At 58.5% G+C, this 228448-nt stretch carries 200 protein-coding genes, 1 tRNA gene and 1 other annotated feature (1 of these 202 only partly in view); of the genes, 92 read left to right on the top strand and 109 right to left on the bottom strand.

What is annotated here, in order from left to right; translation table 11 throughout:
- The 3 genes in view from ACQQ2Q_RS12465 to ACQQ2Q_RS12455 are tightly spaced (each overlapping or abutting the next) and all read left to right on the top strand, a layout consistent with a single transcriptional unit that may run on beyond the window.
- Positions 1-700: the 3' end of an AAA family ATPase gene (locus tag ACQQ2Q_RS12465; RefSeq protein ID WP_428187383.1), read on the top strand. It extends 1220 nt beyond the left edge of the window; 700 of the gene's 1920 nt are visible here — the last part of the coding sequence; the start codon falls outside the window, past its left edge; it ends in the stop codon at positions 698-700.
- A complete protein-coding gene (locus ACQQ2Q_RS12460) occupies positions 697-1995 on the top strand; it encodes a DUF6638 family protein (protein WP_428187382.1) in 1299 nt (432 codons plus the stop codon). The genes ACQQ2Q_RS12465 and ACQQ2Q_RS12460 overlap by 4 nt, the downstream gene beginning before the upstream one ends.
- The gene (locus ACQQ2Q_RS12455; protein WP_428187381.1) at positions 1988-3097 is read left to right on the top strand and encodes a DUF2333 family protein; all 1110 of its coding nucleotides are present in this window, start codon (positions 1988-1990) and stop codon (positions 3095-3097) included. Before ACQQ2Q_RS12460 ends, ACQQ2Q_RS12455 begins: the two co-directional genes overlap by 8 nt.
- 38 nt (positions 3098-3135) lie before the next feature.
- Here the strand turns inward: ACQQ2Q_RS12455 and ACQQ2Q_RS12450 are convergent, their stop codons facing one another.
- The 3 genes from ACQQ2Q_RS12450 to ACQQ2Q_RS12440 form a co-directional block, all read right to left on the bottom strand.
- On the bottom strand, positions 3136-3591 hold the full coding sequence (locus ACQQ2Q_RS12450; RefSeq protein ID WP_428187380.1) for a PAS domain-containing protein: 456 nt from the start codon (positions 3589-3591) through the stop codon (positions 3136-3138).
- 202 nt (positions 3592-3793) lie between these two features.
- Entirely contained in the window at positions 3794-4516 is a 723-nt protein-coding gene (locus ACQQ2Q_RS12445; RefSeq protein ID WP_428187379.1) for a LuxR C-terminal-related transcriptional regulator, read from the bottom strand.
- 163 nt (positions 4517-4679) lie between these two features.
- Positions 4680-5141, bottom strand: coding sequence for an Lrp/AsnC ligand binding domain-containing protein (locus ACQQ2Q_RS12440; protein ID WP_428187378.1), 462 nt, complete (start codon positions 5139-5141; stop codon positions 4680-4682).
- A gap of 110 nt (positions 5142-5251) precedes the next feature.
- On the opposite strand from ACQQ2Q_RS12440, the gene putA reads away from it, so the two are divergent.
- From putA to ACQQ2Q_RS12425, 3 genes are all read left to right on the top strand, one after another.
- Positions 5252-8371, top strand: a complete 3120-nt coding sequence (gene putA, locus ACQQ2Q_RS12435) for a bifunctional proline dehydrogenase/L-glutamate gamma-semialdehyde dehydrogenase PutA (RefSeq protein WP_428187377.1) — start codon at positions 5252-5254, stop codon at positions 8369-8371.
- 176 nt (positions 8372-8547) lie between these two features.
- Positions 8548-10227, top strand: coding sequence for a formate--tetrahydrofolate ligase (locus tag ACQQ2Q_RS12430; RefSeq protein WP_428187511.1), 1680 nt, complete (start codon positions 8548-8550; stop codon positions 10225-10227).
- Between the two features lie 273 nt (positions 10228-10500).
- A complete protein-coding gene (locus ACQQ2Q_RS12425) occupies positions 10501-12669 on the top strand; it encodes a TonB-dependent hemoglobin/transferrin/lactoferrin family receptor (protein ID WP_428187376.1) in 2169 nt (722 codons plus the stop codon).
- A 48-nt stretch (positions 12670-12717) separates the two neighbouring features.
- Here the strand turns inward: ACQQ2Q_RS12425 and ACQQ2Q_RS12420 are convergent, their stop codons facing one another.
- Positions 12718-13542: an extensin family protein gene (locus tag ACQQ2Q_RS12420; protein ID WP_428187375.1), complete on the bottom strand. Its 825-nt coding sequence runs from the start codon at positions 13540-13542 to the stop codon at positions 12718-12720.
- Between the two features lie 299 nt (positions 13543-13841).
- On the opposite strand from ACQQ2Q_RS12420, the gene ACQQ2Q_RS12415 reads away from it, so the two are divergent.
- On the top strand, positions 13842-16031 hold the full coding sequence (locus tag ACQQ2Q_RS12415) for an anthranilate synthase (RefSeq protein ID WP_428187374.1): 2190 nt from the start codon (positions 13842-13844) through the stop codon (positions 16029-16031).
- A gap of 257 nt (positions 16032-16288) precedes the next feature.
- Here the strand turns inward: ACQQ2Q_RS12415 and ACQQ2Q_RS12410 are convergent, their stop codons facing one another.
- Entirely contained in the window at positions 16289-16855 is a 567-nt protein-coding gene (locus ACQQ2Q_RS12410) for a dual specificity protein phosphatase family protein (protein ID WP_428187373.1), read from the bottom strand.
- Between the two features lie 279 nt (positions 16856-17134).
- On the opposite strand from ACQQ2Q_RS12410, the gene ACQQ2Q_RS12405 reads away from it, so the two are divergent.
- The 3 genes from ACQQ2Q_RS12405 to ACQQ2Q_RS12395 all read left to right on the top strand — a co-directional run bounded on the left by ACQQ2Q_RS12405 (position 17135) and on the right by ACQQ2Q_RS12395 (position 20969).
- Positions 17135-18049 (top strand): cation diffusion facilitator family transporter, encoded by a 915-nt coding sequence (locus ACQQ2Q_RS12405; RefSeq protein ID WP_428187372.1) that lies wholly within the window; start codon positions 17135-17137, stop codon positions 18047-18049.
- On the top strand, positions 18046-18510 hold the full coding sequence (gene queF / locus ACQQ2Q_RS12400) for a preQ(1) synthase (protein ID WP_428187371.1): 465 nt from the start codon (positions 18046-18048) through the stop codon (positions 18508-18510). The genes ACQQ2Q_RS12405 and queF overlap by 4 nt, the downstream gene beginning before the upstream one ends.
- A 224-nt stretch (positions 18511-18734) precedes the next feature.
- Positions 18735-20969 carry a putative bifunctional diguanylate cyclase/phosphodiesterase gene (locus ACQQ2Q_RS12395; protein WP_428187370.1) on the top strand — a complete coding sequence of 745 codons (2235 nt, stop codon included), beginning with the start codon at positions 18735-18737 and terminating at the stop codon, positions 20967-20969.
- Between the two features lie 77 nt (positions 20970-21046).
- Here the strand turns inward: ACQQ2Q_RS12395 and ACQQ2Q_RS12390 are convergent, their stop codons facing one another.
- The gene (locus ACQQ2Q_RS12390) at positions 21047-21619 is read right to left on the bottom strand and encodes a HupE/UreJ family protein (RefSeq protein ID WP_428187369.1); all 573 of its coding nucleotides are present in this window, start codon (positions 21617-21619) and stop codon (positions 21047-21049) included.
- A 173-nt stretch (positions 21620-21792) separates the two neighbouring features.
- Positions 21793-23295 carry a S10 family peptidase gene (locus ACQQ2Q_RS12385; RefSeq protein ID WP_428187510.1) on the bottom strand — a complete coding sequence of 501 codons (1503 nt, stop codon included), beginning with the start codon at positions 23293-23295 and terminating at the stop codon, positions 21793-21795.
- A 267-nt stretch (positions 23296-23562) separates the two neighbouring features.
- Here ACQQ2Q_RS12385 and ACQQ2Q_RS12380 point away from each other — a divergent pair, with 267 nt between their 5' ends.
- From ACQQ2Q_RS12380 to ACQQ2Q_RS12350, 7 genes are all read left to right on the top strand, one after another.
- A complete protein-coding gene (locus ACQQ2Q_RS12380; RefSeq protein WP_428187368.1) occupies positions 23563-25026 on the top strand; it encodes a protein adenylyltransferase SelO in 1464 nt (487 codons plus the stop codon).
- Positions 25027-25304: 278 nt separating this feature from the next.
- Positions 25305-26996 (top strand): methyl-accepting chemotaxis protein, encoded by a 1692-nt coding sequence (locus ACQQ2Q_RS12375; RefSeq protein ID WP_428187367.1) that lies wholly within the window; start codon positions 25305-25307, stop codon positions 26994-26996.
- Between the two features lie 228 nt (positions 26997-27224).
- Positions 27225-29786, top strand: a complete 2562-nt coding sequence (locus ACQQ2Q_RS12370) for a GcvT family protein (protein ID WP_428187366.1) — start codon at positions 27225-27227, stop codon at positions 29784-29786.
- 121 nt (positions 29787-29907) lie between these two features.
- Complete coding sequence (locus ACQQ2Q_RS12365) at positions 29908-30192, top strand: BrnT family toxin (protein WP_428187365.1); 285 nt, start codon at positions 29908-29910, stop codon at positions 30190-30192.
- Positions 30168-30485, top strand: coding sequence for a BrnA antitoxin family protein (locus ACQQ2Q_RS12360; protein ID WP_428187364.1), 318 nt, complete (start codon positions 30168-30170; stop codon positions 30483-30485). Before ACQQ2Q_RS12365 ends, ACQQ2Q_RS12360 begins: the two co-directional genes overlap by 25 nt.
- Before the next feature lie 90 nt (positions 30486-30575).
- Complete coding sequence (locus ACQQ2Q_RS12355) at positions 30576-30977, top strand: DNA-binding protein (protein WP_428187363.1); 402 nt, start codon at positions 30576-30578, stop codon at positions 30975-30977.
- Between the two features lie 13 nt (positions 30978-30990).
- A complete protein-coding gene (locus ACQQ2Q_RS12350; protein ID WP_428187362.1) occupies positions 30991-32163 on the top strand; it encodes an amino acid aminotransferase in 1173 nt (390 codons plus the stop codon).
- A 72-nt stretch (positions 32164-32235) separates the two neighbouring features.
- On the opposite strand, the gene ACQQ2Q_RS12345 is transcribed toward ACQQ2Q_RS12350, so the two are convergent.
- Both ACQQ2Q_RS12345 and ACQQ2Q_RS12340 read right to left on the bottom strand, forming a co-directional pair.
- Positions 32236-33573, bottom strand: coding sequence for a putative bifunctional diguanylate cyclase/phosphodiesterase (locus ACQQ2Q_RS12345; protein WP_428187361.1), 1338 nt, complete (start codon positions 33571-33573; stop codon positions 32236-32238).
- 235 nt (positions 33574-33808) lie between these two features.
- On the bottom strand, positions 33809-34927 hold the full coding sequence (locus tag ACQQ2Q_RS12340; RefSeq protein WP_428187360.1) for a saccharopine dehydrogenase C-terminal domain-containing protein: 1119 nt from the start codon (positions 34925-34927) through the stop codon (positions 33809-33811).
- 125 nt (positions 34928-35052) lie between these two features.
- Between ACQQ2Q_RS12340 and ACQQ2Q_RS12335 the strand changes: the two genes are divergently transcribed.
- Entirely contained in the window at positions 35053-35484 is a 432-nt protein-coding gene (locus ACQQ2Q_RS12335; protein WP_428187359.1) for an Lrp/AsnC family transcriptional regulator, read from the top strand.
- A gap of 3 nt (positions 35485-35487) precedes the next feature.
- Here the strand turns inward: ACQQ2Q_RS12335 and ACQQ2Q_RS12330 are convergent, their stop codons facing one another.
- Entirely contained in the window at positions 35488-36831 is a 1344-nt protein-coding gene (locus ACQQ2Q_RS12330; protein ID WP_428187358.1) for an HD-GYP domain-containing protein, read from the bottom strand.
- Positions 36832-37137: 306 nt separating this feature from the next.
- Here ACQQ2Q_RS12330 and ACQQ2Q_RS12325 point away from each other — a divergent pair, with 306 nt between their 5' ends.
- Together ACQQ2Q_RS12325 and ACQQ2Q_RS12320 are read left to right on the top strand one after the other, a co-directional pair.
- Complete coding sequence (locus ACQQ2Q_RS12325; RefSeq protein WP_428187357.1) at positions 37138-37722, top strand: ATP-dependent Clp protease proteolytic subunit; 585 nt, start codon at positions 37138-37140, stop codon at positions 37720-37722.
- 144 nt (positions 37723-37866) lie between these two features.
- Positions 37867-37922, top strand: a sequence feature (sul1 is cis-regulatory element that is thought to sense ions involved in sulfur or methionine metabolism; They are found in Alphaproteobacteria).
- Between the two features lie 68 nt (positions 37923-37990).
- A complete protein-coding gene (locus tag ACQQ2Q_RS12320) occupies positions 37991-39469 on the top strand; it encodes a SulP family inorganic anion transporter (protein ID WP_428187356.1) in 1479 nt (492 codons plus the stop codon).
- Positions 39470-39541: 72 nt separating this feature from the next.
- On the opposite strand, the gene ACQQ2Q_RS12315 is transcribed toward ACQQ2Q_RS12320, so the two are convergent.
- A complete protein-coding gene (locus tag ACQQ2Q_RS12315) occupies positions 39542-40945 on the bottom strand; it encodes a PLP-dependent aminotransferase family protein (protein ID WP_428187355.1) in 1404 nt (467 codons plus the stop codon).
- A gap of 108 nt (positions 40946-41053) precedes the next feature.
- Between ACQQ2Q_RS12315 and ACQQ2Q_RS12310 the strand changes: the two genes are divergently transcribed.
- Positions 41054-41917, top strand: coding sequence for a DMT family transporter (locus tag ACQQ2Q_RS12310; RefSeq protein ID WP_428187354.1), 864 nt, complete (start codon positions 41054-41056; stop codon positions 41915-41917).
- Here the strand turns inward: ACQQ2Q_RS12310 and ACQQ2Q_RS12305 are convergent.
- Together ACQQ2Q_RS12305 and ACQQ2Q_RS12300 are read right to left on the bottom strand one after the other, a co-directional pair.
- Positions 41914-43080: a metallophosphoesterase gene (locus ACQQ2Q_RS12305; RefSeq protein ID WP_428187353.1), complete on the bottom strand. Its 1167-nt coding sequence runs from the start codon at positions 43078-43080 to the stop codon at positions 41914-41916. The genes ACQQ2Q_RS12310 and ACQQ2Q_RS12305 overlap by 4 nt on opposite strands.
- A gap of 101 nt (positions 43081-43181) precedes the next feature.
- The gene (locus ACQQ2Q_RS12300) at positions 43182-43685 is read right to left on the bottom strand and encodes a hypothetical protein (protein ID WP_428187352.1); all 504 of its coding nucleotides are present in this window, start codon (positions 43683-43685) and stop codon (positions 43182-43184) included.
- Between the two features lie 140 nt (positions 43686-43825).
- Between ACQQ2Q_RS12300 and ACQQ2Q_RS12295 the strand changes: the two genes are divergently transcribed.
- Both ACQQ2Q_RS12295 and ACQQ2Q_RS12290 read left to right on the top strand, forming a co-directional pair.
- Positions 43826-44077: a type II toxin-antitoxin system Phd/YefM family antitoxin gene (locus ACQQ2Q_RS12295; protein WP_428187351.1), complete on the top strand. Its 252-nt coding sequence runs from the start codon at positions 43826-43828 to the stop codon at positions 44075-44077.
- Positions 44074-44526 carry a type II toxin-antitoxin system VapC family toxin gene (locus tag ACQQ2Q_RS12290; protein WP_428187350.1) on the top strand — a complete coding sequence of 151 codons (453 nt, stop codon included), beginning with the start codon at positions 44074-44076 and terminating at the stop codon, positions 44524-44526. Before ACQQ2Q_RS12295 ends, ACQQ2Q_RS12290 begins: the two co-directional genes overlap by 4 nt.
- 492 nt (positions 44527-45018) lie before the next feature.
- Here ACQQ2Q_RS12290 and ACQQ2Q_RS12285 read toward each other — a convergent pair whose 3' ends face one another.
- Positions 45019-46257, bottom strand: a complete 1239-nt coding sequence (locus ACQQ2Q_RS12285) for a saccharopine dehydrogenase family protein (protein WP_428187349.1) — start codon at positions 46255-46257, stop codon at positions 45019-45021.
- A gap of 52 nt (positions 46258-46309) precedes the next feature.
- The gene (locus tag ACQQ2Q_RS12280) at positions 46310-47404 is read right to left on the bottom strand and encodes a carboxynorspermidine decarboxylase (protein ID WP_428187348.1); all 1095 of its coding nucleotides are present in this window, start codon (positions 47402-47404) and stop codon (positions 46310-46312) included.
- A 317-nt stretch (positions 47405-47721) separates the two neighbouring features.
- Here ACQQ2Q_RS12280 and ACQQ2Q_RS12275 point away from each other — a divergent pair, with 317 nt between their 5' ends.
- The 3 genes from ACQQ2Q_RS12275 (at position 47722) to ACQQ2Q_RS12265 (ending at position 51807) form a co-directional block, all read left to right on the top strand.
- Positions 47722-48903 carry a benzoate/H(+) symporter BenE family transporter gene (locus tag ACQQ2Q_RS12275; RefSeq protein ID WP_428187347.1) on the top strand — a complete coding sequence of 394 codons (1182 nt, stop codon included), beginning with the start codon at positions 47722-47724 and terminating at the stop codon, positions 48901-48903.
- A gap of 378 nt (positions 48904-49281) precedes the next feature.
- Positions 49282-50994 (top strand): 2-isopropylmalate synthase, encoded by a 1713-nt coding sequence (leuA, locus tag ACQQ2Q_RS12270; RefSeq protein WP_428187509.1) that lies wholly within the window; start codon positions 49282-49284, stop codon positions 50992-50994.
- A gap of 3 nt (positions 50995-50997) precedes the next feature.
- Positions 50998-51807, top strand: a complete 810-nt coding sequence (locus ACQQ2Q_RS12265; RefSeq protein WP_428187346.1) for an alpha/beta fold hydrolase — start codon at positions 50998-51000, stop codon at positions 51805-51807.
- Here the strand turns inward: ACQQ2Q_RS12265 and ACQQ2Q_RS12260 are convergent.
- Positions 51797-52705, bottom strand: a complete 909-nt coding sequence (locus ACQQ2Q_RS12260) for a metallophosphoesterase family protein (protein ID WP_428187345.1) — start codon at positions 52703-52705, stop codon at positions 51797-51799. The genes ACQQ2Q_RS12265 and ACQQ2Q_RS12260 overlap by 11 nt on opposite strands.
- Positions 52706-52755: 50 nt before the next feature.
- Here ACQQ2Q_RS12260 and ACQQ2Q_RS12255 point away from each other — a divergent pair, with 50 nt between their 5' ends.
- On the top strand, positions 52756-53238 hold the full coding sequence (locus ACQQ2Q_RS12255; RefSeq protein WP_428187508.1) for an NUDIX domain-containing protein: 483 nt from the start codon (positions 52756-52758) through the stop codon (positions 53236-53238).
- On the opposite strand, the gene ACQQ2Q_RS12250 is transcribed toward ACQQ2Q_RS12255, so the two are convergent.
- On the bottom strand, positions 53216-54229 hold the full coding sequence (locus ACQQ2Q_RS12250; protein WP_428187344.1) for a glutathione S-transferase family protein: 1014 nt from the start codon (positions 54227-54229) through the stop codon (positions 53216-53218). The genes ACQQ2Q_RS12255 and ACQQ2Q_RS12250 overlap by 23 nt on opposite strands.
- Positions 54230-54495: 266 nt before the next feature.
- On the opposite strand from ACQQ2Q_RS12250, the gene ACQQ2Q_RS12245 reads away from it, so the two are divergent.
- Complete coding sequence (locus tag ACQQ2Q_RS12245) at positions 54496-55083, top strand: GNAT family N-acetyltransferase (RefSeq protein WP_428187343.1); 588 nt, start codon at positions 54496-54498, stop codon at positions 55081-55083.
- Here ACQQ2Q_RS12245 and ACQQ2Q_RS12240 read toward each other — a convergent pair.
- The 8 genes from ACQQ2Q_RS12240 to ACQQ2Q_RS12205 form a co-directional block, all read right to left on the bottom strand.
- The gene (locus tag ACQQ2Q_RS12240) at positions 55054-55473 is read right to left on the bottom strand and encodes a GNAT family N-acetyltransferase (RefSeq protein ID WP_428187342.1); all 420 of its coding nucleotides are present in this window, start codon (positions 55471-55473) and stop codon (positions 55054-55056) included. The two genes, ACQQ2Q_RS12245 and ACQQ2Q_RS12240, sit on opposite strands and share 30 nt — an antisense overlap.
- A gap of 108 nt (positions 55474-55581) precedes the next feature.
- Positions 55582-55848, bottom strand: coding sequence for a hypothetical protein (locus ACQQ2Q_RS12235; protein ID WP_428187341.1), 267 nt, complete (start codon positions 55846-55848; stop codon positions 55582-55584).
- Positions 55845-56246 carry an XRE family transcriptional regulator gene (locus ACQQ2Q_RS12230; protein ID WP_428187340.1) on the bottom strand — a complete coding sequence of 134 codons (402 nt, stop codon included), beginning with the start codon at positions 56244-56246 and terminating at the stop codon, positions 55845-55847. The genes ACQQ2Q_RS12235 and ACQQ2Q_RS12230 overlap by 4 nt, the downstream gene beginning before the upstream one ends.
- A gap of 82 nt (positions 56247-56328) precedes the next feature.
- Positions 56329-56832 (bottom strand): hypothetical protein, encoded by a 504-nt coding sequence (locus ACQQ2Q_RS12225; RefSeq protein WP_428187339.1) that lies wholly within the window; start codon positions 56830-56832, stop codon positions 56329-56331.
- Positions 56833-57104: 272 nt separating this feature from the next.
- Positions 57105-59174 (bottom strand): hypothetical protein, encoded by a 2070-nt coding sequence (locus ACQQ2Q_RS12220; protein WP_428187338.1) that lies wholly within the window; start codon positions 59172-59174, stop codon positions 57105-57107.
- 9 nt (positions 59175-59183) lie between these two features.
- Positions 59184-61988, bottom strand: coding sequence for a DUF4159 domain-containing protein (locus ACQQ2Q_RS12215; RefSeq protein WP_428187337.1), 2805 nt, complete (start codon positions 61986-61988; stop codon positions 59184-59186).
- Positions 61985-62905: a DUF58 domain-containing protein gene (locus ACQQ2Q_RS12210; protein WP_428187336.1), complete on the bottom strand. Its 921-nt coding sequence runs from the start codon at positions 62903-62905 to the stop codon at positions 61985-61987. The genes ACQQ2Q_RS12215 and ACQQ2Q_RS12210 overlap by 4 nt, the downstream gene beginning before the upstream one ends.
- Positions 62906-62928: 23 nt before the next feature.
- Positions 62929-63936: an AAA family ATPase gene (locus tag ACQQ2Q_RS12205; RefSeq protein WP_428187335.1), complete on the bottom strand. Its 1008-nt coding sequence runs from the start codon at positions 63934-63936 to the stop codon at positions 62929-62931.
- Between the two features lie 160 nt (positions 63937-64096).
- Between ACQQ2Q_RS12205 and ACQQ2Q_RS12200 the strand changes: the two genes are divergently transcribed.
- From ACQQ2Q_RS12200 to ACQQ2Q_RS12190, 3 genes are read left to right on the top strand one after another with little or no spacing between them, the layout of a single operon-like run.
- A complete protein-coding gene (locus ACQQ2Q_RS12200; protein ID WP_428187334.1) occupies positions 64097-64720 on the top strand; it encodes a DUF1285 domain-containing protein in 624 nt (207 codons plus the stop codon).
- On the top strand, positions 64717-65358 hold the full coding sequence (locus ACQQ2Q_RS12195; RefSeq protein ID WP_428187333.1) for a CoA pyrophosphatase: 642 nt from the start codon (positions 64717-64719) through the stop codon (positions 65356-65358). Before ACQQ2Q_RS12200 ends, ACQQ2Q_RS12195 begins: the two co-directional genes overlap by 4 nt.
- The gene (locus ACQQ2Q_RS12190; protein WP_428187332.1) at positions 65355-66605 is read left to right on the top strand and encodes a CCA tRNA nucleotidyltransferase; all 1251 of its coding nucleotides are present in this window, start codon (positions 65355-65357) and stop codon (positions 66603-66605) included. The genes ACQQ2Q_RS12195 and ACQQ2Q_RS12190 overlap by 4 nt, the downstream gene beginning before the upstream one ends.
- Before the next feature lie 10 nt (positions 66606-66615).
- Here the strand turns inward: ACQQ2Q_RS12190 and ACQQ2Q_RS12185 are convergent, their stop codons facing one another.
- The 3 genes from ACQQ2Q_RS12185 to hemF all read right to left on the bottom strand — a co-directional run bounded on the left by ACQQ2Q_RS12185 (position 66616) and on the right by hemF (position 68190).
- Positions 66616-66801 carry a DUF1059 domain-containing protein gene (locus ACQQ2Q_RS12185; RefSeq protein WP_428187331.1) on the bottom strand — a complete coding sequence of 62 codons (186 nt, stop codon included), beginning with the start codon at positions 66799-66801 and terminating at the stop codon, positions 66616-66618.
- Between the two features lie 112 nt (positions 66802-66913).
- Positions 66914-67189, bottom strand: coding sequence for a hypothetical protein (locus tag ACQQ2Q_RS12180; RefSeq protein WP_428187330.1), 276 nt, complete (start codon positions 67187-67189; stop codon positions 66914-66916).
- Between the two features lie 86 nt (positions 67190-67275).
- Positions 67276-68190: an oxygen-dependent coproporphyrinogen oxidase gene (gene hemF, locus ACQQ2Q_RS12175; RefSeq protein WP_428187329.1), complete on the bottom strand. Its 915-nt coding sequence runs from the start codon at positions 68188-68190 to the stop codon at positions 67276-67278.
- Between the two features lie 170 nt (positions 68191-68360).
- Here hemF and ACQQ2Q_RS12170 point away from each other — a divergent pair, with 170 nt between their 5' ends.
- Positions 68361-68621 carry a hypothetical protein gene (locus ACQQ2Q_RS12170; RefSeq protein ID WP_428187328.1) on the top strand — a complete coding sequence of 87 codons (261 nt, stop codon included), beginning with the start codon at positions 68361-68363 and terminating at the stop codon, positions 68619-68621.
- A gap of 155 nt (positions 68622-68776) precedes the next feature.
- Positions 68777-69736: a flagellin gene (locus tag ACQQ2Q_RS12165; RefSeq protein ID WP_428187327.1), complete on the top strand. Its 960-nt coding sequence runs from the start codon at positions 68777-68779 to the stop codon at positions 69734-69736.
- A gap of 9 nt (positions 69737-69745) precedes the next feature.
- Here the strand turns inward: ACQQ2Q_RS12165 and ACQQ2Q_RS12160 are convergent, their stop codons facing one another.
- Complete coding sequence (locus tag ACQQ2Q_RS12160; RefSeq protein WP_428187326.1) at positions 69746-70207, bottom strand: tRNA (cytidine(34)-2'-O)-methyltransferase; 462 nt, start codon at positions 70205-70207, stop codon at positions 69746-69748.
- A gap of 403 nt (positions 70208-70610) precedes the next feature.
- On the opposite strand from ACQQ2Q_RS12160, the gene ACQQ2Q_RS12155 reads away from it, so the two are divergent.
- From ACQQ2Q_RS12155 to ACQQ2Q_RS12145, 3 genes are all read left to right on the top strand, one after another.
- Positions 70611-72467: an ABC transporter ATP-binding protein gene (locus tag ACQQ2Q_RS12155; protein ID WP_428187325.1), complete on the top strand. Its 1857-nt coding sequence runs from the start codon at positions 70611-70613 to the stop codon at positions 72465-72467.
- 163 nt (positions 72468-72630) lie between these two features.
- Positions 72631-73098 carry a DMT family transporter gene (locus ACQQ2Q_RS12150; protein ID WP_428187324.1) on the top strand — a complete coding sequence of 156 codons (468 nt, stop codon included), beginning with the start codon at positions 72631-72633 and terminating at the stop codon, positions 73096-73098.
- The gene (locus tag ACQQ2Q_RS12145) at positions 73098-73520 is read left to right on the top strand and encodes a DMT family transporter (protein WP_428187323.1); all 423 of its coding nucleotides are present in this window, start codon (positions 73098-73100) and stop codon (positions 73518-73520) included. The genes ACQQ2Q_RS12150 and ACQQ2Q_RS12145 overlap by 1 nt, the downstream gene beginning before the upstream one ends.
- 75 nt (positions 73521-73595) lie before the next feature.
- Here the strand turns inward: ACQQ2Q_RS12145 and ACQQ2Q_RS12140 are convergent, their stop codons facing one another.
- Positions 73596-75521, bottom strand: a complete 1926-nt coding sequence (locus ACQQ2Q_RS12140; RefSeq protein ID WP_428187322.1) for a HAMP domain-containing methyl-accepting chemotaxis protein — start codon at positions 75519-75521, stop codon at positions 73596-73598.
- 237 nt (positions 75522-75758) lie between these two features.
- Here ACQQ2Q_RS12140 and ACQQ2Q_RS12135 point away from each other — a divergent pair, with 237 nt between their 5' ends.
- Positions 75759-77645 (top strand): ABC transporter ATP-binding protein, encoded by a 1887-nt coding sequence (locus tag ACQQ2Q_RS12135; RefSeq protein WP_428187321.1) that lies wholly within the window; start codon positions 75759-75761, stop codon positions 77643-77645.
- On the opposite strand, the gene ACQQ2Q_RS12130 is transcribed toward ACQQ2Q_RS12135, so the two are convergent.
- Positions 77646-78542 carry an endonuclease/exonuclease/phosphatase family protein gene (locus ACQQ2Q_RS12130; RefSeq protein WP_428187320.1) on the bottom strand — a complete coding sequence of 299 codons (897 nt, stop codon included), beginning with the start codon at positions 78540-78542 and terminating at the stop codon, positions 77646-77648. It lies immediately after the preceding gene.
- A gap of 378 nt (positions 78543-78920) precedes the next feature.
- Between ACQQ2Q_RS12130 and petA the strand changes: the two genes are divergently transcribed.
- From petA to ACQQ2Q_RS12110, 4 genes are all read left to right on the top strand, one after another.
- Positions 78921-79499 (top strand): ubiquinol-cytochrome c reductase iron-sulfur subunit, encoded by a 579-nt coding sequence (gene petA / locus ACQQ2Q_RS12125; RefSeq protein ID WP_428187319.1) that lies wholly within the window; start codon positions 78921-78923, stop codon positions 79497-79499.
- Positions 79500-79513: 14 nt separating this feature from the next.
- A complete protein-coding gene (locus ACQQ2Q_RS12120; protein WP_428187318.1) occupies positions 79514-80782 on the top strand; it encodes a cytochrome b in 1269 nt (422 codons plus the stop codon).
- Between the two features lie 23 nt (positions 80783-80805).
- A complete protein-coding gene (locus ACQQ2Q_RS12115; RefSeq protein ID WP_428187317.1) occupies positions 80806-81687 on the top strand; it encodes a cytochrome c1 in 882 nt (293 codons plus the stop codon).
- A gap of 116 nt (positions 81688-81803) precedes the next feature.
- A complete protein-coding gene (locus tag ACQQ2Q_RS12110) occupies positions 81804-82346 on the top strand; it encodes an adenine phosphoribosyltransferase (RefSeq protein ID WP_428187316.1) in 543 nt (180 codons plus the stop codon).
- Between the two features lie 35 nt (positions 82347-82381).
- Here the strand turns inward: ACQQ2Q_RS12110 and ACQQ2Q_RS12105 are convergent, their stop codons facing one another.
- The 5 genes from ACQQ2Q_RS12105 to ACQQ2Q_RS12085 are packed head-to-tail and all read right to left on the bottom strand — an operon-like array spanning position 82382 to position 85303.
- Entirely contained in the window at positions 82382-82993 is a 612-nt protein-coding gene (locus ACQQ2Q_RS12105) for a LysE family translocator (protein ID WP_428187315.1), read from the bottom strand.
- A gap of 34 nt (positions 82994-83027) precedes the next feature.
- Positions 83028-83867: a helix-turn-helix domain-containing protein gene (locus ACQQ2Q_RS12100; RefSeq protein WP_428187314.1), complete on the bottom strand. Its 840-nt coding sequence runs from the start codon at positions 83865-83867 to the stop codon at positions 83028-83030.
- 16 nt (positions 83868-83883) lie between these two features.
- Complete coding sequence (locus ACQQ2Q_RS12095; RefSeq protein ID WP_428187313.1) at positions 83884-84357, bottom strand: glutathione peroxidase; 474 nt, start codon at positions 84355-84357, stop codon at positions 83884-83886.
- Between the two features lie 11 nt (positions 84358-84368).
- A complete protein-coding gene (locus ACQQ2Q_RS12090; protein WP_428187312.1) occupies positions 84369-84830 on the bottom strand; it encodes a MaoC family dehydratase in 462 nt (153 codons plus the stop codon).
- A 2-nt stretch (positions 84831-84832) separates the two neighbouring features.
- Positions 84833-85303: a MaoC family dehydratase gene (locus ACQQ2Q_RS12085; protein WP_428187311.1), complete on the bottom strand. Its 471-nt coding sequence runs from the start codon at positions 85301-85303 to the stop codon at positions 84833-84835.
- A gap of 334 nt (positions 85304-85637) precedes the next feature.
- Between ACQQ2Q_RS12085 and ACQQ2Q_RS12080 the strand changes: the two genes are divergently transcribed.
- On the top strand, positions 85638-86768 hold the full coding sequence (locus ACQQ2Q_RS12080) for a hypothetical protein (protein WP_428187310.1): 1131 nt from the start codon (positions 85638-85640) through the stop codon (positions 86766-86768).
- A 71-nt stretch (positions 86769-86839) separates the two neighbouring features.
- Here ACQQ2Q_RS12080 and ychF read toward each other — a convergent pair whose 3' ends face one another.
- Positions 86840-87943, bottom strand: coding sequence for a redox-regulated ATPase YchF (gene ychF, locus ACQQ2Q_RS12075; RefSeq protein WP_428187309.1), 1104 nt, complete (start codon positions 87941-87943; stop codon positions 86840-86842).
- A 289-nt stretch (positions 87944-88232) separates the two neighbouring features.
- On the opposite strand from ychF, the gene clpS reads away from it, so the two are divergent.
- Entirely contained in the window at positions 88233-88541 is a 309-nt protein-coding gene (clpS, locus tag ACQQ2Q_RS12070) for an ATP-dependent Clp protease adapter ClpS (protein WP_428187308.1), read from the top strand.
- On the opposite strand, the gene ACQQ2Q_RS12065 is transcribed toward clpS, so the two are convergent.
- The 5 genes from ACQQ2Q_RS12065 to ACQQ2Q_RS12045 all read right to left on the bottom strand — a co-directional run bounded on the left by ACQQ2Q_RS12065 (position 88519) and on the right by ACQQ2Q_RS12045 (position 94389).
- Complete coding sequence (locus ACQQ2Q_RS12065) at positions 88519-89487, bottom strand: oxygenase MpaB family protein (protein ID WP_428187307.1); 969 nt, start codon at positions 89485-89487, stop codon at positions 88519-88521. The two genes, clpS and ACQQ2Q_RS12065, sit on opposite strands and share 23 nt — an antisense overlap.
- 102 nt (positions 89488-89589) lie before the next feature.
- Positions 89590-90327 carry an aminoacyl-tRNA hydrolase gene (pth, locus tag ACQQ2Q_RS12060; RefSeq protein WP_428187306.1) on the bottom strand — a complete coding sequence of 246 codons (738 nt, stop codon included), beginning with the start codon at positions 90325-90327 and terminating at the stop codon, positions 89590-89592.
- A 64-nt stretch (positions 90328-90391) separates the two neighbouring features.
- Complete coding sequence (locus tag ACQQ2Q_RS12055; protein WP_428187305.1) at positions 90392-91132, bottom strand: substrate-binding periplasmic protein; 741 nt, start codon at positions 91130-91132, stop codon at positions 90392-90394.
- A gap of 36 nt (positions 91133-91168) precedes the next feature.
- Positions 91169-93544, bottom strand: a complete 2376-nt coding sequence (locus tag ACQQ2Q_RS12050; RefSeq protein ID WP_428187304.1) for an EAL domain-containing protein — start codon at positions 93542-93544, stop codon at positions 91169-91171.
- 224 nt (positions 93545-93768) lie between these two features.
- A complete protein-coding gene (locus ACQQ2Q_RS12045; RefSeq protein ID WP_428187303.1) occupies positions 93769-94389 on the bottom strand; it encodes a 50S ribosomal protein L25/general stress protein Ctc in 621 nt (206 codons plus the stop codon).
- A 284-nt stretch (positions 94390-94673) separates the two neighbouring features.
- On the opposite strand from ACQQ2Q_RS12045, the gene ACQQ2Q_RS12040 reads away from it, so the two are divergent.
- Positions 94674-96767: a putative bifunctional diguanylate cyclase/phosphodiesterase gene (locus ACQQ2Q_RS12040; protein ID WP_428187302.1), complete on the top strand. Its 2094-nt coding sequence runs from the start codon at positions 94674-94676 to the stop codon at positions 96765-96767.
- 243 nt (positions 96768-97010) lie between these two features.
- On the opposite strand, the gene ACQQ2Q_RS12035 is transcribed toward ACQQ2Q_RS12040, so the two are convergent.
- The 7 genes from ACQQ2Q_RS12035 to lgt all read right to left on the bottom strand — a co-directional run bounded on the left by ACQQ2Q_RS12035 (position 97011) and on the right by lgt (position 105386).
- Positions 97011-99284, bottom strand: coding sequence for a methyl-accepting chemotaxis protein (locus ACQQ2Q_RS12035; protein WP_428187301.1), 2274 nt, complete (start codon positions 99282-99284; stop codon positions 97011-97013).
- A 102-nt stretch (positions 99285-99386) separates the two neighbouring features.
- The gene (locus tag ACQQ2Q_RS12030; RefSeq protein WP_428187300.1) at positions 99387-100319 is read right to left on the bottom strand and encodes a ribose-phosphate pyrophosphokinase; all 933 of its coding nucleotides are present in this window, start codon (positions 100317-100319) and stop codon (positions 99387-99389) included.
- Positions 100320-100502: 183 nt separating this feature from the next.
- Positions 100503-101255: a hypothetical protein gene (locus ACQQ2Q_RS12025; RefSeq protein WP_428187299.1), complete on the bottom strand. Its 753-nt coding sequence runs from the start codon at positions 101253-101255 to the stop codon at positions 100503-100505.
- A gap of 93 nt (positions 101256-101348) precedes the next feature.
- Positions 101349-102500 carry a M24 family metallopeptidase gene (locus ACQQ2Q_RS12020; RefSeq protein WP_428187298.1) on the bottom strand — a complete coding sequence of 384 codons (1152 nt, stop codon included), beginning with the start codon at positions 102498-102500 and terminating at the stop codon, positions 101349-101351.
- A 1-nt stretch (position 102501) separates the two neighbouring features.
- On the bottom strand, positions 102502-103293 hold the full coding sequence (gene pgeF / locus ACQQ2Q_RS12015) for a peptidoglycan editing factor PgeF (RefSeq protein ID WP_428187297.1): 792 nt from the start codon (positions 103291-103293) through the stop codon (positions 102502-102504).
- A 129-nt stretch (positions 103294-103422) separates the two neighbouring features.
- Complete coding sequence (locus ACQQ2Q_RS12010) at positions 103423-104523, bottom strand: class I SAM-dependent methyltransferase (RefSeq protein WP_428187296.1); 1101 nt, start codon at positions 104521-104523, stop codon at positions 103423-103425.
- Between the two features lie 23 nt (positions 104524-104546).
- Positions 104547-105386 (bottom strand): prolipoprotein diacylglyceryl transferase, encoded by an 840-nt coding sequence (gene lgt / locus ACQQ2Q_RS12005; RefSeq protein WP_428187295.1) that lies wholly within the window; start codon positions 105384-105386, stop codon positions 104547-104549.
- 230 nt (positions 105387-105616) lie between these two features.
- Between lgt and ACQQ2Q_RS12000 the strand changes: the two genes are divergently transcribed.
- The 4 genes from ACQQ2Q_RS12000 to ACQQ2Q_RS11985 all read left to right on the top strand — a co-directional run bounded on the left by ACQQ2Q_RS12000 (position 105617) and on the right by ACQQ2Q_RS11985 (position 108054).
- Positions 105617-105871 carry an accessory factor UbiK family protein gene (locus tag ACQQ2Q_RS12000; protein ID WP_428187294.1) on the top strand — a complete coding sequence of 85 codons (255 nt, stop codon included), beginning with the start codon at positions 105617-105619 and terminating at the stop codon, positions 105869-105871.
- A gap of 501 nt (positions 105872-106372) precedes the next feature.
- Positions 106373-106873: a YbjN domain-containing protein gene (locus ACQQ2Q_RS11995; RefSeq protein ID WP_428187293.1), complete on the top strand. Its 501-nt coding sequence runs from the start codon at positions 106373-106375 to the stop codon at positions 106871-106873.
- Positions 106874-106876: 3 nt separating this feature from the next.
- A complete protein-coding gene (gene proC, locus ACQQ2Q_RS11990) occupies positions 106877-107698 on the top strand; it encodes a pyrroline-5-carboxylate reductase (protein WP_428187292.1) in 822 nt (273 codons plus the stop codon).
- Positions 107695-108054: a tRNA-binding protein gene (locus ACQQ2Q_RS11985; protein ID WP_428187291.1), complete on the top strand. Its 360-nt coding sequence runs from the start codon at positions 107695-107697 to the stop codon at positions 108052-108054. Before proC ends, ACQQ2Q_RS11985 begins: the two co-directional genes overlap by 4 nt.
- Positions 108055-108057: 3 nt before the next feature.
- Here the strand turns inward: ACQQ2Q_RS11985 and ACQQ2Q_RS11980 are convergent, their stop codons facing one another.
- The 4 genes from ACQQ2Q_RS11980 to ACQQ2Q_RS11965 all read right to left on the bottom strand — a co-directional run bounded on the left by ACQQ2Q_RS11980 (position 108058) and on the right by ACQQ2Q_RS11965 (position 111392).
- A complete protein-coding gene (locus tag ACQQ2Q_RS11980; RefSeq protein ID WP_428187290.1) occupies positions 108058-108636 on the bottom strand; it encodes a DUF1349 domain-containing protein in 579 nt (192 codons plus the stop codon).
- Positions 108637-108659: 23 nt separating this feature from the next.
- Positions 108660-110039: an ATP-binding protein gene (locus tag ACQQ2Q_RS11975; protein ID WP_428187289.1), complete on the bottom strand. Its 1380-nt coding sequence runs from the start codon at positions 110037-110039 to the stop codon at positions 108660-108662.
- 143 nt (positions 110040-110182) lie between these two features.
- Positions 110183-110881, bottom strand: coding sequence for a response regulator (locus tag ACQQ2Q_RS11970; RefSeq protein WP_428187288.1), 699 nt, complete (start codon positions 110879-110881; stop codon positions 110183-110185).
- Between the two features lies 1 nt (position 110882).
- On the bottom strand, positions 110883-111392 hold the full coding sequence (locus ACQQ2Q_RS11965) for a MarR family winged helix-turn-helix transcriptional regulator (protein ID WP_428187287.1): 510 nt from the start codon (positions 111390-111392) through the stop codon (positions 110883-110885).
- Positions 111393-111623: 231 nt separating this feature from the next.
- On the opposite strand from ACQQ2Q_RS11965, the gene ACQQ2Q_RS11960 reads away from it, so the two are divergent.
- A complete protein-coding gene (locus ACQQ2Q_RS11960; protein ID WP_428187286.1) occupies positions 111624-111797 on the top strand; it encodes a hypothetical protein in 174 nt (57 codons plus the stop codon).
- 90 nt (positions 111798-111887) lie between these two features.
- Positions 111888-112535: an MBL fold metallo-hydrolase gene (locus ACQQ2Q_RS11955; protein ID WP_428187285.1), complete on the top strand. Its 648-nt coding sequence runs from the start codon at positions 111888-111890 to the stop codon at positions 112533-112535.
- Between the two features lie 49 nt (positions 112536-112584).
- Here the strand turns inward: ACQQ2Q_RS11955 and ACQQ2Q_RS11950 are convergent, their stop codons facing one another.
- The 5 genes from ACQQ2Q_RS11950 to ACQQ2Q_RS11930 form a co-directional block, all read right to left on the bottom strand.
- Positions 112585-113031 carry a BA14K family protein gene (locus ACQQ2Q_RS11950; protein ID WP_428187284.1) on the bottom strand — a complete coding sequence of 149 codons (447 nt, stop codon included), beginning with the start codon at positions 113029-113031 and terminating at the stop codon, positions 112585-112587.
- 151 nt (positions 113032-113182) lie between these two features.
- A complete protein-coding gene (locus tag ACQQ2Q_RS11945) occupies positions 113183-113398 on the bottom strand; it encodes a cold-shock protein (RefSeq protein ID WP_428187283.1) in 216 nt (71 codons plus the stop codon).
- Between the two features lie 560 nt (positions 113399-113958).
- Positions 113959-114633, bottom strand: coding sequence for a class GN sortase (locus ACQQ2Q_RS11940; RefSeq protein WP_428187282.1), 675 nt, complete (start codon positions 114631-114633; stop codon positions 113959-113961).
- Positions 114623-116989, bottom strand: a complete 2367-nt coding sequence (locus ACQQ2Q_RS11935) for a marine proteobacterial sortase target protein (protein ID WP_428187281.1) — start codon at positions 116987-116989, stop codon at positions 114623-114625. The genes ACQQ2Q_RS11940 and ACQQ2Q_RS11935 overlap by 11 nt, the downstream gene beginning before the upstream one ends.
- Positions 116990-117163: 174 nt before the next feature.
- Positions 117164-118057 (bottom strand): EAL domain-containing protein, encoded by an 894-nt coding sequence (locus ACQQ2Q_RS11930; RefSeq protein WP_428187280.1) that lies wholly within the window; start codon positions 118055-118057, stop codon positions 117164-117166.
- Between the two features lie 218 nt (positions 118058-118275).
- Here ACQQ2Q_RS11930 and ACQQ2Q_RS11925 point away from each other — a divergent pair, with 218 nt between their 5' ends.
- Entirely contained in the window at positions 118276-119478 is a 1203-nt protein-coding gene (locus tag ACQQ2Q_RS11925) for a pyridoxal phosphate-dependent aminotransferase (RefSeq protein ID WP_428187279.1), read from the top strand.
- Between the two features lie 120 nt (positions 119479-119598).
- On the opposite strand, the gene ACQQ2Q_RS11920 is transcribed toward ACQQ2Q_RS11925, so the two are convergent.
- The gene (locus ACQQ2Q_RS11920; RefSeq protein ID WP_428187278.1) at positions 119599-120846 is read right to left on the bottom strand and encodes an OpgC family protein; all 1248 of its coding nucleotides are present in this window, start codon (positions 120844-120846) and stop codon (positions 119599-119601) included.
- A gap of 157 nt (positions 120847-121003) precedes the next feature.
- On the bottom strand, positions 121004-122086 hold the full coding sequence (locus tag ACQQ2Q_RS11915; RefSeq protein ID WP_428187507.1) for a calcium:proton antiporter: 1083 nt from the start codon (positions 122084-122086) through the stop codon (positions 121004-121006).
- Between the two features lie 176 nt (positions 122087-122262).
- On the opposite strand from ACQQ2Q_RS11915, the gene ACQQ2Q_RS11910 reads away from it, so the two are divergent.
- Positions 122263-122514: a DUF2188 domain-containing protein gene (locus ACQQ2Q_RS11910; RefSeq protein WP_428187277.1), complete on the top strand. Its 252-nt coding sequence runs from the start codon at positions 122263-122265 to the stop codon at positions 122512-122514.
- Here the strand turns inward: ACQQ2Q_RS11910 and ACQQ2Q_RS11905 are convergent.
- Complete coding sequence (locus ACQQ2Q_RS11905) at positions 122511-123416, bottom strand: LysR family transcriptional regulator (RefSeq protein WP_428187276.1); 906 nt, start codon at positions 123414-123416, stop codon at positions 122511-122513. The genes ACQQ2Q_RS11910 and ACQQ2Q_RS11905 overlap by 4 nt on opposite strands.
- 92 nt (positions 123417-123508) lie before the next feature.
- On the opposite strand from ACQQ2Q_RS11905, the gene ACQQ2Q_RS11900 reads away from it, so the two are divergent.
- A complete protein-coding gene (locus ACQQ2Q_RS11900) occupies positions 123509-124516 on the top strand; it encodes an NAD-dependent epimerase/dehydratase family protein (protein ID WP_428187275.1) in 1008 nt (335 codons plus the stop codon).
- A 92-nt stretch (positions 124517-124608) separates the two neighbouring features.
- On the opposite strand, the gene ACQQ2Q_RS11895 is transcribed toward ACQQ2Q_RS11900, so the two are convergent.
- The 4 genes from ACQQ2Q_RS11895 to trxB all read right to left on the bottom strand — a co-directional run bounded on the left by ACQQ2Q_RS11895 (position 124609) and on the right by trxB (position 128370).
- Entirely contained in the window at positions 124609-125724 is a 1116-nt protein-coding gene (locus tag ACQQ2Q_RS11895) for an alkene reductase (RefSeq protein ID WP_428187274.1), read from the bottom strand.
- Between the two features lie 75 nt (positions 125725-125799).
- Positions 125800-126087, bottom strand: coding sequence for an ArsR/SmtB family transcription factor (locus ACQQ2Q_RS11890; protein WP_428187273.1), 288 nt, complete (start codon positions 126085-126087; stop codon positions 125800-125802).
- 392 nt (positions 126088-126479) lie between these two features.
- The gene (locus tag ACQQ2Q_RS11885; RefSeq protein ID WP_428187506.1) at positions 126480-127376 is read right to left on the bottom strand and encodes a LysR family transcriptional regulator VtlR; all 897 of its coding nucleotides are present in this window, start codon (positions 127374-127376) and stop codon (positions 126480-126482) included.
- A 19-nt stretch (positions 127377-127395) separates the two neighbouring features.
- A complete protein-coding gene (gene trxB, locus ACQQ2Q_RS11880; RefSeq protein ID WP_428187272.1) occupies positions 127396-128370 on the bottom strand; it encodes a thioredoxin-disulfide reductase in 975 nt (324 codons plus the stop codon).
- A gap of 246 nt (positions 128371-128616) precedes the next feature.
- Between trxB and ACQQ2Q_RS11875 the strand changes: the two genes are divergently transcribed.
- Positions 128617-129084, top strand: coding sequence for an Lrp/AsnC family transcriptional regulator (locus ACQQ2Q_RS11875; protein ID WP_428187505.1), 468 nt, complete (start codon positions 128617-128619; stop codon positions 129082-129084).
- A gap of 11 nt (positions 129085-129095) precedes the next feature.
- Here the strand turns inward: ACQQ2Q_RS11875 and ACQQ2Q_RS11870 are convergent, their stop codons facing one another.
- On the bottom strand, positions 129096-130061 hold the full coding sequence (locus ACQQ2Q_RS11870) for a mitochondrial fission ELM1 family protein (RefSeq protein WP_428187271.1): 966 nt from the start codon (positions 130059-130061) through the stop codon (positions 129096-129098).
- 1 nt (position 130062) lies between these two features.
- On the bottom strand, positions 130063-131205 hold the full coding sequence (locus ACQQ2Q_RS11865) for a glycosyltransferase family 4 protein (protein ID WP_428187270.1): 1143 nt from the start codon (positions 131203-131205) through the stop codon (positions 130063-130065).
- A gap of 347 nt (positions 131206-131552) precedes the next feature.
- On the opposite strand from ACQQ2Q_RS11865, the gene ACQQ2Q_RS11860 reads away from it, so the two are divergent.
- Together ACQQ2Q_RS11860 and ACQQ2Q_RS11855 are read left to right on the top strand one after the other, a co-directional pair.
- Entirely contained in the window at positions 131553-132482 is a 930-nt protein-coding gene (locus tag ACQQ2Q_RS11860; RefSeq protein WP_428187269.1) for a glycosyltransferase family 2 protein, read from the top strand.
- Positions 132483-132721: 239 nt separating this feature from the next.
- Complete coding sequence (locus ACQQ2Q_RS11855) at positions 132722-133384, top strand: hypothetical protein (RefSeq protein ID WP_428187268.1); 663 nt, start codon at positions 132722-132724, stop codon at positions 133382-133384.
- A 12-nt stretch (positions 133385-133396) separates the two neighbouring features.
- Here ACQQ2Q_RS11855 and ACQQ2Q_RS11850 read toward each other — a convergent pair whose 3' ends face one another.
- The 7 genes from ACQQ2Q_RS11850 to ACQQ2Q_RS11820 form a co-directional block, all read right to left on the bottom strand.
- Positions 133397-134458: a glycosyltransferase family 10 domain-containing protein gene (locus ACQQ2Q_RS11850; RefSeq protein ID WP_428187267.1), complete on the bottom strand. Its 1062-nt coding sequence runs from the start codon at positions 134456-134458 to the stop codon at positions 133397-133399.
- 162 nt (positions 134459-134620) lie between these two features.
- Positions 134621-135400 carry a glycosyltransferase family 25 protein gene (locus ACQQ2Q_RS11845; RefSeq protein ID WP_428187266.1) on the bottom strand — a complete coding sequence of 260 codons (780 nt, stop codon included), beginning with the start codon at positions 135398-135400 and terminating at the stop codon, positions 134621-134623.
- A gap of 51 nt (positions 135401-135451) precedes the next feature.
- The gene (gene greA, locus ACQQ2Q_RS11840) at positions 135452-135928 is read right to left on the bottom strand and encodes a transcription elongation factor GreA (RefSeq protein ID WP_428187265.1); all 477 of its coding nucleotides are present in this window, start codon (positions 135926-135928) and stop codon (positions 135452-135454) included.
- A gap of 152 nt (positions 135929-136080) precedes the next feature.
- The gene (locus ACQQ2Q_RS11835; RefSeq protein WP_428187264.1) at positions 136081-137631 is read right to left on the bottom strand and encodes an MFS transporter; all 1551 of its coding nucleotides are present in this window, start codon (positions 137629-137631) and stop codon (positions 136081-136083) included.
- 146 nt (positions 137632-137777) lie between these two features.
- Positions 137778-138236: an SRPBCC family protein gene (locus ACQQ2Q_RS11830; RefSeq protein WP_428187263.1), complete on the bottom strand. Its 459-nt coding sequence runs from the start codon at positions 138234-138236 to the stop codon at positions 137778-137780.
- Position 138237: 1 nt separating this feature from the next.
- The gene (locus ACQQ2Q_RS11825; protein ID WP_428187262.1) at positions 138238-138681 is read right to left on the bottom strand and encodes an SRPBCC domain-containing protein; all 444 of its coding nucleotides are present in this window, start codon (positions 138679-138681) and stop codon (positions 138238-138240) included.
- Entirely contained in the window at positions 138678-139031 is a 354-nt protein-coding gene (locus tag ACQQ2Q_RS11820; protein ID WP_428187261.1) for an ArsR/SmtB family transcription factor, read from the bottom strand. Before ACQQ2Q_RS11820 ends, ACQQ2Q_RS11825 begins: the two co-directional genes overlap by 4 nt.
- Positions 139032-139154: 123 nt before the next feature.
- Between ACQQ2Q_RS11820 and ACQQ2Q_RS11815 the strand changes: the two genes are divergently transcribed.
- Together ACQQ2Q_RS11815 and ACQQ2Q_RS11810 are read left to right on the top strand one after the other, a co-directional pair.
- Positions 139155-140387, top strand: coding sequence for a putative DNA modification/repair radical SAM protein (locus tag ACQQ2Q_RS11815; protein ID WP_428187260.1), 1233 nt, complete (start codon positions 139155-139157; stop codon positions 140385-140387).
- The gene (locus ACQQ2Q_RS11810) at positions 140387-141880 is read left to right on the top strand and encodes a UdgX family uracil-DNA binding protein (RefSeq protein WP_428187259.1); all 1494 of its coding nucleotides are present in this window, start codon (positions 140387-140389) and stop codon (positions 141878-141880) included. Before ACQQ2Q_RS11815 ends, ACQQ2Q_RS11810 begins: the two co-directional genes overlap by 1 nt.
- 45 nt (positions 141881-141925) lie before the next feature.
- Here the strand turns inward: ACQQ2Q_RS11810 and carB are convergent, their stop codons facing one another.
- Entirely contained in the window at positions 141926-145420 is a 3495-nt protein-coding gene (carB, locus tag ACQQ2Q_RS11805; protein WP_428187258.1) for a carbamoyl-phosphate synthase large subunit, read from the bottom strand.
- Positions 145421-145764: 344 nt separating this feature from the next.
- Between carB and ACQQ2Q_RS11800 the strand changes: the two genes are divergently transcribed.
- The 5 genes from ACQQ2Q_RS11800 (at position 145765) to ACQQ2Q_RS11780 (ending at position 150994) form a co-directional block, all read left to right on the top strand.
- The gene (locus tag ACQQ2Q_RS11800) at positions 145765-146742 is read left to right on the top strand and encodes a zinc-binding dehydrogenase (RefSeq protein WP_428187257.1); all 978 of its coding nucleotides are present in this window, start codon (positions 145765-145767) and stop codon (positions 146740-146742) included.
- 96 nt (positions 146743-146838) lie between these two features.
- The gene (locus ACQQ2Q_RS11795) at positions 146839-147558 is read left to right on the top strand and encodes a DUF1868 domain-containing protein (RefSeq protein ID WP_428187256.1); all 720 of its coding nucleotides are present in this window, start codon (positions 146839-146841) and stop codon (positions 147556-147558) included.
- Positions 147559-147676: 118 nt separating this feature from the next.
- On the top strand, positions 147677-148342 hold the full coding sequence (locus ACQQ2Q_RS11790) for a glutathione S-transferase family protein (RefSeq protein ID WP_428187255.1): 666 nt from the start codon (positions 147677-147679) through the stop codon (positions 148340-148342).
- 108 nt (positions 148343-148450) lie between these two features.
- On the top strand, positions 148451-149371 hold the full coding sequence (ypfJ, locus tag ACQQ2Q_RS11785) for a KPN_02809 family neutral zinc metallopeptidase (protein WP_428187254.1): 921 nt from the start codon (positions 148451-148453) through the stop codon (positions 149369-149371).
- 222 nt (positions 149372-149593) lie between these two features.
- Positions 149594-150994, top strand: coding sequence for an MATE family efflux transporter (locus tag ACQQ2Q_RS11780; RefSeq protein WP_428187253.1), 1401 nt, complete (start codon positions 149594-149596; stop codon positions 150992-150994).
- A gap of 106 nt (positions 150995-151100) precedes the next feature.
- On the opposite strand, the gene carA is transcribed toward ACQQ2Q_RS11780, so the two are convergent.
- Complete coding sequence (gene carA, locus ACQQ2Q_RS11775; RefSeq protein ID WP_428187252.1) at positions 151101-152306, bottom strand: glutamine-hydrolyzing carbamoyl-phosphate synthase small subunit; 1206 nt, start codon at positions 152304-152306, stop codon at positions 151101-151103.
- Between the two features lie 331 nt (positions 152307-152637).
- Here carA and ACQQ2Q_RS11770 point away from each other — a divergent pair, with 331 nt between their 5' ends.
- The 8 genes from ACQQ2Q_RS11770 to ACQQ2Q_RS11735 all read left to right on the top strand — a co-directional run bounded on the left by ACQQ2Q_RS11770 (position 152638) and on the right by ACQQ2Q_RS11735 (position 162938).
- On the top strand, positions 152638-153087 hold the full coding sequence (locus ACQQ2Q_RS11770) for a GatB/YqeY domain-containing protein (protein WP_428187504.1): 450 nt from the start codon (positions 152638-152640) through the stop codon (positions 153085-153087).
- A gap of 186 nt (positions 153088-153273) precedes the next feature.
- Positions 153274-155271, top strand: coding sequence for a DNA primase (dnaG, locus tag ACQQ2Q_RS11765; RefSeq protein WP_428187503.1), 1998 nt, complete (start codon positions 153274-153276; stop codon positions 155269-155271).
- A 487-nt stretch (positions 155272-155758) separates the two neighbouring features.
- The gene (gene rpoD, locus ACQQ2Q_RS11760) at positions 155759-157804 is read left to right on the top strand and encodes an RNA polymerase sigma factor RpoD (protein WP_428187251.1); all 2046 of its coding nucleotides are present in this window, start codon (positions 155759-155761) and stop codon (positions 157802-157804) included.
- Positions 157805-157918: 114 nt separating this feature from the next.
- Positions 157919-158776, top strand: a complete 858-nt coding sequence (locus ACQQ2Q_RS11755; RefSeq protein WP_428187250.1) for an EamA family transporter — start codon at positions 157919-157921, stop codon at positions 158774-158776.
- A 193-nt stretch (positions 158777-158969) separates the two neighbouring features.
- Positions 158970-160127 carry a DUF930 domain-containing protein gene (locus tag ACQQ2Q_RS11750; protein WP_428187249.1) on the top strand — a complete coding sequence of 386 codons (1158 nt, stop codon included), beginning with the start codon at positions 158970-158972 and terminating at the stop codon, positions 160125-160127.
- A gap of 261 nt (positions 160128-160388) precedes the next feature.
- The gene (locus tag ACQQ2Q_RS11745; RefSeq protein WP_428187248.1) at positions 160389-161897 is read left to right on the top strand and encodes a putative bifunctional diguanylate cyclase/phosphodiesterase; all 1509 of its coding nucleotides are present in this window, start codon (positions 160389-160391) and stop codon (positions 161895-161897) included.
- A gap of 81 nt (positions 161898-161978) precedes the next feature.
- Positions 161979-162401 (top strand): secondary thiamine-phosphate synthase enzyme YjbQ, encoded by a 423-nt coding sequence (locus ACQQ2Q_RS11740; RefSeq protein WP_428187247.1) that lies wholly within the window; start codon positions 161979-161981, stop codon positions 162399-162401.
- A gap of 177 nt (positions 162402-162578) precedes the next feature.
- On the top strand, positions 162579-162938 hold the full coding sequence (locus ACQQ2Q_RS11735; RefSeq protein ID WP_428187246.1) for a hypothetical protein: 360 nt from the start codon (positions 162579-162581) through the stop codon (positions 162936-162938).
- A gap of 103 nt (positions 162939-163041) precedes the next feature.
- On the opposite strand, the gene ACQQ2Q_RS11730 is transcribed toward ACQQ2Q_RS11735, so the two are convergent.
- Positions 163042-163779 (bottom strand): SIMPL domain-containing protein, encoded by a 738-nt coding sequence (locus ACQQ2Q_RS11730; protein WP_428187245.1) that lies wholly within the window; start codon positions 163777-163779, stop codon positions 163042-163044.
- A 169-nt stretch (positions 163780-163948) separates the two neighbouring features.
- On the opposite strand from ACQQ2Q_RS11730, the gene ACQQ2Q_RS11725 reads away from it, so the two are divergent.
- A tRNA-Ile gene (locus tag ACQQ2Q_RS11725) sits at positions 163949-164024 on the top strand.
- 40 nt (positions 164025-164064) lie between these two features.
- On the opposite strand, the gene rsgA is transcribed toward ACQQ2Q_RS11725, so the two are convergent.
- The 9 genes from rsgA to ACQQ2Q_RS11680 form a co-directional block, all read right to left on the bottom strand.
- A complete protein-coding gene (rsgA, locus tag ACQQ2Q_RS11720; RefSeq protein WP_428187502.1) occupies positions 164065-165063 on the bottom strand; it encodes a ribosome small subunit-dependent GTPase A in 999 nt (332 codons plus the stop codon).
- A gap of 311 nt (positions 165064-165374) precedes the next feature.
- Positions 165375-166142: a 2-oxo-tetronate isomerase gene (gene otnI / locus ACQQ2Q_RS11715; protein WP_428187244.1), complete on the bottom strand. Its 768-nt coding sequence runs from the start codon at positions 166140-166142 to the stop codon at positions 165375-165377.
- 131 nt (positions 166143-166273) lie between these two features.
- The gene (locus ACQQ2Q_RS11710) at positions 166274-167989 is read right to left on the bottom strand and encodes an ABC transporter ATP-binding protein (protein ID WP_428187243.1); all 1716 of its coding nucleotides are present in this window, start codon (positions 167987-167989) and stop codon (positions 166274-166276) included.
- Entirely contained in the window at positions 167986-168930 is a 945-nt protein-coding gene (locus ACQQ2Q_RS11705) for an acetamidase/formamidase family protein (RefSeq protein ID WP_428187242.1), read from the bottom strand. The genes ACQQ2Q_RS11710 and ACQQ2Q_RS11705 overlap by 4 nt, the downstream gene beginning before the upstream one ends.
- Before the next feature lie 100 nt (positions 168931-169030).
- Complete coding sequence (locus ACQQ2Q_RS11700) at positions 169031-170650, bottom strand: ABC transporter substrate-binding protein (protein WP_428187241.1); 1620 nt, start codon at positions 170648-170650, stop codon at positions 169031-169033.
- A gap of 28 nt (positions 170651-170678) precedes the next feature.
- Positions 170679-171599 carry an ABC transporter permease gene (locus ACQQ2Q_RS11695; RefSeq protein ID WP_428187240.1) on the bottom strand — a complete coding sequence of 307 codons (921 nt, stop codon included), beginning with the start codon at positions 171597-171599 and terminating at the stop codon, positions 170679-170681.
- The gene (locus tag ACQQ2Q_RS11690; protein WP_428187239.1) at positions 171599-172447 is read right to left on the bottom strand and encodes an ABC transporter permease; all 849 of its coding nucleotides are present in this window, start codon (positions 172445-172447) and stop codon (positions 171599-171601) included. The genes ACQQ2Q_RS11695 and ACQQ2Q_RS11690 overlap by 1 nt, the downstream gene beginning before the upstream one ends.
- Positions 172447-173031: an ANTAR domain-containing response regulator gene (locus tag ACQQ2Q_RS11685; RefSeq protein WP_428187238.1), complete on the bottom strand. Its 585-nt coding sequence runs from the start codon at positions 173029-173031 to the stop codon at positions 172447-172449. Before ACQQ2Q_RS11685 ends, ACQQ2Q_RS11690 begins: the two co-directional genes overlap by 1 nt.
- Positions 173028-174164, bottom strand: coding sequence for a transporter substrate-binding protein (locus ACQQ2Q_RS11680; RefSeq protein ID WP_428187237.1), 1137 nt, complete (start codon positions 174162-174164; stop codon positions 173028-173030). Before ACQQ2Q_RS11680 ends, ACQQ2Q_RS11685 begins: the two co-directional genes overlap by 4 nt.
- Positions 174165-174721: 557 nt before the next feature.
- On the opposite strand from ACQQ2Q_RS11680, the gene ACQQ2Q_RS11675 reads away from it, so the two are divergent.
- On the top strand, positions 174722-176545 hold the full coding sequence (locus tag ACQQ2Q_RS11675; protein ID WP_428187236.1) for a methyl-accepting chemotaxis protein: 1824 nt from the start codon (positions 174722-174724) through the stop codon (positions 176543-176545).
- 209 nt (positions 176546-176754) lie between these two features.
- Complete coding sequence (locus ACQQ2Q_RS11670; RefSeq protein WP_428187235.1) at positions 176755-177234, top strand: hypothetical protein; 480 nt, start codon at positions 176755-176757, stop codon at positions 177232-177234.
- Between the two features lie 39 nt (positions 177235-177273).
- Here ACQQ2Q_RS11670 and ACQQ2Q_RS11665 read toward each other — a convergent pair whose 3' ends face one another.
- On the bottom strand, positions 177274-178530 hold the full coding sequence (locus ACQQ2Q_RS11665; protein WP_428187234.1) for an AGE family epimerase/isomerase: 1257 nt from the start codon (positions 178528-178530) through the stop codon (positions 177274-177276).
- A gap of 180 nt (positions 178531-178710) precedes the next feature.
- On the opposite strand from ACQQ2Q_RS11665, the gene metH reads away from it, so the two are divergent.
- Positions 178711-182487, top strand: coding sequence for a methionine synthase (gene metH / locus ACQQ2Q_RS11660; protein WP_428187233.1), 3777 nt, complete (start codon positions 178711-178713; stop codon positions 182485-182487).
- A 122-nt stretch (positions 182488-182609) separates the two neighbouring features.
- Positions 182610-183533: an alpha/beta hydrolase gene (locus tag ACQQ2Q_RS11655; protein WP_428187232.1), complete on the top strand. Its 924-nt coding sequence runs from the start codon at positions 182610-182612 to the stop codon at positions 183531-183533.
- A 54-nt stretch (positions 183534-183587) separates the two neighbouring features.
- On the opposite strand, the gene ACQQ2Q_RS11650 is transcribed toward ACQQ2Q_RS11655, so the two are convergent.
- From ACQQ2Q_RS11650 to ACQQ2Q_RS11640, 3 genes are read right to left on the bottom strand one after another with little or no spacing between them, the layout of a single operon-like run.
- Positions 183588-184631 carry a zinc-dependent alcohol dehydrogenase family protein gene (locus ACQQ2Q_RS11650; protein ID WP_428187231.1) on the bottom strand — a complete coding sequence of 348 codons (1044 nt, stop codon included), beginning with the start codon at positions 184629-184631 and terminating at the stop codon, positions 183588-183590.
- 47 nt (positions 184632-184678) lie between these two features.
- Positions 184679-186679 carry a CocE/NonD family hydrolase gene (locus ACQQ2Q_RS11645; protein WP_428187230.1) on the bottom strand — a complete coding sequence of 667 codons (2001 nt, stop codon included), beginning with the start codon at positions 186677-186679 and terminating at the stop codon, positions 184679-184681.
- Positions 186680-186701: 22 nt separating this feature from the next.
- Positions 186702-188291: an ABC transporter substrate-binding protein gene (locus tag ACQQ2Q_RS11640; RefSeq protein WP_428187229.1), complete on the bottom strand. Its 1590-nt coding sequence runs from the start codon at positions 188289-188291 to the stop codon at positions 186702-186704.
- Between the two features lie 133 nt (positions 188292-188424).
- Here ACQQ2Q_RS11640 and ACQQ2Q_RS11635 point away from each other — a divergent pair, with 133 nt between their 5' ends.
- Positions 188425-189210 (top strand): helix-turn-helix domain-containing protein, encoded by a 786-nt coding sequence (locus ACQQ2Q_RS11635; protein WP_428187228.1) that lies wholly within the window; start codon positions 188425-188427, stop codon positions 189208-189210.
- A 67-nt stretch (positions 189211-189277) separates the two neighbouring features.
- Here ACQQ2Q_RS11635 and ACQQ2Q_RS11630 read toward each other — a convergent pair whose 3' ends face one another.
- The 9 genes from ACQQ2Q_RS11630 to ACQQ2Q_RS11590 form a co-directional block, all read right to left on the bottom strand.
- A complete protein-coding gene (locus tag ACQQ2Q_RS11630) occupies positions 189278-190909 on the bottom strand; it encodes an ABC transporter ATP-binding protein (protein ID WP_428187227.1) in 1632 nt (543 codons plus the stop codon).
- Positions 190902-191729: an ABC transporter permease gene (locus ACQQ2Q_RS11625; protein ID WP_428187226.1), complete on the bottom strand. Its 828-nt coding sequence runs from the start codon at positions 191727-191729 to the stop codon at positions 190902-190904. Before ACQQ2Q_RS11625 ends, ACQQ2Q_RS11630 begins: the two co-directional genes overlap by 8 nt.
- Entirely contained in the window at positions 191726-192730 is a 1005-nt protein-coding gene (locus ACQQ2Q_RS11620) for an ABC transporter permease (protein WP_428187225.1), read from the bottom strand. Before ACQQ2Q_RS11620 ends, ACQQ2Q_RS11625 begins: the two co-directional genes overlap by 4 nt.
- A 203-nt stretch (positions 192731-192933) precedes the next feature.
- On the bottom strand, positions 192934-194523 hold the full coding sequence (locus tag ACQQ2Q_RS11615) for an ABC transporter substrate-binding protein (RefSeq protein ID WP_428187224.1): 1590 nt from the start codon (positions 194521-194523) through the stop codon (positions 192934-192936).
- Positions 194524-194679: 156 nt separating this feature from the next.
- Positions 194680-195462, bottom strand: a complete 783-nt coding sequence (locus tag ACQQ2Q_RS11610) for a carnitinyl-CoA dehydratase (protein WP_428187223.1) — start codon at positions 195460-195462, stop codon at positions 194680-194682.
- Between the two features lie 4 nt (positions 195463-195466).
- The gene (locus ACQQ2Q_RS11605) at positions 195467-197524 is read right to left on the bottom strand and encodes an acetate--CoA ligase family protein (protein ID WP_428187222.1); all 2058 of its coding nucleotides are present in this window, start codon (positions 197522-197524) and stop codon (positions 195467-195469) included.
- Positions 197524-198684 carry an acyl-CoA dehydrogenase family protein gene (locus ACQQ2Q_RS11600; RefSeq protein WP_428187221.1) on the bottom strand — a complete coding sequence of 387 codons (1161 nt, stop codon included), beginning with the start codon at positions 198682-198684 and terminating at the stop codon, positions 197524-197526. Before ACQQ2Q_RS11600 ends, ACQQ2Q_RS11605 begins: the two co-directional genes overlap by 1 nt.
- A 118-nt stretch (positions 198685-198802) precedes the next feature.
- Entirely contained in the window at positions 198803-200296 is a 1494-nt protein-coding gene (locus ACQQ2Q_RS11595; protein WP_428187220.1) for a carnitine 3-dehydrogenase, read from the bottom strand.
- A 188-nt stretch (positions 200297-200484) separates the two neighbouring features.
- Complete coding sequence (locus tag ACQQ2Q_RS11590; protein WP_428187219.1) at positions 200485-201387, bottom strand: 3-keto-5-aminohexanoate cleavage protein; 903 nt, start codon at positions 201385-201387, stop codon at positions 200485-200487.
- A 106-nt stretch (positions 201388-201493) separates the two neighbouring features.
- On the opposite strand from ACQQ2Q_RS11590, the gene ACQQ2Q_RS11585 reads away from it, so the two are divergent.
- Complete coding sequence (locus tag ACQQ2Q_RS11585; RefSeq protein WP_428187218.1) at positions 201494-202477, top strand: GlxA family transcriptional regulator; 984 nt, start codon at positions 201494-201496, stop codon at positions 202475-202477.
- 26 nt (positions 202478-202503) lie between these two features.
- Here ACQQ2Q_RS11585 and ACQQ2Q_RS11580 read toward each other — a convergent pair whose 3' ends face one another.
- The 5 genes from ACQQ2Q_RS11580 to ACQQ2Q_RS11560 all read right to left on the bottom strand — a co-directional run bounded on the left by ACQQ2Q_RS11580 (position 202504) and on the right by ACQQ2Q_RS11560 (position 207529).
- A complete protein-coding gene (locus tag ACQQ2Q_RS11580; RefSeq protein WP_428187217.1) occupies positions 202504-203559 on the bottom strand; it encodes an ABC transporter ATP-binding protein in 1056 nt (351 codons plus the stop codon).
- A gap of 12 nt (positions 203560-203571) precedes the next feature.
- Complete coding sequence (locus tag ACQQ2Q_RS11575; RefSeq protein ID WP_428187216.1) at positions 203572-204351, bottom strand: ABC transporter permease; 780 nt, start codon at positions 204349-204351, stop codon at positions 203572-203574.
- Positions 204348-205235 (bottom strand): ABC transporter permease, encoded by an 888-nt coding sequence (locus tag ACQQ2Q_RS11570; RefSeq protein WP_428187215.1) that lies wholly within the window; start codon positions 205233-205235, stop codon positions 204348-204350. The genes ACQQ2Q_RS11575 and ACQQ2Q_RS11570 overlap by 4 nt, the downstream gene beginning before the upstream one ends.
- A 104-nt stretch (positions 205236-205339) precedes the next feature.
- On the bottom strand, positions 205340-206446 hold the full coding sequence (locus ACQQ2Q_RS11565) for an ABC transporter substrate-binding protein (protein WP_428187214.1): 1107 nt from the start codon (positions 206444-206446) through the stop codon (positions 205340-205342).
- A 174-nt stretch (positions 206447-206620) separates the two neighbouring features.
- A complete protein-coding gene (locus ACQQ2Q_RS11560; RefSeq protein ID WP_428187213.1) occupies positions 206621-207529 on the bottom strand; it encodes a MurR/RpiR family transcriptional regulator in 909 nt (302 codons plus the stop codon).
- Between the two features lie 136 nt (positions 207530-207665).
- Between ACQQ2Q_RS11560 and ACQQ2Q_RS11555 the strand changes: the two genes are divergently transcribed.
- The 10 genes from ACQQ2Q_RS11555 to ACQQ2Q_RS11510 all read left to right on the top strand — a co-directional run bounded on the left by ACQQ2Q_RS11555 (position 207666) and on the right by ACQQ2Q_RS11510 (position 218155).
- Positions 207666-208445, top strand: a complete 780-nt coding sequence (locus ACQQ2Q_RS11555) for an N-formylglutamate amidohydrolase (protein WP_428187212.1) — start codon at positions 207666-207668, stop codon at positions 208443-208445.
- 125 nt (positions 208446-208570) lie between these two features.
- Positions 208571-209080 carry a TRAP transporter small permease subunit gene (locus tag ACQQ2Q_RS11550; RefSeq protein WP_428187211.1) on the top strand — a complete coding sequence of 170 codons (510 nt, stop codon included), beginning with the start codon at positions 208571-208573 and terminating at the stop codon, positions 209078-209080.
- Positions 209077-210402: a TRAP transporter large permease gene (locus ACQQ2Q_RS11545; RefSeq protein ID WP_428187210.1), complete on the top strand. Its 1326-nt coding sequence runs from the start codon at positions 209077-209079 to the stop codon at positions 210400-210402. Before ACQQ2Q_RS11550 ends, ACQQ2Q_RS11545 begins: the two co-directional genes overlap by 4 nt.
- A gap of 114 nt (positions 210403-210516) precedes the next feature.
- On the top strand, positions 210517-211560 hold the full coding sequence (locus ACQQ2Q_RS11540; RefSeq protein ID WP_428187209.1) for a TRAP transporter substrate-binding protein: 1044 nt from the start codon (positions 210517-210519) through the stop codon (positions 211558-211560).
- 113 nt (positions 211561-211673) lie between these two features.
- The gene (locus tag ACQQ2Q_RS11535) at positions 211674-213041 is read left to right on the top strand and encodes a glutamine synthetase family protein (protein WP_428187208.1); all 1368 of its coding nucleotides are present in this window, start codon (positions 211674-211676) and stop codon (positions 213039-213041) included.
- A gap of 179 nt (positions 213042-213220) precedes the next feature.
- A complete protein-coding gene (locus ACQQ2Q_RS11530) occupies positions 213221-214606 on the top strand; it encodes an aldehyde dehydrogenase family protein (RefSeq protein WP_428187207.1) in 1386 nt (461 codons plus the stop codon).
- Positions 214603-215748, top strand: a complete 1146-nt coding sequence (locus ACQQ2Q_RS11525; protein ID WP_428187206.1) for an iron-containing alcohol dehydrogenase — start codon at positions 214603-214605, stop codon at positions 215746-215748. Before ACQQ2Q_RS11530 ends, ACQQ2Q_RS11525 begins: the two co-directional genes overlap by 4 nt.
- Before the next feature lie 302 nt (positions 215749-216050).
- Entirely contained in the window at positions 216051-216278 is a 228-nt protein-coding gene (locus tag ACQQ2Q_RS11520) for a hypothetical protein (RefSeq protein WP_428187205.1), read from the top strand.
- A 242-nt stretch (positions 216279-216520) separates the two neighbouring features.
- The gene (locus tag ACQQ2Q_RS11515) at positions 216521-217240 is read left to right on the top strand and encodes an AAA family ATPase (protein ID WP_428187204.1); all 720 of its coding nucleotides are present in this window, start codon (positions 216521-216523) and stop codon (positions 217238-217240) included.
- 156 nt (positions 217241-217396) lie between these two features.
- The gene (locus ACQQ2Q_RS11510; RefSeq protein WP_428187203.1) at positions 217397-218155 is read left to right on the top strand and encodes a Stf0 family sulfotransferase; all 759 of its coding nucleotides are present in this window, start codon (positions 217397-217399) and stop codon (positions 218153-218155) included.
- Between the two features lie 16 nt (positions 218156-218171).
- Here the strand turns inward: ACQQ2Q_RS11510 and ACQQ2Q_RS11505 are convergent, their stop codons facing one another.
- Entirely contained in the window at positions 218172-219509 is a 1338-nt protein-coding gene (locus ACQQ2Q_RS11505) for a L,D-transpeptidase (protein WP_428187202.1), read from the bottom strand.
- A gap of 187 nt (positions 219510-219696) precedes the next feature.
- On the opposite strand from ACQQ2Q_RS11505, the gene ACQQ2Q_RS11500 reads away from it, so the two are divergent.
- The 3 genes from ACQQ2Q_RS11500 (at position 219697) to ACQQ2Q_RS11490 (ending at position 221359) form a co-directional block, all read left to right on the top strand.
- Positions 219697-220521, top strand: coding sequence for a DUF4432 family protein (locus tag ACQQ2Q_RS11500; RefSeq protein WP_428187201.1), 825 nt, complete (start codon positions 219697-219699; stop codon positions 220519-220521).
- Positions 220522-220605: 84 nt separating this feature from the next.
- Positions 220606-220944 carry a TIGR01244 family sulfur transferase gene (locus tag ACQQ2Q_RS11495; RefSeq protein WP_428187200.1) on the top strand — a complete coding sequence of 113 codons (339 nt, stop codon included), beginning with the start codon at positions 220606-220608 and terminating at the stop codon, positions 220942-220944.
- A gap of 73 nt (positions 220945-221017) precedes the next feature.
- The gene (locus tag ACQQ2Q_RS11490; protein ID WP_428187199.1) at positions 221018-221359 is read left to right on the top strand and encodes a RidA family protein; all 342 of its coding nucleotides are present in this window, start codon (positions 221018-221020) and stop codon (positions 221357-221359) included.
- A gap of 88 nt (positions 221360-221447) precedes the next feature.
- Here ACQQ2Q_RS11490 and ACQQ2Q_RS11485 read toward each other — a convergent pair whose 3' ends face one another.
- From ACQQ2Q_RS11485 to ACQQ2Q_RS11470, 4 genes are read right to left on the bottom strand one after another with little or no spacing between them, the layout of a single operon-like run.
- Entirely contained in the window at positions 221448-223103 is a 1656-nt protein-coding gene (locus ACQQ2Q_RS11485) for a thiamine pyrophosphate-binding protein (RefSeq protein WP_428187198.1), read from the bottom strand.
- Positions 223100-224293, bottom strand: a complete 1194-nt coding sequence (locus ACQQ2Q_RS11480; protein ID WP_428187197.1) for a CaiB/BaiF CoA transferase family protein — start codon at positions 224291-224293, stop codon at positions 223100-223102. The genes ACQQ2Q_RS11485 and ACQQ2Q_RS11480 overlap by 4 nt, the downstream gene beginning before the upstream one ends.
- Before the next feature lie 13 nt (positions 224294-224306).
- Positions 224307-225269, bottom strand: coding sequence for a DMT family transporter (locus tag ACQQ2Q_RS11475; protein WP_428187196.1), 963 nt, complete (start codon positions 225267-225269; stop codon positions 224307-224309).
- Between the two features lie 54 nt (positions 225270-225323).
- Positions 225324-226280 (bottom strand): alpha/beta fold hydrolase, encoded by a 957-nt coding sequence (locus ACQQ2Q_RS11470; protein WP_428187195.1) that lies wholly within the window; start codon positions 226278-226280, stop codon positions 225324-225326.
- 337 nt (positions 226281-226617) lie between these two features.
- Between ACQQ2Q_RS11470 and ettA the strand changes: the two genes are divergently transcribed.
- Positions 226618-228267 carry an energy-dependent translational throttle protein EttA gene (gene ettA, locus ACQQ2Q_RS11465; protein WP_428187194.1) on the top strand — a complete coding sequence of 550 codons (1650 nt, stop codon included), beginning with the start codon at positions 226618-226620 and terminating at the stop codon, positions 228265-228267.
- The last annotated feature ends 181 nt before the right edge of the window (positions 228268-228448 follow it).

Raw genomic sequence — 228448 nt, 5'->3', positions numbered from 1 at the left:
CGGGGCCTCGACCGTGGTGCGCGGCAATTGCAGTTTCGGCATGTTCTCCAACTACCCGGAAAATGTCGACGATGCGCTGCGTCAGCGGGCGGGTGCGCGCTGGCTGGTGGATGGTCCGCAGACCGAACACGACTATATCGACATCTTTGCGCTTCTGATCGGCAAGAACCACTCACTGCCTCTGGGCGACCATACGCTCTTTGCCGACCAGGAGATCAAGCGTGCGGTGGCCACCTCCTATGCGCAGCACAGCCAGCCGAAAGAGGCGGGGCTGGTGTCTGTCTGGGAGCGCTACGAGACGGCGCATGGAAAGATCAGGACCCTTGCCGATGTCGGCGCCTATCTGCATGAGATCAAATTGGCGGAACCGCGCTTTACCGGACGTGCGATCAAGAACATCACCGATGCGATCAAGATGCGGGCCATGGATGTGGAACTGCCCGACGAGTGGTTCGAAACGCCTGATGCCTTCATGCACAAAGGCTATGACGAGAAGAAAGCGATGATCGAGGCGCTGCGCGGGCCGATCACGATGGACATGATCCTGCAGGAGGTCAACCGCTACGCCGACAGCGAATTCCGCTACACCGACAAATCCGACAATGCTGCCGTCTCCGACATTATCCGCCGTGAACGCCAGCGCGAAAAGGCCATCGCCGAGATCGAAGCGATGAAACGCGATGGACGGTGGCAGGGATGAACCGCCTTCTCGCAGCTGAGCTGATCTATGGGCGGTTGCTGACGATTCGCGAGCCGCATCTGATCGAACGATACAACAAGGCGCTGGCCGGGTTCGGACTGCGGGGAACGCAGCTCGAAAGCTTCGATATCGATATGACCGGGTTTTCGCCGCAGATTGCAGATGAGCTGGGTGACAAGGATTATCTCGATCCCGACCGGGTCAATCGACGCTTCATCATCATGACGCCGGATCAGGAAAACCTCCCGGTGGTGCATACGAGTTTTTCCAATACCGCAGGCCTGATGCACGAGTTCTTTGACGCCAATGTGCGGGCGATCAACGCGGTCACAATCAAGGACGCGCTCTATGGCGAGATCGAGGATTCGGTCGCGCGGGTGGAGACACTCGAGGATCTGCTGTCCATCAACGAGGTGCGTTTTCGGGTCCTGTCTGCCGAGGATCTTCTCGGCAAAGCTGCGGAGTTGCGCCAGCTTGCCGATCGCCTGCGCAGTTCCGACAATGCCTGGCGTGACGATGCCATGCTCAACCGGATGGTGGAGCTGGTCAAGCTGACCGGGGATATCCGCCAGAATGTACTGGTGCCGGACAAGCTGGTCTTTCGCCATGACGCCTATTGGGCAAACCATTTCGGCGGAGTGTTCATCTTCGTCGACGAGAAGAACACGACGGTGATCTGCGATCCCGAGGCACCGGGTTTCCGCCGCTCGCGTCCGTGGCAGGTGAGCTATATCGGGCTTGACGATCCGTCGCGCATTTTCGACTTTCTGGCCCGCACCGGCCGCATCGAGTTGCCCCGCGCCAGTTGGGTCGAAGCTTCGGGACTTTACAGGCATCGGGCCGACATGGCTTTGACGGCGCTTGCCGAGCGCTCTGAGCCAGACACAGACATGTCGAAGATCGATGGGATCTGGTTGCAGACCTGGGCGCAGCGCAATGCCGGTCTGGTGGCGGAGGAGGGAAGCTATCCCTTCTTGATGGATATGCAGCGCGCAATCGCCCGCACCGGCAATATCCGTATGGAGGAGATCTCGGCCAGGCAGCGCTTTATGCTGATCCGGGCAGCGCCGCAGCATCCGGACCAATGGCTGACCAACAGGCTGATCGCCCAGTTCAATCCAGCCGACTTCGTGTCCCGCTTCATCTTCGACAAACAGGGTTTCTATCAGGCTTATGAGGGATATCGCGAAACCTACCGCGAATTTGTTGTATCACGACTGACGGCAACATATCTGCAGGACAAGAAACGCTTCCGAAAGCAGCTTTACGACATAGGAGACGAGACGAATGCTTGATCCGATCATCGCGTTTTTCCAGCGCATCTTCAGCGCGATCGGGCGGGGTGTCGGCCTTGTTGTCGCCTGGCTGCTCTGGCCGTTTCTCGCCGCCCATGGCTGGTACAAGGATCGCAACTGGCTGATCAAGGGACCTATCATCCTGGTCCTGGCGGTGCTGGTCGCATCATACGGATGGTTCTTCTGGCGCACGCAGATCTGGTATGGTTTCGACACCCAGATGGTGGAGAAATATGACTTCGCCAAGCGCACGGTCGCGGCCGGTGAAAAACTGCCCGATCAACCCAATGCGTGCCAGAACTCGGCAATTGCAACGGTCGCTGCGGATCTGACCGATCTCAACGTCAACCAGAATGCATGGGTGTCGTCGACACTTCTCTACAAGCTTGGTTTCTTCGGGATCGACTGGGACAATACGCCCTTCTTCGACAACAAGGCCTCTTTCCAGCGCGGTGTGAATCAGGTGGTTCGGCGCGTGGCAATCGAGCTTGCCGACAATCTGGGGCGAGTCCGCGGCACATCCGGCATCAACAGCGATCTTCAGGAAGCGCGCGGGCGCATCCAGTATGACGAGGAGGCCTGGTATTTTGGCATCCATCCATTGGGCTTTCGCTCGACGACACCTGCCACCTACCGGTCTGCGATACGCTACTGGCGCCAGTTCAATGCCGATCTGCAGCAGTGCAAATCCGTCTTCGACACAAGAGCGGACAATCTGATGCAATTGCTCGACCGTGCGGCGAGCGACCTTGGCAATACGTCCGATATCCTGCGCCGTCGGTCGGAGGATTATAATGCCGGATGGTTCGACACACGTGCCGACGATCGCTTCTGGTTTGCTTACGGTCAGCTCTACGCGCTGCGTGCCATTCTTGCGGCAACGCATGCCGACTTTCAGGACGTGATCCGCGAGCGCAATCTGCAGAGCCTCTGGATGCAGACGGAAGAGCAGGTCGAGGCTGCATTGAGAGTGCAGCCGGCAATCATTTCCAATGGTGCGGAAGACGGCTGGATCATGCCCACCCATTTGGCCACCATGGGCTTTTACATTCTGCGCGTGCGCTCCAACATGGTGGAGTTGCGGACTGTGCTCGACCGTTAGCCGCCCACAGGGAAGGGGTGGGAAACTGCCTCTTTTCGCTATTGCTTTTCGGATGAGAAGCCCACGGTGCGCAGGCGCTCGAAAAACTCGTAGGTGACGCCGACCACTTCGCCTGCTGTGCCAGCCTTCTCACGGTATTTTCCCACCGTGCGTACAAAGCGGTGGTTACCGTCTTTGCGGCGCACACGGTATATGCTGTGGTAGGTTTCGTTATGAACGCTTGCGCGTTCGAAAGCCTCCATGACCATCGGCAAATCCTCCGGATGGATCTTGTGTCCGAACTCGACCATGTTCAGCGGTCCGTCGTGATAGGTCATCTCGAAGATTTTGAAGACATCGGGCGTGGCATACAGGAGCCCGCTGTCGAGATCGATCCGGAAAAATCCATAGTAACGAAAGGCTGTAACAAGCTCGACAATCTCGGCATTGGAAATGCCGACAGCGTTGCCATCATGCAGGCCAGGATCTGAATGCTGGTCAAAATGTGTTGGCAAGCTGTGCACCTTCGTGTCTTCAGGATGGGCGAGGACCGCTCCCCGTCCATCCAAATGCTCAATGTCCGTCGCCTGCTAGCGTGGCGTAAAGCGATCAGGTGCATCCTGCGACACGGTATATGGGCAAAGCATATCACACGATATGCTTGCCCTTCCCACGCATGCCGCCTGGCGCACCCGGTTCGCAGTCTTATATTACAAGTTAGTTAATTAGTTTCAACCGGATCGCCTTGGCCACGAGCTGGGTGCGGTTGACACAATCCAGTTTCTTGATGGCATTTGTCATATAGGCATTGATCGTGTGATCAGACAGCGAGAGGATTTGCCCAATCTCGATCGAGGTCTTGCCCTGAGCCGTCCATCTGACGACTTCCAGCTCGCGGGCAGACAAGGCGTTGGGGGCGGAGAGTTCTATGCGCCGCATACGGTCAAAGACGTCGAATGCGTGAAGCGATACCATGCTGAGTTCGTTAAGCTCAGACTGGTTAAGCAGAGGGCGACTGCCGTAGAAGCGGATCAGAAAGCGGGTCGAATCGACGGAATTGAAATTGAGTACGACACCGGACGACATGCCAAAGCGCAGGAAAAGTTCGCACATGGCGTCGGAGCAATCGAAGCGATAGGCGATGTTCGGGTCATTGATGCGCCACATCTGAGGCAGAACGCTGTCCTTCACACGGCCACCAATAGGACAGTCACGCAGGTAGTGGTTGCGGTCAAATTCGCGTAGGAATGGCAGCGGGACGGAGCCGTAATGAACCAGCGGCGCTGCCAGACTGTCGTTCGGCCCGGGGGCAGTCATCACGGCGAAATAGGCGTAGCCGAACTCATGGGCGATGCGATGCATCACCTCACTGAATTGGGTTTTTGTTTCACAACCCGAAATTTCGCTGTTCAACAGCGATTGGCGCTCCGCAATGATCATTTCTGATTTCTAAAATTACCGTGATTGGTATGTTATCGTTAACAAATATATCATGTTCCAACAAAAGCTAGTCTTTTTTTGTCATGAATTATCCGCTCCGCGCATATCCTTTGTCATTCCTTGCAATTGGAGCGCAAAGACAGGGTTTAGTGTTTACCGCAAGTCAAACAGGAATGTGTCCGGTGTCCTTGATTTCTTCCATCACGGCATAGGTGTGGGTTTCCCTAACCCCCGGAAGTGCCAGAATCACATCGGATAGAAATTTGCGGTAGGCGTCCATCCCCGAAACGCGCGCTTTCACAAGATAGTCGAAGCCGCCGGCAACCATGTGGCACTCCATCACGTCGTCGCTACGTTTCACGGCCCGGGCAAAGGCATCGAAGACGTCCGGTGTGGTGCGGTCCAGTTTGACCTCAATAAACACGATCAGTTCGCGGTCGAGCTTTTGCGGTGACAGAATTGCCATGTATCCTGTGATGACACCGTCGCGGGTCAGGCGGCGTACCCGCTCGGCTGTCGCTGTCGGCGACAGGTTGATGCGATCTGCGAGCTCGACATTGGTCAGGCGGCCATCGTTTTGAAGCGCTCTGAGGATCTTGCGGTCGACCTTGTCGATTTCTTTCATAAAACACTACCTTCAGGAATAATTGCAGTTACTTTCACCGTTTGAGTATTCATCTTTAGTGAGATTATCTGCAAATTCGTTTATATGCTGCATCAACCACGGAGGCAACCATGAGTGCATCAGCTATGACCGAGATTTCCCAGTTTGACGCCCCATTTGGCGGTGACGATGATCGCTTGTTGCGCGATGTGGCGGGGCAGATTTCGCTTTCGTCGAGCCAGGAGCAGTCGATTGACCGACGCGCGACGAAGTTCATCCAGGCTATCCGGAACGATTCCGGCTCTGTCGGCGGTGTCGAGGATTTCCTTCGGGAATACGGGCTGTCCACGCGCGAGGGGCTAGCGCTGATGGTTCTGGCAGAAGCGTTGCTGCGCGTGCCGGATGCTCATACGCAGGACAAGCTGATCGAGGACAAGCTGAAAGAAGGCGGCTGGAGCCAGCACGAAAGCAGCGCCGAAAGCTGGTTCGTTTCGGCTTCGGCCTGGGCACTCGGCATGTCGGCCAAGGTCATCCGGCCCGGTGAGACGCCGGAAGGCGTGGTGCGTGGGCTGATGAAGCGGGTTGGGCTGCCGACGGTTCGCAATGCTACCCGTCAGGCGATGCGGTTCCTCGGACATCACTTCGTGCTTGGCGAGACCATGAAGGAAGCACTGTCGCGGGCCGCCAAGAGCGAACAGAAGGGCTACCGCCACTCCTTCGACATGCTGGGCGAGGGTGCCCGCACGGCGGCGGATGCCAAGCGCTATTTCAAGTCCTATGCGGATTCGATCGAATCCATCGGCACCTTCATGGCGAAGAACGCCAAGGGCAAGGAATTGCCCGACCGTATGGGCATTTCCGTCAAGCTTTCGGCCCTTCATCCCCGTTATCTGGCCACCCATCGTGAGCGGGTGATGCGCGAACTGGTACCGGATCTGTTGAAGCTCGCGCAGATGGCCAAGGCGCATCAGCTGAACTTCACCGTGGATGCCGAGGAGGCCGACCGTCTGGAGCTTTCGCTCGATGTGATCGCTGCCGTCTTTGCAGATCCGTCGCTGGATGGCTGGGACGGATTCGGTCTGGCCATTCAGGCCTATCAGAAGCGTGCGCCTGAGGTGATCGATTTCGTCGACACTCTTTGCAAGACCCATAACCGCCGCATGATGGTGCGGCTGGTCAAGGGAGCCTATTGGGATACCGAGGTGAAGCGGGCGCAGGAGCGCGGTCTGGACGATTATCCTGTGTGGACGCGCAAGCCGGCGACAGACCTTGCCTATCTCGGTTGTGCGGCGCAGATGCTGGAAAAGCGAAAGCGCATCTTCCCGCAATTTGCCACCCATAATGCGCTCACCGTTTCGACCATTCTGGAACTGGCCGGTGCCGACCGCAGCGGCTTCGAATTCCAGCGTCTGCATGGCATGGGCGAGGCGCTTTATGACAATCTTCTATCGGGCAATGAACGCATTGCCTGCCGCATCTATGCACCGGTTGGCGGTTATCGCGATCTTCTGGCCTATCTGGTGCGCCGCTTGCTGGAAAATGGCGCCAACTCCTCTTTTGTCGCCGTTGCTGGCGACAAGAATGTGCCGATCCGTTCGCTGCTGGAACGACCTGCAGAGCGTCTCGGGCTTGGCAAGGGTGTGAGCGCCCGCCATAACCAGATCCCGATGCCGGATGGCCTCTACGGCGCGCGCAAGAACAGTTCCGGCCTGGAATTCGGCCACCGCGAAACTCTGGACGCCTTGCTCGTGCGTGTCGACAGCAAGGCGACCAAAGTTGATGCAACGCCATTGGCACCGGGGGCGACGGGCCAGGGCGAGGCGCGTCCGGTTCTGTCGCCGTCCGACCGCAGCCGCGTGGTCGGCTCGGTGCGCGATGCAGCACCGGCGGATGTGGATCGCGCCTTTGCGGCTGCCACAAAGGGCTTTGCCAAATGGTCGCGCCGGCCCGTCGACGAGCGCGCCCTATGCCTCGACAAGATGGGCGATGCGCTGGAAGAAAACCGCGACCGTTTTCTGGCGCTGCTTTCGGCAGAGGCTGGAAAGACTTTGGATGACGGCATTGCCGAAATCCGCGAGGCGATCGACTTTTGCCGCTATTATGCCGCTGAGGCGCGTCGCCAGTTTACGGCGCCTGAATCCATGCCCGGCCCCACCGGTGAGACAAATCGCCTGATGTGGCGCGGACGCGGCGTCTTTGCCTGTATCTCGCCCTGGAATTTTCCGTTGGCGATCTTCCTCGGTCAGGTCTCTGCCGCACTCGTCGCGGGCAATGCGGTGATCGCAAAGCCGGCACCCCAGACACCCCTTGTTGCGTTTGAAGCCGTCAAGCTGTTCCATCAGGCAGGCGTTCCGCAAGACGTGCTCTTCCTTTTGCCGGGTGGTCCGGAGATCGGTGCGGCCATCACGGCGCATCCGAAGCTTGCCGGTCTTGCCTTTACCGGCTCAACGGCAACGGCCAAGGCGATCAACCGCACACTGGCGGACAAGGACGGGCCGATTATTCCGCTGATTGCAGAGACCGGCGGTATCAACGCCATGATCGTCGACGCCACGGCGCTTGCCGAACAGGTGACGGATGATGTGGTGATGTCTGCCTTCCGGTCTGCCGGACAGCGCTGCTCGGCGCTGCGCATTCTCTATCTGCAGGACGATATTGCCGATGGCATGCTGGAGATGATCGAAGGGGCGGCAATGGAGTTGAACCTTGGCGATCCATCGCTTCCGAACACAGATGTCGGGCCGGTGATCGACGAAAAGCAGAAGGGCATGCTGACCGCCCATGTGGACGAGATGCGCAAGACACAGAAGGTGCGCTACGCTGGCACCACGCCGAATACCGGCAACTTCTTTGCGCCGCACATCATCGAGCTCGACAAGGCCGAGGCGCTGACGCGCGAAGTCTTCGGGCCGGTGCTGCATGTGGTGCGCTGGAAGGCCAAGGATCTGCCCAAGGTGATCGCGGCGATCGGTGATACCGGATACGGGTTGACACTTGGCGTCCACAGCCGGATCGAGGCGACCGTACGCATGGTGACGGATGCTCTCGACACCGGCAATATCTACATCAATCGTAACATGATCGGTGCTGTTGTCGGCACGCAGCCGTTTGGCGGCTCAGGCCTGTCCGGGACCGGCTTCAAGGCCGGCGGTCCTGCCTATCTGCTGCGCTTTGCGGTCGAGCAGGTGATTTCCGTCAACACTGCGGCTGCCGGTGGCAATGCCAGCCTGATTGCCCTTGGCGAGGGCTGAGCGCTCGTTCGGTCCCTCTGACAGAAGAGAGGGCTGCCCGATGGACAGCCTTTTCCTGCCCATTTAGCCAAATTTGGCAGGGGACTTGGCCGAAAAGCACTCGCCTTCCACCTTCGTTCAGGCTCTAATCCGGCGCAAAGCCGGAACGGCCAATGGACGCAGGAGAGGTGACACTTATGGCGGAGATCAAGTCGGATATCGAGATCGCACGCGCGGCAAAAAAGCAGCCGATCATGGAGATCGGTGCCAAGCTTGGTATGGTGCCCGAGGATCTCATTCCCTATGGCCATGACAAGGCGAAGGTTGAGGCCGGGTTTATTGCCGGGCTGAAAGACCGGCCCGACGGCAAGCTCATCCTTGTGACCGCCATCAATCCGACGCCTGCAGGCGAGGGCAAGACCACGACCACCGTCGGGCTTGGCGACGGGTTGAACCGGATCGGCAAGAAGGCGGTCATCTGCATTCGCGAGGCTTCGCTTGGCCCCTGCTTCGGCGTGAAAGGTGGTGCTGCAGGCGGTGGGCATGCGCAGGTGGTGCCGATGGAGGATATGAACCTTCACTTTACCGGCGATTTCCACGCCATTACCTCGGCCCATAACCTGCTCGCCGCCCTGATCGACAATCACATATACTGGGGTAACGAGCAGAATATCGACACGCGCCGCGTGACCTGGCGTCGGGTCATGGACATGAATGACCGCGCCTTGCGCGAGATCGTCTGTTCGCTGGGCGGTGTGGCCAACGGCTATCCGCGCGAAGCGGGCTTCGACATCACGGTCGCCTCGGAGGTCATGGCGATCCTGTGCCTGTCTCGGGATCTGAAGGATCTGGAGCAGCGGCTCGGCAATATCATCATCGGTTACCGGCGCGACAAGAGCCCGGTCTTTGCGCGCGACATCAAGGCCGATGGCGCGATGACGGTGCTGCTGAAGGATGCCATGCAGCCGAATCTTGTGCAGACGCTGGAGAACAATCCGGCCTTCGTCCATGGCGGTCCCTTTGCCAATATCGCCCATGGCTGCAATTCGGTGATTGCCACAACAACTGCGCTCAAGCTTGGCGAGTATGTCGTGACGGAAGCCGGCTTCGGGGCCGATCTGGGGGCGGAGAAATTCTTCGACATCAAATGCCGCAAGGCCGGGCTGAAACCGGCTGCCGCCGTCATCGTTGCGACGGTGCGGGCACTGAAGATGAATGGCGGCATCGCCAAGGAGGATCTTGGCACCGAAAACGTCGAGGCACTGACGCGAGGCTGCGCCAATCTGGGCCGGCATGTTGCCAATGTGCGCAAATTCGGCGTTCCGGTGGTGGTTGCCATCAACCACTTCATTTCCGATACCGAGGCGGAAATCGAGGCGGTGAAGGACTATGTCTCGCATCTGGGCTGCGACGCCATTTTGTGCCGGCACTGGGCGGAAGGTTCAGCCGGCATTGAAGAGCTTGCCCGGCGCGTTGCCGAACTGGCCGATAGCGGTCAGGCACAGTTCAAGCCGCTTTATCCCGACAATCTGTCTCTTCTGGAAAAGATCGAAACGGTTGCATCCAAGATCTATCACGCGGGCGAGGTGACAGCGGACAAAGCGGTGCGCGACCAGTTGAAGGCCTGGGAAGAGCAGGGCTATGGCGACTTGCCGGTCTGTATTGCCAAGACACAATATTCATTCTCCACCGATCCGACCCTGCGCGGTGCGCCGGAAGGCCATAGCGTGCATGTACGTGAGGTCCGTTTGTCTGCCGGTGCCGGCTTTGTGGTGGCAATCACCGGCGAGATCATGACCATGCCGGGCTTGCCACGCTCGCCATCGTCTGAGCGGATTTTTCTCAACGATATCGGTCAGATAGAGGGGCTTTTCTAAGCCCATCCGCCAACTACCTCATATGGTGATTCAAATCGTGAGCCGCAGCCCTGGTGCGGCCGCGATTGCCGGCGTCGCGTATGAGACGATCTGAAAAGAATAACATGAGTTTAATAATCATGATTTTTAAATTGACTTAAAAAATCATGTTTTATATGGCTAGCGGCAGGCAGCCAAAAGCAACCCACCACATTTCAATCAGTTCGTAACGGATCCTGGCCGGCATATCGCTGTGCACGGCGCGTCTTCGCGCGGATCCGTCAAGGGGGTCTCATGTCAAATTCACTCCGCGCGTCGCTGCTGGCTTGCACCGCGCTGGCCGCATTTTCCATTCCTGTTTTCGTGTCCGCCCAAGACGCTGCCAGCGATGACGCGACCCAGCTCGAGACTATTGTCGTCAAGGGCAAACGCGTATTGAAGGGATCGGTCGGCGATACACCGCTTGCGACGCAAACGACGGCAGAACATATTGCACAGAAAGATATCAGGGATCTTGATGACCTCGGCAACACCATCGAGCCAGGTGTCTCTTGGGTTGGCGCGTCACAGAGCGTAAATATTCGTGGTCTCGAAGGTGATCGCGTGCTGACAACGATTGATGGCATTCCGGTGCCCTATCTGGCGGACGGCATCTGGAGCTCTTATGGCGGCGCGAATACCTATGATTTCTCGCAGCTTTCGACTGTCGATATCCTGCGTGGCGGAGACTCCAGCAAGGCCGGCTCTGGCGCATTGGGTGGCGCTGTACTGCTTCGAACACTTGAGCCAGAAGATCTGATTGCAGAGGGCAAGGACTGGGGTGGCGTTGCTAAGTCGACTTACGATAGCTCTGACAAGTCTATCGGCGGGTCGGTCGCCGTCGCGAAAAAGATTGGCGCGACATCCATGCTGTTCCAGGGCTCCTACACGCATGGGCAAGAGAAAGACACCGGCGGTGACGTCGGGGGGTATGGCTCGACCCGTACGAAAGCAGATCCCACGGATTATAATCAGTACGATCTCATGTTGAAACTTCGCCATGAGCTGGAAGGCGGGCATACGATTGGTGTTACCGCCGAACATTACCAGAAGAAAGCGGACATCGATAATCTGTCCAATAGTGAAAATGGCTCGCGCTACGAAGTCGGTACCTACAAAGTGGACGAAGATGCCGAGCGCTACCGTTTATCGCTCGATTACAATTATGATGCAGTGGCAGCGGACAGCCTGATCGACAGTGCTTGGGCCAAACTCTATCTTCAGCGCAGCGAACGCTACTACGCGACAGATGCTTACCGCTTGACCGATCCCGTTGGGGACTATGAGCGTGACACCACAAATACCGAGAAGAGCTATGGCTTCACCGGTGGCGGCAATTCTGATTTCAGCACCGGCAATTTGCATCACGGCGTTAATTTTGGTTTCGACTTCGCCTTCACACAGAACCACCAATACACCCATGGTGACGATAGTTGCGACGAGAACTATGTTTCCGCATGCTCCAACTATCATATCAACCAGTCCAACGCGCCGGACGTTGATTCCTACAAGCTCGGGGCTTATGTCGAAGACACGGTGGCATTCGCCGATACCGGTTTCTCGCTGACGCCCGGCCTACGCTTCGACTGGTACAAATTTGCTCCACAGGCTTCCGCCGGCTACGAAAATGCTGATGGATATAGCGGCCTTCCAGACGGGCAGAGCAATTGGCAGCTTTCGCCAAAACTCCGCGCTGCATGGCAGGTAGCGCCGGAAGTCGAACTCTATGCGCAGTTCTCGACCGGCTTCAAGTCACCCAACGTGACGCAGCTCTATCTGGGCTATGTCAGCACCTATTACCAATCGATCGGCAATCCGGATCTAGACCCTGAAACAAGCTACGGCTTCGAGGTCGGTGCCAATTTGGGTGATGACGATTTTGGTGCTCATATTGCAGCTTTCACGACGCGCTATAAAGATTTCATCGATACCGAGACGTCCGGTTCCTATTTTACTGGCGACCTAACATATCAGTACTTTAACCGCTCAAATGTTCGCATCTCAGGTTTGGAGGCGCGCGCGAACAAGCGCTTCGGCAAGTTCAACCTTCACGGCAGTCTCGCTTACGCCTATGGAGAGGATCTTGATACTGATGAGGTTCTCGACACAGTTGCGCCGTTCAAGGGCATCGTTGGCGTAAGTTACGACGCCGAAAGCTGGGGCGCGGATGCGAGCCTTGTCGGATCGGCTGCGGTCAGGAGTGATTCCACTGCGAGCACTAAGCCTGGCGGCTATGGTGTGGTCAACCTGACGGGTTGGTGGGAACCAGAGCAGACCAAGGGGTTGCGCATTCAGGCAGGCGTCTACAACCTCTTCGACAAGACCTATTACGACGCTCTGGAGGTCAAGAACGTCTCGAACGCAACCGAGCTCTATTCTGAAGCTGGTCGCTATTTCAAAGTCTCGCTGACACAACGCTTCTAGGTCTTCAGCCTATAAAGGCGGCGCCATCCAGCGCCGCCTTTTCCATTTCTACCGGCAATAGCGATACCCGCCGCGCCGCTCGATCACGTCCAGATGCATGTGGTCCTGGTGGGCGGCGTCGCTACCGGGGGAGAGGACAGTGGTGAAGTAAAGGCAGGCTGCGGCGTTGAATGTGCGCTGGAAAGCGTCTTCCAGCGTACTGTCTTCCTGCTTCACAATGCGCATCGGCACCGTCGTCTTGCCGAAACTCAGTGAGGCGATGTCGATGCCGTTGCCGCGGGCATGTTCGGAGATCTTGCCGGTCTTGGCACTGTTTCTAAGCCTGCAGACATAGCCGGATGCCTGGTTGATGGAGGTGAGCGCTGCTTTGCCGGGAAGGCCCGTGCGGGCGGCGGGAATGATGAACTGCTTGGAAGTGCGCGCGAGCTGAAGAGCCGTCTCGCAGCGGATCGTGGCGGGCGGCGATAGCGAGACGCCGGGCAGGACCTTGTCGACGATGAGTGGTTTGTCGATGCCGCAGCCATTGCCGTCATCGATGCGATCCACTTCCCTGAAGCTTGCGCCGATGGCTTTGAGATCAGCAAGGCAGCCAGCATAGGCGGCTGGATCCTCCGTCTCAACGGGCGGGGGCGCTGGTGCTTTGACTTCTTTCTCCTCTTCGGGATTTGGGGTTTCTTCTTCCGCTTCGGTTGCAGTCTTGTCTTTCTGGTCGGTCACGGTTTCCGTGTCCGGCTTCTCTACCGATGTTTCTGCCGGCTTCGTCGCTGTCGGCTTGCTGTCGGGGAGCGGGCCTTGTTTGGGCAAATCGGTCGCTGCGAATGCGCATGTCTGGAGCAAAAGAATCGCCAGGGTGGTGATGGTCGTCCGTCGCATGTGATCGCCTTCTACAAGTTTCCGCCAAGTTCAAACGCATCAAAACTCCATAGGTTGCCTTGATGGCAGAAATGGAAGGGATCGCATGTCATATCTGCACTTGCGCAAAGGATCGACGCAGGCTAACAATTCGCACCATGAACATGTCGCAGAACATTGGTAACTGGTGGTGGGCACGCTAACGCGGCCTTGACCAGTCATGTCTGAACGACAGAGTGTGATGAAGCCGCCCGGAAAACCTGAGGCGGCTTTTTTGTATTCAGCGCCCGGGGCCGGGCCTGAACAGGGAGCAGAAAACTATGGTGACGGTTATTCACGATGACGGCGGAGAAACCTATGAGACGCGCGGCGGCATTGCCGTTACGCGTAGCCGCCGGCCGGTCTCCTATGCAGATGCGATCAGTTCAGCGATCGACAAGCTGGACGAGCGTCGCGGTGCGGTGTTTTCATCCAACTATGAATATCCCGGTCGCTATACGCGTTGGGATACCGCCATCGTCGATCCACCGCTCGGGCTTTCGTCCTTCGGTCGCAAGGTTTGGATCGAAGCCTTCAACGAGCGCGGTGAAGTGCTGCTGTCCTTCATCGCCGAGCGCCTGAAGACGGTATCTGAGCTCACACTGGGCGAGAGAACAGATCGGCGACTTGATCTCACCATCAACGAGCCAGACCGCATTTTCATGGAAGAAGAGCGTTCGAAAATGCCGACGGTGTTTACCGTTTTGCGGGCGATCACCGATCTCTTCCATTCCGAGGCCGATTCTGCCATCGGGCTGTTTGGCGCCTTCGGTTACGATCTCGCCTTCCAGTTCGATGCCATCAAGTTGTCGCTCGAGCGGCCCGAAGATCAGCGCGATATGGTGTTGTTCCTGCCGGATGAGATTATCGTGGTCGACCATCATGCCGCCAAGGCGTGGATCGATCGCTATGATTTTGAAAAGGGTGGTGTGACCACCTATGGCAAGTCGCAAGAGATTGCGCCTGAACCGTTCCAGCCGACCGATACGATCCCGCCAAGGGGCGATCACCGCCCGGGTGAATATGCAGCGCTGGTCACCAAGGCCAAAGAGAGCTTCCGCAAGGGCGATCTTTTCGAAGTGGTGCCCGGGCAGAAGTTCATGGAGCGCTGCGACAGCAAGCCTTCAGCAATCTCAAAGCGGCTGAAGGAGATCAATCCTTCGCCCTATTCCTTCTTCATCAATCTCGGGCAACAGGAATTTCTGGTCGGTGCCTCGCCGGAAATGTTTGTGCGCGTCTCCGGTCGCCGCATCGAGACCTGCCCTATCTCCGGAACCATCAAGCGTGGCGACGATCCGATTGCCGATAGCGAACAGATCCTGAAGCTTCTTAACTCCAAGAAGGATGAGAGCGAGCTTACCATGTGCTCGGACGTCGATCGCAACGACAAGTCGCGCGTCTGCGAGCCGGGTTCGGTCAAGGTGATCGGTCGCCGCCAGATCGAGATGTATTCGCGGCTTATTCACACGGTCGATCATATTGAAGGGCGTTTGCGCGACGATATGGACGCCTTTGACGGTTTCCTGTCCCATGCCTGGGCGGTGACGGTCACCGGTGCGCCGAAGCTCTGGGCCATGCGCTTCATCGAGCAACACGAGAAGAGCCCGCGTGCCTGGTATGGCGGTGCCATCGGTATGGTTGGCTTCAACGGCGACATGAATACCGGTCTGACGCTCAGGACAGTCCGGATCAAGGATGGCATCGCCGAAGTCCGCGCCGGTGCCACGCTTCTCAACGATAGCGACCCGCATGAGGAAGAAGCCGAAACCGAATTGAAGGCATCCGCCATGATTGCAGCTGTACGCGACGCCAAGTCCGGCAATGATACCAAATCCCAGCGCGGGGTCGCCAAGGTGGGGCAGGGCGTCAATATCCTGCTGGTCGACCACGAAGATTCCTTCGTGCATACGCTTGCCAATTACTTCCGCCAGACCGGCGCGACCGTCTCGACGGTGCGCACTCCGGTTGCCGAAGAGGTGTTCGACCGGATGAAGCCCGACCTTGTGGTGCTCTCACCCGGTCCTGGCACGCCTGCCGATTTCGATTGCAAGGCGACCATCAAGAAGGCGCGGGCCCGCAACCTGCCCATTTTTGGGGTCTGCCTTGGCCTGCAGGCGCTGGCGGAAGCCTATGGTGGAGAGCTGCGCCAGTTGGCAGTGCCGATGCACGGCAAGCCTTCGCGCATCCGCGTGCTGGAGCCGGGTATCGTGTTCTCCGGCCTTGCCAAGGAAGTGACTGTCGGTCGCTACCATTCGATCTTTGCCGATCCGTCGACCCTCGACCGCGATTTCATGATCACGGCGGAAAGCGACGACGGCACGATCATGGGCATTGAACACACCAAGGAGCCGGTGGCCGCCGTACAGTTCCACCCGGAATCGATCATGACGCTTGGGCATGATGCCGGCATGCGGATGATCGAGAATGTTGTGGCGCATCTTGCCAGGCGGACGAAGGTGAAGGCTGCTTAAGCCGTTTGGGGCGGGACGCCGTCGGTGCCCCGTCTTGCCCCTAGACAGTGGCCCATATGCTTCCCAGAGCAACCAGGAATGTGCCCACCAAATACAGTGATCGGTAGACCCATTGATTCAGTTGCTCTGACAAAGTTTGATCATTTTGGGTAAGCGGAATTGGAATAATGGGTTTCATCGTGAGTTGTCGATACTGAGGTCCACTGTTCAGTTTAAAACTGAACCGAGACGACGATATTTTCCATCCGCAATAAGCCTCAGCTCGGCAAACCGATATATTTCTCAAAGGCTTCCCATGTGTCATCCATGGCGTAGCTCTTCATGAATGGCAGGTTTATGTGGCCATAGAGGGGGGAGAGCTGCCACTCAGCCGCTTCCTCGTCGACGCCCGCGATCTGTTGAAGATACATGACGGAGGCGAGGCCGGAGCGGTCGGCGCCCCCCTGGCAGTGGACGAGGATCGGAGTTTCGGCATTGCGCATGGTCGCGATCAGCGCTTCTGACTGTTGGCTATCTAGCGCGCGCTTGGCTGACATGCGGAAATTGACGAAGGTCGCATTGTGCGCCCGGACGGCTTCGACCTCGCGATTATACCAGTCGCTGCTCAGATTTTCGCCGCGCAGGTTGATGACGGTCTTGATCCCGTAGCGATCGATGTAGCGGCCGAGCGCCTCAGGCGAAAGCTGCGCCGAACGGTAGAATTTGCCGGGTACGACTTCGTGGAAATTGCCGGAGACATAGAGGTAACCGATCCAGGCGCCGAGGCCAAGCATTGCTGCCATACAGACCAGGGCGGCATTGCGTGCAATGGACGTCAATTTCATCGGTTTCCTCCCGGCAGCACGCAATTGGCACCATGTTTCATTAACGATGATTGCGGCGGCTTGATAGCGCGTCACGGTATATTCATCAAATTAAATGTACTGAGGCGGGTGCTTTGATTGTCTGTGTGCAGTCGCTATCGGGAAGGGTGTTGCAATTGACGGGCTGTGGCAATTGGCCTAATGCGGCGCCATAAACCGTCCGCGCCAGCCGTGGGCGGTTTCGTCGTTTTTGATTTGTGCACTGCAAGTCGCTCGCAACTGCAACAAAGGTCCAGCGTTTTGGCTCGTACAGACAATCTTGTTCAACGTATTGCCTTCTGGGGTATCCCGCTCGCCTTTGGCGTGATGGGCCTGAAGCTTGTCGCCTGGTGGCTGACGGGTTCCGTAGCATTGTTGTCGGATGGCCTTGAATCGACGGTCAACGTGATCGCTGCCTTCATCGCCTATTTCGTCATCCGCTACGCGCACAAGCCGGCCGATGACGACCATCCCTACGGGCATCACAAGGCGGAGTATCTGTCGGCTGTTCTCGAAGGCGTGCTGATTGTGGTCGCGGCGCTGGTCATTCTGAATGAGGCGGTCAGGGCGCTTTGGGATCCGCAGGTGCTGGATGCGCCTGTGCTCGGGCTGGCCATCAATGCGGTGGCGGGTGTCATCAATTTCATCTGGGCCGGTCTGCTGGTTCGTGTCGGCACGGCGCATCGCTCGCCGGCCCTTCTGGCAGACGGGCATCATATCATGTCGGATGTGGTCACATCCGTGGGCGTGCTGATCGGGCTCATTCTGGTGGTGATCACCGGTTACGCCGTTCTCGATCCGCTCCTTGCCATTCTGGTTGCACTCAACATCATCTGGCAGGGTTGGAAGGTGATTTCGCATTCTGTCAGCGGGTTGATGGACAAGGCGGTGGAAGCGCATGAGGAAATGGCGATCAAGGCTGCGATCGCCACGCATTCTGCCGGTTCTCTTGGCGCACACTATCTCCGCACCCGACGTGCAGGGGCTGCGACATTCGTCAGCTTCGATCTCGTGGTGCCTGCGGATATGCCCGTCGGTGCAGCGCATGAGATCTGTGATCGTCTTGAAATTGCCATCCACGAGGTGTTGCCGGGATCACGCGTGACAATCCATGTCGAGCCGGAAAGCGAAGAAGCCCACGGCGTGCGTGTCAATGTAGAGGAGACTGGACAATGAGCATGACCGATGTTTCAGGGCTGACGCAGCTCGGTACCAATGTGGACGCGCCCGTGAGCCCGGAGGCTGCGGTGCTGGAACGGGTTCCCAACAGCAATGCCGGTACAGACTTCGTCGTGCGGTTTACCGCGCCGGAATTCACCTCGCTTTGCCCCATGACCGGTCAGCCGGATTTTGCGCATATCGTGATCGACTATATCGCGAACGATTGGCTGGTCGAGTCGAAGTCACTCAAGCTGTTTCTCGTCTCTTTCCGCAATCACGGCTCGTTCCACGAGGATTGCTCCGTTTACATTGCAAAGCGCATCGTGGAACTGCTCGATCCGAAATGGCTGCGGATCGGAGCCTACTGGTATCCGCGCGGTGGTATCCCGATCGATGTCTTCTGGCAGACCGGCGAGGCGCCCAAAGGTGTCTGGTTGCCGGATCAGGGTGTGCCGACCTATCGCGGTCGCGGATGAGCCGTTATTAATAGTAGCTATCTCTAACGTTTTTGTGTTTTCAGGCTTCTAGTTGTTGTCGCTTGGAAAGTGATTCCAGTTTGCGCGTCGAGGGCGCCCCAGGCGGAAGGCCCGACTTCGTTTGGCGCATTAAAACGCACTTCACTAAGATTGCGCACATTAATTCATTCTAAAATTTAACATTTTCCCTTTAATTCAGGCAATTCTAATTTGTGAGGAGCTGAATGACGGGCCTGATCGGGAAACGTGCATCTGCAGCGATACCCATGCGCGTGGTCGGCCTTTCCGTGCTTGGAACGGCGTTTGCGGCGCTTTTGATCGTTGCGGCACTTGGTTGGGTTATGAGCGCGGTTGACGAGGTGTCGACGCAACGTGAAATCAAGATCGTCAGGCGCCTGACCGATACATTTCGATATCACATAGCTCACGAACAGGAGAGTGCGACGATATGGGACGATAGTGTCCGGTACTTGTCTGCCCCGCAAGGCAAGCAGAAAGACGATTGGATCGATAGCAATCTTGGCAGCTGGATGCACAGCTATTTCGGCCACGACTACGCCTTTGTCATCGATAGTGACGATCAGCCGGTCTATGCCTCATCAGGTGGGGAACGCGCCGACAATGGACGTTTTGAAACGGTGCGCGCTATCGTCAGTCCTATGGCGAAAGCACTGAGACGCCGTCTTCTTGATGGTGAGGTCGAAATTGGCGGCGATGGCAATCTCTCGCCCGGTGTCTCTGACATCGACTATGTCGAGGGGCGTCCGGCGATTGTCAGTCTCAAGCCTGTGATATCCGATACAGGCATGATTACCCAGGCCCCTGGACGGGAGTATATTCATGTGGCCGTGCGGCGGCTCGATAGCGCCCTTTTGAACGAACTTTCCTATGAGTATGGCTTCCAGGACCTGCATTTTTCTCCGGTCGATAAAACATCGAATTTCGACGCCTCAATGGCCTTTGAGAAGACGGACGGCAGTATTCTCGGATACTTCATCTGGAGCCCGATTCGTCCCGGTCTGGTCTTCCTCAAGTCGATCCTACCCTACCTGGCCGCGCTCTACGGTTCGATCACGATCGTCATCGTGACATTCTCCGTTCTTCTTCATCGCCGCAGACAGGTCAACCGGGCGCAGGAAGATCGGATCCACTATCTGGCGACTCATGACGCCTTGACCGGTCTGTTGAACCGCGCATCCTTCGAGGGCGGGTTTGAACGATTGCTATACAAAAGAGAAATCGAACACCAAGCGCTGGCCGTGCTCTATCTCGATCTCGATCGCTTCAAGCACATCAACGATAGTTATGGTCACGCCGCCGGCGATGCCGTGATTGCCGCGATCGCTGACCGAATCCGGTCTGAAATGCCAGGAGGGGCGCTTGTTTCGCGCGTTGGCGGCGATGAATTCAACGCGGTCGTACCCGTTCAGTCGGTGTCCGCCGCCGGCGAACTTTGTGAACGGATATTATCTGTCACCGGTGTTCCTATCTCCTTTGGAGACCATGAGATCACCGTCGGTACCTCGATCGGCGTTGCCTTTTGGTCTGGCGATGAAACGGATCGCGGCGAACTGGTGCGCCAGGCGGATGTGGCGCTTTATGCCGCAAAATCCAGTGGGCGGGGTCAATATGCGATATTCGATGTGCATATGGAGGCGCGGGATCAGGAGCAGATGGCTTTGCAACGGGAGTTGAAGGCATCCGTTAACGATCTGAGCCAGTTCAAGGTGTTGTACCAACCCAAATACGCAACCCTCACCGGTCAGATCGATAGCGCTGAAGCGCTGGTTCGATGGATGCATCCGTCGCGTGGAGAGTTGTTGCCGGACGCCTTTATTCCCCTGGCGGAGGAAGCGGGGGTTATTCAACAGATCGGGCTTCGTGTGCTTGAAGAGAGCTGTCGCGCAAGCAAGAACTGGCCATTGTCTCGGGTCTCGGTCAACGTGTCGCCGGTGCAGTGGAGCGATCCCAATTTTTCGCTCTCTGTCGCGGCGATCCTGTCGCGCGCCGGATTCGATCCCAACAGGCTGGAACTGGAGATTACCGAGAGCGCCTGGATAAGAGACGCGGATAGCTGCAGCCGGAATATCATGGCGCTCAGGGCCATTGGCATTACCATCGCGCTGGACGATTTCGGGGTTGGCTATTCCAGTCTCGCCAGGCTGCAGAGCATGGAGGTCGATCACGTGAAGATCGACAAGCGTTTCATCGACGGTATCGGGACATCGAAGTGCGATGAAACCATCGTCAGGGCCATCATCGACATGGCTCGTGCCAAGGGATTGTTGACGACGGCGGAAGGTGTGCAGACGGAGCAGCAGTATGCGTTCCTGAAGGACATTGGCTGCGACAGCCTTCAAGGTTTCCTGTTTTCCCGCCCGATCGCGGAGGAGGATATCGATGCGCTGTTGCGGGTGGCCAAGGCCCCGCTCGATGGTGTTTTGGAACGAGCCGGTTAAAACGTATCGAACACGGCGCAAATCAAAAACGGCGGGCCATGAGCCCGCCGTCTTCCGTTTTACAGACTATCGCTGGATCAGCCGAAAACCAGAGCCGCGCCGCCCAGAGCGGTGACGACGCCCAGAACGCGCGTCACTGTCGGACCGAGGCGGGAAAGACCCAGACCCGCGCCAACGCCAATGGCATGAAGGGTCGCGGTTGCAATCAGGAAGCCAAGGCCGAACTGCATCGCGCCGGCGGCACCCAGTTCTCCGCCATGGGCATAGCCATGAAAGAGCGCGAAAGCGCCGACAACAGCGGCCGAAGCGGAGGCCGGAAGGCGCGCAGCGGTTGCGACCAGAAGGCCAAGGCCGATGACGGATGCGAGGATGGCAGGCTCAACGAAGGGCAAGCTGAAACCGGCAATGGCCAGAACGAAACCGAGAGCCATGGTGCCGACAAAGGCTGCGGGCACAGCGATCAATGCGCGACCGCCGATTTGCGAGGCCCAGAGACCGACTGCGATCATGGCCAAGATGTGGTCAGCACCGAAAAACGGATGCGAGACACCGGCCATGAATGAGCCGTGTTCCGCGGGATTAAGGTGGGCAAAAGCTGGTGCCGAGGCGGCGGCAAAAATGGCTGCGGTGAGTGAAATGCGTTTCATCATATTGTCTTGTCCCTCATTTGGTCGACATGGCGCCTGGACATCAGTCGCGCCAGTCCCGTCTATAAACTGGCAAGCAGACTAGCGTAACCCGTTTTCCTCTGTCCATGGCGAATTCTGCCGTCTGCCAGCTTGTCCGCGACGTCCTGTGTTTCAGCGGGGGGATGTGATCTCGGTCAGTTCGTGCCTTCGTTCGCATAGAACAGGCGCGCGTCTTCTGTCGCCAGTCGACGCGAATCGGCATCGGTGTAGAACATGTGGCCGCCACGATAGACATACAGTTCCGCGCGGTTTTCGGCGAGGTTGGCGGGCACGTGATCCAGCACATAGCGACTGGCCCCGAACGGGGTGAGAATGTCGCTATAGCCATGCATGATCGCCAGCCTGAAGGAGGGAATGACGGAGAGAAGATCCCTGAGATCTCCCGAGGCATCTGCCTCGCCGCGGCTGCCGTCCCAATCCCAGCGACGGTTTACCTCGGTGCTGAGCAGCGTATAGGTCATGTCCGAGAGGTAGCCGAGCTCATGGCGGGCATAGTTGGCAAAGGCCGGGCCATAGGCGCGGGTGAAACCCTCCAGAACGGGATCATCATTGTGATCGCCGCCCGATTCGGGATAGGCGTCGGCCACGGGCGCGCTCGCATCATAGGCGCTGACGATGTGGCCCGGACCGGCCGCCTGTTTGGTGTAGATATTGCCGACAAAGCCGCGCGTTTCACTGACGGCTTCTGTGGGCAGACCGGTCAGATCGGCGATGCGGTTATACAACTGCTCTGCTTCCAGGCCCGTTGGCGTTGGCCCTGCCAGCGAGACCAGGTAGTCGGTCATGGCAAAGCGCTCGGCATCAGCCACCGCCGCTTCGCTGAATTGCCCCTCGCGTTCCAGCTTCGCTGCCGCCAGGGACGGCAGCTGCACCGCTGCCAATACAGGATCGAGCTGACCAACCGGCAGGAAGCGACCATCTATCATCGGTGAAAGCATCACTATGCCCGAGGTGAGGATGCCCTGGCTCTTTTTCAGCGTCGTTGCGACCTTGGCTGCGCGGAAACCACCATAGCTTTCGCCCAGCAGGAACTTGGGTGAGGCGAGGCGCTCATTCTTTTGCGTGTACAGGGCGATGACCTTTGCAAGGCTCTCGGCGTCTGCATCGACACTGTAGAAATTCCGGGCGGTGCTGTCGTTTTTGGCTCTGCTCCAGCCGGTGCCGACGGGATCGATCAGAACGAGATCGGTAAAGGCGAGCCAGCTGTCGGGATTGTCCGTGAGCTCGGGCCGGGTACCGTCATGACCGTCCTTGCCGAACGCGAGGATCTTGGGGCCGACCAGCCCCAGATGAAGATAGGCCGAAGCCGCACCCGGGCCGCCATTGAAGGCGAAGGTGAGGGGGCGGTCCGTGCCGCCATCCTTGGCGACATAGGCAGTGTAGAAGATCTTGGCGCTTTGGGTGCCATCGCCTGCGTAAAGATCAAGCGTGCCGGCAGTCGCCTTATAGGCCAGGTCGCGGTCGCGACCGTGCAAGACGTGTTCGGTTGTGGAGTCTGGAGGCAATAGAGAGAAGATGCCGGTCGTGGTTTCCGATGACGGTGCATCCTGTCGTTCGACCTCCGCGGTATCCTCGCTGCCTCCGGCTGCATCTTCCTGTGCAAATGTAGAGACGGGCATGATGAACAGGGCTGTCATCAGGCAGGCGATCAGATCGAAACGGCGGAAAGGCACTGTATTGTCGCTCCTGCGTTGTGGTCGCATCGGTTGAAGAGGGCAACATACACGACATATAGGCATTGTTGTGCTGGCTGATGCAGTGCTTCTCGGTTTCTTCGCGCCACTGGCCAGGCTTGACCTCCCGTTCCGCCTCGACACCGGTCGCATGCCCGGGGCTGCCGGAAACCTTGTACCGAATGGCTCCTGCGCCATATTGGGGGAACGGATTTATAAAGGGACAGCCACATGCAGATTGCCTTCGACAATTCCTATACCCGTTTGCCGGATCGGATGTTCCGCCCCGTTGCGCCGGCTATTGTGTCGAAGCCGGAGTTGATCCGGGTCAATCGTCCGTTGGCCGATGAACTGGGGCTCGACCTTGCGGGGCTTTCTGACGACGAACTGGCGGGCATTTTTTCCGGCAATGTACTGCCCGAGGGGGCGGCCTCCATCGCCATGGCCTATGCCGGGCATCAGTTCGGACAGTTCAATCCACAGCTTGGCGATGGCCGGGCGATCCTCATGGGCGAGGTGGTGGACAGCAAAGGTCAGCGGCGCGACATCCAGCTCAAGGGGGCCGGCGAAACGCCGTTTTCGCGCAATGGTGACGGTCGTGCGGCGTTGGGGCCGGTGTTGCGCGAATATATCGTGTCGGAGGCAATGGCTGCGCTTGGCATCCCCACCACCAGGGCGCTTGCCGCCGTTTTAACGGGCGAGGATATCTATCGCGAGACCCTGCTGCCCGGCGCGGTGTTTACCCGCGTTGCCGCCAGTCATATCCGTGTCGGTACATTTCAACTGTTTGCCTCGCGCGGCGATGGCGATGCGGTGAAGGCGCTGGCCGATCATGTCATTGACCGGCACTATCCGGAGGCGAAGACGCAATCTGCACCCTATTGCGCACTTCTCAATGCCATTGCCGCGCGACAGGCCGGGCTGATTGCGCGCTGGATGTCGGTTGGCTTCATTCACGGGGTGATGAATACCGACAATATGGCGATCTCCGGCGAGACGATCGACTTTGGCCCTTGCGCCTTTCTCGATGAATATGATCCGGGCAAGGTGTTCTCCTCGATCGACCGGCAGGGACGATATGCCTATGGCAACCAGCCGGGCATTGGCCAGTGGAACCTTGCGCGGTTGGCGGAATGCCTGCTGCCGCTGCTGGACGACAATGAGGAAAAGGCGGTCGAAATTGCCAATGCGGCGCTGGTGGAGTTTGGCCGGGTGTTTCAGGAACGATGGCTATCGGCGTTTCGCGCAAAGCTTGGCCTTCACGGTGAGGCCGAAGGCGATCTTGATCTGGTGAACGGATTGCTTGGCTTGATGCATCGGTCGAGTTCCGATTTCACGCTCACATTCAGAGCGCTTGGAAAAGTCGCCGGCGGTGCCGGGGAAGAGGCTTTGCGTGTGCTTCTTGGCAATGGTGACGATTTCGCCGTTTGGCTTTCATTATGGCGTCAGCGTATCGACGGGCAAGGCGCACCGGAGCAGATCCAGTCCGCGATGGATGCCGTCAATCCGGCGCTGATTCCGCGCAATCACCGCATCGAAGAGGCCATTCAGGCGGCGACCTATAATGATTTTTCTTTCTTCGAGCGCCTGACGACCGCGTTGCAACGGCCTTATGTCGATGACGTCGCCTATGACGATTTGCGGGTGCCGCCTGCGCCCGAGGAGCGGGTGACCCGGACATTTTGCGGAACCTGAGGAGATGACTGGCAGCAGGAGTTATGCAAGCCGGCTGTGAGCGCGGAGCCACGCGTCGCACAGTGGTGTTTTCATTCGCTTGGACTTGCAGAGTTAAGGGGGAGATGTGCGGCCATCGGTGCCCGATGGAGGCCCGAGCGTTTGGCGCAGAAGCGAGACGTCAGGCATTGCGGGGCGCCATCTCCTCTATATGCACGCTTGAATTGAATCTTGCCGAATTATTTTTGTTTTTTTAATTAGTTGCCTCTAAATTTATAGAAAATTTGGAGCCACGTAAAATGTCATTCTTTTCAAGGTCTGGTCGTTCTTCCTATCGTAATGACATGGACGCGCTGTCGCGTTCGCAAGCCCTGATCTGGTTTTCGCCGGACGGGGTTATTCTCGACGCAAACGAGAATTTCTGTCGGGCCCTAGGCTACGAGCTCAACGAAATCGTGGGCAAGCATCACCGCCTGTTCTGTGAGGAGGCCATCACCTCTTCTCCCGATTACCAGGCCTTCTGGCGTGATCTGGCGAGTGGCAAATTCAAGCAGGGGCAGTTTCGCCGGATCAACAAGAGCGGTGCGGATGTCTGGATCGAGGCCTCCTACAACCCGGTCATGCGCGGCAGCAAGGTGCAGAGCATTCTGAAGGTTGCCAGCGACATCACCCAGTCGAAGATTACTGCGCTGCACGACGCCAACCGCATCCGAGCGATCGGTGAGTCGCAGGCGATCATCGAATTCGAGGTGGATGGCACGATCGTCAACGCCAACACCAATTTCTGCAAGACCATGGGTTACGATCAAAATGAGATCATCGGCAAGCATCATCGGATGTTCTGCCAGAAGGACTATGTTGCGACCTCTGATTACGACAAGTTCTGGGAGCGTCTGCGTGCAGGCGAGTTCATCGCCGACAATTTCATTCGCATCGGCAAAGGTGGCAATCAGGTCTGGATTCAGGCGGCTTATACGCCGATGTTCAACAGCCGTGGCAAGGTTTACCGGGTGATAAAGGTTGCGACCGACATCACCTCGCGCATGGTGGCAGTCGAGATGATCGGCAAGGCGATCAGCGACCTTGCAGCCGGTGATCTGACCATCGAGATCAGCCAGGACATCGACAAAGCACTGGAGCAGACCAAGCAAGATTTCAACTCTGCGGCCCGGGCGCTGGAGGCGACCGTGGAGGCGATTATCCACTCGTCCGACGCGCTTGCCACCAATGCGCAGGTGATCATGTCGGTCTCCGATCAGATCGCACGGGGGGCCGAACAGCAGGCAGCTTCAGTCGAAGAAACGGCGGCTGCTCTCGGTGACATCACCAACTCCGTGAACGATGCCAGCCGTCGCTCCGCCAAGGCAAGCGGCATGGTTGAGGAAACCCGCAAAAATGCGGAAACCTCCAGCGCGATCGTCACCAATGCAATAGAGGCGATGAAGCGGATCGACGCGTCGGCTGGACAGATCACCAATATCATCGGCGTGATCGATGAAATCGCATTCCAGACAAATCTGCTTGCACTCAATGCCGGCGTCGAAGCTGCGCGTGCAGGTGAGGCCGGCAAGGGTTTTGCGGTGGTCGCACAGGAAGTGCGAGAGCTTGCCCAGCGCTCGGCGGGCGCTGCCAAGGAGATCAAGTCGCTGATCAAGGAATCCGGCGTCGCCGTCGCATCCGGCGTCGATCTCGTCAACGATACCGGAACGGCGCTGAGCCGGATTGCCGATCAGGTCATGGCGATGGACGAGGAAGTCAAGGCAATCTCGCTTGGTAACGCCGATCAGGCAACCGCCATCCAGTCGATCAACCATGCGATCAACGCAGTCGATCAGGGGAGCCAGAAGACCGCAGCCACAGTCGAAGAAGCCAATGCGGCCTCCCGGAACCTGTCCGACGAGGCGAACGCATTGTCGCAATTGATCCGTCGCTTCAAGGTGCGTGACCGTGCTGCCGGGCACCGCCAACCGCCTCTTCGCCAAGCATCCTGATGCATGCCACGCACACGCCTTTTTGCGGGGCGTGTGCGGTCTGCTCTCCGCCGACGATCAGATCATGCCTCCGCGGTGACAGGCGGTGACACGATAACGACTGGAAATGCCAATCGCTGCTCGTCGTCTCCCTGATCATCTATGTCGCAGACAGGCTGTTTTGCGCATCGGCCTCGCCCTAATATCCGGCCTTGATTTTCCACTCCGGCATTCAGGATATTCGAGGCTATGGCAGAGTTTCCCACCAAGGCAAAAGTCGTCATCATCGGTCTCGGGGGCATCGTCGGTGCCTCGATTGCGCATCATCTGATCGAGCGCGGCTGGGACGATATCGTCGGTATCGACAAGTCGGGCATTCCGACCGATATCGGCTCGACGGCCCATGCGTCCGACTTCTGCTACACCACCAGCCACGACTATCTGTCGGTCTGGACCACGCAATACTCGATCGATTTCTACGAGAAGATGGGCCATTACGCCCGCATCGGCGGCCTGGAAGTGGCGCGCACCGGCGACGACGCCTGGATGGAAGAGATCAAGCGCAAGGTTACCTCCGGCAAGGCCTTCGGCACCAATGTGCGACTGGTCGATCCAGCCGAAATCAAGGCGATGTTCCCGCTGATCGAGGCAGACCAGGTGCAGGGCGGCATGTTCGATCCCGACGCCGGTCTCGTCATCCCGCGCTCGCAGACGGTTGCCGGCAAGCTGGTAGATGCGGCCGAAAAGTCCGGCAAGCTTCAGATGTTCGGCAATACGCCGGCAAAATCCCTGATCGTCGAGGGTGGCCGCATCAAGGGCGTCGTCACCCATCGCGGCACCATCATGGCCGATCACGTCATCGTCTGTGCCGGCCTTTGGGGCCGCCTGATTGCCGAGATGGTGGGCGAGGACTTACCCGTCATGCCGGTCGACCATCCGCTGACCTTCTTCGGTCCCTATAACGAGTTCGAAGGCACCGGCAAGGAAATCGGCTTTCCGCTTTTGCGCGACCAGGGCAACTCCGCCTATATGCGCGACACCGGCGACCCGAAGACCACCGAAGGCGGCCAGATCGAGTGGGGCTATTACGAGCAGACCAATCCGCGCATGTGCCATCCGCGCGAACTCTTGGAAAAGCACGAGGCGCGGCTTTCGCCGTCACAGCGCGATCTGGATATGGAGCAGATCCTCGAGCCGCTTGAAAAGGCGATGGAACTGACGCCGATCCTCGGCGAGCTCGGCTATAACGAGAGCCACTCCTTCAACGGCTTGTTGCAGGTCTCTGCTGCCGGCGGAGCCTCCTGCGGCGAAAGCCAGAAGGTGCGCGGTCTCTGGTATTGCGTCGCCATCTGGGTCAAGGACGGTCCCGGCTACGGCAAGCTGATTGCCGACTGGATGACCGATGGCCGCACCGAGATCGACCACAACTCGATCGACTATGCCCGTTTTTATCCGCACCAGCTGACGGAAGAGTTTATCGCCGATCGCGCCTACGAGGCCGCGCAGAAGATCTACTTCCCGGCCGTGCATCCGCGCGAGCCCTATGCGTCCAGCCGTGGCGTGAAGCGCTCGCCATTCTACGAGCGTGAAAAGGCGTTGGGCGGCCACTTCATGGAGCTGGGCGGCTGGGAGCGCGCCCATGGCTATGCATCCAACGACGCCTTGCTGGAAAAATATGGCGACAAGGTTCCGGTGCGCGAAAACGAGTGGGACAACCGCCACTTCTGGCGCGTCTCCAATGCCGAGCATCTGGCGCTGTCTGAGGATTGCGGTATCATCAATCTCAGCCATTTCCATATGGTCGATATCGAAGGTCCCGATCACGTGGCACTGCTGGAATGGCTGTGTGCGGCCAAGATCGGCGGCGACAACAATATCGGCAAGGGCATCTATACCCACTTCCTCGACGACGAGGGCATGGTGCGGGCCGACTTTACCGTCATCCGTATGGAAGACCGTTGCCGGCTGATCAACGGTGCCGATGCCGGCCCGCGCGACCTTCACTACATGAAGCGCACCGCCGAGGATAAGGGCTTCGATGTTACCATTACCGACGTGACGGAGAAGTATATCACCATCGGCATCTGGGGCCCGAATGCCCGCGACACGCTGAAGAAGGTGGTCTCTGATCCCGCAGGTCTCGACATCGAAAACTTCCCCTTTGCGGCGATCAAGCCGATCCTCATTGCCGGCAAGACCGTGTCTGCCTTCCGGCTTTCCTATGTCGGCGAGCAGGGCTGGGAACTGCATATGAAATACGAAGACGGGCTGGCCGTCTGGGACGCGCTTCGCGAAACCGGGGTTATGCCGGTTGGCGTCGAGACCTATGCCAATTCGCGCCGCATGGAGAAAAGCCTGCGGCTGCAGAATGCCGACCTTCTGACCCAGTATAACCTGATCGAGGCGGATCTCGCCCGTCCAAAGGTCAAGGAGGCCGATTTCCGCGGCAAGGCCAAGCATCTGGAATACAAGGCTAGGCCCCATCAGCCGGCGATGCTGTGCACACTGGTGATGACGGAGAACACGGATGCCCGTGGCGTGAAGCGCTATCCGGTCGGATCGATGCCGGTCATGGATCCGGACACCGGCAAGACGCTGGTCGACGAGCTGGGCCGTATTTCCTACACAACGTCGGTCGCTTACGGCCCGACCATCGGCAAGAATATCATGCTCGCTTACCTGCCGCATGCCTATTGCGAGGTGGGTCGGACATTGCAGGTGGAGTATTTCTCGGAGACCTATCCGGTGGAAGTGGCGGCCGTCGGTTACAAGCCGCTGTATGATCCGGAGAATTTGAAGCCACGCAGCTGAGGCGGGGCGGTCCGCTCAGAGGGTTATGGACCCGTCGGTCGAGAGACCGGCGGGTTTTTTACGTTCACGCATCTTGATGCGTCTGTCTTGAAATAGCTGTTAAATGTAGCTACATTTAATCATGAAGATCGTCTGGGATGAGCCCAAGCGGCGTGCCAACCTTCAAAAGCATGGTTTCGACTTCGCCGACGTCAGCGAACTTGATTGGGAGCATGCCGTTGTCGAAGACGGCAGGCCGGATGCGGATGGCCGGCGACGACTGAAGGCGATCGGATATTTCCGTGACGGAACGGCAGCCGTTATCTTCGCCATCCTCGGATCGGAAGCCATATCGATCATCAGCTTTCGCCCGGCAAGCGACAGAGAAAGAAGGAGGCTCCCATGGCCACCAGAGGCAAGACACTGAACAGCTTCGAAACCGGACGCGGTTATGATCGCGAGGACTGGGATGCAGTCGAATCTCCGGAACTGAGCGACGAGGAACTGGCGCGCATGCGCCCAGCGCCGGAGGTCTTGCCACCTGCCTTCTTCGAGGCCATGGATAACCACCGCCGCTCGCGCGGTCGCCCAGCGGTGGCGCATCCCAAAAAGCAGATCACGCTGAGGCTCGACGAAGACGTCATCGCCAAGTTCCGCGAGACCGGCAAGGGCTGGCAGGGGCGCCTGAACGCGGCGCTGCGCAAGGCGGTCGGGATTTGAGAGACATTGACGCGCTGGTTGAGAGGCCGCGCTTCTTTTGATTGCAGGCTTGTCTTGACGTCGTTGCCTTGAGAAGGCGACAGCCTCCGTGTGTGGAGAGATGTCTGTGCATCGTTTAGCTATTGCCCGGCAGATGGTGCTTTTGTGTATTGCTATGCTGAGCTTCCTAATCCTCCACTTTGTGATTGTCGGGTGGGGTGTCTTTTCAAGTTTTTCGTGGGAGCGGGCATCGGTCGAAAGAGCCTTTACAAGGCATTGGGCGAGAATGGCACTCCCGAGTTCGGGACTGTGCGCAAGCCGGTGAGGGCGATGGGGCTATCGCTTTCAGCCGTACCGCTCGCGGCGGGGTCGATGCCACCACCCCAATCGCTACCCCTCAAACACCAACATCGCCCTTGCCATCCCCCCGGCAATGTCTGTATCGCTTTTCTCCGGTCCCGGCGGCGTCGCGGGGCTTTCATGCACCCTCGCACACGGCGCCTGTCGATATGATCCGGAGACCATGATGTTCGATGCCCTTTCCGCCCAAGCTCCCGACGCCCTTCTGGCGCTGATCCAGGCCTTCCAGCAGGATCCGCGCGCGGGAAAGATCGACCTTGGCGTCGGCGTCTACCGCGATGCCCAGGGCAATACGCCGGTGATGCGCGCCGTGAAGAAGGCCGAGGCGATCCTGCATGAGACGCAGGAAAGCAAGAAATATCTTGGCCCTGAAGGCGATCTCGGTTTCGTCACGCTTTTGGAGCCGATCATCTTCGGCAAGGCAGACCCCTTCGGCGACCGGCTCTGCGGCATCCAGACGCCCGGTGGCACCGGGGCGCTGCGGCTCGGTGCGGACCTGATCGCGGCTGCCAAGCCGGGTGCGACGATCTGGGTCGGCACCCCGACCTGGCCGAACCATCAGCCGATCTTTACAGCGGCAGGCCTCACCATCAAGACCTATGGCTATATCGACCTTGAAAGCCAGAGGCTTGAATTCGACAAGATGATGGATGCGCTGAAGGGCGCTGCCAAGGGCGATGTGGTGCTGCTGCATGGCTGCTGCCAGAACCCGACCGGCATCGATCTGTCGCTCGACCAGTGGAAGGACGTGACCGCGCTCGTCGTAGAAAAGGGCCTGATCCCCTTCATCGATCTTGCCTATCAGGGCCTTGGCCTTGGCCTGGATGAGGATGCTGCCGGAACCCGCATGGTGCTTGAGGCCGTCGACGAGGCGCTGGTTGCCTATTCCTGCGACAAGAATTTCGGCGTCTACCGCGACCGCGTCGGCGCGCTCTATGTGCTCTCGCGCGATGGCGCAACCGCCGTCAATGCCATGAGCGGCATGGCCATGCTCGCCCGCGTGTCCTGGTCGATGCCACCGGATCATGGAGCGGCCATCGTGCGCATCGTGCTGGAGCGTCCGGAACTCGTGGCGATCTGGAAAGAAGAGCTTCTGGAAATGTGCGCGCGGGTCAATGGCAACCGCGCATCTCTGGCCAGCGCCCATCCGTCGCTTGCCTTTATCCGCGATCAGCGCGGACTGTTTTCGACGCTGTCCATGGCCAAGGAGCAGGCGATTGCCCTTCGCACCAACCACGCCGTCTATATGGCCAATTCCGGTCGGATGAACATTGCCGGCATGGGCACCGATGATGCAGAGGCAATCGTTGCAGCGCTGAAGGCGGAAGGCTGCATTTAGCAGCTTTCTGTCGCCGTCGCAGAGTGTGCCGCATAGACGGGTCGCGGTCGTCAGGGCCGTTCAGCCTATGGCTCAGGCGATCCGGATTTGTGGCACGGGCTCGGCCTTGACGGCGGTTTCAAAGTCGAGGCGCGGGGCAGGGCGACCGAAGAGGTAGCCCTGGAAGATCCGACAGCCGGTCGTCAAGAGAAAGGCGAGCTGGGCCGGGTTTTCCACCCCTTCGGCCACGGTTTCGAGGCCGAGATCGGTGGCAATAGCCCTGATCGAGCGCACAAGGGCGGCATCGCGGTCGTTTTCGGCGACTGTGGCGACGAAGCTGCGGTCGATCTTGAGTTCGCTCACCGGCAGACGGCGCAGATAGGCCAGCGAGGAAAAGCCGGTGCCGAAATCGTCGAGCGAGAAGGTGAGGCCAAGTTTTTTCAGCGCAATCATTTTTGCAGCGACGGGTTCAAGTCCAGCAATCAGCACGCTTTCGGTCAGTTCCAGGCGCAGGCGTGTCGGATCGATTTGATAGCGGTCGAGAAGGCCATGCAACGTCGCCTCGAAATCGTCTTCGTTGAATTGGCTGGCGCTGACATTGACGGAGAGCCTAAGCGAGCTGAGCTTGGGATCGGCCTGCCAGCGGGCGAGTGTTTCCAGCGCCTGTTCCAGCACGAAGCTGCCGATCATCGGCATCAGGCCCATTTCCTCGGCGGCGGGAATGAAGGTGCCGGGGGAGACCGGGCCGCGGGTCGGATGGTTCCAACGCAGAAGCGCTTCCGCACCGAGGATGTGGCCGTGTCGGTCGGTCTGGGGCTGGTAGGCGAGGCTGAGCCCGCCATGCCGAAGCGCTGCCACAAGATCGCGAGCGATGCCGCGGGGGACGGCCAGGCGCTGCTGCAGGGCGTAGATCGTGCCGCAGAACATGATGGCCGCCACGGTCGAATTGAGCCAGATGTAGGGCCGATGCAGCTCTGGCGGCATCGGCTGCGCGAAAGGCAGCCGCAGGTCGGCCCCACACAGGACGACGAAGGCGACAAGGCTGGCGGCGATGACCGACAGCTGCATCCTGGAGTGGCGGCGCAAGTGGTTGATATAGGCGAGCATGCCGAGAACCGGCAGAAAGAGATATGTGGCGCGGGGCGCGCCATTCTGCGGCAGGTCGAACATCAGGCTGAAGCCGATGATGAAGATGAAGAAACTGATCTGTACGACAAGCAGGAATAGGTCGAAGTGTCTGCGGGTGACGAGAACGAAGCAGACAAGCGCGGTGACGACGGGGCAGAACTCGGCCAGCGCCATGAGCGGGAGGCCGTTAACGACGAAGAGCACGGTCCAGAAGAATGCGAGGACAGCCACGCCAAGCGATACGCCTTGATAGACGTGAATCACCCGAGCGACCTTGTGCTCCGCGCTGCTCTTATCGATCATATCCCGCTCAATCCTGCCCAAACGCTCTGGATCCACCGCCCATGCGCGCCAGCACAATGCCGGCAGGAGGTCGAAATTCAGGAACGCCTAACTTAGTCCGCTAAAGAAAACCTCTATTTAGATGATCAAATTGTTCAGACTTTTGGTGAAGCAGGGAAAGGCAGACATGGCGGCCGCGGCTGCTGCCGTCGACCGCCCCTCCGGACCACGAGGTTCGTCCTCCCCCCGGAGAAACTCAACCGGCCTTCTTCATCCCGGCAATGTCCGGTTCGTAGACGCTGCCGAAGCGGTTCGCCAGAAAGGCGTCCAGCGCAATCTCTTCCTGTCGCACAAACCCCTTCTGCGGCAGGGTGCCGTTGGCCAGAAGATCGAGGACTGCGCAGATGCCTGAGGCCGTTGTGATCTGGATGGCGCTCATCTTTTTGCCGGCGACAACGCCTGCATAGACCTTGTTGGCATAGGTTTCCTGAAGATAGCGACCGTCTTTCCAGCCGCAGGCGGTCACGAAGATGACCACGACGTCCTGCATGGTGGCGGGAAGGGCGTTCTCGAACAGGTCCTTCAGCACGTCGCGGCGGTTCTTCAGGTTGAGGTCGTTCAGCAGCGCCCGCATGATGGCCTGATGACCGGGATAGCGGATGGTGCGGTAATTCATGGTGCGCACCTTGCCTTCCAGCGTTCGAGCCAGTGTGCCGAGGCCGCCGGAGGTGTTGAAGGCCTCATATGTCACACCATCCAGCGAGAATTCCTCGCGTTCTTCCATCGCCGGTACCGTGATCATGCGGCCTTCCACGATGGCTTCGCAGGGCTCGATATATTCGTTGATCAGTCCGTCGGTCGACCAGGTGAGGTTATAGTTCAACGCATTGGACGGATATTGCGGCAGCGCCCCGACGCGCATGCGCAGACTGTCCAGCTTGTCGAAATTCTTTGCCAGATCGTGGGCGACGATGGAAATGAAGCCGGGGGCAAGGCCGCATTGCGGAATGAGCGCGCAATCGGCGCCATCGGCCAGTGCCTCGACCTTCCGTGTGGTGGCGACGTCTTCGGTGAGGTCGAGATAATGGGTGCCCGCCGTGGCGGCGGCTTCGGCAATCGCGCCGGTCAGATGGAAGGGGGCGGCAGAGAGCACCGCGAACTTTCCGGAGAGCAATCGGGTCAGAGCGCCGCCGTCGGTGATATCCAGTTCGGCGGTGGAGAGGGCATCGTGGCTGTCGAGGCCCGAAAGCTGCTCGGCGCTGCGGTCGGCGACTGTGACGCGGTAGTCGCCGCTTGCGGCCAGCATCAGCGCAATGGCGCCGCCAATCTTGCCCGCGCCAATGACGACGATCTCTTTTGGGGTGTCCGTGCTCATGGAAAGTTCCCTTCTGGCCTGATTTTCATTGCCCTCAGTGTGCGCGTGGGAGATGTCGATTCCTAGTGACGTTTTATACTATTTGACCTATAGAATTTATCGATATGACGTAGAGTTTAAGCATTATGCAGATCACCGATCACGACCGCGCATTGCTGGCGCTTCTTGGCGAAAATGCCCGTATGCCGGTCGCAGAGCTGGCGCGGCGGCTGTCACTGTCACGCACGACAGTCCAGACGCGGCTTGAGCGGCTGGAGCGAGAAGGCGTTGTCGCCGGCTATGCGGTGAAACTGTCAGAAACCTACCTGTCGGGTCTGGTGCGCGCCCATGTGCTGATCACGATCGCGCCGAAATCGCTTGCCCAGGTGACATCGGAGCTTTCGGCGATCCGCGAGGTCACCACGTTGCATTCGGTGAGCGGTACCTTCGACCTGATTGCGATCATCGCGGCCCCTTCAATCTCCGATCTCGACCGGTTGATCGATGTGATCGGCGAAATTTCCGGGGTGGAGCGCACCTTGTCGTCGATCATCCTGTCGACGCGGATCTCGCGATAGGTGTCAGGCGGCCGCGAGTTCGGCCTTTTCAAGTGCGCGTTCCAGCGCCTCTATACAGATCGGGTCGTGGGATTTTCCAGCCCCTTCCCAAAGGATGGCAAGAGCCTTGGCCACCGGCATTGCTTCGCGGTAAGGCCTGTCGGCGGTCAGCGCATCGAAGACATCTGCTGTCGAGACAATGCGCGTTTCCATCGTGATGTCATCGCCCTTGATGCCGCGGGGGTAGCCGCTGCCGTCCAGCTTTTCATGATGCGCGCCGCCAATCCTGGCAAGATCGGCAAAGGCTGTGATGCGCGACAGAATGGTTTCGGAAAATTCGGCATGCCGCTTCATCTGGCCCCACTCGTCATTGTCCAGCTTGCCGGGCTTGTCGAGTACGCTGCTGGAGACCCCGAGCTTGCCGATATCGTGCAGCAGTGCTGCACGTTGCAGGCGGCGGCGTTCCGCGATGGGCATGCCCAATTGTTCAGCGATCATGTCCGTGAAAAGGGCCACGCGATCGCTATGACCCGACGTATAGGGGCTTTTGGCATCGATCACGCGGGCAAAGCCGGCAGCGATATCGTCGAGATAGTCCTCGTCGGCCATCAAGGCTTGACGACCTGGTTCCGAGCCGAGCACGACCTGCTCGAGGTCGGGCGAGGCAAGGTGAGGCCAGAATTCCTCGGTTGCGACGACCATGAAGGCATCGACCACCCGTGGATCGAACCATGTGCCGGAGCGTTTCAATGCCTCTGACATCGCAGCTTGCGGCCCCGCATCGATGAAGAAGACATCGACCACCTGGGCCAGCAGGGCGATGCGCGCGAAGATATGCAGTGTCTCGCCGGAAATACCGTTGGGCTTGCCACCGCCATCGAAATGTTCGTCAAGATCGAGAATGCCCTGTGCCACCTCTTCGGAAAACCGCATCTGCCGGGCGATTTCGGCCCCGCGCTGGCAGCGGGTCTGGATCAGCGTGGTCGAGATTTCAGCGCCGTTCTTGAAAATGGTCAGCAGGCTGCGGAAGCGCTCGGAAAGATTTGTTTCCATGGCTGTATGGGAAAGCACGAAACGGAGAACCTGCGGAAAGGAGCCGTCGACCAGTTTGAAGTCCTTCTTGAACTTCAAATCATCCGTCAGATAAAGCTCGCAAATCCGCGCCGCATTGGACGAGCAGCCGAGGTCCTTGAGCAGAAGGGTGTAAAACAGATCCTGCAGCGCGTCTTCCGGCAGTCCAAGTGCTGAACCGATCTTCATGCCGATATAACAGCAGCGGATACAATGGCCGGGCGGCTGGCCTTCGGTCAGGTCCAGTGCGTGGCTCAGCGCCTCGATGATTTCGGCCAGTCGGATCTCTTGTGTCATGGGCTTTTCCCGTTTCGGCCATTATCCGATGATCGGGTTAATACCCGGTATGTAGGGCAGGGAGGAACTAGCCTCGAGGTGGCGTGGCACTCCTGTGCTGCCGAACGAGGCAGAGTCGTCCGACAGAGCATAGATCGGGCAAAACGGGGCTGGTCGCTGTGAATAGCGAGCGGGTTTACCATCTTTGCCGACATAGAGGAGATAAAGCACAACCCGGCCTTTCCGTTTGCGCGCCATTGTTTTAGACCTTGAGTCGCATTATGTGCGGAATTCAGAAGACACCAAGAAACGCTGGAGCAGCCTCCGATGAATGAAGACGACGACGACAAGAGCAAGGAACTGCCGATCGGCAAGGAAACGGAAGCGAACCTTTTCAAGTCGCGTTCGATCTTCATCTATGGTGGCATCACCATGGAGCTTGCGCAGAAGGTCTGCACACAACTGGTGGCACTTGCTGCTGCATCGGATGAAGATATCCGCGTATTTGTCTGCTCGCCGGGCGGTCATGTGGAAGCGGGCGACGCGATCCATGACATGATCAAGTTCATCAAGCCCAAGGTCTGGGTGATTGCCTCGGGTTGGGCGGCATCTGCCGGTTCGCTGATCTATATTTCCGTGCCGAAGGAGCAGCGCCTGAGCCTGCCCAATACGCGCTTCCTGATCCACCAGCCGTCTGGCGGCACGCGCGGCATGGCCTCGGACATCGAGATCCAGGCCCGCGAAGTGATCAAGATGAACAAGCGCCTGATCAAGCTCTATTCCAAGGCCACCGGTCAGTCGGAAGAGAAAATTGCCAAGGACATCGACCGCGACTTCTGGCTTTCGGCCGAAGAAGCCAAGGAATACGGTCTGGTTGGCAAGATCATCGAATCGGAAGCCGACATCGGCTGATCATCGGCAAAGCCGTCGGACACAATTTCATCAAAGCCCTCGTCGGAATTCCGCCGGGGGCTTTGTTCTGTGATGTTTTCTACTGCGACGCACAAGTTGCGTATTGTCACATTGCTGCCGTTTTTCTATAAGCGGCCTACTCACCCCGGACCCGGTGAAATCCCGGGTGGCTCTTCTGGCCGCCGATCCGCCAGACAACGCATCAGCATCTAACCTTTGAACGACCGGAATATCTTCGGTCCGGTGCACTACTTTTGCGGAAAATTTCATGAATCTTGTCCACTATAAACGCGAATGGTTCCACAATGTCCGAGGCGATGTGCTCTCGGGTATCGTTGTGGCTCTTGCCCTGATCCCTGAAGCCATCGGCTTTTCGGTGATTGCGGGTGTCGACCCCAAGGTCGGCCTTTTTGCCTCTTTTGCCATTGCCTGCGTGTCTGCCTTTGTCGGCGGTCGTCCGGCGATGATTTCGGCGGCCACTGCTGCCACTGCCGTGCTGATGGGCTCGCTGGTGCGCGAGCACGGCGTGGAATACCTGTTTGCCGCAACGCTTTTGATGGGTGTCATCCAGATATGCGCCGGCATCCTGAAACTCGGACGGGTGATGCGCTTCGTGTCGCGCTCGGTGATCACAGGCTTCGTCAATGCGCTCGCCATCCTGATCTTCATGGCGCAGCTTCCCGAACTGATCGGTGTGGCCAATGCCACCTATCTGATGGTGGCCGGCGGTCTGGCGATCATCTATCTGTTCCCCTATGTGACCAAGGCCATTCCGTCGCCGCTGGTGGCAATCGTCGTTTTGACACTGATTGCCGTCTTTACCGGCATGGATATCCGCGCTGTTGGCGATCTCGGTGAACTGCCATCCTCGTTCCCGATCTTTGCATTGCCGCAGGTTCCGTTCTCCTGGGAGACGCTGCAGATCATCTTCCCCTATTCTGTGGGTCTTGCAGCCGTTGGCCTGCTGGAATCGCTGATGACGGCGCAGATTGTCGACGACATGACCGATACGGCCAGTTCCAAGAGCCAGGAATGCATCGGCCAGGGCACCGCCAATATTGCATCCGGCATGATCGGCGGTATGGGCGGTTGTGCGATGATCGGCCAGTCGGTGATCAACGTCACCTCTGGCGGCCGCGGTCGTCTGTCGACATTTATCGCTGGCGCCTTCCTGCTGTTCCTGATCGTCGTTCTTGACGACATCGTTCGCATCATCCCGATGGCGGCGCTGGTTGCGGTCATGATCATGGTTTCGATCGGCACCTTTTCCTGGCGCTCTATCCTGGAACTGAAGAGCAATCCGCGCACGTCGTCCTTCGTGATGCTGGCGACGGTGGCCGTGACTGTCGGCACGCATGACCTGTCAAAGGGCGTGTTGGTTGGCGTGTTGCTGTCCGGTGTATTCTTTGCCAGCAAGGTTGCCCGTCTCTTCCATGTGCGCTCGACGCTCACGGACGATGGCAAGACCCGCACCTATCACGTGGATGGTGCCGTGTTCTTCGCCTCCGCCGAGACTTTCATCATGGCGTTCGATTTCATCGAACCGCTGAAGAAGGTCGTCATTGACGTGCATGAGGCCCATTTCTGGGATATCACCGCCGTTGGCGCGCTCGACAAGGTGGTGCTGAAATATCGCCACCACAATGTCGAAGTCGAGGTGATCGGAGCCAATGAGGCATCCAGCCACATGTTGGATCGCTTTGCGGTACATACCGACGAAAACGCAAAAATGGCGTCGGCGCATTAGAGCAGTCGATGGCTTGGAAGGTTGGAGCCCGGCATTCGCGAGAGTGCCGGGCTTTTTCATATACCGCGATAGCTAGGTCCGCATCGCGGCCTCGAGAACGTCAAACACGCGTGGCTCGACGCATTGTGCGGCATTGAAGCGCATGAAGTGCGTGGCAGTCTGCGAGACCGAGAAGACGTTTCCGGGGGCAAGGACGACGTTATCTTCCAGTGCCCGCCGGGCAATCTCGGTGGCATCCAGACCGTTCGGCAATTGGCACCATAAGAACATGCCGCCGCGCGGTTCGATCAGCGGCGTAAGGCCGAGAGAGGTGAGACGGCGAGTGGTGGCGCCCATGGCGGCGGCAAGGCGCGGTTTGAGCGTGTTCATATGGCGGCGATAGCTTCCGTCTTTCAGGATCGAGGAGACCAATTGGGCGGAAAGCGACGGGCCGCCAAAGCTTGAGGCGATCTTCAGGTCGAGCAGGCCCTCGATCCAGTCGGGCCTGGCGGCAATATAGCCGACGCGGGCTGCGGCCGAGATTGTCTTTGAAAAACTGCCAATATGCACGACGCGCTCAAAACCGTCGAAGGCGGCAAGGCGGGGGGCGCGCTCGTGTTCGAAATCGGCGAAGATATCGTCTTCCACGATCGTCAGTTTTGCTTCTTCCGCCAGCTTCAGCAGCTTGTGCGCAGTGACCGGTGACAGGGTGGCACCCGTGGGATTGTGGAGTGCGGAATTGGTGAGATAAAGCCGCGGCGCATGATCTGCCAGCGCTGTTGCAAATTGCTCCAGATCCGGACCGTTCGCGGTGTAGGGGACGCCGACCACCTTGACCCGGTGCGCGCGCAAAAGCGCCAGGAAGTTAAAATAGCAGGGATCGTCCACCAGAACGGTATCGCCAGGTTCGAGAAAGAAGCGGCAGAGCAGGTCGAGCGCCTGCGCCCCGGATTCGGTGAGCATGATGATGTCGGGTGAAGCCTCGATGCTGTGCTCTGCCATGCGGCGCGACAGCTGTGCGCGCAAGGCGGGCAGCCCAAGCGGTGTGCCGTAGTCGGTCAGATCTGCGGCATCGGCACGTGACAGGCTGCGCAGGCTTCGGCGCAGGTCCTCCTCGGGCATCCAGGAGGGCGGCAACCATCCGCAACCGGGTTTCAGCACCGCGCGCCCTGCCTCAAGCGATTGGCGTGAGACCCAGAAGGGATCGACAGCGCGATCCAGTCGCGGGGCGAGGTCGGCCAGAACCAGGGGCGCCTGCGGTGTTGCAACGTAAAAGCCGGAACCTGGTCTTGCGCGGATAATGCCGTCGGCGGCAAGCCTGTCATAGGCCTCGACCATGGTGGAGGGCGAGACGCTCATCGCCTTTGCACCCATGCGGATTGACGGCAGTTTTGCGCCGGGCTGCAGGGTTCGTTCGGCAATGCGACGGCGGATATCCGTCATCACCCGTTCCACACGCGTGCCGCTCGCTATCTCTTCCATGGTGAAATCCGCCATCCGTGTTGCTTCTGTCATCAATACAGTGTGCGTCAATTGTACTGTTCTGTCTCTGCCCCGTCCAGCGGTCGCGCGTTAGACAGGGTAAAACAGTGCAGGAGTGCGATCATGGAGAAGACCACAATTGGCTGGATCAACGGTGCCATCGGCATGCTGATCTTTTCCGCATCGCTTCCGGCGACGCGCGTGGCTGTCAGCGGCTTCGATCCGGTATTCCTGACCTCGGCGCGGGCCGCGATTGCCGGTGCCCTGGCGCTTGTTCTGGTGCGGGTGGTCGGCGGACAGCGGCCGCAGCGGTCGGATCTGGTTTCGCTGGCGGTCATCGCCTTCGGCGTGGTCATCGGGTTTCCGTTGCTGACGGCGCTTGCGCTGCAACACGTGACCTCGGCCCATTCTCTGGTGTTTATCGCCTTGCTGCCGCTTGCCACGGCGAGCTTCGGCGTCTTGCGCGGCGGTGAGCGCCCGCGACTTGCGTTCTGGCTTTTCTCGCTGGCCGGTAGCGCCATTGTCGCCGGTTTTGCCCTGATGGGCGGCGGCGAAGCATCGTTGGTGGGCGATCTGTTGATGGTGCTGGCGGTCATCGTCTGTGGACTTGGCTATGCCGAGGGCGCACGGCTGTCGCGCAGGCTTGGCGGCCTCAAGGTGATCTGCTGGGCACTCATCCTGTCGCTGCCGATGATGCTTGCGATTGCCATCGCAACGCATCCGGACAGTCTGGCCGGCATTGGCGACAGCGCCTGGGCGGGGCTTGCCTATGTCTCGGTGTTTTCCATGCTGATCGGCTTTGTCTTCTGGTATCGTGGGCTGGCGCTGGGCGGAATCGCGGCTGTCGGCCAGCTTCAACTGTTGCAGCCGTTTTTCGGGTTAGCACTGGCTGCCAGCCTGCTGGGCGAGGTGGTGAGCTGGTCGATGGCGGTGGCGACCATTGCGGTGGTCGCCTGCGTTGCCGGTGCGCGCCGGTTTGCGCGCTAAAGAGCAGGCAGTCGGTTCCCTTCGGATCGGCCGTCCGACGCCCGGTCCGGTCCACGGCGAAGCGTAATGCGCGTGAGTTCCGAAGGGATGCCGAGGCGAAGGGCGAAGCCCGGCCAGAGTGCCGTGCCGTTGTTGACATAGAGCGACATGCCGTCGACATCGTAGAGGCCGGAGACGAAGCCATTATTGCCGCGCGCGACCAGCCAGTGCAGGCCATAAACCATGCCGCCATGGGTGTGGCCCGAAAGCTGGAGGGCGACCCCCGATTTGGCGGCAATGCGCGCCCGCATGGGCTGGTGGTCCAGAAGAATGACAGGTGTCTGGGCAGGCGCTCCTTTGAGAGCTGCGCCAAGGTCCGGTGGCGGGGAACCATGGCCACTGGCCGAGAGATCGGTCACGCCGGCCAGCACCAGTTCGGCATTGCCGCGCTTCAGCACCACATGACTGTTTTCCAACAGGGGCAGGCCCAGACTGCGCAGATGATCCATCCACGCGCGGTAGCTGAAGAAATATTCGTGGTTTCCGGGAATGGAGAACACGCCATCGGGCGCATTCAGCTTTGCAAGCGGGGCGACATCTGCCCGGCGATGCTCGACGCTGCCATCGATGAAGTCTCCCGTGACGACGACCAGATCGGCTTCAAGTGCGTTGGCCCGCGAGACGACCGTTTCTGCCCAGCGTGCCGGGAAAAGCCGGCTGATGTGGAGATCGGTCAATTGGAGCAGGCGATACCCGTCAAATTCGGGTGCCAGGCCCGGAATGGCAATCTCGATATCTTTCAGCGGCGGCACGCGGATGGCCTGGGTCACGCCAAAGGCGGATAGTGCCAATGCTGCGACGCCTAGCGCATAACGAGCGTCCGGCGGAATGGAGATGGCCTGCCATCGGAGGGCCATGATGACAAGGGTGATGAGATCCAGCGCGATCTGGAATACGGCGAGCAGGACAATGGCACCGAAGACCAGATTGAAACCGATGACCAGTGCGCGCGGAAATTCCGGCGCAAAGACCGAGCCGGAGGAGAGGCGGCTGATCAGGTGGTATTGCGAGGCGATCAGCAGAACAATCGCCAGCATTGCCTTCAGGGCAAAGGGCCAGGGCAGCGGCTGGATGAAGCGGATGACGACATAAAGCCAGGGAAGGCCGAAGATCAGATGAAACATGGGGTCCGAGCCTTGTGGCGAGCCGCCTTGCGACGTGTGCTCTCCTAATTGGGTCAAAGCGGGCGTCGGATCAAGCCGCAGGCGAAATTATGGCCTTGGGCTTACATCCACTCGTAAGCCAGATCGCCCTTCAGGGGCCTGCCGGTGACGAAGGCGGCGCTGTCTTTTGCCTTTTCAGCATAGGCCAGGGCATCCGCGTCGTCGTTGAAGCCGATGAACACCATGCGCATGGAACGTGCCTTGGGATGCCCCTTCTTGCGGTAGGCGAACCGCACCGCGCAATGGGGATAATCGGCATCCACCACGGCGTCCTGCGCAGGCTTGCCGGACAGGGCCAGAAACTGGCCGAGTGCCAGGAAGCGATCAATCGCGGCAAAGGCCGTGGCCTGGGATACCTGCTGGTTGGTGCCAGATTTGACCGAGCGGCCGTAATAAAGGCTGTCCGTCAGCCCCCTGGCGCGCCTGGTTTCATAGACCATCACACCGCCCGCGGCTGCCAGCTCCAGATGGACATCGAAGGTCTGAAACAGCTCCGGGGTCCCGTCGAGTTCGGCAAAGAGGGGGCGCAGGTCAGCGATGGTATCGGCGTATAGGGCAGGGGTCATGATGGCTCGTGGTCGTTGGGATATATGGAGAGGCTGGCTCCTAGCATGGCGGGGACCTGGTGGATATGGGGGTAGACTTGTTGAGTATCGGTTGCCCGACTATATTGTGACCACAAGTGGTTACTTTTGGAGGTGTCGTTATGTCCAGTGTTGGTGTGAAGGAAGCAAAGTCCGCCCTGTCCGGCCTTGTTGATGACGCTGCGTCCGGGGAATTCGTGACGATTACCCGCCACGGAAAGCCAGCGGCTGTGCTGGTGAGCGTAGAAGCGGCGGAAGCCGCAAAGCGAGCACTGGCGAAGCCGAAATCCTCATTTGGAAATTTTCTGATCCGCTACCCCGGAGGGGCCGAGATGGAACGTAATCAATCCGGCTTGCGGGACGTTGAGTTTTGAAGGGATTTCTGATCGATACCAACATACTCTCCCATCTGGCACCGGGCCGTAAACAGGCCAATCCCGGTGTCCTGTCTTGGGTGGGAGAAAGAGGCAATGAGGGCGAGATCTGGATATCGGCTATGTCCGTTGCCGAAATCGATCAGGGCGTTCGAAAATTACAGCGTCGAGGCGATGCTGCACGAGCAGAGTTGTTGGGTGGTTGGCTCGAAGAATTGGTCCATGTGTTCGGCGAGCAGGTGCTGCCGATGGATACATCCGTTGCGAGACACCTTGGGAGGTTATCGGAACTGGTGACCGCCAAGGGGCGTCATCCCGGCTTAGCCGATCTCGTGATCGCAGCAACGGCTGCTGCTTATGACTTGACGCTCGTGACAGACAATACGCGGCACTTTGAGCTGCTAGGCTTGCGGTTGATGTCGTCGTCCGCATTGGGTGTGAGAGAATGAATCGGGATCGAAGCCATCTTGGTTGGGCGCTTTGAAAATGATCTCTTGGCTCCCGCCAAATCTTGCTGGAACTCCAGGTCATATCACGGCTCTCGGGACGATGGCGCGGGGTGCGAGGAAGCCAGTCTCCTGTTTACGTTGATGGGTCACGAGACGTACATCCGGTAGATCACCAACGCGATAAGCGCGGCTGTCGTTGCAAGGAGCGTTCGGACCAGAAATCGCATGAATTTTGACTTGGACCGGTGGCCTGCTGACATGTAGCCGAGGACATCACCCAGAAATTGTAACACGCTGTCCATATTACCCATCTTCAAACGTTGGCCAATTTTTACAAGTACCGAGTCGCTTTGGTTTTTCTTGATTGATGCTTCGTTCGTCTGGGTAACCGCTTTCGATATTTACCAGCGCAGCCGCATCTAAACCAAAACCCCGCCAGATCGCTCCGGCGGGGTCTGCATTCCCTCAATCGTCAAACGCTAACCCGCGCTCTCAGAACTCCACAGCCCGATCGCCGTCTTCGTCCTTGATCCGCGTTGGCAGGCCGATCTTGTTCAAGATGCTGATAAACGGCTTCGGTGCCAGTTCTTCGACATTTGCCATCTTCTTCACGTCCCATTCGCCTGTGGCCACCAGCATGGCGGCTGCGACCGGGGGGACGCCGGCGGTGTAGGAGATGCCCTGGCTTCCCACTTCGTTATAGGCGTCCTTGTGGTCGGCGACGTTGTAGATGAAGACGGTCTTTTCCTTGCCGTCCTTCGTTCCCTTGACGAAATCGCCGATGCAGGTCTTGCCTTCATATTCAGGCGCAAGCGATGCCGGATCGGGCAGGCAGGCCTTGACGACCTTCAGCGGCACGACTTCGGAACCGTCGGCGAGCTTGACCGGCTGTTCCGACAGGAGGCCGATCGACTTCAGTACGGTGAAGACGTTGATGTAGTGATCGCCAAAGCCCATCCAGAAGCGCACGTCGGCGCCATCCATGTTCTTGGCCAGCGAGTGGACTTCGTCATGGCCGCAGAGATAGGCGCGCCGCGTGCCTACGACCGGCAGATCGTAGTCCTTGCCAATCTCGAACATCTTGTTGGTCTGCCATTCGCCATTCTGCCAGGAGTAGACGACGCCGGTGAATTCGCGGAAGTTGATTTCCGGGTCGAAATTGGTGGCGAAGTATTTGCCATGGCTGCCGGCATTGATATCGACGATGTCGACGTCGGTGACCTTGTCGAGATATTCGTCCTTGGCAAGCTTGGCATAGGCGTTGACGACACCCGGATCGAAACCGGCGCCGAGGATGGCGGTGATGCCCTTTTCAGCGCATTCCTCCGCGCGCTTCCACTCGTAGTTCCCGTACCACGGCGGGGTCTCGCAGATCTTGTTCGGCTCTTCATGGATTGCGGTGTCGATATAGGCAACGCCCGTGTCCATGCAGGCGCGCAACACCGACATGTTGAGGAAGGCTGTGCCGACATTGATGACAATCTCGGATTTGGTCGACTTGATCAGCGCCTTGGTGGCCTCGATGTCGAGCGCGTCAAGCGCGTGGCCTTGCAGCACGCCGTTCTGCTTCATCGCCTTCTTGTCGTGAACGGAGGCAATGATCGCATCGCATTTGGATTTGGTGCGCGAGGCGATGTTGATGTCGCCGAGGACATCGTTGTTCTGGGCGCATTTGTGGGCGACCACCTGGGCGACGCCGCCGGCGCCGATGATGAGCACGTTCTTCTTCATAATGGGGACCAACTCCTTAAGTCCAATCGTCAGAACCTTGTCTTGAGGGGTTTCAAGACAGGCTTTGTTCGTAGTCCGCATAGGAAAACTCGCGGACCGTCCTGAGGCTGCCATCCAGTTCACGGATGGCGATTGCCGGCATTTGCACGCCGTTAAACCAGTTTTTCTTGACCATCGTATAACCGGCTGCATCCTGAATGGAGATCCGGTCGCCGACATTGAGTTCTTTCTCGAAATCGAACTCGCCGAAGATATCGCCGGCCAGGCAGGATTTGCCGCAGACCATGTAACGATGTGGTCCCTGGTTAGGGGAAACCTTTGCGTTTTCGCGGTAGATCAGAAGATCCAGCATATGCGCTTCGATGGACGAATCCACCACGACAAGGTTCTTGCCGTTGTAGAGCTTGTCGAGCACGCTCACTTCGAGCGTGGTGGATTTGGTGATCGAGGCTTCGCCTGGCTCGAGATAAACCTGCACGCCGTATTCGCCTGCGAGCCGCTTCAGCCGTTCGGCGAATTTTTCGAGCGGATAGTCCGGCCCGGTGAAATGGATACCGCCGCCAAGGCTTACCCATTCGGCCTTTTTCAACAGCGGTGCGAATTTCTGCTCGATATTGCCGAGCATCTTGTCGAACAGGTCGAAATCGCCGTTTTCGCAATTGTTGTGGATCATGAAGCCGGAGACCATGTCCATCACAGGCTCGACGACGTTCAGATCCCATTCGCCAAGGCGCGAGAAGGGACGGGCGGGATCGGCCAGATCGAAGGTCGAAGAGGAGACGCCCGGATTGAGGCGCAGACCACGGATGATGCCGGAGGACTGGCTTTCGAAACGCTGCAACTGGCCGACGCTGTTGAAGATGATCTTGTCGGCATGGGATACGACTTCGTCGATCTCGTAATCGGCATAGGCGACCGAATAGGCATGGGTCTCCTTGCCGAAGCGCTCGTGTCCGAGGCGCACTTCGTTGAGCGAGGAGGATGTGGTGCCATCCATATACTCGCGCATCAAATCGAAGACCGACCAGGTGGCGAAGCACTTCAACGCAAGAAGGGCCTTGGCACCGGACAATTCCCGGAGCCTTGCGATCTTCTCCATGTTCTCAAGGAGCTTCGACTTGTCGATCAGGTAGTAGGGCGTTTCCATGAAGACCGTTTCCTTCCCGTAGGGACAATGCAGGGGGGCAATAGGAAAAAGGGGGGCGGAACGCAAGCTTTAGAGCGGGGATTGGTCCAAAAAATGGCATTTGTGCGGTCGGAAAGCTCAGAAGGAAAAGTACCAGACAGCGCTATCGCCTTCTAATGTCGTTTATTTAAGGGATCGCTGCAACTTTCAGAGGGCATGAGCCGTCCGACATTGGCAAGCTCCATCCCGAACACTTTGGCCTAGAATGGCCTTGCCAGCAGGCGCTGGATTTGATTTTGGCTTGGTATCGTCCTTTCCCTCATCGCCAGGGTCGCGCCATGCTCAAAGATCTTTCCATCCAAAGCCTGTTCATGGGCGTGCTCACGGCCTTTGTCGGTTTCGCCAGTTCGTTTGCCGTGGTGCTTCAGGGGCTGAAGGGCGTCGGTGCTACGGATTTCGAGGCGGCGTCGGGAGTGATGGCGCTGTCCGTGTCCATGGGACTTTGCGCGGTGGTGCTCAGTGTCTGGACACGGCTGCCGGTCTCCATTGCCTGGTCGACGCCGGGGGCGGCACTGCTGGTGTCTGCTGGCATTCCAGAAGGTGGCTTTCCGGTCGCCGTGGGTGCCTTTCTCGTCTGCGCGGTGCTGATTGTCGTGGCCGGCCTTTTCAGGCCGTTCGGCCGCGCCGTTGCGGCCATTCCGGCGCCGCTTGCCAATGCCATGCTGTCGGGCGTCATTCTGGGTCTCTGCTTTGCGCCCTTCAAGGCCATCGGGTCTCTGCCGGCCCTGGCGCTGCCGATCGTGGTCGCATGGGCGGTGGTTGCCGCGTTCAAGCGGCTCTGGGCGGTCCCGGCGGCGCTGGCTGTATTTGTTGTGGTGATGATCTTCGGTGTCGATCTGCCGGAAGGCGCGATGGCGCAGTGGGCGGCCTCACTGGCACCGCCGGTCGAATTCGTCATGCCGGCATTCACCCCGGCATCGCTGATCTCGATTGCCTTGCCGCTGTTCATCGTCACCATGGCCTCGCAGAATATACCGGGAATCGCGGTGCTGAAGGTCAATGGCTATGATCCGGCGCCGGGTCCATTGTTTGCGGTGACGGGCGTCTTTTCGCTTCTGTCCGCGCCCTTTGGCGGCCATGCGGTCAATCTGGCAGCGATTACGGCTGCCATGTGCGCCGGTGAGGATGCCCATCCCGATCCGAAGAAACGCTACTGGGCCGCCATCATTGCCGGCATCGGCTATGTGATCTTTGGTCTGGCTGCAGGTGCCGTGACGGGTTTCGTCTCGCTTGCACCACCAATTCTCATCGAGGCGGTCGCCGGTCTGGCACTGATCGGAGCCTTTTCCGGTTCGGCTGTTGCAGCCTTCAAGGATGTCGAAACGCGCGAGGCGGCCGCCGTGACCTTCCTCTTGACGGCATCGGGTGTTTCCTTTGCAGGCATTTCCGGTGCCTTCTGGGGGCTGATCGGCGGTGGCATGATCCTGGTACTGCTGCGGGTGGCAAGGGCGCGCGCATGAGGCGCTCATATTTCCATGGCTGTTTCCGCGGCTCCAAAGCCTCCCGTTGCGGCAAATGACATGCTTGCCCTTCCGCTTCTTCTTGGCTATAGACGATTCCATGAAGATTTCGGGCGACATCAATTCGACTTCATTCGCCGCTGGCCGCATGTGCGCCGGCGTGCCGACACTCGCCCTAAACTCGCTTCTCCTTCTTATCCGCGGTTGCCGGGTCCATTGAGGAGCGCCCGGCGGCCGGAAAGCCGCGTGGCGACAGCTCCTCTGACATCCTGAATTCAACTAAATTGACCCGAAAGGGTTTCCGTATTTGCCGTCGCAAATGAGCCGACGATGCGCTATGAGCGCCTTGCATTGCGGGAAGAGGAAGAGACGAAGACAATGATTTTGAAGAACCATTCCGTCAAACAGGGCATGCCGGACGCCGAACAGAAATATCGTCCCTATCCGCAGATCGATATTCAGGACCGCACCTGGCCGTCAAAGACCATCACCAAGGCGCCGATCTGGTGCTCCGTGGATCTGCGCGATGGCAATCAGGCGCTGGTCAACCCGATGGGGCATGACCGCAAGGAACGCATGTTCAAGCTGTTGCTGGACATGGGTTTCAAGGAAATCGAGATTGGCTTTCCCTCCGCATCGCAGACCGACTTCGACTTTGCGCGCTGGTGTGTGGAGCAGGGCGGGGTACCCAAGGATGTGTCCTTGCAGGTGCTGGTGCAATGCCGACCGGAACTGATTACCCGCACGTTCGAGGCGCTGGAAGGCGCTCACAAGCCGATCATCCATTTCTACAATTCCACCAGTGAGTTGCAGCGCCGCGTGGTGTTCGCCAAGGATGTGGCCGGGATCAAGCAGATTGCCGTCGATGCAGCCAAGATGATCACGGACATGGCGGAGAAGGCAGGCGGCGGTTTCCGCTTCCAGTATTCCCCGGAAAGCTTCACCGGTACGGAACTGGACGTGGCTTTGGAGATTTCCAATGCGGTCATCGATATCATCAAGCCCACGCCGGACAACAAGTTGATCCTCAACCTGCCGTCCACGGTGGAGATGTCGACGCCGAACATTCATGCCGATCAGATCGAGTGGATGTGCCGCAATATCGACAACCGCGAAAACGTGATAATCTCGCTCCATCCGCATAACGACCGGGGCACCGGCATTGCAGCGACCGAACTGGGTCTGATGGCGGGTGCCGACCGCGTCGAGGGCACGCTGTTTGGCAATGGGGAGCGAACCGGCAATGTCGATATCGTCACTCTGGCGCTCAACATGTACACGCAAGGCGTCGATCCGGAACTGGATTGCTCCGATATCGAGCGCATCAAGGCCGTTTACGAATATTCCAACCAGATGGTCATTCCCGAGCGTCATCCTTATGTGGGCGAACTGGTCTATACGGCCTTTTCCGGCTCGCATCAGGACGCGATCAACAAGGGCATGAAGGCGATCAAAAAAGCCAATTCCCCTGTCTGGGAAGTGCCTTACCTGCCGATCGATCCGCAGGATGTGGGGCGCACCTATGAGGCGATCATCCGGATCAATTCGCAATCGGGCAAGGGCGGCATCGCCTATATCCTGAACGAGGATTACGGCATCAACCTGCCACGCGGGATGCAGGTCGAGTTCCGCGAGGAAATCCAGCGGATTACCGATGAAGAGGGTGTGGAGCTTCCGTCCAAGCGCATCCATGAGAAGTTCATCGAGCATTATGTCACCCAGCCGGAAGGCCGCATCAAGTTTGTCGATCACCACACCTATCCAGCCGGTGCCGACAAGAAGGGCGTCAGGGTGGTTGCCGCCGAGATTACCGACAACGGTGAGACAAAGAGGATCGAGGGGACCGGCACAGGCCCTATCGACGGCTTCATCAATGCGCTGTCTGCCTATCTCGGCATCGAGCTTTCGGTGGCTGATTATTCCGAGCACTCATTGCAGCATGGCTCCAACGCATCTGCCATCGCCTATGTCGAAGTCGAGCATGGGGGCGGCAAGCTGTTCGGTGCCGGCATCAACAGCAATATCGTGTCGGCCTCGCTCGAAGCCATCGTTTCGGCTGCCAACCGGGTTCTGGACAAGAAGATGGCCTGATCCATGGCGCTTGATGCCGTCATTTCCGGCAATCTGACAGCATCGCCGCCGCTTGTGCTTCTACACGGTTTTGGCGGCGGTGCCTATATCTGGAAAGCGGTGATGGCGCAGTTGGACGGCGTTTGTCCAGTGATTGCCTATGACCTGCCGGGCCATGGCGGCTCCATTGGCGATGCCGGCACCGGCGGGGCCGGGCGGATGGCAAAATCCGTCATTGCCGATCTCGATCGGCGCGGCGTGGAGACATTCCTCGTCGCCGGTCATTCCATGGGTGGAGCGCTGGCGGCGATCATTTGCTTGCGCCATCCGGAGCGGGTGGTAGCCGCGAGCCTGCTGGCGCCGGGGGGAATCGGTGCTTCAATCCATCACCGTGCCTTGAGAGTTTTTGCCAAGGCGCAGACGACTGGTGAAATGCGGCAGGCGATGGTGGCGATGGCTGGGCCTCACGCGCCTGTCTCGCCCGAAGCGGTTGAACACGCTCTGGCCAGCCATCGTCTTCCGGGCGGTCGAGAGGCCCTGACCACTGTGCTGGATGCGATCCTGACCCGCAGCGCCGACGAAATCGTGCAGGGCAGGTTGCCGATGGACGAGATCGCGACACTGCCGATGCCGGTTCAAGTGATGTGGGGCGATCAGGATGGCATTTTACCGTTTGCACAATCTGCCAATCTGCCGGGCAATGTCGTGCTAAAGCGCATCGTGGGCGCAGGGCATATGTTGGTGGATGAATGTCCGGTTGAGGTGTCAAACCTGCTGCGCGATATGGTGTCGCGCGGTCGGATCCCTCGGTCTTCAATTTCAGTCAGAGACTGAAATCCTGACGACAGGTGATCTCCATGCCGCTTGCCTTGGCGTTCAGGCTGTGGCGGTCGAGGTGAAGCTTCCAGGCGCCTTGTTGGCCGGAGATGGAAAACAGGTTGAAGGCCGCTGGCGGTTTGGTGGCACCGGGACCTTGCGAGGCGGACGCTATGCCGACCACGGGCACATTGCGGTCCCGGGTCTGCAGATAGTTGATCGTGTTCAAATGCGTATGGCCATGTAGCACAAGCTCAGCGCCACCGGTTGCAATGGTTGCGGCAAAGCGGCGAATGCCGATCATGCGCTTGTGCGGCGTGGTCGCTCCGCGGATCGGCGGGTGGTGGATCAGCACGACGCGAAACAGACCTTCCTCGCCGGCTGCCTTCAACAGATCGACGGTCTCGCGCGCCTGGCGCGAGCTGAAATAGCCGCTCGCGGAAAAGGGAAGGGTGGCATTGGAGGTGGAACAGCCGATCAGCGCCACCGGGCCGCGACGCGTGATGGTCGGAAACAGCCTGTGCTCCTTGTCGAAGATCAGCGGATCATTGTCGCCGCGGACAAAATCATACCAGGCAGCCAGCGCCTTGTCGCGCGCGCCGGGGACATAGGCGTCGTGATTGCCAGGCACCAATGTGGTTTTGACGGGATCGCAGGTGAGCTTCAGCCAGTCTGCTGCGGCGCGGATTTCGATGCCGGTTGCCAGATTGACCAGATCGCCGGTGATCGCCAGATGGTCGGGCGTGTGCTGGTTCACACCCGACATCATCAGCTCCAGCGCATTGGAGAAAAGATGCTTGCGCCGGTTGCGGTGCCAGTTCACATATCCGGTGATACGCTTGGAGGCCAGTTCGCGAAGCGTCAGCTTCGGCAGGGGGCCAAGATGGACGTCGGATATGTGGGCGAGCTTGAACATGGTGCTTTTCTTAGAGGCCTGCATGCACGGGAGCAAGCACGTTGAGTGACATGAAACCCAACGCGGAGGTGCCACACGGTGTTCCTCGGCTCATTTTGAAGCTCATTCACAGCTATTTTGCCTTGTCTCGCGGGATGACCATGGGCGTGCGGGCTGCCTGCTTCGACGATCGGGGACGGATTTTTCTGGTGCGCCATTCCTATGTGCCGGGCTGGTATATGCCGGGCGGCGGAATCGAGCGGGGCGAGACCGCGCGCGGTGCGCTGGTCAAGGAGTTGCGGGAAGAGGGCAATCTGGAAATCCTGGGCGAGCCGCAGATGATCCACGTCTATTACAACCGCAGCGCCTCAAAGCGCGACCACGTGATCTTCTACCGGGTGAATGTGCGCCAGAGCGCCGAACGATTGCCGGATCATGAGATTGTGGAATGTGGGTTTTTCGATCTCGATGCGTTGCCGGAGGGCACGACGGCGGCAACGCGCCGCCGTCTGAAGGATTTGCAGGCCGGTGTCAGGCCCGACGATATTTGGTGATTTCGAGCGCTTCCGAAAGCTTGTCGCGACCATGCGGCCGGTCGAAATCGAGTTCGGGACCAACCGGTACCACGCCTGACGGATTGATCGTCTTGTGGCTACGGTAATAGTGGTTCTTGATGTGGTCCATGTGCACGGTCTCGGCCACGCCCTTTACCTTATAAAGGTCGCGCATATAGGCTGACAGCGCCGGGTAATCGGCAATCCGGCGTATATTGCACTTGAAATGTCCAACATAGACGGCATCGAAGCGTATCAGCGTGGTGAACAACCGCCAGTCGGCCTCGGTCAGGCGCTCACCCAGCAGATAACGCTTTGAGGTCAGCCGCTCTTCCAGCCAGTCGAGACTTTCGAACAGAGGCGCGACTGCTTCCTCATAGGCTTCCTGGGTGGTGGCAAAGCCCGCCTTGTAGACGCCGTTGTTGACGGTGTCGTAGACGCGCTTGTTGACCTCGTCGATTTCCGCCTGCAGCTCTTGCGGGTAATAATCGTCGCTATTGCCGGTAATCGCGTTGAAGGCCGTGTTCAGCATGCGGATGATTTCGGCTGATTCATTGGAGACAATGGTGTTGGTCTTCTTGTCCCACAGAACAGGCACGGTCACGCGGCCGCTATAGGCAGGCTCGGCGCGCAGATAGACTTCGTATAGGAAATCGGAGTTGAACAGGTCGTCGCCGGTGGCGCCGTTGCCCTTTTTAAACTCCCAGCCATTTTCCAGCATCAGCGGATCGACGACCGACACGGAAATGTGGTCTTCCAGGTTTTTGAGGGCGCGGAAGATCAGTGTGCGATGTGCCCAGGGACAGGCATAGGATACATAGAGGTGGTAGCGACCAGACTCCGCCTTGAAGCCGCCAGTGCCGGAGGGACCTGCCTCGCCATCGGCTGTCAGCCAGTTGCGGAAACCGGATTCACTGCGCTTGAAATGTCCCTTGGTCGACTTGGTGTCGTACCAGATGTCCTGCCATTTTCCGTCTACGAGCCTTCCCATGGGAGTTTCCTTCCGGTTGTTCTGTTGTTTTGCTATGCTCTCAAAAATAAGGCGCTGGCTCAGGAAAGCGAGGGGCGTAACTATGAACAGTGCGTTTTCCGTTGGACGGCAGGAAAATTTGCTGGTATCGAGGCCTTCACTTTTTCGATGGAAGCGACCCAATGACCGTATTCAGGACCCTTCGACGACGCTGATGCTTTGAGAACGCCACCCGCGCGTTGCATCCGCCTGTCGTCTTGTTTGTCCTGATATTTACGGTCTCGCTCATGAACACCCACAGCCTTGTCTACCTCACCGAGGATGCGTCGCATGACGACGTCATCGAGATTATCAATGAAGAAGCGTTCGGCCCCGGCCGGCACACGCGGGCTGCGGCGCGCATTCGTGAGCAGGGGCCGCATGACCGGTCGCTCTCCTTCGTTTGCGCCGATCACGGCGAGACGATCGCATCGGTGATCATGACGCCGGTGATGGCGGGGGCCGTGAAAGGCCATCTTCTCGGGCCGCTCGCCGTTCGGCCCTCCCACAAGAATATGGGCATTGGCCGCGAACTGGTGCGTATTGCCATCGAGGCTGCCCGGCGGGCCGGCTCCGAAGCCGTGATCCTGATCGGGGATCCGCCCTATTACATGCCGCTCGGTTTTGAAAAGGTCGGCTGGAAGGCGCTTGATTTTCCAGGTCCGGTCGACCCCGGCCGGGTGCTGGTGGTACCGATCGGCAATGATGTGCATGCACGGTTGAAGGGCGTGATTGCCTGGAGGCCGGACGCGCATGCCCGCGCATCGCAGATGACAACGGGGAGACGCGCGGTGATCGACGCGCCGCTAGAACTTCTTCTTGAGCCAGGTCAGTGACGAGCCCTTGGAAAATCCGTCCAGCGTGCTGAAAGCCTCATAGCCCTGCCGTTCGTAAACGCGGCGGGCGATGGGGTTGAGCGTGTCGATATAGACGCCTGTGCAACCGCGATCCTTCGCCTCCTCTTCGGCCATCCGCAACATCTTGCCGGCCAGTCCCTTGTCGCGCAGATGGTCGGGCACGAATAAAAGCTCGATATAAAGCCAGCCGCGGCCGATATAGCCAATCAGCCCACCCTCGGTCTCACCCTCTTGATCCTTCAACGGAATATAGATCTCGCCGCGTGAACTCTCGCCGAGGATCTCGTTGTTATAGTCCAGCAATTCCGCAAGGATCGCCTCGCGGTCTTCATCGGGGACTGTGTGGGTGAGGGTAAGTTTGGGCTGCATGGGGGAGGTGTAGGTGGTTTTGGAATGGGTGTCGAGGTGGGGAGAGGTTGATAATGAGGCACCGGTGTTTGGAGTGCTTGCGTCATCGAAGCGGTGAGCTGGTGTTCTTCAGCAGGCGAGGTCCAATATGAGCAGGATCACGCGCCAGGCGAGGGCAAAAAGCAGGATCAGCAGCATCCAGTTCGGCATGAGCCGCGACATATCCTGCAGGGTTCGGGCGCGTTTACGCAGCATGGTGACGTCGGATTCTGGCGCGCCTTGGCGTTCAAGACGGTCGGAGCGAAGCTCGGCGAACCGGGACAGGCCCAGGTGCACCGCAGCCCAGATTGCGGGCAGCATTACCAGCAACGAGGCGAGAGCTTCAGCGTTGGTCATTTCCGCTCGGTCACCTTCAACTCGATGTCGAATCCCAATGCTTCGGCCAGTGCGTAAAGGCGCCAGAGTGTCGGACCCGAGACCGATTTCCCATTTGCCGTGCGTGACAAAGCGGCATGATCATAGCCGAAACGGGCATCGATTTCCCGACCGCTCAACCCGCTATCGCGGAGCATGGAGGCAAGTGCCTGCGCACCTGCGACACGGGCCACATCCTTTCCGATGCCGTCGAACATCGCCTTGCGTTCATCTGGCGACATCGTGTCGAACATCGCGTCGAACCGCGTTTTGTCACCTGGCGCCATAAGCGCCTTGGCGGCACCCTTTTCCGGCGCGGCGTCCTTTTCGGCATAGAAGGTCGTTGCGGCGGTTTTTGCTACAGCATCTGCGTAAGGCATCTACGCCTCCTTTGTTCTGAAGGACACATCAAGTGTTGTCTTTCAAGACAACAGATAGAGGATGTTGCCTTGCAAGTCAACATTACGTGCGGAGCGCACGTGCCGCGGCAATGACCTCTTTTGCTGTTTCGACGGACCGCAAGGTGTAAAGCAGGCCGGAAATGTGGGTCTTGTCGCCGATCCCGAAGACCACAAGACGGGGCGACGGTAGCAAAGTGAAGAGAACCGCGCAGTGCAGATCTTCCAGGCGAGCATCGTAGCGCGTGAAATACCCTTCAGGATCCTGGTCCGAAAGCTGGGCCAGGCCGGCGAATGAGAGGCAGTCTCCCTGGTCGCGGTGGTCAAGGTCACTCAGGAAGGCACCGAACATCTGTGGCGGGTAAATGGACCTGGAATGTGCAGGCTCTTGCAGGTGGCTCAAGCCGAGCCACTCGCCGTTCTGGCAGATCTTTCCGATCTGCAGAAGACGGCGATGGATTCGCTGAAAGGCTGCTTCCTTCACTGATTTTCTCTTCGGGCCGAGCTTGTCGAGCCCCGGAGGGCCGTCAGTGAAGCCGCTCGTGAAATGAACAACCAATGTCTTCATGCGCGCCTCCCACTCCCCAATCAACTCCATCAAGCACCATTCAGACGCATCTATCAACTATCGCGGGAAGAAATGTGGGGCGCACGCAAGGTTGAGGTGGGTGAACATCGTGTAATTCGCATTACTGGCAGACGTGGAGCAGACGCGCCCTTGGGACCATCACAGTATTGGAAAACGTGTTTCCTCCGTTTGCCGAGGAGTGCCGGTTCGGGGGCCGGAAGTAAACAACGGTACCGCACAGAGTGGCGTATTCACTCCACGCCCAAGGCCCATTACCGCCCCTCACGCCACCACATCGCGGAGATCGCCAGCAGCAGTACGCCGAGTCCTGCAAATCCTGTAAACAGAGGGAGCGTATCGACGCTTTTCAGCACGGTTTCGTCGGTCATGCGTACGGTGAGGCGGCGGTTGTCGGCCACGCGGACCTGGCCGCGGACGGGCAGGATGTCGGGGAGGCGCAGGCCGCCATTGCCATTGTCGAGGCGGGTGGTAATGCCGCGTGTTTCCTCGCCGATGGGCTTCAGGCTGTCGGTGGTGGAGACCATGGCCTTGAATTCGGGTGCATCCACCGCGCCGACATGGACGAGCGCGGAGAAATCGCCGTTGGTGACGGTGAAGAGGCCTGTTTCTTCCATGCGGCGTTCGGCGGTAAACAGGCCGGGCTCGGTTTGCGCCAGCTGCACGGTCTCTGTGCGGCCCGAGGGATATTCGATTGTTGCTTCGCCCGGATCGTCGCCAATGGTCTGGCGGTGGATTTCCAGCCTTCGGCCATTGGCCCTGGCGGTCAGCGCCTCTTCCTCGAGCTCCGGTTCCTTCATCAGCCAATGGGCGATGCGGCGATAGAGCGAGACATGCGGGCCACCGCCTTCGAAGCCACGTGCCCACAGCCAGCCCTGATCGGACAGCAACATGGCCACACGGCCCTTGCCTTCGCGATTGAGCACCAGAAGCGGGCGATCGTCCGCCGCCGTCATGACCGTTTCGCCGCCCGGTTGGACAACATCGACGCTGCGGAACCAGCGACCCCAGTTTGGCGGCTCGGCAGCCGATCCATCCAGTCCCCGGGTGACCGGGTGGCGTTTGCCGATATCCGACAGGCGCGGATAAAATCCGGCCTGGTGGACATCCCCGGTGGGGGCGGCCGGCAGCACATTGGACAGCGGCGTGATGGCGATGGAATCCTCGCCGGCATGTTCCGGTCCTGCCGCGATCAGCAGCGCGCCGCCATTTCGCACATATTCAGCGATATAATCGTAATAGAGGATCGGCAGCACGCCGCGATGCTGGTAGCGGTCGAAGATGATCAGGTCGAAATCGTTGATCTTTTCGACGAAGAGTTCGCGGGTGGGAAAGGCGATCAGCGATAATTCGTTGATCGGTGTGCCGTCCTGCTTTTCCGGCGGGCGAAGAATGGTGAAGTGCACCAGATCGACCGAGGCGTCGGATTTCAACAGGTTGCGCCAGGCGCGCTCGCCGGCATGGGGTTCGCCCGACACCAGCAGCACGCGCAGGTTCTGGCGAATGCCCTCGATCAGGTGAATGGCGCGGTTATTGGCCTCGGTGACTTCGCCGGGCAGGCCGTCGACATCGAATTCCAGCACATTGTTTCCGCCGCGTGGCACCTTGAAGGAAAAGGGCGTTTCCTCGCCGGGGATCGCCTGCAAGGTGCCGGCCGGTTCGCCATTGATGCGGGCGGTCACAGTTGAGGGCGCCGTGTCGGGTGTACCGTCGTCGAAGACGCGCAGCGTCAGCTCCTGATCCTCGCCGACAATGCCGAAGCGGGGTGCGCGCACGACTTCGATGCGCCGGTCGGTTTCGCCTTCGCGACCGGTGATCAGGCCATGAACAGGAGCGTCGAAGCCGAGCGCATGGGCATTGGCGGGAATGTCATGGATCTGACCATCGGTAACGAAGACAGCACCGCCAACACGCGCCGGCGGAACATCGGCGATGGAGGCCGACAGGGCCTCGAACAACCGTGTGGACGGCGTGTCGGAATCTTGCGCGCCTGTGACCTCGACAATGCGCGGCTCGATCTGGGGAAAGCGGGCAAGGCGTTCCTGCAGACCTTTGAGCGCCTCGTCGGTCATGGCTATGCGCTCTGGCGTATCCTGGCTCTGGCTGCGGTCGATGATGACGGGCAGAACGGTGGACAGAGCCTCGCGGTTTTCGTTGAGCACGACCGGATTGGCAAGCGCCAGCAACAGGGCTGCGAATGCTGTAAGGCGCACAACCGTGCCGCGGATATGCGAGCGCAGGCCGGCCAGCGATATCAGAATGCCAAGGACTGCAAAGACGGCCAGAGCCGACCAGGGCAGGAACGGGGAGAATTCGATTGTCATTGCGCCCCCTTACTGGCCAAGCCGTTCGAGGAGAGCGGGAATGTGCACCTGGTCTGCCTTGTAGTTGCCGGTCAGCATATACATCATGATGTTGACGCCGGAGCGGTAGGAGAGTTCGCGCTGGCGTTCACTTGCGGGAACGGTCGGCAACAGCGGTGCCCCCTGATCATCAACGGCCCAGGCGCCCATCATGTCGTTCCCGGTAATCATGATTGGTGTCACGCCGTCCCCCGAGGAGGAAAGGGCGGCATTGGAGTTGCGCGCTTCCTGCCGGGCCTCGACCCAGAGTGGGCCATCATTGTAGCGACCGGGGAAATTGTTGAGCAGATAGAAGGAGCGGGTCAAAACGTGGTCTGACGGCACGGGCTCCAGCGGGGGGATGTCCATATTGGCAAGGATGGCGCGCAACCGGTCGCCATTGGCACTCGATCCGCCACCGCCGTTTAAAGAGCTGAACTGGTCGCGGGTGTCGAAGAACACCGTGCCGCCGGAGCGCATATAGGCGTCGATGCGGCTGATGGCGGCAGCAGTCGGCATGGGCGCGGTTGCGGAAATGGGCCAGAAGATGATGGGATAAAAGGCAAGCTCGTCCCTGGATATATCGAGTGCGACCGGTGCCGAGGGTTCCAGCGTGGTGCGATAGGTGAGGAAGTCGGTGAGCCCGATCAGGCCGCGTTCGGACAGGCGATCCACATCGTCTTCGCCGGTAATCACATAGGCGAGACGGGTGTTGTCGAGATGTTCGATGAACTGCTGGTCGCCGGGGCGGCTGTCGTCTGCAAGGCCCACATCCGGGCGCATGGCCAGCACGACGGCAAGGCCGATCATGGCAGCCGTTGCCGCAGACGAGCGCGCGCGGCGCGAAAAGGCGCCGCCCATGAACAGGACGATGATGCCGTCCGCCAACAACAGCAGGAGAGCGAGCATGAACAGATAGGGCTTCAGCGGCGTGGTGACGGCGCCAATCAGCGGTGCGTTGGTCAGGGGCATGGAGGCAGCAGTGTCAAGCGGGCGCAGAACGGTTGCAGGTGCCAGAAGGTTGAGCGCGACAAAGCCATCCTCGCTGCCATAGAGGCCCGGAGGATTGTCGATCGTGGCTGCTACCGGGCGGTTGGTTCCGGTCTCGATCGGGCGGGCGCTTGCGGTTTCAGCGGTCAACGCACCGCGTTCGTCGAGGAGCCGGTAAGGCGGCAGGCTCTCGGCCCTTGCGCCATTGTCGCTGACGCTGGCGGTCGCGTTGGACAGTTGCACGATCCGCCGCAGCATTTCGACGAATTCTCCGGAGATCGGCAGGTTGGACCAGGTCGCCTCAGCGGTGACATGAAAGAGAACGATGCGGCCACGGCCCGTTTCGCGGGTGGTCACCAGCGGCGTGCCATCTGCAAGGCTTGCCCATGTGCGTTCGGCCAGATCCGGCGTCGGCTCGGCCAGTACCTGACGGCGTACCAGCACGCCCTCCGGCTGATCCATGCCGGCAAAGGGGCCGAAAGCGGGGAAGTCAGCCAGCGGCTGCGGCTCGGCCCAGGAAAGCGCTCCCCCCAATTCGCGTTCGCCCTGACGCAGGATCACCGGCACCAGCGGATCGTCGCTTGGCGCGGCTGCCAGCCGCGGTCCGGCAAAGCGGATCAGCGTGCCACCATTTTGCAGCCATTTCTGCATGGGTTCATACACATTTTCCGGCAGACGTCCGATATCGGCCATGACGATGGCGGATGGGTTCTGCTGCAGGACTTCCGGAATGGAGACGGCGAGGTCCGGCACACCGGGCTGTATCAGGTCGGCATAGGGCTGAAGTGCGCGCTGGATATAATAGAGCGGTGCCAGCAAGGGCTGAAAATCATCGCTGCTGTCGCCGGTCAAGAGTGCCACCCGGCGGCGGCGGAAGCCATCGTCGAGCAGATGGACTGCACCGGCGCTGGAAACGCCTGCGACCGAAAGGCGGGCGAAATCATTGCGCAGCTCGAAGGGGGCTTCGATCTTGCCTGATGCGGTGGACTGTCCGCTTGCAAATTCGACCGTGCCCGAGGCGATCTGGCGGCCCTGGCTGTCCAGCGCATCGACGTTTATCCGCTGGGCGCCACCGCTGTTGAGGCGCGTGGCGGTGACATCAAGGCTGTCTGCTTCGTTGAGGGCACCGGTAATGGCCAGTGCTGCGCTGCCATCGCCTTCGATGAGGCGCAGTTCGTGTGGGGACAGGTCGGCCAGCCGGCTTACTGTTTTGTCGTCATCGCCCACGGCCATGCCATCCGACAGGAAGGCCAGCGTTCCGGGGCGGGTACCCTGAAGGGCTGCTTCCAGCGCTGTGACGGCACGGTCGCGGTCCACCTGCAACGGGTGCGGGCGGGCGGCGGCGAGTTTGTCGCGGGCGATGGCGGCGCTCGACGGCGTTGCATCGTTCAGGCGATCGGCGGTGAGGACGATGGAAACCGGCATGTCGCGGCTTTCGGCATCGTCGACCAGCGCCTGGGCCGTGCGCATGCGCCGATCCCAGTCTTCCGCCGTTGCCCAGCCATTGTCCATGACGATCGCCAGCGGTCCATCGGTGGAGAGCGCATCATTGCGCGGATTGAGGATCGGGTCGGCCAGCGCAAAGATGATGACGGTTGCAAGTGCGATGCGCAGAAGGGTTAGCCACCAGGGGCTCTTGGCCGGCGTTTCCTCGCGGCGCACAACGTGAGCGAGGATCTTCAGCGGTGGAAAGACCTCATGCCTGGGGCTTGGCGGGGTGAGCTTCAGCAGCCACCAGATCAGCGGCAGGGCGGCCAGTGCCGCAAGGGCTGCCGGAAATGCGAAGGCGAATGGCAGGCCACTCATCGGCTACTTCCCCGCTCGCTGCCCGGTGCCATGCCGGAGAGATACATATGCACAGCCACCAGCGCCTGCGAGGCAAGCTGGTCGGTACGGTGGGGCACGAAGCTCCAGCCCTGTCGGCGCAATGCCTCGCCCAGCGCATCGCGGCGGGCGAGATAGGCCGTGCGGTATTCTTCGCGAATACTTTCGGCGCGTCCTGACACGAGTTTCTGGCCTGTTTCTGGATCGATAAATTCCGTACGGCCGCTATAGGGGAAGTCTTCTTCCGCCGGGTCGGCAATCTCCACCACATGACCGCGCAGGCCCCGGCGGCCAAGCGGTGCGATTTTCTCCATGATGGTGTCGGCGTCATCGAGAAAGTCGCCGATCAGCACTACATCGCTCAGTCCGCGGATCATGACGGTATCCGGCATTCCCGTGGTCAAAGGCGCGTGGATCAGTGCCGTCGCCAGTCGTTCGGCTGCGTTGCGCGCCGAGACCGGCTCCATGATGCCAGGGCAGCCAATGCGTTCGCCCGAACGGGCCAGAATTTCGGCAAGCGCCAGCATCAGCACCAAGGCGCGGCTTTCCTTGGAAACGTCGGCAAGCGTCGATTTGTACATCATCGACGGAGACATGTCGGCCCAGAGCCAGACCGTGTGGGCCGCTTCCCATTCGCGGTCGCGGACATAGACATGGTCGTCGCGGGCCGACCGGCGCCAATCGATGCGCGACAGGCTTTCGCCTTCGGTGAAGGGGCGGAACTGCCAGAAATTTTCGCCGATGCCGCGTTTGCGGCGACCATGCCAGCCGGCAATCACGGTATTGGCGATGCGTCGCGCCTCGACCATGCAATCCGGCACAAGGATTGCGCGCTGACGCGCTCTGGCGAGCGCATCGCGTCCGGGTGTCTGCTCGACGATCTGGCCGATTGATGCCATGTCCGTCTACCTTGCTTCCTGTTTCAGCTGACGCGCTTGACAAGGCCGGCAATCAGGTCGCGCACCGACATGCCTTCGGCGCGGGCGGCGAAATTGAGGGCCATGCGGTGTTGCAAAACGGGTTCGGCGAGTGCGCGCACGTCATCGATCGATGGTGCAAGACGGCCCTCGTAAAGCGCACGGGCACGCACGCACAACATCAGTGCCTGACCGGCGCGGGGACCGGGACCCCAGGCGACATGCTTGTCGGTTTCTTTGTCGCCCTGGCCGGGGCGTGCGGCGCGCACGAGGGTGAGAATATAGTCGACCACGGCATCGGAGACCGGCATCTGGCGGATGAGGCGCTGGATCTCCAGAAGACGCTCCGAGGTGATGACGCTCTGGGCCTCGACGTCGACCATGCCGGTCGTATCGAGCAGGATCTGGCGCTCGGCATCGCGTGCCGGATAGCCGACATCGACCTGCAACAGGAAGCGGTCGAGCTGGGCTTCCGGAAGCGGATATGTGCCTTCCTGCTCAAGCGGGTTCTGAGTCGCGAGCACGTGGAAGGGGGCCGGCAGATCGTAGCGCTGGCCGGCAATGGTAACGTGATATTCCTGCATTGACTGCAAAAGGGCCGACTGCGTGCGCGGGCTTGCGCGGTTGATTTCGTCTGCCATCAGAAGCTGGGCGAAGATCGGTCCCTTGACGAAACGGAAGGAGCGCCGGCCGGTTTCGTCCTGATCCATGACCTCGGTGCCGAGAATGTCGGATGGCATCAGATCCGGCGTGAACTGGATACGGTTGGCATCGAGGCCAAGCACGGCGCCGAGCGTTGTCACAAGCTTGGTCTTGGCAAGGCCCGGAACACCAACCAGCAATGCATGGCCGCCGGACATGATGGCCAGCAGGGTGTTTTCCACCACTTGCTCCTGGCCGAAAATGACCTTGGAGACTTCCTGGCGAATGCCGGCGATATCGGCAAGGGCAAGTTCTGCCGCCTCGACTGCGGCTTTCTCGTCCAGGACGTCCGGCGTGGTAATCATCCCCATTGGCTCTACTCCATCTGGTTGGCGTCGCTTCCGGCGAATCAGGCCGGCTATTCGTTTTTCACCGGCTAAGTTAGCTTATCCTCGGGGCGACGGCTGACAAGCGCGTTTCGAATGACTATCTCGTGAGGGACAACCGTTAGTGAGCAACCGGGACACAAAGATGGCAGCCGAGACCCTGAAAGCGACGAAAGATGCCGGCGATCTTGCCGCGATGATTTCGCGCGCGGCAGAACAGAGCGGCGGAAATAAGCGTGGACTTCCGCCCATCGATCGTTGGAATCCGCCCTTTTGCGGCGATATCGATATGGAGATCAGGGCCGATGGCACCTGGTTCTATATGGGGACGCCCATCGGACGGGCACCCCTTGTGCGATTGTTTTCGACCGTGTTGCGCAAGGATGAGGACGGAAAGACCTATCTCGTAACTCCTGTGGAAAAGGTTGGCATACGCATCGCTGACGCGCATTTCATCGCTGTTGAAATGGGCGTGTCAGGTGAGGGCACCGGACAGGTTTTGTCCTTCCGGACCAATGTCGGCGATGTGATCGAGGCCGGCCCGGATCATCCGCTACGCTTCGTCATGCAAGGCGAAAACAGTGAGTTGAAGCCCTATCTTCACGTCCGCGGGCGGCTGGAGGCACTGGTGTCTCGAGCGGTCATGTACGATCTCGTCGAACTGGGCGAGACCATCGATGTCGACGGCGTCGACATGTTTGCGGTGCGTTCCGGCGGTGCCGTGTTCCCGGTGATGCCGGCAAATGAACTGGACGTGCTTTCTAGATGAGTGAGAGCGGTCTTTTCTCCGCGAGGGAATTCAGGGCACGCGCCATCAACCAGATGGGCGGGCCTGTCGAGGATGCCTGGCGCGATCACGGCGATCATCTTTTGAACCCGCAAAGCATTCGCGAGATCGAAGGTATCCGGTTGAAGGACGCAGCGGTTCTGATCGGGATCGTTGACGATGGTGATGGCGAAGACGCCAAGGTGATCCTGACGCAGCGAACATCGACGCTGCGCAAGCATTCCGGCCAGATTGCCTTTCCCGGTGGCGGCATCGACGAGGAGGATGCGACACCGGAGGTCGCGGCATTGCGCGAGGCTGAAGAGGAGGTCGGGCTTCATCCGTCCTTCGTCGAGACCGTCGGACGGTTGCCGCTCTATCTGTCGGGAACCGGTTTTCGTATTCAGCCGGTGCTGGCGGTGGTGCAACGCGGCTTTACCATCACGCCCAATCCAGACGAAGTGGACGAGGTGTTCGAGGTGCCGTTATCGTTTCTGATGAACCCGCACAATCACCGGCGCGACAGTCGGATGTGGCAGGGAAAAGTCCGTCATTTCTATACCATGCCCTATCATGACTATTATATCTGGGGCATTACCGCGGGCATTCTGCGCACGCTCTATGAAAGGCTCTACGCATGACCAATCTCTCGGCCCAGCCATGGTTCAACGAGCCTTCGCTGCGCAAGGTGCTCGCATTGTTGAACGAGGATGGTGGTGAGGCCCGGATCGTGGGTGGTGCCGTGCGCAACAGCCTGATGGGCCATGCCGTAGGCGACATCGATATCGCGACGACGCTGGTGCCGGCCGAGGTGATGGCGCGGGCGGAAAAAGCCGCGGTGAAGGCTATTCCAACCGGTATCGACCATGGAACCGTGACGCTGGTTGCCGATGGCAAGCCTTTCGAGGTGACGACGCTGCGCCGCGACCTTGCGACCGACGGGCGCCATGCAGAGGTTGCCTTCGGTGCGGACTGGAATGAGGACGCGCAGCGTCGCGACCTCACGATGAACGCGCTTTATGTCGGCGCAGACGGCGAGGTCGTCGATCTCGTGGGCGGACTGGACGACATTGGCGCAGGCAATATCCGCTTTATTGGCGATGCAGATGCACGCATTGCCGAGGACTATCTTCGGGTGCTCAGGTTCTTCCGGTTCTTCGCCTGGTATGGCTCCGGTCGTCCGGATGCCGCAGGGCTTAAGGCCTGCGCCCGTGCGCGGGATCGTCTGGGGCAGCTGTCGGCAGAACGGGTCTGGGCTGAAATGAAGAAGCTGCTCGGTGCGCGCGATCCGGGCCGTGCACTGTTATGGATGCGCCAATCCGGCGTCCTGACTGCGATCCTTCCGGAGACAGAGAAGTGGGGCATCGATTCCATCGCGCCGCTGGTGGCCTGCGAAGAGGCGCTTGGCTGGTCCCCAGATCCCATGTTGCGGCTTTCCGCGATTGTGCCGCGCGACGCGGACAGACTGGCGGCGATGGCCAGGCGGCTTCGCCTGTCCAATGCAGAGACGGCCACGCTCGACGGTTTCGCCAAGGCTCCGGACATTGCCGATGACATGAAGGAGGCGGCACTGGATCGTCTGCTTTATCGGGAAGGGCGTGACGGTATTGTCAGCCGCCTGAAACTTGCTCTTTCGTCAGCACGGGGCGGGACAGGTAGCGCCGATATGGAAAAGGTCGGTCGTTATTCCAGACTGCTCAAACGGGCTGAGGGTTTTGAACGGCCGGGCTTCCCGCTCAGCGGTGCTGATCTGCTGGAGGCGGGCTTTGCCGCTGGACCCAAAGTGGGAGCGGTGTTGAAGGCGCTTGAATCGGAATGGGTGGACAAGAATTTCAGCATTGACCGGGCGAAACTGATCGCCCGGCTGGAAGATTTTCGGGAGGAATGACGATCAGACGTCAGGCTGCATTCGCTTCATTTCTAATGCGCGCCTTGATGTTCTCGACCATATTCTCACGAATGATGGTCTCGCCATGAACGTTGCGCATGTGCTCGACAGCACGGCGCACCACTTCTGCCTCCTCGTCTGCCCGGGTGTGCCAGTCGCAACCCGGAACCAGTGAACCACATTCATATCGCTTCATAGCTTTTCTCCTCTTTGACGGGTTCAACGTCCATAGAGTCAACGCAAGCGCAGGGACGCAAGATCCCGATACTAACAAAAAATGAGGGCATCCTGAAGTTTCGGGACCCGATCTAGTCTCGCATCGCCCAGGAATGAAACACGGACGAGGTGGATGCGCGCGTTTCTCTGCGGATGATCCGTTCGGCATCATTCGCCGTTGCGCGGTCGCGCAGATCTCGCCCGGCGAGCCTCAGCTTGACCTCTTCGACATAGTAGGAGTGGGGTAGATCCATATCCCCACTTGCCCGTAGTTGCTCGGCCAGTCGGTCTATGACCTCCGGCGCGTTCATTGCGCGATCCGTTCCGCTTACGGAAATGATCCGGTCAATGCCAGTTTTCGTGCTCATGTCAGTTCTCCTCCCGACTCACATTAGAAAAATAGCATACAATGGGCTTTCACCCAAAATAGTATTCCCCGGCAATTGCGGCGTGATCAGGGCCAGCGCACCGCTGGTGGCATGGAGGAGAGGATCGAGTCGACATTCCCACCGGTTTTGAGGCCGAAAATGGTGCCGCGGTCGTAGAGCAGGTTGAACTCGACATAGCGACCGCGCCGGACCAGCTGTTCCTCGCGGTCCGCGTCGGTCCAGGGCAGATTGAAATTGGCACGCACCAGCCTTGGATAAACAAGGTTGAAGGCACGACCGACATCCTGGACGAAGGCAAGGTCCGCGTTCCAGCCGCCGGTTTCCTCCGGCGTCTGTAGCCAATCGAAGAAAATGCCGCCGACGCCCCGCGGTTCGTTGCGGTGCTTGAGGTAGAAATATTCGTCGCACCACTGCTTGTAGCGATTGTAGTCGGCGATGGCAGTGTGACGGTTACAGGCGATCTCCATGGCGCGGTGGAACAGACGCGTGTCCTGATCTTCCTGCGTACGCCGCCGATTGAGCACCGGCGTCAGATCGGCGCCGCCACCGAACCAGTTGCTGGTGGTGACGACCATGCGGGTGTTCATGTGAACGGCCGGCACATTGGGATTGACCGGATGGGCGATCAGCGAAATGCCGGAGGCCCAGAATCGCGGATCTTCCTCGGCGCCGGGGATCTGTTGGCGGAATTCCGGCGAGAATTCGCCATGGACCGTGGAGGTATGAACGCCGACCTTTTCAAAGACGCGGCCTTCCATCATCGACATGCGTCCGCCACCGCCTTCGCCATTATCGCGCTGCCAGTCCTTCGGCACGAAGCGGCCGGGGTCACGGTCCGACAGAGGGCCGGCGACTTCGTCTTCCAGGGTTTCGAAGGTCGTGCAGATGGTGTCGCGCAGGGTTTCAAACCATGTGCGCGCCGCAATCTTCTTGTCTTCGATGTCAGCCGGCAGGCCGATCGGCAGTTCTGGTCGTTCCATGTCATTCCCTGTCACGCCGAAAGCGTGGTCCTAGCGGTCGCCCCTAGCATGAGGGTTCGCTTATCAGTTCACTCTCGCCGGGACCAGCAAAAGGGCGCTTTCTTCCCCCGAAATTAGACTCGCAAATGGCGTCAGACGGCACTATTCTCAAGATGGATGAGGTTGGTATTATGGCAAGAGTACCCGGGCCACCGCCTTTTGAAGGGCTAAAACGCCGGATCTCCCGGCACAGGCTGGACGCGAGCAAGACGTCCAGCGGACATTTCGTGCGCGAGACCTTTTGCCTCGACGTGGAAGAGGCCAGAGCCAAGGCGCGCGAATGGTTCGATTGCTTTCCCAAGGCCGCTTACTGGACCGAAGTGGAGAGCTGGCGGATGCTTGAAGGCGACCGGGTCGAATTTACCATGCGCCGCCTGCCAACGGCAGATTGATGCATGCCATTGTGCATGTCGGCTCTACTTTTCAATAAATGCGTATCTGCTAAAATTTTAGCAATTCCCTAAACGGTGCGGCAAAGCCTCTCTGGCATCATGTGTGACGGTTCTAATTTAGGGCCGCTGTCGAACGTAAATGTCGGGGAGCCGCAATGACGAGTGTATCAGTCAATTCTACCGCGTCGTCCGCGCTGTCGCTCCTCACCGGTTCGAACAAGGCGCTCATCCAGTCACAGCAGCGGTTTTCTTCCGGTCTGAAGGTCAATCAGGCGTCCGACGATGCTGCCTATTGGTCGATCGCAACCTCCATGCGGTCGCAGAATCTGTCCCTGTCGTCTGCTGAAGATGCGACCGGACTTGCTGCGGCACTTTCGGACACAGCTGCTCTGGGCATGCAGGCGGCGACCGATATCGTTGGCGAAATTCAGTCGCGGCTGGTTCTGGCAAAGGCAGTGGGCTCCGACAAGACCGCCATCAATGCCGAAATCACCCAGCTCAAGGAGCAGTTGGGCACAGTCGCCAGATCCTCGTCCTTCAATGGCGAAAACTGGTTGAACCTCGATGCTGGGCAAACGCCCGGTGTCGAATCCATGGTCGCGTCCGTCAGCGACAACGGCGATGCGGGTGTCTCCGTCAACGTGATCGACTTCGATACCGCGACCTCCACCTTGATGAGTGCCGGAGATGCCAGCGACGGCATCTTGACGCGCAGCTATTCGGGAACGACCAAAGACGGTTCGTCTTATGACTATTACCTGATGGATGCCGGCTCCACGGTGCCGGCACCTGCAAGCTCGAGCGAAATCAAGCTGGATGCCAATACGACCAATGAAGAAATCGACGGTATGCTCTCTGCCGTCAACTCGATGATGTCCGGCTTGACCGATGCGGGAGCCGCCCTCGGTGCGACCAGTAATCGTATCAGCCAGAACAGTGAATTCCTGCGAGACCTTCAGGATATCACCGAAATCGGTGTCGGACGACTGGTGGATGCGGATATGGAAGAAGAAGCCGTGCGCTTCTCCGCTCAGAAGGTTCAGCAGCAGCTGCAGACGCAAGGGCTGAACATTGCCAACAACAACATGAAGTCGATGCTGACTCTGTTCATGTAACAGCTCGCATCAGGGAAAACCGGTCTGCCGCATGGCTTCGCCGGTGATCATCGCAACCGACATTGCAAGGTTGAGCGAACGCTGTCCCTCGACCATCGGGATCAATATCCTGGCGTCCGCCTTGTCATGGACAAGGTCCGGGACGCCGGCGCTCTCGCGACCGAACAGCAGAATATCATCTTCGCCATACGTGAAATCGGCATACCGGACCGCGGCCTTGGTCGAGGCAAGGATGAGACGGCGTCCGCTGGCGACGCGCCATTCCTCGAAACGATCCCAGTTGACGTGCCGGGTGAGACTGGCTGCTGCCAGGTAATCCATGCCGGCGCGTTTCAGATTGCGGTCGGAGAGGTCGAAGCCGGCAGGCTCGATGATGTCGACAGAAAGGCCAAGGCAGGCAGCAAGCCTGAGGATGGTTCCCGTATTGCCGGGAATATCCGGCTGGTAGAGGGCGATGCGGAGTTTCGTCATGCGCCTTGTTACGCGATCAGGGGTGACATCCTCAAGTCGTTGTTGCTGCCATTGCCTTTCTGTGGACTTCCGGCAACAGCTCTGCGTCGTTCAATCCGCCTGACAAACGATTGCGGCTTTTCAAATGACATGCGCGGGGATAGAAGTGCTGATCTTCAACACTCACAAAGGGAGGCTTTCGATGATCAATTCCGACTGTAAACGCCTCTCGCCGCCGGATTTTCCCAGGCTGTTGAGTTAGGCGACCTCTGGTCGTTCTCTTCCGTTTTTTCCATTGATTAGTCGCGCGGCTGATACACGGCCTCGCATATAAGACAGCCAAGGTCCGTCTTTCGTCTGCGCGTTTTTCGCATTGGCAGACTTTCTTCGAAGCGGATCCCGGTCATTTTACTGGAGCATTTTAATGTTCGCGTGGTTCGAAAATCGCATCAATCCATATCCTGCCGAGCAGCCTGACCTGCCGCCGAAGGGGCTTGTCGCGTTCTGCTGGCATTATACCAAACCGACTGCCGGCTGGCTGGTTCTTCTGGGTTTCTGCTCGATGGCGATCGCTGTCGGCGAAGTCTTCCTCTACCAGTTTCTCGGCAATATCGTTGACTGGCTGTCGACCGCCGACCGGGCAACCTTCATGCAGAATGAAAGCGGCAAGCTGTTGTGGATGGGCTTGCTGGTGCTTGTCGGCCTGCCGCTTCTGGGCGCCATGCATTCGATCACCATGCATCAGGTTCTGGCCGGCAGTTTCCCCATGATTGCCCGCTGGCAGATGCACCGCTTCCTGCTGCGGCACTCGATGACATTCTTTGCCAACGAGTTTGCCGGGCGCGTGGCCACCAAGGTCATGCAGACATCGCTGGCCGTGCGCGAATCCGTGATGAAGATCATCGACGTGTTCGTTTATGCGATCAGCTTCTTCGTCTCGATGCTGGCGCTGGTGTTTGCTGTCGACTGGCGTCTGGTGCTGCCGCTGGCGCTATGGGTCGTGTTCTATTGCCTGATCCTGTGGTATTTCGTGCCAAAGCTTCGCCAGCTGTCGAGCGAGCAGGCCGATGCGCGTTCTTTGATGACCGGTCGTATCGTCGACAGCTACACCAATATCGCAACGGTGAAGCTGTTTTCGCATGCGGGTCGTGAGGAGAGCTATGCGCGCAGCGGCATGGATGCCTTTCTCGGCACAGTCCATCGTCAGATGCGCCAGATCTCGCTTTTGAACATCGTGGTCGACATCAACAATGCCATCGCCTTGTTCTCAATTGCCACGCTCAGCATCATGTTCTGGCTGGGCGGCACGATTTCTGTCGGTGCGATCGCGATTGCGATCGGTCTTGCCATGCGTATCAACGGCATGTCGCAGTGGATCATGTGGGAAGTGTCCGGCCTGTTCGAGAATATCGGTACCGTCTATGACGGCATGGGCATGATGACCAAGCCGCACGACATCATCGATGGCGAGAAGGCCAAGGATCTCAAGGTCGACAATGGCGGCATCGTCTATGACCATGTCCGGTTCCATTACGGCAAGGACAAGGGCATCATCGAGGACTTCTCGCTGACGATCCATCCGGGCGAAAAGGTCGGTCTGGTGGGACGCTCCGGGGCCGGCAAGACAACCTTGATGAACCTGTTGCTGCGCTTCTACGATCTCGAGGCTGGGCGCATTCTTCTCGATGGTCACGACATTTCCGAGGTAACACAGGAAAGCCTGCGGTCGCTGGTGGGCGTGGTCACGCAGGATACCTCGCTGCTGCACCGTTCGATCCGTGACAACATCGCCTATGGTCGTCCGGATGCGACCGATGAGGAAGTGATCGAAGCAGCCAAGCGTGCCAATGCCTGGGACTTCATCGAGGACCTGGTCGACATGCAGGGCCGCAAGGGTCTGGACGCGCAGGTCGGCGAACGCGGTGTGAAACTCTCCGGCGGACAGCGCCAACGCATCGCGATTGCCCGTGTGTTCCTGAAGAACGCACCGGTCCTGATCCTCGACGAGGCAACCTCGGCACTGGATTCCGAAGTCGAGGCGGCGATCCAGGAAAGCCTGTTCTCGCTGATGGAAGGCAAGACCGTGATTGCGATTGCGCACCGCCTTTCGACGTTGACGCAAATGGATCGGCTGGTCGTTCTGGACAAAGGCCGGATCATCGAGACCGGTACCCATGCCGAACTGGTTGCCAATGCCAGCGTCTATGCTGACCTTTGGAACCGCCAGTCCGGTGGCTTCCTGGCCGATGAGGCAGATGCCGAGACAGCGGCGGCCGAATAAGCTTTCGCGCTCCAACAGATGAACGCCCTGCCGGTGTCAAACGGGCAGGGCGTTTTAGTTTTTCTATAGGCTAGCTGCAGAAATATCGATTGGCCTTCGGGCCGTCGTCGCTTAAGCGACGGTTCCGGGATGTTCGTCCCGCGCAATTCAGGAGCCTGATTTCATGCGGCGATATGCTGACTGGTTGTGGGGTGCCTTTGCCGGCATTCTGCTGGCCTTAATGGTGACGATCAACAGCGGTCTTGCGGCCTATACCACGCCGTTTACCGCGTCCTGGATCGTTCACGGCGTCGGCGCGCTTGCGGCCTTCTTTCTGGTATTGGGCAATCTGGCCATCGCCGGCCGGCGCGGGCCTAAGGGCGTGTCGGGACAAAGGGCACCCCTATGGTCCTATTTCGGCGGGGCTCCGGGCGCGTTCGCCGTGGCGCTGTCTTCCATTGCCGTAAATTCCGAACTGGCGCTCGCCGGCGGATTGTCACTCCTTCTCGTGGGGCAAATCCTGTTCGGTCTCCTTTCCGATGTGTGGGGACTGTTCGGGACACCGAAACGGGCGCTCAACCGCTTCGATCTGATCGCGTCTGTCTGTGTGATTGGCGGTAGTGCACTGATCATCTTCTCGGGAGGGGCGTGATGCTGTCGTCTGTCATTATCGCGCTTGCCGGAGGTGCTGCTGTCGGCATGAGCCGTTCATTGAACGGGCGTCTGACCATGGAGAGCGGCGCATTCAGTGCTTCCTTCTGGAATCACATGATCGGCTTCCTGTTGTTGTCGGTCTATATCGTCACGCTGCATCGCGAGGGCATCGCCCTTCTCGGATCGACGCCGCTCTGGGCCTTTTCCGGCGGCATTATCGGTGCGCTGTTCGTGGCGATCAGTTCCTATGTCTTTCCGCGTCTGGGCGCCAATCGCTCGGCACTTCTCATCATCGGCGGACAGATCATCACCGGGCTTGTCATTGATTATGCGAGAGGAACGGCAGGATTTCACATCGGCCAGCCGGTTGGCGTGGCGCTGATCCTGTTCGGCATTTATCTGACGCGGTTTTCAAAGTGAGCGGGCGAGATCTCGCTCCATGAGAAAAGGGGCATCGCTGCCCCTTTTCGTCGTTCCCATTTCTGGTCGTAGAGATCAGAATTCGGTCCACTCCGCCTCGATTTTTTGCGCTGCGGCGCTGCCGCCAAACGCTGAGGAGATGCGACGTCCCAGTTCGCGGGCCGGCGATGGGGCAGGGCGGCTTCCAGCCGTCGCGGTCACGGCGCTCTTCGGCGCTGTCGCTGCTCGACCGTCCAGCCTGAACTGAGCGAGCAACTGGTTGAGCGTGGCTGCCTGCTGGGCGAGGCTGTGGCTGGCTGCCGTCGACTGCTCGACCATGGCGGCATTCTGCTGTGTGCCCTGGTCCATAAGGTTGACCGCCACATTGATTTCCTGGAGGCCGGTCGATTGTTCGCGGGCCGAGGTCACGATGGCGCTGACATTGCCATTGATCTGCTGAACGTGTTCGGCAATCTCGCTCAGCGCCTCGCCGGTCTTGCGAACGAGCTGCACACCGTTGTGTACCTGAACGCCCGAGGTGGTGATCAGTGCCTTGATTTCCTTGGCGGCATTGGCAGATCGCTGGGCAAGCTCTCTGACCTCTTGCGCGACAACCGCAAAGCCCTTGCCGGCTTCACCTGCACGGGCCGCCTCAACACCGGCATTCAAAGCCAGCAGGTTTGTCTGGAAGGCAATGTCGTCAATCACGCTGATGATATTGGAGATCTCGCCGGACGACTTTTCGATCTTGTTCATTGCGTCGATGGCGTCGGCAACCACCTTGCCGGACTGTTCGGCACTGGTGCGGGTGTTGGCAACCAGCTGGCCGGCGTCTTCGGCGCGAACGGCCGAATCCTTCACCCCGGTTGTGACTTCTTCCAGGGCTGCAGCGGTCTGTTCGATGGACGACGCCTGCTGTTCAGTGCGCTTGGACAGATCATTGGCTGCAGAGAGGATTTCCTGCGCTCCGGCATCGATCCCACGCGCATTCTCACCGACTGCGCTCAAGGCCTTGTTGAGCTTGGAGACGGAGTCGTTGAAGTTGTTACGCAACTGATCGAGGCTGCCGGTGAAAGCGGTGTCGAGACGGACTGAGAGGTCGCCGTCGGAGAGCTGTGACAGCCCGTTGCCGAGTTGATCGACAGCGAACTGAATTTCGGCTGCTTCGCTGGCCTTCTGCTCCTCGCTTGCCCTGCGCTGTGTTTCGCTCATCGAACGGTTGGCTTCTGCATCGCGCTCCAGCTTGACCCGTTCGATTGCGTTTTGACGGAAGACCTCAACCGCTGCCGCCATATCGCCAATCTCGTCGGTGCGCTCGGCATAGGGGACATGGCTGTCGATGTCGCCACCGGCGAGCTTTTTCATCGCTCCCGTAATACCGTCGATCGGTTTTGCAATGCGCAAAGTGCTCATCACAGCGGCGCTGACAGAAACAGCAAGCGCGAGGAGGGCAACGACAATGGTGAGCCACTGGGCGAAGTTCGACGCTTGGTCGGCCTGCTCGGTCGCCACATCGGCCACACTGCTATTGTTCGTGATCATCTGGTCGAGAAGATCGCTCATTTCGGTCGCGGCAGTATTCATGCCACCGGTATAAAGTGTCATCACGTCCAGCAGTTTGCCGTCCGCCTTGAGCGTCACCAACTGCTTTGCAAGCACATCATAGGCGGCTGTTTTGGCGTTGAGATCGTCAATAAGGGCTTTGGTCTCTCCTCGTTTTGCTTCTGAAGCGTAGGCTGCGAAGGCCTGATCACGAGCGGCCAGCTTGTTATTGATACCTGCGGTGGCATGTTCAATTTCGTCGGGGCTGTAGGAGGCCACAAGCACGGCATAGGCGCGGCGCACTTCCGCGACAGCCAGGCGCATGTCGCCAAGCATGACGGTCTTCGGCAACCGTTCATTGGCAATTTCGTTGATGTGCGATTTCATCTGGGTGAGGGAGGACATGGCAACTCCGCCCTGAACAAGTCCGAGAATGACTGTGATGCCGAACAACAAAGGCAGCAGAATTTTTATCTTCATGAAGCGCATCGGATTTTTCCAAATTCAAAAAATACAAACTTTGAAGAAGCTGGTCACTTATGCGAATGCCGACCTGCTATCTGGTTTGGAAAATAGATTGCATACGTCCTTTAATCGTTAACAACGGACATAAAATTGCGATTTCAGGCGATGTTGTCTGAGACATTTTGATTGTGGCTCGCCGCATTAATCCGCCCGGGCTTTGTCTTGTCGTCAAAGCCGCCTATATGCATCGTCATGATCATTAAAAGCGTTGTCCGCCTCTTCGAAAACTGGATCGATCCATTCGGACATCGTGACGAATTGCAGCCACCGTCCAGAACGGCGGCGTTTGTCTGGTTTTATGTGTCCAAAGCCAAGTGGGCATTTGCCACCATGGCAGTGTTCGGCGGGGCCGTTGCCGTGCTGGAGGCAGCCCTCTTCTGGTTCGTTGGACGCCTGGTCGATATGCTCGACACTGTGCCAAAGGATGCCGGCTGGAAAGGTCTTGTCGACGCGCATGGTCCGGAATTGCTGGTCATGGGCGTGGTCGTGCTGATCGGGCGCTTCGTCGTGGTCACCATTGGCGCGCTGGTGGAAGAGCAGGCGATTGTTCTCAACTTTTTCAATCTGGTCCGGTGGCAGGCCTATGCCCATGTGGCGCGACAGTCGCTCAGCTTTTTCCAGAATGACTTTGCCGGGCGCATCGTCACCAAGGTCTGGTCTGCCGGTCAGGCAACCGGCGATCTTCTCACATCGTTGTTGCAGGTGGCGTGGTTCATGGTGATCTACACCGTCTCCACCATGACGCTGGTCGGCCAGCTGGACTGGCGGCTGGCCGCAATCATCGGCTGCTGGATCGTCGTATTCGGCTTTCTCGCTCGCTATTTCGTGCCGCGCATTCGTCGCCATGCCCGTGAGACGGCAGAGACAAGTTCAATGTTGAACGGTCGTCTGGTCGACAGTTTCAGCAATATACAGACGTTGAAGCTCTTCGGACGTGAAGAGCAGAACGATCACTATATCCGCCAGGGTTTCGAGCGCTTCCAGGATTCGCTCAAACCCTTTGCGCGGTTAATTACGGGTGTCAGGGCCTCCCAGGCTATTCTGTCCGGCATCATGATCACGATGATTGCAGCGCTCTCCATTGACCTTTGGTTGAAGGGGCAGATGACCGCCGGTGGCGTTGCCTTTACACTGGGACTGGTTTTGCGGCTCAACATGCTTCTCGGTCGCATGATGACGCAGATGAACGGCATCATGCGCAATATCGGCACCATCCAGAATTCAGCTGAATTGATTTCCAGACCTATCGGCCTTGTCGACGATGCCGCCGCCAAGCCCTTGGTCGTGTCGAAGCCTGAGATCCGCTTCGAGGATGTGAGCTTTCACTATGGCAAAAAGTCCGGGGCCATCGATCACCTGACACTCGCCATCAGGCCCGGCGAGAAGGTCGGTATCGTTGGACGGTCCGGTGCCGGCAAGTCGACGCTGGTCAACCTTTTGCTGCGCTTCTACGACGTCGAGGGTGGCAAGATCCTGATCGATGGGCAGGACATCTCCACCGTCACGCAGGAAAGTCTGCGCACCAATATCGGCATGGTAACGCAAGATACGGCGCTGCTGCATCGCTCGATCCGAGACAATATCCTGTTCGGTCTCGAAGATGCCGGGGAAACGCAATTGGTGCGGGCCGCCGAGCGCGCCGAGGCTATGGCGTTTATCGACAAGCTGGAAGATCAGCGTGGGCGCAAGGGGTTCGACGCGCATGTCGGCGAACGCGGGATCAAGCTCTCCGGTGGGCAGCGACAGCGTATCGCCATTGCCCGGGTAATGATGAAGGATGCGCCCATTCTGGTTCTGGACGAGGCGACCTCGGCTCTCGATTCCGAGGTGGAGGCTGCCATCCAGTCGAATCTCGAAAGGCTGATGCAGGGCAAGACAGTGCTTGCCATCGCCCATCGCCTCTCGACCATTGCAGCATTGGATCGTCTGGTGGTGATGGACAAGGGCCGCATCATCGAACAGGGCACGCATGCTGAACTTGTGGAGCGGGGCGGTCTTTATTCCGAACTCTGGGCGCGACAGTCCGGCGGGTTTATTGCCGGCGATCCCATGGATCCGGCTGAAGCGATCAAGGACTGACTAAGGTCGGGACCGCGGACCGTCACCGATCGCCACGTCTGCAATGATGCCAAAATGGTTGGAACCCAGGGAATCCGGAATCCGCTGCAGTGACAGCGGGGTGACGTCATCGGTCACGAAAATGTGGTCGATTGCAATGCCATAGCGTCCAGCCGCAATCGGCCATGTTGCCGGTTCAGGTCCCGTCTTCGACAGGGAACTGTCCTTGAGAAAACGCTGCATATCGGGGGCAATGCTGCTGGAGTTGAAGTCGCCCCCCAGAATGATCGTGCCGCCGAAGGCATCCAGATAGAGCGACAGCCTGCGCAATTCGAGTTCATGATAGTTGTCGAAATAGGGCTTGGTCAGATGAGCCAGCGCAAAACGGACCGTCTTGCCGGCGATCTCGGTTTCGATGACGCCGAAATGGTTCCGGCGGATATCGCTCAAGCTGTCCGTAAACTCCGATTTGATCGGAAACTTTGACAGGATAGAATATTCGCAGCCAGGCATTTTCGGACCGCAGCCTGACTGGTACGGGTATTTCGTGGCGAGCTTTTCCAACTGCGAGGCGATGGGGTTTGCCTCCATGAAGAAGGCGACATCAGCATTCGAATCGAGCAAGTAATCGGCAATGCGCTCGGAATTGGCAAAGTTTTCGTTCAACATGTTAAAGGAGAGCACCCGGACTTTCTGGCTGCCGGCAGGTGCTGCGACAGCTTGCCGCACGAATTGCTGTTTCATGACGATGGAATGGCCCGTGAGAAAGACCGAGATGGCGAGCAAGCCGACAGTCAAAACGTTCCGTTTCATGAAAATGCATACAACAGCTGCGGCGATGCAGGCGATGCCCGCATGGGTCTGGAAACTGTAGACGAGTGAAAGAAGCCAGAAGTCCGTAACGTAGCGCAGCGCCATGATGGCTAGCGCCAGTGAAAGAAAGGCGCATAGGGCACAACTGAGGCAGTGACGCATCTTCGGGAAATCCAGATTGCTGAAACATGGGCTGACGACCGTTGGACCATGCCCCACAACTCTGAGGGTAGCAATATCCGCCAAGCCGAACACAAGGCAAGGAAGCCTTGGTAGCCAGTTACTTCAGTCCGATCATTGCCCCCAACTATTTCCGCGTCATTGTGCCCTATCCCCCTGTCAAGGCTGGACATAATTCGCTATCAAGCTTAGAACGCGCCCGAATGAGGGGGAATCTATGTCATCTTTATGGCGGAGTCTGATTCCCAACCTTTGGGGGCAGTGCGGTTTGTCGCAGCACAATGCGAAAAGGATTGGTTGACCGTGAGCGAACACGATACGAACAGCGAAACCATGGGCGAGCCTACTCGCCGCGATTTTCTTTATCTGACAACGGGTATGGCCGGCGTGGTCGGTGCAGTTTCAGTTGCATGGCCGTTTATCGACCAGATGCGCCCTGATGCTTCCACACTCGCTCTCGCATCGATTGAAGTCGACGTTGCGGCTCTGGAGCCGGGCATGTCGTTGACGGTCAAGTGGCGCGGCAAGCCGGTTTTCATTCGCAACCGGACGGACAGGGAAGTCGAGGAAGCCAAGGCTGTCGCACTGGGTGACCTGAAGGATCCTGTCGCGCGCAATGCCAATATTGCAGATGATGCCAAGGCGACCGACGTCGATCGTTCTGCAGGCGAAGGCAAGGAAAACTGGCTGGTCATGCTCGGCGTTTGCACCCATCTGGGTTGCGTGCCGCTCGGTCAGGCCGGCGATTTTGGCGGGTGGTTCTGTCCCTGCCATGGCTCGCACTACGATACCGCGGGCCGTATCCGTAAAGGTCCTGCGCCGGAAAACCTGCACATTCCGACCTATGGCTTCGTTTCCGACACTGTGATCAAAGTCGGCTGAGGGGATACGAGAATATGAGTGGTCATTCTAGCTACCAGCCAGCAAGCGGCATCGAGAAATGGGTGGACGCGCGTCTTCCGCTGCCTCGCCTGGTTTACGACAGTTTCATCGCCTTTCCGGTACCGCGCAATCTGAACTATGCCTACACCTTCGGCGCAATGCTGGCGGTCATGCTGCTGGTCCAGATCCTGACCGGTGTCGTGCTTGCCATGCACTATGTCGCCGGCACGGGCCTTGCCTTCGATTCCGTCGAAAAGATCATGCGTGACGTGAACCATGGCTGGCTGCTGCGCTACATGCATGCCAATGGTGCATCGTTCTTCTTCATCGCGGTCTATCTGCACATTGCCCGCGGTCTCTATTACGGTTCCTACAAGGCGCCGCGCGAAATCCTCTGGATCCTCGGCGTTGTCATCTACCTGCTGATGATGGCAACCGGCTTCATGGGCTATGTTCTGCCCTGGGGTCAGATGTCCTTCTGGGGTGCCACCGTTATTACCGGCTTCTTCTCGGCCTTTCCTCTGGTGGGCGAGTGGATCCAGCAGTTCCTGCTTGGCGGCTTTGCCGTTGATCAGCCGACGCTCAATCGCTTCTTCTCGCTCCATTATCTGCTGCCCTTCATGATTGCCGGTGTCGTTATCCTGCATATCTGGGCACTGCATGTGACCGGCCAGACCAACCCGACGGGTGTCGAGGTGAAGTCGAAGACGGACACCGTTCCATTCACGCCCTATGCGACGTTGAAGGATGCCTTTGGTGTCTCGATTTTCCTGATCGTCTATGCATGGTTCGTGTTCTACATGCCGAACTTCCTGGGGCATGCCGACAACTACATCATGGCCAACCCGCTGAAGACACCGGCTCACATCGTTCCTGAATGGTATTACCTGCCGTTCTACGCGATGCTGCGTGCGATCACCTTCAATGTCGGCCCGATCGACTCCAAGCTCGGTGGCGTTCTGGTGATGTTCGGTTCGATCCTCATCCTGTTCTTCCTGCCCTGGCTCGACACCTCCAAGGTCCGCTCGGCTGTCTACCGTCCCTGGTACAAGCTGTTCTTCTGGATCTTCGTCGTTAACTCGATCCTGCTCGGCTGGCTCGGTTCGCGTCCGGCGGAAGGCTTGTATGTGGTGATGTCGCAGATCGGCACGCTCTACTACTTCGGCTTCTTCCTTGTGATCATGCCCCTTCTGGGTCTGTTCGAGACGCCGCGGCGCATTCCGAACTCGATTACCGAGGCGGTTCTTGAGAAGAACGGCAAATCCGCCCGGGCACAGGCCTAAGGTCGCGAGAGAGGGAAAAGACTATGAAAAAGCTCGCTACAAGCATCCTGTCGCTGGCCGTTGTTGCCGGCATCGGGTTCGCCTCAGCCGTGAAGGCCGAGGAAGAGCATGATCTGGCACAGGCCGTGGAGCACGCTGAAAAGGCGCTGCACTACCCGGTGCTCAAGCCGAAGAACGTCGACTGGAGCTTTGCCGGCCCGTTTGGCCACTATGACAAGGGCCAGCTTCAGCGCGGTCTGAAGGTCTATAAGGAAGTCTGTTCGGCCTGCCACTCGATGAAGCTGGTCTCGTTCCGCACGCTGGAACATCTCGGTTATTCCGAGGATCAGGTGAAGGCGCTGGCGGCTGAATACGAAGTCGAAGACGGTCCAAATGCAGACGGTGACATGTATAACCGCGCTGCCACACCGTCAGATCACTTCCCGTCGCCTTTCGCCAATGATGAGGCAGCTGCTGCATCGAACGGTGGCGCTGTGCCTCCGGACATGTCGCTGCTTGCCAAGGCGCGTGGCGTCGAGCGTGGGTTCCCGACCTTCATCTTCGATATGTTCACCCAGTATCAGGAAGGTGGCCCCGATTATATCTACTCGCTGCTGACCGGCTACCAGGAACCGCCTGCAGGTGTCGAAGTCCCGGAAGGTACGCATTTCAATCCGTATTTCATCAGCGCCAAGTCTCTCGCCATGGCACCGCCGCTCTCAGACGGTGTTGTGACCTATGATGACGGTACGCCTGAAACCCTGGACCAGTATGCCCACGACGTTTCTGCCTTCCTGATGTTCACGGCCGAGCCGCATCTGGAAGAGCGCAAGCGCACCGGCTTCATGGTTATGGTGTTCCTGGTGATCTTCACGGCTCTGCTGTACCTCACGAAGAAGTCGGTTTACGCCAACAAAGAACACTGAGCCTCCAAGGTTCAGGACATGAAAAAAGGCGGCTTCGGCCGCCTTTTTTGTTTCTTGCGCCCGGTCCAGTTGATAGGGTCCGGGCGATTTTCCTTCCATTGTTTTGGACGTGCCCCATGAGCAAACTCGCCGAGGAACTTGCCTCTTCCATTCGTTCCATTCCGGATTACCCGAAGCCCGGGATTATCTTTCGTGACATCACGACCCTGCTCGGAAATCCGCGCGCCTTTCGGCGTGCCGTGGATGAACTGGTGCAGCCTTATGCCGGTCTGAAGATCGAGAAGATCGCCGGCATGGAGGCGCGCGGTTTCATCCTGGGCGGCGCGGTGGCGCATCAGCTGTCCGCCGGCTTCGTGCCGATCCGCAAGAAGGGCAAGCTGCCGCATGAGACGGTCAGTATTGCCTACAGCCTGGAATACGGCGTGGACGAGATGGAAATGCATGTCGATGCGGTGCAGCCGGGCGAAAAGGTGATCCTGGTGGATGACCTGATTGCAACGGGGGGAACCGCTGTCGGTGCGGTTCAGCTGTTGCGGCAGATCGGTGCCGATGTCGTCTCGGCCTGTTTTGTGATTGATCTGCCGGATCTGGGTGGACGCAAGAAGCTCGAAGAGATGGGCGTCGATGTGCGCACGCTGGTCGAATTTTCGGGCCACTAGACAGAGCTGGTTACCACAACCCAGTCGGCTCGCTTCTAACGTTGTGTCAGGGCGAGTTTCAGGCCCATGGCGAGGAATGCGCCGGCGAATGCTCTGCGCAGCCACAGCAGCACGCGTGGGCGTTCCAGCACATGTCTGTGCATGGCGGCTGCGAACAGGCTGTAGAGTGCAAAGACGATCAGGGTCATCGCCATGAAGACTGCACTGTCGAGCAACAGGGCCGGAACAGCATTACCAACCTCCGGATCGACGAATTGCGGCAGGAAGGCAAGGAAGAATAGCGACAGCTTGGGATTGAGCAGGTTGATCATCACTGCATGGGTGACGATACCCAAACCGCGCTTCTGTTTTTCTGGTGACGCTGACGTGCCGCCCAGACCTGAGCGCAGCATGGTGATCGCCATATAGATCAGATAGGTGACGCCCGCGATCTTGACGATGGAGAAGGCCGTGTCGCTGCTTTTCAGAACCGCCGCCAGACCGAGGATGGCCGCGGCCATATGGGGCAGGATACCGGCCGTGCAGCCAAGCGATGCGAGAAGCGCGGCACGACGCCCGGCGGTCAATCCCATGGCGATCGTGTAGAGCGCGCCAGTGCCCGGTATCAGTACCACGACAAGGGCGGTCAGCAGGAATTCAGGTGTCAACACAATGCTCCTCTCCGTTCGGGATCGGAGGAGATTAGCCGTGCTTTGGAGTGCGGTCTTGAACAGGATTGCAGCCGAGCATCGCGCGCTGAAAGCGGGCAGGCGGCATGCCGTAACGACGGCTGAATTCGCGCGTCATGTGGCTTTGATCGGCAAAGCCGCAATCGGCCGCAACAGTTGCGAGCGTGTTGCCGCTGGCAATCATTCTGCGTGCTTTCAAAACACGCTGTTGCAGAATATAGGCATGCGGGGTCAGGCCTGTGGCGCGGGTAAAGGCGCGAAGCGTCTGGAAGCGGCTGAGGTCTGCCGTCTTGGCCAGCTCAGCAAGCGAGGGATTGTCGCTGACATTGTCATAGATGGAGGCCTTGGCCCGCTCGATACCCGACCCGATGGCCGGTCGACGCTCTGGGATTGCCGGCTGCAACATCCCGGCCATGAGGGAGAGCAGCGTCTCCTCCTGCAACAATCCGGCGTCCCTTGCTGAACCAAGCGCGGCTGTCCAGGCTTGTTCGAACTGCCGGCTCCGCAGGCGGCTGGACAGAACCGGAGCCTCGAACTCCAATGCGTCGCAACGTGCCTGTGATATCCCGGCTGCGAGCGATGTCAGAAGGGAAGGGGCGAGATAGAGCATATGCCAGCGTCTTGGCCTGCCGCTGATCGGCATGCCATCATGCACTTCGCCCGGATTGACCGTGATGATATCGCCTGTGCTTGCCTCCACCTGTCCGCGCCCGGACGCCGAGAGCTGGCCGCCTGCGACCAGAAGCCCGATGCCGAATTCGTCATGGCTATGCTTTGGAAAGCTGTGCGCGCTTTTTGCGGAGACAGCGATGAGACCCTCAAGGCCGGTGGCGTGGATGGCGAAATCGCTCATGGGCATTTGCCTCGGTTCACAGCACCTTTTCGATATCCGGAATGATTGCCTTCGGTTCTGTCTGGGGCGCATAGCGGGCGACCGGTTCACCGTCGCGAGCGATCAGGAACTTGGTGAAGTTCCACTTGATTGCCTCGGTGCCGAGGATACCCGGCTTATCATGGGTCAGATACTGGAAGAGGGGATGGGCATTCTCGCCCTTCACGTCGATCTTGGCAAAGAGCGGGAACCGGACCTTGTAGTTCAGATCACAGAAGGTCTTGATCTCTTCCTCACTGCCGGGTTCCTGCGCGCCAAATTGATTGCAGGGGAAGCCCAGAACCACGAGATCGTCGGCATAGGCTTCCTGCAAGGCCTGCAGGCCTTCATATTGCGGGGTGAAGCCGCAGGCGCTAGCGGTGTTGACGATCAGCATCAGCTTGCCGGCATAGTCGCGGAGCTTGCGCTCCTTGCCATCGATATCGGTGGCGATGAAGTCGTGGACGTTCATGATCGTGTCCTTCAGATGAATTCCAGCAGGCTGCTCTTGAAGCGTAGCACGGGTTGGCCGTGCTGATTGATGCCTTCGCCTTCGGTGGAGAGAAAAATCCAGCCCGGCCGGTTTTCAAGCGTTCGGCTTTCCAACAGCGAGACAGAAAAATCCAGCGTGTCGCCAGCATAGACAGGCTTCAACCAACGCAGTTCGCGAAAACCGGACGACGGGCCAATCTTGGGCGGTTCGATGCCCTCTCGCGCCATGCGCTCTGTTTCGGCCTTCCAGTAATCGACGAAACACCGCATCCAGGCACAGCAGGTATGCCAACCGGAGGCGCAGAGTGCACCGAAGACATAGTCCTTTGCCGCTTCCGCATCTGTATGGAAAGGCTGGGGATCGAACTTTTTGGCGAAACGAATGATGTCGTCTGCATCAAATCTGGCCTGGCCGATGGCTGTCTTTTGGCCCAGTGGATAGAGCTCAGCCATTTTCACAGCGTATCTCCTTCGACATTCCTGCGACGGAACATGATCGAGTTTTCTGATACCAGCACCCGCTCGTCGCGCTGGTTGTCCAGTTCGTGACGGAAAGTGACGATACCGATATGGGGGCGCGAGCGCATGGGGCGCGCTGCCGTGACGATCGACCGTCCCGTCAGTGTGTCGCCGGCCAGCACTGGTTTCTTCCACTCCATGATGTCGATGCCAGGAGCGCCTTCTGATGCAGAATCAAGAAGATAGGCATTAATCATCATGCGCATCATTATGCAGCTGCTATGCCAGCCGGATGCTGCGAGCCCACCAAGAATGGATGCCTTGCCGGCGTCTTCTGACAGATGCATGGGCTGCGGGTCGAACTCGCTGGCAAAGTCGACGATCTCTTCTGCCGAGACCGTTTTCGGGGCGAAGTCGAAGACCCGGTCGGGCTCAAAATCCTCATAGAAAAGTTTGGGAGACGACACGGGTGCTTCCTTGTTCTTTCTTGTCTGGAGAATGGCGCTCGAGACTGACAATTTCAAGGAATGCTTTGAATCGACACCTTTTGCGGAGAACACAGGGTGCGGCATCTGGACATGTCGGGCGTTTGTTAATCGATTCAACTTTCTATGCTTAAGGTATTGAACTTAATAAGCAATGTGCAGCTTTGTCTCCGCAAGTTTCTATCTGGCTCACGTGGCCCATTCATGCATTTGCATCCTTGTCGCACGAGGGGTTGTTGGCGGGGAAATTGTCGCTAAGTTGCGCGCGAATGAATTGTCGAATTTCGCATTGAGCGCGATGCAACAGGGACTGCCGATGACGAACCTGAAAACGATATTACGGGACGCCGCCAGCGACGGCCTGATCACCGACGAACAGTCGGCGCCACTGGAAACTTATCTGGCGGGCAAGGGTGTCGGCGTGGTCGAGCCGCGCCTGGCGGTGACCGTTTCTGACGACCCATATGGGCTGGATACGGCTGCCGAGCCGGAGAACCCTGCATTCGAGAGCGAGGCGCCGCGCTTCATTCGCGGATTTCACGACATCCTCATCACCATCGGCATCGTGGTGGCGCTGATCGGGGCGAGCGGACTTGGTTCTGTCTTTCTGCTGTTGCCGCTTACGATTTTGCTGGCGGAAATTCTCGTGCGTCGGCAGCGGCTTGCACTTCCAGCCGTGGCGCTGACCATTGCCTTTATCCTGTCGATCTCCGCAATTCTGCAGGCTTTCGTGGAGCCGCTGGCCCCCGATACGGCGTCCGAGGCATTCTTCGTGCTGATTTTTGTCGCGCCCTATCCTCTGCTGCTGGCCGGCTTTCACTGGCGCTATCGTGTGCCCTTGTCGCTGTCGCTCTGCATTGCCAGCATTGTGGCACTGGTCGTTGCCCTGATCATCACGTCTCTTGGGCAGGTGCTGAGTGTCACCGATATGGTCGAGAGCCATCGGCTTTTGACCCTATCCATTCTGTTTGCCGCCGCTATCTCTCTGTTTACGGTCGCGATGATGTTTGATCTCAAGGATCCGGTGCGGCAAACGCGGCGCTCGGATGTGGCCTTCTGGCTGCACCTGCTGACGGCACCGTTCCTGCTGTCGACGACGCTTGCCTTCTTCTATGTCGGCGAAATATCCGGGCTCGGCTTTGGGATTACTGGGGAGGCGGGTGTTGGTCAGGCCGTGTTGACGATTCTGGTCGTTGCCTGCTTCATGGCGATCGGGGTGATTATCGACCGCCGTGCCTTCGTGACATCCGGTCTGCTGTCGATGGGCTATGCCATCTACGCCATCTTCGAGAGCGCCAATATCCAGGTCGGCTCCTTCGTCTTCGTGACGCTGTTTCTGGTCGGGGTGCTGGTGCTGACAATCGGGGTTGGCTGGGCCTGGTTCCGGCGCCAGATTTTCAAGTTGTTGCCAGAGGCGATGAAGGCAAAGCTGCCGCCACTGCGATAGTCCTCACGCAATAAAAAAGGCCGCCCTTCAATCGAGAGGCGGCCTTTTTCAGATTGGGGATCGTCAGCGGGTCAGGTGTTGAAGCGGAAGTGGATCACGTCGCCGTCCTGGACGACATATTCCTTGCCTTCGTCGCGGCCCTTGCCGGCTTCCTTGGCACCGACTTCACCCTTGAAGGTGATGTAGTCGTCATAGCTGATGGTGAAGGCGCGGATGAAGCCACGCTCGAAATCGGTGTGGATGACGCCGGCTGCAGCCGGTGCCTTGGTGCCACGCTCGATGGTCCAGGCGCGCGTTTCCTTGGGGCCGACCGTGAAATAGGTGATGAGGTCGAGCAGATTGTAGCCGGCTCGGATCAGGCGATCGAGGCCTGCTTCCTCGAGACCCAGCGCGCCGAGGAATTCCTGGGCTTCTTCATCTGGCAACTGGGCCACTTCGGATTCGATTGCTGCTGAGATGATGACGCATTCTGCGCCCTGCGCCTTTGCCATTTCAGCAACGGCTGCGGTGTGGGCATTGCCGTCGACAGCATCGCCTTCAGCGACGTTGCAGACATAGAGAACCGGATGAGAGGTGAGGAGGTTCAGGCCCTTGAGAACCTCGATCTCGTCGGCGGCCAGCGTCTTCAACAGGATTCGGGCCGGCTTGCCTTCTTGCAGCAGCTTGATGACTTCTTCCATCACCGGCAGCTGGGCGAGCGATTCCTTGTCTTTCGACGAAGCGCGCTTGCGGGCCTGATCGACACGGCGCTCGAGGCTTTCGAGGTCGGCGAGCATGAGCTCGGTCTCGATGGTATCGGCATCGCCGACCGGATTGATCTTGCCTTCGACATGGGTGATGTCGTCATCTTCGAAACAGCGCAGGACGTGGACCACGGCGTCGACTTCGCGAATATTGGCGAGGAACTTGTTGCCGAGGCCTTCACCCTTGGAGGCGCCGCGCACCAGACCGGCAATATCGACGAAGGAGATGCGGGTCGGGATGATCTCCTTGGACCCTGCGACGTTTGCCAGCGTCTGCATGCGCGGATCAGGGACTGCCACTTCGCCCGTGTTCGGCTCGATCGTGCAGAACGGGTAATTGGCAGCCTGTGCCGCCGCCGTCTTGGTCAGTGCGTTAAAGAGGGTCGACTTGCCGACATTGGGCAGTCCGACGATACCGCATTTGAAGCCCATGGTCCGATATCCATTCCGGTCTGTAATTTCCTTGCCGTGCCTATGGGATAAAGGCGGGGCGGGGTCAAGACTCACGGCGGGTAAAGCGTTTGTTTGTCGGGCATTTTTGCCGTATTTAAAGGGCAAAGGACGTTGAACTAAATCCATCCGGACGTTGCGCATAGTGGTCTGGCGTTGTGCTTGGCAATGCGCTGCGATATGATGGGGCTGCGCCCAATACCCTCAGCATTGCATGTTTGCCTTTCAGCTCTCGGAGCTGCCATGGCGGCTGCTTGGGAGATACTACGCGATGAGCGGCAATTCCATTGTGAAGCCCAAGACTGAAACGAAGCCGAAGCTGGAAAAGCCGAAGCTCTACAAGGTCATCCTGTTTAACGACGACTATACACCGCGCGAATTCGTCACGGTTGTCTTAAAGGCCGTGTTTCGCATGAGCGAGGACACTGGACGCAGGGTAATGATGACGGCGCACAAGATGGGAAGTGCGGTCGTGGTGGTGTGCACCAAGGATATCGCCGAGACAAAGGTGTCGGAGGCGATGGATCTTGCCAAGGAGGCCGGCTTTCCGCTGATGCTTACCGCAGAGCCTGAGGAGTAGGGCAGGGATTTGCGTCCTCGGGATTGCCTTTTCCATAGAGATAGCTTGCCGGAAGACCGAGCCGCTTGCAGGCCTGTACAGGTGCTGACGACGGCAATAGCAGCCGATCGGCGGCTCTGGCCAGTGTATTGATAATCCGTCGTTCCGTGCTGCTGAGCGACCAGTGGCTCCAGAGATCCAGCCGGTCGCGCACCCAAGGTGGCAGGACGTCAATCGCAGCCTTGACGAAAATGCCGCGAAGCGGTCGCAGCGGTGCCGGCAAAGACCGTACATGCTGCATGGTATCGAGGAAGTCATGGATGACAGCCGATTTGACAAGTCGGTTGCGCATGACATCGAATAGCAGGTCAAGATCGTCCAGCGAGGCAGCGGCGCTTTTGGCTCCATAGAGCTGCGCGACATGCTGGCCTTCTGCAAGGAAGGCATTGCGGTCCGCATCCGAGAGTGGACGGACATAACGGTGATAGGCTTCCATGGCGCTGAAACTTGACGCCGCCTTTACCCAGTCGAGGAGGATCGGATCATCTGCAAGATGGGCGCGGCCTTTAGGCAAGACAGCAGATTTGCGGCTTATGCCCTGGTCTGTCCCATCGATCATGCGCTCGGCCGCACTTTTGGCACCATAGACGGCGATCATTTTGGCAAGTGCCAAAGCCTTCAATCGCTCCGGTGCATCGGTGCGGAAGGTGGGCGACTGCCACAACCCGTCGCGGACCTGTGGCTCGGCGAGTTCCAGGATGACGGCTGAAATGCCGCCGATGTGGAGCGTCAACGGGTTCTTGAAAATCTGCCATGCCACGGAGTTCGCCGCGATCAGTGCAGGTTCGCCCACAGGCCTTGCGAAGTCGAAATGCATGCCTTTGGATTGCGACAGGGTTTGCGCGTAAGCATCGAGCCTGCGGCTCAGCAGGGCGGGAACGGGCAGGGGGGAAAGCGCAAGCATCATGTTTGTAACTCCTCCGGCCTTGGAATGCTGAATTCCGGCCTGAGGTTCCAATGGTGCATGACTTCAGGACAATTGCAGGGCGAAATTGTGCCGCCTGGCAATTTAGTCCTTCTTGGCGAACATTCGTTTCAGCATCTCGGCCATTGGACCGGTGGCAGGCAGTTTCGGCGGGGCCTGGTTGCGTGCCTGGCGGATATGAGACTGACCTGCAGGACCGGGCGCCTTTGGTGCCTTGGGCGCTTTCGGTGACTTTCTGGCGGGTTCATCTACCGGTGCGCCGGTGGCCAGCGCCAGCTTGTTCAAGAACTGAGAATCCTGCGCCTTCACCAACAATTCGGCATTGTCGGCAATGGCATCCAGCAGCGGCTCCAGCCATTCGCGGTCCGCTTTGGCAAAGTCGCCGAGCACGTGGCCATTCACGCGCTCCTTGCTGCCTGGATGGCCAATGCCCAGACGCAGCCGGCGATAGTCCCTGCCGCAATGGGCATCCAGCGATTTCAGGCCATTGTGGCCGCCATGGCCGCCGCCGATCTTCAGCCGGGCACGCCCCTCCGCCAGATCGAGTTCGTCGTGGATGGCGATCATGTCGCCAACCGCAACCTTGTAGAACCGCATGACCTCGCCGACAGACTCGCCTGAAAGGTTCATGAAGGTCGCCGGCTTTACCAGCAGGATTTTCTCTCCGGCGATCTCGCCCTCGGAGATTTCGCCCTTGAACTTCTTCGACCAGCCGGAAAAATTGTAGCGGCGGTGGATCGCGTCCACGGCCATGAAGCCGATATTGTGGCGGTTGTCTGCATATTTTGCGCCCGGATTCCCGAGACCGGCGATGATGATCATGAGCGGCGTTCCATCTGTTGGCAGGCCTTCACCACAGCGAAACGCCGATCATGTCAACCCGTTTTTACTGAAGTTCGTCCGTGGTATCGCCCAAACCGCCCAAGCCGTGGGCGGCGAGAATGGCCGACTGGGTTCCGTCCTCGATCATTTCGCTCAAGGCGGCCTGCATGCGTTCATGCAGATCTTCGGGGAAGGCGATGTTACAGGCAATGGAAAATGTCTGGGTGGAAAACACAAATGCCGCCTTGATCGGGTTTCCGGCGGCCTTCAACTGCATGTAGTATTTTTCCGACAGGGGCATCAGGTCGATGCGGCCTGCCAAGAGCTTTTTCAAGGTGAGATCCAGATTGGTGGCAAGGTCGATCTTGGGGAAATTCTGCCGCTCCAGCAGGGACTGTGTATAGTCGTCACGCTGTGTCCCGACGATATAGGCCTTTGCTTCGTCGGCATTGGCGGGCTCGACGCCAGAGCCTTGCTTGAAGACCATGAAGTTGCGGTCGATTGCCAAGGGTTCAATCCATTTGAAACGCGCATCGCGTTCTGGAATATGTGCGGTGGTGAAGACGCAATGATCCGGCTCCGATTCGGCCAGCGCTATCGCGCGCGCCCATGGCATCAGTTCGACCGTGTAGTCGATGCCAGCGCGCTTCATCATCTCGACGACCTGTTCATATCCTGCGCCGCCGTAGCCGTCACCCTCGCGATAATTATAGGGCGGATACTCTTCTGTGGTGAACTTGACGCTCTGGGCCTCTGCAGCCGGCGCTGCGGCGAGAAGAGCGAGTATGGGATAGATGAATTTCATGCTGCTGCTCCCTTGTTGGCAGTTCAGTATCGCTGCCTATGCCGTTTCCGCTGATTTCTCTGTGAGCCACATGTGGCGTTCGAGCAGGTCGTCCAGGCTCTGAGGTTTGGCAAACAGATAGCCCTGGCCATATTCGGCACCGAAATCGCGCACGATTTCCCATTGCTCGCCCGTCTCGATGCCTTCGGCGACAACCGAGCAGCCCATCCGGCGGGCCATGTCGGTGATGCCTTCGGCGAGGATGTGACTTTTCTTTCGCTTGGCCGGATCCCCCTCGATCAAGGAGCGGATGAAGCTCTGGTCGATCTTGATGATGTCGACCGGGAAACGGTTCAGGTAGCTCAGCGACGAGTAGCCGGTGCCGAAGTCGTCGAGCGCGATGCGGCAACCGAGACGCTTGAATTCATCAAGCGTGGTGTGAACCACCGGGTTGTCGTGCAAAAGCATGGCCTCGGTGATTTCGATCACGATGCGGGTCGGGCAGATATCGTTGCGCGAGAGGATCGCGGCAAGCCGCAGTGGCAGATCTGGCTCGAACTGCAGCGGCGAATAGTTGATGGCGAGATAGGTGCTGTGGTCTCCGGTGGCTGCGGAGAGCTTGACGAGGTTGTCGACCGCCTTTTCAAAAATGCACGTGCCGATGCGGATAATGGAGCCATTTTCCTCCGCCACCGTGATGATGTCATAAGGCGGCAGGAGACCCTTGTCGGGATGGTCGAGACGCATCAGGGACTCGTAACCGATTACGGTGCCATCAGAGAGGTCGACGATCGGCTGCAAATAGGCCTGGAACCAGTCATTGGCCAAGCCGAGTTCGATCGATTGTTCGATCTCTGCCCGCTGCCGGGTGTTGTCCTGGAAGCGCGGATCGTAGAGTTGAGCGCCATTCTTGCCATCGTGCTTCTTGCTGTACATGGCAAGGTCCGATTTCTGCAGCAGTTCTTCCGCGTTGGCCGCGTGCTCGGGATAGATGGCGACACCGATACTCGCGCTCAGACGGGCCGTCGTGCCGCTGACGACAAACGGCTTTTCGAAGATCGCGCAAATGCTCTCGCTCAGACGCAAGGCATCCATTTCGGCATTGGCCGACAGAACCAGGATTGCAAACTCGTCGCCGCCAAGGCGCGCGCCGATGGACCCGGGCGGCAGTTGCGGGGTAATAAGGGTGGCGACCCTGCGCAGCACGATATCGCCAGCCTGGTGTCCGAGATTGTCGTTGATCCATTTGAAGCGATCGAGGTCGATAAACAGGCATGCGAGCTGCAAATTTGCCTGATCCGCTTCGCGTATCTTCACGTCAAGTGCGGCCTCGAAACCCTGACGGTTCATCCAGCCCGTCAGATGGTCCGTGATGGCTTGCTTGTGATTGCGTGCTTCCGAATGCTTCAACGCCGTAATATCGGTCATCACACTCAGCGCGAGCGGCTGATCTGCATCTTCGGCCTTCTTGGAGCTTTCGACGATCAGGACGTCGAGTACACGACCGTCGGCGCACACGAATTTTGTGGTGCATTCCCAGACCAACGAATTTTCTTCGCGCTGGGATTTACGCAGCAGATAATGATCCAGATGACCGGCTGGAACCATGTCGGCGAAATGGGTCCCCAATATGTCGGCGCGTTCATATCCTGTCGCCAGCAGCCAGTAGTCCGAGACACCGATGATCCGGTCTTCCTCATCCGTGGAGAAGAGCATTGCCGGTGTCATATTGTAGATCTCGGTGGCGCGGCGATGTGCTAATTTCAGTTCGCGCTCTTCCTGCTCCAACTTGATCTGCATTGAATTGAAACTGTTGGCGAGAAGGCCGATCTCGTCGTTGGATTGCCAGTCGACATGATGCCGCGAGCCAAGTTGACGCGTTGCTTCAATCGCTGCCGTCAGCTTCAAGAGCGGCTTGACGATCATCAACCTGTTGCCGAGGACCGCAGCTCCGATCACCGCGATCACGGCGACCAGGAAGATAGAGATGATGTATCCCTCTCCCTGTTCAAAGCTGGAGAAAAAATCCTGTCGCTGATAGTAGACGGTAAGAGATCCGACGGTCTTTGGACCGTCAACCGTTTCATAGACAATGGCTTGCGTCTTTTGGGTCAGCGAGTTGTCCGGCCAGGTCGGGAAGACAGGCATTGCAACCTGAATGTTGCCAACCTCGTCGCGGACCAAGATCTTGTGCACGGCGGCATCAGACAAGACAGTACCGGCAATGCGTCGCACGCTTTCTTCGTCAAAGTCCCAGATGGGCTTTGCCAGTGCCTGAGCATTGGCTTCCGTCAATATCGTGATGTTGTTTTCGAGTTCGCGCGTCGAGCGCTCCGTCGACAACGTTAGGAAGAGCGCAAAAAGTGGCACGACCATTATGAAAACCGCCGTCGCAATAATGGCGAAAAACCGGTTCTCGACCGAATGGGTCATAGAAATATTGCCTCGTCCCGTCCTCGTTAAAATACCAGTGCCCGGCGTCGATTGTGCCTCGCACTCTAAAATTCTCCTTAGACTTGCAGGAAATGTTTAAATCCGGCTGAAGCGGCAGGCTTAACAAATCATGCAGAAAAAACGGGCACATCGTTGGCAATAAAAAATCCCGCCTCGATGAGGCGGGATGCAATCGTTCAGAGCCTTGAAGGCGGGCGTGCAGCTTATGCTTCGCCCGAATCTTCGCTCGACGTTGTTTCTTCTTCGTCCGAAACGCCGCCTGCAGGTGCAACGATCGTTGCGATCGTGAAGTCGCGATCAGCGATGACCGGTGTCACGCCCTTTGGCAGGGTAACGTGCGAGATATGCAGGCTGTCGCCGATCTTGTGGCCAGCCAGGTCTACCGTGATGTATTCCGGAATGGCGTTGGCCGGGCAATGCAGTTCGACTTCGTGGCGAACGATGTTGAGAACACCGCCAACCTTTACGCCGGACTTTTCTTCATTGATGAAGTGAACCGGAACCTGAACCGAAACCTGGCTCTTGGCGGTTACACGCAAAAAGTCGACATGCATCGTGAAGTCACGAACCGGGTCGAGCTGGTAGTCCTTCGGCAGAACGGTGATCTTCTTGCCGTCGAGAACGATCGTTGCCACGGTGGTCATGAAACCACCAGCATGGATGCGCTTCGTCACTTCATTCGTGCTCAGCGTGATCGAAATAGGGTCTTGCTTGTCACCATAGATGACAGCGGGAATGAAACCGTTGCGGCGTAGTTCGCGGGAGGACCCCTTACCAACCCGGTCGCGCGCTTCGGCCTTGAGCTCATAAGTTTCGTGGCTCATGGCTAGTCCTTTCAGTGTTACTGGAGAGTTTCTCGTCGACAAACTGCCTTTTGACGGAAACTGCAGGAACCCTTTGCAGGGCGCCTCATCCGCATTGCCTCCAAGGGTGTCTGCGCGGACCGGCGGGCTATAGACCAAGACCGTCTGGATTGCAAGGGATCTGCTCGGCAGCTGGGCCGTCGCGCTCTTAATGCGTAATTCATCAAACGCTAACCACGGGCGACAAGCATTTGGAAATTGACAACTGCTAATTACCGAAATTCGAATATTCGTAAAGGCTTGCCATGCTCGACGTACTTTCCTGTATTGCCACAGAACACAATCCATTTCTGCTCTTTGCTGCCGTAACAATCTGCGTCGTCGGAAGCGTGCTGACGATGCGGCTGTTTTCCTGTGCGCGGAACACACGCGGTGTCACGCGTCTATGTTGGCTGGCCCTATCCGGTATCGTTGGCGGTTCCACCATCTGGACGACGCATTTCGTCTCGATGCTTGGCTATTCGACGGGTTTCGCTGCGGGCTATGAGCCGGTAATGACACTTTTGTCTCTGGGCACCGCGATCGTCGCAACAACGCTGGGTTTTTTCATCGCCACCGCGCAGGTTCGGGGCCCGCTCGTTGAAGCTGGCGGCGTCCTTGTCGGTCTCGGTATTGCTTTGATGCACTATATGGGCATGTCGGCCTATCAGGTCTATGGGGACCTGGTCTGGAACCAGGGCAATGTCATCGCATCGCTGATTGCAGGGGCCGTGTTCGGTGCGCTTGCGACCAGCCGTATCGGTCGACCCATTACACCTTTTTGTAGATACGGTGCTGTGCTTGCCTTTGTTATGGCAATTGCTCTGACCCATTTCATCAGCATGGCGGGGCTGACGATCATCCCAAACGCGACCAGCGCGGTACCGATGGAAATCGTGCCGGCTGGCATTCTGGCGGTCGTCGTGGTTGCGGTGATGATTGTCATTCTTCTTCTGGGGGCGGTGAGCTATCTCATCGATTTCCAGTCGACGAGAGCGAGCGTCGAGCGTTATCGACATCTCTCGATGCATGATGCGCTGACCGGGTTGCCAAATCGTGCGGCTCTTATGGACCGTCTCGAAGCCGTCATCGACGATCCCGACGGGCGTTCGTCCAGCATTGCCCTGGTCTCGTTCGATCTCGACAGGTTCAAGGAAATCAACGATGTGCACGGTCATGCGGCGGGCGACCATGTCTTGCGCGTGGTTGCCGAACGGGTGTCCTTACAAATGCGACCTGACGAGTTTCTCGGTCGCGTGGGCGGCGACGAGTTTCTGGCGATCAAGTCCAGCTATTTCACTCGATCCGGTGCGGCGCAGCTGGCCGAACGATTGATCGCTGCGATCTGCGAGCCGATTGCATGGAACAACCAGCAACTGACGGTGGGCAGCAGTGTCGGCATATCGGTCTATCCCAATATGGCAGAGACGGCTGACGATCTTCTCGCGCAAGCCGATATTGCCATGTATCGCGCCAAGGCGAATGGGTCGAACAACGTGTGCTTTTATGATGTGAGTATGGATCAGGCTGCGCGAGAACGCAGCGTTCTGGCCATGGACCTTCGCGAGGCACTGCAGGCGCAACAGTTCGAACTCTATTACCAGAAGCAGAACGACACAGCCTCGGGTGAGGTTATCGGTTTTGAAGCGTTGATCCGCTGGAACCACCCGAGGCGGGGGTTTATTTCCCCGGTCGATTTCATCTCCATCGCAGAGAAAACCGGGCTTATCAATAATATCGGCGACTGGGTACTGGAACGGGCCTGCCGAGAGGCTGCCAGCTGGCGTAATCCGTTGTCGGTGGCCGTCAACGTGGCACCCGGGCAGTTGGCTGACAACAATCTCCCGGCGAGGGTCGGTCAGATCCTCAAGGAGACGGGTCTCGATCCCAAGCGTCTGGAACTGGAAATCACGGAGTCCGGTATCATCAGGGACCAGCAACGAGCGCTGGTTGTCATCCGTCAACTGAAGTCGCTTGGCGTCCGTATTGCCATGGATGACTACGGGACAGGCTATTCGTCGCTCTCGACGCTACAGCTGTTTCCATTCGACAAGATCAAGATTGACCGCAGCTTCATCGAAAGTGTGTCCACCAACAGGCAGTCTGCGGCTATCGTTCGCTCCACGCTTATTCTTGCAGCCAGCCTGGACATTCCTGTGCTTGCAGAAGGCGTTGAAACCGAAGAGAGCATGTCTTTTCTACGGCAGGAGGGATGCCAGCAGGTTCAGGGGTTTCTTTACGGACGGCCGCTGCCGCGTGCCGGTATCGAGCGTGATGTCAACGACGTCGTGAAAGTGACGGCGGGCGAACCTGAACCCAAGGCTGCTCCTGAGAACGATAAGTCACGCTCGGCTGCGTGACGGGGCAGGTGCCGGCGGGCAGCACTGCGCTGCTCGCTGGACCGGTTTGGAATTTCGGCAGTGCGAGCGTTGCGCCGAGATGCCTTGCAGCACATCAACTGCGCTGAAGACGTCTTATAACTTTCCATGACGACGCAAGGCGATCAGCCGCTGCTGTATCGAAGTCATGGTTGGCAAAACGGAAAACCCCGCGATACCGGTTCGGTCATCGCGGGGTTCAACCTGTTTGGTTTTGGTGACGGCTCAGGCGGCTCGACGGGATGCCGCTTGTGGCGAGGCGCCGCTGACCGAGAAGATGCCGACCTGCTCGTTGAGGGCATCAGCCTCGCTCGACAGGGCAAAGGCGGAAGCGGTCGTTTCTTCCACCATGGCCGCGTTCTGCTGGGTGACCTGATCGAGTTCGTTGACCGAGGAGTTGATTTCACCCAGGCGCGTGGACTGATCGCGGGCGGCTGTTGCAATGGCGCCAATATGGTCGTTGATCAGGGCGATATTGTCCTCGATCAGGTGCAGGCTTTCACCCGTCTTCAGCACCAGTGCCACGCCGCCTTCAACATCCTTGGTCGAGGTGTTGATCAACTGGCTGATGTCGCGTGCAGCGGCGGATGACCGCTGGGCCAGTTCGCGGACTTCCTGAGCGACAACCGCAAAGCCCTTGCCGGCTTCGCCAGCACGCGCAGCTTCCACGCCAGCGTTGAGTGCCAGCAGGTTTGTCTGGAAAGCGATCTGGTCGATCACATCGATGATCTGGCGGATCTTGGAGGACGAGCTTTCAATGCGCTCCATGGCGACGATCGCTTCGTTGACCACAGACGAGGAGGCGTTTGCACCCGAAAGCGTATCCGCGGTGACTTCGACAGCTGTCTCGCAACGCTTGAGCGAGTTGCCCACGAGGTCTGTCATCTCGCCAAGTGCTGCCGCTGCTTCCTCGAGCGAGGCTGCCTGGCGCTCCGTGCGATGGGCGAGGTCTTCCGATGCGCTTCGAAGATTGGCAGAACCGCCGCGGATCGTGTCGGCGCTGCTGGTAATCGTGCGGATGGTCGATTCCAGCTGTTCCACCGACTGATTGAAGTCGAGGCGCAGATGATCGAGGGACGGCACGAAGGGGCGATCGATGCGAAGGTCGAGCTTGCCCTTGGACAGGTTCTGAAGGCCGGTTGCGAGCGCAGAGACGGCTTCTTCGAGTTCCTGTGCGCTTCTGGCCTTCTCAGCGTCGCGCTGCTGACGCTCTTCTTCGATCTCGTGACCGCGCGCTTCCGCCTGCTCTTCGATGCGATCCTTGTCGAGTGCGCTTTGACGGAAGGATTCCAGTGCGCGCGCCATCGTGCCGATTTCGTCCTTGCGGGTAACGGCCTTGATGTCGATGTCCTTCTCGCCATTGTTCAGACGGTTCATCAGGTCGGCGAGGTCGACCAGAGGACGTGTGAGGCTTGAGGATACGAACACACCGACGGTGCCCATGCAGGCGAGGACGGCAAGTGTTGCGAAGAAGGCCCAGAAAGCCAGATCATTGGCGGAGGCAAGGATTTCGCTTTCCTGCTGGCCGATGACGAGCAAGTGACGCTCACCGAAGAGGTCGACGGGCATGTAGGAGTAGAAATTGCGGTGATCGCCAGCCGCTGCGAAGACTGAACCCTTCTGGCCCGATTTTGCGGCATCTGTCAGGGCCGAGGCTATACCACCTGCGCCGACGGTTCCGCTGCGCAAAGTGCCATCGGCAGACAACAGGAAGGCCTCACTGATCGTGGTGCCCAGACCGTCCGGTGCCACCATTTCGGACAGTTTGTTTGCAGAGACGCGCACCATGATGACGCCGCGCTTGACCGTTTGTCCCCACACAGAGACGGCCAGAGGCTTGCCCACAAAGGCGGAGATGTCACCATCTTCAGTCTTGAATTTGATGAAACCCGAATTGTGGATCTGATCGTCTGCGCCCTTGTCGACCTGGTCGTAGAAGGACTTGAGTTCAGCATTCTGAGGATCGGAGATGTTGGATGTAAACTCGTCACCCTTGATGACGGTGTAGACAAAGGTGCCGTTCAGATCGATGACATAGATATCGCTGATATTGGCATTCTTGCGCGCGCTGGCCAGAATGCCGTGAATGGCACTATGACGGACGCCGTAGAGGATCTTTTGATCTGCGCCAGTATAGGCTGCACGCTCTTCGATGCTCTTCGACTTGTCCTGAAAAGCGGCCTGAATGGCGGCCTTGTCAATACTCAGAAGATTGGCGCCGGAATCGGCAGTCTCACCGATTACCGAGTTTTGCGCAATTTCGCTGATCATCTGGTCGATGCGCTTGTTGTAGCCGAGCAGCGACTTGCTCTGGTTGGCGGCGACGGCGTCGAGACGCAGCTTGCTCGCCTCAATCAGGCCATCCTTGCCAATCTGATAGCTGATCAGGCTGACAGCGAGGCAGGAGACCAGTGTGGCTCCGATCACCAGGCCCGCGAATTTCGCCTTGACCGACGAAAGTGCTGAAAATTTGTTAGTTTGTAATGACTTACCCGACATAACATGACCCCTCCAGGCAATAAATATGCCGGGAGTTTCAGTCAAATTACTTTCAGGACTGTTAAGTAGGTTGCATAATACCTACGAGGTGATCCGAATTGTTCAGTCGAACAGGCTTGATACCGATTCCTCGGCACTGGTGCGGTTGATTGCTTCGCCCAGGAGACTGCCGACCGAAAGAACGCGAATATTGTGCGCTGACTGCACCGCCGTGGTTGGCTGGATGGAGTCTGTGATCACCAGTTCACGCAGTTTCGACGAGGTAACACGGGCAACCGCGCCGCCTGAGAGAACGCCGTGCGTGATATAGGCCGTGACGCTGGTCGCACCGTTCTTCAACAGTGCTTCTGCTGCGTTGCAGAGCGTTCCACCGGAATCGACGATGTCGTCGATCAGGATACAGTCCTTGCCGGCGACGTCGCCGATGATATTCATCACCTCAGATTCACCTGGACGATCGCGACGCTTGTCGACGATGGCCAACTGGCCGTCGAGACGCTTGGCAAGCGAACGGGCACGCACCACACCACCAACGTCTGGCGAAACGACAACGACATTCTTGAGGTCGTAGTGTTCCTTGACGTCACGGGCCAGTACAGGCACGGCGAACAGGTTGTCTGTCGGGATGTCGAAGAAGCCCTGAATCTGGCCGGCATGCAGGTCGAGCGTCAATACGCGATCTGCACCGGCTTCTGTGATCAGGTTGGATACGAGTTTTGCCGAGATGGGCGTGCGGCCGGAGGCGCGGCGATCCTGGCGGGCATAACCGAAATAGGGAAGCACGGCAGTGATGCGGCGTGCCGAGGAGCGGCGGAAGGCGTCGATCATGATGAGAAGTTCCATCAGGTGATCGTTTGCCGGATAGGACGTGGACTGGATGACGAAGATATCCTGACCGCGTACGTTTTCCTGAATTTCAACGAATATTTCCTGGTCTGCAAAGCGCCTGACTGTGGCTTTGCCGAGTGGAACGTTGAGATAATTGCAGATGGACTCGGCGAGTTGTCGACTTGAGTTTCCTGCGAAAACCTTCATTTTGGTCCGCCTGTTTCCGTGCTGATGGGCGCTTTTTAGCTACCTTGACTTCGAATGCAAGCGCCATGATCACGTTGAGGTAGTTTTTCGTGAAAAGTCTGTGACTAGATTAACGTGCATTCGGCAGAGAGGCGGACTGAAAGCTGTGCCAAGTCCGCTCATGTGCGGCTTATCCGGTCTGTCTCAGCCGTTGGTAGACTGCTTCCAGGCGAGATATTCCGCGATGGTATTGGTGCCAATCTGCTGCATGACAGATGCGGGCACGCCAGCCCATGGATCGGTGGCGCTGGAGCGGACGCTTTGCTGACCCTGAATACGGTGAAGGCGCGCGCCGCTACCATCGAGGACATCCCAGACATAGACCACATTGACATTGCCGCCATCGGCAAAGGCCGAGAAATACCCCTTCAGGATATGGCGGGTCGAGGGATCCGATGAGCCCTTGATCGATAATCCATGGGCACGTGCCTCCGATCCCAGTTGGCGCGAAAGCGGTGTGACGGCTTCGACTGGGGCGCCGATGATCGGCAAGAAACGGATTGTGTCTGCGACAGTTGCCGGGCTTGCAGCGGCAACCTGCTGCTGCTGAGCGGGCGGCTGGCTTGTCACCGGAGGCGGCAAGGGCTGTTGCGCGGAAGGTGTAGTCCGCCGTGGCGTGCCGGCCGGCGGTGTTCCGGTGGTCTGTCCGGCGGCCAGAGCCTGTGCCTGCGCTTCCAGCGTGTTTTGTGGCGGCTGAGAATAGCTCTGTTGCGCTGCCGGCTGCGCATAGACGTTTGACGCCTGCGCGCCGCCATCGCCGTATTCCGGTGCCGCGGCTGTCGTCTGACTGTCTGCGTTGCCGACATCGGCACGGGGGATCAGGGCTTCTGGCGTATTGCAGCCGGCAAGCAATGCTGCCGGCAACAGAATTGGGATGAGGAACCTCAGTTTTCTCACGCCTGCTTTCCTTCCGCCTGTGCCGCACCGTCCTGGTATTTTATGTCGTTTGAGCGCAAAGCCTGTCAATTCCGCAAAGTCCGAAGGGTGCGATTAGCGGGTGATAAGCTCCAGGGGATGACGTGACAGCGCTTCCGGTGCCCCTTCTGTGGTCAGATAGGTGTGACCGAGCGTCATGGCCGTGGAGCGTTCCGAATCGGCCACGATGATGTGTACGAAGAGCGTCATGTCCGGGAGGATGGGCTGCGGATTGCCCATATGGAACATCTGATGCTCCATCCAGGACGGAGAGAACCTTGCGCCGAGCGAGTAGCCGCAGGCGTTCAGCCGATGCCGTGTCAGGCCGCGTTCGTCCATGACCCGTGCATGAGCGTCGAAAACATCGCCGAAAGTGTTGCCCGGAATGAGGATGGGTTCGATCGCCTTCAGGCCTTCCAGGCAGGCGTTGAAGAGTTCCTTATGGCGTGCGGATGGTTCGCCGATGGTCAGGGTGCGCATCATGGCGGCATGATAATGCGCCGACACTCCTGCCCATTCGAGCGTCAGCTGATCTTTTTCGTCGAGAACGCGACGTCCCGACTTGTAGCGGCAAAGAAGGGCGTCTTCACCCGAACCGATGACGAATTCATTGGCAGGGTAGTCACCTCCGCCGGCAAGGACGGCGCCCTGCATGGCCGCCAGAATTTCCGATTCGTTTGCACCTGCTCCGATAAAGGGCAGCGCTGCATCGAGCGCATCATCAGCCAGTTCGGCTGCGCGCCGGACATGGGCGATTTCGGCAGGGCTCTTGATCAACCGCAGACGGCTCACGAGGTAGGACGCGTCGCTCGTCTCGGCGAAGCTCATGAGCTGGTTGTCGAGCTTGCGGGTCATCGCGCCGGTCAAGCCGTGCGTGTCGTATTCGATCCCGATGCGGGCACCGAGCAGGTCGAGATCGCTCAGCAGGTTCTTCAAGTCCACCGTTGGATCGGCGTTGACGCGGTCCATCCACACAACGACGTTTTCAATTGTCGAGGTGTGCCGTGCCTGACGCAGGTCTGGCGAGCGGGTGAGGAGAGACATCGAGCCGTCAGCCTTGACGACGAGTGACTGGAAAAAGCAGAAGCCAAAGGTGTCGTAGCCGGTCAGCCAGTACATGCTTTCCTGAGCAAACAGCAGCATGGCGTCGAGCTTTTCCTCGCGCATCTGCTGCGTCAGGCGGTCGACCCGGGCGCTGTATTCTGTCGGTGTGAAAAGCGGGGCCATGTTACTCCTCCATAATGGCGATCGCCGAGATCTGCCGACCGTAGTCGGACTCTCCTGCATGGGTCATGCGGCGATAGGAATAGAAACGATCCGCATCGGCATAGGTGCAAAGGCCTAGGCTGCCTGCCTGGACACCGGCCTCTTCAAGGCGGGCGACAGTCAGGGCCGGCAAGTCAAACATCATGTGGCCTGACCGTGCGGAGGGGGTGAAAAATCGGTCATAGGAAGGGTCGTAAGCTCGAAAGCGCTCGACGAATTCCGGGCCGACTTCATAATTTTTAACACTGATCGATGGGCCAAGCGTAGCGCGAATGGCGTTGCGTCTGGCACCAAGGGCGACCATGGCATCAATGGTGTTTTCGAGCACGCCGTTGAGCGCGCCCTTCCAGCCGGCATGGGCGGCACCAATGACGCCGGCCTCACTGTCGGTAAACAGCACAGGCCCGCAGTCCGCCGCCAGCACACCAAGCACGACGCCCGGTTCATTGGTGACCAGGGCATCTGCGCTGGGCCGCGCGCCATCGTAGTCACGGCCCACCGTGATCGCATCTGCCGAATGGACCTGGTTAACCGTGGCGAGTTTTGCCGCGGGGGCCGAAAACCAGTTGGCCACGCGGGCGCGGTTCTCCATCACTCTGGACTGGTCGTCATTCGAACCAAGGCCAACATTCAAACCTTTGTAGATGCCTTCGGACACACCGCCTGCACGCGTAAAAAAGCCGTGGCGTATCGGACCTGCGCTATCGGCGAGGAAAGGGCTTTCGATCGGCTCTGGCAAAGCTTGATCCTGCATGGGTGTCCGTTTCTGGGCTTTTCGGAGGTGATTCTGTTGCGCGCCGCCGTTGTTTTCCGGGGCGGTCGCGTTTCCTTCAGGGCTGCGACGTCATCAGCGCGCGGATGGTGTCAAGCGCGAGGGGCTCTGTCAATCCATGGCCTTGAACGGGGCGAGCCGCCTTGGCGGGCTTGAAATTGCGAGCACCTTAAACAGTTCGCCCATGCGACCTTCGCCTCCGCTGATCAACCGATCCAGCGCCACTCGAACGTCGGCCTGCACTTCCGGAGGCTTGTCCTTGGACAAGGTCATTGCGCGTTGTTCGATGCCAAGGCCCCGCAGGAAATCGCCCTGGAACATGCAGCCTGTTATGGCAACGCCGAGGGCACGGGCAGCCAACGCCAGTTGTTCGAAGTCGACATGACTGGTGAGGTCGGCCATGCCGGGATGGGCAAGCGGTGGATCAAACTGATGGGCAAGCACCGCCTGCAATGTGTCGCCGAAGCCTGTGACCATGTGACCATAATCCACGATCAGTGCGGTTCCGCCTTCTGTGAGCAGCCGCTGGCAGATCACATCGAGTACGGCGATCCTTGCAGGCGACGTCTCGAAGATCGTGCCTTCCGGCATGCCGTCGCTGTCGTCGGGCAAAAGTTCCGGGTCGATGGTTGCAACACCTGCGACGAAAACCAGATTATCGTCCGGATCGAGGCCGACCATACGCTCGCGGAATCCGCGCGGCGTCTTGACCCATTGGCGGATTGGAATGGCGTCGAAGAGTTCGTTGGCGACGATGAGGGTGAAGCCCTCAGGCACCTCGTCGAAGGCGACATGCCAATCGGTCTTGGCGGAGTAAGGCGCCAATGTCTGCTTCTGGATCGCCTGCAGCCGCTCGCTGGTCTCCACCAGATGGGCTGACATGCTGTCATAAAGGGACGGTGCAAGGCGCGCGATGACCCGCAAGATGTCCGACATCATCGTGCCGCGCCCGGGACCGATCTCCACAAGACGAACCGCCTCTGGCGAATCATGGGTCTGCCATGCGTGGATGATGAAGACGCCGATCATTTCACCGAACAACTGGCTCACTTCAGGCGCTGTGATGAAATCGCCTTCTATGCCGAAGGGATTGCGGGTCTTGTAATAGCCGTTCTCCGGATCGGCCAGGCATAGCGAAAAATAGTCCGTGACGCTGATCGGACCGCCGGTCCGGATCATCGACTTGATTCTCGTGGCGAGCGCTGTGGTCAATGTGGGCGCCTCGTCATTCCTGATTATCGGTCACCGGAGCGCAAGGCACGGAGGAGAACCAGCAGGCCGATGATCGCCATCGGCAGGGACAGTATCATTCCCATTGTCAGCCAGCCTCCCGCCAGATAGCCAAGTTGCGGATCCGGCTCTCGGAAAAACTCTACAAACATTCTCGAACCTGCATAAAGCAGTGCAAAAATGGCTGTGACAAGACCGGGCTTCTTTAATGCACCGAAACGTCGCGCGGCCAATTGCAACACAATGAAGACAAGGACGCCTTCCAGCAGTGCTTCATAGAGCTGGCTCGGGTGGCGGGCGAATGGTCCGCCCGTCGGAAAAACAAAGGCCCACGGGACATCTGTCGGACGTCCCCACAGCTCGCCATTGATGAAATTGGCAATGCGACCGAGGAAGAGACCGATCGGTACCACGCTTGCGATCAGATCGAACATGCTCCAGACGGCAATGCCGTTACGCCGGGCAAAAATGATCATTGCGAGGGTCGCGCCTATAAATCCTCCATGGAAGGACATGCCGCCATTCCAGATGCGCAAGGCCCGCATAGGGTCTTCCATGACCGCTGCGCTATCGTAGAACAGGATATAGCCGATGCGTCCGCCCAGAACGACGCCGGCTGCGGCCCACAGAATGAAGTCGTCCAGATGGCTGGCATTGACCGGCGCTATTCCATCCTTCCACAGGCCGCGATTCTCAATCATTCGCCGTGAGAGCCACCATGCGAGCATGATGCCAACGACATAGGCTATACCGTACCAATGGATGGCGAGCGGGCCGATCGATACGGCAATCGGATCGATATCGGGATAGGGCAGGATGGCGAGGAGTTCAGCGGCTGTCGGCAAGTTTTTGCTTTCGGTTGATCGGGCGGAACATGACGGCGGGACAATTACCGGTCAAGATGGAATCTTGAAGGCAGGAGAATGGGCCATCCTTGGCGACATTCTTCCGCTGCGGCAAAGAGGGGGGATGAGCGAAAAATACTTGCATCCAATGTCATGAAACCCTACCTCAAATCGAGTATCATCGATCATCGAAGCCTTAAGGGCCGATCTTGGAAAAGGGAGCCGAGCCGATGTCAACCGGACCGAACCGCATCATGGATGAATTCGCAAAGCTGATGACTGACGCAGCCGGCGCCGCACAGGGTGTCCGCAAGGAGGTCGAGACCGCCTTTCAGGCTCAGGCAGAGCGCTGGCTCAACTCCATGGATCTGGTCAAGCGGGAAGAATTCGAGGCCGTTCGAGACATGGCGATCATGGCGCGGGACGAAAACGAAGCGTTGAAAGCTCGAATCGAGGCGCTTGAGGCAAAGCGGTCGACAAAGTGACGCCCGCCTTGATCTGCTGACGTATCCTATCGCCCCGCGCTTGCCCAAAGCGCGGGGTTTTTCGTTGCCGATCCGCTGAAATCGGACCTGGGCCAGGTGGAACTTGCGGCACCGGCAACCTGAAAATGAGATCTCCGCGCCCGTCCGCACTGCAATCATTTTCATCAACTAATTTCGATGGTTGTCCACATGCCGGTCAGAGTCGAAAAAACAAGCGCACAGAGTCAGTTACCGTCGCTTGGTAGTGCATCGCGAGAAAAGCTTTCCACAGCGCTGTTCGGTTATTCAACGAAACAGGGCTGGCACAGGTGAGTGTCCATTATAGACTGATTTTAAATGATGATTCGAAACGGGGCGTCGTAAGTTTCAGACAGGGTCTATAGTTTATCCTGAAGCTCCATCGGCAATCGTCTATAATGAAGTTCTCCGGTTGCTGTGTTTGTGCGCGTTATATGTGGGACCACATTTCGTCGCATTCCGTTCCGGTCAAAAAGGTGCCGCATGAACCTGATCGACATAGATATCGAACGCCAATCCAATCCGGTCGACATGATTGAATTTGTCGCCGCGACAAACGACTGGTCGTTCGAACGTTCCGGCGAAGACGAAATCGCCATGACTGTCGAGGGGCATTGGGCGGACTATCACGTCTCCTTCTCCTGGATGGAAGAGTTCGAGGCGATCCATCTGGCTTCGGCCTTCGATCTTCGCGTTCCCGAAAATCGGGTCAACGAAGTGATCCAGCTTCTGTCTTTGATCAATGGTCAGGTGTTGATGGGGCATTTCGACCTGTGGCGGCAGGAAGATGTCGTCATCTTCCGCCAGTCGCTGCTGCTTGCAGGCGGTGCCGAACCGACCAACCGACAGGTTGAAGTTCTTCTGTCCAGTGCGGTCGAAGCGTGCGAGGCCTATTACCAGGCGTATCAGTTCGTTGTCTGGTCCGGCATGGACGCCAAAAGCGCCATGGATGCGGTGCTATTCGAGACCGTTGGACAGGCCTGAGACATGAGGGGGATCACTATCGGCCAGGTCGTCCTCGTCGGTGCCGGCAATATGGGCGGCGCGATGCTCTCCGGATGGCTGAAAAATGGCGTACCAGGCGCATCCGTCACCGTGATCGATCCTGGCCCTTCTGACGCCATGCAGACCATGATTGCCGAGGCGGGGTCTCTCTCCGTGCCTGTTCCGCCCGCCGGGCTTGTTGCCGATGTTCTCTTTCTTGCCATCAAACCGCAGATGATGGCCGATGTCCTTCCCGTTCTGAAATCGCTTGTCGGACCTTCAACCGTTGTGGTGTCGGTTGCTGCGGGTACGACACTGGCTGCGATGCGCGAGCATCTGGGGGACGCGGGTATGGTGCGGGCCATGCCGAATACTCCTGCAATGGTTGGCCGCGGGATCACCGGCGCCTATGCCAACGACCGGGTGAGTGACGACCAGCGTGATCTGGTCGATCGTCTGCTCAAGGTGTCCGGGCCAGTCGAATGGGTCAATTCCGAAGCTGATATCAATGCCGTCACTGCCGTTTCGGGCAGTGGGCCGGCCTATGTTTTCTATCTCGTCGAGTGCATGGCGGAAGCAGGCCGCAAAGCCGGTCTGCAGGCGGACCTCGCCATGCGCCTCGCACGAGAAACTGTCGCTGGGGCTGGTGAACTTCTTCACCAGTCCCGCGATGACGCTTCGCGTCTGCGTCAAAACGTGACCTCGCCCGGTGGCACAACCGCTGCGGCACTTTCTGTCTTGATGGATCCGCAATCGGGCCTGCAGCCGGTGTTCGATCAGGCGATCGAGGCGGCGAGGCAGCGTGCCGAGGAGCTTGCCAAGTGAGCGGTGGTAACGAGAGTGGCGCCCAGATCACCTTCGATGATTTTGAGAAGGTCGATATCCGTAGCGGCACCATTGTCGAGGCCTTGCCCTTTCCGGAAGCACGAAAGCCGGCTTTCAAGCTGAAGATCGACTTCGGCCCGGAACTTGGCATCAAGAAGTCCTCCGCCCAGATTACGGTGCACTATTCGCTCGACACACTTGTGGGGCGTCAGGTGCTGGCAGTGGTCAATTTTCCGCCGCGCCAGATTGGTCCGTTTCGCTCCGAGGTGCTGACACTCGGCTTTGCCGATGAACACGGTGCAATCGTGTTGGCGGCGACTGACAAGACCGTGCCGAACGGGCAGCGTCTGATCTAGGCGTCAGTGGATATCGCGACTGTCCGGTCCTCTGAGCGAGAAGTGGTGAAAACCGGCTTTGAAGCCTGCGCGTTGCGGTGAACAGGCGAATATGCCGACATCAACTGGATCCATATCTGCCGGGAAAAAGGCGAGACGCGCCATCTTCCACTGACTATCCGGTTCCATTCGATATTGCACAAACAGGCTTTCACCTAGCCGGCTGACCTTGACGCCGAGCGGTCCCTTTTGGTGGCCGATTTCAAAGGCAGACCAGTCCGACTGGCCAGATGTGGTGACGACCGTGCTGAAATGGCAAACACCGTCGGTATATTCGATTCCGCATTTCATCCAGTTCATGGCGTCTTTGCGGATCATGAGACCCGCCTGATCATAAAGCGCTTCATAGCAGCCGGTAAATGCGGTCTCGGCGGTGAACTCGCCTTGCTGGCTGACGTGGAGAAAATGGCCATTGTCGCGCTGGAAGCCATAATAGGTCTTCTGCCAGAAATCGGTTTCGTGTCCCGTCTCCAGCGCTAGCGTGCCCTCTTTCACGTCATGGCGAGGTGGGGAGTTGAGCCACTGCATTTCCTGCCAGTTCATGCGGTTCTCTTTCCATGTATGGTTTAGGCCGGAATTCTAATGATTGCCCTTAGCCCGCCGAGAGGACTGTCGGACAGTGTGACGTTGCCGCCATGGCTTCGGGCAATATCCCGGGCGATGGCGAGGCCGAGGCCGGTTCCGGAGGCATCGAGATTGCGCGCCTCATCCAGACGGAAGAACGGCTTGAAGACTTCTTCGCGGCTTTCCCTGGCTATTCCGGGACCATTGTCATCGAAGGTGATGGTCAGCCATTTGGCGCCATGGCGCGCGTCGACCTGCAACGTGTCGGCGTAGCGCCGCGCGTTGGAGGCCAGATTTCCGACGAGGCGAGCAAAGGCCTGCGGCCTGACCTGCAGCTTGTCGTCCCCCTCCATGGTGTAGGAATAGGTCTTGCCATGCAGATCGAATTCGGGACGCAGACGCTCAAGTGTCTCGGCCAGCGATACTTCTCCAACATCTTCCTCGGCCTCGCCGCGCGCGAAAGACAAGTAGCCTTCCAGCATGGTGCGCATGTCGTCGACATCCTGGTTGAGATTTTCCAGCTCCGGACTGTCACCGGCCAGTGCCAATGTCAGCTTGAAGCGGGTCAGAATGGTGCGTAGGTCGTGGCTCACACCGCTCAGCATCGCGGTCCGCTGTTCCATCTGGCGTTCGATGCGTTCGCGCATGAGGATGAAGGCCAGTCCGGCACGACGGATTTCGACTGCTCCGCGCGGACTGAAATTTTCCGCCTTCTGTCCCTTGCCGAAGTTTTCGGCAGCCCTTGCGAGGGCAAGGATCGGACGGATCTGGCCGCGCAGGAACAGAGTGGAGATGACAATCAGCACCAGCGACGTACTCATCATCCAGACCAGAAATATGTGGCTGTTGGAGGCGTAAGCCTGATTGCGGATAGCGAAGACTCGAAGAACCTTGTCATCGAGAAGGATGCGGATTTCCACCAGGCGGGAATCGCCGACAGTATTGATCCAGTAGGGCCGTTTGATCTGCTGGGTGATCTGTTCGGACAGGATTTCGTCCAGAATGGAAAAGAAGGGTTTGGGCCGCGGCGGCGGCAGCGTGCCCCCGTCTTCAATTGAAATCTGCATGCCGAGATCGTCGCGGGCGATGCGGATGACGTTCTTGTAGCCATCGTCAGCGGGGTAGGTCTCGATGATGTCGATGACGGCGGCGATGTCGCGCGTGACAGCTGCGGACAGCCGCTGCGTGACCATCTGCCAGTGACGTTCCATGAAGACGAAGGTCAGAACTGTCTGGAGGATCAGGATCGGCAGGATGATGATGAGAAGCGAGCGCGCAAACAGGCCGGTCGGCAATTGCCGCCGTATCCATTTGTTGACGCGTTTCAAGCCTCTCGCTGGAGGTCTTTGCTCGTCGCGTCGTGTCGGGTCGTAACTGGCCATCCGTTCCTTCGTTTCCGACTTTGGCGAACCGTCTTTTCGTTGCGCAGACTATCGGGCTTTTCGTTGACTGCCGCCTGGGCTGTCATTGCGGTAGCCCCCAAAAGTGCTCCCTGGTCGTCGCTCGCGCTTGCCGAAGAGTGACATCAATCCATGCTCAGGCGATAGCCGATGCCCCGCACCGTCTGGAGCCAGACCGGATTGGCCGGATCATCCTCGATCTTGCGTCTCAGACGGTTGATCTGCACATCGATGGTGCGCTCGCCAACATCTGCGTCGTTGCCGATCAATTCGTGCCTCGGGATCGTTTCGCCGGCCTTGGTGGCGAATATCCACAATATCTCCTGCTCGCGATCGGTCAGACGAATGACGTCGGATGCCTTCTTCAACTCACGGCGTAGAATGGAGAACGTATAGGGGCCGAACATGACCTGTTCGATTTTGGGCGCGTCGGCATTGATATTGCGCTTGAGGATGTTGTTGATGCGCAAGACCAGTTCGCGGGGATCGAAGGGCTTGGCGAGGTAGTCATCGGCACCGGCTTCGAGGCCGGCGACACGGGATTCGGCTTCGGCGCGGGCTGTCAGCAGAATGACCGGGGTCTCTCCACCCGACAGGCTCTGTGTCAACGAAATGCCGGATTCGCCCGGCATCATCACGTCCAGTATCAGAAGATCGAAGTTCAGCCCTTCGAGCTTGCGCCGTGCTTCGGCTGCATCGGCCGCCGTGGTGACGCGGAAGCCCTTTTCGGTGAGGAAGCGGTGGAGGAGGTCACGGATGCGGGTATCGTCGTCCACCACGAGAAGATGGGCGGCATCATCTGCAATGGCGGTGGATTTGGTCATCTCAGACGTCCTTGCTTATGTCCCGCAGCGCCGTCGACGTGCTCATGCCATCGAGAAAGCGTTTGACGCCCTCGCGCATTTCGGGGGTCAATTCTTGCAATGCACCCTCTATCCGGCGGGATTGCGGCTGTGACAGTGCCAGCGCCAGCTCCCGGCCTGCAAGTGTTGCGTAAAGCCTGCGTTGGCGGCGATCGGCAGGGCCGGCCATCTGTCGGATATAGCCGGAATCGATCAGTTCCTTGAGCACGCGCGCGAGGCTCTGTTTGGTGATTTGCAGGATGCCCAGAAGATCTGCCACCGTCATGCCCGGCCGACGGCTGACGAAATAGACAACACGGTGGTGGGCGCGGCCGTAACCGATCTTTGCCAGGATAGCATCGGGATCCGATACGAAGTCGCGATAGGCAAAGAACAGTTTTTCGATCGTGTCGAAATCAATCGACTTGTCGTCGACGACCGGGAGCTCCGGAATATCCTTCTTCGCCGTTCGTAGCGCTGCCTGCCGTTCCACTGATATTCCTTCTCGATCATCACCGCAGAATTGTCTCGCTTTGGTGTTTGCGAGCACAAATCCGCATCATATGACCTAAGCACACAACGGGCAAAACGCCACCCAAAAAGGCGCTTATCCCGCATTTGAACGTTAACGATCAAGGCGGAAATACGGTTTTTGTTTGCGGGGAGAGGGAACAGGTTGGTGCAAGCCTGCGTTGAGAGGCTAATCAAGTTCGCAGAGGGAAAAATGATGCGATTGGACGCTGTCGAAAATACGTCGGAAAACATGGTCGAGGCGCGATTGAAGCCTCTCTTCATTGCTGTTGTGACAGCCAAGCTGCTGATCGCCGGCTTACTGATTGCCAATCTGAACCTTTTGCCGCATGCCTGGACCGATACCACGGTCATGGCTGCTCAATAGAGCCAAGGCTTTAAACGCTGGCGAAACCGCCTATGTTGGGAATGGGCCACTGAGTGCCCGACACTATACTCCAGCGGAACAGAGGCGTTTATGAGCCAATTGCAGGCGGGTATCATTCCCGTCACTCCCTTCCAGCAGAATTGCACAATTCTCTTTGACAGCGACACCAAGGAAGGCGTCGTTGTCGATCCGGGCGGCGATGTCGATGTGATCACGCAGACTATCGCCGAAAACGGCATCAAGATCGCTGCGATATGGCTGACCCACGGCCATCTCGATCACGCCGGCGGTGCCGCGGATCTCAGAGATGAACTCGGTGTCGATATCATTGGACCGCACAAGGATGATTTGCCCCTCCTGCAAGGGCTGGAAGATCAGGCCAACCGCTTTGGCGTGCCGATGAAATTGCGCAATGTGACGCCGGATCGCTGGCTGGAAGACGGGGAGACCGTGTCTTTCGGAGCCCATGAATTCAAGGTCCGCCATTGCCCGGGACATGCGCCTGGTCATGTCATTTTCTTCAACGAAGCGCAGAATTTTGCCCATCTTGGCGATGTGCTGTTCAGTGGCTCGATCGGCCGAACGGATCTACCGGGCGGCAATCATCAGCAATTGCTGGATTCCATCCGTGACAAGGTGCTTCCGCTTGGCGACGAGGTCGGCTTCATCTGTGGTCATGGCCCCGGTGGGCGGATCGGGGATGAGCGGAGAAACAACCCGTTTCTCGTTGGCCTGTAAGTCTCTCAAAGCGAAAAGGCGCCGGAAATTCCAGCGCCTTTCTTCAGTATCAGCCGGCTGAGCAAAAATGGCTGCGGCCGTCATAGCCAATAAAGGTGCCGCTGCGTGGATTGAAGCTGCGGTAACGATCCGAGCAGTAACGATACCATTCCGGGCTCCACGGCTCGAGATCGCCGCGATAAGATGCGGATGGATATTCGTTGGCATAAACGGGTGCCGGACGATAGGCACGGGGTGGCGGTGGCGGAAAGTCCGGCTCGACATAGATCGGGCCCGGTTCCACATAGCGCGGCTGGCTGGCAATGGCCGCGCCGACGACTGCGCCGGCTGCGAGGCCGAAGAGACCGAGGACAGCTGCATCATTGTTGGAGCGGTGATGGCGGGGACGCTCGTAACGGTCATGGTGACGACCGCCGGCGAGGACCGGGCTTGCTGTCGATACAGCAGCGGTGACGAGGGCTGCCGAAACGAGGGCGAATTTTGCGAATTTGATCATGGCTTAGCCTTCCTCTGACCTTTCACGTTCGACTTCCATTGTGAAAGGCGATGAGAGCAAAATAGAGGCGCCAACCTGAATGCAGTCTGAATAAAAAAACCCGGCAATGATGCCGGGCCGAAACGCGAGTATTCAATGTAAGGGAGAAGGTTCAGTCTGCAACCTGCAGATTGACAGCCTTCGGGCCCTTGCCGCGCCGGTCCGGTTCCGTGTCGAAGCTTACTTTCTGATTTTCAGAAAGACCGGTCAGTCCGGAAGCCTGTACAGCGGAAATATGTACAAAGATGTCAGCGCCGCCATTGTCCGGCTTAATGAAGCCGAAGCCTTTGTCGGTATTAAAGAATTTTACAGTGCCAGTTTCGGCCATGCGTCAGGTCCTTTTATCTCCGTCCGATATATGGACAGCATTACTTCGTTCACCCTATTCGGGTTGTGACAGGCATATTCGGATTTTGAGGAAAGGATCCTTGTTACCGCAGTGGCCATTACTTGAAGGACTATTCGTCCTTTCTTCAGCCGGCTGCCCGGAACATTTTTCGCGTATCCGGAGCGCATTAATTATAGGTCTTCCCATGCTCGTTATCTGCCCGAACATGGAAAGATTGATAGGTTTATTCCAACTTGGCAAGCAAAAGTTTTATTGCCAAAAGACCCCTTATTATATTCGATAATGTTGAAATAAAAGAATTTATCCGATTTGCCTGTATCTGAGGCATATCATTGCCCAAAACCATATCGTTGGCGATCTAGTTTGCACCATAAACGGGCATCGGGCAGTCCGAGAGACAGAATCGCTTTTTCGTGGGAGGCTCATTTTTTTGCGCTTTTCGCGCATTTTCAATGCCGTTTTGTCCGTTTCGGTGCGCCTATATCCGCTGCTTGTGCAATCATTGGCTGCTGCGACGTATGCTGCTTGTGCGGAAAATCTCACCGGTACCGTGTCGCATTCGCTGATAATTCGCTCGTTTTCCGTGTCGTGGTTTCGATCAGGCTGGCTTCGACGATGTAGCGCAAGGGGCCGCGCTCGGTGGCACCAAAGGGCCAGCACGTGGTGAGGGCCAGGTTGTGCCCGAAGGCTTGGGGATCTATGCCGCTTTCATCCCAGCGGGCGATCCGGCTTCCTGAGGTGCGGAAGGTCAGGATCGTTCCATCGCCGCGTTCGACTTCAAGCAAGTCTCCAGGCTCGACGTCTTTCAGCCAGCTGAAATGCGTATCGCGGTGGGCGGCAATCACGGCGGTTCCTTCGTCCCCGGGCTCTGGTGTTCCGTTGAGGTGCGCGGGACCAAAGGCGAGCGCTTCGCCAGTTGCGCCGGAAAGGACAATGGCTGACTTTCCCAGTCTGGGGGCGACGATCCGCGCATCTGTGGAAAAATCCGCCCAACTCCAGGGCTTGGCACCGGCATCGCCGGCCAGTTCTGCGTTGAAGCTGCGGTTCAACAAAACCTGCGACAGCGATGCCTTGGCCTTCATGTAGAGGCCGTCGGCGATGAGCAGAAGACCACCCAGAGCGACAGCCGCAATCAGCGCCGCAACCAGCCGCTCTGTAGGGCTCAGCCTTTGCCAGAGGTGGGGTGGATTGCTTTTGGTTCTTTCAGACGCCACGGCGACGCGCCTCCGCCCGGACGAAGTCCTTCCAGCTGCGGCGCCACAAAGCCATGCCGGCTGCTGCCATCAAGGCAAAGACCATCATCAAGATGCCGAGCATGATGCGCTGGTCTGCCATAGTCGCCGTCTGAGGCAAGGCAATGCCTGCTGCGCCCCTGGCAATCAGGCTCGCGGCTGCGGGGGTGGGGGCAGCTGCCATGTTGTTGGCTGCGGCCTGTGCCATCATCCGGTATTGCGCCGATGGCGGCGCAAGCATGGCCTTGTCATCGCCGGGGGCGGGGAGGACTGCCGGAATGCTTTCGCCGAACACCTTGTCGAAGTCCCAACCTGCAGGAAGGTTCAGAGGAACCTCTGTCGAGGCCAATGGCTGATCCGTGGGCCGCGATGGAGTGACGTCGACTGCAACGAGGCTTGTCATGCGCGAGACCAGATGATGGGCCATGGCGACGGTCTCGATGGCCTTGTCGGTCGCTTGAGGATCTTCGGCCTCATAGGCGCGGGCCTCGATATCGTCGATCTTGCGGCGTGCCCAGAGTTTGGAAATGCCTTGGCCATCGGCGGCATTGGCGATGTCCATTTCCACGCGCCAAGGCTGGGCGCCTGTCTTGCCGACGATCAGGAGCTTTCCGGTCGCCGTGCCATCGATCTCAGCCGTCAGTGTGACAGGTTCACCGGCATAGAGATCGGGAATCGGGTCTGGGGTGATGTCCTGCGCCGTGGCATTTTCGAAGTCGGCGCGAATATCGGTCATGACCGGGTTTTCGAGCTTCTTGAACAATTCGCCCATGCGCTCGGCGACCTGCTGTTCGGAACCGACATGGGTGAAGGTGCCGCGGCCGATTTCTGCGGCTTTGGTCATGAAATAGCTGTTGGGTGCGGAGCCGATGCCGACTGTAAAGACCCGGGCATCACCCCTGTTGCCGGAAATTTCGCTGAAGAGCTGCGCTTCGTTGCCGATGGCACCGTCTGTCAGGAACACGACCTGACGCAATGCATCCGGGTCCTTTGCGCCCTGATTGCGCAATGCATCTTGCAGCGCGGGCAGCATTTCCGTACCGCCTTGGGCTTCAAGGCCGTTCACATAGGCGATGGCTTTTTCACGATTGTCGCCGGTTGCGGGCACCAGACCGCCGAAGAAGTCGGTCATGGTGTCGTCGAAGCGGATGACATTGAAGCGGTCTTCGTTGCCGAGCCGCGAAATGGCAAGTGCCAGTGACTGGCGGGCCTGCTCGATCGACGGACCGGACATGGAGCCTGAATTGTCGATAACGAAGACGACTTCGCGAGCGGGCTTCGGGGCTGACGCATCCTGCGTTGCCGGTGGGGTGACGAAGGCCAGAAGATAGGTCTTGCCGTCCTTCATTTCCTTGAAGAGGCCCGCGCCGGGTGTGCTTCCGGGAGCGGCTTTCCATGTCAGTTCGAAGTCGCGGTCAGCAGGCACCTTGTCATTCTTCAGCGTAATCTTGCGTTTGGCGGCTCCATCCTCAGTGACGGTGATCTCATGAAAGGGGGATTTCACGTCGCCAAGCGGAAATCCTGCCTTCAGGTCGACGGTGAGGGAAACAGGATTGATCTTGGCATTCTCGCTTGGATCCAGGACGGGTGCTTCGATTTTCTTGCGGTTCGGGACCGGATCCTGAGGGACTGCAAATCCGCTGCCATTGTTGAACTCGACCTGCTGGACGATCGGCTGTGGATTGTAGCGGGGTGCTACGACCATGGGGAAACGCAGTGAGAACTGGCCGCCCGACTGGTGGACCGTCTGCTGGTATTCGATTTGAACGACCACGGTCTCGCCCGGGCCGATATTGGCGACCTGGTTGGTGAAGATGTTGGGGCGCTGCTGTTCGAGGAGCGCTGCCTTCTTGCCTTCCTGCTTTGCCTTTTCGTAGATCTGTCGTGCCTCTTCACGCGGCTTGATCTTGCCTTCGATGAAGCGGTCGCCGATCTGCATCTTCAACTGGTCTACGGCCGAATCGTCGGGAAGGGGAAAGACATAGGTTCCCTCGACCCACCCCTTGCTCGGATTTTCGAAACGCTGGGTAACCTTGACCCTGGCAACGGGGCCGGTGACATCGATTGATACATCGGTTTTCAGGCGCGGTGCTTCGACGAAGAATCCGGGTTCTCTGGAAGGGAACAGCAGCGCGCCCGAGCTCATGTCATTGGGTCGCACAAGTGCAGCAATTTCCGTCGGGGCCTGTTGCGCGGGCTGTGTCTCGGCGTGGGCGGCAGCGGAGAGACCTGCGAACATCAGCGTGATTGCGGCAACCGCCAAGGTCGCACGACGCATCCAGTGAAACATCTGACGCCTCGCGCTACGCGCTTTGTCTTCCTCGTCGTCGATAAACATATCTTACCCCTCCAGTCCGCGAACATGTCGCGAAATTCAACCCTCTCAAAGAGACTGCAGAGGGACAGAACGGAGGCAGGATAGGATTTTTATTGTGGCTTAAAGTTGACGCGCGTCACAGGCGCGACACCGCAGCGCTTGCAAGCGCTGGCCGCGCGGCAACCGTTGAAACGGTCACGCCTGACGTTTACCGAAAACCGGATGCGGGCGATGCTGATCTGGCGCGGAGATACCGGTGTTTGTGTCGCCAATGGCTCTTGGAAACGGTTGCGGGTGTTCCGGGAACTGGGCGTTGAAATTTGTGGGGACAAGTTGGGGGCGGGCAAGGGCATAGCCCTGCATCAAGGGCACACCGATTTCCTCGCAGAGTTCAACCTGCCACATTTCCTCAAGTCTCTCGAACAGAGGCTCGATCCCCTGTTTGACGAACTGGCGGACTGCGACCCTCAAAAGTGCCAGGCCCGCCGGATTGTGCATGTAGTTGCGGACCCAGTAGCCGTCGAATTTCACGCAAGTCGGATTGAGCGCTACGGCCCGTTCAATGTCTTCGTCACCGGAGCCGTAATCGGAGAGCGATATGGAAAAACCTGCATTGCGCAAGGCGTCGATCGTTGCCTTGCGCATGTCTGCGGATCTGCCGAGCGTGAAGGAAATGTCACATATGATGCTTTCCGTTGGAAGGCCAGCTTCGTGGGCTGCCAGGCGCAGATGTTCTGTCTCGATGCGTAAACTGTCTGCATCGGGATAATGGTCCGGCGTAAAGCTGACAAAGACACGGTTGGGTGAACGTGCCAGCAGGCCAGTATTCAGGATATGGATGGCGCGCAGCAAGCTGTCGACCCTGGGATGGTCTTGCTCTTCGACGAGCGGAAGAAATTGCGAGGGTGAATGCGGTTCACCATTCTTTTCGGCGCGGACCAGCCCTTGAAAACCGTCGATGGCCAGCATTCCTGCCGATGTTCTACGGAAGATCGGCTGCAGGGCGCTGCGCAAGATGAAAGGGCCATAAGCTGTCGACCACGCACCATCAGGATCGCGCACGAGATTTGCGTAAAGACTTTCCGTCATTTTTCGCACTCCGCTCTATGCCGCAGTGAATTTCGCCATGCTTACGGTAATCTCAAGGTTTTACCCGAATATTAACGGAACCTTAAAAAATCTATCGGCCGGGATATGTCTCGATGACGCATTTATGCTTGAAAGAGCGGGGCGAATTGGCCATAGAGCTTGAACCTGTAGCCTCTTATGGTTCCACACCGTTCAACAAGCTTCAGGACTGATTGATCATGGCTTTTCTTGCCGACGCACTTTCCCGTATCAAGCCTTCCGCGACCATCGCTGTGACGCAGATGGCCCGCGACCTCAAAGCTAAGGGAAAAGACGTCATTTCGCTCTCCGTTGGCGAGCCTGACTTCGACACGCCTCAAAACATCAAGGACGCAGCCATTGCGGCCATCGAGCGCGGCGAGACAAAATATACGCCGGTTGCCGGCATTGCGCCTTTGCGCGAGGCGATCGCGGCCAAGTTCAAGCGTGAAAACGGACTGGACTACAAGCCGAGCCAGGTGATCGTCGGAACTGGCGGAAAGCAGATTCTTTTCAACGCCTTCATGGCGACAATCAATCCTGGCGATGAAGTTGTCATTCCGGCTCCGTTCTGGGTGTCCTATCCGGAAATGATCGCGCTTTGCGGTGGCACACCTGTTTATATCGAGACCAAGCTTGAGAATAATTTCAAGCTGACGGCAGAAGAGCTGGACAAGGCGATTACGCCAAAGACCAAGTGGTTCATGTTCAACTCGCCATCGAACCCGTCTGGCGCGGCTTATTCCAAGGAAGAGTTGAAAGCCCTGACCGACGTGCTGATGAAGCATCCTCACGTTTGGGTTCTGACCGATGACATGTATGAGCATCTGGTGTTTGGTGATTTCGTCTACTACACGCCGGCTCAGGTCGAGCCCGGTCTCTACGACCGCACGCTGACCATGAACGGTGTATCCAAGGCCTATGCCATGACCGGCTGGCGCATCGGCTATGCAGCGGGACCTGAACAGCTGATCAAGGCCATGGACATGATCCAGGGGCAGCAGACATCAGGTGCGTGCTCGATTGCCCAGTGGGCGGCTGTCGAAGCGCTCAACGGACCGCAGGATTTCATCAAGGAATCGCGCAAGGCCTTTGAAGAGCGTCGCGACTTGGTGGTGTCGATGCTGAACCAGGCATCCGGCATTGTGTGCCCCAAGCCTGAAGGCGCTTTCTATGTCTATCCGTCTTGCGCAGCCCTGATCGGCAAGACCGCACCATCGGGCAAGACAATTGAAACGGACGAAGACTTCGTCATGGAACTGCTGGCTGCCGAAGGTGTCGCGACCGTCCACGGTTCCTCCTTCGGCCTTGGCCCGAACTTCCGTGTTTCTTACGCGACATCCACGGAAAACCTGGAAGAGGCCTGCAATCGCATCCAGCGTTTCTGCGCGTCGCTGAAGTAAGATCTGGGCGTTATCGCCATTAAACTGAATAGGGCGGGATGACTTGGATGTCATCCCGCCCTTTTCGATTGTGGAAGATGGTCAGGCCAATCGGCCCTTGGCCTCCCGCCGGTAATGCTATCAGCCGGTCATTCTTTGCACCGGTCCCTGCATCGGGCGTCTGGGCGGCCCGAAGGGAACCATGTTGGCCTTGTCTTCCTTGTTGCCGAAGAACTTTTCGCGCTCGCGCCAGATGGCGGGAAGGCTGAGAAGGGCCAGGCAGAACAGCGTGATCGCGGTCTTGGTCAGTTCCGACATTTCGCCGACACGGCCATCCAGGTAGCGCACGCCATAGACCAGCAGCACGTGCCAGACATAGATCTGCAGGGAGTGGCGACCAAGCAGGCGAAGATAGCTGAAGGAGAAGACCGTCGTCATTCCGGCGGCAATCTTCTGAATGACCGGGCTCTGATGGCGTGGTCCGGCGATCAGCAGCCAGGCGAAACCGTATGCGACTGCGGCAAAGTTCAACAGATAGACCGGGCCGAAGTCAGCGCGCACTTCCATCAGGCCGAATTTTTCCAGCACAAAACCGGGCATCAGGCCATGGGCGGTCATGATGCGAAGCGGCATGAAAAATAGCACGACGGCAAGCGACATCTTCGCAAGGAAGGTGTTGTCGGGCGAAAACACCTTGCTCCATTCGACGGTCTTCATGGAGGCGAGCGTTCCAGCCACGATGCCGGAGAAGAACACGACCTGCCAGCCGAACAGGTTGAAGCTGGCGCGGATGCCTTCTTCTTCCGGTGTGGCGGCCAGCCAGTCGTTGATCGGATATGTGAGCACCCTGTGCAGGCCGAGCTGGGCGGTGACCCATAATAGCAGCGAGCCGATAGCGACCGACTTCCATTTGCCTTCGAGGCAAAGCGCAATCACGAAGGGCGCAAACGCCATGTAGATGATGTATTGTGGCAGGATGTCCATGAACGTGGGCTGGAACAGGAAGGTGGCGATGGTTGCCAGACGCAATGGGTCGTTCAACTGGCTGCCGCCCGTCCAGTTATGCCAGTATTCAGCAGCGCCCGGCAGCACCAGTTGAACCGCGAGTACAAACAGAATGATGCCCATCGCATAGCGATAGAGTTCCAGCACGCGCGACCAGAGCCGATCGCGACCTTCCGCATATCCGCTCTTCATCATCTTGCGCGAATAGACCATGCCGGTCAGCAGACCAGACAGGAAAACGAACCCTTGTGCGTCTTCGACAAATGCCAAATTTCGGTGGTTGATCTGGACAAGCCAGAGGCCACCGGTAAAGACCAGATGATTGATCAACATGAAGACGAGGAAATATCCTCGCATACCGTCGATGACGTCCAACCTTTTCAAGATATCCGCTCCCGATTTGGATCGGGCAACCTGCCTTTGCAGATGTGCCACTCAATTTCATGAGAACAGCGAACCCATATACCGTTACAGATCCGCCGATGAAAAAACGGCTGGGAGCGGGAAAGGTTCCGGATGGATTCGCCATCCGATCCAGGATCTATAAACCCAAAAACGACAGCATTATGAACGTTGCAAACAGCACGAAGTGGGTCATGCCCTCAATCGCATTGGTTTCCCCGTCATTGAGGTTGATTGCGGCAACCACAAGTGTAATCGCCACCATGACAGTCTGAGCAGGGGTCATCGCCATGATGAAAGGCTGGCCCGTATAAAGTGCTATCGCTTCCATGACAGGCACTGTCAGGATGACAGTGGAAAGCGAAGCACCCATGGCAATATTGACGGTTGCCTGCATGCGGTCGCGCAGGGCAGCGCGCAGAGCGGCCAGGATTTCCGGGCCTGCTGAGATGGCGGCCACCATGATGGCAGCCAAGGCCGGAGGCGCGCCCGTGCCCTCAAGGCCGGTGTTGAGGAAGACCGACATCATCTCGGCCAGTGCACCGATCACAAGGACGCCGACGATGATGACGACAATCGCTACGGTTGCCGATTCATCACTTTCTGTACCGTGTTCTGCCTCTTTTTCTTCCCGCGAGCGGGTAGGGTACCGGTAGCTGAAAAAATAACTGTGGGTTCCGACCTGCATGCGCAGGAACAGTCCGTAAAGGGCAATCATCGCGATGATGGTGAAGACGGAATAGTATTGCCATTTCGCATCGGGCACGAATTCCGGCACGATCATGGAAATCCCCATCGCGGTCAAAATCATCACGCCATAGGTCTTGCCGGAATCGTCATTATACGGTTGTTCTCCGTGTTTGAGACCGCCCAGAAGTGCCGCGAGGCCCAGGATGCCGTTGATATCGAGCATGACGGCTGAATAGATCGTATCGCGCACCAGTGTCGGCGAGCCGTCATTGCGCATCATGATTGCCAGAATGAGGACTTCCACGGCGACGGCCGAAGTGGTCAGGATCATGGTGCCATAGGGATCGCCAACCTTGGCCGCCAGGACTTCGGCATGATGTGCAACGCGCATCGAGGCCAGCATGATGGCGCCGATCAGAAAGGCGGCCCCCAGAAGTGAGGCTATCTGGCCAGCTTCGAGAACGTGATGTTCGAAGAAAAATCCGATGATGGCGGCGAGAATAGCCAATCCGATGAGACGTTCCTGCTTCAGGATCTGCACGGTTCTTCTGTTCCTTTTGCTGGGCGTGGACTCACGGCGTGTCTGGCGGGCATTCTATGTAAAGCCTTTAGCCCTTCAAGCTGTTCCGTCCTAATTGCAGTCGAAGGCGATTGATGAGATAGTTTTAGAGTGTTCAAAACAACAGGTTCGGCCACGGGAGGCGCATCATGACCAAGGTCACTTACCAGATCGTGCAACACGATGGAGGCTGGGCCTACCGGCTGGACGGCGTCTATTCGGAGACATTTCCAAGTCATGACGATGCCTTGGCTGCCGCACGGATTGTCAGTCTGGAACAGCAGGTTGGCGACGAGGCTGTCGAGATCAGCTATCAGGATGCCAATGGCCGGTGGCACCAGGAACATTCCGATGGCGGTGACCGTCCCGAAGTCGAGATTGTGGATAGCCCGGACAGCTAGCGGTCCAAGGCGATGGCCCTGTAAGCGATCAGTCCTTCCACCAGTGCGTCGAAAGTGACACGGCAGCGCGGACTTGTCTTCAGGTTCTCGTGCATCACCACGTAGGTCTCCAGAGCCAGAGGAAACTGGTCCGGCAATACCTCTAAAAGATCAGGTGCGCGCAGGCCGATCGGAACCTGACAAATGCCTATGCCGCCTGCGGCCCGGATCATCGCCAGTTGGGCAAGATTGCTGTCCGATCGGAATGCGAAGTCGATGTTGTCGAGTGCGGGGACGTCTTTCAATGCAGTTCGAACGTAAGTTAGAAAACGATCAAATCCGATCAGGCGATGGTCTTGCAGTTCGGCCAGATTTCGCGGGGCAGGGCAGGCGTCGAGATAACGGCGATGGGCAAAAAAGCCCAAGGGGATTGCGCCGATCTTCTTACTGACAAGTGCTGCCTGAACTGGCTTCACCAGGCGCACGGCGATATCGGCTTCCTGTCGGCCAAGATCTTCCAGCGCGTCCGAGGACGACAGTTCCACGACCAGCTTTGGATAGCGTGTCTGCAAGTTGGCGAGGATCGAGGGCAAGACCTCGACCGCCATGACTTCACTGCAACTGATACGGACACGACCTTCCGGTGAACTGTTGCTGGAACTTGCCGTGCGCAACAGGGCGGCGGCGGCCGATCGCATGCTTTCGGCATAAGGTAACATGGACCGCGCGGTTTCCGTTGCCAGAAGCCCTTGCGACGAACGGATGAACAGGGGCGTTCCTGCAGACCGTTCGAGTTGGTCGATATGACGCCCGACGGTCGGTTGGGTAAGACCAAGAGAGCGCGCGGCAGCCGATAGGGAGCCTTCCTTATGGACGGCCAGAAAGCTTCTGTAGAGGTCCCAGTTGCCGGTCGTATCGCTCATGTATTTTTGTATATCAGATATAATTATTTCCGCAATTTTGGTTAGCGCTCGGATCGAGGACAATCACGCCATATCCACAAGGGGAGGGCGTCATGTCCCACACAGTTGAAAATTCCTCCATACAGACGATCCGGAATGAACCGCAGGGCACGGTGCTTGTGCTCGGGGCGACGGGCGGTATCGGCGGCGCGGTTGCTGAGGCCTTCGCGTCCAGAGGCTATCAGGTGCGGGCGATGCACCGGAACGGATCCGTCATGGCTGACCGAAAGCCCGAATATGAATGGGTGAAGGGCGATGCCATGAACCGCGACGATGTGATTGCCGCCGCCAATGGCGCGCAAATCATCGTTCATGCCGTCAATCCGCCCGGATACCGCAATTGGGGGGCACTAGTGTTGCCGATGATCGACAATACAATCGCGGCTGCCAAGGCTGTCGGGGCCCGGATTGTTCTTCCGGGAACGGTCTATAACTTCGGTCCGGATGCGTGGCCGTTGATCAGAGAAGACAGCCCGCAGCATCCGACGACCGTAAAGGGCGGCATTCGGGTCGAGATGGAGGCGCGGCTGGAAGCTGCTTCAAAGCAGGGTGTCAAAGTCCTGATCGTACGGGCCGGTGATTTCTTTGGGCCTTCTGCCGGAAACAACTGGTTTGCCCAGATGGTCAAATCGGGAGAGCCGGTCGACTCCATCACCGTGCCGGGCACAACGGGAATTGGTCACCAATGGGCCTATCTTCCGGATCTTGCCGAAACCATGGTGCGCTTATTGGAAGCCAACAGCGTTTTACCCGATTTCGCGCGGTATCATTTCGAGGGATTTTGGGACCACGACGGACTGCAACTGGCCGAAGCGATCCGGCGGGTCACAGGAAAGCCCGCCTTGAAAGTGAAGCGCTTTCCATGGTGGCTGGTGCGCCTGGCGCGACCGTTCGTCGGGATTTTCCGCGAACTATGGGAAATGCGCTATCTGTGGCAGCGAAAATTGCGCATGCCCAACGACAAACTCATTGCCGTTCTGGGCGAGGAACCGCGAACGCCGCTGGACGATGCCGTGCGTCGAACGCTTGCTGATTTCAACTGTCTGGAAACGAGGCCGTAACCTGCTTCGCTGGCGAATTCTGCTCTTGCATCGGCGGAACAAAGGACGTGCGGCTCCCGGTGAAACTGACGCCGGGAGCCACTCGGTCGTGATTATTGAGATAGCGAAGGATAGTCGGTGTAACCCGGTGCACCACCGCCGTAGAAGGTTTCCTTCACAGGCTCGTTCAAAGGCGCATTCTTCTTGAAGCGTTCAACGAGATCCGGGTTGGCGATGAAGAGTTTGCCAAAGGCAACGATATCAGCCTTGCCAGATGACACAGCCTCTTCCGCCATATCCTTGTCGTAGCCGTTATTGACCATCCAGGCACCGGTGCCACCGGCCTTGCGGTAGGTTTCGCGCAGTTCGTCCCAATTGAACGGTGTATCGCCCTGCTGGTAGTCACGGGGACCGCCAGTCGCCCCTTCAATCACGTGAATGAAAGCGAGGTTGCGCTTGGCCAGTTCGGAAACGAGGTGGTTGAACAGCGGCTGCGGGTCGGGGTCGGCAGCGCCATTGGCGGGGGTTACCGGAGAAATGCGGATACCGGTGCGGCCCGCGCCAATTTCGCCAGCGACCGCATCGACGACTTCGAGCGCGAAGCGGACGCGATTTTCGATCGAGCCGCCATATTGGTCGGTGCGGTGATTGCTGCCGGAGCGCAGGAACTCGTCGATCAGATAGCCGTTGGCCCCATGGATCTCGATGCCGTCGAAGCCGGCTTCCTTGGTGGCGCGTGTGGCCTTGCGATAGTCCTCGATGATGTCGGCAATGTCCGACAGCTCCAGTGCACGGGGATCGGATGTCGCTTCAAATGAGCCTGTGCCGTCCGGATTGACGATAAAGGTCTTCGAATTCGCATTCAGCGCCGACGGGGCGACCGGTGCTGCATTGTTCGGCTGAAGTGCCGTGTGCGAGACGCGTCCGACATGCCACATCTGCGTGACGATCTTTCCGCCTGCCGTGTGGACCGCGTCCGTGACGCGTTTCCAGCCTTCAATGGCTTCCGGTGTGTAAAGGCCGGGAACATCCGAGTAGCCCTGACCCTGCTGGGAAATCGGCGTGCCTTCCGTGATGATGAGGCCTGCTGATGCGCGCTGCTCATAATAGGCCATGTTGAGGTCGTTGGGGACGGCACCCGGAGAACGATTGCGGGTGAGGGGGGCCATTGCCACGCGGTTCTTCAGTGAAATGTCGCCAAGGGTGATCGGGTCGTAGAGGCTGGGCATAGTAAATCCTTTGCTCGTCCGGCGCAGACTGTCGGGCTTTGGGGTAACGCTTGCCCGCGGAGGGGGCAGCGGGGGTCAGAGACTGTTCTGCATGTCCTGCAGGAAACTGCAGATAGTGTCTTCGTTGCGCTTGTAGAAGACCCACTGACCGAATTTTGTCGATGTCAGAAGATTGGCGCGCAACAGGATTGTGAGGTGGGCAGACACGGTTGATTGCGACAAACCGCAACGTTCGAACTGTCTGGCGCAGACGCCGTCGCTAAATGGTCGCGCCTGTTCACCAAAGAATTGCTCCGGTGTTTTCAGCCACTGCAAGATGTCCATGCGGACCGGATGCGCCAGTGCTTTCAGAATATCGTGCATGCGCCTCTTACCCGTTGCGACAGGCACGCTAGTCAACACTATCCACCAAGGGATAGGTCAATACACTATGATGTGAGCGTCGCGATTGGAAAGCACCTGTCGGCGACCGAGCATCTGCCGGGCACAAGGCAAAAAAAGAGGGCCACCGGATAAATCCAGGGCCCTTATAAGTTTGAAGGTTAAAAACCTCCAGAGGGGAACAGCTGCTGCGGTGGAACTGGGAGGTAAGCCACCATGTGCATCAGCTGAGTGCGATATGGTGGTTTTTTGTGCAGCGAACAATGCTTTTTTGTGCATGTCTGTCATGCGTTCAACGCAGACCTGTAGAAATGCTCCAGAATTACAACCCTAGGGATGCGTATCGACGTTTTGCTCGTTTGTACGCATGCTTCCTAGAAGCTCCAGTTGCGGGCCTTGGACACGATGAAATCGCGGAAAGCCTTGAGTTTGGCCGCATTCTTCATCTCGTCCGGATAGCAGAAATAGGTGTCAAAGGAGGGAATGTCAGCGGGAATTGCCAGCTGGATGAGGCCGGGATCGCGTCCGACGATGTAATCGGGCATCATTGCGACGCCGATGCCGAGCAGGCAGGCGCGCTTGATCGATGTCTGGCTGTTGATCTGCAGGTGGGGCGCTCGCGGATTATCCGAAGTGCGGCCTGCAATTTCCAGCCAATTGACGTCGAGCAGGTAGTTGGGGGCCGGCTCACCGAAGGTAATGATGCGGTGGTTGTCCAGATCCTCGATCGACTGCGGTTCGCCGTAGCGATTGATGTAGGAGGGCGCTGCATATACATGCATGTGCACGGTAAACAGCTTGCGCTGGATCAGATCCGACTGCTGCGGCTGCCTGAGGCGGATCGCGCAGTCGGCATGTCGCATATTGACGTCCAGCTCTTCGTTGTCGAGGATCAGTTGGATCGACATGTCCGGATAGAGCTGCAGGAACTCCTGTACCTTGTCCGTGAGCCAGCCCTGTCCGAGACCAACGGTGGTTGTCACTCTCAGCTTGCCACTGGGCTTGTCTGTTGTCTCCGTCAACTGCATCTTGACGGTTTCGAGCTTCAGCAGGACGTCATGCGCCGTTCGGTAGAGAAGCTCACCCTGTTCGGTGAGAATGAGACCGCGCGCGTGGCGATGGAACAGCTTGACGCCGATATCCATCTCCAGCGCGCTGACCTGGCGGCTGATGGCTGATTGCGACAGATGCAGCTTGTCAGCGGCATGCGTGAACGAACCTGCTTCAGCGGCGGCGTGGAAGATCCGCAGCTTGTCCCAGTCGAGTGGCATGCCTACACCTCTCATGATGTCACTCTGCCGCTTCTTTAACGGTTTCCACAGCCGTCAGATAACGTTCGACTTCAAGCGCTGCCATGCAGCCCATGCCGGCGGCTGTCACGGCCTGGCGGTAGATGTCATCGGTGACATCGCCGGCGGCAAAAACGCCCTCGACATCCGTTGCGGTGGAGTCAGGGGCCGTCCACAAATAGCCATTCGGCTTCAGTTTGAGCTTGTCTTTGAACAGTTCAACCGCAGGAGCATGGCCGATCGCCACGAACACACCGTCGATCGGCATGTCGGTGATGGTGCCGCTCACCGTGTCCTTGAGCCGAACGCCCGAGACAGATGGCGGCATCGGAGCCTTGGCCGGTTCGCCGGTGATTTCGGCCACTTCGGTGTTCCACATCACCTTGATGTTTTCCTTGGCAAACAGGCGCTCCTGCAGGATTTTCTCCGAACGGAAGCTGTCACGGCGATGCACGACAGTGACAGATTTGCAGATGTTGGACAGATAGAGTGCTTCTTCGACAGCGGAATTGCCGCCGCCGACCACGATCACATCCTTGTTGCGATAGAAAAAGCCATCGCAGGTGGCGCAGGCCGAGACCCCAAAGCCCTGAAAATGTTGCTCGCTCTCGATGCCGAGCCATTTGGCCTTGGCACCGGTTGCAATGATAAGCGTGTCGGCGGTCCACACCGCACCGCTATCGGTCTTTGCCGTGAAGGGGCGGCGGGCCATATCGACTTCGGTGACCAGATCACTGACGATCTCGGCACCAACGTGGATTGCCTGGTTGAGCATCTGCTCCATCAGGAACGGTCCCTGGATCGGGTCGGCATAGCCTGGATAGTTTTCGACGTCGGCTGTAATCATGAGCTGCCCACCCTGCTCCATGCCGGCAATGAGCACGGGCTTTAGCATGGCGCGGGCTGCGTAAATGGCCGCGGTATAACCTGCCGGGCCGGATCCGATGATCAGCACCTTCGTGTGACGGGCAGTCATGACGTTTGTCCTTTCAATCTGCGCAACTCTGGCTGAGGATTGTCCAGAGATGGGGCGGCCATGGTCTTGGCGCAACGGTTGCGCCATTTACGGTTGATCTCTGCAAATATTCAAGGCCAGCCGTGCATAAGCCACAAGACAAACCGCCTGCGTCGTAATAATTGTACGCAAGTGAGTCATATTGTTGCGGAAATCACGCCTTAGGGTATTGGGTTCCAAACGCAGTTCGTGAGAAAGGCCTCCCCATTGTTGCGCGCCGAGCTGGATGCAATCGATCTGAAAATTCTCAAAGAACTTCAACACGACGGGCGCATGACCAATGTCGAGTTGTCTGAACGTGTCGGCATCTCGGCGCCGCCATGTCTCAGACGCGTGCGAAAGCTGGAAGAAGCCGGCATAATCGAGGGCTATCACGCAGCATTGAATGCCCGAAGGCTTGGCTATGACCTGGTCGCATTCTGTGCGGTGGGGCTGAAGCACCAGTCTGAAGCCCAGCTGAAATCCTTTGCTGCAGCAACCGAAGGATGGCCGCTTGTGCGTCAGGCCTGGATGGTCTCCGGTGAAAGCGACTTTCTGCTGCATTGCGTCGCGGAGAACCTGACGCAGTTTCAAGATTTCGTGATTGAAGTGCTGACAGCGAATGAAACCGTGGATACCGTCAAGACAATGTTGACGATCCGACCGGTCAAGAGATTGGGGTTGGTCGATATCTGAGCGGGGGCAGATCAGGATGCCAGTGTTCTTAATCGGCTCAGAATATTGTCGGCGATCAGTGCCGTGGAATTGACGGGCGGGTAGTCTCCGGACGCGGGACCGTCTGGAAAGGTACCGATAGTCACTTCGCCTTTGAGGGCCTCGATGAAGCGGTTGATCTTTGGATGGCCGCCCGTTGGATGGAACACCTGGATCGGCTTTCCTGTGGTTGCTGCGTCGCCGACCATATTGGTGGAATCGGCCGTGACAATGACCTCGTCGGCCAGTGCCAGATAGGCGGCGAGCGGATTTTCACCTTCACCCGTCCAGTACTGTACGGCGTCTTGATCTGCGAGCATGTCAAGACGCGTCTTCAACGTATCCGGTGTCCGTCTCGAGGCGGTGATCATGAGCGAGAAGCCAGCGCTCAATCTTAAAGACAAACCATCTATCAGCCTGTCAATGTCGGATGCCGTGAACTCGTGATGGCGGCTATTGCCCCCTACAAGCACGGCAATGCGGGGATGCGGCAAGGCGGCAAGGTCATGCGGTGGCGCTTGTCGGATCGCTTCCAGTCTGGAGGCGGGCAAGCGATTGGGGGCGGTCGTCACCTGCAGAGCGTCGTCGCCCAGCATCTCATCGTGGCGCTGGACGATGATCAGGTCTGCGCCGTGACTTTTCGTTCGCGGGTCCTTGAAGAAGACTGTCAGCGTTTTCGGCGATGCGGATTTCAACGTTCTGAGATAGGCAACCGCACGACGGCCGGTTGCAAGGCAGATGTCAGGGAAGGGCGGCTCAATGGGTGATCCCGGCCGCTTTGGTGCATCGCGGGGATCAATCGGTCCCCAGGGCATCAGCCAGGTGAAGGGCTTGCGGGGCCGGACGCGACGCAATTGTGGCTCGACGCCCAACGCCTCGGCGATACCAATCAGTGGCTGTTCATCGCCGGCCTTGCCATCGGTGAGGATCCAGACTGTCGGTTTGCGATTAGAGGTCATCTCATCCCTTCAGTGGCTCGCTCATGACGCGCTCATAGGCTGAATATTCCTTTTCGAGCATCGACTGCGTGGTGAAGTGAGCAAGAACATGGGCGCGCGCTGCGTGTCCCATGCTTGCAAGCCGCGCTGGATCTGCAAGGGCTTGCCTGAGAGCCGAGGCCATGGCGTCGGAATCGCCTGGCGTCACCAGCCAGCCGGTTTCACCATGCAATACAGTCTCGCAACTGCCGCCGTGATTGGTGGCGATTACAGGTGTCTCCATGGCCTGCGCCTCGATTGCGGCGCGACCAAAGGCTTCGGGGCGCGTGGACGCGGAGACGGCAAGGTCGGCGGCGCTCAGAACCGTCGCGATGTCGCGGCGGCTGCCGGCAAATGTCACGCGGTCTTTGATCCCCAGTCGTTCTGCCTGCGCCTTCGCGTTTGTGATGGTCGTTTCATCGCCGCTGCCGATCAAAGCGAGGCGGGTCTTGGGATCGGCAAGTTTGGCAAAGGCATCGAGCAGGATGGAATGGCCTTTCCAGCCGGTGATGCGCCCAACCATGACAATCAGTCGCTGGTCGTCGGCAGCACCGAGTTCCCGTCTGACAGAAAGTCGTTGTTCTGATGTGATGGCTGCGGGGGCAAAGACCACCGGATCAATGCCGCGCGGCGCGACGATGATCTGATCGGCGGGGTAGCCGTAAACACTGACGATATGGTCGCGGATGAAGTTCGAATTGGCGATCACCACCGGGCAGCGCAACATGGCGCCGTTATAGACGCGCTTGAGCCCGCTCTTGTGGCCATAAAGGCCATGAAATGTGGTCAGATAGCGGGGCTTGCGTTTGGATAGTCGGATAGCCAGCAGGGCAACCCATGCCGGCGCTCTGCTGCGCGCATGGACGATGTCGATTTTTTCGCGGTCGATCAGTTGTGCTACTTTGAAAGCGGATCCGATCATCGTGATCGGTGACTTGGCCCCAACGGGGATCAAAATATGGTCAGCCCCGGCAGATTCCAGATCGGCGACCAGCGGTCCGCCGCTGCTTGCAACCCAGTTCGTGGCGCCACGCTTGCCCAGAAACTCCGCCATTTCAACAGCGCTGCGCTCGACCCCACCATCGCCGAGGGCTGGCAGAAGCTGGAGGATGCGGGGTGTGCTCATGGGCTGGCGCGATGTTTCCTGAAACAATGTTTGATGCAATCCTGTTAGGCGATGAAGCCGCACATGTTGGCGGCAAGCTATTTTGTTCTTCCTGACCGTCTAGGAAGCCGCTATAGAGCGGTTTGAAACGCCCTTAACAGCGAATATTGTCGCTGCAAACGATTTTTCCTCGTTTGTATCGATGAGCATGGAGAATATATATCGTTTTCTGTTATCGCCACCGTTCGAAGGCTGACCAATTTCGACGTTTGAATTTGCTCCGTCTACCCCAAGCGCGAGATCCACAGCGTCGGCTCACATTCCACTGCGGGAGCAGGTGACTCACTTCTAACAAATATCGGGACGCAATGGATACTCCGCTGATCAGCTTTATCTCAGCTGTTTACAACAAAGCCGATGTGGTTCTTGAAACACTGGAACTGCTGCGATGTCAGCGCGGCGTACCTGCAGACAAGATGGAGTTCGTGTTCGTCGACGATTCCTCCACGGATACATCTTTGGCTGTTTTGAGGGAGGCAGCGAAAGCCGATTCGCGCGTGAAAGTAATTGCAAGTGACGTCAATCGGGGGCCGTCAGTGCGTTTCAATGATGCTGCTGCCGCTGCGTCCGGCCAATATCTTCTTGCCGTTGATGCGGATGATATGCTGCCGGCGAACGCTGCGCGTTTTTTACTCGATGCTGCGACGATGACGTCATCGCCTCTAGTCTTTGGAAAGTCGCGCCGGAGCGATGCCTGCTTGGACATTCCCGCCGATGCAGCGTTGACAGTTGCTGACAGCCCTCTGACCTTCTGCGCTCAGCGAAAGATCGTGCGCATGGGATTTTTATGTGAGCGCCAACTTTGGGAGGTTGCCGGTGGTGCCGATGAACGGGTTTTTATTCAGGATCAATCACTGCCCTTGAGGCTGTCGCATGCAGCATCCCGCCTCACCTATGTGGAAGATTATGTCTACTATCTGCGTTCAAGAGGAGACGAGAACCTTTCCAATAACGTGCAACAGCAACACCACGATCGGTTCTTTGCGCTTTTGCCGTTTCTAGAGGAACGTGGACTGCAGCCCGATGCGCGTCGCGCGCTAATCAGCCAAATCGTTTCAGCTGGGTGGAAGGCAAAGCGTGACTCTGGAGTAAGCATGCCGTTGATGTCTTGGGCGGGGCTTGTATATGTCCTTAACCGTCTCATCGGTATTCAACCTACGACGGACAGGCTGGCAAACCTCGCTGCGGACTTGCGGTTGCTCTCAGGCGTCCGCCGACCGTCCGAGGTTTCCAACTGATGGCACGCGATAACACTCGTTTATTCGCAGCCGAGAACTATCTTTCAGCAATGTGAATCAACGGGAAGTACAGCGGAGAGGCAAATTGTTTGTTTCTCTATGGATTCGGATCTTTGTGCAAAGTGCGAAAGAATAACTTTGTGCCGGTGACCAGCAATAGGAATTAGATTGTGCAAACGATCGTGTGCATGAAGTGGGGAAGCCGATATCCGGCGGATTATGTCAATCGGTTATGGTCTATGATCCAGCGCAATACAGCGCGACCTACACGTCTGGTATGTTTCACCGATGATGGTTCGAATATTGATGCGGGTGTCGCGATTTTCCCGCTTCCAGATATTGTGATACCTGAGTGGCTATCCACGACGCCATGGCGCAAGATATCGCTCTGGCAATCTCCGCTCGCTGACCTTGAGGGGGATGTCCTGTTTCTGGATCTGGATGTTGTCATTACAGGCGGGCTCGATGCCTTCTTCGATTTCGAGCCCGGTCGTTATTGCGCTTGCGAAAACTGGACACAGCTTGGAGATGGTATAGGTAACACCTCAGTATTTCGCTGGCATGTCGGGCGCAATACCCACGTGTTCGACGACTTTGTCGCCGACGGCGATGCGATAGAGGCAAAGTACCGCATCGAACAAGTTTTCATCTCCGATGTCGTCGATGATATGTCTTTCTGGCCCGCCGAGTGGTGCGCGAGCTTCAAGCACACGCTTTTGCCGAAATGGCCAATGAATTTCTTCAAGGTTGCGCCGCTGCCGGAGGCAACTCGCGTCGTCGCCTTTACCGGCAAGCCGGATCCGGATGAGGCGGAGATCGGCGTCTGGCCTGTCCGGGCGTGGTATAAGAAGCTCTACAAACATGTGCGGCCGACACCGTGGATCACGGAGAACTGGCGCTGAGCCAGAATTGCCTCAGAGTGGCGATTTTGTGAAGGCGTTTGCAATCCGGTTTCTGAAGTGAAGTGCCTCTCGAAAGGCGAGGTCGCCCAAGGCAGTGATCGGCGCTGACTTTTGCGCGGCCCGTTGGCTTCTCAACACGTCAGTGTCTGGTCGGTAGTCACTTGCAGTATTGGAGGCAATGACCCGGGCGATCAGCGGGAACAAGCTATGTTCCTCCAGTACGCGACGGCGCGCCTCGCGGATGGCGGGCAATCGCTTTTCGTATTGATTGGTCGCGATTGCTTCCTTCATGACTGCAATTGCCTCATCCGGTTTGCGGATGTCGATGGCGATGAAGCTCTCTTCGGGGAAGTAGTCTGCGGCATTCGGCGCACCGAAATAGAACGGTAGCGCCAGCCCCAGAAAAGTGTCGGCCAGTTTTTCAGTAAAATGATGAGGTGCGATGTGGTTCTCTACGGCGAGGTGATAGCGATAGTCGTCGATCGCCTCAGCCTTGTCATCAAGTGGGCGGTGACCGCGCCCGAATACTTCCATCTCAGTAATCTTGTCGGCGGCGTAGAGAGTAAAATCATAACGCAGCCGGTGCAGCGTGTGGCCCTGACGCTTGGTCGAGCATACAGTCGATACGGTTTTCGTCTTGATCGGATCATCTGCAGCAATTTCATCTGCTGTCATGACGCGATGTTCTCCGGCACCGTAAAACCAGCGCAAACCAGCCTGGCTCCACAGTCGACCGGGATGACGGAGCGCAAAGGGTTCCTGGCTGGTGACGACGTGGCCGAACTGACGGGTGTATGCGCGGCTGTAGATTTTCACAGCGCTCGGCTCGGTTGTCAGCAGAATGGTGTTTTGAGGTGGGCAGGCGAGCTTCTCGATCCGCATCGGGCGGCGTTCGCCGGCGCTTGCCGGCATGTTTTCATAGACAACCAGCCAGTCATAATCCTTTGCATCGGCTTCGAAGGTGAAAGACAAACCCTGGCTTTCGGCCCAGCCACCCAATAGCTGGCGTCCGAGCACGCGTGCTCCGTCACCACCAGCTGCGCGGCTCATGACCTTGATGTTTGTGGTTTCCATAAAATAATCTGAGCTTCTGGCTGTTGCGATTGTTGAGCGAGATAGGGAGAATTTATCCAGCTATGGAGAATTTTTTGATCGTAATCTCGGCGCGCGCAAGAACGAAGATCTACTTGGTATGAGGTAAATCAATTCGCGCCACCGGACGCAAAAATTGCGCTCTTAGCTCCTTACGAGCTTGCGTTTCAATCTCAACGACAGGCCCTGGGCTATACAACTGATAGCTCCTGAAATTCCGAATTCGTTGAGTCGCGCGTGTATGCCGACCACACTCTCCCGGTAGGTGCTTCGAAATCGACGCGTTTTCGTTTCTTGAGGACGCGCCGCAATGCTGTCGATTGAGCTCTTGAAACTTGCTGTGGCAACCGGTGGCGGCAATATGCCGTAGGTCTTAATTCCAAACTGCCAGTCGCGACGTAAATCATCATCGATCGCGCGTAAACGCTTGCCGGGTTTCGCCAAGATTTTCCGTGCACCTGATCGGTTGATCAGATAAGCGCCGGCCAGAGTGGGAATTCTCCAATAAGAAACGACATCTCCCACTCCGTTCAGGTTTACTCGTTTGAGCCATCCCGATTTCGGCGAGTTGCTCAAGCGAATAATTTCCCAGTCGCTGGGGAGTTTTTTGATATTTTTAAATAGATCTGCGAGCTCTTTGCTCAACTTTAGATCGTCTTCCATTACGCAGAAAACATCACCCTCTTCGGCAGCGGCGATCATCTCAAGCACCTGCAGATGGCTAGCGTAACAGCCAATTTCACCAGCAGTGAGTGGTCCTTCGTTCACGGAAGGGAAAACCGCGCGCAAATTTGCAGGCAGATTGCAGCCTACTATGGCGGGAAACCGTTTCCATGAAAGATCCAATCGTGCCAGTTGTTCTCGCATGTGGTCGAGTCTATCGACATCGACATCCATGTTGATCACACAAACAGATACAGTCATATAAAAAATACCAAACGAACTTCTGGTGTGGCTGGGATCTGCCTATTCCCATCAACCCCAGTTGACCGCAAGGATCTCGTAGGCCTTGGAGCCGCCGGGGGCGACGACTTCGATGGAATCGCCGACTTCCTTGCCGATCATGGCGCGGGCGATCGGGGACGAGATGGAAATGCGGCCCTGCTTTACATCGGCTTCCTGGTCGCCAACGATCTGATAGGTCTTTTCCTCGTCCGTGTCTTCGTCGACCAGCTTGACGGTCGCGCCAAATTTGATCTTGGAGCCGGACATTTTCGAGAGGTCTATGACCTCTGCGCGGGCGACCAGATCTTCCACTTCGCCGATGCGGCCCTCATTGTGGCTCTGCGCTTCCTTGGCGGCGTGATATTCGGCATTTTCGGAAAGGTCGCCATGGGCGCGCGCTTCAGAGATCGCCTCGATGATACGGGGCCGCTCTTCCTGCTGGCGCCAACGCAGTTCCTCTTGCAGCTTGGTAAAGCCACTCTGCGTCATCGGTACCTTTTCAACCATATTTACTTCCTTTGCACTTCCATCCGCTTGCCGCAGACACAAAAGAAAACAGGCCCCGAAGCGAAGCTTCGGAACCATGTCTCAAGTCAACGTTGTATTCACTATAGCAGATCGTCGGAGGCAATTTCCAGAGTTTTATGAAGGCCGTTCCATCAGCTGTGGTGAGCCGGATCGGGCAGGACGGCCGGAGGGCTTGTGGCATAGACCCGGCTTGCCAGAGCGGCAAGGGCCAGAAGGGTAATTGCAGCCACTGCGCAGATAACGGCAAAGCCCAGAGAAAAGCTGAAACGGGCAAGCGCCAGCCATGCTGCATCCATTGCGTTCAATGTGGCAGCGCTTTCAACAGCCCCTGCCAGGGTTTCGCGTACGGCATTGGCGTGTTGCGGCGTCAGGTCGCTGGTGTCGGCGCCTTGCATTTGCAGCCGGTAGACCAGAGAGCCCAGACTGCCGAGAACCGCGACACCGAGGGCGCCGCCGAATTCTGCTGCGGTTTCCGATATGGCGGAGGCCGCGCCGGCCTTGGCCGGTGCCACTGATCCGACTACCAGTCCGGTCGTGGTCAGGACCACCGGAACAAAGCCGATGCCGATCAGCGTGCTGGCAAATAGCAGTCCGTAGAGGTTCTCGTGATAGACGGCGACAGCCATGACTGCCACGCCGACGGCGTTGATCAGCAAGCCTGACAGAACCGTGGGCACGGCACCCAGCCGCTGCGTCACCCGCCATGCCTGAAGGGACATGACGGTGAAGGCCGTGGAGGGCAGTATCGACCACAGGGCTGCCTCAAGCGGACTTTGCCCCAGCACCAATTGCAGGAACTGATTCTGATAGAGAAAGACGGCAAAGACGAAGCAGACGCCGAACAGGTTGACCATCAGGGAGGCTGTGAAGGCGGGCACTTTAAAAAGCTTGAGGTCGATCAGCGGATCGGCGAGGCGCAGCTGCCGCCGCAGGAAGAGTGTGCCGAGGAAAAGTCCAATGGCGATCGGCACCAGATGGTGGATGCGAAAGCCGTCCACAGCCATATGCTTGAGGCTGTAGATGACCGGCAGCACGGTTGCCAGCGAGAGGCCCACACTGAGGAGATCGAGCCTGCCGGATTGCTCGTTGCGAAATTCCGGCAACAGAAAAGGTGCAGACACGATCAGCGCTGCCATCACGGGCAGGTTGATCAGGAAAACAGAACCCCAGTCGAAGAACTGCAAGAGCATGCCGCCGATTAGTGGCCCGATCAGGCCGCCCAGCGCAAAGGCCGTCCCCCAGATGCCGATGGCGCGGTTGCGCTCGGCTTCCACCGAGAACATGTTGACGATCAGTGACAGGGTGGAGGGGGCAATGGTGGCACCGGCAATGCCGAGCAGCGCGCGGGCGACGATCAGCATGGACGGTGTTGGCGAAAATGCCGCCATCAGCGACGCCAGGCCAAAGGCGCCAGCGCCGATCATCAGGATTTTTCGTCTCCCGATGCGATCGCCCAGTGTGCCCATGGTGATGAGGAAACCGGCAACCATGAAGCCATAGATGTCGTTGATCCAAAGAAGTTCGGAGGCGCTCGGATGCAGATCGCGGGTAATGGCGGGAATGGCCAGAAAGAGCACCGACAAATCCATGGAGTAGATGAGGCACGCGACCGACAGCACAATTGCGCCGATCCATTCCTTGCGGCCAGCGGGTATGGGGGCGGTGTCCGTGATCGGCTGCATTATCGGGTTTCCAGAGGCAAAGGCGCCAAAATGGGTTGGCGCGGATGAATAGACAAATCTAAAGTATTGACGGGTGTTGGGCCACCGACGACTTATACGATGTCGATGCTGACACTTTCCGACAGCAATGGTGAAACGCGCGTGGTTTACCGCGAAAGGACGTAACGTTCCAATTTCGCCAAGGTCTGTTTTCCGCCCTCGACAGCGCCGAACTCGACCTTCGCAGCGCGGTCTTCTTTTGTCGGCAGAACCAGAACCAGCGATATGTGCGTTTTGCCGTTCACATCCTCGAATGTGATGACGCCGTTGAAGTGTGCCGGCTCGCCCATCTCGCCGCCGTGCTCATAAGCGATACGGGAAGGTCGGGATATTTCGGTGTAGCGGATCCAGTTTGGCCAGTCTTTTCCGTCCGGTCCATGCATGGTGTAACGCCACAATCCGCCGACGGAGAAGGTCATGTCATGCGTTTCGTTGATGAAGCCATCAGGTCCCCACCAAGCATCCAGATGTTTGGGGTCGGAAAAGGCTTCGAAGACTTTTTCGCGCGGTGCGGCGATGGTGCGTTCGACGCGGATGATACGGGCGGGATCGAGTTCGGCGCTCATCTCACTGGCACTTTCCACTGGTCAGAAGGGCCTCCAGCCGGTCCAGGTTCTGCTCGTTGGCGGCGTGAAGGAATTTTTGCAATTGCTCGTTCTCCTCTGTGCGGTCAAACAGCATGCGCCAGACAAGCGATGTGCCGTCCGGCGTGTCGCTGTAGGTCATTTCAAGCGTGAACACGTGGACCGGTTCGTGGTGACGGGCCACAATGCGTTCGCCCTCGATCACGTCTTCAAACGTCCAGCGGTTGTGAAAGTCGGCTCCATTGGAAGCCGTCATGGTCACACGCCAGGTGCCGCCCGCTTTGAGGTCAAAGGCAGAGATCCTATTGGTGAAACCATGCGGTCCCCACCATTGAGCAAGCCGTGCGGGATCGGCAAAAGCGGCAAACACAGTTTGTCTGTCGAAGGGATAGTGGCGCTCGTTGAGGATTTCGATCGTGTCGGTCATGATTGGCCTTCGTCTTTGGTGGCGTCATTTGTCTGAAGGTGGGTGAGGTAGGATTCCAGTCGGTCGAGACGCTGATCCCACAATTTCCTGTAGTCGGTCATCCAGCTATCAATGTCTTGAAGGGGTGCTGTCTCCAGGCGGCAGGGTCGCCATTGCGCCGTCCTGCTGCGCGAAATCAGGCGTGCCCGTTCAAGAACTTTCAGGTGTTTGGAAATCGACGGCAGGCTCATATCGAAGGGCTCGGCCAATTCACTGACCGTCGCTTCGCCCCTGGAGAGGCGAGAGAGGATTGCCCTGCGCGTTGGATCGGCCAGCGCGAAGAGGGTTTCGGAAAGCGCATCGGTCGCCATATTTGCCCATTCGGTTAAATAGCTTATTGGCTAAATACAATATGCCCCTGTTTCCGTCAAGATTACGGTAAAGCGATTGCGGCAGGTTGACGGAGATTGAGCGAACATATAGTGAACAAACCTATGAAGAAGTCGTTCTCTCACCGATTGGCAGTTCTGTCCGATGCCGCGAAATATGATGCGTCTTGCGCCTCGTCGGGCACAGAGAAACGGCATTCGGGTCCCGGCGGCGGACTTGGCTCGACTGAGGGCGCTGGCATTTGTCATGCCTATGCGCCGGACGGGCGCTGCATTTCGCTTTTGAAAATCCTGCTCACCAATTTCTGCATTTATGATTGTGCCTACTGCATCAATCGATCGTCCAGCAATGTTGAGCGGGCACGCTTCACGCCGGACGAAGTGGTCTGGCTGACAATCGAATTCTATCGCCGCAACTATATTGAAGGCTTGTTCCTGTCCTCCGGTATCATCCGCTCGTCGGACGATACGATGGGAGAAATGGTGCAAATCGCCCGGGATTTGCGACTGAAGCATAATTTCCGCGGATACATTCATCTGAAGACCATCCCTGAAGCGTCAGCGCACCTCATCGAGGAGGCGGGGCTTTATGCCGATCGCCTGTCGATCAATGTCGAACTGCCCACAGACCAGGGGCTTTCCCGCTATGCGCCGGAAAAGAAACCGCTGGGCATACGCCGCGCCATGGGGGATTTGCGGTTGAAGATCGAGGAGGCGAGCGAGCCAACGCTTCAGACAGGCAGACGCCGCAAGTTCGCACCCGCCGGCCAGAGCACGCAGATGATTGTTGGCGCCGACGGTGCGGACGATGCGACGATACTGGGCTCGAGCGCGCGACTTTACAGCAGCTATGGCCTGAAGCGTGTCTACTACTCAGCCTTCAGCCCGATCCCCGATGCGTCCAAGTCGCTTCCTCTGGTCAAGCCACCTTTGATCCGTGAACACCGGCTCTATCAGGCCGACTGGCTCTATCGCTTCTATGGCTTTTCGGTCGAGGAGATTACCTCGGGGCGAGAAGGCGGAATGCTGGATCTCGATCTCGATCCCAAACTCGCCTGGGCGCTCGGCCATCGCGACCGGTTTCCGGTTGACGTCAACCGGGCAGACCGCGAAGCCCTTTTGAGAGTGCCCGGCCTTGGACAGAAGGTGGTGAAATCCATTCTCTCGGCCCGACGCCAGCGGAGCCTCACGCTTGACGATTTGAAGCGGCTCGGTGCGTCTCCTAAAAAGATCCGGCCCTTCGTCGTGGCACAAGGATGGTCTCCGATCCGGCTGGCGGATCGCAGTGATCTTCGAAGCCTGTTTGCTCCGCAGCCGCAGCAACTGGCGCTGTTTTGATGCAGACCGTCACGCTGGACGGGCGCGGCGATTTCGAGGAATGGCGCGCAGCCGCTCGTCGGTTGCTCTCTGCCGGTGTTCGGCCGGAAGACGTTGTCTGGCAAATGCTTGGTTCTGACGATTCAGGGCTGTTTGGGGGCATTGACCATTCGTTCAAAGGGGAGGCGTTCGGAGGGAGAGTAGACCCTGGGGCTATTGCCCGAACTGCCCCGATCAATGTTCCGCGTGCTTTCATCGAGGCTGCTGAAGCCGCTGTCTGTCATTGCGATTCTTCCAGATTTTCGCTGCTCTATCGGCTGCTTTGGCGTTTGCAGGACAATCGTGCGCTCCTGGATGACCGTGCGGACGGCGATGTCGCGCTGTTGCGCAAGCTGGTCAAGTCGGTACGCCGCGACAGCCACAAGATGAAAGCTTTCGTGCGCTTCAAGGATGTCGGCGACGGAACGGGTGAACGACGCCGGTTTGCGGCATGGTTCGAGCCTGACCACTTCATCGTCGGTCGAACCTCAACTTTTTTCGCGCGTCGCTTTGCCGATATGGACTGGCTGATCGCCACGCCGAAAGGGTCAGCGGCATGGGACGGAGAAAGGCTCACGATCGATCCGTTGCCAGCGGGAAAGCTGCATGATGAGGATGAGGCCGATGCGCTGTGGCGCATTTATTACGCCAATATCTTCAACCCGGCGCGTTTGAAGGTGAAGGCAATGCAGTCGGAAATGCCGAAGAAATACTGGAAAAACCTGCCTGAGGCGCAGTTGATTCCGGAGCTGATCGCCAGTGCCGAAGCGCGAATACGGGCAATGGCAGAGGCCCAACCGAAGACAGCGCCGACTTTCCACCACAGGCTGCAGGCGGAATGGGAGGACGGCCGAGCGCGAAGCGCGATTGTCCCCGACGATCCGCTGGAGGCCTTGTCACGCGAGATCAATGGCTGCGACCGCTGTCCGCTTCATCGAACGGCAACGCAGGCGGTGTGTGGGGAAGGGCCACTCGATGCCGAGATCATGATGATCGGCGAGCAACCGGGGGATCGCGAAGACCTGGCGGGACGGCCGTTCGTCGGTCCGGCTGGCAGCATACTGGATGGCGCGCTTGAAAGTGCGGGACTGGATCGCGGACGACTTTATCTCACCAATGCCGTCAAGCATTTCAAATATGAGCCGAGGGGCAAGCGGCGTATCCATCAGCGCCCGAATGTCGGAGAGGTCGAACATTGCCGCTGGTGGCTGGAGAAGGAGTTTCAGCTGGTCAAGCCGAAGATCTTGGTCGCCCTGGGGGCGACGGCCTATCAGGCGTTAACAGGCAAGACATGTGTGATGGACGAGATCCGGGGCATGCCCATACCGATTGACGAGGCGCGCATGCTGTTCGTGACCGTCCATCCCGCATTCATTTTGCGGATACCGGAGGTCGATCGGCAGCTTAGGGAGAAACAACGGTTTCGCGATGATCTTGCAGCTGTTGTAAAGCTTCAGGCCTCGCGACAGGCCTGAAACGGCAAACCGGCCTTTGATGAAGCCGGTTTGCCTTTATGGATTTCAGAAGTAGCTCTGCAGTGGCCGCACTTCGAGCTGACCCTGCTTCAGGCCACGGATCGCTTCGGCTGCGGCAAGGGAGCCTGCCATCGTGGTGTAGTAAGGTACCTTTTGCATCAGCGCAGCGCGGCGCAGCGACTTGCTATCGGAGATCGCCTTGGTGCCGTCGGTCGTGTTGATGACGAGCTGGACCTGGCGGTTGCGGATGGCATCCTCGATATGCGGACGGCCTTCCTGAACCTTATTGATCTTGATTGCGTCGATGCCCTGTTCGGCAAGGAAGCGCTGAGTGCCGCCGGTTGCCATGACCTTGAAGCCGATTTCGGTCAGGATCAGGATCGCAGGCAGCACGCGGGCCTTGTCCTCATCGCGGACGGAGACGAAGACCGTGCCGTCGCGTGGCAGTTCGACGGATGCGCCGAGCTGACTCTTGGCGAAGGCGAGCGCAAAATCGGTGTCGAGGCCGATGACTTCGCCGGTCGAGCGCATTTCCGGACCGAGCAGCGTGTCGACGCCGGGGAAGCGGGCGAAGGGGAAGACGGCTTCCTTGACGGCGATGTGCTTGAGGTTGCGCGGATCGGGCTTCTTGCCATAGGCGGCAATCGCGTCGTCGAGTTTTTCCCCGGTCATGATGCGGGCTGCGATCTTGGCGATCGGCGCGCCAATGGTCTTGGCGACAAAGGGTACGGTACGCGAGGCACGCGGGTTGACTTCCAGCACATAGATCGTGCCGTCCTTGATGGCGTATTGCACGTTCATCAGGCCGCCAACGTTGAGTGCCTTGGCCATGGCAGCGGTCTGGCGTTCCAGTTCGTCGAGCATGTCCTTGGAGAGCGACCGCGACGGCAGCGAGCAGGCACTGTCACCCGAATGGATACCGGCCTCTTCGATATGCTCCATGATGCCGGACACGAAGACGTTTTCACCGTCGCAGAGCGCGTCGACGTCGACTTCGATGGCATTGGTCAGGTAGCTGTCGAACAGAAGCGGGTTCTTGCCGAGCAGGGTGTTGATCTGGCCGGTCTTGTCGTTCGGATAGCGCTGCTTGATATCCTCCGGCACCAGGCCCGGCACCGTGTCGAGCAGGTAGCTCTGAAGCATCGATTCCGAATGGATGATCTGCATGGCGCGGCCGCCGAGCACATAGGACGGGCGCACGACGAGCGGGAAGCCGATTTCGGTCGCGACGAGGCGCGCCTGCTCGACCGAATAGGCAATGCCGTTGTTCGGCTGGTTGAGATCGAGCTTCATCAGCAGCTTCTGGAAGCGATCGCGGTCTTCGGCAAGGTCGATCATGTCGGGCGCTGTGCCGAGGATCGGGATACCGTTCTTCTCAAGCGCTTCGGCAAGTTTCAACGGAGTCTGGCCGCCAAACTGGACGATGACGCCGACGAGTTCGCCCTTTTCCTGTTCCGCGCGCAGGATCTCGATCACGTCTTCGGCCGTCAGCGGCTCGAAATAGAGACGGTCGGAGGTGTCGTAGTCGGTCGACACCGTTTCCGGATTGCAGTTGATCATGATGGCTTCAAAGCCCGCATCTTTCAATGCGAAGGCGGCATGGCAGCAGCAATAGTCGAACTCGATGCCCTGGCCGATGCGGTTGGGGCCGCCGCCAAGGATCACCACCTTTTTGCGGTCGGAGACCTCTGCTTCGGACCGGAGCTGGCCCACGAACGGGGTCTCGTAGGTCGAGTACATATAGGCGGTCGGTGACGCGAATTCGGCCGCACAGGTATCGATGCGCTTGAAAACCGGGCGTACATTGAGGGCGTTGCGGATTTCCGCCACTTCCTTGGGACGCTTGCCCGACAGGCTTGCCAGTCGCGCATCGGAGAAGCCCATCGACTTCAGCTTGCGCAGGTTGATTGCATCTTCCGGCAGACCATGCTCGCGAACGCGGGCTTCCATGTCGATGATCGCCTTGAACTGGGCTATGAACCAAGGATCGATCTTGCAGCCGTCATGGACATCGGCCTCGGACATGCCGAGGCGAAGCGCCTGGGCAACCATGCGAAGGCGGTCGGGTGTCGGGGTGCCGATGGCGGCGCGGATGGCATTGGTGTCGTCGTTGCTTTCGCCATTGGCACCAAAGCCCGGAATTTCGATTTCGTCGAGGCCGGTGAGGCCGGTTTCAAGACCGCGCAGTGCCTTTTGCAGAGATTCGGCAAATGTACGGCCAATGGCCATGACTTCGCCGACCGACTTCATGGCTGTGGTCAGTACTGGCGAGGCGCCCGGGAATTTCTCGAAGGCAAAACGCGGGATCTTGGTCACGACATAGTCGATGGACGGTTCGAACGAGGCCGGCGTTGCGCCACCGGTGATGTCGTTGTCGAGTTCGTCGAGCGTGTAACCGACGGCAAGCTTTGCGGCGACCTTGGCAATCGGAAAGCCGGTTGCCTTGGAGGCGAGTGCCGACGAGCGCGACACGCGCGGATTCATTTCGATGACGACAAGCCGGCCGTCTTTCGGATTGACGGCGAACTGCACATTCGAGCCGCCGGTCTCCACACCGATCTCGCGCAGAACCGCCACCGAGGCGTTGCGCATGATCTGGTATTCCTTGTCGGTCAGCGTCAGGGCTGGCGCAACGGTGATCGAGTCGCCGGTATGGACGCCCATCGGATCGATGTTTTCGATGGAGCAGATGATGATGCAGTTGTCCGCCTTGTCGCGGACCACTTCCATTTCATACTCCTTCCAGCCGAGAACCGATTCCTCGATCAGCACTTCGGTGGTTGGCGACGCGTCGAGGCCAGACCCGATGATCTCGAAGAATTCCGAGCGGTTATAGGCAATGCCGCCGCCTGTGCCGCCCATGGTGAAGGACGGACGAATGATGGCTGGTAGTCCAACCACGTCCAGCGCCTGGGCGGCAATCGCCATGGCGTGGCTCATATAGCGCTGCTTGCGATCGGTCTCGCCGAGGTTCCACTGGTTTTCCAGATCGTCCAGAGCCTTGTCGAGTTCGTCGCCGGCAAGCTTGGCGCGCAGTTCGGCGCGGGCAATCTCATGGGTCTTGCGATCGGCATCCTTGATGTCGGTGGCGTTGGCCAGCATCGACTTTGGCGTTTCCAGGCCGATCTTGGCCATGGCCTCGCGGAACAGTGCGCGGTCTTCGGCCTTGTCTATGGCTTCCGGCTTGGCGCCGATCATCTCGACATTGTAGCGGTCGAGGACGCCCATGCGCTTCAAGGATAGCGCAGTATTCAGGGCCGTCTGGCCGCCCATGGTCGGCAGCAGCGCGTCGGGGCGTTCCTTGGCAATGATCTTGGCGACGACCTCCGGGGTAATCGGCTCGACATAAGTGGCGTCGGCGAGGCCCGGATCTGTCATGATGGTGGCGGGGTTGGAGTTCACCAGGATCACCCGGTAGCCCTCTTCCTTCAGCGCCTTGCAGGCCTGGGTGCCGGAATAGTCGAATTCACATGCTTGCCCGATGACGATGGGCCCCGCGCCGATGATGAGGATGGACTTGATATCTTGGCGCTTTGGCATGGGCTTTCATCCGTCTCTAATGCAGCCTGCGTGAAAAGCCGGCGACGGTTGGAAACCGGGCCGGGTGCGGGCGTGTCTGTCTGTAGGCTAGGTGGGCCTTATAGGGAAAGGATGGGGGGAACGGAACCCCGAAAATGGCCTGTCAGATGGATTTTTGGGGACGAATGAAACGCGAGAGTGCAAGTCGTGCAGATAAAGCGGTGTCACCGGCCTTTTCGTCGCCCGGGTTGCCGATCACAATTCACTTCTTATCTATCCATTCCGGGCAGCCAATCTTGCTTACTCGGCAAGTCGTTGATGTGGCGCCGTTGTCCGAAGGCCAATTGGACGAAAGGAATTAGATCATGCGAGCAGCTGTTCATCATGCGTTTGGTAACCCCGCCGAAGAACTGAAGGCGGAAGAGGTGGAGGCGCCGAAGCCAGGTCCCGGTGAGGTCCTCATCAAGACCACCCTGTCTGCCATTCACAATCACGACCTGATCACCGTCGAGGGAAATTACGGCTACAAACCAGCGCTTCCGGCAATCGGTGGCAGCGAAGCTGTCGGGGTGATCGAGCAGTTGGGAGAGGGCGTTTCCGGTGTCTCCGTTGGGCAGCGGGTCGCAGTTGTCGGTGTGCATGGCACATGGGCTGAGTATTTTGTCGCAAAAGCCAAGGCCGTCGCCCCACTTCCCGATGCGATCTCCGATGAGGCCGGCGCGCAGCTGCTCGGCATGCCGCTCAGTGCTTACTTCCTGCTTGATTTTGTCGGTGTCCAGTCCGGTGACTGGGTCATCCAGAACGCAGCCAATGGGGCCGTTGCCAAGGTTTTGGCGATGATCGCCCGGACGCGCGGTATCAATGTCATCAACCTTGTGCGCCGCTCCTCGGCCATTGCCGAGCTGGAAGAGCTCGGCATCACCAATGTTTTGGCGACGGATGACGACGGTTGGCAGGATGCGGTAAAGACAATGACTGGCGACAGCCGTATCAAGGCGGCGGTCGACGGCGTTGCCGGCCCGGATGCCGCCGTATTGATGTCGCTGCTCGGCGAGAACGGGGTCTTTGTCTCCTTCGGTGCCATGTCCGGCAAGCCTTTGTCCCTGTCTGCCAGCGACCTGATCTTCAAGCAGGCTCTGGTAAAGGGCTTCTGGCTTGGCAAGATGATGGAGACAATGCCTCAGGAGGAAAAGTTCAAGGGCGTCTCCACGATGATGAAGCTGGTGGCGTCTGGTGACGTCAAGCTTCAGGTTGGTGGCATCTTCGATCTGGACGATATGTCAAAGGCTGCAGCCGCCAGCCGTGAGAGCGGTCGACCCGGTAAAGTCCTCGTTCGACCGTGAGGTTCCGATCGACCCTGGCTCCTGGGACCGCATAGATGTCATCGGACTGTTTCAATCCTGTCTTATGAGCACGTTTTGTGTTTCGAGGAGCCATCTATGAACGACCTTCCTGCGATCGACCTTTCTCCCTTCTCAAAACGTCGCCATCCTGAGCCGCCGCCGCATTTGGGAACGCGCTATGACCGCAGCGGAAGTTTCCTGCGCGAGCCTGGCAACACGGTTGTCTCGCATGTGGTGGATGGCTCCGAGACCCAGAAGGTTTTGGTCGAAGCGCGTCAGCGTTATCTGAATATGACTGAGGCTGCCCAGCTTGCTTTCACCCCGGTCTCCAGCCTGCATATGACGATTTTTCAAGGGGTGATCGAGTATCGCCGTAGATCCGGTTTCTGGCCGCCAGATCTGGCGCTGGACATGCCGATTGACGAGACCACCGTAAGACTGAGAGAGCGCTTGAAAGAATTTACCGGTGGACCGTCGTTCAAGGTGCACGTCGTCGAGGCGCTGCCAACCGGGCTCACTCTGGACGGAATAACCGCTGCTGACCGCAAGGCGTTGCGCGACTGGCGCGACGCTTTGGCCGATATTTTTGGCTACCGTCACCCGGATCACGACAGTTATCGTTTTCACATCACCTTTGCCTATGTGATCCAGCGCTTCGATGACGACGCCTTGACGTCCTGGCAGACGATGCTGGAGCAGGTCGTCGCCGATATCCGTGAGCGCCTCGATCATGTCGAACTGCAGCTGCCCGCCTTCTGCTCATTTGAAGACATGAACCATTTTGAGGAATTGGTGGTGTTGGCATGCGGCAAGTGACGCCTGGCGTCGAAAAGCGATAGCCGCGGGAAACCGGACGGCGTTCTGATGCGTAGTGATCAGTGAATATGTCTCGATGAGCCGTATTCGATCGTTTGCCGCGCATTGGAGCCCCATCATGATCACTGTCCATTATCTCGACGATTCCCGCGCCCATCGCATTTTGTGGCTGCTGGAGGAGCTAGGGCTTCCCTATGCGATCAAACTCTATCGTCGCGGTTCCGATATGCGCGCACCCGTTGCGCTTAAAGCGGTCCATCCGCTCGGCAAGTCCCCGGTGATCGATGACAATGGCCGGATCATCGCTGAAAGCGGGGCGATCGTCGAATATCTCATCGACACTTATGGGGGAGAGGCGTTACGGCCCGAGGCCGGCACTGAGGAGCGTCTGCGGTATATCTACTGGATGCATTATGCCGAGGGATCGGCGATGCCGCTTTTATTGTTGAAGCTCCTGTTCGGCAGACTGCCGGAGCAGGTGCCCTTCTTCATTCGTCCAGTTGCCGCCCTCATCGCCAAGGGTGCGCTTGCCAAATTCGTCGATCCGCAACTGCACGACCACCTGGGCTTCTGGAACAGCGAGTTGAAGCGGGGAGGCTGGTTTGCCGGCGGCAGCTTTTCAGCCGCTGACATCATCATGAGTTTTCCGGTGGAGGCAGCCGCCGGCCGCGTGCGCTTCGATGGGGATATGAGCGCCATGCGGGCCTATCTCGATTCCATCCGCGCCCGACCGGCCTATCAAAAGGCGCTGGAGCGTGGCGAGTACCGCTATTCCCAGACCTGACAGCGCCCATCGTCGCAACCGACCCCACGTCTTTCCAATGGTGCGTGGGAACGCTTTGACCTATAAAGCATTTCAGTGTGATCTTGATCACTTTTCGGGGGAATTGGAATGGAATGGAAGGGTCGGCGGCAGTCGGACAATATCGAGGATCGTCGCGGCGCATCGCGTGGCGGCGGCTTCGGTCGTAATCCGTTCGGAGGCAGGGGTGTTCGCATTCCGAGTGGAGGCCGGCGCGGAGGCGGTCTGAGCATCGGTGCCATCATTTTCATCATGATTGCGATCTTCGTTTTGAAGATGATGGGGATCGACGTGATGCAGATGCTGGACGGTGGCTCGACCCAAGGTAGCAGCTACGAACAGACCACCGGCGTTCAGCCCTCATCTCCGGCCGATGACGACACCACGGCATTTGTGCGGACAGTGCTGGCGGAAACCGAGGACGTCTGGAACGGCATTTTCCAGGCATCGGGCGAGCGCTATCAAGAGCCGACGCTCGTTCTTTTTGACGGTCGCACGAATTCGGCTTGCGGAACGGCCTCCTCGGCGAGCGGTCCGTTCTATTGCCCATCAGATCAAAAGGTCTATCTCGACACCGCTTTCTTTCGCCAGCTTGCCCAGCAGTTCGGCGCATCCGGTGACTTCGCTCAGGCCTATGTGATTGCCCATGAGGTCGGTCATCATGTGCAGAACCTCACTGGCGTATTGCCGAAGTTCAACCAGGCGCGCCAATCCATGAGTGAGGCAGATGCCAATGCGATGTCGGTGCGGGTTGAACTCCAGGCAGATTGTCTGGCTGGTATTTGGGGAAAATATACCGAGCAGAAGGGGCTGCTTTCGGATGGCGATCTGGAAGAGGCCTTGAACGCCGCGCACCAGATTGGCGACGATGTGCTGCAGAAAAGCGGGCAGGGCTATGTCGTTCCCGACAGCTTTACCCATGGTACCGCCGCGCAGCGCATGAAGTGGTTCAAGCGTGGTTTCGATAGCGGCAAATACAATGCCTGTGACACGTTTTCCGGTGCCATCTGATGCTTCGGTCATGATGCGCCAAAAGGGGCCATATGGCCCCTTTTCAATGGGCGCGAGCGCGACAATGTGTGCTCGACACATCAGTTGCTTTGATCGGTCGACCAATTCTTCTGCTTGATCGGTTTTCGGGCTTGCCGCTCATTTTTTAATCATCTATCCCTCGATCATCGCCGCTCGCCAGATCTGCCTGGAAGCGGCTTTTTTCGTCACAGGTGAACGGTCATGGCTATCGAGGCTTCAGCGCATCATATCGGCAAGGCGGACAATCGCTGGAGCGCGCATATTCGCGCGACGCTGTCGCTGGGGATTCCGCTGATCGGCGCACAGCTTGCCCAGGTTGGCATCCACACAACCGATACCGTGATCGTCGGGCAATTGGGTGCCGTTCCATTGGCGGCCATGGTGCTCGCAGGTCAGTTCTTCTTCGTGCTGTTCGTGTTCGGATCGGGCTTTTCGATCGCTGTCGTGCCGATGGTGGCCCAGGCCTATGGCCGAGGCGATGGCGTATCCGTGCGTCGCTCGCTGCGCATGGGCATGTGGGTCGCGCTCGGATTTTCGCTTCTGGTGATGCCGCTGTTTATGAATGCCACACCGGTTCTGCTCGCGCTGGGGCAACAACCTGATGTGGCCTCGCTTGCGGCCGGATATCTGCGGATTGCATTTTTCGGCCTGCCGGCGGGGCTTCTGTTTTATGTGTTGCGGTCCATGGTGAGCGCCATCGGGCGGGCCGGCATCGTTTTGTATGTCACGCTTGCGACCCTCACGCTGAACGGCGTTCTGGCCTATTGCCTGGTGCTTGGTCATTTCGGATTTCCGGCCCTTGGCATGAAGGGCGCGGCAATCGTTGCCGTCATTTCCCAGTGGACGAGTTTCTTTCTGCTCGTCGCTTATGTGCAGACGCGCGAGGAAACCCGTCAATACGAATTGTTCGTGCGCTTCTGGCGGCCGGACTGGCGTGCTCTTGGAGAAGTGCTCTATCTCGGTCTGCCGATCAGCGTGACAATCATTGCCGAGGTCGGTTTCTTCAGTGCGTCTTCCTTGTTGATGGGCAAGATCGGCACGCTGGAACTGGCAGCCCATGGCATTGCGCTTCAGCTCGCGTCCATCGCCTTCATGATCCCGCTTGGCCTTTCTCAAGCTGCAACCGTCAGGGTCGGCGTCGCCCATGGGCGAGGGGACTATGCCGAACTTGTGCGGGCGTCTATCGTCGCCATCGCTATCGGCGTCATTCTCTCGCTGATCTACGGACTTGTGTTCGCCGTGATCCCCGGGCCGCTTGCCGGTATCTTTCTCAATCCGGAAACGCCCAATGCTGCACAGGTTCTTACCATCGCGGTTCCGCTCATCATTGTCGGTGGTTTCTTCCAGTTGATGGATGGGCTGCAGGCGATTTTCAGCGGGCTGCTGAGAGGACTCAAGGACGCGCGGATCCCGATGATCATGGCGCTGATCGCCTATTGGCCCATCGGCATGTTATCGGGCTGGGCTCTGGCATTCCCCCTGGGCTTTGGAGGCGTCGGCATCTGGTTCGGCTTCCTGATCGGCCTTGCCAGCGCGGCACTGATGATGTGCCTGCGCTTTGTCATTCTGCTCAAAAAGGAAATGAGAGCAGCGGGCGTTTAAGCCGTCGGCGAATGGTCAGTCTGCAGGACAGCGTGCCTGGCCTCAAAAAAAAGGCCGGTCACGCATGCGACCGGCCTGAACTTCAGGTCTGATATCGTTTTCCGCTTCAGCGTTCCATCAAAGCCGGCTCGCCCTTGTTTTCGCGCAGCATGTTGACGAAGCGGCGGAACAGATAGTGGCTGTCCTGCGGGCCGGGCGAGGCTTCCGGGTGATGCTGGACCGAGAAGACCGGCTTGCCGACGAGGCGCAGTCCGCAATTGGTGCCGTCAAACAGCGAGATATGGGTCTGCTCGACGCCGTCCGGCAGGGACTTGGCATCGACCGCAAATCCATGATTCATGGATACGATCTCGACCTTTCCGGTGGTGAAATCCTTTACCGGATGGTTGGCGCCGTGGTGGCCCTGATGCATCTTTTCCGTTTTTGCACCGAGCGCGAGACCCAGCATCTGGTGGCCGAGGCAAATGCCGAAGATCGGCAAGCCGCTGTCGATCAGTTTGTTGATGACCGGGACCGCATATTCGCCGGTCGCGGCCGGATCGCCGGGGCCGTTGGACAGGAACACGCCATCCGGAGACATCGCTATGATGTCCTCGGCACTGGTGGATGCCGGAACGATCGTGACCTTGCAATCGAGGCCGGTGAACAGGCGCAGAATGTTGCGCTTCACACCGTAGTCGATGCAGACAACATGGTATTTTGCATCTTGCGGCTCGAGGTCCGCGCCATCCTCATCCCAGACCCATGGCTTTTCGGTCCACTGCGAAGACTGGCCGGACGTGGCAACCTTTGCGAGGTCGAGACCTTCCAGTCCGCTCCAGGCCTTGGCTTCCGCCTTCAATGTGTCGATGTCGAAGACGCCGTTCGGGTCATGGGCGATGACAGCATTGGGAGCGCCGTTCTCGCGGATCCATGCGGTGAGCGCACGGGTATCGACACCACAAAGCCCGATTACGCCACGGGCCTTCAACCAGGCATCGAGATCCTTGACCGCGCGATAGTTGGAAGGCTCGGTGATATCGGCCTTGAAGATCACACCGACGGCGCCGTGGCGGGCGGCGGGTGTCAGATCCTCGATATCGTCGTCGTTGGTACCGACATTGCCGATATGGGGAAAGGTGAAGGTGACGATCTGTCCGAGATAGGACGGATCGGTGAGGATTTCCTGATAGCCGGTGAGCGCGGTGTTGAAACACACTTCCGCCTGCACCTTGCCGGTTGCGCCTATGCCGGTGCCCTCGATCACAGTGCCATCGGCGAGAACGAGCAGGGCGGTCGGTTTTGCGGTTGTCCAGGGAGCTGAAGACGTCATGTTCGGTGTCCGTTTCCGGCCGCGCGCAGCCGGTCTTGAAGACCGACGGCGGAAGGGCCATATCTGTCGCAGATCAGGGCGGCGCGAAAATCTCGCACCGAGTGTGTCTGACTATATAATGTCCGTGCAGGTGCCGGAAAATAGTCGGAACGGCTTTCAAGGTCAATTATTCACTGTGGAAAGCGTGGATTTTAATCTCATTGAATTCAATGGGTTGCCAATTTGATTTGCCTGCTGCTCTGGCTATGGATATGACAGCGACAGAAACGTCAAGGAAAAGCCACATTCCGACAGGCTCCCAAACCGGCTTTTTCCCGGAGAAAAAATCATGATGCGTGACAAGCTTGCCAACGTTCTCAAGGAAGCGTTGAAGGCAAAAGACGTGCGACGAACCTCGACGGTCAGGCTGATCCTGACTGCCGTCAAGGATCGCGATATTGCCAATAGAGGCATCGGCAAGGATCCCGTCAGCGATGACGAGATTATGCAGATCCTGATGAAGATGATCAAGCAGCGGGACGAGTCCGCGAAGATTTACGATGACAATGCGCGACCGGAGCTTGCAGCTCAGGAGCGTGAGGAAATCGCTGTTATCAAAAGCTTCATGCCGGAACAGCTGCCGGAAGAAAAGGTGCGTGAACTGTGTGCCTCCGTCATCAATGAAACCGGCGCGCAAGGTCTGCGTGACATGGGGCGCTGCATGAACGCGCTCAAAGAACGCTATCCAGGCAAGATGGACTTCTCCAAGGCCTCGGGCGTGGTGAAGGACCTGTTGAAGTAATCTGGCCGCATTGGCCATTCACATGTGCGACGCCGCTCGGGACCGGGCGGCGCTTTCTCGTTTTTGCCCCGGCGCGTTGTGGATATCGGGAACAACAGGGGGCCAAATCTGGCTCCTGTCGTTTGTGATGATAATGACGCTGGGGTGGCGGCTGTTTGTGTGAAATGATCGCTGACAGAGGTGATGATGCGTTTTTCCAATTCCTTCCTGGACGAGATCCGTGACCGCGTGCCGATTTCGCACGTCATCGGTACGCGTGTGTCCTGGGACAGGAAGAAGACGAATGTTCCGCGCGGCGACTATTGGGCGTGCTGCCCGTTCCACGGCGAAAAAAGTCCGAGCTTCCACTGCGAGGACCAGAAGGGACGTTATCACTGCTTCGGTTGCGGCGTGTCGGGCGACCATTTCCGGTTTTTGACCGATCTGGAAGGCTTGAATTTTCCCGAAGCCGTCGAGCGGATCGCCGATATGGCGGGCATCGCCATGCCGAAGCCCGACGCGCAGGCCGAGCGGCGCGAGCGCGAACGCACGACACTGCAGGACGTGATGGAGCTGGCAACGCAGTTCTTCCAGGAACAATTGCAGATGGCCAGCGGCGCCAAAGCGCGTTCTTATCTACGCGAGCGGGGACTGACCGGCCGCACCATCGAGACCTTTCGTCTGGGCTATGCGCCTGAAAGCCGCAACGCGCTGAAGGAGTATCTGTCGTCCAAGGACGTTCCCAAGGAGCAGATCGAGGCCTGCGGTCTCGTGGTTCACGGGCCGGATATTCCGGTTTCCTACGATCGCTTCCGCGACCGCATCATGTTTCCGATCCTGTCGTCGCGCGAAAAGGTCATTGCATTTGGCGGGCGGGCGATGTCGCCGGATGCCGTGGCCAAATATCTCAACTCCAATGAGACCGAGCTCTTTCACAAGGGCAATGTGCTCTACAATTTTGCCCGCGCACGACGCTCGATGCAGGGCGCCGGCGGCGCCGATACCCTGATTGCCGTCGAAGGCTATATGGACGTCATTGCGCTTCACCAGGCTGGCATCGAAAATGCCGTGGCACCGCTTGGAACTGCCTTGACCGAAAACCAGCTTGATCTTCTGTGGAAGATCACCCCGCTTCCGGTCTTGTGCTTTGACGGTGATGGCGCGGGTATTCGGGCAGCGAGCCGTTCAGCTGAACTGGCACTTCCGCATTTGAAGCCTGGCCGATCGGTCCGCTTTGCATTGTTGCCCGACGGCAAGGATCCGGATGATCTGGTGCGCCACGATGGTCGCGCGCCGTTTGACCGGGTGATTGCCGATGCCAAACCCCTGGCCGAGATGATCTGGCAGCGCGAGATCAGCCAAGGTGGTTTCGATACGCCGGAAAAACGGGCGGAGCTTGAGGGACGGGTCAAGCAGGTGATTGCGGTGATCGGTGACGAAAGCGTGCGCCGCCATTACCAGCAGGATATGCGGGATCGGTTGAATGCATTTTTCCGTCCGTCCTCCGGCTTTCGCAATGAGGGCCAGTCGGGTTACGGGAACAAGGGCCGTCAGGGGCAGGGAGGCCGCCAGCCGCCATCTGCCAAGGGACCCAGGGGTGCTGGTCTTGGCGGTGCCATTTCCGACCGGCTGACCCGGTCTGGCATGGTGAAGGGCTATATGACCCAGCCGGCCTTGCGGGAAAGCGTTCTGGCGCTTGCTATCGTCAACCATCCTGAACTGCTTCAGGAAGATTATGACGAGCTGGCTGCCATCGATTTTGAACACAAGACGTTGCAGGTGCTCTGGTCCGCGGTGCTGACGGCTGCCGTCAATTCCAGCGCAAGGTTGTCGCGCGACGAGCTTGCCGCCCGTTTGAACGAAGAAGGCCATGGCGAGCTTCTGGCCATGCTCGATCAGCAATTGCGCAATGCCCGGCTGTGGATTGCGACGTCGGAAGCTGCCATCGAAGATGCGCGCGAGGCCTATCGCCAGGCGCTGTCGCTGCACAAGCGTGGCAAGGCGCTGTCGCGTCAAAGACGCGAGCTGGAAACCGAAATGGTTCAGGTCACGGAAGAGGGAGACGGCGAACGGATGAGCCAGTTGATCGGCGCACTTCAGGAGGTGCAGATGGAAATCGCACGGCTTGAAAATCAAGAGGCGATCGTCGACGGGTTCGGTGTCATGTCGGGTCGTGTGAAGGGGGCAGCCATCGGTCACGGCTGAGAATCGGCCCAATTTTATCGTGGAAAAAGTAGAGGCGGTCCAAGATTTGCCTTGTTCGCAAGTGAAAGGCGTAAAAACTTGATGGAAATGGGATTATGCTGCCCGTCAAAGCCGTGTTGCCCTTGTCCGCTGGCACATTCGTCCTAAATAGGCGGAGGAAGTTTGATCTTCGCGAAACCGACCGAATGCAACGATTTTACGGAAATTCGTTGGCATTTGTAGCGGAAAGCCTTGACGCCAGACGAAATTGTGGGAATCACCAATCAAGGCATTACGGTTTAAACGGGTCGCGCGGATCAACAAGGGTATCGCCGGTCATTCAATCAAGCGGATGTTTCGGCGTCTGACTGGCACCATTGTGGTTAATCGGGAATTCATACCGTTCCTTTAGAGCATGAGCGAATCATGACGGCGGGCAATTCGCTTGGGCCTAAAGGCCTCGTATCGTGATCTTGAGAAAACGCGCCAGGGAAAGCGACAGGATAGAATGGTAACCAAAGTCAAGGAAAACGAAGAAGCTGAAACCGAGCGCGAAGGCGCTACAGATGGTCCGCTTCTCGATCTTTCGGATGACGCGGTCAAGAAAATGATCAAGGCCGCGAAAAAACGCGGCTACGTCACAATGGATGAGTTGAACTCGGTTCTGCCATCGGAGGAAGTCACCTCCGAGCAGATCGAAGACACCATGTCCATGCTGTCCGACATGGGCATCAATGTCGTAGAGGATGAAGATGTCGAGGAGATGAACTCCGACGACAGCGACGATTCCGAAGAGACAGAGAGCCAGGGCGGCGAACTGGCACCGAGTGCCGGTACCGCAGTCGCGACTGCCAAGAAGAAAGAGCCGACAGACCGTACCGATGACCCGGTGCGCATGTATCTGCGCGAAATGGGTTCGGTAGAGCTTTTGTCGCGCGAAGGCGAAATCGCGATTGCCAAGCGTATCGAGGCTGGCCGCGAAACCATGATCGCCGGTCTGTGCGAAAGCCCGCTGACCTTCCAGGCGCTGATCATCTGGCGTGACGAACTCAACGAAGGCACCACGCTTCTGCGCGAGATCATCGATCTCGAAACCACCTATTCCGGTCCAGAGGCCAAGGCTGCTCCGCAGTTCCAGAGCCCCGAGAAGATCGAGGCCGACCGCAAGCTGGCCGAAGAAAAGGAAAAGACCCGCAAGGCACGTTCAGCAGACGACGACATTACCAATGTTGGCGGTGAGGGTGGCTCTTCGGAAGAGGAAGACGAAGACGACGACGAATCGAACCTGTCCCTGGCCGCGATGGAAGCAGAGCTTCGCCCGCAGGTCATGGAGACGCTCGACACGATTGCCGACACCTACAAGAAGCTGCGCAAGCTGCAGGATCAGCAGGTCGAGGCGCGTCTTGCCTGTGCCGGTACGCTGTCGACCGGTCAGGAACGTCGCTACAAGGAACTGAAGGATCAGTTGATCACGGCCGTGAAGTCGTTGTCGCTGAACCAGAACCGAGTCGATTCCCTCGTCGAGCAGCTTTACGACATCTCCAAGCGTCTGATGCAGAACGAGGGTCGCCTGCTGCGTCTCGCCGAATCCTATGGCGTGAAGCGCGAGGCCTTCCTCGAGCAGTATCAGGGTGCGGAACTTGATCCCAACTGGATGAAGTCCATTGGCAATCTGGCCGGTCGCGGCTGGAAGGAATTCGCCAAGGAAGAAAACCAGATGATCCGCGACCTTCGTGGCGAGATCCAGAACCTTGCGACCGAAACCGGTATTTCCATCACGGAATTCCGCCGTATCGTGTCCATGGTGCAAAAGGGCGAGCGCGAAGCGCGTATCGCCAAGAAAGAGATGGTAGAGGCCAACCTTCGTCTCGTGATCTCGATCGCCAAGAAGTACACCAACCGCGGCCTGCAGTTCCTCGACCTCATCCAGGAAGGCAATATCGGCCTGATGAAGGCGGTCGACAAGTTCGAGTATCGCCGCGGTTACAAGTTCTCGACCTATGCCACATGGTGGATCCGTCAGGCGATCACCCGTTCGATCGCCGACCAGGCCCGCACGATCCGTATTCCGGTGCACATGATCGAGACGATCAACAAGATCGTCCGCACATCGCGCCAGATGCTGCACGAAATCGGTCGCGAGCCGACGCCGGAAGAACTGGCCGAAAAGCTCGCCATGCCGCTCGAAAAGGTCCGCAAGGTCCTGAAGATCGCCAAGGAGCCGATCTCGCTCGAAACCCCCGTGGGTGACGAAGAGGATTCGCATCTGGGCGACTTCATCGAGGACAAGAACGCGCTGCTGCCGATCGACGCTGCCATTCAGGCGAACCTGCGCGAAACCACGACCCGCGTTCTCGCCTCGCTCACGCCGCGCGAAGAACGCGTGCTGCGCATGCGCTTCGGCATCGGCATGAACACCGACCACACGCTCGAAGAGGTTGGTCAGCAGTTCTCGGTGACACGCGAACGTATTCGCCAGATCGAAGCCAAGGCACTGCGCAAGCTCAAGCACCCGAGCCGCTCGCGCAAGCTTAGAAGCTTCCTCGACAGCTGAGGCACTCGCTTTCGAATATTCTCATCCCGGCGTCGTAAAAGACGCCGGGATTTTTGTTTCAGGCAAGTGACTGTTTTCCCAGTCCCAGCGCCCGCCAAAAGAAGCTCTGTTCTCATGTCGCTTTCCGTCTTTGCCTTTGTCATGCTGGCTGCATTCTTGCACGCGACATGGAACGCCATCGTCAAAGGTGGCAGTGACAAGCTTTTGACCACGGCGCTTGTCTCCAGTTTTTCCGGGCTTCTGGCGCTCGCTGCATTGCCGTTCCTGCCGCAACCGGCGGCCGAAAGCTGGCCGTATATCGGCGCTTCGGTCTGTTGTCAGGTAACCTATTTCAGCCTCATCGCGCGCGCCTATCACATTGGCGATATGAGCCAGACCTATCCGCTGATGCGGGGGGCTGCACCGCTTCTGGTGGCGCTGGTGTCGTTTTTCGTCATAGGCGAATATCTGGCCGGTTTCACATGGGCCGGCATCGCGGTGATCAGCATCGGCGTTCTGGCGCTTGCCTATCGCCCACGCGCAAGGGCCGGCGTGCTGCCGCTCACGGGCGAACGCTCAGCCGTCGGTACTGCACTTTTGAATGCCTGTGTGATTGCTGCCTATACCCTGATCGACGGCCACGGCGTGCGGCAGTCCGATGCGCCGGTCGCCTATGCGCTCTGGGTCTTTTTTCTCACCTCCATTCCTTTGGCGGGGTGGGCGATCTACACGCGCAAGGGTCTGTTTTTTGACTATCTGCGGGAAAACTGGAGCAGCGGCCTGATCGGTGGCGTCGGCACGTCCGCTTCGTATGGCCTTGCCCTTTGGGCCATGACACTGGCGCCGGTTGCCGTGGTTGCCGCCTTGCGCGAGACCTCCATCCTGTTCGGTGTGGCGATATCGGCTTTCGTGCTGCGCGAGCGTGTCGGCAAACGCCGGATCATGGCAGCTGCGATCATCGCCGCTGGTGTGATTCTTCTGCGGCTATCTTGAAACGAGCGTCTATCCGCGTGAGAGCAGGGGACGATCGACATTCCGCGCGTTTGACGCTTTTCACGACAGTACATGTTATCCACCCTTGATCCAGCCATGATTTGACGCCACATCCGGTGCGAGCAGAGAGTATTTATCCATCGGCATGAAAGAGCATTTCCGGAGATATTGGGGACGGTGGGGCGGGAGCGTCGTGATTTCGCTCGTGCTGCATATGCTTGTCATGCTGGTTGTCTTCATCAACCTGCCATTCACGCTGTCCTCACCGGAGAAGGAAGAATCGGTGAGCGTGGAGCTCGTGCCACCGCCGGAAGAGCAACCGCCGCCTGAACAGACGCAAGAGCAGCCACCCGAAGAGGCCAAGGTGCAGGAAGCGCCTCCCGAGGAGGCCGCCGCACCTGCCGAGGAAGAGCCGAAAGCCGAAGAGAAGGCCGAGGCGCAACCGCCGGAACCACCGCCAGCGCCGGAAGACCCTGAAGAACCACCTGCGCCGCCACCACCGCCGGAAGAGCAGACGCCACCCGAACCTTCGCCACCACCAGAGCCTCCCACGCCAGAACAGGCGCCTGAAGAGCATCCGGCTGCCGAGGAACCAGCGGCGCAAGCGCCAAGCGGAGAGCAGGGGGGCGATGATGCCCAGCGGGTACCCATTCCGGTTCTGAGACCCGTTTTCCAGTTTGGCGACGAAGGAAGCGGTGCGCGTGAGGCGCTGGACGGCGATAGCGTGGAAGAGGGCGAGCAGACACCGGACGAGGCAAAGTCTGAAGACGAGGTCGCCCCGGCAAGACCTGCCGAGAGCGATGCAGAGACTGCGCAATCCGAGCAGCCACCGCCACCGACGGATCAACTGCCCAGCGTCGATATTCTGGGTGTCGGGTCGGGGGCCGACGGCATTGCCATAGGTGCCCTGCCTGAGGCCGAGATTGCTGCCGTGGAGACATCCGACGATCCGTCTGCGACCGCATCCGGTGGTCCCCAGCCGGATCTTCCCGTCCTCAACGAGGCCAAGAAGCTCTTTTCGCGTGACGCCACTGATGATCCCGTGGCGGTGACAGCAATGGCCAATATTCCCCGCGGCGTGCGGGCGGATCAATTGTGTCTGACCGAACTGCGTGAGCAATTGCGCAATGGTACGCCACCGTACTGGCCGGAGCTATTGCCGTCGCACCGGCTGGACAGGGGAACCGTGTTCGAGATGCGCGACTCTGCCTTCCGCGCAAAGGGGCAGTGGTACAACCTCAACTTCCGCTGCGAGATCGACGAGAAGGCCACCAAGGTCGTGTCCTTCGCCTTCAGTGTCGGCGCTGCTATTCCGCGCAGCGACTGGAAACGGCGCGGTCTCCCCCATTGAGTGAGGCGGCCATAATTTACCAGCAATTTCCAGTAAGTAGTCCCCGTTGTTTACTCTTTCTTGGTGCTTCAGAGTCCAGTTTTGTTCAGGCAATCCGTTATTGTTTAAAATAAAAGTATGCTAATTTATATTCTTGTTTCGCTATATCGGTTTGTGCCGACCGGTACCCGCTATGTTGGGGGAGTATATGATTGGCTTGATATTGGTAGCGTTGTGGATCAGTGAGCCGAAAGCAGCGATACCGGATACAGGTGGGGTTTGATGGCATCCAGGACGAATGACGATAGCGTAGAAGCGGTTCAACAGCGGATTGCCCGGCTCGAGCAGTTATTGGAAAAGGAACGGGCCGCACGTCGTCACGCCGAACAATTGCTGGCGGAAAAATCGAAGGCGTTATCGCTCACTAACCAGTCGCTGTTGCGTCTTGCTGAAGATCTTGAGACGCGGGTGAAAGAACGCACGGGCGAACTGGCACTGGAGCGCGAGCGCGCCGTTTTGCTGGCCCGTGAAGACCAACTGACAGGTCTGGCAAACCGTCGTTTTTACAATGAATTTCTGGCGGACGCCTGTGCCAAAGCAGTGGCAGAGGGTAGCCAGCTTGCACTTTTTCTCATCGACATCGATCATTTCAAACATCTCAACGACGGTCTTGGCCATGAGGCAGCAGATGATATTCTGAAACTGGTGGCCCAGCGGTTGTGCGACATCTGGCCGGATGCGCTGATCTCGAGACTGGGGGGCGATGAATTCGCGGTGATCGCGAAAGTGACCGGTGACCATCTTGCGCTCGAGGCAGACGCCAGTCGTGTGTCCACAGCCTTTGCCGTGCCGTTTGGCGATCAGGGGCGCGACATCGAGCTCTCCTGTTCGGTGGGGTTCGCCGTCTTGCCACAGGATGCGCAGACCGCTGGCGACCTGCAACGATACAGCGATATGGCGCTGACTGCCTCCAAGAGAAGCGGCCGACGTTCAACGACAGCGTTCAACGCGGTGTTGCGGGACGAGGTTGAGGAGAAAATGCGTCTGGGTACGGAACTCGCGGAGGCGATTTCAGGTGGCCAGATCATTCCCTGGTTTCAACCCATCGTGGATGCTTCGACGGGACGCATCAAGGGGCTTGAAGCCCTGGCGCGGTGGGAGCATCCCGAGCGTGGGCTGTTGTCGCCGCATCAGTTCATCCCGCTCGCCGAAGAGCGCAAGCTGATGGATGCGCTGTTTCAGTCGATCACCCGACAATCGTGTCAGGCGGCTCTGCCCCATGTCGTTTCAGGCCAGCTGGACTATCTCTCGGTCAATGTGTCGCCGAGCCAGTTCCGGTGGAATGAAATGTCCACCACGATCAGGGATCTTCTGAAAGAGATTGGCTTTCCGCCCAGGGCGCTCGCCCTGGAAATTACCGAGGAACTGGTCTTTGCCGATGTTGCGGCGTCGCTCAGGGAATTGTCGCGGATTTCCCAGCAAGGGATCAGGATTGCGCTTGATGATTTCGGAACCGGTTATTCGAATATCGCGGCGTTGCGTCGCTTGCCGATCGACTGGTTGAAGCTGGATCGCAGCCTGATCGTCGATATCGATCATGAGCGTGTGGATCAGGAAATCATCTATGCTGTGCTCATCATGGCGCGCGGCCTCGATCTCGAGGTGATTGCCGAGGGCATAGAGACGCGTGCGCAGGCCGACTGGCTTCTGAGTGCCGGTTGTCGCAGGCACCAGGGGTTTTTCTATGGCAAGCCATCGCCTATCCAGCACCTCGTCCCTCACTTCGCATGAGCTATCCGGTGTCGGGGCTTCCTTGACCGGACAGCGATCGCGGGCGATTTTCCCTTCTGCCACAATCTCAGGAGACGCTTGATGCCGCAGACTGTTTTAACCATCGAGACGCGCGGGCAGGGCCTCTACGAGTTCACCGACAAGGCACAGGACTTCGTCCGGCAGAATTCGCCGGAAGAGGGCCTGCTCAGCCTGTTCGTGCGCCATACCTCGGCGTCGCTGCTCATTCAGGAAAATGCCGATCCTGACGTCAAACGCGATCTGAAAGAATTTTTTCGAAGACTGGTCCCGCCGTCTTCCGACCCGTCGATGAAATGGGTGGTCCATACGATGGAAGGCGAAGACGATATGCCGGCGCATATAAAATCGGCGCTCACACAGGTGTCGCTATCGGTGCCGGTCCATCGCGGCCGGCTGATGCTGGGAACCTGGCAGGGGCTCTATCTGTTCGAGCATCGCGACCGTCCGCACCGGCGCGAGGTCATTCTGCATCTTGGATCCTGATTGGCAGAAGACGTTAGAACAGCAGATACAATAAACGATTTCAGGTTCTTGATCGAATGAATGGAAACTGAACGGCAGGTTCGGACTGCATTCAGGCGGCAGGTCATATCTTCTTCTCAATCGCTCAGACGACAGCGAGATTGCCATCCCGGCCCACAGGATCAAGAGGAGAAGACCATGACCAATATGATCGCAAAGGCAGGTGCTGCCGCTTTGATCGCCATTGCATCGCTCACCGCAACCGTATCGACAGCATCGGCTGGAGGCTATGGCCATGGGTCAGGAGCGGGCTTCACCATCCAGTTCGGCGAACGCGGCCACAACAAAGGCCATAACAGCCACAATCGTCATCATTCCCGCCAGTTTGCCGCCTGCGCACCCCGTCATGCCGTGAAGAAGGCGCGCTGGAACGGTCTGCACCGCGCCCATATCCAGCGTGTTTCTCCTCGCCATGTCGTGGTATCCGGCTATCGCCACCACCGCCATGACCGGATGGTCTTTGCCAATGTTCCAGGCTGCCCGCTGATCCGTCGCTAAGCAACGGTTTCAGGCCGTCCGGACCTCGTCCCTGATTACCGGATGGCTGGCGCCACTGTGTCTCTCCGCCCAGAGCGGGTTGGCACGGTGGCGCCTTTTTTTGTTATTGGTCGATGGCGTAGGTGATGTTGACGGTGACCGAATAGCTGTTTTCACCGCCGGCAATCGGCACGGCATCGGAGGCTTCCTTCGCCATCGCCATGCGATAGGCCGGCTGCGGCATGGGCCGGGCGAAATTCTCGCTCATTTCGACGATACGGCCCAGCTTGACGCCGGCAGCTTCCGTCAGTGCCCGCGCCTTGGCAATTGCCTCATCGACAGCCTGTTTGCGGGCCGCCGTCACGGCCTCCTTCGGGTCGTCATTGGTGAATTGCACATTGCCGCTCTCGTTGACGCCCAGCGTGACGGACTTGTCGAGGATAGCGCCGAGTTTCTTCAGGTCGCGTACCTTGACGGTCAGGCGGTTGCTCACCTGATATCCATCGATCTTCGGCGACTGGTAGCCGCCGTCACTGTTCTTTTCCTGGGTGTAGCGCGGATTGACCGAGAAATCGGAGGTCTGGATATCCTTGTCGGCGATGCCTTCGCCCTTCAGGGCATCCAGAACGGCCGTCATCGCTGTGTTGCTTTCTTTCATCGCATCGGCCGCGGTTTCGGCTTCGCGCACGACTGCCAGCGAGAGAATCGCCATATCGGGCGCAATGGCTGATTCGCCTTCGCCGGAAACCATGATGACCGCTTCGCGTGGCTTTTCCTGATCCGCAAAGGCGATGCCTGGCAGAGCTGGAACAGTGGCCAGCATGACGGCCAGGCTCGCGAGGGTGGGCTTAACGCTCGACATTTTATGCTTCCTTCAATCAGACTGGCCCCGTTATGACGGCCATTAAGAGGCATGTGAAGCCTATGATTGTGAAGCGAATACGGCAACGGCTTGTCGTGCCGAACGAAATGGGCTAAGCGATTGCCCAAGCGGGTGCCATTGCCCGCGCTCTGGCAAATGAAGCCGGGCAGGGCCTGTAGCTCAATGGTTAGAGCCGGCGGCTCATAACCGCTTGGTTGGGAGTTCGAGTCTCTCCAGGCCCACCATTTTTGTCTGCCGACTTCACCGTTGAATCAGTGGGTTATCCTACCTACGCTGATTCTTTTTCTCGGCCTTTGGCGTTTTTCCGGTCGCACGGTCTCTTCCTCGGCGTTCGCCCAGGCTTTTTGTGTTGAGCGCGTCCTCAACCAGAAGCTTTTTCCAGCGCTCAAGCCGGCTTTGATCGATCTCACCGCGCTCGGTTGCCGCGCGCACGGCACAGCCGGGTTCGCTTTCGTGACGACAATCGCGAAAGCGGCAGGATTCGGTCAGCTCGGTGATGTCGGTGAACACCTCCTCGATACCTTGCTGAACGTCCGCCAGTTGCAATTCGCGCATGCCGGGCGTGTCGATCAGCCAGCCACCGCTTTCGAGCCTGTGCAGTTGCCTCGATGATGTGGTGTGCCGGCCCTTTGCGTCATCCTCTCGGATGGCCTGGGTCGAGATCGCGTCCGCTCCGGTCAGGGTGTTGATCAGGGTCGACTTGCCGACGCCGGATGAGCCGACAAACGCCACCGTCTGCCCCCTGCCGCACCATGGATGGAGTGTTGCCACCTGATCGGGCTTTCGTGCGTCGACAAGGATGACTTCAAGTCCTTGAAAGAGCTCGGCCGCCGACTGGCGAAATGTTTCGGCGTCGTCCACGAGGTCTGACTTGGTGACGACGACGACGGGGGTAACGTCGGCTTCTCTTGCCAGCGTCAGATAGCGTTCGAGGCGGGCAATGTTGAAATCCTGGTTGCAGGAGGTCACGATGAAGAGTGTGTCGATATTGGCGGCGATCAATTGCAGGCCGCGCCTCTTTCCCGGCGCGCGGCGCTTGATGAGGCTCGATCTGCGCAACAGGCGCAGGGGCTGACAGGTGCCGGGATCCAGCAGAAGCCAGTCGCCGACCGTTGCAAAGCCTGCGGCATCGCCATCGCCTGCTGAAAAATGAGCAACAGTCCGGTCTATGTCGACGCCCAGAACATGCAGGACCGAGCGATGGACTGCGGTGACCCTGCAAATCTCGAAAAGCGGCAATTCGTCCGCTTCGAGTTGCTGCATGAAAAACGAACGCCAGCCGAGATCGGATAGATCGAAGAGCTCTCCCGAAACGGGCTCCTGTCGATTTGATGGCACGCTTGACCCTTCAATTGCTAGACCCTGGCTGTGATAACGGCAACGGCTGTCGTTGTCGTCTGAAAATCGTCGCTGGGTCCCATGCAAGTGCTCTCGCTGCTTGCGATCGGATCGACTATTCGGCATGCGTGAAGGATTGTCCAGCGGCGATCGGCCATGACAGCATGAGGGCTGAATTAGCCTCTGCGCAAGCCGAGACGCTTGGACAGGTTAACGAGATCTCCGGCGAGAGACAATCAAACCTCTTTCAGCCAGCCCAGTCCGTCCGCAGTTGAGCCGGCCGGACGGTATTCGCACCCGACATAACCCTGATAGCCTAACGCGTCGATCTCGGCGAAGATGTGGCGGTCGTTCAGCTCTCCGCTCATGGGCTCGTTGCGCTCGGGAACAGAGGCAATCTGGATGTGGCCGATATGGGGTGCCATGCGGCGAAGCGCGACGATCACGTCGCCATGCAAAATCTGGCGGTGATAGACATCAAATTGCAACTTCACATGCGGCGCGTCGGCCTCGATGACGAAACCAATTGCCTGGTCGAAGTCGTTGAGGAAATAGCCCGGCATGTCGCGGCCATTGATCGGCTCGATCACCAGGCCGATGCCGGCCTCTCCGGTACGCTCTGCAGCACGCTTGAGGTTTTCGCGGTAGCAGGCAATCGCCGCGGCATCGTCAGATGGCGCAATGCCCGCCATCATGTGCAGAAACGGTGTTCCAAGAACCTTGCCGTAAGCGATTGCCATGGCGAGCGCTTCGGTGAAGTCGGCTTCCCGTCCAGGAAGGGATGCCAGTCCGCGCTCACCGGCTGCCCAATCGCCGGGCGGCATGTTGAAGAGTGCCTGTTTGAGGCCGGCATCGGCCAGTCGCGCGGCAATGGTTTCGGCAGGATGATCATAGGGGAAGAGAAATTCGACTGCCTTAAAGCCACACTCGGCTGCGGCACGAAAGCGATCTAGAAATGGCACCTCGGTAAACATCATCGAGAGATTGGCGGCGAATCTGGGCATTTCAGTCTTCCTCTTCCATTCCAACATGCGTGCCAAAGGGCCTTGGGCACACCTTGCCCACTCACTTGCCGGAACGACCTTGTCGGGAGGGACAATAAGTCAGGGGGGCGCTGAAGGAAATGGCCAAGGGCTCAGCTGGAACGCATCATCCCGATCTCCCTTTCGGCCCTCTTGCTGTCGCGATAGCGACGCGGTTCGGGGATGGGGACCGCCGACATGAGGGCTTGCGTATAGTCGTTGCCGGGGTTCTCGAACACCTGCCGGCGTGTGCCCATTTCGACGATCTGGCCGCCGCGCATGACGGCCACGTGGTGTGCCATCTTTTCGATCACGGCCATGTCGTGGGAAATGAACAGATAGGCGAGACCCATCTGCTCTTGCAGTTCCAGCATCAGGTCGAGCACACGGCCACGCACCGAGACGTCCAGCGCTGCAACGCTTTCGTCGGCAACGATCAGCTTGGGCTCCAGGGCCAGCGCGCGGGCGATGCAAATCCGTTGCCGTTGCCCGCCGGAGAATTCGTGCGGGTAGCGTCCGGCCGCATCGGGTGTCAGCCCGACGCGTTTGAGGAGAGCGGCAACGCGGTCGCGGCGCTCGGAAGCATTGCCGATATTGTGGATCACCAGCGGCTCGGCGACCGCCGATCCCACATTCATGCGCGGGTCGAGCGAGGCGTAGGGATCCTGAAAGATCATTTGTGCCGCACGACGGATCGGCAACATGATCGACGGGGACGACTGAAATACCTCGCGTCCGGCAATGCGAACACTGCCGTCAAAGGGAATGAGGCCGAGCACGGCCTTGCCGGTGGTCGATTTGCCCGAGCCGCTTTCACCAACCAGCCCCAGCGTCTCGCCAGCCTCCAAGGAAAAGTTGATATTGCTGACGGTGGGCGGTGGGGCGGTGCCACGACCCAACCAGCCGCTTTTTGCGCCATAGGTGACGCTTAGCTCGGCCACCTCGAGGATCGGTTGCGGCTGGGCCGGGAGACGAGCGGCCTCGGTGACGCGCGGGGGACCGTCGGTTCCGGCGAGTGCCCCCAGATGCGGGACCGCAGCGAGCAGTTCCCGCGTATAGGGTTCGGCCGGTGTCTCGAAGATGTCGATAACATCGCCCTGTTCGACGATGCGGCCATTCTGCATGATGGCGACACGATCGGCCATCTCGGCCACGACGCCCATGTCGTGGGTGATCATCAGGATGGAGGTGTCGAATTCCTGGCGTAGTTCGCGCATCAGGGTAAGGATCTGGGCCTGGACTGTCACGTCCAGCGCTGTCGTTGGCTCGTCGGCGATCAGCACCTTTGGCTGGCACGACAGTGCCATGGCGATCATTACGCGCTGGCGCATGCCACCGGAGAGTTCATGGGGAAATTGCGTGAGGCGGTGGGCTGCCTGCGTCATATGCACGGCATCGAGCATCTGTTTCGCCACGATTTCCGGGCTTTGCGTCAGATCGTCGCGATGTTCGCGGATGGCCTCGGTCAACTGCGCGCCGATGGTCATGACCGGATTGAGCGAGGTCATAGGCTCCTGGAAGATCATGGCGATCTCGCCACCCCTTATCCGGCGCATGGCCCGTTCTGAAAGACCGAGCAAATTGCGCTCGCCAAGGCGGATTTCGCCTGAGGCGACACGCAGCGATGCCTTTGGCAAAAGTCCCATGGTGGCAAGAGAGGTTACCGATTTACCGGAGCCGGATTCGCCCGCAAGGCACAAAGTCTCGCCGGCGTTGAGCGTAAAGCTCACACCGTCGAGAATGCGCTTCAGACCGGTCGGTGTGCGGGCGTCGACCGAGAGATTGCGGACCGAAAGAACCGGCGCTGTGCCTTTTTGTTGCTGTGTCACGAAAGGACGATCCTCGGGAAGTAGAAGGAAACGACCCAGTTGGGGGCGTCGACGATTTCGCTGATCCTCAGATCACCGCAGACCGAGCACAGGAGATAGGCGTCGACGGCGCTCATGCCGTGCTCACTGCCCAGCAAGTCGATCATCCGCATGAGGGCTTCGCGAGCCCCTGTCATCAGATCGGGTCCGATGCCGGTGGTGACTTCGTAACCGGCGCCATCGAGGTGGCGGGTGACAGGCTCGGTTACCGTGAAGCGTGGGCTCTTCAGGTTGGCACCCTTGACCAGATCGAGCGTCAGCTCGACATTCATCTGGCTTTCGATCGCGGTTCCGCAGACCTCGCCATCGCCCTGGGCCGCGTGGGTATCGCCAACAGAGAACAGTGCGCCCTTGCATTCCACGGGCAGGTAAAGCGTGACGCCGGCCGAGAGGTCGCGGATATCCATATTGCCGCCGACGCGACGTGGCGGCACGACCGAATGGAGGCCGGGCTCTGCAGGGGCGACACCGATAGTGCCGGTGAAGGGCTTCAGCGGTACCTTGCCACCTGGACCATAGGCTGCGGGCGCCATGGTCTGGGTATCGTAGGTCCATACATGCAGCGCGGGATCGGCGAACTGATCTGCCAGCAGGCCAAAGCCCGGAATATTGGCGGTCCAGCCGTAGCCGCACGGGTGGAACTTGTTGATGGTGACTTTCAGCGCATCACCGGGTTCAGCGCCCTCGACATAGACGGGGCCGGAGACCGGGTTGATCTTACCGAAATCGAGATTGGCGAGTGTGTCGAGCGTCGCATCGGGGCCGATCTGGCCGCCCGAGGAATCCAGGCACTCAAACAGAATGGTTTCGCCCGGCTTTGCTGTCAGGGATGGCGGGAAATCCTTGTTCCAGCCGAAATTATGTTGAGCGCTATGGATGGTGTGGTTGCATGCGACGCACATTGTTGAAGCTCCCTAGAAATAGGCGACTGCCCCTTTCGCCTTGAACCCTCTCCCCGAATGGGGAGAGGGGCGTTTGAGAGGCAATTTCGCTGTTGTGCTGTTATTGCTTTACGTAGATCGCATCGTAATTGATGACGCGGGTAGGGTCGATGTAGATGTTGTCGGGACCGCCCATGCGCAGCGATTTTGCCACCACGCGACGTTCGTTGATGACCGGTACCCAGGGCGCGTCATCCATGATGTCGGTGAAGATCTTGCCCCAGACAGCCTGGCGTTCTGCGGTCTGTGCCGGATCCGACATCGCGTCTGCAGCGATGGCGCGCTTGTCGAGTGCCTCGTTGCAATACCACGACCAGTTCCAGCCGCCCTGAACTGCGCCTGCGCAACCGAGGATCGGGCCGTAGAAGTTGGATGGATCCGGGAAGTCTGCGATCCAGGCCATGCCGCCCGACCAGATCATCGGGGCTTCGCCTTCGGTGCCGCCGGCGGCAATGACATTGCCCTGCGCCAAAGCGCGAACTTCAGCCTTGACGCCAATGGCTGCCAGATCCTGCTGGATGGCCTGGGCAATGCGGGGCTGCGGATCGGTATTGGTGGAGAAGAGCACGGTCTCGAAGCCATCCGGATAACCGGCTTCGGTGAGCAGGGCCTTGGCCTTTTCCACGTCGAATGGATAGCCCTTGTAGTCTTTGTCATAGCCCGGCATCAGCGGCGGAAGCGGCTGGTTGGCAGGCGTTGCGCGACCGTTCAGGATGCGCACGATACGCTCCTTGTTGACAGCCATGTTGATGGCCTGGCGCACCTTGACGTCGTCGAACGGCTTCACCTTGGTGTTGAGGGTGATGTAGCCGGTGTGGAGTTGTTCGCCGTCGACAATCATGTCGGCGCCTTCAGGCGAGTTCTTGATTTCGAGGAACTTTGCCGGCGGAATGCCGTCGCCTGCGATATCGACTTCACCCTTTTGCAGCCGAAGCAGGGCGACCAGTGGCTCCTGGCCCACTTCAACCGTCACCTTGTCGATATGCGGGATATCCTTGACGTAGTAGTCCGGGTTCTTGTCGAACACCAGCTTCTGGCCAATGGTCCAGTCTTTCAGAATGAAGGTTCCGGAGCCGACGGGATGTTTGCCGAAATCGCCATTGGCCGCTTCGACGGCTTCCTTTGGCACGACCGAGGCAAAGTTGATCGCCAGTACATGTAGGAAGGTGGCGTCAGGACGGGTGAGGTGGAAGATGACCGTACCATCATCCGGCGTTTCGATGCCGGACATGGTGTCCGCTGTCCCAGCCGTCATCTCGTCAAAACCCGCAATCGCACCGAAGAAGCCGGCGCCCGGGCCTTGTGTCTTCGGATTGACGGCGCGTTCCAGCGAGTATTTCACATCGGAGGCGACAACATCGCGACCGTTGGAGAATTTCACGCCCTTGCGCAGCTTGAAGGTATAGGTGAGGCCATCAGGTGCGACTTCAAAGCTCTCGGCCAGCGACGGCACGATGTTTGCGGTGCCGGGCTCATAGTCGACGAGACGTGAGAAAAGGCTCTTGATCATGGACCAGTTGACCCAGTCGTAACCGATGGCCGGATCGAGCGTGGTAATGTCGTCCTTGTAGGTGACGACGATGTCGCCGCCTTGACTTGGCGTGTCCTGGGCGTTGACCGTAAGCGGTGTCAGCGCAAAGAGCGCCGCCGTCGTGGAGTTGAGAAGCAAACGTCTAAACATAAGCAGTTCCCCTTTTATCGTTTGGGCTTCAGTTGGAACGGATACGCGGGTCTATGGCCGGCGCAATGAGATCGGCGAGAAGGTTGCCGATGATGATGGCAAGGGCGGAAGTGAGCGTGACGCCCATGATGATGGGAATGTCGACCTGCTGGATTGCCTGCCAGGCGAGTTGGCCGATGCCCGGCCAGCCGTAGACGGCTTCAACCACAACCACACCGCCCATGAACTGGCCGATATCGATGCCGATCATGGCAATGACGGGCAGCATGGCATTGGGCAGCACATGGCGCAGGATCACGCGGGTAGCCGACAGGCCCTTGGCGCGGGCAGTGCGGACATAATCCTGGTTCAGCACGTCGATCATGGCCGAGCGCACGATGCGGGCGTACCAACCGGCACCCAGGAGCGCCAATGTGCAGGCCGGAAGCACCACATGGGCCGGCGTTCCATAGCCGGACATCGGGAACCAGCCGAGCATGGCGGCAAAGACATAGAGCAGCAGAAGGGCGACCACGAATTGCGGCGCTGACACGCCGACAAAGGCCGACATCATGACGGTGCGGTCGACGAGGCCGCCGCGGTTCAGGGCCGCAATAGAGCCAAGAAGGATGCCGAAGACCACTTCCAGAAATATGCCTGCAGCCATCAATGTCAGGGTGGCGGGGAGCCGTGCGGCAATCAAGGTCGAAACTTCAGTCTTCTGGGCATAGGAGCGACCGAGATCGCCCTGAACCAGACCACTGACATAATGGAAGAACTGCAGGAACAGCGGTTGGTCGAGGCCAAGTTCATGGCGGATATTGGCAACCGTCTGCGCTGTGGCGCTGCGCCCGGCAATCATGCGCGCCGGATCGGCCGGCAGGGCATAGAGCAGCACGAAGGTGACAGCGGCGACGCCAAACAGGATGAGGGTTGCTTGAACCAGACGCTTTGCGAGAACGGATATCATCAGCCTCTGCCTCGCTGGGTCGGGTCAAGGATGTCGCGAAGGGCGTCACCGACCAGGTTGAAGGCGAGTGCTGTCAGAAGGATCAGGACGCCGGGGAAGAAGACCAGCCAAGGCGCAACGGTGAAATAACTCTGACTTTCGAAGATGATATTGCCCCATGATGGATCGGGCGGCTGGACGCCGACGCCGAGGAAGGACAGCGTTGCTTCGAGCAGAACCGTGGTGGCAATGCCGAGCGTGCCCCAGACAATCGCGGTTGGCACCAGATGCGGCAGGATATGGAGAAACAGGATGCGGGCATGTCCGGCACCCAGCGAGCGCTCGGCGAGGATGAAGTCGCGTGCCACCAGCCCACGGGTCTCGGTATAGACGATGCGCGCAACCTGAACCCAGTTGACCAGCGCGATGACCATGGCAACGATCCACAGGCTGGGTTTCAGCAGAGCTGCCAGAACGATCGCGAGCAGCAGGGCGGGGAAGGCCATCATCAGATCGGTGAAGCGCATCATCAGATTGCCGGCCCAGCCGCGCATGTAGCCGGCGGTGATGCCGACAAATAGGCCTATTGCCACGGCAATGCCATTGGCAACGAGGCCGATGATCAGCGAGGTTCTGGCGCCGAACAGCAGACGCGACAACAGATCACGGCCAAGCGTGTCGGTGCCCAGCAGAAACTGGTCGCTCGGCGGAATGGGAGCGCCTTCCAGCGTCAACCCGTCGAACATCTGTGCGTCGGGATTGTAGGGGGCGAACAGCGGTGCCCCGATTGCCGCGATCAGAACGATGAGCACGATGGCAAAGCCGAACAAAGCGGCCGGTTGGCGGGCGATTTCTCTGAGCACACGCATCAGCTGACTTCCCTCAAGGGTTCCGAGCCACCGATGAAGAGGGCGGCGAGTTGTTCAATCGGCATGCGACGCTGCATGGCGTTATCCCGGAGGGCGGCATAGGCCTGTTCGTCGTCGAGTTGGCGCTCACTCTTCAGACGGTTAATCGCTGCATAGACGACGGGCCGCAGCCGCAGCCGCTCTTCCAGCCTTGCAATGCGGGCCTCCTCTTCCATGCGCTGTCCATGGGACGTGACGGCGAGAACGAGTGCCGGATAGATGGTCGCGGCCGAGACCGGCTTTGGAATGATGGAGCTTGCCCCGCAGCCAATGGCCCAGGCGAGACGTCCGGGCGCTTCAGAGCCCAGCAGTGCCGAGACAGGTCGAGCGGGCTTGCGCTCCGGCCAGGGCAGAAGCTCGTCCCAGCCCCGGTCGGCATCGACGATGACGAGATCGGGCAGATCAGTTTCGGCAAGGGGCAGCCATTGCAGTGACGAGGCGACGCCAAGCAGGGTCAACTGACGCCGCAAGCGTTCGGTATTGCCGTCTTCCTGCGCCAGGATCACAGCGCGCCATCCGGTAAAGTTGGGTGTCTTGGATATCATGAGACCACCCTTAGCCATGGCTCGCTTCTGTTGCCGATACCGGTCAGATAGGGATCGGCTGCAAGCGGCGGGCGCGAGGCGATAACGTCAAAGCCGCGTTCGGCGTTGATACGCCCCAGCAGGAAGGGCAGGGCTGCATGATTGGTGTCGGGATCGACCACCATGTCGCCGAACAGGCCCGGCCATGATCGCGACAGAACCTGCCGGCGCACGTCCGCCGGATCGTCATTGCCGCTTGCCTCGAGCGCGCCGATGCACATGGTGACCGCGGTATAGGCGCTCGCAAACATGCTGGAGACGCGAGTGATGCCGGGGCGAAATGCGGCGAGGCGTTGCTTGAAATTGCGGTTTTCAGGGCTTTCCAGCGTGTCGAAATACGAGGCTGCGCAGAGCTGGCCTGTTGCTGCGCCATCGGCCACTTCGTCGAGTTCCGATTCCTGCAGGTCGCAACTTGCCACCGGGCAATTGCCGGGCAGGAAGGCGGGATTTCGCTCCCCGAGCGCTCGCATGGCTTCCAGAAAGGCATAGCTTGCAGGACCTATGAGATTGTTGAGCACGAAGCTTGGTTTTTTCTCTTCGATATCGGCAATCAGGCGATCTACCGCTGTCTCCTCGAATGGAAGGTAACGTTCACCCAGAACGGTGCCCCCGGCATTGGAAATCAGTTCGCGTGCCAGCCGGTTCATTTCCCAGCCCCAGACATAATTGGCCCCGACCAGATAAGGCCGGGCGCCATAACGGGGGATCAGGTGCTCAAACAGGGGGATCAGGTGCTGGTTCGGGCAGCCGCCGATATAGATGGTGTTCTCATTGGCCTCGAAGCCCTCATAGGGGCACATGTACCAGAGCAGGCCGTCATGCTTTTCCACGAGCGGCAAGACTTCCTTGCGGGCAGCCGAGGTGATGGTCCCGACGATCTGGCGGCAGCCGTTTTCGCGGATCATGCGGCGTGCACCGTCCAGATAGGCAGACAGATCGGCATGCGGGTCGAAGAAGACCGGTTCTACGCCAGTGCCGCCGGCCTTTGCATATTCGTGAAAGGCAAATTCCGCGCCCGCCATGGCATCCCGCCCCATGGCTCCATAGGGGCCCGTGGTGGAATAGAGTATGCCGATCCTGACAGTGCTTCGCATGGGAATTCCAAACGCAAAAAATCCCACAACGCGGATCCCGATGCTCGGGGCGTTGTGGGCGGTGTTGCCCGTTGACGGATGTCGCCGATGTGAGAAATCCAAGCCAAATGCTCAGATGGTGTGCATGATTAAAATATGGTCATCGGGTGTTTGTCAAGCGGCGCTGCGAAAATTGAGAGAGGCGGATGGTGGGGCGTCACCGACTGAAATCCGATGCGCTGCCCAAAGCTCGCATTGCAGATGACATCGCGCCGATCTGGCAGTGAAAGCTGCGGAGACAGTTAGAATATTGCTTGGCACCGTATGCAAATCCAGTAGATCTAATGCAACCTTTGCGACTTTTGGCTCTGTCCCATTTTCCGGCAATGATGCGCCTTGCAACGCTGCATTATCATTGATTCGTATGCTTCTTTTGGCGCATGTCGGTCCGGTTTCGGTCCGGTTCCTGTGGGGGTGTCAAGAGAATTTCCGTGCCATCAATTTTTGTTCCCGCGTAAAGATTGTATTAGTGTTTACTAAGCTAGATTCCGGTATCTCATCTATTAGGATTCTGGCGCATGTCGATACACATCCCCGGGTTTGCAAGCGACGAAAAGGCGATGATGGCTGCCTTTAACCGTTCGCAGGCGATCATCGAGTTTACACCTGACGGCACGATTCTGACTGCCAACGAGAATTTCTGCAAGGCGCTCGGCTATGAGCTCTCCGAAATTGTCGGCAAGCATCACCGGATGTTCCTGACACCTCAAGAAGTGTCTTCACCGGAATATGCAGACTTCTGGACCAGTCTTGCCAAGGGCAAATTCGACCGCCGCCAGTACAAGCGCGTCACCAAGACCGGCGACATAATCTGGATCGAAGCGTCCTATAATCCGGTGATGCGTGGCGGAAAAGTCTACAAGGTTGTCAAGCTCGCGACTGATATCACCGAGTTGAAACAGAAGGAAATCGATAGCAATGGAAAGCTCGAAGCGCTCTCGCGCGCGCAAGCCATCATCGAATTCACGCCGGAAGGTGAAATTCTGACGGCCAACGAGAATTTTCTGTCGGTTCTTGGCTACACACTGTCGGACATCGTCGGCAAGCATCACTCGATATTCTGCGATGCCGAAGAGGTGCGGTCTCCTGCCTATCAGGAGTTCTGGCGAAGCCTGAACACTGGAAAATACGCCAGCGACGAGTTCAAGCGGATCGGCAAGGATGGTGCGCCGGTCTATATCCAGGCAACCTATAATCCGATTCTCGACGACGAGGGCAAAGTCGTCAAGGTGGTGAAGTTCGCCACGGACGTCACTGGACGGGTGAAGGCGATACAGGAAGTCGGTGCTGGCCTCGGGCGACTCGCCGATTGTAATATACGCATCACAATCGACGAGCCCTTTGTTCCCGAGTTCGAACATTTGCGAAACGATTTCAATGTCTCGATCGGGCGCTTCCAGGAAACTCTTGAGGAAGTGCTTCACGAGACGAATTCGCTTTCGTCGAAGAGTTCCGAGATGAAGGAAAGCTCTGGAAGTCTTGCACATCGCTCCGAGCAACAGGCAGCAGCACTGGAAGAGACGTCGGCAGCGTTGGAGCAGATTACGGTCACCGTTCGCGATTCCAGTTCCCGGACGACGGAAACCCGTCGTTTGGTGGGAGATGCGCGTGAGGCGGCGACTGCATCCGTTGGGGTCGTCAAGGCCACCGTCGATGCCATGAGCCGCATCGAATCGGCTTCTAAAGAGATCTCCAATATTATCGGTGTGATCGACGAGATTGCCTTCCAGACCAATCTTTTGGCGCTAAATGCCGGCGTTGAGGCCGCCAGAGCGGGCGAAAGCGGCAAGGGCTTTGCGGTTGTGGCGCAGGAAGTTCGCGAACTGGCCCAGCGCTCTGCCAAGGCTGCGAAGGAGATTTCCGATCTCATTGCCAATTCCGGCAAGGAAGTGACGGAAGGGGTGCGTCTTGTCGGCGAGACTGGCAAGGCACTGACCAAGATCGAGGATTTCGTCCAGTCTATCGACAGTAACGTGCAGGCGATTGCCACGGCAGCCTCGGAACAGTCGACCAGCCTTCTGGAAATCAACTCGGCGGTGAACTCGCTTGACCAGATGACGCAGCAGAACGCCTCGATGGTGTCCAGTATGTCTGCGGTCAGTGAGGCGCTGTCCGGCGGGGCCGCTCATCTGGCCACGCTCGTCCAGAGCTTCAAACTCAATCGCCGTGCCGGTGTGCGCCTGCCGGGAAGCGCGCCTCCCGCGGTGCGCCCGGCACCTACGCCCGCTGCGAGAGCCCCTGCTGAAAGCCACGCACCGCTGGCGAAGCCGGCAGCCCCGCGTCCAGCGCCAATGGCTGTGGGAAATACCGCGCTCAAGCAGAATGATTGGGAAGAGTTCTAAGAGCCCGTAAACGACTGAAGACTGCGCGGCGGACTGAAACTCAGTTCCGTCGCGCAGTCGCGTCTTGTCGTCTCTTGTCCATTCTGACTGTTATCCCGCGTCCTTGCCGGCGTCGGTGGTCTTGCTGACCGTTCTGCAAATCGTCTACATAAGCTCACGGTCGCGGCAGGCATCGTTCTCAGCGGTCATTCTGTGAGGAAGGTGCTTTGATGACATGTCGGTGGGTTTGGCTCGTTGCTTTTGCAGTGACCGTCCTTGGCGTTGCTGCTGACGTTGAGGCGGCCGGACAACCGGATTTCAATGCTCTGGAGGGCACATGCCTTCGGGTTGAACTTGGCGGCGATGATCTGACGGCGAGCTGTCTGGCCACCATCGGTCGCAGTGCCTATTCGGATGGTCGTGTGGGGTTCTACTTCATGCTGACCGGCAGCCGTATTCTGACATTCAGCGGTGTGGATCGCTCCAATCGTGCTCAGGGATTCGACATTGATCGTGTCGTGATCAACGCAGGCGCTGCCAATGGGTCTCCCAATGTTCTGGCGGCAAGCGGTCATTGCGCCGTTCGCAATGGGCCGCGTGGCGCCGATACCATTCAATGTTCGGGTCAATTTTCCAAGGGAACACGCTTTTCTGCGGCGTTTCGCCTTAAGGGCAAGCCGAAAAAGGGCGAAGTCCAGTCCGACAACTGACACGGCGGCATGAAAAACGAGCCGCCGTGTGACAGCTGCTTAAAGACGTCCGCCGGTTTCGGCAATCACCTTGGTCAGGCTGCCGGTCGCCGGATAAAGCGGGATCAGGCAAGCCTGAAGGGCGTGGTAGATATCGCCCTTGCCGGGGAAGAGCGTGTTTGAGGGTTTCAGGTCTTCCGTCAGTTCCTCATGCCAGCCGCCCAGCGGATGGTCGAGACTATAGCGATTGATGAAGCCCCAGATCTGACGATAGCTCTCTTCGTGAAAAGCGCTGGGCGAGTGCTCATTGAGGAAATGAGCAGCGGCTGCCCCTTCGCAAAGCGGCCACCACAGCTTGAAGCGCTTGTCCGGCCGGTTCTCCCAATCCAGCGTATAGAAGAAACCGCCATGGCTGTTGTCCCAGCCAAGTTTCATAGACTGGAAGAACAGGCCGCGGGCGGCTTCTGGCATCCAGTCATGTTTCTTGCCACCAAGCACCCAGAGCTGGAGCACCAGGCGAGACCACTCGAGCCAATGGCCGGGCGTGGTGCCGGCGGGGCGGAACATCTCGTTTTCGTGGTAGTAGTTCTCATCCACGGCCCAGTTCTCGTCGAAATGTTCCGGCACCCGGTAGCTGCATTCCGTTGCCTTGCGGCGGATCAGAAGATCGGCAATGCTCTCAGCCTTGTCGAGGTAATGGTGTTCTCCGGTCGCTTCGAAGGCGGCCATCAGGGCTTCGGTCAGGTGCATATTGGAGTTCTGGCCACGATAGCCTGGCACCGGTGTCCAGTCGGCTGAAAACTCCTCGGCAATGGCGCCGTGTTCCTTGTCCCAGAATTTGGTTTCCAGGATTTCGGTGATGTCGGCGAGCATCTGGTCGGCGAGGGGATGGCCGACTGTTTTTGCCGAGGATGCAGCAAGCAAGACGAAGGCGTGGCCATAGCCTTGTTTGGATGTATCGACCGCACCGTTATCATCCGCCTGCCAGGCATAGCCGCCATTGTCCATGTCGCGATGGCGGTTCCAGAGGAAGTCCATGCCGTGGTCGATTACATCCCGGGAACCCGGCAGGCCCAGAAGGTCGCCAATGGCAAAGCAGTGGACCATGCGGGCGGCCATATGGATGCCGCGGACAGGATTGTCTGTGGAAAGGGGCTTTCCATGCCGGTCAAGATCGTAGAATCCGCCCTTGGGATTGATCGCCGCAAACTGGAAGAAGCGAAACAGATCCGCCGCCTGTGCGTTCAACCATTGGCGGTGATAGGGGCGGTCGCTCCAGTTTTCTGCAAGTGCGCTGGATGGGGTTTTCTCCGACATGGTTCCTCCCTTGGGGCATTTCGAATGGTGCAAGAGCTATATCGGGGGAGCGGGCAAATGTCACGGCGAACGGCTTTAGCAAAGGTCGCCGAATTGCCAGTTTTGGCAAACGGTTGTTGACATAAAGATATCTTTATGTGACTTCACGATGTGTCGCAATGAAGACAAGGGAGTTCGCGTATGCTTGACAATCTTTTCGGCCCTGAGGGCGCGAAACGGGATGGCGCGGAAGTGGCCGAGGCCCTGGCCAAGGCTGCGCGTGAGCGAATTCTCGTGCTGGACGGTGCCATGGGCACCCAGATCCAGGGTCTAGGCTTCGATGAGGAGCAGTTTAGGGGCGAGCGCTTTTTAGGCTGTGCCTGTCACCAGCAGGGCAATAACGATCTCCTGATCCTCTCGCAGCCGGATGCAATTGAGGAAATCCATTACCGCTATGCCATGGCGGGTGCCGACATTCTGGAAACCAATACCTTCTCGTCCACGCGCATTGCGCAGGCGGATTATCAGATGGAAGGTGCGGTTTACGATCTCAATTTCGAGGGCGCGAAGGTGGTGCGCCGGGCTGCGATCCGTGCGGAGCGCGAAGATGGGCGCCGCCGTTTCGTCGCCGGCGCCATCGGGCCGACCAACCGCACCGCATCCATGTCGCCCGACGTCAACAATCCGGGCTACCGAGCTGTTTCTTTTGACGATCTGCGCATTGCCTATGGCGAGCAGATCGATGGTCTGATCGATGGCGGGGCCGATCTCATTTTGATTGAGACGATCTTCGACACGCTGAACGCCAAGGCAGCGATCTTTGCCTGCGAGGAGCGCTTCGCCGAGAAGGGCATCCGTCTTCCTGTCATGGTGTCGGGCACGATCACAGACCTCTCCGGCCGCACGTTGTCCGGCCAGACGCCGTCGGCATTCTGGTATTCGGTGCGCCATTCCAACCCCTTTACCATCGGGCTGAACTGCGCTCTTGGTGCCGATGCCATGCGTCCGCATCTGCAGGAATTGTCGGGCGTTGCTGACACGTTCATCTGCGCCTATCCCAATGCAGGCCTGCCCAACGAGTTTGGCCAGTATGACGAGAGCCCCGAGATGATGGCGCGCCAGATCGAGGGTTTTGCCCGGGAAGGTCTCGTCAATGTGGTCGGCGGCTGTTGCGGCTCCACGCCGGAGCATATCCGGGCGATTGCCGATGCCGTTTCGCAGCACAAGCCGCGTCCGGTGCCTGAGCACAAACCTTTCATGTCGCTTTCGGGCCTCGAGCCCTTCGTGCTGACCAAGGACATTCCATTCGTCAACGTGGGCGAGCGCACCAATGTCACCGGCTCTGCCAAGTTCCGCAAGCTGATCACTGCGGGTGACTATGCGGCAGCGCTGGTTGTGGCGCGCGATCAGGTGGAAAACGGCGCGCAGATCATCGACATCAACATGGATGAAGGCTTGATCGACAGCGAAAAGGCAATGGTCGAGTTTCTCAATCTGATTGCTGCCGAGCCGGATATCGCACGCGTGCCGATCATGCTCGATTCATCGAAGTTCTCGATCATCGAAGCCGGTTTGAAATGCGTGCAAGGCAAGGCGGTCGTGAATTCGATCTCGCTCAAGGAGGGCGAGGAGAACTTCATCGCCCAGGCCAAGCTGATCCGCAATTACGGTGCCGCTGTCGTCGTCATGGCGTTCGATGAGCAGGGGCAGGCGGATACCTACAAGCGCAAGGTCGAAATCTGCGAGCGTGCCTACAAGATCCTGACTGAAATTGCCGGGTTCCCGCCGGAAGACATTATCTTCGACCCCAATATCTTTGCGGTCGCCACGGGTATCGAAGAGCACAATAATTACGGCCAGGACTTTATCGAGGCCACGCGGACGATCCGCGAGAAAATGCCGCTGGTTCATATTTCCGGTGGCGTTTCGAACCTGTCCTTCTCGTTCCGCGGCAATGAGCCGGTTCGCGAGGCCATGCATGCCGTGTTTCTCTATCACGCGATCCAGGTCGGCATGGATATGGGCATCGTCAATGCCGGTCAGCTGGCGGTCTATGAAAGCATTGAGCCGAAACTGCGGGAGGCCTGCGAAGACGTGGTGCTGAACCGCCGCGATGATGCGACCGAACGACTTCTGGAGATTGCCGAACAGTTTCGCGGAGCAGGCGGTAAGGAAGCCAAGAAACAGGATCTGACCTGGCGTGAATGGTCGGTCGAAAAACGTCTTGAGCATGCGCTGGTCAATGGCATTACCGAATATATCGATGCCGATACCGAAGAAGCGCGCCAGAACGTCGAGCGGCCCTTGCATGTGATCGAAGGTCCGTTGATGGCCGGCATGAATGTCGTTGGCGATCTGTTCGGCTCGGGCAAGATGTTCCTGCCGCAGGTGGTCAAGTCTGCCCGTGTCATGAAGCAGGCTGTTGCTGTCCTTCTGCCTTACATGGAGGCGGAAAAGCTTGCCAATGGCGGCAATGGCGAGCGCGAGACGGCGGGCAAGGTGTTGCTTGCGACCGTGAAGGGCGATGTCCACGATATCGGCAAGAACATTGTCGGCGTTGTGCTGGCCTGCAACAATTACGAGATCATCGATCTTGGCGTGATGGTGCCGGCTGCCAAGATTTTCGAGACGGCAATCAAGGAGAAGGTCGATATCATCGGTCTCTCCGGTCTGATCACGCCATCGCTGGACGAGATGGTCTATGTGGCGTCGGAAATGGAAAAGCAGGGTTTCGATGTGCCGTTGCTGATCGGAGGTGCGACCACCAGCCGTGTGCACACGGCCGTGAAGGTCAGCCCCCAATATGAGCGCGGGCAGGCGGTGTATGTGACCGATGCCAGCCGCGCTGTCGGTGTTGTCTCCGCGCTGCTCTCGCCCGAGCAGAAGGGACCTTACGTCGAAAAGATCAAGGCGGAATACACGAAGGTGGCTGAGGCCCATGCGCGGGCCGAGGCCGAAAAGCAGCGCCTGCCGTTGCCGCGTGCCCGCGAGAATGCGCTTAAAATTGACTGGACGGGCTACAAGCCGGTCAAGCCGAGCTTTCTTGGCACCAAAAGTTTCGACAATTACGATCTGGCAGAGCTTGCCGATTATATCGACTGGACGCCCTTCTTCCAGACCTGGGAGCTGAAGGGGCGCTACCCGATGATCCTTGAGGATGCGAAGCAGGGTGAGGCCGCGCGGCAGCTGTTTGCCGATGCGCAGGACATGCTGAAGAAGATCATCGACGAGAAATGGTTCCGCCCGCGCGGCGTGATCGGTTTCTGGCCGGCCAATGCCGTTGGCGACGATATCCGCCTCTACAAGGACGATGCCCGCGGCGATGAGCTTGCCATGCTCTACACACTGCGCCAGCAGCTGTCGAAACGCGACGGTCGGCCCAATGTGGCGCTGTCGGACTTCGTTGCGCCTGAGGCGAGCGGCGTCGAGGACTATGTGGGGGCCTTTGTCGTGACAGCCGGCTTTGAAGAAATTGCCATCGCCGAACGCTTCGAACGCGCCAATGACGACTATTCGTCGATCCTGGTGAAGGCGCTGGCGGACCGTTTTGCCGAAGCCTTTGCCGAGCGTCTGCACCAGCGCGTGCGTCAGGAATTCTGGGGCTATGCGCCGGACGAAACGTTGACGAGCGACGAACTCCTGGCCGAAACCTATGCCGGTATCCGTCCGGCACCTGGCTATCCGGCACAGCCCGACCACACTGAAAAGCCGACACTGTTCAAGCTGCTCGATGCGGAAAAGGCAACGGGTGTCACGCTTACCGAAAGCATGGCCATGTGGCCCGGTTCTTCCGTATCCGGTCTCTATATCGGTCATCCCGAGAGCTATTATTTTGGCGTGGCCAAGGTCGAACGGGATCAGGTGGCGGACTATGCCGGGCGCAAGGGTATGGCGCTTGGCGAGGCCGAACGGTGGCTCGCACCGGTCCTGAACTATGTGCCGGTGAAGCCTGCCGACAGCATGGATGATGCTGCCTGAGAGTTTGATTCAAGAGGTTGGCAATCTGATTCCAGAAATGGTTTTATGTCTCTGAAATCAGGGAGATTAACGGATCTGCCTGATCTCGATCAGGGTGCTGGCGAGACAGGAATTTTGACCAAATGACCAAGGGTTTTCCGATGCCCAGTGAAGCAGGAATTCTGGCTTTTCTGGAAAAGAGCAATGCCTTTTATCCGGCAGATGCCGTGGATGCATCGATCGAGCAGCAGCGGGAATGGTATAATGCGCTTTGCGCGCAATTTGCACCGGCGCTTCCGGATGGCATGCTGACCGATGACAGTCTGGCAGACGGTCGGGTTCCGGTGCGCCGCTATCGCCCGGCACGGATCAAAACCAATACGCATTTGCTCTATATCCATGGCGGCGGTTTCGTCGTGGGCTCGCTGGAGAGCCATCACGCGATCTGCGCGGAGATTGCCGATGCCGTTGGGGCCGAATTGACGGCGGTCGATTATCGCCTTGCGCCGGAACATGTTTGGCCGGCCCAGACTGACGATGCCTATGCCGTTCTGACCACGTTGCTGGATCAGGGCCATGACGTCGTCGTGATCGGAGATAGCGCCGGCGGCAATCTGGCGGCCGGGCTTTGCGTGCGCGCGGCGCGTAGCGGACAGGCCGGTCGCCTCCGCGGGCAGGTGCTCATCTATCCAGCGCTTGGGGGTGATCTGGAGGCGGGCTCCTATGTGGAGATGGCACAAGCTCCGGGGCTGACAACGGCTGACGTGAAATACTACCGCGAGGTCTTGCAGGCACCGGCGGATGAAGCCGTCGCTCATCCGCTCTTGCTGGAGGACCTCTCGGATCTGCCGCCTGCCTTTATCACCGTTGCGCATTTCGATCCGCTGCGGGACGACGGTCGCCAATATGCCGCCCGGCTGGCCCAGGCTGGTATCGAGGTCTGGTTTCGCGAAGAACCGCAGATGGTGCACGCCTGGCTTCGCGCGCGCCATATGAGTGACGGTGCCAGGACAGGCTTTGAAGCGCTGTGCAGAGCGGTTTCGCATTTTTCTGGCGCGACGGCCTGAATGACTGCGGTCGCTATCGGCTCCTGCAAGCAAAGCAGGTAGCGCTCAAACCTCTCAGACGAAGCGGTCGATGATGGTGATCCCGGTTTCTGAAAAGCGGTCCATTTCCATCAAGGCTGGTATCCCCTCGCTTAAAGTGACGTGACGACCGATCAGCCTTTGCGGCTGAAGGCTTCCCGATGCGATCATCTCGAGCATGGCGTCGTAACGCCAGGCCTGCATGCCGTGACTGCCGTAGATTTCCAGTTCATGGGCGATGACGCGGCCCATGGGGATAGCAGGGTTTGCCTGATCTCCAAGCATTAGCCCGACCTGCACATGACGCCCCCGGCGGCGAAGGTTCATCACGGAATTGCAGCAGGTGACAGGATGGCCGAGCGCATCGATCGAGACATGGCTGCCACCATCGGTCAGATCGCGGATCGCAACTGCCGTATCCAGTTCAAGCGTGCCGTTGACCGTGTGGTCGGCGCCCAAGGACCTTGCGATGGCGAGCTTTTCTTCCGAGATGTCGACGGCGACCACCTTGGCACCCAGTGCCTTGCCGATCATGATGGCCGACATTCCAACGCCGCCGCAGCCATGCACCGTCAGCCACTCGTCTTTCTTCAGTCGGCCCTGGTCGACCACGGCGCGGAAGGATGTGGCAAAGCGGCAGCCGAGGCTTGCCGCTGTTGCGTCGTCAATCGTTTCCGGCAGGAGAACGAGGTTTTCGTCGGCATAGTCGATGGCGACATATTCGGCAAAGGAACCCCAATGGGTGAAGCCCGGCTGGAATTGCGCCTCGCAGACCTGCTGGTTTCCCGACCGGCATTCACGGCAGTGGCCGCAGCCGGACACGAAGGGCACCGTGACCCGGTCTCCGCGCTTGAAGCGTCTGACCTCGGCGCCAACCGATTCCACGACGCCGGCGAATTCATGGCCGGGTATGTGGGGGAGGTTGATGTCCGGATCATGGCCCATCCAGCCATGCCAGTCACTCCGGCACAGGCCGGTGGCGGTGACCTTTATCACCACACCGGCGGATGGCGCGACAGGGTCTGGTACGTCCACGATCTCCGGTGCTTCGCCAAAGCGTTCGTAGAACATAGCCTTCATTGTCGGCCTCCGGTTTGCTGTGCCGCAACCGTTACTCGGCTGCGGGATTACATGAAGTCGCGCGGGATCTTCTGCTCCTTGCGGCGCGTAAAGATTTCCTTGCCGTCTTCATAGGCCGTGACTTCCACCGAAATCAACCAGTCGGTTTTCGTGCAGGTCATGTAGTTGGTCGCAACCGAGCGCGCAGACCAGCCCTGTCGGCTGTATTCCGTGGTCCAGGTTGCGCGACCTGTCATCGACAACGGATCCGCCGGCGAGATTGTCCAGCATTCATCGCGGATTTCGTGGCTGGTGATCCCTGAACCCGGATGTTCCGAATGTCCGGTATCCTCATAGATGCGGTATTCCGTGCGGTTGTCGGTCAGACTGCGATTGACCTCGCGTCGCGTTTCGCCCGGGCCGTGTGTGATGTATTTCGGCAGCGGATCCGGATCATCCGGTTCCTTCACGGAAATCTCCCGATGGTCGCCCAGAAGCGGCATCGCCAGTTTGATCGAGTGAACATCGATGGTGAGGCCCGCATCTTCCGGTGGTGGCAGGATCATCGGCCAGTAGCTGGTCGACAATGCCAGGCGAATGCAGTGGCCCTTGCGGAAGCGGTAGCCGCAGGCATCCAGCGCCAGCGTGATCGAGACCTTTTTGCCGTGGGGCATGGCCTTTGGTTCAGCATTGCCGTCGCGGTGAGCAAGGTTGAGCACACCGAACGACACGCGATAGGACGTGCCGTCCGGGTGAACATCGACGATGCGGGCGGCGATGTTGGCGATATCTGCGTCGCAGGCGACATCGAGTGTCAGGACCGTCTGGCCGAGATAATCGGTGTCTTCTTCAAGCGGTGCGGATTGGAAGCAAAGCGACCCGCCATCATCGGCACGCTGGTCCATGGCAAGCTCGGCATCTGGCTTCAGGGTGAACCATTCGCCGGATGAGGTGCCGAGATCGAGCGGTGACTTCAGGTAGACGTCCCGTTCACCGGCAGAGGCTGGCTGATCAGCTGTCAGCTCGTCATGGGCGCTGACAGAGAAGGTCTGAAATTCCGGTGTTGTCCACTTGTCCTTGGCGATCCACCGACCGGCATCATGGTCGCGTCGCGCGGCAGGTCGAATCGCGTCAAGGATGTAAGCGCGCACTTCAGGCGTATCTTCCGCACCATTTAGCTCGTCGCGCAGCCAGCGGTTCCACCAGCGGATCGCTTCGCCGATAAAATCGGCGCGGGGTTTCGGCCAGGCAAAGTGCGGGTATTTGTGCACCCAAGGACCGATCAGCGCCTTGGCGCGTCCCGGCATGCCATCGACGGCTTTCAGCGGGGTGTTGCGATAACCATCGGCCCAGCCCGCCAGAACCAGTGCCGGGATCTTGAAGGCGTCGAAGTCTTCGCCGATGGAGCCGTGCTGCCAGAAGGCGTCGCGGCGCTGATGCTGCAGCCACTCGGCCATGAAAAAGGGTTCGTTCTCCAGGCGGTCCAGCCACATCTCGCGCCAGCGGTCGCCGACGATTGCCGGGTCCGGTGCGCGGGACTGGTATCCCTGCATGGTGCCCGCCCATGAGAGCTGGGCATAGAGATGGCAACCATTCTTGTAATGGATGTCATCATTGTAGCGGTCGACCGTCGAGGCGATGGAGATTACCGCCTTCAATGCCGGCGGGTTCATGGCGGCGACCTGCAGGCAGTTGAAGCCGCCCCAGGAGATACCCATCATACCGACCGAGCCATTCGACCAGGGCTGTTTGGCAATCCAGGCAATCACTTCGCAGGCGTTGGCCAGTTCCAGTTCGGTATATTCGCCGTCGATAACGCCATCGGATTCGCCCGAGCCACGTATATCGACGCGCACACCGGCAATGCCGGCGGCGGCAAAATGCGGATAGGTGCTTTCGTCGCGCGGGGCGGTGCCGTCGCGCTTGCGATAGGGCAGGAATTCCAGAACGGCTGGCACCGGATTGACGTCGGTTCCGTCCGGCATCCAGATGCGCGCGGCCAGGCGCGTACCGTCCTTGAGTGTGATCCAGTCATTCTCGATGACCGTGAAAGTACGATTAGTCGACATGTTGATGATCCGTAATTCAGTTTCAGGCGTCGAACCAGACTCGGCTGCCAATATAGCCATTCGACATGTCGTTGCCGATATCATCGACAAAGCCCTGAAGCTTGTTTGAAGACGCCATGACGTAGTCGTTGAACACGGGCAGTATCAGACCGCCTTCATCGCGGACCATCACGGCCATGGTGCGGTAAAGTTCCTTGCGCCTGGTCTCGTCCAGTTCAGAACGGGCTTGCAGGAGCAGCTTGTCGAAGTCGTCACGCTTGAAGCGGGTATCGTTCCACTGTGCGGTTGACAGGTAGGATGTCGAGTAACGCGAATCCTGCGTCGGACGACCGCCCCAATAGGATGCGCAGAAAGGCTGGGCATTCCAGACATTGGTCCAATAGCCGTCTTCCGGTTCTCGCTTGACCTCGATCTCGATGCCGGCCTTCTTTGCGCTCTCCTGGAAGAGAATGGCCGCATCGACGGCGCCGGGGAAGGCAGCGTCCGAGGTGCGCAACAGAACCGGGCGATCCAGACCCGATTTCTTGAAGTGGAAGGCGGCCTTGTCCGGATCATAGGCCCGTTGCTCGATGCCTTCTGGCGCCAGCGCATAGTTGCTGTTGACGGGATAGTCATTGCCGAGCGTCCCGAAACCACCAAGGACCTGATCGAGGATAGCCTGGCGGTCGATCGCGTATTTGAGCGCAAGACGCAGGTCGTTGTTGTCGAAGGGAGCGGTGTCGCAATGCATGAGGAAACTGTAGAAGCCCTTGCCGGCGCTGCGGACGATTTCAACGGATGGCGCTCGTTTCAAAAGCGGCACGGTCTTGGGGTCGACGCTGTTGATGAAGTGTACCTGCCCGGATGACAGGGCGGCGATACGCGCCGTTGCATCGTTCATGACGGTGATTTCGACGCTGTCGACATAGCCGCGATCCGAACGCCAGTCGTTCTGGTTCTTTTCAAACACGGCACGGATACCGGCATCGAAGCTTTTGACAGTATAGGGGCCGGTACCGATTGCGGCATTCGGGTTTTCCACGCCGCCCTTCGGCTGGATGATGAGGTGGTAGTCGGTCAGCATCAAGGGCAGGTCGGCATTGCCTTCCTTCAGCGTCAGGACGAGATCGCCTGCCTTCTCCTCGATCGTGGTGATCGAGCCCAGAAGGCCGAGTGCACCGGACTGAGACTTCTCATCCGAGTGACGCTTCAATGTCGCGACAACGTCTGACACGGTCATCTTGGAACCGTCATGGAACGCCACGTCATCGCGGATCTTGAAGGTCCAGACGGAGGCGTCTGCGGACGGCTCCCATGCAGTTGCCAGAGATGGCAGCGGAGCGCCCGTCTTTGGGTCGGATTCCACCAAGGTGTCGCCCCAGAGGCGGCCGGTGACGAACAGAACGGAAGCGCTATAGGTTGCGGGGTCCAGCACGTCGCTGCTGGCGCCGCCCTTCAGGCCAAGCTTTAGATCGCCACCGCGTTTGGGTTCGGCAGCGCGGGCATCCTGGCTTGTCAGGCCTCCGGCAAGTCCCGTCAGGGCGCCCAATGTTATGGCGCCACCGAGAAAGGTGCGGCGGTCGATGGCACTTGCATGCAAAATGCGATTGCGGTTCTGGTTGGCGTCGGACATTGGAGGACCCCTGTTGTTGAATTTCCGGGGTGAGGCTAGTCGGAACCTTGCGTCAGGCAATTTCGCGACCTGACGTGACTTTGCGCGAGTTTACGCTATTGTGCCGGCACAGATCAGACTGCCGGAATGTCCAATGCATCACTTCGTCGAAAACCTCAAAGCAGCCTGCGCCACGCAGCGCTCCATCTCTCATATCTGCCGTGAAATTGGTCTCAATCGACAGCAGTTCAATCGCTACACCAGTGGTGAAACCAGGCCGTCGGCGCATAATCTGGCGCGCATTGCGAGCTTCTTTGACCTGAGCGCTGCCGATTTCAGTCTCGCCCCGGCTGCATTTGCCAATAGGTTGCACAAGCCCGAGCGGGGAGGCTCTGAAGGCTCGGATCTCTTCAAGGGATTTCCGGGCGACCTTGCTGCGCTTCGGCGACATGCGGGCTACTACCAGACCTATCATCTGTCACCGTCGTGGCCTGATATGGTCGTCTGCTCCTGCAGCCGTTTGTACGAGGCGGGCGGACTGATGCATGTGACGTCGATAGAGCGTATTCGGGATGCAGACAATTCCATCGAGCAGCACAGTAAATATGCCGGGCTCGCTTCGTTCTCGCGGAATCGCATCTTTATCTATGAGCGCGCGCGCGGTCGCAGTGCCATGCTCTCGCAGACCATCCTGCTGCCGTTCGAGCTGCATCAGAAGGTATATCTGCGGGGAACGACGATGGGCGTTTCGTGGCGGAAGGAAAATCTTCCCTATGCGTCGCGGATGATCTGGCGGCATGTCGGTGCCGAGCCTGACCTGAGGCAATTGCTATCGCGTTGCGGCGTGGTGCCGTTTTCGTCGCGGCAATTGCCGCCGACGGTCAGAAGCTACCTCGAAGCAGCTGGTACCAGTGTGATGGCGGTACCGTCCGACTATTAGCGGACAGGAGGTCCGTCGCTTCGTTGAGGAAGCGGCGAAGACCTGGTTGGGCTTCGCCGCATCGGCATCAGTTTCCGGCGCTTTCCATCTTGCGCTCGGAGAGCGCCTGTTCCAGCCAGCCGAGCTGCATCTCCGGCACGGATTTAAGCAGCAGGTCGGTGTAGTCGTCGAAGGGTGGTGCGAGCACCTTCGACTTCGGACCGAAGCGGACCAGCTTGCCACGATGCATCACCGCCACACTGTCGGCAATGGCGCGCACGATTGCGATGTCGTGGGTGATGAAGACATAAGAGACATCGGTCTCCTTCTGCAGCCGCATCAACAGGTTCAAGATACCTTCAGCCACCAGCGGATCGAGCGCGGAGGTCGGCTCGTCGCAGAGGATCAGTTCCGGCTTGGCTGCAAGCGCGCGGGCGATGGCCACACGCTGTTTCTGACCGCCGGACAATTCTGCCGGATAGCGATCGACAAAGCCGGAACCCATTTCGATCTGGTCGAGAAGCTCTTTCACACGGGCGGTCTTCTTCGCACCGCGCAGACCGTAGTAGAAGGTCAAAGGGCGGCCGATGATATCACGCACCGTCTGGCGCGGGTTCATCGCGGTATCGGCCATCTGGTAGATGAGCTGGATGCGGCGCAGGTCGTCATTGCTGCGTTTCTTCAGCGTTGCCGTCAGTTCCTGGCCTTCGAAGGTGATCTTGCCGGATTTCGGCGGTAGAAGTCCGGTGATCACGCGGGCGAGGGTGGATTTGCCCGAACCGCTTTCTCCGACGATTGCAAGTGTCTGGCCCTTGGGTAGATGCAGGCTCACGTCATGCAGAACCGTCATGCCATTGCCATAGGCTGCGGTGACATTTTCCACCGTGAGCTGGGTATTGCTCTGGTCTGGTGCCTCTGTTTTCTTGGCCTGACGGACGTTGACGAGAGCCTTCGTATATTCTTCCTTCGGCGCCTCGATGATCTGCTGAACGCTACCGTATTCCACGGTCTCGCCCTGCTTCAGCACCATGATATCGTCGGAAATCTGGGCGACGACGGCCAGGTCATGGGTGATGTAGAGAGCAGCCGTATTTGTCTCTTCGATCGCATGCTTGATCGCTGCCAGTACGTCGATCTGGGTGGTGACGTCCAGCGCGGTGGTTGGCTCGTCGAAGACGATCAGTTCCGGATTGGAGCAGAGCGCCATGGCAGTCATGGCTCGCTGCAACTGCCCACCCGATACCTGGTGGGGATAGCGATCGCCAAAATTCTCGGGATCGGGGAGCCCCAGCACGCCGAACAGATAGACGGCGCGTTTGCGCGCTTCCTGCTCGCTCATCAGCTTGTGGGTGAGGGTGGCTTCGATCACCTGATCCAACAGCCGATGGGCCGGATTGAAGGCTGCTGCTGCCGATTGGGCGACATAGCAGACACGGGCGCCGCGCACCTTTCGGATGCCGGACTTGCCGAGCGTCAGGATATCCTCGCCGTCGAGTTTGACCTCGCCGCCGGTGATGCGCACACCGCCGCGGCCATAGGCCAGCGCTGCCAGGCCAATGGTGGATTTTCCGGCGCCGGATTCACCAATGAGACCAAGAACCTTGCCCTTTTCGAGGTCGAAGGAGACGCCTTGAACGATGGTGATGTCCCTGGGTGGTTCACCCGGTGGATAGGAGGTTGCTTCGATCTTGAGATCGCGGACGGTAAGAAGATCAGGCATCACCGCGCCCTCCCTTGAGGCTCGAGGTCCTTTTCAGCAGCCAGTCGACTACCAGGTTCACGCAGATGGCCAGGGCTGCAATGGCGCCGCCTGGAACAAGTGCCGCGGAAATGCCGAAGATGATGCCGTCCTTGTTGTCCTTCACCATGCCGCCCCAGTCCGCGGCGGGCGGCTGGATGCCGAGGCCAAGGAAGGAGAGGGTGGAGAGGAACAGGATGGAGAAGGCAAAGCGCAGGCCGAATTCGGCCAGAAGCGGTGTCAGCGTATTGGGCAGGATCTCGCGGAAAATGATCCAGACTGTGCCTTCACCGCGCAGACGTGCGGCTTCCACGAATTCCATCACTGCGACATCCAGCGCCACGGCGCGGCCGAGCCGGTATACACGGGTGGAGTCGAGTACAGCCATCACCAGAATGAGGATGATCAGGTTCTGGGGCAATACCGCCAGAACCACCAGCGCGAAGATCAAAGTCGGGATCGACATCATCAGGTCGTTGAAGCGCGACAGGACCTGATCGACCGCACCGCGTGTGACGGCGGCGGTGAAGCTCAAGACCATGCCGAGCGAGAAGGAAATGATGGTGGCAGCGAGCGCGACAAACAGGGTCGTGCGGGCGCCGTAGATCATTCTCGACAACAGATCGCGGCCCAGGTTGTCGGTGCCAAGGAGATAGGTGTTGCTCCACGGTTCCCAGACGCTGCCGACGATTTCGCGCTCGCCGAAGGGTGCGATGAAGGGGGCGAAGATGGCACAGAAGAAGGCAATGAAAATGCCGAAGAGGCCGACCCAGGCACTGATGGGGATTTCTTTCAGTCTCATCGTGGGTGCCTCAGTCTCGGGTTGGCGACAATCGCAATGATGTCTGCGACCATGTTGAGCAGGATGTAGACAGCGGCAAAGATAAGGCCGCATGCCTGTACCACCGGCATGTCGCGAACGGTTACGGCGTCGACCATGTACTGGCCCATGCCGGGATAGACGAAGACAACTTCGACGACGACGACGCCTACCACGAGGTAAGCCAGGTTGAGGGCGACGACGTTGACGATCGGGGCAATGGCGTTGGGGGCCGCGTGCTTGATGATGGCGCGGAAGGCGGATAATCCCTTCAGTTCAGCCGTCTCCATATAGGCCGATGACATGACCGAGAGGATGGCAGCACGGGTCATGCGCATCATGTGGGCCAGTACCACCATCACCAGCGTCGCTGTGGGCAGGGCAATGGCCTTCAGGCGCTCGATCATTCCCATGCCGTCATGCACTGTGGCGGGGAAGGTGGCGATGTTGAACTTGATCGAGAAGAACATGATCAACAGGTAGCCGATGAAGAATTCCGGCAGAGAAATCGCGGCCAGCGAAATGACGTTGATGATCCGGTCGGGTATGCGATTGCGGAATTGTACGGCCACCATTCCGAGGCCGACGGCGAGCGGCACGGATATGACGGCGGCGAATGCGGCGAGGAACAAGGAGTTGCCCAAGCGCTTGCCAATCTGTTCGGTGACCGAGTTCCGGCTGGCCCAGGACGTGCCGAAATCGCCCTGGAGCGCTCCGCCCAGCCATTCGAAATAGCGGGTCACAACGGGGCGGTCCAGGCCGAGTTCGGCACGGATATTGGCGACAGCCTGTGGTGTGGCCGACTGTCCGAGATAGGTTGTGGCGAAATCGCCGGGGAGGGCTTCAACGCCGCCATAGATGAGCACGGAAACGGCCATCAAAAGGGCAGCACTCAAGGCGAGGCGCTGCAGGATCAGCGCTGCGAGGGGGTATCGGTCACTCCAACCGAGCGTTTCCGCTCCGTCGTCTGGGATGTTTGTCATCGGCTCCGGCCTGTCGATCGCGAAACATGTCGAAAGGTCCCTCGTGGCTGTCTCGTTTTTCCGCGGGTGTGACGAGACGTGCATTCCGCTTCAGGAATGGCAAATCCGGAGAGACGAGGTTCGAGGTGCTCCGGACATGGCTTGGCTGAGGAACCAGAAAAATGGCAGGGCCGCCATATGCGGCCCCGCCAAATGAAGTTTTCTTAGTCTTCCAGCCAGACGCGGGTCGCGACATAGCCGTTCGACATGTCGTTGCCGATGTCGTGGACGTAGCCCTTCACGCTCTTGGTCGAGGCGTTCACGAAGTCGTTGAACATTGGCAGGATCAGACCGCCTTCGTCGCGGACCATCATCGCCATTTCGCGATACATTTCCTTGCGCTTGTCCTGATCCAGCTCGGCGCGGGCCTCAAGCAGGATCTTGTCGAAGTCCGGGCGCAGGAAGCGCGTGTCGTTCCAGTCGGCAGTCGACAGATAGGCAGTCGAATACATCTGGTCCTGGGTCGGACGGCCACCCCAGTAAGAGGTGGAGAAGGGCTGGACGTTCCAGACGTTCGACCAGTAGCCGTCACCCGGCTCACGCTTCACCTCGATATCGATGCCAGCCTTTTTGGCCGATTCCTGGTAAAGAACGGCTGCATCGACGGCGCCAGGGAAAGCGACTTCGGACGTGCGCAGCAGGACCGAACCGTCGTGACCCGACTTCTTGAAGTGGAACTTCGCCTTGTCCGGATCATAGGCGCGCTGTTCGATGCCTTCCGGGAAGAGGGCGTAGGTCTCGTTGATCGGGAAGTCGTTGCCGACCTTGCCGTAGCCGCCGAGGATCTTTTCGACCATGGTCTCGCGGTCCATGGCATATTTCAGTGCAAGGCGCAGGTCGTTGTTGTCGAACGGCGCAGTGTTGCAATGCATGATGAAGACATAGTGGCCGCGACCAGAGGTGTTGAGGATCTCGACGGTCGGAGCGCGCTTCAACAGGTCGACGGTCTTCGGGTCAACGCGGTTGATGAAGTGAACCTGGCCGGATGAGAGAGCCGCAATACGGGCCGTCGCATCGTTCATGCCGATGACTTCGATGCTGTCCACGTAACCGCGGTCAGAACGCCAGTCGTTCGGGTTCTTCTCCAGCGTGGCACGCACACCGGGTTCGAATGTCTTGAGGATGTAGGGGCCGGTGCCGATCGATGCGAGCGGATCGTCATTGCCGCCATTGGGCTGGATGACCAGATGGTAGTCGGTCAGGAGCAGCGGCAGGTCGGCATTGCCTTCGGTGAGCGTCAGCACGAGGTTGTCGCCATCGGCCTTGATGTCGGTGATCGACTTCATGACACCGAGCGCACCGGATTCCGACTTTTCATCGGTGTGGCGCTTCAAGGTCGCAACAACGTCGTCGATGGTCAGTTCCTTGCCGTCGTGGAACTGAACACCCTTGCGGATCTTGAAGGTCCAGGTGGAGGCGTCGGCCGACGGTTCCCAGCTCTCGGCGAGCGATGGTACGGGTTCGCCGGTATGCGGATCACTTTCGACCAGCATGTCACCCCAGCAACGGCCGATAAGGAACATGAACTGCGACAGGAACTTTGCCGGGTCCTGGCTGTCGGTGGCAGAGCCACCTTCGAGACCAAGCTTCAGATGGCCGCCCTTCTTGGGCTCCTGCGCGGAGGCGCTTTCGGCAAACAATGTGCTTGCGGCTGTGATTGTGAGGCCGGCTGCCATGGCGCGGCCCATGAATTCGCGACGGTTCATGCCACGTGCTGTGACACTGCTCGCGAGGTGTTTCTTGAAATCAGTCATTCCCTGTTCCTTCTCTGGTTGCGGACGCATGCCGGATCTTATTCTTTTTGCCTAGCATGCTGATGAATGGCGGCATCATATGGAAATGTGATCGAAAACAAAGTCTTGACTTTATTTTTTTCACTTTTCGCATGAGCTTTTATGGCGAAATGTTGGCTACCTACCTTTCCAAACGGGATCACGCTTCTCTGTAAATGCGCGGGCACCTTCCAACTGGTCTTCACTGGAATAGAGAGTATCGACGGTTTGATATTGCCGTTTGGTGATCTTGTTCATGGTGGTGGGGAAGTCTTTGCCCTCGGCATCGCGCACGATTTCCTTGATCGCGGCATAGACGAGTGGCGGCCCACTTTCGAGCATCCGGGCGAGCTCCCAGGCACGTTCCATCAGCTTGTCGGCGGGCAGAATTTCGTTGACGAAGCCCCAGCGATGACCTTCCTCTGCATCGAGCCAGCGCCCCGTGAACAACATGTCCATGGCGACATGATAGGGGATTCGCTTGGGCAGTTTGATCGATGCCGCATCGGCGACCGTGCCAGAGCGGATTTCCGGAAGCGCGAAGGTTGCGTGTTCGGCAGCGAGAATAAGGTCTGTCGACAGCGCGATTTCGAACCCGCCGCCGCAACAGATGCCGTTGACTGCGCAGATGATCGGCTTGTTCAGGTCACGCAGTTCCTGCATGCCGCCAAAGCCGCCAACACCATAATCGCCGTCGACGGCATCTCCGTCATTGGCAGCCTTCAGATCCCAGCCGGGGCAGAAGAATTTTTCCCCGGCACCGGTGACAATCGCGACGCGCAAGGTGGCATCGTCACGGAAGTCGCGGAAGATCTCTCCCATCACCCGGCTTGTCTTGAGGTCGATCGCATTGGCCTTTGGACGGTCGATTGTGACCTCCAGAATGCCGCCTTCGCGTCGTGTCCTAATCGGGCCGGTCATTCCGTTATCTCCTTTTTCTGATCAGGGCATCCACGGCGACCACACCCCGACCTGCGGGAAGGACCATCAATGGATTAATGTCCAGTTCTTCCAAGACAGCCGCATTGTCTGCGACATATTTTGCCACAGCAGCGACGGCAGCGACGAGCGCGTCGATATCGCCGGCTGGATTGCCGCGGTAGCCATGCAAAAGCCTGGCGATTTTCAAGCTTTCGATCTTGCACCGGATGGTTTCTGGCTCTGTGGGCAGCGTGATGATGGCGGCGTCATCCAGCAGTTCGACGAGTATGCCTCCTGCACCGATGGTTAGTACGGGGCCGGCGACTGCATCGCGCATGGCGCCGACGATCATCTCGGCGACCGGCTTATCCGCCATCGCTTCCACCAGAAATCCGCTGGCAATCCCGGCCATGCCGGTTGCCGCTTCACGAACGGCATCTGCGTCCTTCAAGTTGAGCTTGACGGCACCAGCTTCGGTCTTGTGGGCGACCCCCAGGCCTTTCAGAGCGACCGGGAAGCCCAAACGGATTGCGGCCTCTGCCGCTAGATCGGAGGTCTTCGCCGTTTCGCCCTTGGGTACGGTCAATCCGAACTTGGCCAGTTCCCCCTTGGCCGTATCTTCAAACAAGAGTTCCGTTTCGCCGTCGATAAATGCTTCTGCGATCAGCGGAGCGGGCAGGGGTTTTGCCCATGCTTGTCCAATCGAGGCGGAGACCTCGATGGCGGTAAGGGCTTCATCGATGCCAAAGAAGGGAACGATGCCGGCTTCCATCAGGGTAACGGCAATGTCTTCCGATAGATTCTCGCCAAGGCTTGTGACGATGCCTGCGCGCTGGCCGGTTGCCTTGGCAGAACACAGTATCGCATCCACCGTCGTCATCCAGTCCGCGCCATCGCAGCGGTCCGCTCGAGGGAAATCGAGGACGACCAGATTGATCGCATAGGCCCCGTCCATCATGGCAGAAAAGGCGGCAGTCTGGCGTTCCTTGTTGCCCCAGACGAAGGTGTGGTAATCGAGCGGATTGGACAGTGTGACCATGTCGCCAAGGCTCTCGCGCAGTGGCTTTAACTGTTCGGGCCGGAGATCGCGATAGGTGACCTTGTGGCGTTCGCCAGCATCCGACATCAGCGATGCCTCGCCACCGGAACAGCTCATCGAGGAAATCTCTGCACTCTCCAGAGGATCGTGCAGGTGAAGCAGCTTCAGCGTTTCCAGCATTTCCGGCAATGTGTCGACACGGCCGATGCCCAGACGTTCAAACAGGGCAGACGAGACCGCATCGTTTCCCGCCAACGAGGCAGTGTGCGAGACGGTCGCTTTCCGGGCCGCTTCCGATTTGCCGACTTTCAGGGCAATGACGGGCTTTTTCAACTCGCGCGCCCGGGTGGCGAGGCGTTCGACTGCGCGAATATCGTCGAAGCCTTCGATATGCAGTCCGATTGCGGTGACGCGCTCGTCTTCCAGAATGCCGGCGGCAAGCTCCGACAAACCCGTTTGCGCCTGATTGCCTGCCGTCATGAGATAGGCAATGGGAAGTCCACGCATCTGCATGGAAATGTTGCAGGCGATGTTTGAGGACTGCGTCAGGATCGCCACGCCACGGTTGGTGCGGGTCAGTCCATGCTGGTCCGGCCACAGCAGCGCGCCGTCGAGCATGTTGATCAGACCATAGCAATTGGGTCCGACAATCGGCATGTCTCCAGCGGCCGCGACCAAGGCGTCCTGCAGATCGCCGCCATCGGAGAGTTCGTTGACAGCCTCACGGAAACCGGAGGCATAACAGATTGCACCGCCGCTTCCGGCGGCCGACAATTCGCGGATGATATCGATTGTCAGTGCGCGATTGACGCCGACAAAGGCAGCATCAGGGGCAGATGGCAGATCGGCGACCGAGCGGAAGCAGGGCAGGCCGTGGACGGTGTCCTTGGTCGGATGGACCGGCCAGATCTCGCCCGCATAGCCCATCTTGCGACACTGTTCGACCACGCGGCCCGCTTCCTTGCCGCCGAAGACGGCAATGGATTTGGGGCGGATGAGGCGATCAAGCGAGCGAGTGGTCATTACGCCCCCAATGGCCGCAGGAGTTCACGGCTGATGATGTGACGCTGAATTTCCGACGTGCCATCCCAGATACGCTCCACGCGGGCGTCGCGCCAGAAGCGGGCAAGCGGGAGGTCGTCCATGAGGCCCATGCCGCCAAAGACCTGTATGGCTTCGTCCGTCACCTTGGCCAGCATTTCGGTGGCAAAGACCTTGGCCGATGCGATCTCTCGATTGGCGGGCAGGTCGTTGTCGAGACGCCAGGCGGCAGACAGGGTGAGCAGATCTGCGGCGTCGATGTCGGTGATCATGTCGGCAAGCTTGAAGGAGACACCCTGATTGGCGCCGATGGGCTTGCCGAACTGTTTGCGCTCGGCGGCATAGTTCAGTGCGTAGTCGAATGCGCGGCGGGCACGGCCAACCGAGGTCGCGGCAACCGTCAGGCGCGTGGCGTAAAGCCAGTCATTGGCGATATCGAAGCCCTTGTGCAGTTCGCCGAGGATCTGTGCCTTTGGCAGTCGGCAGTTGTCGAAGGTCAGGATGCAGTTCTTGTAGCCGCGATGGGAGACGGAACTGTAACCTTCGCGGATTTCGAAGCCGGGTGTTCCGCGATCGACGAGGAAGCAGGTGATCAGCTTCTTGGGGCCGCGCGGTGTGTCTTCTTCGCCGGTGGCGATGAAGACGATGACGAAATCGGCGATATTGGCATGGCTGATGAAGTGCTTGGTGCCGTTGACGACCCAGTCGTCGCCATCTGGCTTGGCAAAGCACTTCATGCCGCGCACGTCGGAACCTGCGTCGGGCTCGGTCATGGCGAGTGCATCGAATTTTTCGCCACTGACGGCCGGCAGCAGATATTTCTCGCGTTGCTCATCGTTGCAGGCCATGAGAATGCCGGAGGGGCGGCCAAAGAAGACGGTGAGGGCCATGGAGCCGCGACCGAGTTCACGCTCAACGAGGGTGAACGTGGTGTGGTCGAGGCCCGCGCCGCCCACTTCTTCGGGCAGGTTACAGCCGAAGAAGCCGATCTCCTTGCACTTGGCGGCGATCTCCCGACCAAGCTCGGGCGGCACTTCGCCGGTCTTCTCGACCATGTCCTCATGGGGGTAAATTTCCGTCTCGACGAAGTCGCGCACCGTCTTGACGATCATTTCCTGTTCTTCGGTGAGGCCGAAATTCATGTGCTTCCCCTTTTTTGCCGTTCTGGCTGCGCGCAGTCTTTGCCCTTATTCGCCTTCTGCTTCCCTCTCCCCGCAGGCGGAGAGAAGGTGGAGCGAAAGCCAGACGTTTGTCGCAACGCTACTTCTTTTGTCCGACCGAGCGTCCTGCTGCATCCGGCCTGGGCAGGTCAGCATGGGCGGCGGCAATGGCTGTGAGCTTCGACAGAACCTTGTCCGGTGCCGTCATCGCCTTTCCGGCCTCGGAATCGACATAGAGCAGCATCTGTTCGGCGGTTGCGATCACGCTATCGTCCTTACCCAGATGGATCTGGTGGAAAACATGGATACGCTTCTGGTCCGTCGAGAGGATCTGGCAGGTCGTGTAGAGTTCCTCGCCGATCTTCGCTTCGCCGAGATGGCGGATATGGGTTTCGACGGTGTAGTAGCTCTGCCGCTCGGTCTGAACATAGGTGTCATCCACACCGATCAATCGCAGCAGTGCATCGGTGGTGTCGCCGAAGACCTGCAGATAGCGGAATTCCGTCATGTGGCCATTGTAATCGAGCCAGGACGGATGGACCTTGGTGTCGATCAGACGCAGCGGCTGCTTGGCGGTGGTGTCGACCTCGGCCTTTCCGGCATTGGCCCACAGACGGGCCTCGAAATTGGCGAGCAGTTTGCCGGCGCCCCAGCCTTCGCCGCCATTGCCACCTTTCAGCGCCTGCATGATGCCGACGAGATTTTCGTCGCGGATGCGTTCCAGTTCACGGATCGAACGACCGGCGGCCTGGGCGTCCGACTGGGCGCCAATCTTCTCGACCAGTGCATCGTTAAGATCGACAACATCGGTAAATTTGGTCCAGGGCCATTTGAGGCAGGGGCCGAACTGGTTGAGGAAGTGACGCATCCCGGCCTCGCCACCGGCAATGCGGTAGGTCTCGAACAGACCCATCTGCGCCCAGCGCATGCCGAAGGAATAGCGCATGACATTGTCGAGTGTTTCGGTGTCGCAGATATCGTCCTGGATCAGCCAGAGTGCCTCACGCCACAAAGCTTCGAGCAGGCGGTCGCCGACAAATGCCTCGATCTCCTTGGCAATGACAACGCCTTCCATGCCGATGGTGGCGGTCAGTTCCTTGGCGCGGGCGATTGTGTCCCTGGATGTCTTGGCACCGCCCACCAGTTCGACCAGCGGCAGCAGGTAGACAGGATTATAAGGATGCGCGACGAACATGCGTTCGGGATGCTTCATGTCGCGCTGGAGGTCTGAGGGCATGAGGCCGGATGTGGACGAGCCGATGAGGGCCGACGGATCTGCTGCCGCGTCGATCTGGGTAATCACACCGCGCTTTAGCTCCAGGCGCTCAGGCACGCTTTCCTGAATCCATTCAGCGCCTTGAACGGCGTCTTCAAGGCTCTTGGCGAAGGTCAGAGTGCCGCGCGGTGGCAGCGGTGCCATGGTGAGCATGCCATAGGCTCGCTCGGCATTGGCCAGCACTTCGCCGACGATACGCTCGGCTTCCGGATGCGGGTCGAACATGGCGACATCGATACCGGCGAGCAGGAAACGGGCCGCCCAGGCTCCCCCGATAACGCCACCGCCAATGCAGGCGGCCTTGTTGATTTTGGTCATATGCAAAGATCCTTGATTTAAGACCCGGCCCCAAGCCCTTACCCACAAGGGGGAGGGTTTAACTCGCGGCATTCGCTCATTCTCAACTCTACGCTACAGCCATCTGGTAGAAGGACTTTGGCTGGCGATGAGGGTTGGGTGTCGTAAACCCTCCCCCTCGTGGGAAGGGTTTGGAAGGGGACTTGGTGTTATCGCTTTGTCAGCTTCAGCTTTTCGCGCACTTCGGCCGGACCGATGATGCGGGCGCCCATGCCTTCCACGACAGAGGCTGCCTTTTCGACGAGCTGGGCATTGGTGGCGAACTGGCCCTTGCCGATATAGAGATTGTCTTCCAGACCGACGCGAACATTGCCGCCGGCGAGGATCGACGCTGCCGGATAGGCCAAGGCATTGCGGCCGATGGAGAACGCCGAGAAGGTCCAGTTCGACGGGATATTGTTGACCATGGCCATGAAGGTGTTGAGATCGTCAGGCGCACCCCACGGGATACCCATGCAGAGCTGCACCAGAACCGGATCTTCGATCAGACCTTCTTCGACCAGTTGCTTGGCAAACCAGAGGTGGCCGGTATCGAAGGCTTCGATTTCGGGACGAACGCCAAGATCCGTCATCTTCCTGGCCATGGCGCGCAGCATCGACGGCGTGTTGGTCATGACATAGTCGCCCAGCGAAAAGTTCATGGTGCCGCAATCGAGCGTGCAGATTTCCGGCAGGCATTCGGCAATGTGGGACACACGTTCGGTGGCACCAGCCATGTCGGTGCCCTGTTCCTTCAGGGGAAGCGGCTTTTCAACGTCGCCGAAGATCATGTCTCCGCCCATTCCGGCGGTGAGGTTCAAGACCACATCGACGTCGGCGGAGCGGATACGATCGGTCACTTCCTTGTAGAGATCGTTGCGTCGGCTGGGGGCGCCGGTTTCAGGATCGCGGACGTGGCAGTGGACAACGGCCGCGCCGGCTTTTGCGGCGTCGATCGCGGAGTCTGCGATCTGTTTTGGCGTGATGGGAACATGCTCGGATTTGGACGTCGTGTCGCCCGATCCGGTGACTGCGCAAGTGATGAAAACGTCGCGGTTCATGGCTAGTGGCAAAGTCGATCTCCCTTGTTCGTTGTCCCTATTACGAGCCAATTGCCAATGCCATGCTATGCATTCTAGGAATGATTTGATACATATTCGGCTGAATTTGGATGGTGCTATGCAGCAATTGGCGTCTCAGACCGTCGATATCGATCTTCTGGTGGTTCCGGAAACCAACCTCATGCTGGTTGCGTCCGTGCTGGAACCCATGCGCGTCGCCAACCGTGTGAGCGGGCTGCAGCTCTACCGCTGGAAGGTGTTCAGTCTGGACGGCAAAGCCATCGAAACGAGGAGCGGTATTCCGGTTCCAGTCGATGGCCCTTTCAAACCTGGCACAGAGACCAATCCGCTGTTCATTCTCTCCAGTCACAACTGGCGACGCTACGCCACATCCAGCATGAAAACGCAGCTGTCGAAGACTGCCCGACATCGCGCCTCGGTCTCGGGGATCGAATCGGGTTCGTGGCTGATGGCGGAAACGGCATTGCTGGAAGGCTTTTCAGCCACGACGCATTGGGAGGATTACGATGAGTTTGCAGCGACCTATCCCCAGGTGCGGGCGGTGCGGGAACGCTATGTGATCGACGGCAAGCGCATTACGGCTGCAGGCTCGCTGCCTGCACTTGATCTGATGCTGGAACTGATCCGCCGTCGTCACGGCTATTCGCTGGCGTTGGAGGTCTCGCGCCAGTTCATTCACGAGCAGGGCGGGATCGATGCGTCCGTCTCAGCCATGCCGTCCACCGGCAGTATGCGCATGGTCGATGGCCGGGTGAGCCAGGCGATGCGGCTGATGGAAGAACATATCGATCAACCCCTGACACTGCCGAGGCTTGCCCGACGCATCGGGGTGAGTGCGCGGCATCTGACGGCGTTGTTCGGCAGTGCCGTCGGAGTGCCGCCGCATGTCCATTATCTGGCTCTGCGGTTGAATGCGGCGCGTCGCAAGGTGATCGAAACACGCACGCCCTTCGCCGATATCGCAGCCGCGACCGGTTTTAACTCGGCCTCTGCCTTTGCCCGAAGTTACCGCGCCAATTTCCGTGAAAGCCCGTCAGATACGCGGCGACGGTTGAAGCCGATGACGCCGCTGCCGTTATAGAAGATCGTTTGCAATGGCCGCTCGCTTCAGTCCTTGATGACGAGAAGATCATCGGCGGCAAAATGGAGCGTGGCCGGTGCGCCGATCGGTGGCAGCTTGAGGCCCGGATCATTGAACATGTCGAAGGAGATCGTATTTCCTCCAACATCGAGCCGGGTGCGGATGACCGAGCCCAGAAAGTGGCTGGAGGTGACGATACCGCTTAACGTGGTGTCGTCCTTGGGCGAGGGTGTCAGAGAGGCTGCTTCCGGACGCAGCGCCAGCTGAATTTCATCGCCCATCTTGTAGCCATCGAGCGATTGCTTGAGCGTCAGCACATTTTCGCCGATGCGCACATTGTTGCTGTCGACGACGGCGCCGGTGATGAGGTTCAGCGTTCCGACAAACGATGCGACAAAGCGTGTAGCCGGTGTGTTGTAGATCTCGAACGGCGTGCCGATCTGGTCGGCGCGGCCGGCATTCATCACCACCACGCGGTCGGAAATCGACAGCGCCTCTTCCTGATCATGGGTGACGAAGATGGTGGTGATGCCGAGCTTGCGCTGAATGGCACGGATTTCCTCGCGCAGTGATACGCGGATCTTGGCATCGAGCGCCGACAATGGTTCGTCCAGCAACAGCACCTGCGGACGCGGCGCAAGCGCACGCGCGAGGGCGACGCGCTGTTGCTGTCCGCCCGACATCTGGTAGGGGTAGCGGTCGGCCAGATGCGACAGCCCGATCAGTTCCAGCATTTCGTTCACGCGCTTGTCGATCTCGGACTTGGCGACGCCAGCAACCTTGAGGCCGAAGGCGACGTTGTCGAAGACATTCATATTGGGAAAAAGCGCATAGGCCTGAAAGACCATGCCGATATTGCGTTGATTGGGTTTCAGCGAGGTCTGGTCCTTGCCGTCGATCACGATCGAACCGGCGGATGGTTCCTCAAAACCTGCCACCATGCGCAAAACAGTGGTCTTTCCGCAGCCGGACGGGCCGAGGAACGAAACGAATTCGCCCTGATCGATCGACATGTTGAAATCATGCACGACCCGAACCGGTCCGAACGACTTCTTGATATTGGACAGTGTCAGGAAGCTCATTGGGTCAAGTCCTCAGGCGGGGCGTTGGTTTTTCTGGAAACGTGAGACGAGTTGGATCAGGCCGAGGCATCCCCATGTGATGCCGAAGGCGATCACGGCGAGGGCCGCCGGCTCGTAGGCACGGTTGGCACCGAGGAGCTGCATATATGGACCAAAGGCCGGACGGTTCAAAAGGGCGGCCATAGTGAATTCACCCAGCACGATGGCGAAGGTGATGAAGGCGCCGGACAGAACCGCGATCAGGACGTTGGGCAGGATGATGCGAAAGAGAATGCGGGTCCAGCCCGCACCAAGGCTCTGGGCGGCCTCCGTCAGGGTTCTGACATCGATTGCGGCAAGACCGGTATCTACGGCGCGATACATATAAGGCAGGGACAACATGGTGTAGCCGAACATCAGCAGGAGATTGGTGCCCATGACGGTGCCGGTCAGCGGTAGCCAGCTTGACGTGTTGTAGAGGCGGATATAGCCGAAGACGACCACGATCGCCGGGATGACCAGCGGCAATAGGGTGATGAATTCGATATAGGGCCGCATTTTTGGCATGCGCAGCCGCACCCAGTAGGCGGTCGGGACAATCAGGAGCATCCCGAAGACGATGGTCACGAGGGCCATTGTCACCGAATAGCTGAATGTCTGCTGGAACTTCGGATCACCGAGTACCTTGGCATAGGCATCGAAGGAATAGACGCCGCGCCGCATCTTGAGCGAGAAGTTGGTCATGCCGATCAGCGGCAGCGCGAAATAGACAATGCCGAAGGCAAGCGCTCCCCAGGCCCAGAACTTCTTCATTTGAGCCACCTTTCCGAGCGGGCGCGCAGCCAGATATACATTGCATTGGCAAGGCCGGTGACGACGATCATACCGAAGGCCAGGGCATAGCCGAGATTGGGATTGCCGAGCACATCACCGCGGATCTGCGCAAACAGCAGGATCGGCACGATGTTCAGCGACGAACCTGTCAGCGCGATGGCGGTGGCGACGGCGCCGAAGGAATTGGCAAACAGCAGAGCCAAAGTTCCGAGCAGCGAGGGTGTGAGGATCGGGAATGCGACCATACGCCAATACTGAAATTGTGTGGCGCCAAGGATTGATGCTGCCTCGCGCCATTCCCGCTTCAACCCGTCAATGGCTGGGGTGATGATCAGGACCATCAGCGGGATCTGGAAGAACAAATAGGTGATGGTCAGTCCCCAGAAGGACAGGAGATTGAAGCCCAGCATTCGCAAATCGACGCCGATCTCGGTGCGCAGGAAAACTGTCACCAGACCGACCGGCCCCAGGGTCGCCAGAAACGCAAAGGCGAGAGGGACACCGGCAAAGTTGGAGGCGACGCCGGAAAAGGTCATCAGCGGACCGCGGATCCATTTCGGCAAGCCACCCAGAATGACGGCTGCTGCAACGGAAAATCCGATCAGACAACCGAATATGGCCGATGCGAGACTGATCTTGATCGAGACCCAATAGGCCGACAGGATGGATGGCGTGAAGAGGTCCCTGATATTGTTGAATGTGAAGCCACCTTCCGGCGTCTGAAAGGCACCGATGACAATCTTCAATGTCGGCATGAACAGAAAGAGCAGGGCAAAGATCAGGAACGGTGCGACGCCCAGCCAATGTAACGGCAATCGCGCCGAGACGCGGGCAGCCGCGGGTGCGGAACTGCTGTCAGCCATACCTGTCCCCTTCATCGCGTCTGAGACGACGCTTCTTGTTGTTGGAATATAAGATAAGAAAAACCGCCCCGGCTCAAGAGCCGAGGCGGCGATATCAAGAGACTTTACTGGACGTTGGCGCCAACCACTGTGTCCCAACCGCTGGTGACTGCGGCCTTGTTGGCATCGACTTCCTCAAGCGTCGGGAAGTAGGCCTTTTCGTAGGACGCTGCAGGCGGCAGCTTGTCGAGCAGATCCTGCGGAATCTTGCCTGCCTTGGACATGGCGTTAAAGCGGGCAGGGTGGCAGTAACCGGCGAGCCAAAGCGTCTGGCCTTCGTCAGAATAGAGATATTCCATCCAGAGCTTGGCGGCATTCGGGTGTGGCGCGTAGGCCGAGATGCCCTGAACGTAGACGCCAGCCAGAACGCCGGATTCCGGAACGATCACATCAACAGGCGGGTTGCCGGCCAGTGTGTCCTTCCAGGAGAGCGCGTTATAGTCCCAGGCAACGACGATCGGGGTCGAGCCCTGAGCAAGCGTTCCGGACTTGCCGATGACGGGTACGAAGTTGCCAGCCTTGTTCAATTCGGCGAAAAACTTCAGACCGGCTTCGCCAGCATCCTTGCCGGCCGCGGCGCCACTGGCCATGCCAGCTGCGAGAACACCGAGGATCGCCTGGTTGGAGGCGCGCGGGTCACCGGCGAGCGCAACCTGGCCGTTGTATTCAGGCTTTTGCAGGTCGGACCAGTCTGCCGGTGTGTTGGTGACGAGATCCTTGTTCACGATCATCGACATCACGCCGTAATAGTCACCATACCAATGACCTTCGGCATCCTTGATGCTGTCTGGAATTTCGTCCCAGGTCGAGACCTTATACGGCATCAAAAGGCCTTCGGCTTTCATCTGCGGACCGAAAGCAAGTCCAACATCCACGACGTCAGGGGCCTGCGGGCCCTTGTTGTCCTTGTTGGCCTTTACGGCTTCGACTTCGTCAGCGGAGCCGGCATCCGGGTTCAGTTCGTTGACCTGGATTTCGGGGTATTTCTTCTTGAAGCCGTCGATGACTGCGCCGTAGCCGCACCAGTCGTGGGGCAGGGCGATGGTGGTCAGCATGCCCTCAGCCTTGGCGGCATCGACGAGTTCTGCGCTCGGCTCTGCCATTGCCAGCGAGGAAGTCGCAACGACCATGGCGGTCGACAGAGACAGAATACGCTTGATGTTCTTGAACATAGGTGTTTCTCCACTTGAACGTCGCGCCGGGCTCATGGAGGCCGCGCGGTCGCAAGACTGATATTCGGGTTCAATGATAGTATTGTGACAGATGCCGCGCGCCAAAGGCGCGTCTCTCAATCCGCTTTATCTTTGATATTTTTGATTTTTCCCCTCCCATTGTTATCAACGCTTCTACCGCGGCTTGCGGAAAAGGCGGGCCTGTTCAAAAAGGCCTTCGAGCGTCGTCATACGCTCGCGTGTCTCGTCCCAGGCAGCATTCTGCACGGCTTCTATCAAAGCCTCAACCACGAAGAGTGTGACCACAGATGAATCCCAGGCAGAGGGCGCCTCGATCTGGATCTTGAAACTATGGAGTGCATGCTTTGTAACGGGGGAGGACCAGTTGTCGGTAAAGAGGACGATCTTGACGCCATTGTTACGGGCAACCTCCGCCAGCGTCACCATATCGGCCTCGTAACGGCGGATATCGAAGATTACCAGAACGTCGCCGGCATTCATGTTCAAGACATGCTGTGGCCACGCGCCGGAATTGCTGGACATCAAGGTCGTGCGGGGGCGGATGACCTGCATGTGGGTAAAGAAATATTCGGCCAGTGAGCCCGTAATGCGGCCACCGACGAAATAGACCGACTGCTTCTTGTCGCAAAGCAGCTTCACCACGGCATCGAAACTCGCGGTATCCAGCTCGGACAGGGTCTGGCGCATATTGTTCATCACCGCATCGGCAAAGCGGTTCAGGATATGGGTGCCGGGCGCATTGGCGGCCCAGCGATCGTGTTTGGCAATCGGATTTGAAAGCGTCGCTTCCAGCTCATGGTGGAGTTGCGCCTGAAACTCGCCATAGCCTTTGTAGCCCAGTTTCTGCACCATACGGGCAACAGTTGGTGTCGATACCGCGGCGTTTTCGGCCACGGTCGTAATGCTTCCCAGGCCCGAGACGGGATAATTTTCCAGCAGTGTCTCCGCCAACTTGCGCTCGGCGCGCGTCAGTTCGTCGAACTGCGCGTGGATGACTTCAGACACGGTTTTCGTAAAAATGACCACATTTATCCCACGATCGGCGCCACGTTTTCGCGCCATGAGGGAAGTTTATCATCCCGGAAAGAAACAGCGTCAATCAAATTCTGAAAAGATTTTTACAGAAATGCGATTGACAGTGACGGCTCCTTGAAGAATTCTCTTCGTGATTTTTCTTCCCACGCGACAGAGGCGTTGCATGCTTTCACGAACGGATATCCTGACGGTTGAGGACGGCGAGCCCGTTGCCGTGGACAATCCGGATGGGGCTGGCCGGTTTCTGTTTATCTGCGAGCACGCATCCCGGCTGATGCCACGCAATGCCGGTAACCTGGGCCTCGGCCCAGAGGCGCTGGCAAGCCATATTGCCTGGGATCCGGGCGCGCTTGCCGTTGCAAGCCAGCTTTCGAGCGAGTTCGACAGCGTCCTGATTTCGCAGCGTTTTTCCCGGTTGATCTATGACTGCAATCGGCCGCCGGAGTCACCCTCGGCCATGCCTGAAGCAAGCGAGATTTACGAAATTCCGGGCAATAAAAACCTTGCGCCTGCAGAACGCTATGCCCGCACCGCTGCTCTCTACATTCCGTTTCACGACCGGATCGCTCAAGAGGTTGCCGCAAGAAAAGCGCGGCGACAGGATACGATTGTCGTTACCGTTCACTCGTTTACGCCGGTCTATCTGGGCAAGCAGCGCGATGTCGAGGTCGGTATCTTGCACGACGAAGACAGCCGCTTTGCCGATGCGCTTCTGGATGTGGGCAAGGGTGGTCAATATCGGCTGGAGCGAAATGATCCTTACGGCCCGGATGACGGCGTCACGCACAGCCTGCGGCTGCACGCATTGCCCAACGGGTTGATGAATGTGATGATCGAGGTTCGCAACGATCTTCTGGCCGACGAGGCAGGGCAGGGTCAGGTATCTGCCTATCTCACCTCGCTGTTTTGCGACGGACTATCACGGCTGGGGGCCGCAAGCTGAGGAACGGTGTCCAGGCATTTAGACCAATGATCATAAGAGAGGGGAATGGATGGGACGGGACAGGACGATAGCGGGCGAACGGTGCACGGCATCAATGCCTTGCGCACTGTGGATCGGGGGCGGGGATGCCTGAAGCCATCAAGACCTATGTTCGTTTCGTGGACGGTTTCAACCGCCGCCTGGGACGCATCGTCATGTATGGCGTGCTCGTGATGATGGGCATCCTGCTCTATTCGTCGATTTCCAAGACCACCCATCTGCCCGCCAACTGGACGCTCGAGACAGCGCAATTTGTCATGGCCGGCTACTATCTGATGGGAGGCGCCTATTCGCTTCAACTCGACAGTCATGTGCGCATGGACCTGATTTATGGACGCTGGTCGCCGCGCACCAAGGCGATTGTGGATGTGATCACCATATTCATGCTGTTCGTCTACCTGTTCTTCCTGCTTTACGGCGGTGTCTCCAGCACGAACTACGCGCTTCAATATGGTGAAACGAGCTATTCGAGCTGGTCGCCCTATATGGCGCCGGTCAAGATCGTGATGGTGGTCGGCATCGCGCTCACCTTCCTGCAGGCAACCTCTATTTTCTTCAAGGATCTGGCCGTTGCGGTCGGGAGGCCGATCGCATGAGCTATGAAATTATTGCACTCTTGATGTTCTCATCGATGATGATGTCGATGTTGACCGGTCAGCGCGTGTTTGCCGCCATCGGATTCGTCGGCGTGGTGGCTGCAGCCTTCCTGTGGGGCGATGGCGGCTTCGAGCTCGGCTTTTCTGCCGGCATGAAGCTGATGAAATGGTATCCGCTTCTGACGTTGCCGCTGTTTATCTTCATGGGCTATATGCTGTCGGAATCCGGCATCGCCGAGGATCTCTACAAGGCTTTCCACGTGTGGATGGGCGGACTGCCGGGCGGCCTTGCGATCGGCACGATCGGTCTGATGGTTATCATCTCTGCCATGAACGGCCTGTCGGTCGCGGGTATGGCCATCGGGGCAACGATTGCTCTTCCAGAGCTTTTGAAGCGCGGCTATGACAAGATCATGGTGTCGGGAGTCATTCAGGCCGGCAGTTCGCTTGGCATTCTGGTGCCGCCGAGTGTCGTGCTTGTCCTCTATGGCATGATTGCGCGTCAGCCGGTCGGCAAGCTATGGATCGCTGGCGTCTTTCCCGGCCTTTTGCTGGCGTCAATGTTTATCATCTACATTGTCGTTCGCTGCCGCATCACTCCGTCGCTCGGACCAATTCTGCCAAAGGAAGAACGCGATATTCCGCTGGTCGAGAAACTGAAACTGCTTCGTGCGGGCATCCTGCCGTTCGTGATCTTCTTCCTGATGATGGGCCTGTTCGTCATGGGTGTGACGAGCCTGGTTGAAAGCTCGGCAGTGGGCGCGCTGTCTTCACTGGTGGCTGCTGCCATCAAGGGTCGGCTTAACTGGACTATGTGGAACAAGGTGCTGGAGCAGACGCTCGGCATTTCCTGCATGTTCATGTGGATCATCCTGGCAGCCCTTTGCTTTGGTGCCGTGTTCGACGGTCTTGGAGCCGTCAAGGCGCTGGAGAACCTGCTGGTCGATGAGCTGGGCATGAGCCCCTGGCAGATCCTCATCATGATGCAGATATCCTATCTGATCATGGGGACATTCCTCGACGATACGGCCATGCTGGTAATCGTTGCGCCGCTCTATATTCCGCTGGTGGGCAAGCTCGGTTTCGACCTGATCTGGTATGGCGTGCTTTATACGATCACTTGCCAGATTGCCTATATGACACCGCCATTCGGCTACAATCTGTTCCTGATGCGGGCCATGGCGCCGCCGGAAATTACGCTTGTCGACATCTACAGATCTATCATTCCGTTCGTTGCCATCATGATCCTCGGTCTTGGTATTGTCATGGCCTTTCCGGAGATCGCCACCTGGCTGCCCAACCATGTTTATGTGCGGGGCTAGGGACAGGTCAAAACCAACGAGGTCCGCCATACGGACCCGTAGAATGAGACGTCCCCCAAAGCCTCAAACGAGGTGCGGGGGAAATCGAACATCAACTGAAAGAGGGAAACGATAATGACCAATAGAAGAACCTTTTTGAAGAATGCCGGTATCGCTGCTGCTGCAGCCGGTCCGGCCATGCTGGCGGCACCGGCCGTCAGGGCGCAAGACAAGAAGATCACCTGGCGTCTCCAGACCTATGCGGGGGCTGCCCTTGCCGAAGAAGTCGTGCGTCCTTGCATTGACGCCTTCAACAAGGCGGCCAATGGCGAGATGGAGATCGAGCTCTACACCGCTGACCAGCTGGTCCCCACGGGCGAACTGTTCCGCGCCATGCAGGCCGGCACCATCGACGCCGTCCAGTCGGACGATGACTCGATGAACTCGCCGGTCGATATCAAGGTGTTCGGCGGCTACTTCCCGTTCGCCTCGCGCTTCAGCCTCGACGTGCCGACACTGTTCTACCAGTACGGTCTGGCCGAGATCTGGGACGAAGCCTATGCGGAAGTCGGCGTGAAGTGGCTGTCTGCCGGTGCGTGGGATCCATGCAACTTCTCGACCAACAAGCCGATCAAGTCTCTCGAAGACCTGAAGGGCCTTCGCGTCTTCACCTTCCCGACCGCTGGCAAGTTCCTTGAGCAGTTCGGCGTCGTGCCTGTCACCATCCCGTTCGAAGACGTGCCGGTTGCCATGCAGACCGGTGAAATTGATGCGATTGCCTGGTCCGGGATCACCGAAATGAAGACGTCCGGCTGGGAAGAGGTGACCAAATACTTCCTGACCAACAACATCTCCGGCGGCTGGTGCGGTTCGTTCTTTGCCAATGCCGACCGCTGGAATGAGGTTCCGGAACATCTCCAGCAGCTCTGGAGAGTTTGCATGGATAGTTCGCATTACCGTCGCCTGCATTGGTATTGGGGCGGTGAAGCATCGCTTCGCGCAGGCGGCAGCTCTCTCGAGCTCACCACAATTCCGGCCGAAGAGTGGAAGACTGTGGAAGAGAAGGCCTATGCCTTCTGGGACGAGATTGCAGGCCAGAGCGAGCGCAATGCCCGGGTCGTGAAGATCCTCAAGGATTATCAGGCTGTCATGGAAAAGGCCGGTTCGCCTTATCGTTGATCCCTTCGATCGACACTGAAACACACGGTCCGGTACGCGGTTTTGCGTATCGGGCCGGTCAATGAAAACACCACGTTTACAGGGCCTGAAACACCGCCTGTCAGGATTGACCGATGTCTGCACACTATACATTCGATGAACTGAAAAAAGATGTCGCCGAGGGACGTATCGATACCGTGCTTGCCGTGATGGTCGACATGCAGGGTCGCTTGATGGGAAAGCGTTTCCAGGCTGAATTTTTCGTCGAGGGCGCCTATGAGGAAACTCATAGCTGCAATTATCTGCTGGCGACCGATATGGAGATGGAAACCGTCTCCGGTTACGCGGCGACGAGCTGGGAAAAGGGCTACGGCGATTATACGATGAAGCCGGATCTTTCGACGCTTCGAAAGACACCGTGGCTGGAAGGCACGGCGCTGGTTCTCTGCGACGTTCTCGACCACCATACCCATGCCGAAGTGCCCCATTCGCCGCGCGCAATCCTCAAAAAGCAGGTCAAGCGTCTGGAAGCGATGGGGATGAAGGCTTTTATGGCCTCCGAGCTCGAGTTCTTCCTGTTCGATCAGACCTTCGATGAGGCCCAGTCATCGGGCTACCGCAATCTGAAGCTCGCCAGCGCCTATAACGAGGACTACCATATCTTCCAGACAACCAAGGAAGAAGACGTGATGCGGGCGATCCGCAAGGGCTTGCAGGGGGCCAATATTCCGGTCGAAAACTCCAAGGGTGAGGCGTCTGCCGGGCAAGCCGAGATCAATGTTCGTTATGGTGAGGCGCTGACCATGGCCGACCGCCATGTGATCATCAAGAATGCCTGCAAGGAAATTGCCTGGTCGAAAGGCAAGTCCGTCACATTCCTTGCCAAGTGGCATTACAATGCTGCCGGCTCGTCGTCGCATATTCACCAGTCGCTCTGGTCACTGGACGGCAAGCCGCTGTTCTTTGACGACAAGGCCGAGCACGGCATGTCGGATCTGATGAAGCACTATATGGCGGGGCTTTTGACCCATGCCAGCGAAATCACCTATTTTCTGGCACCCTATATCAATTCCTACAAGCGCTTTGCCGTCGGCACATTTGCGCCAACCAAGGCAATCTGGTCGAAGGATAACCGGACCGCCGGATACCGCCTGTGCGGCGAAGCCACCAAGGGTATTCGTGTCGAATGCCGTGTCGGGGGTTCCGATCTCAATCCGTATCTTGCCATGGCAGCGCTTCTGGCTGCGGGGATCGATGGTATCGAGAAGAAGATGGCGCTCGAGCCGGAATTTACCGGCGATGCCTATGGCGCAAAAGATATCCGCGAAATTCCCAATACGCTTCGTGCAGCAGCCAAAGAGCTCAACGCCTCGGAGATGCTGCGCTCGGCGCTCGGAGACGATGTCATCGATCACTATGTTCGTGCGGCCGAATGGGAGCAGGAAGAATATGATCGGCGGGTGACCGACTGGGAGGTCGCGCGCGGTTTCGAGCGGGCTTGATCGGGCTCAATGCTGTCATAGTGCCGTTTGATAACAACAAGTCACGAAACGTTTTTCAGGGTCGGGCGCAGCGCGTCGCGATATCTACAATGAGTCTGGAAACAGCCTGCGTCCATCCTGCAAGAAGGCGCAGCTGATCCACGCGGAAACACCGGCCTCAAGGCCGAAGGAGCAGTGAAATGGCAATGTTGCAATGTATTTCTCCGATCGACGGATCGGTCTATGCGGAGCGGGAGACCTTGTCTCTCGGTGCCGCACAGGATGTGGCAAAGCGCGCGAAGAATGCGCAAAAAGCCTGGGCGCGTCGTCCGCTCGAAGAGCGCGTGCAGCTCGTCATGAAGGGCGTGGCCCGCGTCAATGAAATGGCCGACGAGGTGGTGCCGGAACTCGCTCACATGATGGGGCGCCCGGTGCGCTACGGTGGTGAGTTCAAGGGGTTCAACGAGCGCTCCAATTATGTCGCCTCGATTGCAGCAGATGCGCTGAAGCCGCTTATCATCGAAGAAAGCAATGCTTTTGAACGCCGGATCGAGCGGGAACCTCAGGGCGTCGTGTTTGTGATCGCCCCCTGGAACTATCCTTACATGACGGCGATCAACACTGTCGCGCCGGCGTTGATGGCCGGCAACACCGTGATCATCAAACACTCCACCCAGACATTGCTGGTGGGGGAGCGCATGGTGCGCGCCTTCGTTGAGGCTGGCGTGCCGGAAGATGTTTTCCAGAACGTGTTCCTCGACCACGACACGACTTCGGCGCTGATTGCTGGAGGGTATTTCAACTTCATCAATTTCACCGGCTCTGTCGGTGGCGGCCGGTCTATCGAAAAGGCGGCAGCCGGGACCTTCGCCGGCCTTGGGCTGGAACTGGGGGGCAAGGACCCCGGCTATGTGATGGAGGACGCGGATCTTGATGCTGCCGTCGACACCTTGATGGATGGTGCGACCTTCAACTCCGGCCAGTGCTGCTGCGGTATCGAGCGCGTCTATGTGCACGAGAGCCTGTATGACCAGTTTGTCGAAAAGTCCGTTGCCTGGGTCTCCAACTACAAGCTGGGCAACCCGCTCGATCCGGAAACGTCTCTCGGCCCAATGGCCAACAAGCGGTTTGCTATGGTGGTGCGCGAACAGATCGGCGAAGCGCTTTCCAAGGGTGCCAGGGCGCTGGTCGATCCGAAGCTCTTCCCGGCGGATGACGGCGGTGCCTATCTTGCCCCTCAGATCCTCGTCGATGTCGATCATTCGATGTCCTTCATGAAAGAGGAGACCTTTGGTCCCGCAGTTGGTATCATGAAGGTGAGGAGTGACGAGGAGGCACTGGCGTTGATGAATGACAGTCCTTATGGCCTGACAGCATCACTGTGGACGCAGGATCCCGAGCGTGCGGCCAGCATTGGCCGCGATATCGAGACGGGCACCGTGTTCATGAACCGTGCCGACTATCTCGATCCGGCCCTGTGCTGGACCGGCTGCAAGGAAACCGGCAAGGGCGGATCGCTTTCCGTCATCGGTTTCCAGAACCTCACCAGACCAAAATCCTATCATCTCAAGAAGGTCACCCAATGAATATCGTCGCCAACTGGAGTTACCCGACCGCCATTAAAATGGGGCGGGGCCGGATCAACGAACTTGCCGATGCCTGCAAGTCGCTGGGGATGAAGAACCCGCTTCTCGTCACAGACCGTGGTCTGGCGAGCATGGCCATCACGCTTGGCGCGCTGGACGTCATGGAAGAGGGCGGTCTTGGCCGGGCGATCTTCGCCGACGTCGATCCCAATCCCAACGAGATCAATCTGGAAGCCGGCGTGAAAGCGTTCAAGGACGGTGGTCACGACGGCGTTGTTGCCTTCGGTGGCGGCTCGGGTCTCGACCTTGGTAAATGCGTGGCCTTTATGGCTGGCCAGACCCGTCCGGTCTGGGACTTCGAGGATATCGGTGACTGGTGGACGCGTGCCTCGATCGAGGGTATCGCTCCAATCGTCGCTGTCCCGACGACCGCCGGCACCGGTTCGGAAGTCGGTCGCGCTTCGGTCATCACCAATTCTCAGACCCATGTGAAGAAGATCATCTTCCATCCGAAGTTCCTGCCGGGTGTCGTGATCTGCGATCCGGAACTGACGATGGGCATGCCGAAGATGATTACGGCGGGCACCGGCATGGATGCATTCGCCCATTGCCTGGAAGCCTATTCCTCGCCTTTCTACCATCCGATGAGCCAGGGTATCGCGCTGGAAGGCATGCGGCTGGTCAAGGAGTTCCTGCCTCGGGCCTACAAGGAAGGTGCCGACATCGAAGCGCGGACCAACATGATGGCGGCGGCTGCGATGGGCGCTACCGCCTTCCAGAAGGGGCTGGGTGCCATCCACGCGCTGTCGCATCCGATTGGCGCGGTCTACAACACCCATCACGGCATGACCAATGCGGTGGTGATGCCACCGGTTCTCACGTTTAACCGTCAGGCCATCGAAAGCCGGATCGAGATGGCGGCAGCTTATCTCGGTATCTCCGGCGGCTTTGACGGCTTCTACAATTATGTGCTGGAGTTGCGCGCATTGTTGAGCGTTCCGGATAACCTGACGGCGATGGGTATCAAGCCGGACCGGATTGATGAATTGTCAGCCATGGCCATAGAAGATCCGAGTGCAGGTGGTAATCCGGTGCCGATGACACTGGAAAACACCAAGGAACTGTTCAAGGCCTGCTTCTAGGAAACAGACTATCGCTCGGTTCGTCTGGTCCGGTGCAAATGCGCACCGGACCATTTTTGTATTCGCCGCTCGCCACTGTTGTCACCTGTCGGTCATCCTGCCGTAATGTAACTGTTGAACTCTAACAGCTGTCGATTCGGGGGATTTCAGATATGCGATTTTCAAAACTGGTTTTGTCCATGCTTGCGGGACTTCTGCTTGTGCCTGCAACAGCGTCCGCGGAAAGCTTCACAACGCTTTCAAAGAAAGGCTATGCAGTTGGACCTCTCGCGGCCGGCAAGTCCGGCAGTCTTGGATGGGTCGTGTCCAAGGACGGGAAGGCTTTTTTCTGCAAGATGAAGGTCAGCACGGTTTATATAGGCAAGGACAAGATGGCTTCCTTCACGTCCGGTGGGCGCATGATTCCGATCGATAAGGCGGTTTTCGAGGCTTCGATTGGCGGACATGATTCTTCCATTCCGCAGCTTTCAGACCTGAAGGCTGGCAAAGTTCAGCCGCGGCATGTCGGTTCGTGTATTAAAAATATATAATATAATGCCCGTTGGTCCCTAATTCTTGGGATGGATAAATGCTCCCCGCTAACAGCGCGGGAGTATTTTTCTATTGATATCAGTGGCTTATTTTATCGGCTGCGCGCACTGACCATGAATTCAGGATCGCAGCATTAGATGTTTATTAACCATAATTCGCAAGAGTTGGCAGCAAGGACGCTATGAAAGCATGTGACCAGCAGAGCAATCTCCGGCTCGAATAATACCTTCAAGGAAATAGAATGCCAGTCATCTCATTTGCCAATGCCAAAGGTGGCGCCGGAAAGACCACTGCCGCACTTCTTCTTGCAACCGAACTCGCCCATCAGGGGTATCGTGTGGCCATTCTCGACGGCGATCCACAACGCTGGATTTCCCAGTGGCATGACATCTCCGGACCGCAGCACAATATCGAAGTGATTTCCGAGATCACCATGGCGTCGCTTCAGGGCCATATTCGTGAATTGTCCCAGACGACGGATTATATCGTTGTCGATCTCGCCGGCGCACGCGACGCCCTGGTGACGGCGGCCATCGGTCTGTCGGATCATGTCATGATCCCGATTCAGGGCTGTGCGATGGATGCGCGCGGCGGCGCGCAGATCCTTGACCTGATCAAGTTGATGGAAGAGGCAGGCAAGATGAAGATCAGCCATTCGGTGGTGCTGACGCGTGTGACCTCCATGGTGACGACACGGGCGCTGCTGACGATCAAGGGTCTTCTGGCGGCTCGCGGCGTCAATGTGATCAATACGCCGATCGGCGAGCGCACGGCATTCCGTGAACTGTTCGACTGTGGTGGCACGCTGCGGACGATGGACGCAGCGAAGATCAGCAATCTCGACAAGGCCCGTGACAATGCGCTCGCCTTTGCCGGCGAAGTGATGCGCCTGCTTCCGGTGCGCGTCATCCGCTCGCAACAGCCACGCCGTCTCTTGCGACTGGTCAGCAACGCCGCCTGATATCCGCACATCGCGAAGTTTTAAAGCCGTCCGCATCCGACTGCGGGCGGCTTTTTCGTTGTCAGAGTTCCGACAAATCCTGCGCTCTTGCTGCTCGAACCGGTCGTGGCTAATGTCCCGCCGATATTGAAAGTTCTTTTTAAACGGGACATTCCGATGCCGTCTTATCAGTCCTACATCATCTGCGGCACACCCCGTAGCGGCAGCACCTTGCTGTGCTACCTGCTGGAGCATGCCGGTTGCGGCCAGCCAGATTCCTATTTCCGTCGCCAATCGATCATGGGTCTCGCACGCGATCTGGGCGTCACCCATGATGGCGATCTGCATTCGACTGAGTTTAGTCGTCGCTATGTGGACGCAGTCATTAGAGAAGGTCGTGGCGGTACGGGTATCTTCGGTTTGCGGGTGATGTACGAAAATCTCGGTGAGATGTGCGAGAGGCTTGCGCTTCTTCATCCGGATGCAGGATCAGGACGTGCGTTGATTGAAGCCGCTTTCGGTCGCGTGCTCTACATCTATCTCTCCCGCGAGGACAAGATTGCCCAGGCCATCTCTTTGATGAAGGCAGAGCAAAGCGGGCTGTGGCATATCACTCGTGACGGAGGCGAGCTGGAGCGAACGCAGTCACATCTCGAACCCCATTATGATGGTCAGCGGATCGGCGAGATCGTCCGTGAACTGGAACACGACGATGCGGCATGGCGCGCATGGTTCAAGACATTCGGCATCGATCCACTGCCGCTGACCTATAACGGGTTGTCGGGAGATCCGCATGGCGGCTTAGCCCGTGTATTGGATGCGCATGGCATGGATAGCAGCAATGTCTCGTCTATTCCGATCACGACCGGAAAGCTGGCCGACCGGCAAAGTCAGGACTGGTCGGCCCGGTTCAAGGCGGAGTCCACCGGTGCCTGACGCCGACTTCGGTTTGTCAGTCGACGAATTCCACGGTGACGCCAGGCTTCGACATCTTGGCGAGCTCGGTCGCATCCCAATTCGTCAGACGAATACAGCCGTGACTCTGCGTCCGTCCGATCTTGGAGGGATCAGGTGTGCCGTGAATGCCGTAGGTCGGCTTTGACAAAGCCATCCAGACAACGCCAACGGGGCCATTTGGCCCAGGCGGAATGTTGAGGACCTTGTCGTTTCCACCCTGCTGGAAATTGATTTTCGGGTTGTAGGTGTAGCCCGGATTAAGCGCGATGCGGTCAACCGTGACAGTACCTGAGGGGGAAGGGGTATCGGTGGAGCCGATACTGGCCGGATATGCCGCGATCAGACCGCCAGCGTCATTATAGGCAAAAACCTGCTTCAGACCCTTGTCGGCGACGATGCGGGCAACCTGTCCCTTTTTGGCAGCGCCCGGATCGATCACCTTGATGATGGTGCCGGGGATGGTGAAGTCGACGCCGGGGTTCAATTCGCGCAGATAGTCTTCATCCATGTGGAATTTTTCCGCCAGCATTTCGGCTGTGGAAGTGAAGGCGAGCGAAGGCAGCATGGCCTTCTGGCTGTAGTCGGTGGGGATTTCGGCCACATAGGGACCTGCAGCGTCGCCAGCGGTGATGGTATAGCTCATAAAGGCGAGGCCACCTGAAAGGCGCAGGCGCTCAAGGATTTCATCGGCATTGTTGGGATCGAGCTTTTCGCCGGTCATCTGTTCCCAGGCAACGATGGCCTTGTTGACGTTCTGGCCAATCTTGCCGTCGATGACGCCCGGGGAAATGCCTTCACGGTCGAGGAATACCTGCAGTGCTGTTGCTTCGGCACGGGCCAGTTTTCCAACCGGGATTTCCGGTGTCACGGTGCGCGGAGTAGCCTGATCTGTGGCCATGGGGGCCGGCTCTTCATAGACCTGCCGCTGCTCGTCGCTGATATCCGGGTAAACCTGATCGAGTGGCTGGCTATCGACCCGACCTTGCGGCGGAACGCCGCCGGTCACGACGTTGTCGTCATTCCATCCCTGATTCGACAGCTGTTGGTTGTCTGTCGGGTATTCGCGGGCGTTGTTTTGCGGAAAATAAGTCTCTGCCGGAACTTCGGTCGCGATGAGGTTGCCCCGATGATCAAACAGCACGCGCCGACCGAGACGGTCATAGCCGATCTCCACTTCGCCGCGCTCGGGTACATAATCGAGGATATCGCCCTGCGGCGTGACCAGTAGCGTGTCCCTGTAGCCGTAATTTTGCGCAAGCGCCGGCTGTGACGCGAGTACAGCGGAGGTGAGCAAAGTTGCGATAAGCAGACGGGGCTTCGTGGTGTGGGTCATGGGTCCATTCATATGAGTAGAATTCCCGAGGGATCGTCATGTTCCGAGATTTGACAGTAGCTTGGAAAAGGTGAATTCATGATGAACGAGAGCTTAATGCCGGCACTGGCTTACTTTCGAACTGTGGCGGCGGCATGCCTTGCCTGAGACAAAATCAGGGCAGGACTATTCTCAGGAGAGATTTTAGATGGAATTCAAGGCTGCAACGGGGCCGATCATCAGCCTTGATGAAAGCTCTGTGCTCGATATCGGCCATTTGCTGATTGCTGGCGTTGATTTGGCGCCCGGACGGGCAATCCCGGACGACGGCGATTCGCGCATCGATCATTCGCTCCAAGGGTTTCTCTTCACCTGCGGTCCCGATCATATTCGCCATCCAGAGCCGATCGATCAGGGGAGCAAGAAAAACTATCCGCTACATGGTTCTTTCTCGTCTCATCCCGCCGAGATCGTCTCGCTGACGATGGATAAGGATGCGGAGTGCACGGCAAGGGTCGCGGTTGCGCTTGCCGATGGCGGTGAGGCGCTGCTTGAGCGCCATTGGCAAATCGACGGCGAGACCGGAATGGTCAGCCTGCGCGATACCGTGACCAATACAGGGTCCACATCGTTCCCACCGATGCTGATGTACCACATGAATATCGGCTCCAAACACCTGGATGACGGTACGATGCTGGCCGGTGCGATGCTTGAGGACAGCCAGACGCCCTGGCGCTTTGGAAAGCCTGACGGTGATATCATTTGCGTGTCCGCTGGAATGGGGGGATGGGCAGAGCTTCGGCTCGGGCCGATCGCTGCCATCGGAGGGCGGATGCTGCAGGTCCGCTTCCGAACCGATACGCTGCCTTATCTGCAGCTGTGGCATAATCAGACCGATCCAGCGAAAGTTATCGGCATCGAGCCGGTTTCACATCGTATGGAAGGTCGCAATGCGCTTGAGGCGCGCGGCGAACTGCCGCTCCTGGCGCCGGGGGAAACACGTGATTATGGCCTCAACTTCGCCTTCATCTGACGGATAGCTGCAGCCTTGCGAGATTGACGCCGCGCGGCTGGCAACGTAGACAAGCGGTCATCGAAATCCAGGGAATGACGTATAATGGATATCAGGCAGGTCAGCGACGAATACTGGGTCAGCGGTCAGATCACGGTAGAGGATCTGGACGAGATCAAGGAGCGGGGCTTCAAGTCGATCGTTAGCCATCGTCCAGACTTTGAAGAACCGGGCCAACCGTTGTTTGACGATATCGCCAGGCGTGCAGAAGAACTGGGGATGAAGATCCGCCATATTCCTGTCGGGTCCATGGGCATTACCGAGGACACCGTGAGCGGCATGATGGATGCGCTCGACGACCTCGAACGGCCAATGCTTGGGTTCTGCCGCTCCGGCGCACGCTCGACGAAGGCCTATCAGACCGTACTCCCCCTTCGCGGCTAAGCGTTCCCAACCAATTTATCACACCGCCGAAGCGCAGTCTTCGGCGGCATCATCATGTCAAAAGGAGATTTCCATGAGCATCAAGCGTATCGAACCTGGTAAACGTATGAGCGGCGCTGTCGTCCATGGCAACACAGTCTATCTCGCCGGTCAGGTGGGCGAGGGCTCCAGCGTTACGGAGCAGTCGAAGTCCGCTCTGGCCGAAGTCGATCGTCTTCTGGCGCTTGCAGGTTCCGACAAGTCCAAGATCCTGCAGACGATCATCTACATCTCGGACATGTCCACCTTTGCCGAAATGAACGCTGTCTGGGAAGGCTGGATCGATCCTGCCAACCCACCAGCACGCGCGACCAGCGAGGCAGCACTTGCCACGCCTGACTACAAGGTCGAGTTCATCGTCACGGCTGCGATCTAAGCCACTGACGATCCGCAGATCGCACGAATATTCGAAGGCCGGCGCATCCATCGGGGGCGCCGGCTCTTTCTTTACGTGCGATGTTTCATCATCTGCTTGCAGCTTGGATTTCGCTCAGCGTCTTTGCAGGGGTAATGGCCTGCGGGTCGAGTTTGATATCCAGGATTGCCGGCCTCCCGGATGCGCGGGCGCGCTCAAAGGCTGCTGCGAACGCGTCCGTCGTTTCCACCGTTTCGCCGTGTCCGCCATAGGCCCGGGCAAGGGCTGCAAAATCCGGATTGGTCAAATCCGTGGCGCTGACGCGGCCCGGATATTCGCGCTCCTGATGCATGCGAATGGTGCCGTAGATGCCGTTGTTGATCACGAGGACGATGATCGGCAGGTTGTGGCGCACGGCCGTCGCAAATTCCTGCCCATGCATCATGAAGCAGCCGTCGCCGGCAAAGCAGATAACTTCGCGTTCGGGGTGGAGCTTCTTTGCGGCCACTGCTGCTGGCAGGCCGTAGCCCATAGAGCCAGAAGTGGGGGCTGCCTGCGTTGCAAATGCCTGAAATCGGTGAAAACGATGCAGCCAGGTCGCGTAGTTGCCGGCACCATTGGTGAAGATGGTCTGCTTGTCGGTATTGGATTCGATCCAGTTCATGATCGGTCCCATCTGAACCGGCCCCGGACCTTGTAAAGGCGGTGTCGACCAGGCCAGATAGGCCTCATGCATGGATTTGGTGCGCGCCAGCCATGCAGGACTGTCTGGCGGAGCCTGCGACTTCATTGCGGCCGAAAACTCTGCCGGTGCGGCACAGATGGCCAGATCCGGGCGATAGACATGGCCGAGTTCTGACGGTTCGGGATAAACATGCACCAGTGTCTGGGATGGGTAGGGGATGTCCAGCAAGGTGTAACTTGAAGATGGCATCTCCGACATGCGGGCACCGACGAGCAGAAGCAGGTCCGCGTCCTTGATTTCGCGGGCAAGTGCCGGATTGATGCCAATGCCAACATCGCCGGCATAGGATGGATGCGTGTGATCGAACAGCATCTGGCGTCGGAAGGAGCAGCCGACCGGCAGGTTCCATGTTTCGGCAAACGTCCGGAAATCGGCGACAGCTTCTTCGCTCCATCGCGTCCCGCCGAGGATGGCGACCGGACGCTTGGCCTTGGCCAGCATGTGAGCCAGCTCTTTGATCTGTGCTGGGCCTGGATGCATCTCGACAGCTGTGTATGGTTTTGCCGCGGGGGCATCAACCAGATCTGTCAGCATGTCTTCGGGCAGGGATAACACGACCGGGCCGGGACGGCCTGACGTCGCGACCGCAAAGGCGCGGGTGACGAATTCGGGAATGCGGGCGGCATCGTCAATCTCGCCGACCCATTTGGCGAATTCGGTCAGTGCGCGGCGATATTCGACTTCCTGAAAGGCCTCGCGATCACGCATGTCACGGGCAACCTGGCCGATGAACAGGATCATGGGTATCGAATCCTGACGGGCAATGTGCAGGCCGGCGGAGGCGTTTGTGGCGCCCGGACCGCGCGTCACCATGCAGATGCCGGGTTCGCCGGAGAGCCTTCCCCAGCAATCGGCCATCATCGCAGCGCCACCTTCCTGACGGCAGACCACTGCTTCGATGCCGCTGTCGTAAAGCGCGTCGAGGACCGCGAGATAGCTTTCACCCGGAACGCAGGAGATGCGCTTGACGCCATTGGCCTGCAGGGCATCAACGATCAGTTGGCCACCGGTCTTCTTCATGTCGACTTCTTTCCTTCAAGCTCGGCCAGTTCGGCCAGAATGTCGTCTCTATTTTCATCAATTCGCGGGCTGGGGCGATTATAGGCCAGTGGTGTCTTCGACAGTACAATCGGGGTGCGCACGCTTGGAATGCTGTTGCCGCAGTCGTCGTCAAGATCGATACGCAAGCCGCGATCGACGATCTGGGGATCGGAGAACATTTCCGCGATCGAGTTGATCGGACCGGCTGGGACCGCGTTGGCCTCGCAGGCGGTCAGCAGGTCCTGCTTGTGCCACTTCACGGTTTCGCCCGTGACGATCTCCCTCAGTTCGGGCTTATGGGCGACGCGTGCCTTGTTGGTGGCGAAGCGTTCGTCATCCGCCAGTGCCTCAATGCCCAAAATGGTGCAAAGGCGGCGGAACTGGCCATCATTGCCAACGGCAAGGATCAGGTGGCCATCGGCTGTGGGGATCACCTCATACGGAGCGATATTGGGGTGGGCATTGCCAAGGCGGGACGGTGCCTTGCCGGAGACGAGATAGTTGAGGTTCTGGTTGGCCAGCACGCCGGACATGACATCCAGCAGTGCCATGTCGACCTGCTGACCCTCGCCGGTTTTCAGCGCATGGATGAGGGCTGCCTGGATGGCTGTTGCGGCATAGATACCTGTGAAGATGTCGGCGATGGCAACGCCTGCCTTCATGGGTTCTCCATCGGGTGTGCCGGTAATCGACATGAAGCCGGACATGCCCTGAACGATGTAGTCATAACCGGCAAAGCCGGCATAGGGGCCTGTCAGTCCGAAGCCCGTTATGGAGCAATAGACAAGCTTCGGATTGATGTCCTTCAGGCTGTCATAGTCGAGACCGTATTTCTTCAAGCCGCCGACCTTGAAGTTCTCGATGACGACATCGGCGCTGGCGATCAGACGGCGGACGATATCCTGACCGTCGTCCGTTCGAAAATCAACGGCGATGGAGCGCTTGTTGCGGTTGGCCGAGTGATAATAGGCGGCAGAGAGGTTTTCTCCGTCCTTGCCTTCTATGAAGGGTGGTCCCCAGGCGCGGGTTTCGTCGCCGCTGTCAGGGTTTTCCACCTTGATCACGTCGGCACCCAGATCGGCCAGGATCTGGCCGGCCCATGGCCCTGCCAGGACACGGGCAAGTTCAATGACGCGGATACCGGAAAGGGGGGGCTTGCTTAAGGTCATGTTGCTCTTGCCATCAGGGGGCTATCGATGTTTTGGCGGTGGCCGTCACAGGTTTGGACGCGAAGCGGCGCTCACGCCAGATGATAAAAAGGCCCGAGCCAATGATGATGGCTATGCCGAGCCATGTTGTGGCGTCCGGGAAATCCGAAAACACCAGCCAGCCAAACAGCGTGGCAGAGACAATCTCCATATATTGCAAAGGAGCGATCACGGAGGCCGGTGCTGCGCGATAGGCATAGGTGGCGAGAATACCGGAGATGGCGGCAACGAAGCCGACGCCGATCAGCCAGGTCATGGTGACCAGGTCGGGCATGCTGGGCTTCATTATTGCGATATCAGCGATCTCGCCAATGAACAGAAGTACAGCCGCGATGGGGATACCCCAGGCCGACATCTGAAGCTGCATCGACCAGGGATTTTCCTTGTGCGCCAGGGCGCGGGTCATCAAGGCGAAGATTGCGATACAGAGCGCGGTAATGACGGGCAGCAGGGCGACAAAGCCGACTTCGGCAAAGCTTGGGCGAATGATGAGCATGGCGCCCAGAAATCCCACCGCGCAGGCTAAGTAGCGGCGCCAGCCGACGGTTTCCTTCAGGAATATACTGGCCAGCAGGGTGAGCATGATCGGTTCGACGAAGAAAATCGCGATTGCATCCGCGATCGGCATCACCTTCAGCGTGCTGACAAAGCAGATCATCGACACGGCAATGATGGCGGCGCGAATGGCATGAAAGCCGCTGAGCCGCCAGGAAAACCCGCGCCAAAGCTTCAGACGGAGCACAATCGGCAGCATGAACAGCGCCTGAAACAGGAAGCGGGCAGCGGTGATCATCGTTGCTGACGTGCTGGCGGTCGCCAGCTTGGAGAAAACATCGATGAAGGGTGCCACCAGCATGGCCAGCATCATCAAGCCAAGCCCGCCAACAATCTGGGCATCCGGTGTCGATAGCACGGGGCTGGGCGATGGTGATTTCATACCCCACCTATAGCCGTTTGAGAGAGGCTGTTCACATGAAGAAAAATCATGGCTTCATTCCGATTGGGTCTTGATCGCGTCGCCCGTGATATTGGCTGACGCACACCATTCGGCGAAGTCCGCCATGGCGATGTCCCGGCCCAATTCGTTCAGCGTTTCGTGGCGCATATCGTCGTAGATCCGCAAGGTGACGTTCGAGAAGTCTTTTTCCGTCAGGCGGCGTGCCATCCAGGCGACATCTTGTCCGCATCGCGTGGCCGGATCCTGTCCGCCACCGACCAGATGGATCGGCAGGTCCGCGCTCAGACGCGACAGGGCGCCCGGACGCAGCGGTGCCTTGGAGAATTCAATCACATCCGCCCACATACTGACGCTCGGCTCAAATCCACATAGCGGATCGGCGATGAATGCCCGCACGACTTCGTCATCATGCGACAGCCAGTCGGACAGGGTCTTGCGACCTTGGATGCTTTTGCCCCAGGCATCGAATGTTGCCTTTGCCATGATGAGGCTCGGAACGTCCGACCCCTTCAGCATGCGTTCGATCTTGAGGACGACTTTGGCGACATAGCCCGACAGGCCCGTATTGAAATTCGAATTCCAGATGGCCAGCGCCTGAAAGGCATCGGGCCTGGCAATTGCTGCATTCAGCGCAATCAGACCGCCCATGGAATGACCGAAGAGGATGACGGGCAGACCGGGATAAGTTTCAACCGCGTGATCGCGCATGGCCACAATATCGTCAATGACCTTGGCTGCCCCATGGCTCTTGGCAAAAATGCCTGGATCTGCGTCATTTGCCGTCGTCTCGCCATGGCCGCGGTGGTCATGGACAAAGACGTGACAGCCGCGCGCGGCCATGAATTCAGCAAAGGGCAGATAGCGCCGGGAATGTTCGGCGAGGCCGTGACTTACGACGAGGACGGCATAAGGGGCGCTCACCGCCTCCACTTGATGAAAAGCGAGACGGGCGCCGCTTGGCGCGTCGAGAAATTTGGGCGCGCTGGACATGTTTGACCTCCCTCAGTGACGACCTTTTTGTCGGTAGTCGTTTCGGCGCACAGTGGCGGCTTTTTGCGACTGCGTTAAGTGCCGATGAAGACTTGTCGGCTGATTTTTGCCGTGAGGAGGGATGGTTCTGGCGGTTCGACCGAAATTTACAACGATGTCGGAGATGTTGTTCGATCTACGCGCTGCCTTTCCGAGGCTGCCGTCATTCCCGTGGCACCTCCAACAGAAGTTGAGAAGCAATTGGCTCCACCGCAAATCACTCATTGGACATTGCCCCGGACAAGGCTTTCCCTTACATAGCGGGCAAATCCACACGCATTCGCGGAGCAATTATTCGATGGCACGTCAGTTCATCTATCATATGTCCGGGCTGAACAAGTCCTATGGCGCCAAGAAGATCCTTGAGAACGTCAACCTGTCTTTCTACCCGGATGCCAAGATCGGTATCCTCGGTCCGAACGGTGCCGGTAAGTCGACGGTGCTGCGCATCATCGCCGGCCAGGACAAGGAGTTCACAGGCGAAGCCTGGCTCGCCGAAGGTGCAACGGTCGGCTATCTCGAGCAGGAGCCGCATCTGGACGAGAGCAAGAATGCTTTCGAGAACGTGATGGTCGGAGTTGCTGCCAAGACCGCAATCGTCGAGCGCTATAATGAACTGATGATGAACTATTCCGACGAGACCGCCGATGAAGGCGCGCAGCTCCAGGATATCATCGACAGTCAGAACCTGTGGGATCTTGAGCAGCAGGTCGAAATGGCCATGGAAGCGCTGCGCTGCCCGCCGAAGGATTCCGACGTTTCGTTGCTGTCCGGTGGTGAGCGTCGTCGTATCGCGCTCTGCCGCCTGCTGCTGTCGCAGCCGGATCTGCTTCTGCTCGACGAACCGACCAACCATCTCGACGCCGAAACCATCGCCTGGCTTGAAAAACATCTGCGCGACTATCCGGGCGCCGTGATGATGATTACCCATGACCGCTACTTCCTCGACAATGTGACGGGCTGGATTCTGGAGCTCGACCGTGGTCGCGGCATTCCCTACGAAGGCAATTACTCTGCCTATCTGCAGGCGAAGGCCAAGCGTATGCAGCAGGAGCAGCGCGAAGAAGCCGGTCGGCAGAAATCGCTGTCGCGCGAGCAGGAATGGATTGCTTCCAGCCCCAAGGCACGTCAGGCCAAGTCCAAGGCCCGTATCAAGGCTTATGAACAGCTGGTGGATGCGGCCGAAGGCATTCGGCCCGGCGACGCACAGATCATCATCCCGGTCTCGGAGCGCCTTGGTCAGGTTGTCATCGAACTTGACGGCATTACCAAGGGCTTCGAAGGGCGCACACTGATCAACGACCTGTCGATCAAGCTGCCGCCGGGCGGCATTGTCGGCATCATCGGTCCGAACGGCGCGGGCAAGTCGACGCTGTTCAAGATGATCACCGGGCAGGAAACGCCGGATTCGGGTTCGATCCGTATCGGCGAGACCGTACAGCTCAGCTATGTGGACCAGAGCCGCGATGCGCTGGCCGGTGACAAGACCGTCTGGGAAGAAATTTCCGGTGGCGCAGAAATCGTCAAGCTCGGCAAGTTCGAGATGAACTCCCGCGCCTATTGCGGAGCGTTCAACTTCAAGGGTGGCGATCAGCAGCAGAAGGTCGCGAACCTGTCCGGTGGTCAGCGCAACCGCGTGCATCTGGCCAAGATGCTGAAGGCCGGCGGCAACGTGCTGCTGCTCGACGAGCCGACCAACGACCTCGATACCGAAACGCTGGGTGCGCTGGAAACGGCGCTGGAAAACTTCGCGGGCTGCGCCATCATCATCAGCCATGACCGCATGTTCCTCGACCGTCTGGCAACCCATATCCTGGCCTTTGAAGGCGACGGCCATGTGGAATGGTTCGAAGGCAATTTCGAGGATTACGAAGAGGACAAGGTTCGCCGCCTGGGCGCCGACGCGCTCAATCCAGGCAGCCAGTCCTACAAGCGCCTGACGCGATAAAGCAAATTCATAGTCGATGAATTCCAAAGCCCCGGGTGACCGGGGCTTTTTACGTCGTTACATTGCCGCGAACGGCGGGATGCGGGGGAGATGACGCACCGCTGCGAAGCGGCGTTTATCAATCGCGCTTGCGTCGCAAACAAAAACGATATAAAGATATGTTTATATCTTGATTGCGTCT

This window comes from Agrobacterium sp. ES01 (assembly GCF_050320885.1).
GTDB lineage: Bacteria > Pseudomonadota > Alphaproteobacteria > Rhizobiales > Rhizobiaceae > Allorhizobium.
The sequence above is the reverse complement of the archived record's forward strand: the minus strand, read 5'-3'. Positions and strand labels throughout refer to the sequence as shown.

Bases quoted from the DNA above. Each gene is read 5' to 3' on its own strand.
- ACQQ2Q_RS12460 (WP_428187382.1), top strand. From the start codon at position 697: ATGAACCGCCTTCTCGCAGCTGAGCTGATCTATGGGCGGTTGCTGACG.
- ACQQ2Q_RS12455 (WP_428187381.1), top strand. From the start codon at position 1,988: ATGCTTGATCCGATCATCGCGTTTTTCCAGCGCATCTTCAGCGCGATC.
- ACQQ2Q_RS12445 (WP_428187379.1), bottom strand. From the start codon at position 4,516: ATGATCATTGCGGAGCGCCAATCGCTGTTGAACAGCGAAATTTCGGGT.
- ACQQ2Q_RS12440 (WP_428187378.1), bottom strand. From the start codon at position 5,141: ATGAAAGAAATCGACAAGGTCGACCGCAAGATCCTCAGAGCGCTTCAA.
- putA (WP_428187377.1), top strand. From the start codon at position 5,252: ATGAGTGCATCAGCTATGACCGAGATTTCCCAGTTTGACGCCCCATTT.
- ACQQ2Q_RS12430 (WP_428187511.1), top strand. From the start codon at position 8,548: ATGGCGGAGATCAAGTCGGATATCGAGATCGCACGCGCGGCAAAAAAG.
- ACQQ2Q_RS12425 (WP_428187376.1), top strand. From the start codon at position 10,501: ATGTCAAATTCACTCCGCGCGTCGCTGCTGGCTTGCACCGCGCTGGCC.
- ACQQ2Q_RS12420 (WP_428187375.1), bottom strand. From the start codon at position 13,542: ATGCGACGGACGACCATCACCACCCTGGCGATTCTTTTGCTCCAGACA.
- ACQQ2Q_RS12415 (WP_428187374.1), top strand. From the start codon at position 13,842: ATGGTGACGGTTATTCACGATGACGGCGGAGAAACCTATGAGACGCGC.
- ACQQ2Q_RS12410 (WP_428187373.1), bottom strand. From the start codon at position 16,855: ATGAAATTGACGTCCATTGCACGCAATGCCGCCCTGGTCTGTATGGCA.
- queF (WP_428187371.1), top strand. From the start codon at position 18,046: ATGAGCATGACCGATGTTTCAGGGCTGACGCAGCTCGGTACCAATGTG.
- ACQQ2Q_RS12395 (WP_428187370.1), top strand. From the start codon at position 18,735: ATGACGGGCCTGATCGGGAAACGTGCATCTGCAGCGATACCCATGCGC.
- ACQQ2Q_RS12390 (WP_428187369.1), bottom strand. From the start codon at position 21,619: ATGATGAAACGCATTTCACTCACCGCAGCCATTTTTGCCGCCGCCTCG.
- ACQQ2Q_RS12385 (WP_428187510.1), bottom strand. From the start codon at position 23,295: ATGACAGCCCTGTTCATCATGCCCGTCTCTACATTTGCACAGGAAGAT.
- ACQQ2Q_RS12380 (WP_428187368.1), top strand. From the start codon at position 23,563: ATGCAGATTGCCTTCGACAATTCCTATACCCGTTTGCCGGATCGGATG.
- ACQQ2Q_RS12375 (WP_428187367.1), top strand. From the start codon at position 25,305: ATGTCATTCTTTTCAAGGTCTGGTCGTTCTTCCTATCGTAATGACATG.
- ACQQ2Q_RS12370 (WP_428187366.1), top strand. From the start codon at position 27,225: ATGGCAGAGTTTCCCACCAAGGCAAAAGTCGTCATCATCGGTCTCGGG.
- ACQQ2Q_RS12365 (WP_428187365.1), top strand. From the start codon at position 29,908: ATGAAGATCGTCTGGGATGAGCCCAAGCGGCGTGCCAACCTTCAAAAG.
- ACQQ2Q_RS12360 (WP_428187364.1), top strand. From the start codon at position 30,168: ATGGCCACCAGAGGCAAGACACTGAACAGCTTCGAAACCGGACGCGGT.
- ACQQ2Q_RS12350 (WP_428187362.1), top strand. From the start codon at position 30,991: ATGTTCGATGCCCTTTCCGCCCAAGCTCCCGACGCCCTTCTGGCGCTG.
- ACQQ2Q_RS12345 (WP_428187361.1), bottom strand. From the start codon at position 33,573: ATGATCGATAAGAGCAGCGCGGAGCACAAGGTCGCTCGGGTGATTCAC.
- ACQQ2Q_RS12340 (WP_428187360.1), bottom strand. From the start codon at position 34,927: ATGAGCACGGACACCCCAAAAGAGATCGTCGTCATTGGCGCGGGCAAG.
- ACQQ2Q_RS12335 (WP_428187359.1), top strand. From the start codon at position 35,053: ATGCAGATCACCGATCACGACCGCGCATTGCTGGCGCTTCTTGGCGAA.
- ACQQ2Q_RS12330 (WP_428187358.1), bottom strand. From the start codon at position 36,831: ATGACACAAGAGATCCGACTGGCCGAAATCATCGAGGCGCTGAGCCAC.
- ACQQ2Q_RS12325 (WP_428187357.1), top strand. From the start codon at position 37,138: ATGAATGAAGACGACGACGACAAGAGCAAGGAACTGCCGATCGGCAAG.
- ACQQ2Q_RS12320 (WP_428187356.1), top strand. From the start codon at position 37,991: ATGAATCTTGTCCACTATAAACGCGAATGGTTCCACAATGTCCGAGGC.
- ACQQ2Q_RS12315 (WP_428187355.1), bottom strand. From the start codon at position 40,945: ATGGCGGATTTCACCATGGAAGAGATAGCGAGCGGCACGCGTGTGGAA.
- ACQQ2Q_RS12310 (WP_428187354.1), top strand. From the start codon at position 41,054: ATGGAGAAGACCACAATTGGCTGGATCAACGGTGCCATCGGCATGCTG.
- ACQQ2Q_RS12305 (WP_428187353.1), bottom strand. From the start codon at position 43,080: ATGTTTCATCTGATCTTCGGCCTTCCCTGGCTTTATGTCGTCATCCGC.
- ACQQ2Q_RS12300 (WP_428187352.1), bottom strand. From the start codon at position 43,685: ATGACCCCTGCCCTATACGCCGATACCATCGCTGACCTGCGCCCCCTC.
- ACQQ2Q_RS12295 (WP_428187351.1), top strand. From the start codon at position 43,826: ATGTCCAGTGTTGGTGTGAAGGAAGCAAAGTCCGCCCTGTCCGGCCTT.
- ACQQ2Q_RS12285 (WP_428187349.1), bottom strand. From the start codon at position 46,257: ATGAAGAAGAACGTGCTCATCATCGGCGCCGGCGGCGTCGCCCAGGTG.
- ACQQ2Q_RS12280 (WP_428187348.1), bottom strand. From the start codon at position 47,404: ATGGAAACGCCCTACTACCTGATCGACAAGTCGAAGCTCCTTGAGAAC.
- ACQQ2Q_RS12275 (WP_428187347.1), top strand. From the start codon at position 47,722: ATGCTCAAAGATCTTTCCATCCAAAGCCTGTTCATGGGCGTGCTCACG.
- leuA (WP_428187509.1), top strand. From the start codon at position 49,282: ATGATTTTGAAGAACCATTCCGTCAAACAGGGCATGCCGGACGCCGAA.
- ACQQ2Q_RS12265 (WP_428187346.1), top strand. From the start codon at position 50,998: ATGGCGCTTGATGCCGTCATTTCCGGCAATCTGACAGCATCGCCGCCG.
- ACQQ2Q_RS12260 (WP_428187345.1), bottom strand. From the start codon at position 52,705: ATGTTCAAGCTCGCCCACATATCCGACGTCCATCTTGGCCCCCTGCCG.
- ACQQ2Q_RS12255 (WP_428187508.1), top strand. From the start codon at position 52,756: ATGAAACCCAACGCGGAGGTGCCACACGGTGTTCCTCGGCTCATTTTG.
- ACQQ2Q_RS12250 (WP_428187344.1), bottom strand. From the start codon at position 54,229: ATGGGAAGGCTCGTAGACGGAAAATGGCAGGACATCTGGTACGACACC.
- ACQQ2Q_RS12245 (WP_428187343.1), top strand. From the start codon at position 54,496: ATGAACACCCACAGCCTTGTCTACCTCACCGAGGATGCGTCGCATGAC.
- ACQQ2Q_RS12240 (WP_428187342.1), bottom strand. From the start codon at position 55,473: ATGCAGCCCAAACTTACCCTCACCCACACAGTCCCCGATGAAGACCGC.
- ACQQ2Q_RS12235 (WP_428187341.1), bottom strand. From the start codon at position 55,848: ATGACCAACGCTGAAGCTCTCGCCTCGTTGCTGGTAATGCTGCCCGCA.
- ACQQ2Q_RS12230 (WP_428187340.1), bottom strand. From the start codon at position 56,246: ATGCCTTACGCAGATGCTGTAGCAAAAACCGCCGCAACGACCTTCTAT.
- ACQQ2Q_RS12225 (WP_428187339.1), bottom strand. From the start codon at position 56,832: ATGAAGACATTGGTTGTTCATTTCACGAGCGGCTTCACTGACGGCCCT.
- ACQQ2Q_RS12220 (WP_428187338.1), bottom strand. From the start codon at position 59,174: ATGACAATCGAATTCTCCCCGTTCCTGCCCTGGTCGGCTCTGGCCGTC.
- ACQQ2Q_RS12215 (WP_428187337.1), bottom strand. From the start codon at position 61,988: ATGAGTGGCCTGCCATTCGCCTTCGCATTTCCGGCAGCCCTTGCGGCA.
- ACQQ2Q_RS12210 (WP_428187336.1), bottom strand. From the start codon at position 62,905: ATGGCATCAATCGGCCAGATCGTCGAGCAGACACCCGGACGCGATGCG.
- ACQQ2Q_RS12205 (WP_428187335.1), bottom strand. From the start codon at position 63,936: ATGGGGATGATTACCACGCCGGACGTCCTGGACGAGAAAGCCGCAGTC.
- ACQQ2Q_RS12200 (WP_428187334.1), top strand. From the start codon at position 64,097: ATGGCAGCCGAGACCCTGAAAGCGACGAAAGATGCCGGCGATCTTGCC.
- ACQQ2Q_RS12195 (WP_428187333.1), top strand. From the start codon at position 64,717: ATGAGTGAGAGCGGTCTTTTCTCCGCGAGGGAATTCAGGGCACGCGCC.
- ACQQ2Q_RS12190 (WP_428187332.1), top strand. From the start codon at position 65,355: ATGACCAATCTCTCGGCCCAGCCATGGTTCAACGAGCCTTCGCTGCGC.
- ACQQ2Q_RS12185 (WP_428187331.1), bottom strand. From the start codon at position 66,801: ATGAAGCGATATGAATGTGGTTCACTGGTTCCGGGTTGCGACTGGCAC.
- ACQQ2Q_RS12180 (WP_428187330.1), bottom strand. From the start codon at position 67,189: ATGAGCACGAAAACTGGCATTGACCGGATCATTTCCGTAAGCGGAACG.
- hemF (WP_428187329.1), bottom strand. From the start codon at position 68,190: ATGGAACGACCAGAACTGCCGATCGGCCTGCCGGCTGACATCGAAGAC.
- ACQQ2Q_RS12170 (WP_428187328.1), top strand. From the start codon at position 68,361: ATGGCAAGAGTACCCGGGCCACCGCCTTTTGAAGGGCTAAAACGCCGG.
- ACQQ2Q_RS12165 (WP_428187327.1), top strand. From the start codon at position 68,777: ATGACGAGTGTATCAGTCAATTCTACCGCGTCGTCCGCGCTGTCGCTC.
- ACQQ2Q_RS12160 (WP_428187326.1), bottom strand. From the start codon at position 70,207: ATGACGAAACTCCGCATCGCCCTCTACCAGCCGGATATTCCCGGCAAT.
- ACQQ2Q_RS12155 (WP_428187325.1), top strand. From the start codon at position 70,611: ATGTTCGCGTGGTTCGAAAATCGCATCAATCCATATCCTGCCGAGCAG.
- ACQQ2Q_RS12150 (WP_428187324.1), top strand. From the start codon at position 72,631: ATGCGGCGATATGCTGACTGGTTGTGGGGTGCCTTTGCCGGCATTCTG.
- ACQQ2Q_RS12145 (WP_428187323.1), top strand. From the start codon at position 73,098: ATGCTGTCGTCTGTCATTATCGCGCTTGCCGGAGGTGCTGCTGTCGGC.
- ACQQ2Q_RS12140 (WP_428187322.1), bottom strand. From the start codon at position 75,521: ATGAAGATAAAAATTCTGCTGCCTTTGTTGTTCGGCATCACAGTCATT.
- ACQQ2Q_RS12135 (WP_428187321.1), top strand. From the start codon at position 75,759: ATGATCATTAAAAGCGTTGTCCGCCTCTTCGAAAACTGGATCGATCCA.
- ACQQ2Q_RS12130 (WP_428187320.1), bottom strand. From the start codon at position 78,542: ATGGCGCTGCGCTACGTTACGGACTTCTGGCTTCTTTCACTCGTCTAC.
- ACQQ2Q_RS12120 (WP_428187318.1), top strand. From the start codon at position 79,514: ATGAGTGGTCATTCTAGCTACCAGCCAGCAAGCGGCATCGAGAAATGG.
- ACQQ2Q_RS12115 (WP_428187317.1), top strand. From the start codon at position 80,806: ATGAAAAAGCTCGCTACAAGCATCCTGTCGCTGGCCGTTGTTGCCGGC.
- ACQQ2Q_RS12110 (WP_428187316.1), top strand. From the start codon at position 81,804: ATGAGCAAACTCGCCGAGGAACTTGCCTCTTCCATTCGTTCCATTCCG.
- ACQQ2Q_RS12100 (WP_428187314.1), bottom strand. From the start codon at position 83,867: ATGAGCGATTTCGCCATCCACGCCACCGGCCTTGAGGGTCTCATCGCT.
- ACQQ2Q_RS12095 (WP_428187313.1), bottom strand. From the start codon at position 84,357: ATGAACGTCCACGACTTCATCGCCACCGATATCGATGGCAAGGAGCGC.
- ACQQ2Q_RS12090 (WP_428187312.1), bottom strand. From the start codon at position 84,830: ATGGCTGAGCTCTATCCACTGGGCCAAAAGACAGCCATCGGCCAGGCC.
- ACQQ2Q_RS12080 (WP_428187310.1), top strand. From the start codon at position 85,638: ATGACGAACCTGAAAACGATATTACGGGACGCCGCCAGCGACGGCCTG.
- ychF (WP_428187309.1), bottom strand. From the start codon at position 87,943: ATGGGCTTCAAATGCGGTATCGTCGGACTGCCCAATGTCGGCAAGTCG.
- clpS (WP_428187308.1), top strand. From the start codon at position 88,233: ATGAGCGGCAATTCCATTGTGAAGCCCAAGACTGAAACGAAGCCGAAG.
- ACQQ2Q_RS12065 (WP_428187307.1), bottom strand. From the start codon at position 89,487: ATGATGCTTGCGCTTTCCCCCCTGCCCGTTCCCGCCCTGCTGAGCCGC.
- pth (WP_428187306.1), bottom strand. From the start codon at position 90,327: ATGATCATCATCGCCGGTCTCGGGAATCCGGGCGCAAAATATGCAGAC.
- ACQQ2Q_RS12055 (WP_428187305.1), bottom strand. From the start codon at position 91,132: ATGAAATTCATCTATCCCATACTCGCTCTTCTCGCCGCAGCGCCGGCT.
- ACQQ2Q_RS12050 (WP_428187304.1), bottom strand. From the start codon at position 93,544: ATGACCCATTCGGTCGAGAACCGGTTTTTCGCCATTATTGCGACGGCG.
- ACQQ2Q_RS12045 (WP_428187303.1), bottom strand. From the start codon at position 94,389: ATGAGCCACGAAACTTATGAGCTCAAGGCCGAAGCGCGCGACCGGGTT.
- ACQQ2Q_RS12040 (WP_428187302.1), top strand. From the start codon at position 94,674: ATGCTCGACGTACTTTCCTGTATTGCCACAGAACACAATCCATTTCTG.
- ACQQ2Q_RS12035 (WP_428187301.1), bottom strand. From the start codon at position 99,284: ATGTCGGGTAAGTCATTACAAACTAACAAATTTTCAGCACTTTCGTCG.
- ACQQ2Q_RS12030 (WP_428187300.1), bottom strand. From the start codon at position 100,319: ATGAAGGTTTTCGCAGGAAACTCAAGTCGACAACTCGCCGAGTCCATC.
- ACQQ2Q_RS12020 (WP_428187298.1), bottom strand. From the start codon at position 102,500: ATGGCCCCGCTTTTCACACCGACAGAATACAGCGCCCGGGTCGACCGC.
- pgeF (WP_428187297.1), bottom strand. From the start codon at position 103,293: ATGCAGGATCAAGCTTTGCCAGAGCCGATCGAAAGCCCTTTCCTCGCC.
- ACQQ2Q_RS12000 (WP_428187294.1), top strand. From the start codon at position 105,617: ATGTCAACCGGACCGAACCGCATCATGGATGAATTCGCAAAGCTGATG.
- ACQQ2Q_RS11995 (WP_428187293.1), top strand. From the start codon at position 106,373: ATGAACCTGATCGACATAGATATCGAACGCCAATCCAATCCGGTCGAC.
- proC (WP_428187292.1), top strand. From the start codon at position 106,877: ATGAGGGGGATCACTATCGGCCAGGTCGTCCTCGTCGGTGCCGGCAAT.
- ACQQ2Q_RS11980 (WP_428187290.1), bottom strand. From the start codon at position 108,636: ATGAACTGGCAGGAAATGCAGTGGCTCAACTCCCCACCTCGCCATGAC.
- ACQQ2Q_RS11975 (WP_428187289.1), bottom strand. From the start codon at position 110,039: ATGGCCAGTTACGACCCGACACGACGCGACGAGCAAAGACCTCCAGCG.
- ACQQ2Q_RS11970 (WP_428187288.1), bottom strand. From the start codon at position 110,881: ATGACCAAATCCACCGCCATTGCAGATGATGCCGCCCATCTTCTCGTG.
- ACQQ2Q_RS11960 (WP_428187286.1), top strand. From the start codon at position 111,624: ATGATGCGATTGGACGCTGTCGAAAATACGTCGGAAAACATGGTCGAG.
- ACQQ2Q_RS11955 (WP_428187285.1), top strand. From the start codon at position 111,888: ATGAGCCAATTGCAGGCGGGTATCATTCCCGTCACTCCCTTCCAGCAG.
- ACQQ2Q_RS11950 (WP_428187284.1), bottom strand. From the start codon at position 113,031: ATGATCAAATTCGCAAAATTCGCCCTCGTTTCGGCAGCCCTCGTCACC.
- ACQQ2Q_RS11945 (WP_428187283.1), bottom strand. From the start codon at position 113,398: ATGGCCGAAACTGGCACTGTAAAATTCTTTAATACCGACAAAGGCTTC.
- ACQQ2Q_RS11935 (WP_428187281.1), bottom strand. From the start codon at position 116,989: ATGTTTATCGACGACGAGGAAGACAAAGCGCGTAGCGCGAGGCGTCAG.
- ACQQ2Q_RS11930 (WP_428187280.1), bottom strand. From the start codon at position 118,057: ATGACGGAAAGTCTTTACGCAAATCTCGTGCGCGATCCTGATGGTGCG.
- ACQQ2Q_RS11925 (WP_428187279.1), top strand. From the start codon at position 118,276: ATGGCTTTTCTTGCCGACGCACTTTCCCGTATCAAGCCTTCCGCGACC.
- ACQQ2Q_RS11910 (WP_428187277.1), top strand. From the start codon at position 122,263: ATGACCAAGGTCACTTACCAGATCGTGCAACACGATGGAGGCTGGGCC.
- ACQQ2Q_RS11905 (WP_428187276.1), bottom strand. From the start codon at position 123,416: ATGAGCGATACGACCGGCAACTGGGACCTCTACAGAAGCTTTCTGGCC.
- ACQQ2Q_RS11900 (WP_428187275.1), top strand. From the start codon at position 123,509: ATGTCCCACACAGTTGAAAATTCCTCCATACAGACGATCCGGAATGAA.
- ACQQ2Q_RS11895 (WP_428187274.1), bottom strand. From the start codon at position 125,724: ATGCCCAGCCTCTACGACCCGATCACCCTTGGCGACATTTCACTGAAG.
- ACQQ2Q_RS11890 (WP_428187273.1), bottom strand. From the start codon at position 126,087: ATGCACGATATTCTGAAAGCACTGGCGCATCCGGTCCGCATGGACATC.
- ACQQ2Q_RS11885 (WP_428187506.1), bottom strand. From the start codon at position 127,376: ATGCCACTCGACTGGGACAAGCTGCGGATCTTCCACGCCGCCGCTGAA.
- trxB (WP_428187272.1), bottom strand. From the start codon at position 128,370: ATGACTGCCCGTCACACGAAGGTGCTGATCATCGGATCCGGCCCGGCA.
- ACQQ2Q_RS11870 (WP_428187271.1), bottom strand. From the start codon at position 130,061: ATGACCTCTAATCGCAAACCGACAGTCTGGATCCTCACCGATGGCAAG.
- ACQQ2Q_RS11865 (WP_428187270.1), bottom strand. From the start codon at position 131,205: ATGAGCACACCCCGCATCCTCCAGCTTCTGCCAGCCCTCGGCGATGGT.
- ACQQ2Q_RS11860 (WP_428187269.1), top strand. From the start codon at position 131,553: ATGGATACTCCGCTGATCAGCTTTATCTCAGCTGTTTACAACAAAGCC.
- ACQQ2Q_RS11855 (WP_428187268.1), top strand. From the start codon at position 132,722: ATGATCCAGCGCAATACAGCGCGACCTACACGTCTGGTATGTTTCACC.
- ACQQ2Q_RS11850 (WP_428187267.1), bottom strand. From the start codon at position 134,458: ATGGAAACCACAAACATCAAGGTCATGAGCCGCGCAGCTGGTGGTGAC.
- ACQQ2Q_RS11845 (WP_428187266.1), bottom strand. From the start codon at position 135,400: ATGACTGTATCTGTTTGTGTGATCAACATGGATGTCGATGTCGATAGA.
- greA (WP_428187265.1), bottom strand. From the start codon at position 135,928: ATGGTTGAAAAGGTACCGATGACGCAGAGTGGCTTTACCAAGCTGCAA.
- ACQQ2Q_RS11835 (WP_428187264.1), bottom strand. From the start codon at position 137,631: ATGCAGCCGATCACGGACACCGCCCCCATACCCGCTGGCCGCAAGGAA.
- ACQQ2Q_RS11830 (WP_428187263.1), bottom strand. From the start codon at position 138,236: ATGAGCGCCGAACTCGATCCCGCCCGTATCATCCGCGTCGAACGCACC.
- ACQQ2Q_RS11825 (WP_428187262.1), bottom strand. From the start codon at position 138,681: ATGACCGACACGATCGAAATCCTCAACGAGCGCCACTATCCCTTCGAC.
- ACQQ2Q_RS11820 (WP_428187261.1), bottom strand. From the start codon at position 139,031: ATGGCGACCGATGCGCTTTCCGAAACCCTCTTCGCGCTGGCCGATCCA.
- ACQQ2Q_RS11815 (WP_428187260.1), top strand. From the start codon at position 139,155: ATGAAGAAGTCGTTCTCTCACCGATTGGCAGTTCTGTCCGATGCCGCG.
- ACQQ2Q_RS11810 (WP_428187259.1), top strand. From the start codon at position 140,387: ATGCAGACCGTCACGCTGGACGGGCGCGGCGATTTCGAGGAATGGCGC.
- carB (WP_428187258.1), bottom strand. From the start codon at position 145,420: ATGCCAAAGCGCCAAGATATCAAGTCCATCCTCATCATCGGCGCGGGG.
- ACQQ2Q_RS11800 (WP_428187257.1), top strand. From the start codon at position 145,765: ATGCGAGCAGCTGTTCATCATGCGTTTGGTAACCCCGCCGAAGAACTG.
- ACQQ2Q_RS11795 (WP_428187256.1), top strand. From the start codon at position 146,839: ATGAACGACCTTCCTGCGATCGACCTTTCTCCCTTCTCAAAACGTCGC.
- ACQQ2Q_RS11790 (WP_428187255.1), top strand. From the start codon at position 147,677: ATGATCACTGTCCATTATCTCGACGATTCCCGCGCCCATCGCATTTTG.
- ypfJ (WP_428187254.1), top strand. From the start codon at position 148,451: ATGGAATGGAAGGGTCGGCGGCAGTCGGACAATATCGAGGATCGTCGC.
- ACQQ2Q_RS11780 (WP_428187253.1), top strand. From the start codon at position 149,594: ATGGCTATCGAGGCTTCAGCGCATCATATCGGCAAGGCGGACAATCGC.
- carA (WP_428187252.1), bottom strand. From the start codon at position 152,306: ATGACGTCTTCAGCTCCCTGGACAACCGCAAAACCGACCGCCCTGCTC.
- ACQQ2Q_RS11770 (WP_428187504.1), top strand. From the start codon at position 152,638: ATGCGTGACAAGCTTGCCAACGTTCTCAAGGAAGCGTTGAAGGCAAAA.
- dnaG (WP_428187503.1), top strand. From the start codon at position 153,274: ATGCGTTTTTCCAATTCCTTCCTGGACGAGATCCGTGACCGCGTGCCG.
- rpoD (WP_428187251.1), top strand. From the start codon at position 155,759: ATGGTAACCAAAGTCAAGGAAAACGAAGAAGCTGAAACCGAGCGCGAA.
- ACQQ2Q_RS11755 (WP_428187250.1), top strand. From the start codon at position 157,919: ATGTCGCTTTCCGTCTTTGCCTTTGTCATGCTGGCTGCATTCTTGCAC.
- ACQQ2Q_RS11745 (WP_428187248.1), top strand. From the start codon at position 160,389: ATGGCATCCAGGACGAATGACGATAGCGTAGAAGCGGTTCAACAGCGG.
- ACQQ2Q_RS11740 (WP_428187247.1), top strand. From the start codon at position 161,979: ATGCCGCAGACTGTTTTAACCATCGAGACGCGCGGGCAGGGCCTCTAC.
- ACQQ2Q_RS11735 (WP_428187246.1), top strand. From the start codon at position 162,579: ATGACCAATATGATCGCAAAGGCAGGTGCTGCCGCTTTGATCGCCATT.
- ACQQ2Q_RS11730 (WP_428187245.1), bottom strand. From the start codon at position 163,779: ATGTCGAGCGTTAAGCCCACCCTCGCGAGCCTGGCCGTCATGCTGGCC.
- rsgA (WP_428187502.1), bottom strand. From the start codon at position 165,063: ATGCAGCAACTCGAAGCGGACGAATTGCCGCTTTTCGAGATTTGCAGG.
- otnI (WP_428187244.1), bottom strand. From the start codon at position 166,142: ATGCCCAGATTCGCCGCCAATCTCTCGATGATGTTTACCGAGGTGCCA.
- ACQQ2Q_RS11705 (WP_428187242.1), bottom strand. From the start codon at position 168,930: ATGTGCGTCGCATGCAACCACACCATCCATAGCGCTCAACATAATTTC.
- ACQQ2Q_RS11700 (WP_428187241.1), bottom strand. From the start codon at position 170,650: ATGTTTAGACGTTTGCTTCTCAACTCCACGACGGCGGCGCTCTTTGCG.
- ACQQ2Q_RS11695 (WP_428187240.1), bottom strand. From the start codon at position 171,599: ATGATATCCGTTCTCGCAAAGCGTCTGGTTCAAGCAACCCTCATCCTG.
- ACQQ2Q_RS11690 (WP_428187239.1), bottom strand. From the start codon at position 172,447: ATGCGTGTGCTCAGAGAAATCGCCCGCCAACCGGCCGCTTTGTTCGGC.
- ACQQ2Q_RS11685 (WP_428187238.1), bottom strand. From the start codon at position 173,031: ATGATATCCAAGACACCCAACTTTACCGGATGGCGCGCTGTGATCCTG.
- ACQQ2Q_RS11680 (WP_428187237.1), bottom strand. From the start codon at position 174,164: ATGCGAAGCACTGTCAGGATCGGCATACTCTATTCCACCACGGGCCCC.
- ACQQ2Q_RS11675 (WP_428187236.1), top strand. From the start codon at position 174,722: ATGTCGATACACATCCCCGGGTTTGCAAGCGACGAAAAGGCGATGATG.
- ACQQ2Q_RS11670 (WP_428187235.1), top strand. From the start codon at position 176,755: ATGACATGTCGGTGGGTTTGGCTCGTTGCTTTTGCAGTGACCGTCCTT.
- ACQQ2Q_RS11665 (WP_428187234.1), bottom strand. From the start codon at position 178,530: ATGTCGGAGAAAACCCCATCCAGCGCACTTGCAGAAAACTGGAGCGAC.
- metH (WP_428187233.1), top strand. From the start codon at position 178,711: ATGCTTGACAATCTTTTCGGCCCTGAGGGCGCGAAACGGGATGGCGCG.
- ACQQ2Q_RS11655 (WP_428187232.1), top strand. From the start codon at position 182,610: ATGACCAAGGGTTTTCCGATGCCCAGTGAAGCAGGAATTCTGGCTTTT.
- ACQQ2Q_RS11650 (WP_428187231.1), bottom strand. From the start codon at position 184,631: ATGAAGGCTATGTTCTACGAACGCTTTGGCGAAGCACCGGAGATCGTG.
- ACQQ2Q_RS11645 (WP_428187230.1), bottom strand. From the start codon at position 186,679: ATGTCGACTAATCGTACTTTCACGGTCATCGAGAATGACTGGATCACA.
- ACQQ2Q_RS11640 (WP_428187229.1), bottom strand. From the start codon at position 188,291: ATGTCCGACGCCAACCAGAACCGCAATCGCATTTTGCATGCAAGTGCC.
- ACQQ2Q_RS11635 (WP_428187228.1), top strand. From the start codon at position 188,425: ATGCATCACTTCGTCGAAAACCTCAAAGCAGCCTGCGCCACGCAGCGC.
- ACQQ2Q_RS11630 (WP_428187227.1), bottom strand. From the start codon at position 190,909: ATGCCTGATCTTCTTACCGTCCGCGATCTCAAGATCGAAGCAACCTCC.
- ACQQ2Q_RS11625 (WP_428187226.1), bottom strand. From the start codon at position 191,729: ATGAGACTGAAAGAAATCCCCATCAGTGCCTGGGTCGGCCTCTTCGGC.
- ACQQ2Q_RS11620 (WP_428187225.1), bottom strand. From the start codon at position 192,730: ATGACAAACATCCCAGACGACGGAGCGGAAACGCTCGGTTGGAGTGAC.
- ACQQ2Q_RS11615 (WP_428187224.1), bottom strand. From the start codon at position 194,523: ATGACTGATTTCAAGAAACACCTCGCGAGCAGTGTCACAGCACGTGGC.
- ACQQ2Q_RS11610 (WP_428187223.1), bottom strand. From the start codon at position 195,462: ATGACCGGCCCGATTAGGACACGACGCGAAGGCGGCATTCTGGAGGTC.
- ACQQ2Q_RS11605 (WP_428187222.1), bottom strand. From the start codon at position 197,524: ATGACCACTCGCTCGCTTGATCGCCTCATCCGCCCCAAATCCATTGCC.
- ACQQ2Q_RS11600 (WP_428187221.1), bottom strand. From the start codon at position 198,684: ATGAATTTCGGCCTCACCGAAGAACAGGAAATGATCGTCAAGACGGTG.
- ACQQ2Q_RS11595 (WP_428187220.1), bottom strand. From the start codon at position 200,296: ATGACCAAAATCAACAAGGCCGCCTGCATTGGCGGTGGCGTTATCGGG.
- ACQQ2Q_RS11585 (WP_428187218.1), top strand. From the start codon at position 201,494: ATGCAGCAATTGGCGTCTCAGACCGTCGATATCGATCTTCTGGTGGTT.
- ACQQ2Q_RS11580 (WP_428187217.1), bottom strand. From the start codon at position 203,559: ATGAGCTTCCTGACACTGTCCAATATCAAGAAGTCGTTCGGACCGGTT.
- ACQQ2Q_RS11575 (WP_428187216.1), bottom strand. From the start codon at position 204,351: ATGAAGAAGTTCTGGGCCTGGGGAGCGCTTGCCTTCGGCATTGTCTAT.
- ACQQ2Q_RS11570 (WP_428187215.1), bottom strand. From the start codon at position 205,235: ATGGCTGACAGCAGTTCCGCACCCGCGGCTGCCCGCGTCTCGGCGCGA.
- ACQQ2Q_RS11565 (WP_428187214.1), bottom strand. From the start codon at position 206,446: ATGTTCAAGAACATCAAGCGTATTCTGTCTCTGTCGACCGCCATGGTC.
- ACQQ2Q_RS11560 (WP_428187213.1), bottom strand. From the start codon at position 207,529: ATGGCGCGAAAACGTGGCGCCGATCGTGGGATAAATGTGGTCATTTTT.
- ACQQ2Q_RS11555 (WP_428187212.1), top strand. From the start codon at position 207,666: ATGCTTTCACGAACGGATATCCTGACGGTTGAGGACGGCGAGCCCGTT.
- ACQQ2Q_RS11550 (WP_428187211.1), top strand. From the start codon at position 208,571: ATGCCTGAAGCCATCAAGACCTATGTTCGTTTCGTGGACGGTTTCAAC.
- ACQQ2Q_RS11545 (WP_428187210.1), top strand. From the start codon at position 209,077: ATGAGCTATGAAATTATTGCACTCTTGATGTTCTCATCGATGATGATG.
- ACQQ2Q_RS11540 (WP_428187209.1), top strand. From the start codon at position 210,517: ATGACCAATAGAAGAACCTTTTTGAAGAATGCCGGTATCGCTGCTGCT.
- ACQQ2Q_RS11535 (WP_428187208.1), top strand. From the start codon at position 211,674: ATGTCTGCACACTATACATTCGATGAACTGAAAAAAGATGTCGCCGAG.
- ACQQ2Q_RS11530 (WP_428187207.1), top strand. From the start codon at position 213,221: ATGGCAATGTTGCAATGTATTTCTCCGATCGACGGATCGGTCTATGCG.
- ACQQ2Q_RS11525 (WP_428187206.1), top strand. From the start codon at position 214,603: ATGAATATCGTCGCCAACTGGAGTTACCCGACCGCCATTAAAATGGGG.
- ACQQ2Q_RS11515 (WP_428187204.1), top strand. From the start codon at position 216,521: ATGCCAGTCATCTCATTTGCCAATGCCAAAGGTGGCGCCGGAAAGACC.
- ACQQ2Q_RS11510 (WP_428187203.1), top strand. From the start codon at position 217,397: ATGCCGTCTTATCAGTCCTACATCATCTGCGGCACACCCCGTAGCGGC.
- ACQQ2Q_RS11505 (WP_428187202.1), bottom strand. From the start codon at position 219,509: ATGACCCACACCACGAAGCCCCGTCTGCTTATCGCAACTTTGCTCACC.
- ACQQ2Q_RS11500 (WP_428187201.1), top strand. From the start codon at position 219,697: ATGGAATTCAAGGCTGCAACGGGGCCGATCATCAGCCTTGATGAAAGC.
- ACQQ2Q_RS11495 (WP_428187200.1), top strand. From the start codon at position 220,606: ATGGATATCAGGCAGGTCAGCGACGAATACTGGGTCAGCGGTCAGATC.
- ACQQ2Q_RS11490 (WP_428187199.1), top strand. From the start codon at position 221,018: ATGAGCATCAAGCGTATCGAACCTGGTAAACGTATGAGCGGCGCTGTC.
- ACQQ2Q_RS11485 (WP_428187198.1), bottom strand. From the start codon at position 223,103: ATGAAGAAGACCGGTGGCCAACTGATCGTTGATGCCCTGCAGGCCAAT.
- ACQQ2Q_RS11480 (WP_428187197.1), bottom strand. From the start codon at position 224,293: ATGACCTTAAGCAAGCCCCCCCTTTCCGGTATCCGCGTCATTGAACTT.
- ACQQ2Q_RS11475 (WP_428187196.1), bottom strand. From the start codon at position 225,269: ATGAAATCACCATCGCCCAGCCCCGTGCTATCGACACCGGATGCCCAG.
- ACQQ2Q_RS11470 (WP_428187195.1), bottom strand. From the start codon at position 226,280: ATGTCCAGCGCGCCCAAATTTCTCGACGCGCCAAGCGGCGCCCGTCTC.
- ettA (WP_428187194.1), top strand. From the start codon at position 226,618: ATGGCACGTCAGTTCATCTATCATATGTCCGGGCTGAACAAGTCCTAT.